The organism is Apibacter sp. B3706, from assembly GCF_011082725.1.
GTDB lineage: Bacteria > Bacteroidota > Bacteroidia > Flavobacteriales > Weeksellaceae > Apibacter.
In genome coordinates, this window is sequence record NZ_CP049715.1 from 1,268,770 (window position 1) to 1,499,455 (window position 230,686).

Consider the following 230,686-nt stretch of genomic DNA (forward strand, 5'->3'; position numbering starts at 1 on the left):
TGGCGATGAAATGGTTAATAAAATATTCAAGAGATAGAAATGAAAAGTCCATGTCTCAAAAGTTAGCTGCTGAAATTATTGCCGCTGCTAAAGAGGAAGGTGCTGCAGTTAAAAAGAAAACCGATACGCATCGTATGGCTGAAGCTAATAAAGCATTCTCACATTTCAAATTCTAAAGAAAATATGTCTAGAGATTTAAAATATACACGTAATATAGGTATTGCTGCTCACATTGATGCAGGAAAGACAACTACAACGGAAAGAATTTTATTTTATACCGGAGTAAACCATAAAATCGGAGAAGTTCATGACGGAGCTTCAACGATGGACTGGATGGTTCAAGAAGCTGAAAGAGGGATCACAATTACTTCTGCAGCTACTACATGTAATTGGAATTTCCCATTAACTGATGACGGTAAAAAACTACCGGATACACAGTCTTACCACTTTAATATTATCGACACTCCGGGACACGTTGACTTTACTGTTGAGGTGAACCGTTCATTAAGGGTATTAGACGGATTAGTTTTCTTATTTAGTGCGGTTGACGGTGTTGAGCCTCAATCTGAAACTAACTGGAGACTTGCGGATAATTACAAAGTTCCTAGAATGGGATTTGTAAACAAAATGGACAGACAAGGTTCTGACTTCCTTAATGTATGTCGTCAAGTTAAAGAAATGTTAGGATCTAATGCGGTTCCTATCGTATTACCTATCGGATCTGAAGAAGATTTCAAAGGGGTAGTTGACTTAGTTAAAAACCGTGCTATTGTATGGCATAATGATAACTTTGGTTCTACTTTTGATATTGTAGATATCCCTGAAGATATGAAAGAGGAGGTAATGGAATATCGCCAAAACCTTATCGAAGCAGTTGCTGAATATGATGAAACTTTAATGGAAAAATTCTTTGAAGATCCGGATTCTATTTCGGAAGAAGAAATTCATGAAGCGCTTCGTAAAGCAACTATAGATATCAGCATTATACCTATGGTTTGCGGATCATCTTTCAAAAATAAAGGGGTTCAGTTTATGTTAGATGCTGTTTGCCGTTATCTTCCTTCTCCACTGGACAAAGAAGCTATTGAAGGTACAGATCCTAAAACTGATGAACCGATCGCAAGAAAACCGGATGCAAAAGAACCGTTTGCAGCTTTAGCGTTTAAAATTGCTACCGATCCTTATGTTGGTCGTTTGGCTTTCTTTAGAGCTTATTCCGGTCATTTAGATGCCGGATCTTATGTATTAAACACTCGATCCGGTGATAAAGAAAGAATTTCCAGAATCTATCAAATGCATGCCAATAAACAAAATCCTATCGAATATATCGAAGCCGGAGATATTGGTGCAGCAGTTGGATTTAAAGATATTAAAACAGGAGATACACTTTGTGATGAAAAATCTCCGATTATTTTGGAAAGCATGGTATTCCCTGATCCGGTTATCGGTATCGCTGTAGAACCTAAAACTAAAGCGGATGTTGATAAATTGGGTATGGCTTTATCAAAATTAGCGGAAGAAGATCCAACTTTCCAAGTAAAAACAGATGAAGCTTCAGGACAAACTGTAATTTCAGGAATGGGTGAGCTTCACCTTGACATCATTGTAGACCGTTTAAGAAGAGAATTTAAAGTTGAAGTAAACCAAGGACAACCTCAGGTTGAGTATAAAGAAGCTTTAATGGGATCTGCTGATCACAGAGAAGTTTACAAAAAACAAACCGGTGGTCGTGGTAAATTTGCTGATATTGTATTCCAAATCGGACCTGCTGATGAAGGAAAAACCGGATTAGAATTCGTAAACGAAATCAAAGGTGGTAACATTCCTAGAGAATTTATCCCATCTGTTGAAAAAGGTTTCAAAGAAGCTATGAAAAATGGTCCTTTAGCAGGATATGAGATTGACGGTATGAAGATCACATTGAAAGACGGATCTTACCATGCGGTTGACTCTGACCAGTTATCTTTCGAATTGGCAGCTAAACTTGGATTCAAAGAAGCAGCTAAAAAAGCAAAACCGGTTATTATGGAACCTATTATGAAATTGGAAGTTTTAACTCCGGAAGAATATATGGGGGACATTGTAGGAGACTTAAACCGTCGTAGAGCAACAGTAAGCGGAATGGATGACAGAAATAATGCCAAAGTTATTAAAGCATTTGTTCCATTATCTGAAATGTTCGGATACGTAACTTCCTTAAGAACTTTATCTTCAGGACGTGCTACTTCAACTATGGAATTTGACCACTATGAAGCAGCTCCTCAGAATATAGCTGATGAAGTAATTGCTAAAGCTAAGGGTACAAACGTTTAATTTTTAAAACAATGAGTCAAAAAATAAGAATAAAACTTAAATCTTACGATTATAATTTAGTTGATAAATCAGCTGAAAAAATCGTAAAAACCGTGAAAGCAACCGGTGCTGTAGTTAATGGTCCTATTCCATTACCTACTCATAAGAGAATTTTTACCGTATTGCGTTCTCCACACGTTAACAAAAAATCTCGTGAACAATTCCAATTAAACTCTCATAAAAGATTAATGGATATCTACAGTTCTTCTTCTAAAACTGTTGATGCATTAATGAAATTAGAGCTTCCTAGCGGTGTTGAAGTAGAGATTAAAGTATAAGTTTTTAAACGAAACTTTAGATATAAAAAACCTTCTGAATTATAAATTCAGAAGGTTTTTTTCTTTTATATAGTATAACAAAAACGCACATTATCACTTAAATTTAATATTTATTTATACAGTATTCGGAATATATTTTAAGTATTTACTTTATTATTATATAAATTTTGGCACGAAATTAGTGTTTAATAAAAGCATAAATAAATCTATTATGAAAAATAATTTGGCTTATTTTTTTAAAAGTATATTGTTCTCAACTGAAAAAAGTAGTATTAGTCATTCTAACTTATTGCCAATTGTAACTTTCAGCACATTTATAATTCCATTTTCAATAGTAAAATTAACTAGCTTAGTATATCTATCTAACTTTCTAAGATATTTTTTAAAAGAATTCGGATTTATATTTTTTAGAAATCCAAATATATATTTTTCAAGATCACAATCAGTAATCTACTGCGATTGTTGCTATAAAAATTAATTAAAATATTATTGAATATTTTGAATGGTTTAGAATTTTAATTATGAATGAATTATAAGATAAAAAAGAATAGAATTAGAAAATTTAAAGACTAATTATAAGTATATGTATAAATTCACCAATTAAATTTGTAAACTCATTTAATTTAAATTCAATAACATGTTAAATTCTATTTAGTGATGCAGGCTTTTTAAGCCTGCTTATTTTATATTTTTATTTTTATATTCTTCAAATTTTAAATATAATTTTTCTTCTTTAACTCGAGGCATTCTTCGATGAGGCTCTGTCACATCCGTTGGTAAGGAAATAAAATCTTTAATGGTATCGACCATTTCAATAGAATCAACCAAAAGTTGCATTTCTAAATTCCAAAGTTTAAAGCATAGGGTATGAAACGTATCTTCTAAAGCTATATCTAATTTTTCTTGTATAATTAAAAGACCAGCGTCTGCCTCTTTGTCTACAAAATGAACTGTTACTCCAATGGGTAAATTTTCATATACTGCCCATTTCAAAGCATCTAAACCACGAACAAAGGGAAGATATCCCGGATGAGAATTTATAATTTTATGGTTGGAAACTAATTGTTCGGGCAATAAACCCGCTCCCGCTATTAAGATAGAATGATAGGAATTTTCTGTAAAACAGTTATCCAACTCTCCTATTTCTTTTTTTATATAGGTATAGTCTAAATTTTTAGCTAACTGTTCATTTTCCTGGGTAAGAAGTAATTCGGTGGGACGATGTGTAATAAGTGCTTGTATAGGTTTTCTGGGAACAAATGGTATTGCATATACATCAACTTTATGATATCCTTTCCCTTTTAATCGCAACAATACTTCTTGTGTTTTCCTTGTGGGATGGTCATAACAAATAACAGCTATTTTTTTATTCATAATAAATATTTTAAAAATTAACTAGTTCAAGTGAGATTTACTAAAGTGTGTTATTTTAAAGCATTATATAAATAATAATATAATGAACGGGAAAAGGACGTTCTATTGTTTAAAACTTTAAAAATAACACTTAAATTTAAAATTAATATTTGGTTGAATCTTGTAAAAAATCTATGACCACATATTCAGAATTGGTTCCTATTCTGAACCTTCCACCCCAAATTCCGATTCCTGAACTTACATAGATATGAGTATTTCCTTTTTTTAAATAACCGTGAGATTTTTCGAATATAGATTTAGTAATTAAAGAAATCGGCCAAACTTGACCTTGATGGGTATGTCCTGAAAATTGTATGTCTACTTGATTAAGCTCGGATTCTTCCAGATGATAGGGCTGGTGATCTAAAACAATTATAGGTTTAGAGGAATCAAGATCTTTAATTAATTCATTAAGAGGCTTTCTAGAGCTATTGGTACGATCATCTCTTCCCACAATATAAAAACTATTTTCAATTAAAATTGAAGAGTCTCTAAGTAAATGAATACCGGCATTTTTAATAAAATCTATACTTTCAGTAATTCCACTTATATATTCATGATTTCCTAAGCAACTGTAAATACCTAAACGGGATTTTAATTTTTTAAAATGCTTTTCCAATAAAAAATGCTGTAAAGGCTTAACATTAGTGTCAATGATATCTCCTACTATAAGAACTAAGTCAGGTTGTTCCTTATTAATTTTATTAATCCAGCTTTTCAGTTCATTTCCCTGAATGGCATAGCCCAAATGAAGGTCGCTGATCATTACAATTTTTAAAGGTTTAATTAACTTTTTATTAGTTGATAATTTTAAATAAATTCTCCTTTTATTAAAATAATTTCTATATCCATAGAAACCTATACAAACCACTAAGCATAGAATCAAGATAATACCATAATTGTTATTAAAGAAACTTTCAGGTATAAATTCACCAAACTTATTTAATAAAAGCAATCCATCATAAACAAGAAAAAGTAAAAAAAAGTATAAAAGAACAACCGGCCAACTAGTAGAAATTTTATATAAAATCGTTGCAGATGCTAAAGATAATTTTTTTGAGAAAAGTAAAAATAATATAAAAGATGAGGGAAGAAAAAATACCAGTAAGAAAAAAATGCTTTTTAGTATAATTGATTGTTCAGATAATAAGGAATATATATGATAAAAAATATAAAAGTTAGCTAAAAAGTATAAAAATATGGTAAACGAAAATAAAAAAATTTTTTTCATAGAATCTTTTTTTTCTAATTTTTATAAAGATAGCTAACTTCCATTTCAATCAAATTTAATTTTTAAGGATCAAAAATATTTTACTTTACTTAACTAAAGCAGATTAAATGATTTTAATTGATTAAAAAAATTATATAAATCAGAATAAATTAAACGGTTTGTTTAGTATATTTTATTTTAAAATTGATTTATACTATAATTTTTACTCACCTGGATAATCATTATCTTAGTCAGATACCTGCTTTATTTCTTCTATAAACCTATCTGCCAATTGATCGGCTTCTTGTTGTGTAGGAGCTTCAGTATATATACGGATGATAGGTTCTGTATTTGATTTTCTTAAGTGTACCCAATTATCGGAAAAATCGATTTTCAATCCATCATAAGTTTTTATATCTTCATTTTTATATTTTTCGGTTAATTTTTGTATAATAACATCTGTATTAATTTCCGGACTTAAATCAATTTTTTTCTTTCCCATAAAATAGGAAGGATACGTATTTCTAAGTTGTTTTATTGTAATCTTTCTTTCAGCAAGATAGGATAGAAAAAGGGCTATTCCAACTAATGAATCACGACCATAGTGTAATTCAGGATATATAATACCTCCATTACCTTCGCCTCCGATACGCGCGTTGATATCCTTCATCTTTGTTACTACATTAACTTCTCCAACTGCCGAAGCATGATATTCTTGATTGTATTTTTCTGAAATATCACGTAATGCCCGTGAAGATGATAAATTAGAAACCGTAGCTGAAGGAGTTTTACTTAAAACATAATCTGCAACTACAACTAATGTATATTCTTCTCCAAACATGGTTCCGTCTTCGCATATAAATGCTAAGCGATCTACATCCGGATCCACAACTATTCCTAAATCCGCTTGTTCTTTAGGAACTCTTTTCATTATTTCGCCTAAATTGACTTCCAACGGTTCGGGATTATGTGGAAAATGTCCGTTGGGTGTACAATACATTTCGACTACTTCAACTCCTAATTTTTCTAATAAGGGAAGAACCGATATACCTCCTGTAGAATTTACGGCATCAACCACCACTTTAAAGCCTGCTTTTTTAATTAAGTCAACGTTCACTAAAGGCAGTTCCAATATTTTGTTTATATGATGCTCTATTGCTTTTTCTTCTTTTTTATACGATCCTAAATAATCTACTTCAACAAAATCAAAATCTTCAGCATCAGCTATGTTTAATAATTCTTTACCTTCTTTATCGGATATAAATTCACCTTTAGCATTCAGTAGTTTTAACGCATTCCATTGTTTAGGATTATGACTTGCCGTTAAAATAATTCCTCCGTCTGCTTGTAAATATGGAACCATAATTTCCACCGTTGGAGTTGTCGAAAGTCCTAAATCAACAACATCTATTCCTACTCCCTGTAAAGTGGATGAAACTAACTCGGAGATCATTTGACCGGAAATCCGTGCATCTCTCCCAAGTACTACTTTAATTTTTTCTTTATTTAATTTTCTTTTTAACCAAGTTCCATAAGCCGAAGCAAATTTTACGGTATCAATCGGGGTAAGATTTTCTCCTATTTTACCCCCTATTGTCCCTCGAATTCCTGATATACTTTTAATTAACGGCATAGATATTTTCTTTTATTCTTAAAATTATTTTGAATATTCTTCAATTTTACTTAAAATGAACTCTTTGGAAAGATTTCCTAAAAATCCTTCTTTTTTATTTCCTTTTTGTATAACTGTTACCGGTATACCCCCTTCTAGATCAGGACTAATCGTACCAATATGGTCTCTCATTTCTTGAGAGGATATATTGTATACGTTTTTCATTTTATTTTTTTGCACAAATGTATGTAATGTACTTTGTGTATCATTTTCATCAATGCTTACAAAGATAAATTTTACTTTTTCATGGGCGTATTTCTCTTGAATAGACACAAAATCAGGTATTTCTTTAACACAAGGAGGACACCAAGTTGCCCAGTAATTGGTAATATATATAGTATCACTCTTTGTATTTAATAAACTTTGAATTTTTGAAAAATCGGATTTGATAATTTTAGTTTCTTGATTACTTACTTCAATTTCCGAATGATCTACAGTAGTTTCATGAGTTTGATTTAAACTCTGCTCTTTACTAGTATTTTTTTCTTTACAGGTAACTAGTAAGGCAAGGCTGAATAGTACTACATATATTTTTTTCATTTAACTATTTTATTTACAAAAGTAATCATTTAAAAGTTCAAATTTTTATTTTATAAAATCAATCATATAGTTTATGTAAAAAAAAAACATATTTTTTTAAAGTGTTTTTACACGTATTGTTTATAAATTATATCGCAGAATACTACTCTTTATTTTTATAAATAAAAGAGACCGTAATTGCTATTTTTTTTATATTTGATAAAATTAAATGTTTATGAAAAAAAATTTTTATGTTATAGCAATCCTTACTTGTGGATTGATTTCATGTGATAAATATTCAAGCGGTAATAAAAATATTATTCCTGCCGATATTGAACAAAATGTAAATTCACAATCTCAATCAAATGATACCCTAAAAAAATCTTCTATTGTTATTGATTCTTTAAAAAGTGAATCTACAAAAGATTCCTTAACGAAAAAAAATCTTACCCAAGATTCATTGCATCCTATGAAAACAGTTATAAAAAAGTAACTAATTATTTAAAACTAATTATTTGATTTATTAAATAATTTTTTACTAACAATTAAAACTTTTAAGATGTTACATAATAAATATATTAGTTTAATTTTATCCGTTCAACTTATTTTGTTTTCTTGCGGAGATAATAAGAGTAATAAATCTACCTCGACTTCTGAAGTAAAAAGCGTTGAAACTACAACACAACAAATTAAACCTCAAGGAAAAGAATCCGGTTTCAAAAAAGAATTAGTATGGACGGCTTATAAAACTCCCAAAAAAGTACCTGTAAGTGGTAGTTTTAAAAATATTTCTTTAATCAACACGAAAGAAGATAAACCGTTGGATGAATCATTGGAAGGAGCAAAATTTTATATTGATGGAACAACGGTTTCTACCGGTGACACTTCCAGAGATGGAAACTTAACTTTATTTTTTTTTAAAAGATTATCCTCTCCTGAAATTTATGGATCATTTGGGAAATTTGAAAACAATAAGGTGAAGATCTCCTTAACTTTAAATGGAAAAACAATAACCAAAGAATTTTCATATAAACTTGACAAAAAAATGATGATGATTCAAGGTTCAATCGACATATTAAAAGATTTTAATTCTGAAAAAGCATATACCAGCTTGCATAGAGCTTGTTTTGATCTGCATGAAGGTAAAACTTGGACAGAAGTTGATTTAATGGTTTTTATTTCTAAATAATAATTGTTATCTATAATTCAGTTTGTTTGCGACAAGTTAAACCTAAAATAGTATCAATCACAATTAAAACAATCATTACGTAATTAATTTAGATACATTAGATGATTGGTTCAGTACCTATTAATCGATAAAGAATAAAATTTTAAAAAAATCAGTGTTTATTTCATTTATTATTTTATTGAAATTCATAGATTTAATAGTATTAAATGAGATTAATTACTTTAAAAATCGTTATTTGTAGCAAAAAATATGAATTTTTCAATCAAAAAAGTTTGTGAAATTGAAAAATGAGTTTATCTTTGCACCACTGAAATTATTAAAAATAAGTCTTCAGAAAAGATCCGGTAGTTCAGTTGGTTAGAATACCTGCCTGTCACGCAGGTGGTCGCGGGTTCGAGTCCCGTCCGGATCGCTAAGAAACATAAATTTCTTTATTTTTTTATTGCACACTATGCAATCTACCCTGATCCGGTAGTTCAGTTGGTTAGAATACCTGCCTGTCACGCAGGTGGTCGCGGGTTCGAGTCCCGTCCGGATCGCTAAAATTTATACTTAATTTTCATATTAATTCCTATTAATCTCCTTTTTTATTTATTAGTATTTTATATATGAAGACTCTTAATATAGATCTCTAAAGATCTTATTTTGTTTAGAATTTAATTATTATAAGAGTTGTTTGCATGAATATCTACCCTATTATACTAATTACTATAGCAAAGCATTAATTCAATTTTTTTTTCTTTTAACCACTTTTGAATATGATCCGCAATTTCAATATTATTAAGATCTGACATAATAAAATGCGTATTTCCATTTATTCCAATGTCCGGCAAATGAATAACAGTGACATCTCCACCGTTTTCATTAACTAATTTCGCCCATTCTTTAGCAGAAATCAGTACTTCTCTCCAAAAATTTTGCGAATAAGCAGTAGTTTTTTCTTTGGGAATAAAATCTCCATAAATAATATGAGTATAGGCATACGGGTTAATTTCATAAATTGATTCATGGGTATACTTCCCCCCTATTTCTTTCGAAAAACTAAATGCAACCTTTTTTTAGAATAGCAACAAAATTTTCAATTTGTTAATTTATATAAAAAAAACCGGAATGAGATTTATTTAGCAAATCTAAGAATAAAATTTATTTCAGGATAAATTATTTTAAAAATATTTTATCTCTAATCCGAATATTATAATTATTAATTGAAAAACTTTATAAATAATTTGCCTGAAGATTAAATAGGATTTCTATTTTATAAATTAGTGTATAAAATAAAGTTTACCATAAAATAAAACGACTTTACTTCCAGTCGGTAAGTAGAGTCGTTTTGTATGGTAAGTAATTTAATTTTTAGTTTTCAAGAGGAAGGAATCCATAATTTTTAGAGTAGAACAACATTTCTACTGCAAATGATTCCGGATAAGTAACTTCAATGTCAGTTATTTCTCCTTGTTCATTGGTTTTAGGAACTAAAATAGGATTGATGAAACCTTTATAAGCAGCGGTATTAAATTTAGAGTTTCTTTTTAAAACTTCTGCATGTAATTCTTTATCCACTTTTACTCCATACGTTTCCACTAAATTTTTTGCAGCATTATAATCTCCTTCAGATTTAATTCTTTGAGTTTCTTTCAATAATTCTCCAAATAAATTATGAAGCTTTTCGTAATCATTAATTTTAAAATAGGTTTTACCATCTTTAACCACTTTTTCAATTACATTATCTTTTTTACCTTTTTCATACGCCCACGCACTAACCCATTGGCGATTTCTCATATGTGCTTCTTCTATATCTCTTCCCGGTTCAATTCTAACTAATTGAGTCATTAATCCGTTTCGTATATAATCATTATAGGCTGTCATTCCTACTTTCTTCCAGTCATCTACTAATCCAAGCTTTTGTAATTCCGGATCATATAAATAATACAATCCTACTAAATCTGCTCTTCCCTCTTCCATAGTAGATGCATAGCTTTTTAAAGTTTCCTTAGGGGTTCCGACTCCTTGATTAATTTGTCCAGAAGCATGACCCACAACTTCATGTAAAGCTGTATGCAGTTTATCTGCTAATTCTCCGTATTTTTCTGATAATTCTATTTCTTCTTGATTGTATGCAAATTCTTTTAATTTTTCACTTCCTCCGGCTAAATTATAAGCGTCTATAATATTACCTAAAGAAACCGACTTTGAGCCATATTCCGCACGGATCCAATCCGCATTAGGTAAATTTACTCCAATCGGAGTACTGGGTGAAGAATCCCCCGCTTCTGATGCTACATTAACTGTTTTATACGATATCCCTACAACATTTTTCTTTTTATGTTCCGGCATTAAAGGAGAATGATCTTCAAACCATTGTGCATTTTTGGATATAACTTCCATTTTTGCCGACATGTCAAAATCTTTGATTTGAACGATATTTTCATAAGATCCTTTATGACCAAGGGGATCATTATACACCTCTACAAATCCGTTTATATAATCTATATTTCCTTTAGTTGCTTTAAGCCATGCTATGTTATAATCATCCCAAGTTTTTAAATCTCCTGTTCTGTAATATTCAATTAAAAGTTTCAAGGCATCTCCCTGTTCTTTATTTTCAGCTACGGTAACAGCCTTATCCAACCAATAGATTATTTGATCAATAGCTGAACCGTACATTCCCCCGCTTTTCCAAATCTTTTCTTCTAAAGTACCTTTACTGTCTTTAACTAATTGAGAGTTTAAACCAAAAGATAAGGGACGAGAAGCATCCGGACTTTTTTTAGCTGAATAATATTTCTCCACTTCCTTTTCGGTAATTCCTTCTCCATAAAAATTTACTGCAGATCCTGAAATTAACCCTTTGGATTCATCAAGATTTACTTTTTTAGAATCTTTTTCATTGAATAAAATGGAAACGATCTGAGAATCCAATGAGGTTTGAGTTTCTTTCATTAGCTCCTCAAAATATGCTTGGGTAAATTCAGGCATAATTTTATCGTTCGAATAATGATGATGAATCCCATTTGAAAACCAAACCCTTTTTAAATATACTTCAAAATTGTTCCAATCTTTTGAGGTTTTATCTCCTTTATAATTTTGATAGATGGATTCTAATGCTTTTCTTATTTTCAAATTATATTTATAGTTTTGGTCCCAAAGGATATCTCTACCTGCTAATCCGGCTTGAGAAAGATAATAGACCAATTTTTTTTCATTTAAAGACAACTTATCCCATTCAGGTATTCGATATCTTAAAACTTCAATATCGGCAAAACGATCGACTTTATAATTAAAATCTTCTTCACTAATTTTTTCGGTTTGCTCTGAATGTTTTGATTCACAAGACCCCAAAATTATTGAGGCAGCAAGAATACCCGCAACAATATTAATTTTCATCTTTATAATGTTTATATGTTAATTATGTTAACAAAGATAAAAAACTATATGATAAGGAGAGTATAGTTCTCAAATTTATTATAAAATGAATGAGACAAGTTTATAATTAAAAAAATAATACTCAATACGTTATATATTAACCTTTAAAGAATATTACTTTTTAATAAAACTGATATAAGAACCTTCCATAAAACTATTTACCACTACATTTGGGATTTATATCTAAATTTTCTAAACGGGTAAAAACCGGTATATTCTTCTAAATTTAGGACGAAAGCTATTTTAAAAATGAAAGTTATTATCTCAATCAAGAAAAATATATTACAAACGAGTATTCATAAACTGAATTTAATTTTAAACGTTTAGAACTTATATTATATGGAAGCGAATAAGGATACTATTACTATATTTTTTTAAAAAACGGGTCTAACAATATGAAGACTTTATTTATAAATAATCTTCTATTTTTGCAGTTATTAATGTGGCATGAAAATTACATTATTATCGATTGGCAAAACCAATTCTAAAGAATTAGTAATTCTAATGGAAAATTTAGAAAAACGCTTACCCGCTTTCATTAAATTTGAACGCAAAGAATTGCCGGATGTAAAAAATTCCAAAAATCTTTCAGAAAATGAATTAAAAAATGCGGAAGCAGAGTCCATTCTTTCTTTTTTAGTTTCGGGAGATACACTCATAATTTTAGATGAAAAAGGCAAAGAGTTTACTTCAACTGAATTTTCATCATTTCTGGAAAAGCAAATGAATAATTCTGTTAAACATTTAGTTTTTTGTATTGGAGGAGCTTATGGATTTTCCGATAAAATTTATAATCTAAATCCTCAAAAACTAGCTTTATCCAAAATGACGTTTACGCATCAGATGGTGCGTTTGTTTTTCGTTGAGCAATTATATCGAGGCTTTAGTATTTTACAAGGAAAACCTTATCACAATGAATAATTATCTTAAATTAAAATGGTATGACATAGTTTTAGCTCTTATTTTATTTTTTTTGGGAGCTTTGGTACTAAGTCCTCTATTTTCAATTCTAGCTAAAAAACTACATACCAATCCCTACGTTTTTACCCCGATTCTAACTATTGGAAATTATCTAATTGTTTTTTTAGTCTATTATTTGGTGGGATTGAAACCCAGAAAAGAACGTTTTACAATCAGTTACTCACTTAAGAATAGTAAACTCTTCCCAATTGCCCTTTTGTTATTTTTTGGACAATATCTAGTTTCAGAATTTTTAACCGGATTAATACCTACTCAAGGCGGAATATTCGAAAAAATGTATAAAACCATGTCGTATGCCTTATTGGGTAATGCAGGTAATTATCCTATAATTACCTTTATATCGGTATGTATCGTTGCTCCAATTTTTGAAGAATTATTTTTTAGGGGATTTATTTTAAAGGGAATGCTCAATAATCAAATTAAACCACAAAAAGCTATATTAATATCCGCCTTAATTTTTGGAGGAATCCATATATTTCCTTGGCAAGCAGTTGGTGGAATTTTAGCCGGAATTGTCTTGGGAATAACTTTCTATAAAACAGGATCCCTACTTACCTGCACACTACTTCATTGCATTAATAATACGATAGGTTTTATATTTTTTATACGATATAAATCATTGGAATCACCCGAATTAGGTTTTAGTAATTTTACTCTGTTCATTGTTGGTATTATTATAATAGCTATATTTGGATGCATTTATATGAAATTAACAAAAAATCAATCATGGAAATCCTATTAGCTACACAAAACGAACATAAAAAAGCTGAAATAATTGAAATTTTACCCGAAAATTTTCAACTTAAAACCTTTGCTGATTATAATTTTGAAGGCGAAATCGAAGAAACAGGGACCACTTTCCGTGAAAATGCTTTTATTAAAGCTAAATTCGGATATGATTTAACTCATATACCTTGTTTTGCTGATGACAGCGGATTAGTAGTTGAAGCATTAAATGGAGAACCCGGAATCTATTCTGCGCGTTATGCAGGAACCGGATCTTTTGATGATAATATTTCTAAAGTGCTAAAAAGTATGCAAAATAATACCAATAGAAAAGCTTATTTTATAAGCGTAATCTGTTGGGTAAACAATGAAGAGGTTAAATATTTTGAAGGTAAGATTTTTGGTACTATTACTACTGAAATTAAGGGTGATGGTGGATTCGGATATGATCCTATATTCATTCCTGACGGATATTTGAAAAGTTTTGCAGAATTTTCACCTAAAGAAAAGAATATGATAAGTCACAGAGCTATTGCTTTACGAAGATTTACTAATTTTTTAAAGTTATATTAGTTAACTTCATACTGTAAATGATCCGTTATATTTTTTACTTTAATTTAAGCAATTACTGAATTTCATTTTCTTAGCATACGTTGATATTTCAATTAATGGAAAGATGCACAAGTCTTATGAAAAAATATTTCAATTATAATTTGATTTAAAAAAGTAGGATCATGAAAAAATATTTTCTGAAAATATGTCTTGCGGTATCTATAATTACCTCGGCTCAGAATTTAGAGATCGTTCCATTAGGAGTATACGGAGGAAGTGACGAAAGTAATCTTTCTTCTTATCTAATTGCTGAAGAAAAAACATTCAATTATTTAGCTTTGGATGCCGGAACTATTTATAGTGGTATTAATAAGGCAATTGAAAAAGGAACCTTTACCAATACTACAATTGAAAATGTATTAAAAGATAACATCAAAGGATATTTTATATCTCATGGACATTTAGACCATTTATCAGGAATGTTGATTAACTCTCCCGAAGATTCCTCCAAGCCAATTTATGCAAGTAAAGAAACCATTGAAGTTTTAAAAAATAAATATTTTACCAATGCTGCTTGGATCAATTTTGCCAATGAAGGCGAAAGTCCGATTCTAAATAAATATCAATATGTATACACAGAAATAGGAAATGCATTCCCTATTCTTAATACCCATTTAAAGGGTACGGTTTATGAATTAAGCCATGTAAAACCTCTTAAAAGCTCCGCCATATTAGTAGAAAATAATACTCGGGCAGTTTTATATTTTGGCGATACCGGAGCAGACAGAATTGAAAAATCCGATAAACTCAAAAAAATTTGGAACCTTATAGCTCCTAAAATTAAATCAGGAAAATTAAAAACCTTTCTGATTGAAGTTTCTTTTCCTAATTCTCAACCTGATGAATTATTGTTTGGTCATTTAACGCCCAACTTACTAAATGAAGAAATGAATAAATTAGCTCAATTAGTAGGAAAAAAAAATATGAAAAAGCTAACAATTATTGTTACCCATATCAAACCTAAAGGAAATCATGAACAAATAATTAAGGAACAATTAGTAAACAATAATCCATATTCTATCAATTATATATTTCCTCAACAAGGAGAGCGTATCATTTTGAAATAGTTGATAAAAATAAGAACCTCTTACATCTTTCTGAAAAAAATTTTTACAGTTTATTATTTCAAACATTTCACATTCTTAATCTAAACTTATTTTTGTGTTTTACCATCAAAAAGTTTATAAAATAAATTAAAACCAATAAATAAATTTATTTTAAAAATAAAAATTACAAATTATATTTACATTTAAGCTAATTTACTTTAATTTTACAAAAATTAATAAACAAAAAAAATGTGTGGATTTGTAGGAATTTTCGATTTAAAAGAAGCCGGTGAAACATTAAGGCCTCAGGCTTTAAAAATGGCAAAAAAAATTCGTCATAGAGGTCCGGATTGGTCCGGAATCCATTGCGATAAAAATGCAATCCTTGCTCATGAAAGATTATCCATCGTTGATATTGCTTCCGGTGGTCAACCCTTATATAGCAGCGATAAAAAATTGATATTAGCTGTAAACGGTGAAATTTACAATCATAAAGAAATTAGAAAGAAATTTGAAGGAAAATACGATTTCCAAACTTTATCTGACTGTGAAGTTATTTTAGCTTTATATAAAGAAAAAGGGGTTGATTTATTTGAAGATATTACAGGAATTTATGCCTTCGTTTTATATGATCAAGAAAAAGATGCCTATTTAGTTGGCAGGGATCATATGGGAATCATTCCTTTATATATGGGATATGATGAAAAAGGGCAATTTTATGTAGCCAGTGAACTCAAATCGTTGGAAGGAGTTTGTCCGGATATCAAAGAATTTGAACCGGGAAAATACTTATACAGTCCGGACGGAGAAATAAAAACTTGGTATCATAGAGATTGGATGAATTTTGATTCTGTGAAAGACAACATTTCTGACATTCAAAAATTAAGAAAAGGATTAGAAGATTCTGTACACAGACAGTTGATGTCTGATGTTCCTTACGGTGTTCTTCTATCCGGTGGATTAGACTCATCCATTATTTCAGCTATTGCAAAAAAATATGCAAGTAAACGAGTAGAAGATAACAATAATTCGGATGCTTGGTGGCCTCAACTGCATTCTTTTGCTGTCGGACTGAAAGGTGCTCCGGATTTGTTGGCAGCCAGAAAAGTGGCAGACCATATCGGGACCGTACATCATGAAATTCATTTTACCATTGAAGAAGCTTTAGATGCGATCAGTGATGTCATTTATCATATTGAAACCTACGATGTTACAACAGTTCGGGCTTCTACCCCCATGTACTTATTAGCCAGATATATAAAATCTATGGGAGTAAAAATGGTATTATCGGGAGAAGGATCCGATGAACTTTTCGGCGGATATTTATATTTCCACAAGGCACCTGATGCTCAAGCATTTCATGAAGAAACCGTCAGAAAATTAGATAAACTCCACCTTTACGACTGTCTTCGTGCCAATAAATCCTTAATGGCTTGGGGCGTTGAAGGGCGGGTTCCTTTCTTGGACAGAGAATTTATGGATATAGCCATGACTTTAAATCCTAAAGATAAAATGTGCGGAAACGGAAAAATTGAAAAGCATATTTTAAGAGAGGCATTTGAAGATTATTTACCAGAAGAAGTTGCTTGGAGACAAAAAGAACAATTTTCAGACGGAGTGGGTTATTCCTGGATTGATACATTGAAAGAAACGGCTGATAAAAAAGTTTCTGATAAACAAATGGAAAGAGCATCCGAACGCTTTCCGATTAATCCACCAATGTCAAAAGAAGAATATTGGTTCAGAAGCATATTTGAAGAACATTTCCCTTCTCAGGCAGCAGCACAAACGGTTCCTTCTGTACCTTCTGTAGCCTGTAGTTCTGCCGTGGCTTTAGAATGGGATGAAGCATTTAAAAATAACCCTGATCCATCAGGTAGAGCCGTAAAAACGGTGCATACTGATGCTATTTAGGTCAAAATTTCTCTTTTATGGCTTTTATTATTAATAATAAAAGCCATTCTATTCTACTACTATCCCATTTGGAAATAAGTTTTTCTTTTTTAGATAATTAAATATTTTTGGAAAAAAAATGCGTAAAAAGAGTTTTATCTTTAATTTTCTATTTTCTCTAACGGATTGCACAACATAATCACTTATGGTTTCTTGATTAAATACAGAAGCCGGAATTTTATTTTTTAAAGTTTTAATGGCTTCATTATAATTAGTTACTTTGCTTTGACTTAATGATTTTCCGTCATGGATTCTTCTATATTTGTATAAGGGTTGATTGAAATAATAAAAGCTATAATTTTTTACTGCAGATCTTGACCAGAAATCCCAATCTTCTGCATACGATAAAGTTACATCATAGCCTCCATTATCCTCCCATACCTTTTTTTTATAGATACTTGAATTGGGTAAAAAACATCCGCTATTTATTAACCGTAAACGGTTATATTTTCCTGATTTATTGTACCTGTTCTCACTTCCGAAAATTATATAATCTCCATACAGAATGTCAATAGTTGGATCATGAAGCATCGTGTGTAAGGCTTGATCATAATAATTTCCATTCATTATATCGTCCGAATCGAAAGGTAATATATATTGACCTTTTGCATTTTCAATACCCGTATTTCTTGCCCTGGCCACTCCTCCATTTTCTTGATTTATAATTGTATATTTTTCATTGTAATCTTCCAATATTTTTAAAGTTTCCGAATCTGTTGATCCGTCATTTATTAATATAACTTCATAAGGATATGAAAAATTTACCTCTTCAATACTTTTAATAGTTTCCTTCAAATAAATTCCTGAATTAAAAACCGGAACAACTATAGATAAAATAGGATTTTCTTTCATATTACAAAAGTAATTTTTTTATGGGATTGAATTTTATATTCCAAAAAAATAAAATTAAGATCATTACCATGACGATAAATTATCTGTTTTAGTGACCCTTAATTGTACTAGTTTTAAACACAATATACGTATGAATATTTTTACAATTGATTCATATACTTTATACTATCTTTTAGATTGTGCAATTGGTAAAATAAGGATAATCGGAACCAAGCTTTATTTAAAAAATTAGTTGAATGAACCATTTGACAAGGCTTGGTTTTTAAGAAATTTGATCAACGTTATAAATTTAAATAATTATCAATAAGCTCAATAAACGGGATCTATTGGGAAACTTTTGGCATTTTTTATAATGGATATTTTTTAACTCATGTCATGAATTTATGAGTAGAAAAAGTTTATATCTTATGTTAATATACTGATTTAAATTACGATAAAGTTTTCGAAATGATAGCATCTGAAAATCCTATTTTTTTATATATTTCCAATAATTTTTTGGCTGAATCATAACTACTTACTTTCCCGCTGGTATATATGTATAAATTGTTATCCGTTTTTTGTCTTATTACATTATTTAATCCCCTGAAAATAGCATCTCTTTCTCTGTATTTTTTAGGTGATACAAATAATTCAATGGTATAGTATAGACCGGTTACCACTTCTTTTTCATTAAATTCAACTATAGAAGCATCTGTAAACCCGGCTTCTTTGGCAATTTTTAATGTCGCTTCACTTTCAGATCGTAAATTGGTACTTCCTGCATAATATATATACATACCGTTTGATTTAACTATTTCAACATTTTTCATACCTCTAAGTTGTAAGGAATTCGGACTGTATCTGTTGAATGATGCTAAAAATTGTACTTTTAGTGATAAGTTACTGTCCACCGGTTTTTCAACAACTTGTTGAATTTCTTCCTCCGCTTTTTTCTCTGATTTTTTATCGTATTCTTTTTTATAACTTAAAAAAGCTTCGTATATATCTTTAGCTATAGTATTTTGTCCATCTTCTGAAGCTAAATATTGTCCTTCTTGAGGGTTAGAGATGAAACCGGTTTCAATTAATACTGAAGGCATGGCTGTTTGAACTAAAACCAAAAAGCCGGCTTGTTTTACTCCTCTGGAAAATCGATTTTCTTTTTTAAAATTATTTTCTACATAGCTGGCCATTTTCAAACTGTTTTCTAAATATATGTTTTGCATCAATGTGAGGCCTATTACCGATTCGGGTGATGAGGGGTTGAATCCTTCATAAGTCGTTTGATAATCTTTTTCCATATAAATAACCTCATTTTCCCTTTTTGCAACATCAAAATTATCTCTATTTCGATGAGCTCCCAGAACAAAGGTTTCCGTACCGTACGGGGCACTTTTAGGGCTTGAATTACAGTGTATGGAAATAAATAAGTTGGCTTTTCCTTTATTGGCAATATCTGCGCGGGTCATTAATGGAATAAATTCATCTGTCTTTCGAGTATAAATAACTTCTACATCTTTATTATTATTTTCAATCATGGCTCCAACTTTTAAAACCAATGAAAGATTTACATCTTTTTCATTGGCATAGGCTCCTCTGGCACCATTATCATGCCCGCCATGTCCGGCATCCAAAACTAAGGTAAAATCTTTTTTTTGTGAAGATAAAGAGCCGGTGAAAAAAATTAAAGTTATTAGTAGTATATTTTTTAAGTTAAATATTGTTAAAACTCTCATTAATTCTTTTTTTTGATTAATTTTGACAGCAAAATTTTTTCTGAATTTATATGCTTTGATCAATTCAAGTTTCAAATATAATATACTTTATTTATTTTTTCTAATTTTTAACATTCTCTTAGCACAGGAAAAAAGAGTTAAAACCCTTTCTGACACTGTAAAAATCCCTACTGATTCTATATCAGTTAATAAAGAAAAGCTTGAAAATATTGTGGACACTAAAGGGGATGAAATTCGTAATGTTTTTTCAAAAAAATTAACCTATCTGATCCATAATGCACAAGTCAGCTATCAGGATATGACCATTAAGGCAGATTATATTGTTATGGATTGGAATACCGGAGACATTTTAGCTCGTGGAAAAGTGGACAGTTTAGGAAGAATTATTGATAATATAAAATTTATTCAGGGAGGAAAAGAGTATGAATATACAGAAGCCCAATTTAATATGAATACTAAACAGGGTACGGCTTTTAATATTCGAACGGAAGAAGATGAAATGGCAATTATTGCTAAGAAAGCCAAAAGAATGAAAGATGAAGAATATTATATGAGGGGGGGATTTATGACTACGGATGAATATTTTAAAGCAAAAAAAGATTCTATTCCTGATTATGGTTTATCGACTAATAAAATGAAAGTTATTACCGGTAACAATCAAAAAACCATCATTGCAGGACCTACCACGATGTATATTGAGCAAGTACCGACTCCGTTCATTTTACCCTTTTTATATTTGCCTTCTACCGGCAGCAATCGACAGGCTGGGATTTTAATCGGAACGTTCGGTGAACGGCAAAATAAAGGATTTTATTTGGAAAGATGGGGAATTTATGTTCCCATTGGTGAATATTTGGATTTAGAAAGCCGTTTTGGATTTTATACTAAAGGAAGCTGGATGATCGATAATAGATTAAGATATTTGAATCGTTACAAATATTCCGGTAATTTAAATTTTATTTATGAAAAAAATATAAACAGTACCAAAGGACTGGATGATTATTCAGAAATTGAAAATTATCGTATTACCTGGTCTCATTTACAAGATGCCAAAGCTAATCCAAATTTGTCCTTTAACGCATCGGTAAATTTTATGAGTCAGAATTACTATAACAACAGCATATATAATCAAAATGCTTTACATGGTAATGTAAATAATAATCAAACATCATCATCAATTTCTTTGGTTAAAAGATTTAATAATAATCCCTTAACTATTTCACTTAATACCTCCGCTTCGCAAAATATTTCAACCGGTGATGTAACCATGGTACTTCCTAATGTAACGGTTACTATGCCTCAAATTTATCCTTTTAAACCTAAATCAGGACCTAAGAAAACCATTTGGCACAATATCTATATGGATTATAAAATGAATCTTCAAAATTCATTGAATACGTCTACTGATGATATGTTTACGTCAAAAATGTTTAAAAACTCTAATAACGGAATGAAAAATTCCACCAGTATTGGTACTACTTCCACACTTTTTAATTATTTTCAATTAGGTATCAATGGTAATTATAGAGAAATCTGGACTACAAAGACTATTAGAAGGGACTATAATGCTTCTACGGATAAGGTTGAAACATTTAATAAAGATGGATTTAAAACTTTCCGAACTTTTGACGGGTCCCTTAATTTAACAACGACTTTGTATGGTATCGCCAACTTTAAAAAAGGAAGTATGATTCAGGCAATCCGTCATATGATATCTCCTACGGTCAGTTACGGATATATGCCTGACTTCTCTAAAGATTCTTGGGGATATTACGGTACGTACACAGATAAAGATGGAAAAAAAGTAAAATATTCTTATTTTGAAGGAAATGTCATGGGTAATCCTTCCAATTATGAAAACAGTGCCATAAATATTTCTCTTGCTAACAATCTTGAAATGAAGGTTAGAAATAAAAAAGAATCCAACGGCTTTAAAAAGATAAAAATATTCGAATCTTTAAATATCAATACATCTTATAATTTTGCTGCAGATTCTTTGAAATGGAGTCCTATTAATGCTTCGGGTTCTTCCTCTTTATTTAATTCTAAATTACGTGTTAATTATGCCATGAGGGTAAATCCTTATAAAATAGTATTTGATACTCCCGAATCAACAGTAGGTCATGCTATTGATAAGTTTGGATATTTTACTATTGTCAGTTACACGATGGGATTGAATTTTTCTTTGGATGAATCATTATTTGGTGAAAAGAAAGTAATTAAATATAAGAAGCAAGGAACGGTTAGATATGAAAAATATTACTTTGATGATGAAAATTACGCCCATTTCGATATGCCTTGGAAATTGGACGTAGGATTGAATTATGCTTCTACAAAAGAATATAATAGAAATACTAATGTTTCTGCTACGGTAAATCTTTCGGGAGAAATTTCCCCTTCTCCGTATTGGAAAATTACTGCATCTACTAATTACGATTTGGAAAGTAAAGAATTCGGATACACTCGACTAGGATTTATGAGAGATTTGAGAAGTTTTAATATTAATTTCAATTGGGTTCCCATTTCTTCAAGTTATAACAAGACATGGAGTTTTTATATAGGAGTGAAAGCAGCCATATTAAAAGATGCTGTAAAATACGAGGCTAAAAATTTCAATGACAATGCAAGTTTTTAAAAAATTTGTATATTTAATTCATGATTAAAAAAATAATTAATACTGAAAAAGCTCCTGCAGCTATTGGGCCTTATTCTCAAGCGATTAAGGTTAACAACTTTTTATTTGTTTCGGGACAAATACCGGTAAATCCGCAAACTGGAGAAATTCCTGCTTCCATTGATGATCAAACTCATCAAGTTATGAAAAATATTGAAGCAATTTTAAGTAAAGCTAATTTAAATTGGAATAATTTGGTTAAAACTACCATCTTTCTTCAAAATTTATCTGATTTTGCCACGGTTAATGAAATATATGCTTCTTATTTTTCTGATGCATATCCGGCCCGTGAATGTGTACAAGTCTCAGCCTTACCCAAAAATGTTTTAATTGAAATTTCAGTTATTGCTACAGAATTATAAAACGAAATGATAAGAAATACTCTTGCAGTTATATCCGGGCTTTTAGTAGCCATTACAATAATTACTCTTTCTGTTATGATAAATTCTTATTGGATACCTTATAATTATAAAGGTCTTCCTATAGAATATTGGAGATCCATTGTTCGTACTGCTAAAGGCGAATTCTTTATAGCTTTATTAATTTCTTCCGGGATTGGTTCTCTCTTAGGTGGAATAGTTTGCGCTTTATTAGTAAAAACAGCAAAAACTGCTTATGCTATGTTGATAGGATTTATACTTTTACTAACTGCTATTATTTCTGTTTTTACATTTAAAGGACATCCCACCTGGTATATAATAAGTATGTTTTTTATATTTTTTCCATTCTCTTGGCTGGGGGCTAAAATAGTGGAATGGTTACAAAATAAAAAAATAATTGATTCACAAAAAAACAAGTAATTCTACATTCGTATAGTTTTCATTAACAGCTCCACTACTTCGTAAGCAGCCGGACATATGACCGTATTTTTTAAGGTTAATTTATTAATCTGATAGAATTTTTTACGATCCGTATGGGGATATTCTTTACATGCTTTTGGACGTACTTCATAGATGGAACAATAATTGGAACTGTCTAAAAACGGACAAGGCAATTGTTTAAATATCCAATCATTTTCTTCATCTTTATACAAATATTGATCTATAAAATCAATCGGTTTCATTCGTAAATATTTAGATATTCTTTCAATGTCTTTTTCCAAAAACAAAGGTCCGGTAGTTTTGCAACAATTAGCACATTGTAGGCAATCTATATGTGAGAAAATTTTATCATGAATTTCGATTAATTCTTGATCCAATTTTTTGGGCTTCTTATTTTTGAGTTTTTCTAAATATTTTTTGTGTTCTGAAGCTTTTTTTAATGCTTCGTTTTTATATTTATCTAAATCCATTAAACTTTTATGTATATTATTTAACTTAAAATATTAGCCCTTTTTAATTGAAAAAGGATGATATTTTTCTATCGTATCTCTTAGTTGTTGATTATCTAAATGGGTATATATTTCTGTTGTGGTAATACTTTCATGTCCCAGCATTTGCTGAATTGAACGTAAATCGGCACCATTTTTCAGTAACACCGTTGCAAAAGAATGCCTGAATGTATGGGGGGAAACTTTCTTTTTAATTCCGGCCTTTTCTGCAATATTTTTTATTATTATAAAAATCATTTCACGTGTTAGCTGCCCTCCTCTTCTATTTAGAAAAAGTATATCTTCACATTTAGGTTTCGGGTTTAAATGAATACGAATTGAGTCTTTATAAAGATTTATATATTTAATCGTCCAATCCGATACAGGTACTAATCTTTGTTTATTCCCTTTTCCGATAACTCTAATAAAATTTTCATCTAAATATAAATCGGAAAGTCGTAAATTAATTAATTCTGAAACACGAAGGCCACATCCATATAATGTTTCAATAATGGTACGGTTTCTCTCTCCTTCGGATTGGGATAAGTCTATTGACTGTATTATAGTTACTACTTCTTCATGGCTTAGCACGTCAGGAAGATATAGGCCAATTTTAGGACTTTCGAGCAATTCTGTCGGATTATCTTGCCTTTTTTCTTCTATTTGCAAAAATTTAAAAAAAGATTTTAATGATGATATTACTCGAGCTTGAGACTTGGCTGAGGAAGATTTTTTTGCAAAATCATATATAAAATCTTGAATTAAAAATCTATCTATAGTATATGGGGTAATGGACGTATCATGGTCGGTAAATTTTATTAGTTTTTTAATATCTCTTATATAAGCTAATTGTGTATTTTGAGAAAGGCCTTTTTCTAATAATAAATATTCTTGAAAATTATTTATTGCTAAGTTCCACTCCATGATAACAAAATTAAAATTTTATAAAAAAACTCTAATTTAATTTATTTAAATATTTTTCCTTATAACACAAAAGAAAATAATTAAATAAATTATTTATATCTAAGAATATCAAATCAAAAAAATTAAAAATTCTATAATTTATTATTCAATGCGTAATGATTTACATTTCTAAAATTTATTTAATTTAGCTATTTAAAATATTGAATTATTTAGAGACTTTTAAAGTCTTTACCCTTTGGTTTAGATAAATTTTTTTTAGCTATTATTTATATTGTTTAAATACATAACTATTTTAAAATATAATATTGTAAATATTCATATACTTAATGCTCTTTTAATTAAGGATTTTTTTTATACTAAATACCTAAGTTTTATAAGTTACAAATAAAAAAGATAAAGCTTTAAATAATCAATTATTTTATTAATTATAATTATTCTAAAAGTTTAAAAATGAGCTTAAAAGATATACAATTTCAAGTTGACCAATGGATTCAATCCTATGGTGTAAGGTATTTTAACGAATTAACCAATATGGCTCAACTAACTGAAGAAGTGGGAGAAGTTGCCAGAATTATATCCAGAAGATATGGCGAACAATCTGAAAAAGAGTCTGATAAAAGCAAAGATTTAGGAGAAGAATTAGCTGATGTTATTTTCGTAGTAGCTTGTTTAGCCAATCAAACAGGAATTGATTTAGAAAAAGCTTTTCAAAAAAAATTAAAGGCGACTACTCAACGCGACAGTGAAAGACATCATAATAATAAAAAATTACAATGAGGGAAATTTCAATCAATCTTTCCGGTTCAAAAAGTATTACCAATCGTGTATTGATACTAAATTCATTGTTCAATAATTCTCTACAACTACAAAACCTATCGAAAAGCCAAGATAGCCAAATGATGAAAGATGCTCTTTCTTCTAAAAAGCATTGCATTGATATACATCATGCCGGTACAGCTATGAGGTTTTTAACTGCATTTTTTTCAATTCAAGAAAATAGAGAAACTATCCTTACCGGTTCTCATCGAATGAAAGAACGCCCTATAAAAATTTTAGTGGATGCGTTAAGTCAGTTAGGAGCGAATATTTCATATGTTGAAAATGAAGGATATCCTCCCTTAAAAATTAAAGGGAAAGAAATCAAAAGTAATATCATTAATTTACCATCAAATATCAGTAGTCAATATATAACTGCCTTATGCTTGATAGGAACTAAATTAGAAAAAGGTTTGGTTATAGAGTTGGAAGGTAAAATTACTTCAAGACCTTACATTACTATGACTCTCCAGATTTTGAATAAAATAGGAATTAAAACCTTATTTAACCAAAATAAAATTACAATATATCCTGTAAGTGAAATAAGAAAACAACAATATATAATTGAAAGTGATTGGTCCTCGGCTTCTTATCATTATTCTATATGTGCTTTAAGCGATAATTTAACTATTAAGTTAAAATATTTATTTGAAGATTCATTACAGGCGGATAGAAGAGCAGTGGATATTTATCAAAAATTCTTTGGCATTAATACTACTTTTAATATAAACGAAATAACCTTATGTAAGCAACCCAGTTTTGAATACCCTAATTATATAGAATTGGACATGAATGATTGTCCTGATATTGCGCAAACGGTTGCTTTAACTGCCTTTGGTCTACGTATTCCTATAAAAATTACGGGACTTGAAACATTGAAGATTAAAGAAACCGATCGTTTAGTTGCTTTAAAAAATGAATTAGAAAAATGTGGAGGAAAGGTAGAAATTACTGATAATTCTTTTACACTTCTTAAAGTCAATTCTTTTAATGCTAATCAAAAAATTGAAACTTATAATGATCATCGAATGGCAATGAGTTTTGCTCCTTTAAAATTACTGTTTCCTTTAGAAATTAAAAATCCTGATGTAGTTGTAAAGTCCTATGTTGAATTTTGGAATGATATGAAATTTTATGGAATTAAAGTTTAAGACTCTTTTTTAAAGAATAATTTTTTAAATTTTTAATATTTTACTAATATTAAATTAAAATAGTACCTTTGACGTTTTTATATCATCTATGATTTATAAAGTTTCTGTGATTGTACCTGTATATAATGTTGAACATTATCTTCGTAAATGTCTAGATTCTCTCATAAATCAAACATGTAAAAAAATTGAGATAATTATTGTTAACGATGGGTCTACAGATAATTCACAATTAATTATTGATGAATATGCGTTAAAATATGATAATATAAAAACTATTGTTCAAAGTAATAAAGGGTTAAGCGAAGCTAGAAATACCGGTATTAAAAATGCATCCGGTGAGTTTTTAGCATTTGTTGATAGTGACGATTGGATTGAAAAAGAAATGCTACATGAAATGTATAATCTAGCCAAAAAATATTCAGCAGACATAGTTTTATGTAGCCTTCAAAATACAGATGATCAAGGCAAAATTATAAAAAAATTACCTGAATTACATCAACTTCCTGAAAGAATTGATCTTACACAAGATTTCACAATTTTTGGTGAAATGTCTTGTTTTGCATGTAATAAAATTTTTAAAAGGGAACTATTTAATGACATCTCTTTTCCTAAAAATATGCATTTTGAAGATGTGGCAACTATTCCTAGATTATTTCTAAAAGCTAAAACAATAGCCAAATCCAATAAATATTTTTATCAATATTTAATCAGAAGCGGTTCTATAACAAGAAATTATTCTATTAAAGGAATTAATATGTTTGATGCCATCGAAATAGTTAAACATGATTTTTTTAAAAGCATTTACTTTAAAAATCTTCATGACTGGCATAAATTTACTATCTTTCAAGGATTTTATTGTTTTCTGGCTTATTATGCATATGTAAGTGATTATAGCAGTAGAAAAAAAATGTTCTCTAAACTTAAAGAAACGTTAAAAAGTGAACATATTTCCAAAAAACAAATTTATACCTATAATAGATTTGGAAAAAATTATCTTAGTACTTTAAATTTAAAAAAAATAATATTTTATGTATTACAACTAATCAAACTATAATTTAATGCTTCATCCAGTATATTATATTATTTTATTTGTAATAACCTTTTTTTCTTATATAGAAATATTTAATAACGGTTCTAAAGCTAGGATAAAAGTTCCTTATATCATTATATCTTCGCTTTTAATATTTCTCTGTGGAATACGTATTGCTCAAGGTGCTGATTATTGGCCATATTATAAGCTATACATGGGTGTTAATAAATATGTAAAATGGGAGAATGTTTTTAATGCTGATATTGAGGTAACATATGTATTAATTTCGAAAATATTGGGATATTTTAAAATGCCCTTCTTCGTTTTATTATTTATTTTCGGACTTATTTCTATTTCCCTAAAAACTTATTCCTACTATAAGTATTCGCCATATCCCATGCTATCGCTAATGTATTTTTTTATGCCAAATTACTTTTTTAGTGATTCCGGACATATTAGACAAGCAGTTTCAATAGCGCTTTGTTTATATTCTTATCAATATATTGAACAAAGAAAATTATTTAAATTTTTAATATGCGTTTTTATTGGTTATTATTTTCATAAAACAGCATTGATATTTATTCCGGCATATTGGATTACAAGGTTGAATTTATCGACCTTTACCTGTTTTTTAATAATAATTTTTGCAATAATAATTTCTCCCTTTAAGCCTTATTTATTTTTTGAAAATTTATTTTCAAATATATCTTCTGATCTCATAGCAGAAGCTTCCGGGGGGTTTTATTCTTATAGAAATTTAGAAGGTGTCGGATGGAAAATGAATGATCTTGTAAAATTAATTTTTATAGCAATACTTTTAATAAACGACAAATATATTTGTAACACAACTAACGATCCTAATTATAAAATGATAAGAAATTTGATAGTAACCTATTATTTCTTATACTATTCTTTTCGTGAAAATTCAATATTTTCAATTAGACTTCCTTCTGTATACGGTGATTTTTGGACTATTCTAATAGCCATGATTGTAAAATACTCTAATAAAAGTTATAGAATTTTTATATACTATTTTGTTGTTATATATATTTATTTAATGAGTTGGAGGATTTGGCCTAATTCAGTTGCATTAGGTTTTGATAAAATGTCTAATGTATTCAATACATCTTATGACATTAATTATTTCATACCTTATGAATATATCAATGAAAATTAAATTGTTATCAATATTTTCATATTTACATAATTTATTGTTGAAATAATATCATTTTTTTTCTTATCATATATCATTATATAAAATCATTAATCTAAATTTAGAAATATATAATACATTCTAAATTTCAAAACTATTATTTTTTTTAATTTAAATTGTTTTGTTTTTTAAAAATTCAGATTTTATTTAATAAAAACTAATTTATATAACTAAATTTACAACTAATGGTTTCTAAAAATTTATACCTTTTTATCTTAGTAAATATTTTATGAAAAAATGTCTACTTTTATTAACACGATATCCTTTCCCTATTATTGGTGGAGATAAAGTAAAAAGTTATAACTTAATAAAAATATTATCTAAAAATTTTAAACTTCGGGTAATAATTATTACTGATGAGCCTCATAATCATGATGGTGAAGAATTTTTAAAAAAGAATACAGATTCTTACACAGTATTCAGATATTCTCCCTTAAAGTTTAAATTGAATGCTATTAAAGGTTTGTTTAAAAAAATTCCTCTTCAAGTATCATATTATTATTTTTCAAACATTCATAAAAAAATACTTGAAGATATTGAAAACTCTGATCTTATCATCGCAAATTTAATTCGAACAACAAAATATTTAAACAATTCTAGTCACAAAAAAAAATTTTTAGATATTGTTGATGCTATTGGACCTCATTATATTGAAGCTACTCAAAAAGCAACTTCATTATTTTGGAAAATAATTTATTATATTGAGGGTAAAAGAGTATTAAATTATGAGATTCAATGTATAAGAAATTTTAACAGTACTTTTTTTGTTAATAAACAGGAAGCTGAATCTTATTCTAAATATGGCAAGTCGATTTGGATTCCTAATGGAGTTTCATCAAAATTAGTAAACTGTAAATTACCTTCTAAAATAAGTTCTCGAAAAATTGTTTTTTTTGGTAAAATGAACTATCAACCAAATATAGAGGCTGTCATTTGGTATATTGATCATATACATAATCATTTGCCTAAAGACTATGAATTTATTATTTTAGGAGCATCTCCTTCAAAAAAAATTCTTAATAAAACTAAAAAGTATAAAAATATAAATGTTACAGGATATTTAGACAATCCCTACGAAATTATTACAAATTGTTGTCTTGTAGTCTCTCCGATGCAAATTGGTGGGGGAATACAGAATAAGGTCTTAGAATCTATGGCCTTAGGCCAAATTAATGTTTTAACATCTAAAGTAGCCAATCCTATAACCGGAGCAAAAGTGAATACACATTTTTTAGTAGAAGATCAACCTTTGAAAATGATCCATTTATTAAAAGATATTCTAACTAATAGAGAGAAATATCTTCATATCGGAAAAAATGCTCGAGAATTTATTGCACATAATTATACCTGGGAGAATTATGAAAAAAAACTCTTAAGAATGCTATCAGATTCTTAAAAGTTATATTAAAATTTTTCTTAAATAAAAAAAAACCAATCTAAAAGCAATAGATTGGTTTTTTATTAATTAAAAGTAATATAATTTAATTTATAATTATTTTCTTAGTTAAGGTTGTTTTATTTGATTGTATTTTTATAAAATAAATACCCGCAGGTTGTCCCTGAATATCAACATTAATTTCCTTTTCTTTTATTTCTTTAGTATATACTATATTTCCATTAGAATTCATTATATGTAGTACTCCTTCTATTTGACCATCTAAAGAAATGGTAAATAATCCATGGGTAGGATTGGGATAAATTGACACTGAGTTTTCTGATAACCTTGCTTTTTCTGATTCTATCTTATTAGTATTAGTATCGAGTCTAAATGCACTTTTATCCGAAGGAGAAATATAAACTTTTGAAGCTACGTTTATAGATTGTCTAGCTCTACTACTATTCACATACACCTTTACTTTTATGTGATAAGATCCCGGTTCTAATGCTTTTTCAATTAATGGATTTCTAGAATTAAACCATCCTTTAGCTCCGTCATTCATCCAGGTGGTTTGAGTAATTTGTGATTCTTCTTCATTACCATTGGAATTTTCTTTAACAATGTAAGTCCATTGCCTCATAAAAGCTAATGTCCTAATTTCAAGGTTTGCTTTTGAACCTTTAGGTACCACAAAGGATTTACTTTTATAAATAAAATATCCTTCTCCCGGATCACCAGGTGCACCAGTAATCCATCTTTCATTATAAGTATTATCTTTAAATTGGGGATAATACCAACCCGAGTAAGTATGCCTTGTGCGAGCAATGTGTTCTGAACCATCCGGACGAATACATTTCCAATCCGGGTCTTCAATCTCGATTGGCATAACGGAGCCATCATCGAAACGTCCAGTACTTAGGTCAATTACATTGACTTGGGCTTTTAATATTGAAAATAAAAAAATAAAAAGCCAGTAAATTTTTTTCATAAGTATATATTTTATAAATTGTATAATACAAATATATATTTATTTTTTTAATATTTTATTTTGTATATGTAAATAATATTGAATATTACAAAATTTAAATCAATAATTATATTTAATTTATACCGTATTATAAATTTAAATTATTTTTAAACAATAAATTATATCACGATTAACTTAATATTATCCCATATAAAGCTTTCAACTTAAATTTTTTAGAAGGATTTGACTTAATTCGTTTTATTTGAAAATAGTAAATAAAATTTATTTAATTCCACAAAAAAAACTTTATAAATATTAACTTTTTAAATATATCTTTGTTAGATTCATAATAATTGTACAATAACGCTAGTTATCAAATCGACTTAAAGTAAATATGGAAGAAGTTGATATAAGAAATATTAAGTATTTTTTGGGAATTGATAGTTTTTATCTAAAATGTATATTGGGTTTAATAGGATCATTCTTATTAACCTATTTGACTATTCCTAAAATTATTAGAGTTTCTTATAAAAAAAATTTAATGGCAAGACCTAAGGAAAGAAGTTCTCATCACACGGAAACTCCTAATTTAGGTGGAATTTCAATTTTTTATTCTGTTACAATTATGTCTTCCATATGTGCTTATGAGCTATTTTCTTCCTATATTTTTTTATTTTCCGGAATTATTGTTCTATTCTTCATTGGATTAATGGATGATATATTAGTTGTTGCACCTAATAAAAAATTTTATGCACAAATTGTTACCGCTCTAATGATTTCTGTAGGATCCAACGTTAGAATTGGTCATTTCTTTGGCATTTTCGGTATTAATCTACTCCCCTATTGGTTTAGTATTTTATTTACCGTTTTAATTTTTATTTTTTTAATAAATGCGTTCAATTTAATAGACGGAATCGATGGTTTAGCATCAGGTGTTGCAATCTTAGTTTGTTGTGCATTCATAATTACTTTTTGGAGATTGGGATCAATTAATTATCCTATGATTGTCTTAGCATTAACCATTATTGGAAGTCTTTTAGCTTTTCTCCATTATAATTTTTCCAAAAGGTATAAAATATTTATGGGTGACACCGGATCTATGATTATAGGATTTTTACTTTCATTTATGGGTATTAAATTCCTAAATTTATTTTTATTGCAATACCCATTCGGTACTCCGGTATACTGGATTCAAACAGCTCCAGTAATTGTTATTGCCATTTTAATTATTCCTATCATTGATACGTTAGGTGTTTTTATGATACGTATATATAAAAAACGCTCTCCTTTTAATGCAGATAAAAATCATATGCATCATAGATATTTACGTTTAGGTTTATCTCACAAACAAGTTACGTTAGTTATAGTTGCAGAAAATGCTATAGTTATATTAGTTGCTTACTTTTTAAGACATATTAATGTTCATCTACTACTTATCATAATTTTATTATTGGGAATCATATTTTCTTTTCTCCCCTTATTATTAACTAAAATTATACACAAAAAACGTGAATAAAAACACCAAAATATATTTATCTCCTCCCAACATTGATCATTCAGAAATAGAAAATGTAGTTCAAGCTCTAAAAAGTGGATGGATTTCACCTTTTGGATCTTACACAATTGATTTTACTAATAAATTATCTAAATATTTTAATAAAAATATTTTATTAACAAATAGTGGAACGTCTTCGATTCACCTTGCTCTAAAAGTAACCGAAATTAAAGAAGGTGATTATGTTTTATGTTCTAATTTTACTTTTGCTGCTACTGCTTTTCCTATTTTATATGAAAAAGCTATTCCTGTATTCATAGGTTCTGAAAAAGAAACATGGAATATGTCTCCTGAATTTCTTCACTCCGCAATTGAAGATTTAAATAGAAAAGGTATAAAACCCAAAGTTTTAATCATTGCACATATTTACGGAATGCCTGCACAAATGGATAAAATAATTGATATATGCAAGGATAATAACATCATAATCATTGAAGATGCAGCAGAGGCGTTAGGTTCCTTTTACCATAATAAGCCTTTAGGCTCGATGGGTAACTATGGAATTATTTCATTTAATGGAAATAAAATTATTACTACCTCTCAAGGGGGAGCTCTAATATTACCCAATAAAAAAAGTTATAACTATGCTGAAAAATTAGCTTTTCAAGCAAAAGAAAAAGTCGATTATTATAAACATAATGAATTAGGATATAACTACTCTACAAGTAATATTCTTGCCGCTTTAGGTAGTGCACAATTTGATAAATTGGAAATAAAAGTAAAAAGAAGAAGACTAATTTTCGATTATTATCTTTCAAATCTGGAAAAACGATTCACCATAGACTATCAAAAAGAATTAAATCACAGCTTTTCTAATCGTTGGTTAAGCTCTTTTATATTTCCAACCTCATTAAATAAAAAAATTAAAAGTTTGCTTGATAAAAACAATATTGAATCAAGATTTCTTTGGAATCCACTAAATTATCAGAAAGTTTTTAAAAATTTTTCATTTTATGGTGATTCTTTTTTTGAAAATAGCCTTTTCAAAAACGGACTGTGTCTACCCTCCGGAGATAATTTAAACGATGAAGATTTAAATAAGATTATTACTATTATCGATAAAAATATTTAAAAAATAATGCCAAAAAAAGAAGATGTAATCAAAATTCAAAATCAAAATATTTCCTTTGAAGAATTATTTAATAAAAAAATAGATTATTCAAATAAAGAATATGATTATTTAAATCAAAAAGTAATTTTAGTTACCGGTGGTGGAGGTTCCATAGGAAGCGTACTAATACAAAGATTATTGGAAAGTTCATGTAAAAAAATTATAATCTTAGATCATTCTGAATATGCAATTTTTAAAATCAAATTAAAATTTAAAGATGAAATTAACAATAATCGCATACAGTTATTTTTAGGAGATATTAGAAATAAAGAATTATTAAAAAAATTATTTTCTTTATTTTCTATTCAAATAATTTATCATGCCGCAGCTTATAAACATATTGATATTTTAGAGCATAACGTAGAAGAGTCTCAATCCGTAAATATAGATGCTACTTTAAACTTATTGGAAATTGCATTAACTAATCAAAATGTCGAACAGTTTATCTTTATTTCAACCGATAAAGCAGTTCAACCCATAAATATTATGGGAATATCTAAACGAATTGCGGAACTGAATCTTCTAAAAAAAATTATAAAAAAAGAAATTCCTACGACGTTAGAAATTAAAATTATTCGATTTGGAAACGTTTTCAATAGTAGCGGATCGGTTTTCACTATCTTTAAATATCAAATTGAAAACCAATTGCCTATTACTATTACAAATAAAAACATGAACCGATATTTTATTTCCAAATATCAAGCCTCCAGAGGATTAATTGAAATAGCCTCTCCTACAAACCGTTCCGGTATATATATTTTAGATATGGGAAATTCTTATAATATTAATGATTTGTTAAACAAATTTTTACAAAAATTAAATCTCGACTACAAGCCAAAAATTAGTTGTTTAAATAGAATTTCAAATTTTGAAAAATTTGAAGAACAATTATATTTTCCTTTTGAAGGAATTGAAAATAATATATCTATTTATAAAAAAATAATTTTAAATAATTATGATATAAGTAATATTGAAACAGAAATTACAAATCTTATGCAAATATTAAAAAATTAACTATTTTTGCAGTTTAAGTTATTATATGAAATTTAATCAAGCTATTTTTATTATTTCTTTTGCTTTATTATTATGTTCTTGCATCGGTGTTAAAGATTTAAAATATCTTCAACCTAGCGAAAACCTACATTATAATGAATATGGATTAGTTCCGGTAATCTATGAAAACTACAGGGTAAAAAAAGACGATATTTTAGCAATGACCCTTATCACTTCGGATAAAAACGCTTCTCGATTTTTAAGTGAAGAAAACACAACGGCATTTAAAGGAGGTGCTAACAGTGGAGATGGAAGATTAAGAACTAGTGGATTAATTGTTGATGCCAATGGATATATAACCATATATGGATTAGGTGAATTCTATGTATATGGGTTAACTTTAAATGAAATAACAGATTTAGTTCAGTCTAAACTAAATGAAGTATTATATAATGATGGAAAAGCTGAAGTTCGAATGAATATTGGAGCCATCAAATATTATATGGTAGGTGAAATTGCATCACCCGGAGAAAAAACGGAGTTGTCTAACCGGGTCGATTTATTACAAGCGATAGCTAAATCGGGAGATTTAACAAGATACGCTGACAGGCGCCATATTAGAATCATCAGAGAATACCCGGAAGGTAAAAAAAACATTGTGCTTGATATAACCCGCGATGATATTCTAAACTCTCCCTATTTTTATTTACAATCTGGAGATCAAATTATTATAGACCCATTAAAAGAGAAAATATCTGGTTTAGGAGGTGGAACCACTATTGGAGATGTTACCCAATTCCTATCTGTAGGTATTCAGGCAATTACAACGTATTTATTTTTCAAAACATTATAATAAATTTTAGTATCGAAACATGAATACCACTGACCAGCAAAATACTAACCAAAATAAAACACAAAAAAATAAAAATTCCGATTTTCTCGAAAATAATTTTTTTAGTCTTGAAAGATTTATTCGAAGGCTTATAAAAAATTGGTATTGGTTTTTAATCGCTTTTATATTTGGATGGACCATAGCTTTTCTTGTCAATCGATTTTCTGATCGATTTTACCAATCTTCTACCACAGTCAGTATATCTTCCGGTACATCAAGCGTTCTGGCACCCAATCAATCCATAAACTTTATTTGGGGAGGAAATTCAGGGGCTACGCAAGGTATATATTATAAAAAATTACTGACTTCCAGAACTCACAACGAAAATTTAGTCAAATCGCTTAATCTATACATAAATTATTATTTAAAAGGTAATTTTAAAACAACTGAAATTGACTATGTGGATGTACCTTTCAAAATAGTAGTGGATACAAATTATCCCCAATCTTTGTATACAGATATTAAAGTGGATATACTCCCTGATCATAAATTTAAACTCACTTTTCCTGATAACTTAAATGAAACGTGTTTTCTTTATACAAACGAAAACTATTATATACGTAAAGACAAATATATAAAAGAGCTCATTGTCCCTTTAAATACATGGGTACAAACAAATAATTTAAAATTTAAGTTTGTTAAAAATAAAGAATACGGGGGCAGATTTGGAGATAACATTACAGATCTCAGTTTTTATTTTTACTTATCGACCATAAATTATTCTGTATCCAAAATTAAATCTTTAGTTTCTATAGACTTTGATCAAGACCTTCCATCCATCATGATTATGACAAAGAAAGGATTAAGTTTAAATGGGACTATTAATTTCTTAAATAAATCGGTAGATGAATTAATAAAAAGAAGACTTGAAGATAAAAATAAAGTTAATTTAAATACCATTGATTTTATTAAAAAACAAATTATAATAACAAAAAGAAAATTAGATAGTGCTACAGTAATCTTTCAGAAAGTACAAATGGATAATAAGATTTTTTCAAAATCTGACGTTAGTACCAATGTTATCTTATCTAAAATTCAAGGTTTAGATCTTAGAAGAGAAGAATTAAAATCTAAAATTGAGGCTTTAAATAATTTAAAAAAATCATCTTTCAATAAAAACACTTATTTAAATGGAGATATTTTAGGAATATCGGATAATAATATAGATGGTTTGATGCAAAATGTTCAAACCTTAGAACAAGAAAAAAGAGATTTATTATTAATATATAGAGATCATTCAGAACCTATTAATGAAATAAATTACAAAATTAATAATGCCAAAAATAAGGTTATATCCTTACTAGATAATTCATCTAAAGATCTCGCTACCAATTTAAAAAATGTAAATAATCAAATAAGTAATTTAGAACTCGATATTGAATCTCTTCCGGAAAAAGAACGATTATTTGTCAATGCGCAAAGAGGTTATTTACTAAATGACGGTATATACAATACCCTTTTGGATAAATTATCTGAGGCAGAAATGAGGAAAGCTACTACAATTTCTGATATAACTGTATTAGATAAAGCAAAAAATACGGGACAAGCTCCTATAACTCCAAACATTCAAAAAAATAAATATAAATATATAGGGATATCATTGGTTATTCCTCTTATATTGTTGTTCTTAATCGAACTATTAGATAATAAAATAAAATTAATTTCAGATTTAAAATCAGTTACTAAAATCCCAATTATAGGTACTATCGGACCTAAAAATACCGAAAATAATTTAGCTGTACTGGCACGACCTAAATCGAGTATTTCTGAAAGTTTTCGAGCTATTAGATCCAATTTGAGGTTTTTATATAATGAAAAGGATGTGAAGGGTGGAAAAGTTTTTTTAATAACCTCGTCTATAGGCAGTGAAGGAAAAACCTTTATAGCAATTAACTTAGCTTCTGTTTTAGCGTTAAGCGGTAAAAAAACGGTTTTAGTTGGAATGGACTTGCGAAAACCTAGAATTTTTGATGACTTTAAAATTAGTAATAAAGTAGGATTATCAGGTTATCTTTCCGGATCAAATTCACTTGAAGATATTATTAAAAAAACAGAATATGAAAATTTAGATATTATTCCGGCAGGACCTATACCTCCAAATCCGGGTGAATTATTAATTAGTATGGAAAATGAAGAATTGATTAAAAAATTAAGAACTATGTATGATTATATCATTATAGATTCTCCACCGGTTGGTTTAGTTATTGATGCATACGATTTAATGTCTCTTTCTGATGCCAGAATTTATGTTGCCCGTTGCAATTATACGTATAAACAGCTTTTAAAAGGCATTAACGAGAAATATAATAATGATGAGGTAAATCACATTGGAATTATTTTCAATGATTACGTTAATCCGGGAGGATATGGTTATGGGTATGGCTACGGGTACGGATATGGTTATGGATATGGTTATGGATATTTTGAAGAAGATGAAAACTATGACAATTCATTATTTACACGAATAAAACGTTTATTTAAAAAATAATAATCAAAAAGGTTGGAATATATTCCAACCTTTATTTAAAATATATATATATACCTCAAAATTTTCGTATATAACATAATTAATCGTAAGTGAAAAAGCTTATCATTATAGGAGGCGGAGCTTCCGGATTTTTTTTAGCATCCAACATTAATTCCAATAAATGGGAAACAATTATATTAGAACAAGCTAAAAGTCCCCTTCAAAAATTAAAGATATCGGGCGGAGGAAGATGTAATGTAACTAACGCTTGTTTTATACCTAAAAAACTGGTAAAATTCTATCCTAGGGGATCCAAAGAACTTTTAAGTGTATTCAATCATTTTCAACCATCTGATACTTTTGAATGGTTTGCTCAAAAAGGCGTTAATTTAAAAATTGAAAACGATAATAGAGTATTTCCCGAATCTAATTCTTCTCAAACCATTATAGATACATTTATTGAGCAGGCAAACAATAAAAATATAGAAATTAATTACAATTCAACGGTAATTAACCTAAAAAAAATAGAAAATCAATTTGAAATAATTACTACTCATTCCACTTACTATGCTGATGCCCTTGTAGTTGCAACAGGAAGTTCCTTAAAAATGTGGAAAATCCTAAATCAAATAGGTCATACCATCATTCCTCCTGTCCCTAGCTTATTTACCTTTTTATGTGATGATCCACTGATTCGCAATTTACAAGGAATTACTTTTCCAGAAGCAGAAATACATATTCCTTTATTAAAATACAAAGAATTCGGGCCTTTACTTATCACGCATTGGGGTATAAGTGGACCTGCCGTATTAAAATTATCTGCATGGAGTGCCCGAGAATTATATAATCTTAATTATAAATTTGTTGTACGGGTAAATTGGATTTCTGAAACTTTTGATAAGGTAAAAGAGGCATTAATTCAAGAAAAAGAAAAACATCCCAAAAAATCGATTTATAGTTTAAAACTATACCATTTAACTCATCGATTTTGGAATAATCTTTTAGAACATCTCCAAATTAACGATAAAAATCTATCAGATTTAAGTAAAAAAGATATCAATAAAATAGCCGAATCACTTACCAATACGCAATTATCCATTACTGGTAAAAATACGCATAAAGATGAATTTGTAACTGCCGGAGGTGTAGATTTGAAAGAAGTTGATTTTCGCACTATGCAATCTAAATTAATACCTAATTTATATTTTGCGGGTGAAGTTTTAAATATTGATGCATTAACGGGAGGATTTAATTTTCAAGCATGTTGGAGTGAAGCATATATCATAAGCCAACAGCTTAATTTAAATAATTGAAATTTAAATTTTATTTAGTAAATTGAAAAATAAAATTTATACTAACTATTATAAAAGCAATTTAAAGATTTTAACCATGATTTTATTAGAAACCTATTTAAAACATGTGAAAGATCTTACTATATAAATTATTTATTAATTAAATACTCAACAACAGTTAGTCCGACAAGCTATCATTTTAGATGCTCTTTTACTAATAAAAAATAATTTAACTACTATGAATTTTATGTATCCGTTCATTTTAAATAAAAACATTATATCCTTAAAAAATAACTATGTAACATCTAATTATATTTATATTTCATTTTTATACTAACTAATACACAAATTATATGAAACCTTTCTATTCTATTTTAACCTTATTGGTATTTAATTTGTCATTTTCACAAACGATAAATTTTGAAATCATAAAAGAAAATGTAACGGATAAGAATTCGTCCTATTATTATGATCATTTAATATCTGAATTCTTAAATAATGCGTCTGACTTCCATAATGAAAAGGTGAAATCGTATTACCTTTATTATGGTAAGCTATATACTTCATATTATACTAAATCTTTGGAAGGAAAAAACAATTATTTAAAATTCATGAAACAAATAGCAGCTAAAAAATATACTAAGGCAGTTATTTTAGGAGAAGAATTACTAAAAAATGATCCGGTTAATCTTACGGTAATTTTAAATCTAATTATATGTTATAATGAAAATAATGAAAATGAAGAAAGATTAAAACTATTAAAAAATCAAGCTGAAATTTTAATGAGAGCTATTGCCGACTATGGAGATGGAAAGAATAAGGAAACCGCTTTTAAAGTTATTTCATTAAGTGATGAATTTGCACTTTTAAATTATTTAGGAATTAATCTTGAAATGTATAGTAGAAATTCTGAAAAGCTAAATTCAACTACTATCTTAGATATTTGGACTAAAGAACAAAAATATCAAAAAGATAAAAGAAATAAAATTTATATAGAGGTTTTTACAGAATCTTCTGATAAATAGAATAACTAAATCATCTTTGTAGTCACTACTTAGTTTATAAACTATTAAAGTAAATAACTTATATTTACAAAAATAATATTTATGATAGTCCACGATTTCAGTAAATCTAAATCCATTTTAAATCATTTTGTAGGAGAATTAAGAGATGTCTCTATTCAGAAAGACAGAATGAGATTTAGAAAAAATTTGGAAAGAATAGGTGAAATTTTAGGTTACGAACTAAGTAAGACGCTTGAATACCAAACTGTTAACATTACTACTCCTTTAGGTAGTAAGCCTACAGAATTGATTATCCAGCAACCTGTACTATGTACTATTTTGAGAGCGGGATTACCTTTACATCAAGGAATGATGAATTTTTTTGATCAAGCGGAAACCACATTCGTATCCGCATTTAGACATCATCCGAACAGTAATAAAGAATTTGAAATAGTGGTTGAATATTTGGCAACTCCTTCTTTGCAAGATAAAACATTAATAATTTCAGATCCTATGCTGGCTACCGGTGAATCTTTGGCAAATGTTTATGAAGTTTTATTAAGTCAAGGAAAGCCCAAGAAAGTACATATTGTTGCAGCCATAGGCTCCAAACCGGGAATTGATTACATTAAAACTAAATTACCTGAAAATTCAGAACTATGGATTGCGTCTGTTGATGATGAATTAGATGAAAATAAATATATCGTACCGGGATTAGGAGATGCCGGTGATTTGGCTTTTGGAAAAAAATTATCCAAATAGATAAAGAGGATTGTTTTTTTAGCTAAAATAATAAAATAAAAAAAAGAGTAACGTTTAATTTAACTTACTCTTTTTTTGATTGAATAATTATTAATAACTATTTAAAAATAAATAAAAATATCTTTTTTAAAATTTCAAAATTTATTTTTTGAAATATTCTTCTTCGTAATCACAGATTCGTTGAACTTTTGGAGCAGAACCGCCACCGCTAAATTCTGACTCTAACCAAGTATTCAACAAACTTTTCGCAAGTTCATGCCCAATTACTCGTTCACCAAAACAAATAATTTGTGCATTATTACTTTTTCTTGCTCTTTCAGCAGAAAAAGGATCATGACAAACCGCTGCTCTAACTCCCGGTATTTTATTGGCTGTTATTGCCATTCCTATACCCGTTCCACAAGTTAACACAGCTCTTTCAAATTCTCCTGCTGCTACAGCCTTTGCTACTTTTGCTGCAACATCCGGATATAAAACCACCTCTCCTTTTTCAGCACCAAAGTCTTTGACTTCATATCCTAATTTTTCTAAATGATCTTTTAAGACAATTTTTAAAGCATACGCTGCCTCATCGCAGCCTATTGCTATTTTTTTCTTACTCATAATATTGTTTGTGTGTTTTAGTTAAATCTTTATTAAGATTTCTTTAACAAATATAAATACTATTTAGCAGTTTACCAACAGAAATTTTAATTTTTATTCACAATTGTAAATAATTTCACCTTTAAGTTAGCAAAAAAATATTTTGTAAAAAATTACAATACAATTAAATACATTAAAAAACTCAAGTAAAAATCTGATGAAAATTTTTTATTGATTTCTTAAAATTATCTTAAGAAAAAAAATAAATGTTAATAAAATTAATACTATTGAAAAGTAAAATTTCTTTATTTCACGGAAGCAAATTTTAAAAATCTTGATAGAAATTAAGATAAATAGGTAAATTATGAACAGGGTAGCCGGATCAATTAACACACAATTTGTTTATAAATAATTTAGCAAAAATTATAATTCATCCTTTAAAAATTTTGCAGTATAACTGCTTTTATTTTTAACTACTTCTTCCGGGATACCTTGTGCAATTATTTTACCTCCTTTATCTCCCCCTTCCAATCCGATGTCAATAATATAATCTGCTGCCTTAATAACATCGAGGTTATGCTCGATAATAATAATTGAATTACCTAAATTTACCAAACGATTGATTACTTCCATTAAAATTCTGATATCTTCAAAATGTAAGCCTGTAGTTGGCTCATCCAATATATAAATGGTATTTCCTGTTTGTTTTTTACTTAATTCTTTAGCTAATTTAACTCGTTGAGCTTCCCCTCCCGATAGGGTTGTTGATTGCTGTCCTAAAGTAATATAACCTAAACCTACTTCTTGTAAGGCTTTAATGATGCGATGAATTTTAGGAATTGGCTGGAAAAAATCTACAGCTTCATCTATGGTCATATCCAATACATCTGAAATAGATTTACCTTTGTATCTTACCTCTAAAGTTTCTCTGTTAAATCGTTTTCCATGACAGGCTTCACAATGAACATATATATCCGGTAAAAAATTCATTTCAATCAATTTCAATCCGGAACCTTGACAAACTTCACATCTTCCTCCTTTCACATTAAAAGAAAACCTGCGCAATTGATATCCTCTTATCTTTGATTCAGGCAATTGAGCAAACAAGTTTCGTATATCTGTAAAAACTCCTGTATAGGTTGCAGGATTGGATCTTGGAGTTCGACCAATTGGCGATTGGTCTACATCCACAATCTTGTCTAAAAATTCTATGCCTTCTATCTTCTTATAAGGAAGAGGTTCTTTTTCAGCACGATAGAAATGTTTGTTTAATATAGGATATAATGTATTAGTTATTAACGAAGATTTTCCACTACCGGAAACTCCGGTTATGCAAACCAATGACCCTAAAGGTATATCGAGGGTTACATTTTTTAAGTTATTTCCTGTACATCCTGTTAATTTTAAATGATTTCCATTTCCTTTTCTTCGTTCCTCGGGTATGGGAATTTGTAATTCTCCATTAATATATTTTGCAGTTAATGTATTTGCTTTTGATATATTTTGTGGTTTTCCTTCCCAAACTACCTCACCTCCTCCCTTTCCGGCCAATGGTCCCATATCTATTACATAGTCTGCATTTAGGATCATATCTTTATCATGTTCCACTACTAAAACAGAGTTTCCTAAATCTCTAAGTTTTTTTAAAGAGTCTATTAATTTAATATTATCGCGTTGATGTAGACCAATGCTGGGCTCATCTAAAATGTATAAAACATTGACCAATTGAGAACCAATTTGTGTAGCCAAACGTATTCTTTGAGATTCTCCACCGGATAAGGTCTGCGAGGGCCGATCCAAACTAAGATAATCTAAACCAACGTCAACTAAAAAACTAAGTCTCTTGGAAATTTCTTGAATTAAATCTTTAGCAATTATTTGGTTATTTTCAGATAATTTTGAAGGCAGTTCATGAATCCATTCACTTAATTTTTGTAAAGAAAAACGGGCTATTTCCGAAATGTTTTTGTTATCAATCTTAAAAAATAAACTTTCTTTTTTTAAGCGTGCTCCCTCACAAACCGGACAAATTCTATCTTCAAATACCTGAGTTTTAAATTTTTGAGATTCTTCTTCATCTTTTCCGGTGGACAAACGAGTTATATAATCAATGATTCCTTCAAAATTTACTTTATAGGTTTTCTTAATTTGAGCATAATCTAAATCTAAGGTAACCTTATCATTTATTCCATAGAGGATTTCATCTTTTGCTTGATCAGAAAGTTTTTCCCACGGAGTAGACATTGTAAAACCATTCTTTTTTAGGATAACATCTATTTGAGATAAAATCCATCCGGTATGACTAAGTTCTTCAAAAATTGGAAAAACGTTTTTATCAAAAGATAATTTGGGATTGGGCACCAACTTATTTATATTGATTTCCTTAACTCTTCCTAATCCGTTACAGTGCTCACACGCTCCTTTAGGAGAATTAAAAGAAAATGTATTTGGCTCCGGCATTTGGTAAGAAATCCCGGTACTGGGACACATTAAATTACGACTAAAATATTTTCCCTGCTCCTCTCCTTGCTTCAAAAGCATTATGGTACCCTCTCCATATTGCATGGCTAAACGTATCGACTGTATGATCCGTTGAGTATTCTCTTTTGTATCTATAATCAGCTTATCTATTACAACCTCAATATCGTGAATCTTATAACGGTCTAATTTCATATCCGGAACAATGTCCAATAATTCTCCATCAACTCTAACTTGTAAAAAACCCTTTTTAGCCAGATTTGCAAACAACTCTCTATAATGTCCTTTTCTTGATCTAATTAATGGTGCTAAAACTAACACCTTTTCTCCTGAAAAATCTTTATAAATTAAATCAGTAATTTGATCTTCCGAATAAGTAACCATTTTTTCACCCGTCTTGTATGAATATGCGTCCGAAGCTCGGGCATATAACAATCGAAAAAAGTCATACAATTCTGTTACGGTTCCTACAGTTGAACGTGGGTTTTTCGATGTGGTTTTTTGTTCAATAGCTATAACTGGAGATAAACCATCTATTTTATCTACATCCGGACGATCTAAAGTTCCCAAAAATTGACGTGCATAGGCTGAAAAGGTTTCGATATATCGTCTTTGACCTTCTGCATATATTGTATCAAAAGCCAACGAAGATTTTCCACTTCCGCTTAAACCGGTAATTACTACTAATTGATTTCTGGGAATTTTAAGAGAAATATCTTTGAGGTTATGTTCTCTTGCTCCATAAATATTTATATAATCCTGATTCATTATAGGTTATCTCAAGTTAATTGATTAACTGACTTAAATTAAAGTAGTGCGCAAAGATATGAAAATTTGCTTCTTTTTATTTAAATCTGTAGTTAACATATTATGTATAAATAACACAAATAATCATACCAAATCTTTGACATATATATGTTCTGAAAAATTAGGTAAATTTGAACCTATAATTAATCATCAAGGGTTATTCCAATTTTATAAAATATACATTACAAGCAAGTAGTAATGAGATAATTAAATCCCGTATTTTATAGAGGAAATAATTCTTATATATCCCTCTAATTAAAAGTTTTGGTTTTTGATATTTTATAATTTTAACCAATCAAAATTTAGTTAATTAAATTAGTAACGTTCAAACCGGCTAATGCTAAATTATTGTAATTTTGCAAGTTTTAATTGAATTGATAACCATGAAAGAATACGTTTTTGAATTAGTTCGACAAATCCGCTTCGTTGACATTATTGAATTTATAGGAACATTTGCCTTTGCAATCAGTGGTGTTCGGGGTGCTGCAACAAAAAAATGCGATTGGTTTGGTGCTTTTGTTTTAGGTTTTGTTACTGCCGTTGGAGGGGGAACTTTTCGTGACCTTCTTTTGGGTATAACTCCTTTTTGGATGCTTAATAGTATCTATGTATGGTGTACTCTTTTCTCTTTGTTATTTTATATATTTCTACGTGAACATCTTAATCATTTGAATAGTTTCTTTTTTTGGAGTGATAGTATCGGTCTTGGATTATTTGTTGTAGTAGGCGCTGAAAAGGCTATGTTACTAGGATATGACTCATGGGTCATAGTGATTATGGGAACTATTACAGCTGTTTTAGGTGGAGTAATTCGTGATATTCTTTTAAATAAAGTCCCTCGAATCTTTAAGCGTGAAATTTATGCTTCTCCCTGTATAGTTGGAGGTATTTTTTTTGTAACGCTTCAATTCTTCAACTTTAATTTACCTTTTATTAGTGCTGTAACTATCGGAATTGTAGTTTTATTAAGATATATAGCTGTTAGATGGGATTTGCAAATCCCTAAACTTAAAAGTGAAAAACTTTAAATCATTGTATGTCTTTACTTTATAACCTAAATTTATAAATTAATTAAGAAGTTAGATCATTTCAATTTAAAAATTTAAAATATACACTACTATATAAAAAGAAAAAGGGAGTTTAAACACTCCCTTTTTTAATATCCTATGGTAAATCTTTGTTGATGATGTTTTGGATTTTCAAGTTCGTCGACCATAGCTTTCGCATAATCCTGAACAGATATTTTACTGTTCCCTTGATCATCTGTAATAAGATCATCTAATCCTAAACGATATTTTCCTGTTCTTTCTCCCGGCTCTATAGTTCCGGCAGGTGAAAAGAAAACCCAATCTAGTTCTTTTTCCGGTAAAAATTGATCTTTTAAGACTAATGCTAATGCCTTAACTCCCGGTAAAATTTCGTCCGGAATGGCTCCTGAATCTACAACGGTTTTACCCGGAGCTACCAATAAGCTTCCTGCTCCACCAACCGCTTGTAATCTCTTAATACCCGCTTTTTTAACAGCCTCAATTATTGATTGATATCCTTTTATTGTATCATCGTAAATATTGGGATTAGTCCAGCCCGGATTATATGCACTTATTACTGCATCATTATTTTTTAAAACTTCTGCTAATTTATCTGTGTCAAATACATCTGCACTTACCACTTTTAAATTTTTATCGTCATTCTTAATTTTATCAGCCGAACGAACGATTGCTGTTACTTGGTACCCTCTGCTCAGTAATTCTTTTACTAATTGTGACCCTATAAATCCTGAGGCACCTATTAATGCTACTTTTTTCATAATTTGTATACTAATATTAATAATTAATTCTTTGATAACTTATTTTCATATAATAAATGAGATTTCCATATTTGTTTTCCCTAAAATTTCATGCTGAAATCTAGAAGGGTTACTCCTTCCAGTTTTTTAAATACTACCTCTTCAATAGTTTCATTCAATTCGCAAATGTTTTGATTAATTTTTTTTCCAACACAACATAAAGGATTGGGAGATGGTAAAAGTTTTCCTACTAGCGATTGATTGTAAACACTTAAATAAATTTCAGACAATGAAATTTTTTCAGGAGATTTTAATAATCTACTTCCCCCGTTCTTTCCTTCTTTTGTTTCTATAAAACCATGTTTTTGAAGGTTGGTTAATTCTTTCCTGACTATAACAGGATTAAGATTTAAACTTCCTGCTATATAAGCTGACGGTAGCCATTGATCCAAATTTTTTGCCAAAAGAGTAAGTATATGCATGGAAACTGTAAAATGGCGGTCATTCATTACTGTAATATTTTTAATTACAGTTCAAATATAAGCTTTTTTTATAAAATATTTACATATTTATTAAGTTATTCAATATTTATTAAAATAAATTAGTAAACTATTATTCTAATTATTTTGTATTGTCTCTATTTCAAAATGAATTAGTTTCCGATATTTAACTTTTATTTACTAGTTATACAGAGCTTAAAAAATCAGATATAAAAAAAGGGATTCAAAGAAATGTTACAGTAATAAGATACAACAAAAAAAGAGCTATTAAAATAGCTCTTTCATAAGTATAAATATATTAGTAAATTCTATTTCTTAAGAAAACAGGTCTTTAAAACAATACTTGAACCGTCAATTTTACAATCTACTTCTTCCGGATTATCAGTTAATCGGATGCTTTTTACTTTAGTTCCTCTTTTAATTACCATAGAAGAACCTTTTACTTTAAGATCTTTAATGACTGTAACCGCATCTCCATCTTGAAGTTCAGCTCCGTTGCTATCTTTAACTATTGAATTACCTGCCGATTCTTCTCCCGACCATTCATAAAAACAATCCGGGCATACGTAGGAAGTACCATCAAAATAAACATTTTCCATTGAACATTTTGGGCACTTTAAAACATCTGTCATTATTTTTTCTTTTTAAAGATTACTAAATTTAATTGGGTTGCAAATATAACTTATTTAAACGCAGAGAACAAATATTCAATTTATTATTACATTTATATTATTCTTCTATCTAATTATATACATAGTATTTTTCCATATTTTAAAAACATTTATATATAGGTTTCTTTATAACTATATAAATTATTCTTTAATTTATAAGATTCTTTTAGTCAAAATAAAAAAGTTTACCTTTGTTTTATTTCGACAAATTCATTTACCATGAAAGATAGAATTGTTGTAAAAATTGGAAGTCAGCTGTTAACCCGTAAGGATGAAACTCTTGACATTACCCAAATGTCTGATATCGTCGATCAGATTGCCGAACTACATAAAAATAATACGGAAATCATTCTGGTATCATCCGGAGCGGTAGCGTCCGGTAAAAATGAATTTAAAATCCATTCAAAGCTTGACAGTATTTCTGCTCGCCAGTTATATTCTTCTGTTGGACAGGTAAAACTAATTCATAGATATTACGACCTATTTAATCAACACGGAATTCTATGCGGACAAATCTTAGCAACTAAAGAAGATTTTTCGACACGTAGACATTATCTAAATCAAAGAAATTGCATGAATATTATGCTTGAAAATCATGTGATTCCAATTGTAAATGAAAACGATGCGATTTCCGTTAATGAACTAATGTTTACGGATAACGACGAATTATCAGGCTTGATAGCTGCTATGATGGATTGCAAAAAATTGATCATTTTAAGTAATATCGATGGAATTTACACCGGCGATCCTTCAGACCCTGAATCTAAGCTTATAAAAGAAATAGACAGTTCAAGTGATTCTGTTGAGGATTATATACAATCCAAGCGGTCGACTACCGGAAGGGGAGGAATGAAAACCAAATATAATATAGCTAGAAAAGTAGCAGAAGAAGGCATAGAAGTTATTATCGCCAATGGAAGGATAAAAAACATCATTTCTCGACTTGTAAATGGCGTTGACACACCTTCCACCCGATTTATTCCGGCGTCTAAAGAAATTTCAGGCGTAAAAAAATGGATCGCCCATTCTGAAGGTTTCGCTAAAGGAGAAATACATATTAATGAAGGAGTAAGAAAAGCTTTATTAAATTTTAAAGCCGTCAGCATATTGCCTGTAGGCGTAACTCGGATAGTCGGAAATTTTGAAAGTGATGACATTGTTCGCATTATTGATCATACCGGAAAACAAATTGGAATAGGCCGATCTTCCTATTCCAGCGAAAAAGCGAAAGAAATTTTAGGACAGGCCAACAATAAGCCGATCATACATTACGACTATTTATATATTGAAAAATAAATGATGTCTTCTATACAACAAAATATTTTTACCTCATCCGTTAAAGCGGTAAATAAACTAAATTTAGTTGATATTGATAAAATCAACCAAGTTTTAGAAGTTCTTGCCAAAGAAACTGAAAATTCTATTCCCTATATTCTTTCTGAAAATAAGAAAGATATACAAAGGATGTCTACTTCCGATCCGAAATTTGATCGGTTGCTTTTAACTGAAGAACGCATACAAGATATAGCAAAAGATATTCGCAAAGTTGCCTCTCTTCCCTCACCTGTAGGAAAAATAATTTCAGAAAAAATTCTTTCCAATGGTCTTAAGTTATCTAAAATTACAGTTCCTTTCGGAGTTATAGGAATTATTTATGAAGCCAGACCGAATGTAAGTTTCGATGTATTTTCTTTGTGTTTAAAATCGGGTAATGTTTGTATTTTGAAAGGAGGCTCTGATGCTTTTTTTTCTAATACAGCGATTGTTTCGATTATTAAGAGGGTTTTATTACAAGAGGGTTTGAATCCCGATATTTGTAATTTATTGCCCGCTGATCGTTCTTCGACTTTACAATTATTGAACGCAAGTAATTATATTGATCTTCTTATTCCGAGAGGAAGTAAAGAGCTTATTAATTTTGTTCGTGAAAATTCGAAAATCCCAGTAATCGAAACCGGTGCAGGAGTATGTCATACTTATTTCCACCTGGAAGGTAATTTAGAAATAGGAAAAGAGATCATCTTTAATGCTAAAACCCGAAAAGTTAGCGTTTGCAATTCGTTGGATTGCTTACTTATTGATAAGGAAAGAATACAGGACCTTCCCGATTTGTGTAAAAAATTAATTGAGAAAAAAGTAGTTATTTATGCGGATGAACCTGCATACGCTCAATTAGAAAACTCTTATCCATCCAATTTACTGCATAAAGCAACTTCCGCAAATTACGGAATGGAATTCTTGGATTATAAAATGTCTATAAAAACGGTAAATTCTATTAAGGAAGCAATTGAACATATAGCGAACTACGGATCCAAACATAGCGAAGCAATAATAAGCGAAAATAAATCATGTATAAAAATTTTTGAAAAGCTGGTAGATGCCGCTTGTATTTATGTTAATACTTCTACTGCCTTCACAGATGGCGCACAATTCGGAATGGGTGCAGAAATAGGGATCAGCACGCAGAAAATGCATGCAAGAGGTCCTATGGCTCTGGATGAATTATGTTCTTATAAGTGGATTGTAGAAGGTAACGGTCAAATAAGACCGTGAATAATTTAGATAGTAGCTAGACTGTTTTTATTTCTTAAACTATAATCTTTTCTGTTTTTAAATTCAGTATAAAAATTGGAATTAAAAAAAGATGAATGCTTTATCTTTATATGAAAAAAATTTCATTAAATAAAAATTTTGAAAATAATAAAAGGCAATGGATGAACTAAATTTTAATCAGTTTGTAAAATTTAATTCATCCATTACAAATACAAAATATATATTAATTAAAATCAGTTCCTATTCAAAATATCTAAGTATTAATTAGTTATTATTTTCATCACCGTTTTTCAATCTCATCCTAAAATCTTCGATGCATCCAAAACTATTTTTACTAAAAACAGTAACGAAACAACATAAACTGTTGGAGTAACCTCTTTTCTTCTGCCTCCTAATACTTTCAATAAAGTAAAGCTTAGCATACCAAATACAATACCTTCCGCTATACTAAATGTAAAAGGCATAAAAATTATGGTTAAAAATGCGGGTAAACCTTCCGTGATATCATTAAAATTAATTTTTACAACAGAAGAAATCATAAAGAGACCGACAATAATTAAAGCCGGAGCTGTGGCAGCTGCCGGAACCAGTAAAAATATAGGTGCTAGAAATAAAGATAAAAAGAACATCAAAGCTGTACTAACTGCTGTAAGGCCGGTACGCCCTCCGGAGGCTACTCCGGAAGCACTTTCTACATATGAAGTAATCGTGCTGGTACCCAAGATCGCTCCAACCGTCGTTCCCAATGCATCAGACAATAATGCTTTTTTCATTTGAGGAAAATTTCCTTCTTCATCCGTGAATCCCAATTTAGATACAACTCCTATTAATGTTCCAATCGTATCAAACAAATTAACAAATAGAAAAGTGAAAACTACAATCAACATATCCACTGAAAATATTTTGTCCCATCCTTCAGAAGAAAACATCGGTTCGACAGCTTTACCAAATATAGGTTCAATGGAAGGAGGCATGCTTACCAATGAACCTGGTAATTGTATGTCGCCCAACAAATAGCTGAATAAAGTGGAAACTACAATTCCCGCTAAGATAGATCCATTTATATTGCGCGAATGAAGTACAGCCGTAACCAACAATCCCGCAAAAGCAATCCATACCGAATGTTGTTTAAAATCACCTAAAGCAAGAAAAGTATTGGGATCTGAAACAATGATATTCGCTCCTTTTAGTCCTATTAAAGTAATAAATAATCCAATTCCGACAGGGATTGCCTCTTTCAGTACTCTAGGAATGCTTTTAACTATCATTTCCCTGACATTCAAAAAAGTAAGAATTATAAATATAAGCCCCTCTATAAAAACAGCTGTTAGAGCAAATTGCCAAGAATATCCAAGTCCTAAAACTACAGAAAAAGCAAAAAAGCTGTTCAGTCCCATTCCGGGTCCTTGAGCTATGGGCAATTTTGCCAATATTCCCATTAACAACGTCGCAAAAATAATAGCTAACGTAGTTCCTGTAAAAAGAGCTTCTCTATCCATTCCCGTTTCCGATAAAATACTAGGATTGACTATCAAAGCATAGGACATGGTTAAAAAAGTGATGATCCCGGCTACTAATTCTTTTTTAATAGTTGTACCATTTTCGGATAGCTTAAAATATCCGTCTAGAAAAGTTTTCATGTTATCAGTTTAGTTTAGTTTAGTAAAAAGCAAAAGTACTAACAAATAAGTAATATTGGTTAGTGTTTTTGTGTGTAAAGGCTGCCTTTCCACTCATTTAATCAATTGCAATTTTTATTTAATTAATTATCAGTTTATTAAAATCTAAAGTTAAAAGCTCTTCGGGTAAAATCGTATTGAAAAAGACTTGACCGGCTTCTTCTTTTAGTATGGATATATCGGTGTAACGATTGGAAAAATGCCCTAATATTAATACTTTAACGTTTGCCATTTTTGCTATTTCTGCGGCTTGATGTGCTGTGGTATGTCCTGTTTTAGAAGCTAATTCTCTTAATTCATCTAAAAAAGTAGCTTCATGGTATAAAACATCTACCCCTTTAATTAACGGGACTATATTGGGACTGAATTTAGTATCTGAACAAAAGGCATAGCTGTAAGAATGTTTAGGAGGAAGGGTAAGATACTCATTTTTTATGATATCTCCGGATTGAGTTATAAAATCTTTACCTAATTTCAAATTATGATAATCGCATACTTCAATTTCGGGATTGTATTTAATTACATCCATATTAAGCCTTCTCGACTTTACTTTTTCTTTAAATAAAAACCCATTGGTGTAAATACGATGGTTTAATGGAATCGTCCAAACACACAATTTATTATCTTCATAAATTAATTCACTTTTTAAAGAAGTCAGTTCAATAAAGTTAATTTCAAAATGATTACTACTCTCAGTTAATAGTAATTGAACTTCAATTAATTTTTTAATTCCTTTGGGCCCATAAATGGTTAAAGGTTCGGTTCTTCCCAATAAATGAAAGGAAGATATAAGCCCGATCAAACCAAAAACATGATCGCCATGCAGATGAGAAATAAATATAGTATTTATATGGGTAAATTTTACTCTTGCTTTTCTAAGTTGTACTTGAGTCCCTTCTCCACAATCTATTAGAAAATATTGGTTATTACATTCTAATAACTGTGATGTAGGATTGGTACGAACAGTCGGAACCGCTGAGTTATATCCTAAAATAGTAAGTTTCATAAATTTTAAGTTGTATTTTTGAGTTTTTACAAACTATTACCTTACTAATATTTTTCATAAAAATACATGATTTTTTTCATTTGATAAATAAAAAATTAATTTTTAAGGCACTTTTTTTTACGCTTTTTTTTCATTTTTAACACATTTTTTAAGAAAAATAAGTGATTTTTTAATGAATTTTTTCTTAATTAAATTAGCGCAAAATACTAAATTTCAAACAATTACATTTTAAAAAAATGTTTTTTAAAGAAAAAAATTACAATTTATAACAATTCAAATATATTATTCATATATTACTGTCCTTAATAAAATAAAAACATTATGAAAATACTTAAAAGTCTTTACGTACAAGTAATAATTGCCATAATTATAGGTATTCTTATTGGATATTTTTTCCCAAGTGAAGATATTATAGTTAATGGAGTTAAACAACACAGTACGGGACTTGGTGAAATGCTAAAACCATTAGGAGACGGATTTATCAAGCTAATTAAAATGATCGTAGGACCTTTGATTTTCTGTACCATTGTGCTGGGTATTGCAGGAATGGAAGATACTAAAAAGGTTGGTAAGGTTGGTTTAACAGCTATTGTTTATTTTGAAATTATGACAACAATAGCTTTAATCATCGGCTTGGTTTTCGTTAATGTGCTAAAACCCGGAAACGGCATGCATGTAGATCCTTATGCATTGGATTCTTCATCTATGTCCCATTATATAGAAAAAAGTAAAGAAGATCACGGAATTATTACGTTTATTTTGGATATGATTCCTGAAAATGTTATTGCTTCAATTGCTTCTAATAATTTACTTCAAGTGTTGGTATTTGCCATTCTTTTTGGTTTTGCCATGACGAAAATTGGACCTAAATCTTCAAAACCGGTTCTATCCGTAATGCAATCTTTCCTGGATGGACTTTTTGCTATTATAAAAATAATTATGTATCTGGCACCTTTAGGAGCCATGGGTGCTATGGGATATACCATTGGAGTTTACGGATTGAAAGCATTGAGTAATTTAGGAATGTTAATCTTATGCTTTTATCTAACGTGTATTGTTTTCATTTTCGGAGTTATCGGAGCAGTTCTTTATTACAATAAAGTCAATATATTCAAATTTATTAAATATATTAAAGAGGAACTTTTAATTGTGCTCGGCACCTCATCTTCCGAATCAGCATTACCGGGAATTATGAGCAAGATGGAGAAGATAGGATGTTCTAAGTCTGTCGTTGGTTTGGTTATACCAACCGGCTATTCTTTTAATCTCGACGGTACTTCCATTTATCTTACCATGGCTGCTGTTTTTATTTCTCAAGCTTTAGACATGCATTTGAATTTACAACAAGAAATTACGCTTCTTTTAGTATTGCTTTTAACCTCAAAAGGTGCAGCCGGGGTAACAGGAAGTGGTTTTATTACTCTTGCCGCTACCCTTCCGGTAGTAGGACATGTACCGGTTGAGGCTGTGGCGTTAATATTCGGTATTGATAAATTCATGAGTGAAGCAAGAGCTTTAACTAATTTAATAGGTAATGCAGCAGCTACAATTGTTGTTGCCAGAAGGGAAAATGAATTTAATTACGATAAAGCTGAAAGCATTTTAATATCCAATAAGTCTTAAGTGTGATTTGTAATTTATTTTTAAAAAATATAATTTGTTAAATAAATATTATCATTTTTTTGGTAAAATTATAAATTAAAAATAGATTTGTATAAAATATACTAGTTTTGAAAGTCCTGGTAGATAATTTACTAGGGCTTTCTTAGTAAATTTTCTATTTTTTACTTCGACTTATTTATAAATATTCTTTTTAACGCAGGCTTACGTAAATTTATGAACATATATTTTTTATTTTTGTAATACTATGGATTAGCATAATATTAAATTTTTTAAAAGAAATTTGAAATTTTAGATTAATAAAATTTATTATTAGAAAATATTGAAAATATAAAAGATTTACTATGTTAATTTTTATTTAATATTTTAAATGTTAATCTTATGAAGTAATTTATTTCGATAAATAAATTATCTTCAAGCATTTAAAATAGAATACGAGCAACTTTTGAATTATAATTAAGCAATTAACCGATGAAAAAAATATATTTAGACAGTGCCGCTTCAACCATTATAGATGAAAGAGTTATTGAAGCAATGATTCAATCTATGAAAGAAGATTTTGGTAACCCTTCTGCTATACACAGCTTTGGGCAAGAAAGTAAGTCAAAAATAGAAATGGTCAGAAAAAATATAGCTCAATGGTTGCATGTAAATCCTAATGAAATCATTTTCACAAGCTGCGGTACTGAATCTAATAATTTAATTTTACGTTCTTGTATAGAAAACTTATCTATTAAACGGATCATATCTTCTCCCTTAGAACATAAATCTGTTTTGGAAACCATCAGAGATCTAAAAGAAAAACATCCTGAAATTGAAGTTGTTTTTCTTCCTTTGAAGAATAAAAAAGGAGATTTGGATATTGCTTTTTTAGAAGATTTACTAGAAGATAAAATTCCAACATTAGTTTCTTTAATGCATTCCAATAATGAAATTGGAAATTTAACGGATATTGATAGTATTGCTCAATTATGTAAAAAATATGGAGCTTTATTTCATTCAGATACTGTTCAAACTATGGCTCATTACCCTTTAGATTTCTCTAAAACACCCATTGATTTTGCTTCTTGCAGTGCCCATAAATTTCATGGTCCTAAAGGAATAGGAATGGCTTTTATAAGAAAATCAAGCGGTTTAAAAGGTATTATTACCGGAGGAACTCAGGAGCGTAATTTACGAGCAGGAACTGAAAATGTTTACGGTATTGTTGGCTTAGGTAAATCTTTTGATTATGCTATGCAAGAATTAAAGGAAAGAAGAAAGATAATTGAAGATTTAAAACAATATACAATAGATCAATTGTCTAAAAATATACAAGGGGTTTTGTTTAATGGGCATGGAACAGATTTTACTAAAAGTAACTATACACTTTTAAGTATTTTGCTTCCTTTTCCCAATACATTGGTTGGTTTTCAACTCGATATGAAGGGTATCGCCGTTTCTCAAGGAAGCGCCTGTGCTTCCGGTGCTTCTAAACCGTCAAAAACCATGTTGCAGCTTTATACTGAAGAAGAATTAAAAAATACAACGACGTTACGCATTTCATACAGCCATTATAATACAAAAGAAGAAATAGATGTTTTGATCAATTTTCTTTCTGAGATACAAAAGAATTTAACTAATACCATCCCCGCCGAAAATGGGTAACCACAGCGCTTAAGTTAAAATTAAAGGTAAATCGAATATGGGATAAATAATTATTTTTTGCCGGTTCAAATCCCAACGTTGATTGAATGGGTAAATACAATTCTAAAAATTCAGGTATTATGTTCAATTTAACTCCTGAATCGTAGATAAAATACGTAGATTTCTTTTTATTCGAATACAATCCCATATCTGCATATAAGTCAAAAGGCTTCCATAAATGTATTTCTCCATTTAATGAAGTAATCCATTTATTGGCTGATTTATCCAACATGGATTTAAAACCTCCTTCAGCCATTATATATTGTTGATAAAACAATCCACCGGTTGCAGATCTTCCTAAATAATCCATGTAATTAAAACTATAATCTGTGATATGATCTACTCCGAAATCGAAGTAAGTAGAATTGGAATGATTGTTTATAAAATATCCTCCAAAATAGCGTAAACTTATTTTTTTATTCGGCGCATATTCATGTCTAAAATATATTTCTGTACTTATTTTATTGAAAATATTAGAATGTTGGAAGTTCGTTTTACTATACCATTCATTAATGATTCTTTTATCTGAATGAGAATACGACAGATCCAGCAGATTATAATGGGAATAATCATTTTTTTCAAGAATTTTAAACGGATCTTTTTCTCTTTCAACACTATTAAATGAAATTCCTATGGTTCTGTTAATATCTGATCTGGGCCTCTTTTTAAATATAAGATTTACATTTCCTGAATATTTTTTATAACTCAAATTCTTATCATAATGATAATAAGTATATCCTGTTCCCATAGACATTCTTCTGAATAAGCCCTCTTCCATATCGTAATTGTAATTTAAGGCACCTGAACCCGTTAAACTTTTGGTTCCTGTGGAATAGGTTGGAGAAAATGAATATTCAAAAGGTCTTGAAAATGGAGAACTATTATAAAAACGTAATCCTAGTATAAATTTATCGTAATTGTTCCAGTTTATATTGGGTTCATAAAAAATTTGTGTATAATTAGGATTATCAACGTCTGCATAGAATTTCATTTGCAATTTCTTTCTGTTCTTATAGATACCCTCTGTATTCAATAAATTATCATTATCGTTAATTTCCGGAAACAGGTAATTTTTATTTATAAGTAAACGATCATATTCTCCATTTTTAAATGAATATAAAGAATCTTTATTGGTTGAAAACACCCATTTCTGATTGATTATCTTCTTGTTTTTTTCTCCCGTGATTAATATTGGAATCGGTAAAGCCGTTTTATTAGTGATACGTACTTTTATAGTATCTTTTTCATACTTATCCTCATAAAATTTTTTAATCTTAAAATTAATACGATCATTGGTAACTATATAATTTTGAAAAAACCATGCTAAATTTTTTTGAGAGTTTATTTCTAAAATCCTTTGAAAGTCTGATGAAGTAATTTCACGATCTTTTCCTTCTTCTATAAGCTTTTTAACTGAATTTTCGAAAAGATCCGCTCCCAAATAGGCGGATAGAAAATTAAAACTTAATCCCGATTTAAATCCACTAATTATATACTGATTGATATTGCTCAATTCTAAAAAATCTTCACTTATCGGCTGATCATAATTTTGAGTGGCTATATATCTGTAACCTAATTTATATCGATCGGTTATAGGAACTTTAGATATGAAAAAATATTGTAACGGTTTAATTTTTATTATGCTAAGTTCTTTAGGAAGATTACCTAATAATTTAGTGTCAGGATAATACTTCTTTAAATAATTTAATTGATAATAGGTAAGCAAACCGTTAGGTATCCAATGATATTTATTTTTATCCACTTGTATTACCTGATTGATAACTGAATAGGCTATTTGCTGAAACATTTTAAGATCAATTTTTACGTCATCAGGAAAAAGTTTCCATTCTTTTAAACCCAATAATTTAATATCATCAACTCCTATAAAATTGCGATCTTTTTTAATTTTAGAGCTAATTAATAATTTTGAGGGTAGTTTGCCTAATTTTTCATTTAAAAATAGTAATTCGCGTTTAATATTTTTATAATAAACTTCTTTAAATTTTTCATTAATGGAATATCCAATTACTACTTCGGTTTGCGATCCGTTTATAGTATAAATAAAAGAAATCGGTTTATTTTTAGTAAGGATCATAGTTACAGCATCACCGGATGTTCCCTGTAATTGATTTTCTCCCGCTTTTGTAAGATCTCCATCCATATATAAACCCATAGGATGGTAAAAGTTAATAGTATAATTGGTTTTTCTATAGGGATTAAACTCAGTATCGGTAAATGGCTCCAACTTGGGTTTTGAATTGATAAAATCTAGAGGCTGTATAAAAAAGTTTTTTAAAACATAAGTACCTTTTGAGGAAAATCCATATCCGGTAATTTTATTGGAAGGTATTTTTATATTATAATTTAAATCCAAAGATATACTATCATTGGGTAATAAAGGAGAAAAAAGATTTACTTCGTAAAATTCAAAATCTCTAAGTAAAAAAACGGGTTGTCGTTTATTTATAAAGATGGTCAAATCATTGATTCGACCTCTATCCATATATTTAGAAAAATATAAAGTTTTATTTCTATCCTCTAATTTTCGTTTTCCTAATACCGTATTAGTATTAGAATAGGAATTAGCGGCTGCGTGTAAATATATTTTATCTAAAGTTATACCCGTATTATTATAAAAAACGATCTTTTGTTTTACGGATATATTTTTAGTTAGACTGTCTAAGGTTGCTGATATGAGTATTTTGTCACTTTGTGAAAAGCACAATACAGGTAAAATTACTAAAATTATATTCGATAAGATTCTTAGAATTTTCATAGTTAACAGCAAGAAGTCACAGGAGATGATTACTATTTAAACCTTATTTCAACGGCTCCAAAACGATATTTAATTATATCTGCTTCAAAATATTCAATATCATCCATACTATTTAATATTTTATAAATTTCTTTTTTTAATACTCCTTTACCTTTGCCATGTATTAGTATCAACTTCTTAACCTTATCTTTCTTGGCTGATTTTATTTCCTCCATAGCTTTATTAATTTGCTTTTCAAGCATTTGATGAGGCATCATGTTTTTAAAAGAATCAACAATATTTCCTATATGCAAATCAATAATTCTTTCTTGTATAGTTTCTTTTTTTACATTATTGGTCTTTTTAGAAGATACATCTTCTTTTTTAGCATTAAAATCGGTAGCTTCAGTATACATGCTTGCATATTTATCATAGGCAATTAAGTTATTTAGTGAATGAGTAACTTCAAATCCATAAGAATCTATTAAAACTGCTTTATTTCCTATAAAATTTTTTATAGTAAAAATTCCTTCTTCATCCAGTAGTTTAACTTTATCCCCGATCTTCATATAGATTGAATTAATAAAGAAGGCTATCTTGAGGATAGCCTTCTTTGTTTTGTTTATACTATTTAATTTATTTTACATTATTTTCTGGGAACTCTATTGCTGGCTCCTCTTTTGGTTCTTTTAGAAGAAGATTCTTTACCTTTGTGATCTTGAGCTACCCTAAATCCAACCCATACGGCAGACTCATTTTCAAGCATATATCTTCTTTGTCCCGGATCTAACCAATAAGCGGTATCATTCCAAGATCCTCCTTTAATAACCCTTAAATCATTACTGATTTGAGAAGTTCTTTGTTTGGAATCCTTATCTAAAACTACTCTTCCGTTTTTATCTACTGTCCAGTTTCTAATAGGTGAATTGTAGTAATTAAAAGTACCGGTTGAATCAACACGACCATCTCCCGATTCTAAAGATGATTGTAAATCTCCGTCTCTAAAGTTTCTTGCATCATCAACAATCTCTGTTTCAAATTTTCCGGATAAATTTCTATATAATTTTCTTCCATCTGCTAAAGTATCATATTGAATAGTACCGTCATCAACTTTTTTAAATCTGCCGGGATTTCCTTCTTCACTAATAAATTGTTGATAAACGTTTCCTCTATAATAGTTGAAATCATTAAAATCAGTATCTATTAACGGTCTATAAACGTCTTGTGTCCATTCAGCAACATTTCCATACATACCATACAATCCAAAAGGGTTGGATGGATATGCTCTAACATCGGAAGTAATTGCATTCCCATCATTAGCCCAACCTCCACTACCGGAATAATCTCCTTGTCCACCGGATTTAAAATTATCCAGGAATTGACCTCTATTTCTTCCTTTTTTAGCACGCATTCTATTGATCATTACATCTTTACCTTCAATGATGTTATACTGTCTGTTATCTGCTTCAGCCAGTGCAGCATATTCCCATTCAGCTTCTGTAGGTAATCTGAATTTTTGTACTAAATTTCCTTGAGCACTTTTATTAACTGCTATAATTCTTTCATTTTTGCTGGTAATACCACTTTGTTTAGCGATTTTATCTTGATTGACAATACCTTCCAATTCAGGATCATTGTATTTATATTTTTCAACATTAAATGAATTTGAACCCACATTATTGGCCGGATTACTATAAAAATCTTTTGGGATAATACCTTTATTCATTAATTCTCTTTCATTGGCTCTATCGGTCAACCAATCACAATATCTTTGAGCTTGTAACCAACTTACTCCAACTACCGGGTAGTTATCAAATTGAGGGGCCCTGAAATAATCTTCTGAATAAACATCGTTTCTGGACAATTTATTTTTCCAAACAAGAGTATCAGGAAGGGCTCCATAATAAATATCTTTATAATTCTCATCCGTTGGTGAATATACATACTTTAACCAAGTTACATATTCACGATATTCATAATTTGTTACTTCAGTTTCACCGATAAAAAAAGATCTTACTTGCATTCGGTTAGGGGTATTGTTCCAATCATGCATTACATCGTCTTTAACTAATCCCATAGTAAAAGCTCCTCCTTCCACGAATACCATTCCAACCCAACCTTTTTCAGTCTTTTTCTTTTTACTATAAAACCAGCCGTTTCTATCATTGGCCTTCCATCCGGTCAAACTTTTTGTATTTTTAGTTCCACCGCCAGGTTTAGTTCTCCCACCACCGCAACTAACTAATGCTAAGGAAATTGAAGAAACAACGGATAATAATAATATGAATTTCCCGATTCTCATTGTATTTATTTTCATAATTAAGATCATGCAAAAATAATATAATATTACTGAAAGAAAAATTTTTTCTACTTTATATTACATAACCTCAAATAACGTTAACTTATTTGTAGATATTGTATATTTAGTAAAATATTATTTCTACTTATTCGTTATTTAGAGGTAAATGAAAAGATTTTTATACATTTTTATAGCGTTTTTCATTCAAGTGTCCACATTTATCCCTGTGGCACAAACTATTACGATTAATTGGGACGGTATAAAGAATTTTTATTATTCCACTGAGCAAGTAAAAAAATATCCTTTCTTTACCAATGATAACTATTCGATTGATGAAGGAATACCTACTTTATATTATGCCGAAAAAACTGATTTTAATGGAGATGTATATCTAACCAATTTACAATGGCAACCTATTGAAAAATCGCAACTTGGCGATACGCCTTTGGACTTCATTCCCGATGATGATATTTTCAGCGCGTCAATTACTAAGTCACGAGATCAAAAATTTATATCTGTAACCATTAAAACATTAAAGAAAACAGGCAATACCATTTTTAAACTGATACGTTTTACCATTGAGAAAAAAAATTCGTATAGTAAAAATTTTTCATCTACAGATTCCTTTTTGAATGTTGAAAGTGTTCTAAAAAACGGATCATGGTATAAAATTAAATTAGCTAAAACAGGAATTTATAAAATTGATCGGAATTTCTTACAATCATTAGGAATAAATTGTAATTCTTTAGATCCAAAAACCATACGAATATTTGGCAATGGAGGAAAAATGCTTCCGGAACCAACCTCATCTTTCAGATACGATAACCTAAAAGAAAATGCCATTTTTGTCCGAGGAGAAAATGATGGAATTTTTGATTCAGATGATTATATATTATTTTATGGGCAAGGACCGGACTATTGGATAAGAAATTCAAAGGTTAGGCATAAAAAAAATATATATGAAGATTATGCATATTATTTTATTAACGTCAATCAAACTTCGGGAAAAAGAATTCAATCCAATCCATACAAGACACCGAATGCTAAAGTATATGTAGAATACGATGATCATCAATTCTTTGAAGAAGATAGACTAAATTTAAATCAATTAGGTAAAATTTGGGTGGACGAAAATTTGGGATTGAAAAATTATAAAGAAATCCTATTTCCGGTTCATGACATGGTTCCGGGTTCAAGCATAACTTGGAAATATGCTTGGGTATCAAGAAACGGTATTAATGGAAAAATAAATGTGTCGTATAATGATAATCCGGTATATTCATCGATTTTAAGGCCATCTCCTAATGAAATTGATTTTGCAATTGGAAGCCAAACACAAACTATCACTCCAACTAATAATCAATTAAAATTTACTTTAGGATTTGATAACTCTACTAATCCCTCGGCTGAATTTTATCCCGATTATTTTGAAGTTTTATATAAGCAAAAGCTTAAATTTAATGGTAGTCAAATGAATTTCAGAACATTTGATCCCATTGAAGATGGAAAAATATATGGATTTACTTTTGTTCCTTCTGAAGATTGCGAAGTTTGGGATGTTTCAGATGTTGTCAACGCAAAAAAACTGGAACGATCAGCAAATGCTTTTACGTATTCCTATCAATTGTTATCAACTAATTTTAAAAACGAAATGATCGCCTTTAAGCACTCAGCTGCCTACATTCCGGAAGTTGTTGGTAAAATTTCAAATCAGGCTTTACATTCCATATCCGATGTAGATTATATTGTCATAACTGTTCCTGAATTTGTTTCTCAGGCAAATCGCATTAAAAATTTACATCAATCTAAAAATCGATTAAAAGTAGAAGTAGTTACAGTAAATCAAATTTATAATGAATTTAGCTCCGGGGGACAAGATTTAACCGCAATAAGGGATTTTTTACGTTATCTATATAAGAAAGACAATGGAAAATTAAAATATGTGCTTCTACTGGGCTCTGCCTCGTATGATTATAAAAATAAAACCGGAACCGGACATAACTTAATTCCTACCTATCAAAGTTATAATAGCACCGGTCTTAATTACTCTTATGCAACAGATGATTTTATAACGATATTGGATGATGATGAAGCTAATTTAATAGGAGAAGATGCCAATCTTTCAGCTACTCAATTAGATATAGCAGTGGGAAGAATGATTGCAAAAAATCTATCCGAAGCAACAGCGTGTGTAGATAAAAGTGTAAAATACGATAATGGAAAAGCTCCTCAAGGTACTCCTTTTGGAAATTGGAGATTAAACGCCTCTGTTATTGTAGACATTGACAGTGATAACAATTTCCATAAAAAAATTGAAGAAACTATTGCTCAAAATATTTTTGATAAATCTTTAAAAGAATATACACTTAAAAAATTATATATAGATTCTTATAATGCAGATTACACTACAGGTGGAGCCAGATTTCCACAGGTAAATGAAGCTATAAAAGCCGCTTTTAACAATGGTAATTTAGTAATAAATTATTTTGGACATGGCGGCACATTATCTCTTTCTCAATATAGGCTATTTTCAAAAGAAGATGTAAACAGCTTGTCTAATTTCAACAGAGATTTTTCTCGACTTCCTTTATTTATTACTATCTCATGCGATGTTTCCGTATGGGACAATCCTTCTTTAAATTCTTTAGGTGATTTATTATATCTCAAAAAAAATGGTGGAGCAAATTCCATGATTACAACCAATAGGGCGCTATCAATCTATTATGGGTTGAATATGAATCCTATAATCATGAAAAACATATTCACAAAAAAAACTGAAAGTAATCAATATATAGCTCTAGGTGAAGCGCTTCGACTTTCCAAAAAAGAAATTTTAAGTGGAGAAAGTCGAAAAATAAATTTGTTCGGAGATCCCGCGCAATCTTTGGTATACCCAAAACGTAAAATTAAGGTCACTAAAATAAACGGATTGGATGCAGACCATTTCTCGAGTGTTATAAAAGCCCTTGATTTTATTACCATTGAAGGCCAAGTACTAAATGAAAATGGAGATGTTGATCCCTCTTTTTCGGGAAATATCCAAACTGTTTTATATGATAAACCTGTGGATAAAAAAACTCTAAATAATTTTAATTATAATTCACTTAAACCACCTCTTGAATATAAAGAACAGGTTAATTCCATATATAAAGGCGGTTCACAAGTTAAAGATGGAAATTTTAAAATAGAATTTTACGTTCCTAAAGATATTAATTATGATATCGGTGATGGCAAATTACTTTTATATGCCGATAATTCTGAAATTGATGCCTTATATTTTAAAAATGATTTAAAAATTGGAGATATAAATCCCAATGGAATAAATGATTCGGAAGGCCCAAAAATAGGTTTATACATGAATAATCTAAATTTTGCTAATGGAGGAATAACTGATCGCTCACCGTATCTTTTAGCCTGTGTAACGGATAGTACCGGTATTAATTCAACCGGTTTAGGAATTGGACATGATATCACTGGCGTTTTAAATAATAATGTAAACGGTACCATTATTCTGAATGATTTTTATACCGGAGGAGAATCTTCTCCTTGTCTAAATCCGAATTTAAAAGATTATCAAAAAGGAAAAGTTTGGTATCGATTAGAAAATCTTGAAACAGGAAATCATTCAATTAAATTCAAAGTTTGGGATATTAATAATAATTCATCTTCTGCTACCTTAGATTTTTTAGTTGTTGATAACGGTGATCAGGGATTAATAATAAAAAAATTATTAAACTGGCCTAATCCATTTACAACTAAAACATTTTTTCATTTTGAACATAATTGTCCCGATATTCTTGATGTTCAAGTCCAAATTTTTACCGTGTCAGGAAAATTAGTAAAAACTATTAATAAAACCGTTACTTCTCAGCCTTTTAACGAAGGATACAGAACTGACAAATTTGGAATTGAATGGGACGGATTGGATGATTTTGGAGATAAAATCGGAAAAGGTGTGTATATTTATCGTGTAAAAATAAAAGGAACATCTGAATTTTGTAAGGGTTCAGTTTCTCAAGTGGAAAAATTGGTAATATTAAAATAAAATTTATTTTTGCATTATAAAAACGCTATAATAAAAAAAATTTATATCATTTTAACTCAAATAGTTCATGAAAAAAAGAATTTTAATTCTGACGTTGTTATTATTTAGCGCCTTTAAGGCTCAGAATAGAAATTACGCCATAGTCACCGGAGCACCCTTTTTAAGAATATCACCGGATGCTCGTTCTGGCGGTTTAGGTGATCAAGGGGTGGCAACGTCACCCGATGGGTTTTCCCAATTTTGGAACCCTTCAAAATATGTTTTTGGAACTAGTTATTCCGGAGTAGGTCTTTCATATACTCCCTATATGAATAAACTAACTAGCGATGTATTTTTATTAAACGGAACTTTTTATACATTCCTCGGTGAAGAAGAAAGAAGCACATTAGCCGCAAGTATTTATTATTTCAACATGGGTGAAATCCAACTTAACGAATTATTGGGAAATAACATTGTTGAAAAAGGTATTTCTAAACCTAATGAATTTGCATTAGATGTGTCTTATGGACTTAAATTAGCGGATGTATATTCCATGGCGGTTACCGCAAGGTATGTTCGTTCCGATTTATTTAACAATGTTGATAATTCATCTGCCCAAACAAAGGCTGCCAATACATTTGCAGTTGATGTAACAGGATATTTCCAATCTGAAAAAAGCAGTTCTTTCGGCAATTATGAAGGAAGATGGAGAGCTGGTTGGGGATTATTTAATATGGGACCTAAATTAGATTACTCTGACAGCAAAGAAAATTCCAGCTATTTGCCTACTAATTTAAGATTAGGTGTGGGTTATGACCTATATTTCGATGACGATAATAAATTGGGATTGACTTTTGAAGCTACAAAATTACTTGTTCCTGCACCCGAAGAAGTTAAAAATCCCGACGGTAGCATAACATATCAAGTTCCCGATAAAAGTTTTATTTCCGGAATGTTTAAATCATTTAGTAATAAAGATGTGGGCAAAGAAATTACGTACAGTATTGCTGGTGAATATACTTTCAATAACGCATTTGCTTTTCGTACCGGTTATTTCTACGAAAATCCTGACAAAGGAGGAAGACAATATGTAACACTGGGAGCAGGTCTTAAATATCAATCGTTCGGTATTGATTTTTCTTATCTGATTACAACTTCAAGTGTTAATAATGCTTTAGACAATACATTACGATTTGGATTGACGTGGGATTTTGGTGGTGATGCAACCAATGCTTACGACAATTATTAAAATTTCAACTAAAATATCTAATCTATAGTAAGAATCACTCTGTATAAAAGAGTGATTTTTTTTACATTTACCAAAATTATACAGTACGATGTTTACACCTGAAAAACTCAATGAATTAAAACAATTAATAAAAACAAAAAAAAATATACTCATTTTGGCTCATCAGAATCCGGATGGTGATGCCATTGGTTCTTCTTTAGGATTATATCATTTTTTACGTTACCTTGGAGTTCAATCCACGATAATTGTACCGAATGAATTTCCTAAATTTTTAAAATGGTTGCCGGAAGCCAAAAATATCATCATTGGTGAATATCGGGTAAAATTCGTTGAAATAGCTTTTAGAAATGCAGATTTAATTTTCTGTCTTGATTTCAATACTTCTTCAAGGATTAATCAATTGGAAACAAAATTAAATGAATCAAGAGCCATTAAAGTCTTGATTGATCATCATCAAAACCCGGATAATTTTGATTATATATATTCAGATACTTCTCAACCGGCTACTTGCCAAATGATTTATAAATTTATTGATGCCTTAGGTGAAGTATCAAAAATCGATGAAAAAATAGCAACTTGTCTATATACCGGAATTTTAACTGATACCGGAAGTTTTCGGTTTAGAAATACCACCGCTGAAACTCATAAAATTATATCCGTATTTTTGGAAAAAGGAGCTAAACCGGATCTTATAGCTTCCAATATTTTTGATTGTAATACACCGGAACGACTAAAACTTTTAGGCTGTGTTTTAGAATCCATTGAACTTATTCCTAATAAAAATACTGCAATATTGTATGTAACCAGAAATCAATTGTTAGAATTGGGTTATCAAAAAGGAGATACGGAAGGATTTGTTAATTACGGACTTTCTATTATAGGAATTAAATTTGTTGCATTTTTTATGGAAGATCTGCAAAATGATTTTGTTAAGATTTCTTTCCGTTCCAAAGGTAATTTTGACGTTAACGCGTTTTCTCGAAGCTATTTTAATGGAGGTGGACATATTAATGCTGCCGGTGGCAGAAGTGATCTTTCTTTAAAAGATTCTATTTCAAGATTTAAAAATATAATTGAAAACGAAATCCATGAAATTTCTTAACATTGCAATTATATACTCATTTTGTATAGGCATTTTATTCTCGTGTCAGAAAAAAGAAATTTTCCTTCCGGTTACTAATTCAAAATCTGCATATGGCAAAAAATTATTAGAAAACTCTAAAGCTAGAGAAGATAAGGAAAGGGATTTCTTGCAAAACTGGATTAGTAAACGAGAGGATTCTTTACATGTAAAATTTGTGCCTACTTCTTCGGGTATTTGGATTCGATTTATTTCACATAAAAAATCTCCACAACCTAAAAATAATAGTTGGATTAAATATTCTGCTGAAATAAAAACACTTTCAGGAGATGTAATTTATTCTTTTGATGAGTTTGGTGAAAAGCAGGGAGTTTTAGGAAAATTTAAAGAGATAAGAGGAATTGAGTCAGCATTGTACATGATGGAGAAAGGGGATATAGCTGAAATAGTCCTCCCCTCCTTCACTGCCTATGGTTTATATGGTGATGAAAATAAAATTGGATCTAATGTACCCCTCTTAGTAACCCTTACTTTAATCGACGTTAAACCTTTATCGAAATGATTATCTTATAAAATTTGGGCGGATACACTTATTTTGAAAAATTAATTATATAAATCTTTAAAATAGTTTTGTGTATTTTTTTTATCCAAAATCAATCTAGCCTTAAGTTCATCTAATGAAGAAAATTTGATCTCATCACGTGCTCTATCATAGAAATAAATTTCAATTTCTTTTCCATATAAATCCCTATCAAATTCAAGTATATGAACTTCAATTTGTTTTTGTAAACCTTGTATGGTAGGACGCATTCCTATGTTCATCATCCCGTAAAAAAATTCATCTTTAATCTTAACTTTCACATAATATACCCCATTTTTTGGACATATCTTGTGTGGATCAATTTCAATATTTGCAGTAGGAAAACCGATGGTTCTTCCTATCTTATCACCGGTAACCACTTTGCCCTGCATGAAAAAATTATATCCTAAATACTCGTTTGCTTTAGCAATTTTACCTTCGCTAATTTTATTTCTAATTTTAGTCGAACTGATTACGGAAGTATATCCACTTACTGAAGGAAGTTTGTAAAGAGTAAATCCAAATTGTTCGGAATATGTTTGCAAGCGTTCGTAATTTCCATCTCGATTATTACCAAATTGATGATCATAACCAATAACTAATGAATGTATATGTAATTGGGATACCAATAGATCTCTAACAAATTCTAAGGCACTTAACCGGCTAAACTCTTTCGTAAATTCTTGTATAAATAAATGCTGCACATTAAATTTTTCCAAAAGTTGTATTTTTTCATTTAAAGTAGTTAAAAGCTTAAGTTCAGTTGTGGGTTGTAAAACGAATCGGGGGTGTGGATTGAATGTCATAACTGCTGTTTCAGCTCCCTCTTTAATTGCAATATCATGCAAATAGTTTAAAACAAACTGATGGCCCAAATGCACACCATCGAACATACCTAAAGTTAGTATAATTTTATTTTCTTTAGCTACTTTAAAATTTTTAGTATGAATATTCACCGGTAATGAAAACAAATTGTCTGCAAAAATATGATATTTTTTTGGTTTTTTTTCAACGCCTATAAGCTTTAAAATAGTATATTTGTAATTCCACAAAGGAAATGTAATTATTTGAATTTTAAATTATATGGTAACGGAAAATAAAGGTAAAATATCTCAGGTAATAGGTCCGGTTATAGACGTTGTTTTTGATGATGTAGAACAACTTCCCAATATATATGATGCTCTAGAAGTTATTAAAGATAACGACGAACCCAATTTAGTACTGGAAGTTGAGCAACATATAGGTCAAGATACAGTTAGATGTATCGCTATGGATGCTACTGATGGCTTATATCGAGGTCAGGAAGTTATAGCAACCAATAAACCTATAACGGTTCCTATCGGTGAAGAAATTAACGGGCGTTTATTCAACGTTATCGGAAAAGCTATTGATGGTATCGGTGATGTACCCAAAACCCATGAATTACCTATACACAGGCCTTCTCCGAATTTTGAAGATATTTCTACTTCTGCAGAAGTATTATATACCGGTATTAAAGTTATCGATCTAATTGAGCCTTATTCCAAAGGAGGTAAAATTGGACTTTTCGGAGGTGCGGGAGTTGGTAAAACCGTATTGATTCAAGAATTGATTAACAATATTGCTAAAGGACACGGTGGGTTATCTGTATTTGCCGGTGTTGGAGAACGAACTCGTGAAGGTAATGACCTATTACGGGAAATGTTGGAATCTAAAATTATCTCGTATGGAGATGAATTTATGAAATCCATGGAAGAAGGCGGATGGGACCTTTCAAAAGTTGATTTTGAAGCTTTAAAATCATCGAAAGTTGCCTTTGTTTTTGGTCAAATGAATGAACCTCCCGGTGCTCGTGCCAGAGTGGCTCTATCCGGTTTAACTTTAGCTGAATATTATCGAGACGGTTTAGGAGCCGGAAAAGGTCGGGATGTATTGTTTTTCATAGATAATATTTTCCGTTTTACTCAAGCCGGATCGGAAGTTTCTGCTTTATTAGGACGTATGCCTTCTGCGGTAGGGTATCAACCTACCTTAGCCAGTGAAATGGGTGCACTTCAAGAAAGAATTACCTCAACTAAAAACGGTTCTATTACATCTGTTCAAGCGGTTTATGTTCCGGCAGACGACTTAACAGACCCTGCCCCTGCAACTACATTTGCCTATTTAGATGCAACTACTGTATTAGACAGGAAAATTGCTTCATTGGGTATCTATCCGGCCGTAGATCCACTACAATCTACTTCGCGAATTCTTTCTCCTGAAATTTTAGGAAATGATCACTATGAATGTGCTCAAAATGTTAAGGAAATCCTTCAAAGATATAAAGCATTACAAGATATTATTGCCATCTTAGGTATGGAAGAATTAAGTGAAGAAGATAAATTAGTGGTTTATCGAGCTAGAAAAGTACAAAGATTCCTTTCACAACCTTTCCATGTTGCAGAACAGTTTACGGGAACTCCCGGTGCATTAGTGGATATTAAAGACACCATTAAAGGGTTTAATATGATTCTTAACGGAGAATTAGATCAATATCCGGAAGCTGCCTTTAACTTGAAAGGAACTATCGAAGAAGTTATTGAACATGGCGAAAGACTATTAGCTGAACTAAAAAAATAATTATTTTGATGAAAATACAAATACTTACTCCGGAAGAGGTTATTTTTGACGGTGAAGTGTCATCTATAACAGTTCCCGGTTCATTGGGTGAATTTCAAATGTTGGAAAACCATGCTTCTATTGTTTCTACTCTTGAACCCGGAATCATTAAGCTTGAAAATGTAAGTTCTTCTTCCAACGCTACTAAATTAACGAATGATGGCAAATACCAAACATTCACTATTAAGAGCGGATTATTAGAATTTAATAATAATAAAGGTATAATACTTTGTGATTAAAATATTTATACAATAATATTATAATAACATAAAAAAGGATTGAATAACAATCCTTTTTTTATTATATATAATTTACATTTAGAGTATCTAGTTAAGATATTTATAATAGGTTAATCATATAGCATGAAATTCCGTTTATAGTTATATTTTAAAATTCAAATAGGTGATAGGTTTACCTTCTTTTAAAAACATATTCTCATAAAAAGTTTTTATTTCTCTTACGTAAGAAGGTAATTCGTATTCCGGCGCTCCATAAATATCATGGTGAGAAGATAACACGGTATATCCCAAACCATGTATTAATCCGTTGGCATACCCATGTAAAAATTCACTATCCGTTTTTAAATGGATACTACCTCCTTCTTTCATAATTCTTTTATACTTTTCAAGAAAAATAGAATTTATTAATCGGTGCTTTGTCCTTTTATATTTAATTTGTGGATCCGGAAATGTTATCCATATTTCATCTACTTCTCCGGGAGAAAATACATGTTCAATTAATTCAATTTGAGTGCGCAAAAAACCAACATTTTTTATTTGTTGTTCTATGGCTGTTTTTGCTCCTCTCCAAAAACGTGCTCCTTTAATATCTATTCCTAAAAAGTTTTTATCAGGAAAATGTTGCGCTAAACCAACGGAATATTCGCCCTTTCCACAACCCAATTCAATGATTATGGGATTATCATTTTTAAAAAATTCTTCTTTCCATTTACCTTTATAATGAAAATTAGAAAGTATTTCATCTCTCGTAGGCTGTATTACATTATTAAAAGTCTTGTTTTCAGCAAATTTACGAAGTTTATCCTTGCCCATAATTTAGTATTGAATGTACAAAAATAACTATATTCGTACACATTTCAAATTTCTTTATTGTTAGCTAGTTTCATAATGTGACAATAAATGAATACCCCTAAATATAATTAAGATCTGCTAACTAAAAACGTTTCCTTTTAAATCTTCTTAAATTTCTTTAAAATTCATTAAAATATTAAAATTAAAGTTTCAATTATTATCGTATTTATTAATTCATTCATAAAAAATTTCATATACTTAAAATTAATTTAATATTTTTATGGATTAAACACTATTATCAATGAAACTTTCTCAACCAAAACTTACTCCTAAAATACTTTGGCTTATGGCTATTAGTTCAGGACTAGTAGTAGCAAATAACTATTATAACCAACCATTATTGGGTTTAATGGCCAAAGATTTTAATGTCAGTGAATCAAAAATAAGCGGAATAACCATGTTTACGCAGATCGGCTACGCTTGTGGACTATTTTTTCTGATTCCTTTAGGTGACATGTTTCGTAGAAAAAAAATTATTCTTATTGATTTTATATTCATTATTGGTAGTTTATTAGCTATGGCTGTCAGTCCTTCCATAGAATTATTATTTCCTATAAGTTTTATAATAGGCTTTACCTCAGTTATTCCACAATTGTTTATACCCATGGCTGCAACTTTGGCAGCTCCGGAAGATAAACCTAAAGCCGTTGGATTTGTGATGAGCGGATTACTCATCGGTATATTGGGATCGAGAGTTTTAAGTGGATATATCGGCGATATTTTAGGATGGAGAGAAATGTTTTATATCGCAGCTATATTAATGGGTGTTGTGTATCTTTTGATATATTTTAATTTACCGGAAATCTACCCGAATTTTAAAGGAAATTATAAAAAGTTAATGCTTTCACTCGTTGAGCTTTTTAAAACAGATTCATCATTACGCTCTGCCGCTTTACGAGGAGGACTTAGTTTTGCTTCTTTAAGTGCTTTTTGGACTCCTTTGGTTTTCCATCTTGAAGAAAATTTTCATTTAAGCGACGGAACAGCAAGTAATATAGCCGGAAAATTTGGCTTAATAGGTGCATTTGGAGCTCTGGCTGCTGCCCTCATGGGAAAAGTTATATCTAAATTCAATAAAAATACAATACTTGTTTTTACTGCATTATTGATTTTACTTTCATGGATTATATTCTACTATGGAGGTTATTCTTATTTGGGTTTAACTATTGGGATCATATTAATTGATATTGGGGTGCAATCTACCCAAATTACTAATCAATCTATTATTTTTTCAAATCACCCGGAAGCAGGTAATCGTGTAAATACTATTTATATGACCAGTTATTTTATCGGTGGATCACTGGGAACCTTTATTTCCGCCTATGCTTTTGAAATTTATAATTGGACCGGTGTCATTAGTGTAGGTAGTTTTTTCGCTATAATAATGTTAATATTCCATTTACTTTCAATAAAACGATAATGTATTGTTAGTTTATTTCTTTTATAATTATTGATAGTATAAAATAAACAAGTATTATTTAATTCATTAAACCGGTGACAACTGACTTTATTTCATAAAAAAAACTCCTATTTTCTAGGAGTTTTAATTTTTTTTTAACAGCAGCTAAATTATTTGGATTGTGGAATATAAATTTGAAATCCTAAACCAAAACCTAAACCACTTTGTTTGTTTCCGTTGTTAATATTTTGAATTGCAGCTGCATAGTTATATCCGATTGTACCTTCTAACGCTACAGAACGGGTAATAAAATGAGCGTAACCCACATTTACACCAAAGGCAAATCCACTGTCTGAGCTTCCGTTAACTGCTGCTCCTTTGAATCCAACATCACCTTCAGCAAAAAATCTTCCGGTTTCTTTAGCACCTTCAGGGAAGTAATACCTTACAAAAGGCATAACCCCATAGTTCCAAATAGGTTTTTCATCATCTTGAAATACTGCCCCGAAATCTATAGCTGCACCAACGGCTATTCCATGAGAAAGAAAATACCCAACTCTAGGAGTTAAATTAAATGAAAATCCTTTGTTTTCGAAATCATAGCCGAGATTTGTAATACCTGCTCCGGTCAACCAGCTTCCTTTTTGAATTGGTGTAGAACCTACGTTAGCCGAAGTTTGTGGTGTAGTTACAATCTGTGCATTTGATATTGCTATACTACCTAAAAAAATAGTAAACAATAAAAGTACTTTTTTCATAATTATTATATTATTTTTATACACCATAGTAAACGACAAAACCTATGCCAAAATTTTAACAAAATATTATATTTTTTTTAATTAGAATAATTTGGTGCTTCTTGAGTAATTATAACATCGTGAGGATGACTTTCTTTTAGTCCTGCTGAAGAAATTTTAACCATTTTACTTTCTTTTTGCAATTTTACTATATCTTCTGTACCGCAATAGCCCATACCTGCACGAATTCCTCCACATAATTGATAAACCACATCGGATAATTTTCCTTTGTAAGGAACTCTTCCTTCAATTCCTTCCGGTACTAATTTTTTTGTTCCTGACTGGAAGTAACGGTCTTTGCTTCCTCTTTTCATGGCAGAAATTGAACCCATACCTTGATAACTTTTGAACTTTCTTCCTTGAAAAATAATTTCATCTCCTGGTGCTTCATCGGTTCCGGCAAATAAAGATCCCAACATGACACAGGATGCACCGCTGGAAATAGCTTTAACTATATCTCCCGAAAGTTTAATTCCTCCATCTGCAATCACCGGTATTTGATGCTGATTTGCATATTCATAGACATTATATATGGCAGATAATTGCGGCACTCCCACTCCCGCTACTACTCTAGTGGTACATATAGATCCGGGACCTACTCCCACTTTTAATGAATTGGCTCCGGCTTCTATTAAATCTTTTGCCGCTTGTGCGGTAACTATATTTCCACCAACAATATCTAAATCAGGAAAAGAAGCTCTGATTTCTCTGATTTTATTTAATACATTGATTGAATGTCCATGAGCAGAATCTACTGCAATTATGTCCACTCCGGCTTTAACTAATGCTTCAACTCTTTCTAAGGTATCATCCCCTACTCCTACCCCTGCTCCCACTCTAAGTCTTCCTTCAGAATCTTTACATGAATTGGGATATTCCAACAAATTATCAATATCTTTAATGGTAATCAACCCTATTAATTTGTTGTGATCATCTATAATAGGGAGCTTTTCAATCCTATTATTTAATAATATTTGCTTGGCTTGTTCCAAAGAAGTATTTTTTGAAGAAGTAATAATATGTTCTTTGGACATGACATCTTCTACTTTCTGATTTAAATCCGATTGATATTTAATATCTCTATTGGTAATTATTCCGACTAAGGTATCATCTTCTTCTATTACAGGCAAACCGGATATTTTATATTCTCTCATTAGCATAAGCGCATCCTGTAAGGTATGGTTTCGACTTAAGGTAATGGGATTGGAGATCATGCCGTTTTCTGACCTCTTTACTTTGTTAACTTCAACAGCCTGTTGATCTATCGGCATATTTTTGTGAATAAATCCAAGACCTCCTTCTCTGGCAAGAGCAATGGCTAAACCTGATTCAGTTACAGTGTCCATAGCTGCTGAAACTATTGGAATGTTTAATTGAATTCTTTTAGTTAACTGGGTTTTTAAATTTACTTGAGAAGGTAGAATCTCTGAATAAGAAGGAATAAGCAAAACATCATCAAATGTGATAGCTTCTTCTACAATTTTAGAACTAAGCGACATATTGTTTTTTGCCAAGCAAATATATAATTTTTTTTCTAAAAAAATAATTTAATTTTTTTAAAAAAGTATATAATCAAAATAATACATGATAAAATAATACGTAATTTTTTATAAAAAGACTAATTATTTATAAAAATAAATTAAATTGATATAGATATTTTGGATTTATTTTTATTAAAATTATAAATATTTTTTTCTACAATTTAAATTAATTCTTACTACAATTTTTTACATTGTGAATTTCTTACGCTTGATTTTTATCCACATTTCTTTTTTGATATTCTGCTTTCAGTTTATAATTAAATCTCGCTTTAAATTTTTGGATTTTAGGTGCAATCGTATAGCTGCAATAAGGTTGATTAGGATTTTGTTCGTAATATCTTTGGTGATAATCTTCAGCCGGATAAAATTCTTTAAAAGGTACTATTTCTGTCACATATTTACCTTTCCATAAGTCAGAAGATTCTGATTTTTTTAAAGATTCTTGAGCAAGAATTTTTTGTTCTTCGTTTCTATAAAAGATAACAGATCTATATTGAGTGCCAATATCATTTCCTTGTCTGTTTAATTGAGTCGGATCATGTAAAAACCAAAAAACATCTAATATTTCTGAAAAAGAAATTTCTTCAGGATCATATTCAATTTCAATTACTTCCGCATGTCCCGTAGTGCCCGTACAAACATCTTTATAATTAGCATTTTCTTTTTTTCCTCCGGAATATCCTGCCGTAACCTTAGTAATACCGTTTAACATTTCAAAACAAGGACTTAAACACCAAAAACATCCTCCTCCTAATGTAATTTTCTCTAATTTTTTTCTCATTATATCCGTTTTCTTTTCTTGTGATTGATTGGTCTGACAACTAAACAAAAGTAAATTAATAGCATTAAAAAAAATAAATAATTGCTTTTTTATATTATTTGTTAGAACTAGTTGCATATTTATAAAACAGTTATAAAAATTTAAGTATTTAATATTATTCTTTATTAAACAAAAACTGTACTAAAATTTATTTTTTTTTAAATATTTTAGACAAACAAAAGGATTTATTTATATTTTTTTTTGAATAAATAAATTATTCCATAAAAAAAATATTTATTTTGTTTAGGAAATCATTCTAAATTATGTTATAAGAAAGTATGATTACGGTAATTAATTTGCTAACTTTGCATATTACCTATTCTATAACATGAGTACAGATACTGCAAATAAAAATTTTGAAATTGTTAAAGATGTTTTTATAAAATATTTAGAAGATCGAGGTCATAGAAAAACTCCTGAAAGATTTGCTATCGTTGAGGAGATCTATTCAACGGATGAACATTTCAATATCGATTGGCTGTATATGAGAATGAAAGAAAAAAATTATAGAGTGAGTAGAGCCACTATTTATAATACCATTGAAATTCTTTTAGATGCCAAGTTAGTCCGAAAACATCAATTTGGAGAAGGACTTCAAGCTTTATATGAAAAATCATATTTTGCTAAGCAACATGATCATATCTTAATGATCGATTCGGGAGAAGTTATTGAATTTTGTGATCCTAGACTTCAAACAATTAAAGATTCTTTAGAAAAAATATTTAATATTGAAATCGAAAGTCATTCTTTATATTTTTATGCAAAAAAGAAAAGTAAGTAAATGAATTTAAAAATTATATTTTTTATTTTCTTTATATTCACAGGTGTATTTTTATTTTCTCAAGTTACCCCTCCGGCTTCTTCAAAAAAGGATAATCCCAAACCCATAAATCTTATCAATGCCGACATGGAAGAGGTGAATGAGCATGTATTTAACGGAAATATTGTTTATTCAGGACATGTCATAGCAGAACACGAAACTTCTCATTTAGAAGCAGATTCAATCATTTATTTTAGCGATAAAAATTTTATTGAAGCAAGAGGAAATGTTTTTTTTAGGGATAAACAATCTACCTTGAATTGTAAAAAATTGACTTATAATGGAATAACCAGAAATGCCATCGCCTATCATAATGTAAAATTAGTTACCCCTGATCAAACGGTTGAAACCGAGGAAATGATCTATGATGCCAATCGGGATGTTGCCTATTTTGACAATTGGGGAACAGTTTATAAAGGCGAAAATATAACTCATACAAAAGTTGGAAAATATTTTGTTAAAGATAATCGAATTGAATTAGGGGAAAATTCTACGTTAGAATCTCCGGAATATATATTAGAAGGGTCTGATATTAAATACGATGCTAAAAATGAAATTGCAACATTTACTAAATTTACCCGCATAACCAATAAAAAAGATCCCACCGTTTACGTAACGGGAAGTACGGGTTCTTACAATACCAAAACCAAACAATCCGATTTAAAAAATGACGGAAAGGTTTATTACCAAGGGAAAATATTATCCGGCAATGATTTATTTTTTGATGAAATAAAAGGTTTTGGTAGAGGAATTAAAAACGTTAAATTGGAAGAACCTAAAGAAAAAAGATTTTTAATCGGTGAATATGCTGAAGTATATCAATTTAAGGATTCTGCAATGATTACAGGAAGGCCTTATATGGTAAAAGCATTTACTAAAGATTCTTTATATATTCATTCCGATACCTTGATTGCTATTCAAGGAAAAGATAAAAAATCCACCATTCGGGGGTATCATAACGGAAGGCTTTTCAAATCGAATGTTTCCGGAAAAAGCGATTCTCTGGTGTATCAAGAAACCATTGGTAGAATTGATTTTTATAAAAAACCCATATTTTGGTCAACAGGAGGAAGACAATTAACCGCAGATACTCTTTCTGCGTATTTAAATAGTTCCAGTCAAGCCATAGATTCCATTTATGGCAGATCCCATGCTTTTGTAATTAGTAAAGTAGATTCTTTAAGTCCTAAATTGGAATTCAATCAAGCAAAAGGAAGAATGCTTCATGCCTATTTTCAAAACGAAGAACTTCATTTAGTAGATTTAAAAGGTAATGCCGAATCCATCACTTATGTAGAAGAAGAATCTAAAACGAAAGGTAAACAACGGACGGGAATCAGCATATCTGTATGTGGAATTTTACAAGGTGAGTTTGTTGAACGCAAAATGGATATTGTTTCTTGTCAGCTAAGTGCAGAATCAAAATTATACCCTGAAAGTAGGCTTCCCGAGCAAAACAGATATTTACCTGAATTTGAATGGAGAGATGACGAAAGATTAAAAAAATGGCAAGATATATTCCCGGATGTCTTTCCCTATAATAAAAACGAGCCTAGAAAAACCATTGAGCAACTATTGGAAGAAGAGAAAAAACAAAATGCAAAAGTCAGCAATCGATAATTATCAGATACCTATATAAATATCTATATTTGCATCTTACATTAATATAAATTAGTATGGAAAGAGAAATAATTCGATGCGAATGGGTAGGATCTGATGACATATACAAAAAATATCATGATGAGGAATGGGGCAAACCGGTATATGATGACCGATTACTATTTGAATTTCTTTTACTTGAAGGATTTCAAGCCGGTCTTAGTTGGATTACGGTATTAAAAAAAAGAGAGAGTATTCGTGAAGCTTTTGACCATTTTGATTATAAAAAAATTTCACAATATACTCAGGAAAAAATGGATCGTTTACTTCTCAATGAAGGTGTTATTAGAAATAAATTAAAAATTAAAGCTGCCACAACCAATGCACAAAAATTTATGGACGTGCAAAATGAATTCGGAAGTTTTAGCAATTATTTATGGAACTTTGTCAACCACACACCTATTTGCAACCACTGGGAGACCATTAAAGAAGTTCCCGCTTCAACTCAACTTTCCGATAGTATTTCAAAAGATTTAAAAAAGCGTGGATTTAAATTTGTGGGTACAACTATTATTTATGCATTTTTACAGGCAGTTGGAGTGGTTAATGATCATACTCTTACTTGCTCATTTCATCCTGTTAATCATTAGTTGATTGTAAACATGTTTTTTTCAATTTACTTTTATATTTAATGACTAATTATAAAAAATCTCTCTTTAGGACCCATTGTACTATTCAGTAAAAAACACAGAATTAAAAAAATTGTATAATTATTGAAAGATACCTGTTATGTTAAATCACATTATGCAGTAATTACACATACCTTATAAAATTTAATAGTATTACACATTATTAAAAAACAATACATTTGATAAATAAATCGAGTTTAAAGCAGATTAATTTTATATGTTAGAAAAAAAAGAAGCATTATATGAAAAAGCTATTCTAATCGGATTGATTACTCAAAACCAAGATGAAGAAAAGTTAAATGAATACATGGATGAATTGGAGTTTTTGGCAAATACAGCCGGAGCTGTAGTTTATAAAAGATTTACGCAAAAGCTGGATCAGCCACACTCTAGAACGTTTGTAGGAAAAGGAAAGTTGGAAGAAATTAATAGTTATGCTAAAGAACATGAAATCGATACAATTATTTTCGATGATGAACTGACTCCTTCTCAACTTAAAAATATAGAAAAAGAATTAGACAGGAAAATTATTGACCGTACGAATCTTATATTAGATATTTTTGCTCAACGAGCAGAAACATCCTATGCCAGAACACAAGTGGAACTTGCTCAATATGAATATCTTCTTCCTCGCTTAACTCGTATGTGGACTCACCTGGAACGTCAAAAAGGAGGTATTGGATTGAGAGGACCGGGAGAAACTGAAATTGAAACCGACCGACGTATTATCAGAGACAGAATATCCTTGCTTAAAGAAAAATTAAAATCGATTGATAAGCAAATGTCAACTCAACGAAACAATCGAGGAAAATTAGTTAGAGTAGCTTTGGTTGGATATACTAATGTAGGAAAATCTACCTTAATGAATGTGTTGAGTAAATCGGAAGTTTTTGCCGAAAATAAATTATTTGCAACACTAGACACAACTGTAAGAAAAGTTGTAATAGGTAATCTTCCTTTTTTACTAACCGATACAGTCGGCTTTATAAGAAAATTACCTACTCAGCTGGTAGAGTCGTTTAAATCAACGTTAGATGAAGTAAGAGAGGCTGATCTCTTGATCCATGTAGTTGATATTTCTCATCCCAGCTTTGAAGATCATATTAATTCCGTAAATACCATATTGGCTGAAATAGGTTCTGCAGATAAACCAACAATAATGGTATTTAATAAAATTGATAATTTTTCTTATGAAAGAAAAGATGAAGATGATCTAACACCGGTTACCAAAAGAAATTATTCGTTAGACGATTGGAAAAAAACATGGATGGCTAAATCCAAATATCCTAGTGTTTTTATTTCTGCTTTAACTAAAGAAAATTATGAAGAATTGAAGAAAATTATTTATAATCAAGTTAAAGATATCCATACACAACGATTTCCTTATAATGATTTCCTCTTTGAATATTACGATCAAGAAGGAAAAGAAATATAATTTAAAATACAAAAGGGCTTAATAATAAGCCCTTTTTGTTTTATATTTTTTATTAAAAAAAATTATTTTGCTCGGTTACAATAAATTCTCCAATTAACTAATAAGGCGGAAGGAAAATTCCTTTTAATTCTTTTTAAATCAGATTTTGCTGATTCTCTCTTAAAATAATCTCCGGCCAAAAGTCTCCAATCAGGACGTAAATAACTTTTTTCAACCCGTAACTCAGGGAATAACTTTCTAAATTCTGTAGTCAACGTATTAATTTCCTTCTCTGTTTTAGCTTCTCCAACTTTGATCATAAAACCGGGTATATCGTTACGTCTGCCACAAATGTTTTCAGGAGAAACAGGCCTGTTCACCGGTTTTTTATCGGTGGAAGAAATAGGTTTAGATTCTCGCGTGGTGTCTCCAAATTTTTTGCATAATTCATCTTCACTAACCATTTTCAATATTTCTTCATCAGCATTAATAATCAGCTTTCCCCCGGTAGCTGAATCTACTTTAGTAATGATTTGCTGGGCTTTAAAAGAAATACATATAAAAAAAAGTAATAAAAAAATATAGCTTTTCATTTGGATATTATGATAAAATTAACTACACAAAAATAGCATTTTATAATTAAATCTAAAGAAATATGCTATTTAAAAGAGACTAAAAGTTAATTTAAGAAATAAATTTTTATCGAAAGTTGGAAGGTGATAGGCTCCCATTCTATAATAAATTCCCAATCCAAAATAGTAAATTAGCTTATTAAGCTCCATTCCAACTTCTTGATAATAGTTGTCGGGAACTGAAAAAGAAGTTAATTTATGGATTTCTTTATGATTCATATTTCCTAGTAATCCATTATAAACTAAAGAAAATTGCAACCTACTGTTTCCTATAAAATTTATGTCTTTAAAAGAATGAGTTAAGAAAAAAGCCACATATTTATCCGCATAAAACTCTCCGGGTGCTAAGGTTTCCAGTGATCGATAGCCTTTCATTGAAAATCTATTTCCTATTGATTTTCCTACTTTCGCAGTACCAAAACTTCCATAATTATTCCATAAAACCGTTTTTCCGAAAATATATCCGGAATTCATAACTAAGGAACTCTCCCCTATTGGATTAATTACAGATATATGAGCAGCTAAATCAAAACGATCATAGTTGAAATCAGCTCCTAAAGTTTTCCACCCTTTGGTATAATCAAAGTATAAATAAACGGGCTTATCTTCTACCGTCATTTTTCCTTCCGGAGTCATCAGGTATTTAGCAAATGGTGTGTATTTAAGGTGTAAAGAAGTTGAAAATAAAGTAAATTTATGAGAAGGCGAATAAGATTTAAATGAATATTCATAATCCGATTTTTGAACTTCATAATTCGCTTCCACCGAAGCAGTAACTTTCTTTACTATATCTTGTTCATAAGCGAGCTTTCCTCCTCTGTAAGTATAAAAAATTGAATTTTGAATGTAATTTAATTCGTCCTTTATTTGTTCCTCACGATTAGGGAATCTATCAATAGTTTTCGAAAATGGATTTACATCAGAGTATCCTAAAAGCTTTATTTTTCCATTATTTTTTTTGTTGACATTAAAATCCATTCCCAACGCACCTTTACTGTTGGTATTTTTCGTCCCGAAGGCAAGATATCCGAGTATGGATATATTTTTACTAAACTTGTAATTGGTTTTTCCTCCTAACTGAAACCTAAATCCTTCATAATCATTATAATTCATCAAATTCAATACATTTAAATCCACTTTACCTAAAGGTAATTTCCAATTTTTTACCGAATTCAAAAGACGAACATTTTTTTCAATGGGTAACACATTGAAAAAGCTGGAATTTGCATAGGTATTCTTTTCTCGTTGCGTTAAAGGAGTTTTACGAAAGTTTTTAATTTTAGATTCCGTATTCGTATTAAAATCTTTTTCCAATTCATATTCATACCCTCTAAAATCTTTTCTTGTAAAAGACTTATTGGATGTAAAATGAGACGTTGTCATCTGGATAACTATCCAGGGAGAAAACAAAAATTTTTGTTCCTTGTTGGAATTTGTCAAAAATTTGGTAACATCAATGGTACTTACTCTTATTTTATTGGTTTTAGACTTTAAATACCATATCCCTTTGAACGATTTCCATTGATATTCAAAATAACGAGTATAATTTGAGTTATATTCCTCACCTGAATATTTAACCACTGCAAAACTTTTAGCGTCAATATACAATGTTCCCCTGCTCCCATTTACTAACAAGTTTTTTTTGGATCCGAATGAAATAATGTAATTTTTTTTAGTATCGATTACAATACTGTCAATTAATTTAAAATTATAGGAATTGAATTTATTCTTGAAAAGATTAGGAAATTCTTCTTGAAAAAAAGGTTCAGAAAACAACTCATAAAAAGGTTTTTTAAAGCCCGAAACCTGATCGGCTAAAATTATATTTTTTTTCCCGTATCTTGTGTCATATCTGCATTTCAACACCCGCTCTCCTAAAAATATATATTCCTTTTTCTCAAACTTTGCAATCTCAGATGAATCACTATTTATACTATGCATAACATTACTAAAATCATCAATATAGAATTTAGTATATAAAAAATAATTATAAGAATTTAAATGATTAGGATGGTTAATTTTTTCGTTCTTTTTAACCATTTTTAAAATTTTATAAACACGGGAATGAGGATGATCCGGTACATAATATTTCATCTCTAAATTCTGAGAGAACATAAATATTTGAAATAATAAAAAAATATAAACCGGAAAATTCTTCATATAGTCAAATAAAAGTGTATTACAACTAAGTTTAAAATTAAAACTTAATCATACTTTATTTTAGGGGCAAATATAAAGTATTTAACATAAACAAATTTCTATAAAAATAGTACATTTGCTATTTATGATTGAATAAATAATACAACTCAAAAATGGATTATTTTATTGTAGCTGAAAATGTTACCCGAACTTATGAAGACAAAATTGCCTTAGATAACTTCAACATAAAAATTCCTAAAGGCAGTATCTATGGAATTTTAGGTCCGAACGGTGCCGGAAAAACTACGTTTATAAGAATCATTAATCAAATCACTAAGCCGGACAGCGGTACAATTTATTTTAATGGAGAGCCTCTACAACCCAAACATATTTCACATATAGGTTATATGCCGGAAGAAAGAGGACTGTATAAAAATATGAAAATTGGCGAACAGGCAATTTATTTAGCCCAGCTCAAGGGCATGAATAAAACGGAGGCCAAGTCGCGTTTAGAATATTGGTTTGATAAACTAAAAATTGAAAAATGGTGGAATAAAAAATTGAGCGAATTATCTAAAGGAATGGCTCAAAAAATTCAATTTGTAGTTACTGTATTACATAATCCCGAATTATTAATTTTTGACGAGCCTTTCAGCGGATTTGATCCTGTAAATGCCAATCTTATAAGAGATGAAATTCTAGAGCTTAAAGAAAAAGGGACTACCATTTTATTTTCATCTCATCGAATGGAATCTGTTGAGGAACTTTGTGATTATGTTGCTCTTATCCATAATTCAAAAAAAATTTTAGATGGTTCAGTTAAAGATATCAGACATAAATTTAAACAAGGAAAATTTAATATCAGGATTACTGATATACAATCCCATGATATTGAACACCTACTATCTAATCATCCGATCGAAAATTTAATAAAAATGGATAATGAATATTCATTTTCAATTAAACTAACCGACCGGGAAAGCTCAAAATCCCTTTTATCAGAACTTTCATCTATAGGAACAATCCTTTCTTTTTATGAAGAAATCCCCGGTATGAATGAAGTTTTTATTAATGCTGTAAATTCAAAAAATCTATGAGAAATATCTTTTTGGTAATGAGAAGAGAATTTCTTACTCAGGCAAGAAAAAAATCTTTTGTTCTTATTACTTTTTTTGCTCCGATATTAGTAATCCTAGCCGTAGCAATCATTGGTTTTATGATTAAAATTAATGAAAGCAATTCACGTATTGCAATCATTGATTCAACCCATGAATTTTATTCTGATTTTAAGAGTAATGAAAAAAATATCTTTAATTTTTATACAGAAAATGATTTACAAGCTTTAAAAGATTCTTTAGCACAAAGTAATTCATTAGATGCTATCTTGTATATACCCAAAACCAAAGATTTTCTATTAAATAATTTACAAGATCATATCCAACTTTATACAAACAAAAATCTGAACAAAAATCTTCTCTATTCATTAGAAAAAACTATCAATAAAAAAATTGAAGAAAAAAGAAGAAAATTATTAGGAATAAATCAATCTGATATAGATAAAATTAACTCCAAAATATCTTTACAAATTACTAATGTTAAAGAAGGCAAATCAGAGGATAACCACTTAATTAAAGAAATTCTTTCTTTGTCATTAATGTATATAAATCTTATGTTTTTTATTATTTACGGAACACGTGTAATGAGAAGCATTATGGAAGAAAAAAATAACAGGGTGGTTGAAATAATTATTTCATCTGTTAAACCTTTTGAATTAATGATGGGAAAAATATTGGGTACAACGTTAATTGCTTTAACTCAATTTTGTATATGGATTGGAATGACCCTGCTCCTTCTTAGTATGGGTAAATTGATATTAGGACATGAATTAACGCTTTCCATTCAACAAAATGATTTACGAAATATTCTTAATCAAGAAATGCAAATTCAAATTAGCGACACTATTAATGCCCTTTTCAATCTTAACTATCCGTTAATTATTTTCGTTTTTCTTTTCTTCTTTTTTACGGGATATTTATTTTACAGTTCTTTTTTTGCTGCCATTGGAGCAGCAGTGGATAATGATACAGAAACTCAACAATTTATTCCAATAATTGTAATCCCCCTACTTTTAGGCGCTTATGGATGCATAAGTATCATAAACAATCCGGAAGGACCTGTGGCATTTTGGTTAAGCATTATTCCTTTTACCTCTCCCATGGCTATGGTTACCAGATCCTTTTATGGAATACCGGGTTGGCAATTGGCAATATCAATTATTACCATGGTCGGATCGGTATTAGTAATGGTTTTTATTGCAAGTAAAATTTATAGGATTGGTATACTTATGTATGGAAAAAAAGTAACTATAAAAGAAATTTTCAAGTGGATTAAACAATCATAATATATTTCTCTGCTTTATTTCTTACTCCGAAAATTAGTAAATAAGAATTCAATTGATGTTTTTATGTAAAGGGCTTTAATTTATTTTTAAATCAATCGGTACCTCTATAGCACAATCAAAAATTTAAAAAGTAAAAATTTAGAACATGAATTAAAATAAATTTTATATTTATGCTCAAATACCATCTTATTAATTAAAAAAATCCGTTCTGATGGAAAAAAACTCTTTTATTAAATCCCAAGGCTTGGGTAACGAATACATAGTAATCAATGAAGATACTATTACTTTTCCTTTAACTGAAAAAGCCATTCAAAAAATCTGTAACGTAAACTTCGGAATAGGTTCTGATGGAATATTAGTAAAAACAAAGTCAGAAACGGCTGACATAGGTCTGAAAATTTTTAATCCGGATGGTTCCGAAGCAGAAAAAAGCGGAAATGGATTAAGAATTTTTTGTAAGTATGTATACGATTATAAAATTATTCCTCAAAAGGAATTTACAGTAGAAACCAAAGGAGGAAAAGTTCGTGCAACCATACAAGAAACTTTAAATGAGAGGGCTGCTTTAATAACAGTAGATATGGGTCATGCCATTTTTGATTCAAAACAAATACCCACTTCCTTTAATTCGGAAGAAGTACAAGATGAACGTATTACTATCGATGATCAAGAGTTTCTAATCAATTGTGTTTCTGTTGGAAATCCACATTGTGTGATTCTCAAAGAAAATTTAGATAGTGAGGAAATAAAAAAATATGGACCTAAAATTGAAACGTTTTCAAAATTTCCTAACCGTATAAATGTTCAATTTGCAAAAGTACTGAATAGAGATGAAGTTCAAATATTAATTTGGGAAAGAGGGGCCGGTTTCACTTTAGCCTCAGGAAGTTCGTCTTGTGCGGTAGCAAGTGTATTAAGAAAAAAAGGGTTAATAAATAATAAAGTAACCATTAAAATGCCCGGAGGAGAACTTAAAATAGAAATTGATGATCATTGGCAAATAAGAATGACCGGAGAAGTTCGCCAAATTTGTGAAGGTGTTTTGCATGAAGAATTAATAAACAGTTTTTTATAATTATTCTCAATAAAAAAATATTTTCTGAATTTGATAAATGATAACTTAAAATTGTTAAAATATTTTTAAAATCTAATATTTGATGGAAAAAATTATTAATTTTTTTAAAAAAGCATTTATTAACTAGTAAATTTATAGATATTTGTAATCTGATTTTTTTCCACTATTTAAAATGAAAATAAAGTATCACGATTTAATTCAACAAACTTTTGATTTTCCACAGCCCGAATTTAAGGTTGATAACGGAAATTTATTATTTCATGACATCCCTTTAATGGACTTAATTGAAAAATTCGGAACTCCTTTTAAGTTCAATTATTTACCTAAAATATCGCAAAACATACAACAAACCAAAAAATGGTTTAAAAAGGCTTTTAAGGAAAATAATTACAATAATGAATATAGATATTGTTATTGTACGAAATCAAGTCATTTTTCATTCGTGGTTGAAGAAGCTTTAAAAAATAAAATTAGTTTGGAAACTTCTTTTTCAAACGATATGGAAATTATACGAAGATTATACGATAAAGGAATTGTCGATAAAAATATAGAAGTTGTTTGCAACGGATTCAAAACCGATGAATATTTAAAAATTATTTCGGAAATGATTAACGGCGGCTTTTCTAACATATTACCTGTATTGGATAATTTCAGAGAAATCGATCGACTTTCCGACAGCATAGATACTAATTTTAATATAGGTATTCGAATTGCCTCTGAGGAAGAACCTAAATTTGAGTTTTATACTTCTCGTTTGGGAATCGGATATAAAGATATTGTTCCCTTTTATGCTCAAAAAATCCAAAATCATCCTTTTGCTCGTTTAAAGATGTTGCATTTCTTTATCAACACGGGGATTAAAGATACTTCCTATTATTGGAACGAACTTTATAAATGTTTGCGAGTTTATGCTCGATTGAAAAAAATCGCACCCGAAGTGGATTCGCTCAATATAGGAGGAGGTTTTCCTATAAAAAATTCCTTGAATTTTGATTACGACTATTATTATATGGTCAATGAGATTACTTACCAAATAAAAAAATTCTGTGTTGAAGAAGGAGTAGAAGAACCTACTTTATATACCGAATTTGGTTCATTCACTGTTGGAGAAAGTGGAGGGATTGTTTACAAAATTTTAAGTCAAAAAAGACAAAATGATCGGGAAAAATGGGATATGATTGACAGTTCTTTTATGACAACATTACCTGATTCTTGGGCTATTTCTCGTCGTTTTACCATGCTTCCTATCAATCGTTGGGAAGATTCCTATGAACGGGTTTTCTTAGGAGGTCTTACTTGTGATAGCGATGATTATTACAATTCAGAACAACACGTTAATGCCATTTATCTTCCTATTTTCAGTGAAGAAAAACCTCTATATATAGGTTTTTTCAATACAGGAGCTTATCAAGATGCCATTAGCGGGTTCGGAGGGGTGCACCATTGTCTAGTTCCGCAGCCAAAACATATTTTGATCAATAAAAATAAAGACGGCGAATTTACTTATGAGGTATTTCGAGAGGAACAAAATTATAAGCAAATTTTAGATCTTTTAGGTTATTAGTAGCCCCATACAATAAATTGACAGATTCATAGTTTATAATTACAAAAAAGTACCATCAAGCGTACCTGATTTATTTTCTTGTAATTTTTACTATAATGCGTCTATTGCATAAATTTATACTAATTATATTCATTAGTTTATACTCCATTGTCTATTCTCAAAACGGGCAAGAAATATATACTTTTATGAATATGACCGTATCTGCCCGTCAAGCAGCTTTAGGAGGTAATGCTAATTCTTCTTGGGACAATGATCCTAATATGGCTATGTTCAATCCGGCAATGATGAACGATAAAATGCATAACCAAGCGGGAATAAATTATTCCTCTTATCTTGCAGATGTCAAATTGGGAGCTGTTTCCTATGTCTATAATCCCAAAGAAAGTAAGCACTATTTTTCCCTTCATGGAAGATATGTAGATTATGGAGATCTTAAAGCCGCCGATGAAATTGGAAATGTAACCGGAAAATTTACAGCAAAAGACGCAGCAGTAACTTTGGGTTATGCTTATAATATCTCTGATTTCTTTACCGTAGGCGGAAATTTATCTTATGTTACCAGTAAAATTGAAAGTTATACTTCTTCCGCTCTTTTGGCTGATCTTGGGGTGGTATTTCACGACATTGATTATTATACTACCGTTTCTGCTGTGGTTAGAAATTTTGGAGGGCAATTAACTTATTATAATGATAGAAGAGAAAAATTACCCATTCAAGCAAATTTAGGAATCTCGCAACGATTCGAAAAATTACCGATGGAGTTAACTCTTACCTTACATGACTTACAAAAATTTGATATTTCTTCACCAACTAATAAAAAGGGAGAAAAGATCAATGGAGGAAGAAAAATTATAGATCATATTTCGCTAGGCGCCGAACTTTTTCCCGAATCAGGATTCAACCTCAGAGCCGGATATAATTTTAAGAGAGGTAATGAATTGGCCATTGAAGATCAACGGTCATTTGCCGGATTAACTCTTGGTTTTGGTGTGAAAATTTCATATTTTCGCTTTGATTACGCTTGGGGGCGATATAATGCTGCGGGAAACACCAATACTTTTGGACTACGTATAGACTTGGAAAATATGTTTGCTCCTCGTTATGACTGGTAATAACATGAAAAACAACAAGATAAAACCTATAATTGCCATTGATGGTTATTCTTCCACTGGTAAAAGCTCCTATGCAAAAATGTTAGCCAAAGAATTTGGATGGATTCATATAGACACCGGTGCTATGTATAGAGCTGTAACTTTATATGCTATTGAAAATTTTTATAAAAATAATACTATAGATGAGTTAGCTTTACTAGCCCATTTAAATGATATTCATTTGGACTTTAAGCTAAATTCTGATTCCAATACCAATGAAATTTATCTTAATGGGAAAAATGTTGAAAATAGAATTCGTGCTTTTGACATATCTGAACATGTTTCATGGGTGGCAAAAATACCTGAAGTAAGAGAATATTTAGTAAAACAACAGAGAAATATCGGAAAAAACGGTGGGATTGTTATGGATGGTAGAGATATTGGAACGGTCGTATTTCCAAATGCTGATTTAAAATTTTTTATTACTGCCAGTATAGAAGAAAGAGCTAAACGAAGATTCACTGAATATAAAAATAAACACAAAAACATTTCTTTAGAAGAGGTTCAAGAAAATCTTAAGCAAAGAGATTACATCGATGGCAACCGATCGGTGTCACCATTAATTCAGGCCGCAGACGCCATTCTTATCGATAACACTCATTTAAGCAAAGAAGAAACCTATAATAAAATGGTTCAAATTGTTAAAGATAAATTTAAAATCTGATTTATAAAATAATCCTTTTTTATTTATCTTGATGCTGCTGATAATTCAGTTTATTTATAAAAAATTCGAAAATATAACTATTTGTTTATAGTTAACGGATTAATTTTTATAAAACAGTTTCTTATTGAATCTTATTAATAAGTAAATTTATAAGGATATTATTTTTCAATAAGATCTTTTATTGTAGAGAAGAAAATGAAAAACTATTCTTCTATCTCTTCTTGTTTATGATAGGCTTCTAAAATTTTTCTTACTAATTTATGTCTTACCACATCAATTTCTGTCAATTGCACAAAACCTATTCCCTTAACTCTTTTTAAAAGATGAACAGCTTCTTTTAAGCCGGATTTCTGGTGTTTAGGTAAATCTATTTGTCCGGGATCTCCCGTAATAATAAACTTCGCATTAGCCCCCATACGCGTTAAAAACATTTTCATTTGCAGATGGGTCGTATTTTGAGCTTCATCTAAAATTACAAAGGCTTCATCTAATGTTCGACCTCTCATAAATGCCAAAGGAGCAATTTGTACGACTCCTTTTTCAATATAAGAAGCAAGTTTTTCATGACTGATCATATCTCGTAATGCATCATACAAAGGCTGAAGATAGGGATCTAATTTATCTTTTAAATCACCGGGTAAAAATCCCAAACTTTCCCCTGCTTCCACAGCCGGACGAGTAAGCACAATTCTTTTTACTTGTTTATCTTTTAAAGCTTTTACAGCTAAAGCAACGCTAGTATAGGTTTTCCCTGTTCCTGCCGGACCAATGGCAAATACCATATCATTGTTTTCGACTGCTTTCACCAGCTTTTTAAGATTTTCTGTTTTAGCCCTAATAAGTTTTCCTCCTATTCCGTGAACGATAATATCTTCAGATTCGGATCTAAGCTCATTCTGCTTTTCTCCATTAGAGAGTATTCCCTCCAGAGCAATATCATTTAACTTATTATATCTGTTTATATATTCAGTTATTTCTTTAACTTTATTATTAAACAAAGTTAAATCCGCATCATTTCCTGCTGCCGACACTACCCGATCCCTTCCTGTAATTTTTAATTTGGGAAAATGATTAATCAACAGATTAAAGTTTTGATTATATTCACCATAGAAAGTTTTTAAATCCACCCCTTCTAAAGTAATTCGTATTTGATTCAAATTTTAACTCCTTTTTTAATTTTACATAACAAAAATAAGCAATAACTTTGTGTAGGATAATAAAAAATGGGAATAATAACACTTACCACCGATTTTGGTTTAGACGATTACCATGTGGCTGCTCTTAAAGGTGCTATATACAGCCAAATTTCGGATATTATAGTCGTTGATATCTCACATCAAATTATGCCTTTTGATTTAATTCAAACTGCTTATATTATTCAAAATTCATACAAAAATTTTCCTAAAGGAACCATTCATATAATTGGTGTCGACGCGTTGCCTTCTCCTTTTGTAAAATCTTTAGCTGCAGAAATCAACGGTCATTTTTTTATATGCAATGATAACGGCATTCTTTCTTTAATCGCTGAAGAATATATTCCCGATCAGGTATATGAAATCACGATTAATAAATACGATGATCTTCATTTTTTAACTAAAGACCTTTTCATTCCTGTGGCCTGTCATCTTGCCAGAGGCGGAAAAATAGAATTAATAGGTAGAAAAATAAATTCTTATAAAGAATTAACTCAACCCAAACCGGTAGAAAAAAGCGAAGATAATTCGTTAACAGGAATGGTTATTCATGTAGATAATTTCGGTAATGCAATAACCAACATTAGTAAAGAACAATTTCACCAATTTGGAAAAAAAAAGGACTTTATAATTTTTGCCAGAAACGTTCAATTCACTGAAATTAAATCTAAATATACCGATATACTTGGGACAGATTCTGAGGACAAAAAATATCATGGAAAAGCTTTTGCTATTTTTAATTCTTCGGGCTATTTACAAATTTCCATGTATAAGAGTAATTTAAAAACCGTTGGAGGGGCCAGTTCTCTAATGGGCTTATATATAGGAACTAATATTCGCATTGTTTTTTCTTAGTTAGTAAATCATATTTTTTATACTTCCTATTTTATACACATGTTTACCTATACATGTGATCATTCATGTGTAATACTTTTATAAATTCTGATTTATATTTTTTAGAAAAAAAATAAGAACACAAAAATATACTTTGGTACAATATTTTCACATCTACACATCAGAATAAATTTAAAAATTATTTATAACATTCTATTTTATAAAAAAATTAGTTTATTTTGTTCGTTTAAACAATTAAAATATAATATATTATGAAAATTACCATAGATGATTTCCGTGTGTTAGAAGGAAAATCAGTAAACCTTAAAAATTATACTACTCAATCACCTGAAAATTTCAAAAAAAATAAAAAAGAGATAAAGAAAATAATTAAAAGTATAGATTATTATCAAAATATTTTAAATGCTGAAAACAAACAATCTTTATTAATTATTTTACAAGGAATTGATGCTGCCGGAAAAGACAGTTCCATACGAGCAATCATGACGGGAGTAAATCCTCAAGGAGTAAATGTATCATCTTTTAAAACACCTTCTTCTTTAGAGTATGAACATGATTATTTATGGAGACATATTATCAAAATTCCCGAACGTGGGAAAATAGAAATATTTAATCGTTCTCATTATGAAAACGTATTAGTTTGCAAAGTACATCCTGAATTTATTTTAAATGAAAAAATTCCTACTATAAATTCTGTCAAAGATATTAATGATGGGTTTTTCGAAAAAAGATATGAGGAAATTAAAAATTTTGAAAATCGTATGTTTAACAATGGTACTCGAATTATTAAATTTTTTCTCAATATAAGTAAAGACGAGCAGAAAAAAAGATTTATTAAGAGAATTAATGAAAAAGAAAAAAATTGGAAATTTTCAGCTTCTGATTTAAAAGAACGTAAATTTTGGAATGAATATCAAAAAGCATTTGCAATGGCTTTTGAAAAAACATCCACTGAAAATTGTCCCTGGTTTATTGTTCCTTTTGATAATAAATCTTACGGGCAATTGGTAATGGCTTACATTATAAATGAAACATTAAAATCTATGAACCCGAAATATCCGGAAGTTAATAAACAAGAAAAAGAGGCTTTAAAAATTGCTTATCAAGATTTACTCAATGAAAAAGATTAAAATTCACACTTTGTTTATTTTAGTTGGATAGAACTAACAACTTCCCTATCCTTGCTCAACAATTTTTATTTATCTTATAATTGTTTCTTTCACCTTTGAGATAAATAAAAACTGTTTTTTCGAGTTTATAATTAATTTCTTCGCTGAGATTACCTTAAATCTATATTATATTAAAAAAACTTTTTTAATAGAATTATAAATTATACTCAAAATTATAACAAAGGAACTATATAATAAATTATTTTTTTATCTCAGATCTTTTAACATTGGTTATACCTTCAATATTATGCAACTCTTCTATAATTTGTTCTAATTGAAGAGTATTTTTTACAAATAATATTAAATTTCCGTAAAATATTCCATCTTCGGAATTAATATTTATTTTTTTTATACTAATTTTAAATTTATTAGAAATAAGAGTGGTTATATCATTAAAAATACCGTTTCTGTCAATTCCTTGTAATGAAACTTCTATCAGAAAATCCCTGCTTGAACTACTTACCCATTTAGCCGGAATTACTCTGTAATCATAATTAGCTCGCATATCAATAGCATTGGAACAGCTTTCTTTATGAACTTTTATACCACTGTTTATGGTTACAAATCCAAAAATATTATCACCCGGAATTGGATTACAGCATTGCGCTAATTGATAGTTTAGTTTTTCTTCATCGTCTCCAAAAACAATCATATCATAATTTTCCTCTTCTTTGGGTTCCAGAAAATTATTTTCAGTGATTATAGAGGTTTTTTTTCTTAATTTGGATAATAAATTAGTTAAAACACCTTTACTGTCTCTATATTTTTTTAGTGCTTTACTATCGATGACTCCGGTAGCAACCTGATAAAAAACATCGTGACTGGTTTTTGCTCCGAAAAATTTTTGAATGGAATTTAATTCTTCTTCTGAAAAATTTATTTTTAAATGCCGTAACTTACGAATTAATAATTCTTTACCTTCTTCTGTATATGTTCTTTTTTCCGAATTCAATGCCGCTTTGATCCTTGATTTTGCTTTTGAAGTGGCGACAAAATCCAACCAATCTGCTTTAGGTTTTTGAACATTGGACGTCAGTATTTCCACCTGATCTCCACTTGATAACTTATAACTTAACGGCACCAATTTATTATTCACTTTAGCTCCTAAACAATGATCTCCGATACCCGAATGCACGGAATAAGCAAAATCTAAAGCCGTAGCTCCTGCCGAAAGTACTTTTAAATCTCCTTTAGGAGTAAAGACAAAAATGTCCTTTGTGTATAAATTTAATTTAAAATCATCTAATAATTCCTTTGTAGAAGCCGTTCCCAAGTTTTCCAACATTTCTCTGACTTGAGATATCCAATTTTCAATTTGATTATCTTCTCGTCCCTTATATCCTTCTTTATATTTATAGTGAGCGGCAATACCTTTTTCAGCCAATTCATCCATTCTCTCCGATCGGATTTGTACTTCCACCCACTTAGATTCCGGACCAATGACAGTAACATGCAAACTTTCATATCCCGTAGATCTGGGAGTTGTAATCCAATCCCTCATTCTGCTGGGATTAGGCATAAATTTATCCGTAACTATGGAATAAATTTTCCAAGCCAGGAATTTTTCATTTTTATAATCAGATTTATATATAATTCTAATAGCAAATAAATCAAAAACTTCCTCAAAGGAAACATCTTGTTTTTTCATTTTTTTATAAATTGAAAAAACGGATTTATGTCGTCCTTTAATAGTAAAATTCAAACCTTCGGCATTTAAGCTTTCTTGCATAATCCTTGAAAACTCTTCAATATATCGTTGTCTATCTTTTTCTGTTTCCTCAAGTTTTTTTACGATTAAAGAATAAGATTCCGGATCGGTATATTTTAAACTTAAATCTTCAAGCTCGGATTTGATGGTATAAAGACCCATTCTATGGGCTAAAGGAGCATATATATAGGTGGTTTCAGCAGCAATTTTTTTCTGTTTAGAACTTTTCATGCTGTCCAAAGTCCTCATATTATGAAGTCTGTCAGCTATCTTAATTAAAATAACTCTAACATCTTCAGACAAGGTAAGTAACAGCTTTCTATAGTTCTCGGATTGTAATGAAAGATTTTGATGGTCTATGTTGGATATTTTGGTAAGTCCATCTATAATTTTAGCTACTTTAGGATTAAATAAATTGGAAATATCTTCAATGGTATATTGAGTATCTTCCACTACATCATGCAATAAAGCACATGCTATGCTTGTTGCTCCTAAGCCTATTTCATCAGCAACAATTTTAGCTACGGCTAAAGGGTGATATATATAAGGTTCTCCGGTTTTTCTCCTTTGATCCTTATGGGCCTCTTTTGCAACTTCAAAAGCTTTTCTAATCAGAGATTTATCTTCTGTAGTCAAATCTCTGTAGGTGTTACGAAGCATATCTTTGTAACGTTTGACTATTTCTTCTTCTTCTTTTTTTAAGTCTATTTCGTCCATACCACTATTTAGTCTATTTTACTAGTTACAATTTATATGCGAATCATAACATTAATCTTTACTTATGTGTTAAAATCTTAACTTTTATTAGTTACACAAAGCTAATTAATTTTTCTTTTAAATATGCATTCTAACTTTTTTATGTTATTATATTATTTATAAATTTATATTTTTAAAAAACTAATTATAGTATCAATGAAAAAAATTACACTAAAATCTTTTTTATTAACCTGTTTTTTTAATGCTTCATCATTAGTCGCTCAAACGGGTGGGGGTATGTGGATACCTAATCAGCTCAATGAAAAAGAAATGAAGGAATTGGGTATGAAAATATCTTCAAAACAAATATTTAATACCTATAATCCAAGCATAAAAGATGCGGTTGCTCATTTCGGAGGAGGATGTACTTCTGAAGTTATTTCACCTAAGGGATTATTACTTACTAACCATCATTGCGGTTACTATAGCATACAATCGCACTCTACAGTTACCAATGACCTGTTAACCCATGGATTTTGGGCTTATAACTATGAAGAAGAAAAACCGAACGAAGGCTTAAAAGCAACTTTTATTGTTGATATTATAGATGTAACTTCTCAAATATTATTAGGTATAAGCGATAATTTTACTGAACAACAAAGAAATATTATTATTAAAAATAATATTAATAAAATTAGTTCAACCATTAAAAAAGAGGACTATCAAGACATTGCTATATTGCCTTTTTACAACGGTAATCAATATTATGCTTTTATTACAGAAACTTACGAAGATATTCGATTAGTAGGTGCTCCTCCATCTTCTATAGGAAAATACGGATCAGATACCGACAACTGGATGTGGCCTAGGCATACCGGAGATTTTTCCCTATTTAGGATTTATGCAGATAAAAATAATCATCCGGCAAAATATTCTAAAGATAATATACCTTATACACCCAAGTACTATTTGCCTATATCAATTAAAGAAAAAAAGGAAAATGACTTTTCATTTGTATACGGATTTCCCGGAAGAACTCAAGAATATTTACCGGCATCTGCTATTGAACAACTATTAGAAATAACCAATCCATCAAGAATTACCTTGCGTAATGAATCTTTAAAAATTTTAGATCATGCGATGCGTGAAAATAAAGAAATAAAGATAAAATACGCAGCAAAATATGCATCTATCGCTAACGGATGGAAAAAATGGATCGGCGAAAATCAAGGGTTACTTAAATCAAATGCTATCGAAAAAAGAAAAGAGTATGAAAATCAATTGGTAGAGCAAAGTCAAATAAATCTTGATACTAAAAATAAAAATCAGTCTTTAGTAAATGCATTAAATGATTTATATAAAAATAATAGTCGGTATAATAAAGCTTACACTTATTTTAATGAAGTTTTCTATTCGAATTCTGAAACTTTTCGTATGGCATATTTAGTATCCAATCTTCTTAATGCTTCTGATCAAGACTTTGAAACAATTAAATTAAGAGTAATAAAAAATGTGAGTTCAATTTATAAAAATTATGATTCGGAATTAGACAAGAAAGTTTCTTCAAAAATGCTTTCCATGTACAGTATGAATATTGAGCCAAGATTTCAGGTAGCCGGTCATGAAGATTTTGAAAAAGAATCTTCGTGCAATATTTACCTAACCGATTTATGGAAAAATTCATATATAACTCGTAAAAAAGGAGATCTTATATCAATATTATCTTCCGATTCTAAGGAAAATATAAAGTATAAATTAAAAGATGATGCAGTACTAAACTTTATTACTCCTTATATTGAAATGTACAGAAGAAAAATTTTACCATTTCATGATGATTTTGATAAAAAAAATGACAGCCTACAAAGAAACTATATGAATGCTCAATTAAAATCTTTTCCTTCAAAAAAATTCTTTCCTGATGCAAATTCTACTTTAAGAGTTACTTATGGTAAAATAGACGGATATACACCAAAAGATGGAGTTTATTATAAACCTTTTACAACATTATCCGGTGTTATTGAAAAATATATTCCTGATGATTACGAATTTAATTTACCTAAAAAATTAATAACATTGTACAAACAAAAAAATTTCGGGCCTTATTCACAAAATGGAGATATCATAGTAAATTATATTGCAACCAATCATACTACGGGGGGCAATTCGGGAAGTCCCGCCTTTGATGCTCATGGTAATTTGGTAGGACTTAATTTCGACAGGGTTTGGGAAGGCACTATGAGCGATATTAATTATGATCCTTCTATCTGCAGAAATATTATGGTTGATATTCGTTATATATTATTTATAATCGATAAATATGCGGGAGCCCAAAGGCTTATAGATGAAATGAAAATTGTAAAGTAAAATAAAAAAGGTTTTCTAAATTAGAAAACCTTTTTTATATAATTATTTTTTAAAACAATCCTATCGCTTTCCACCAAGCGGTACCCACTAGTAACCAAATGGCCAATATAACTAAACTCATAAAAAATCCGATCTTCCACCATTTTGCCAATGGGATATATCCGCAACCGAACAAAATAGGAGCCGGTCCGCTCGAATAATGTGTAATTGACATATTTAAATTACTGAAAAATGCAAATAATAATATTGCTAACATTGGTGGAGCCCCTGCAGCTATCGATATGGAAACAAATATAACGTACATCGCACTGATATGTGCTATAGCACTTGCCATAAGATAATGTACATAATAATACACCAATAAAAGTATAAATAACATCGGTAACCAAGGTAATCCTTTCACAGAATCAGCTACATAATTTCCAAACCAAGGAATAAATCCTAATGTATTCAATTGAGAAGCTAAGGTCATAAGTATCGCAAACCATATAATTGTATGCCATGCTTCTTTTTCACTAATTACATCATTCCAATCTAGAGCACGAGTTAATAATAAAATACATAATCCTACAAAGGCTGTAAATGTCGCATCTATTTTAAGAAATGAACCTAATACCCAAAAAATTACTAAATAAGAAAATACACCCAGAACAATCCACTCTTTGGTAGTCATTTTACCCATCTCTTTAAGCTTTTCTTTTGCAATCGCTTTCATTTCCGGGGTATGTTTTAATTCAGGTGGATAAAATTTATATAATACGTATGGAATTACAAGTAAAGATAATAAGCCGGGAACAATTGCGGCCTTTGCCCAATCAGTCCATGAGATGGTATATCCCATATTCTCAACAAATTTTGCTATCATAGGGTTGCCTGCCATCGAAGTTAAAAACATGGCACATGTAATTGCATTACATTGAAATATACATTGTACTAAAAATGCCCCGATCTTATTCTGAGTTCCTTTTTCTGGAGTAGAATCATAGGCATTTGATATAGATAAAAATAGAGGGGTTATTATTCCGCCACAACGTGCAGATGTGGATGGCATTGCCGGCGCAAATATTAAATCGGTCATAACCAAACCATAAGATAAACCTAAGGAACTGTTTCCTAATTTACTAATGAAAAGATATCCTACTCTTCTTCCAAAGCCTGTTTTAATAAATCCTCTTGAAATAAAAAAAGCACAAGCTATCATCCAGATTGTTGTATCTCCAAATCCTTTTAAGGCGCTTTTAATCGGAATTAAATCTAGAGCAACTACCGTGGTCATACTAAAGATTGCCATTGCTCCCAAAGGAAACGGAGAAAGAATCAATCCTAAAACCGTTGCGATAAAAATTGATGCCAAATGCCAAGCTTTAACATCAAGACCATCCGGCACAGGTACGAACCAAAGAATAACTCCTACTAAAATAACCAATAAAAACTTTAATATATTTTTATTCATAATTTAACTATATGTATTTAATTTGTGTTTATATATTATATAAATAAATTCTAATTGTTTAACGATATAACTCAACTATCAATAAATATATATGAAGTAAAAAATGTATCATAGTATTTAGAATCATTTATTCCCTTCGAAATTACCATTTTTTAAACTTATAGGTTATATGAAACATTTCATAAAACTTTTTATTCTAAGAGCAATAATTAATCCAAAAAAAAGTGTAGGAGATTCTAGTTTTTAAAATAATAAAAATGTAATGATCTAATAGTCAAAAAAATATATTTAATAGATAAATTTATAAATTAGTTAAATTTTAAGATAAGAAAAAACTAAATTTTGGATATTTTTTTAAAATATTGTTCCCTCCGAAGAATCTAAAGATAAAATATATCGCAAAGGATTTACTAGATAAATAGAATCAATAAAACCTATTTCTTCAAATTATAAGATTTCAAAAACTATTTAGATTTACTATTTCTAAATAAGAAGTTCTTTATCGAGATTGAGATTGTTTTTAATAACATTGAAGAATATGTATAGTAAATATCATCATAGACAGTAAAGGTCTGATATAAAATTATGAGAGTTAGCTTATGAGTTTAGCTAAATTAAAAGTTTATAAGTTTAAAATTTCATAAACCAAAAAAACCACTCCAATCCAAAACAAAAAAAGCCTTGTATATTACCTATACAAAGCTTTCTTTTTTAAAAAACCGGCGGCTACCTACTCTCCCGCGTTTGCAGTACCATCAGCGCAAGTAGGCTTAACTTCTGTGTTCGAAATGGGAACAGGTGAGCCCTACCGCTATAACCACCCTAAATATCTTAATGGGATTTTATATAAATTTGTAAACTCTTACGGCCAATTCTATTAACTTTTATTTTTTTTATTTTTTTGGACGAAATCTCCGGGTAATTAGTACTACTCGGCTATGACATCACTGCCTTTACACCTGTAGCCTATCAACGTGGTATTCTCCCACGACCCTATATCGAATTCTTATCTTGTGGCGAGTTTCGCACTTATATGCTTTCAGTGCTTATCTCTTCCAAACTTAGCTACTCAGCGGTGAACCTGGCGGCACAACTGATACACCAGAGGTTTGTTCAACTCGGTCCTCTCGTACTAGAGTCAACTCCACGCAAAATTCTACGCCCGCAATAGATAGAGACCGAACTGTCTCACGACGTTCTGAACCCAGCTCGCGTGCCACTTTAATGGGCGAACAGCCCAACCCTTGGGACCTTCTCCAGCCCCAGGATGTGACGAGCCGACATCGAGGTGCCGAACCTCCCCGTCGATGTGAGCTCTTGGGGGAGACTAGCCTGTTATCCCCGGAGTACCTTTTATCCTATGAGCGATGGCCCTTCCATGCGGAACCACCGGATCACTATGTCCTGCTTTCGCACCTGCTCGACTTGTCGGTCTTGCAGTCAAGCACCCTTATGCCATTACACTCTGCGCACGGTTGCCAAGCGTGCTGAGGGTACCTTTGAAAGCCTCCGTTACTCTTTTGGAGGCGACCACCCCAGTCAAACTACCCACCACGCAATGTCCTTCTGTTCAGAAGTTAGGCTCCAGATAAATAAAGGGTGGTATTTCAACGTCAACTCCTCGACTCCTGGCGAAGCCGATTCTTAGTTTCCCACCTATCCTACACATCATTTACCCGAAGTCAATACGAAGCTATAGTAAAGGTTCACAGGGTCTTTTCGTCCCATTGCGGGTAATCGGCATCTTCACCGATACTACAATTTCACCGAGCTCATGGTTGAGACAGTGCCCAGATCGTTACACCATTCGTGCAGGTCGGAACTTACCCGACAAGGAATTTCGCTACCTTAGGACCGTTATAGTTACGGCCGCCGTTTACTGGGGCTTCAGTCAAAGGCTTCGCTTACGCTAACCTCCTTCCTTAACCTTCCAGCACCGGGCAGGTGTCAGACCCTATACGTCATCTTGCGATTTTGCAGAGTCCTGTGTTTTTGATAAACAGTCGCCTGGGCCTTTTCACTGCGGCTCCCTTTTTACGGGGAGCGACCTTTCTCCCGAAGTTACAGGTCTATTTTGCCTAGTTCCTTAACCATGATTCACTCGAGCGCCTTAGGATACTCTCCTCATCCACCTGTGTCGGTTTTGGTACGGGCGCTGTAAACTTGCCTTAGAAGTTTTTCTTGAGAGCTCTTACCTACACTATCCATTCCACCGTAGCTTCCTGGTACTTTCACTTTCGGCATCGGCAACGCATTTTACTATTGCTGATTTACCTACATGCTTTAACGTACTATTCCGTCAGTACGCGGTAGTGTCATTACTCTGTCACTCCATCGAATTTACAGCCGGTATCGGAATATTAACCGATTTCCCATCGATTGCTCCTCTCGGATTCACCTTAGGTCCCGACTTACCCTCAGCTGATTAGCATAGCTGAGGAAACCTTGGATTTTCGGCGTGAAGGTTTCTCACCTTCATTATCGTTACTTATGCCTACATTTTCTTTTCTATACGCTCCACAATAAGTCACCTTACTGATTCTGCGCATATAGAATGCTCCCCTACCGAAATTTTCATTTCGCATAGCTTCGGTAGTATACTTATGCCCGAGTATTATCCATGCCAAACCGCTCGACTAGTGAGCTGTTACGCACTCTTTAAATGAATGGCTGCTTCCAAGCCAACATCCTAGCTGTCTGGGCAGTCTGACCTCGTTTGTTCAACTTAGTATACATTTCGGGACCTTAGCTGTTGCTCTGGGTTCTTTCCCTCTCGGACATGGACCTTAGCACCCATGCCCTCACTGCTAAGAAACATATAATAGCATTCGGAGTTTGTCAGGATTTGGTAGGCGGTGAAACCCCCGCATCCAATCAGTAGCTCTACCTCTAGTATACTCTTTCTTAACGCTGCACCTAAATGCATTTCGGGGAGTACGAGCTATCTCCCAGTTTGATTAGCCTTTCACCCCTATCCACAGGTCATCCGAAGACTTTTCAACGTCAACCGGTTCGGTCCTCCACTTTGTGTTACCAAAGCTTCAACCTGCCCATGGATAGATCACAAGGTTTCGCGTCTAATCCCACTAACTCAACGCCCTATTCAGACTCGCTTTCGCTGCGGCTCCGTAGCTGAACTACTTAACCTCGCTAGTGAAATTAACTCGTAGGCTCATTATGCAAAAGGCACGCCGTCACATCTTACGATGCTCCGACCGCTTGTAGGCGTATGGTTTCAGGGTCTCTTTCATCTTTCTTTTCGAAATACTTTTCACCTTTCCCTCACGGTACTTGTTCGCTATCGGTCTTCAAGGAGTATTTAGCCTTGGAGGATGGTCCCCCCATGTTCAGACAGGATTTCACGTGTCCCGCCCTACTCTTTTTCATAAATAACCAGATTTCACTTACAGGACTTTCACCTTCTTCGGTTGTTCTTTCCAAAACATTCTGCTATCTAATTACATACTTTTGGGCTCTTCCGATTTCGCTCGCCACTACTCTCGGAATCTCGGTTGATTTCTTTTCCTCTTCCTACTTAGATGTTTCAGTTCGGAAGGTTTGCCTTCCCTTGCGGGAATACTATACTCTTGTATAGTGGGTTGCCCCATTCAGATATCTGCGGATCTATTCGTGTGTGCCAATCCCCGCAGCTTTTCGCAGCTTACCACGTCTTTCTTCGCCTCTTGAAGCCTAGGCATCCGCCATACGCCCTTAACGATTTCTTTTCCTTAGCCAATTATATTGGCCGCTCGGTTTATTTTTTTATATAAAATCCCAATAATGTCAATGATCCGTATATAACACTGGTTCTTTTTACTACTTCTTTCTTTCGTTTTTCGAACCTTGTGGAGAATAAGGGAGTCGAACCCTTGACCTCCTGCGTGCAAGGCAGGCGCTCTAGCCAGCTGAGCTAATTCCCCTTGTTTCCCTTTGTAGTCTCAGGCAGACTCGAACTGCCGACCTCTACATTATCAGTGTAGCGCTCTAACCGGCTGAGCTATGAGACTGATTGATTTTTATTTTCCTCGTTGCTCCTTTTACTCTTCTTCTATTGTCTTACCTTTTCCTTACAGGGGCTTTTCAGGGGTGTTATATATCTTGTGTTTTTTTAACTTTTTACTTACTCTTTTATTTGTTTAAGTAGGAAACACCTGGAAGTTGTCAGCTTCTTTTGGGGGTTGTTATTCCTTGTTTTGACTTTTTGCTCTAAAAAAGAGATGTTCCAGCCGCACCTTCCGGTACGGCTACCTTGTTACGACTTAGCCCCAGTCACTAGTTTTACCCTAGGCAGCTCCTTTTACGGTCACCGACTTCAGGTACCCCCAGCTTCCATGGCTTGACGGGCGGTGTGTACAAGGCCCGGGAACGTATTCACCGCAGCATGGCTGATCTGCGATTACTAGCGATTCCAGCTTCATAGAGTCGAGTTGCAGACTCCAATCCGAACTGAGACCGGCTTTTGAGATTCGCATCTGGTTGCCCAGTAGCTGCCCTCTGTACCGGCCATTGTAGCACGTGTGTGGCCCAGGGCGTAAGGGCCGTGATGATTTGACGTCATCCCCACCTTCCTCGCGGTTTGCACCGGCAGTCTCATTAGAGTTCCCGACTTTAATCGCTGGCAACTAATGATAAGGGTTGCGCTCGTTATAGGACTTAACCTGACACCTCACGGCACGAGCTGACGACAACCATGCAGCACCTTGAAAATTGTCCGTAGAAATACTTATTTCTAAGTACGTCAATTCCCATTTAAGCCCTGGTAAGGTTCCTCGCGTATCATCGAATTAAACCACATGCTCCACCGCTTGTGCGGGCCCCCGTCAATTCCTTTGAGTTTCAACCTTGCGGTCGTACTCCCCAGGTGGGATACTTATTACTTTCGCTTAGTCACTGAGGGCTAACCCCCAACAACGAGTATCCATCGTTTACGGCGTGGACTACCAGGGTATCTAATCCTGTTCGCTCCCCACGCTTTCGTCCATCAGCGTCAATCGGTATTTAGTAACCTGCCTTCGCAATCGGGGTTCTGTGTAATATCTATGCATTTCACCGCTACACTACACATTCCAGCTACTTCAATACTATTCAAGATTAACAGTATCAACGGCAGTTCTACAGTTAAGCTGCAGGTTTTCACCGCTGACTTATCAACCCGCCTACGGACCCTTTAAACCCAATAAATCCGGATAACGCTCGCATCCTCCGTATTACCGCGGCTGCTGGCACGGAGTTAGCCGATGCTTATTCGTATGGTACCTTCAGAACATTACACGTAATGTGGTTTATTCCCATACAAAAGAAGTTTAAAACCCATAGGGCTGTCGTCCTTCACGCGGGATGGCTGGATCAGGCTCTCACCCATTGTCCAATATTCCTCACTGCTGCCTCCCGTAGGAGTCTGGTCCGTGTCTCAGTTCCAGTGTGGGGGTTCACCCTCTCAGGCCCCCTAAGGATCATCGTCTTGGTAAGCCGTTACCTTACCAACTAACTAATCCTACGCATGCCTATCTATATCCGATAAATCTTTTAATATCTGCCAATGCTGGCTGATATGTTATCCGGTATTAATCCGGGTTTCCCCGGGCTATCCCAGTGATACAGGTAAGTTGCATACGCGTTACGCACCCGTACGCCGGTCTCTCTTGAAGCAAGCTCCAAAATACCCCTCGGCTTGCATGTGTTAGGCCTCCCGCTAGCGTTCATCCTGAGCCAGGATCAAACTCTCCATTGTAATTTCTTTGTTATTATCAATTTCAAGGTTTTTCCCTAACTCAAAAGAATCTCTCTTCTTCCAGGTTGTGTTTTGCTACTTTTTATCTTTCGTAAGCTTTGTTTAAAAAAACTTTTTATTTCAACGATCTTTTGCGCTTCTCAGGTCTCTCTTCTTCTGTTTTTCTCTTTCGTTGTTCCTGACTTGCGGGTGCAAAGATAGCTACTTTTTCTTTCCCTGCAAGTTTTTTTGTAATCTTTTTTTAATCTTTTTTGCCAAATAATCATTAATGTCCTGAATACCACCTATTTAACCTCAAAAAAATTTTTAATTTTTTTTAATTCTTTTTTTCTCTTCACTCCTGCTTTTCTTCATATCATTCGTATTGGAGCTTTTTGGCTTGTTCTTATTCTTTTCTATTTTATAATCTTTATAGGTTGTATACTCTATATTTATATTGTTAGTTTTATATTCGTATCCGCTATTGATTTTATTCAAGTACTTTTTTTATATATAGGTATTGTTAGTACGCTTTACTATTAATACTTTTACTGAATAGCTTTTTGTTTTGTAGTTTATAATAATATATATCGAACAAGTTATTAAATCTTTTACTAAATAAACTAATATATAAAATTAAACCTAAAAAGATATATTAACTATATATAACAAAAAGACTGCTTATTTATCATAGCAGTCTTTTTAATTTTTCAGATATGTTCTAGCAGATTATCTTTTAGCTCTGTATTCGCTAACAGTTAATTGCTTTCTTCCTTTTGCTCTACGTCTTGCTAAGACTTTTCTTCCGTTAGCTGATGCCATTCTTTCACGAAAACCATGCTTGTTTCTTTTCTTTCTTTCTGAAGGTTGAAATGTACGTTTCATCGGTTGTTATCTTATATCTTTATATTCGTTAATCTTTTTCGAGGTTGCAAAGATAGCATTTATTTTTTATATTCCTACTTTTAATTGTTTTTTTGTGAAAAAATTTTAGGTGTAACCGTAAGGTAGTTATAGGTTTATAGTCATAAACAAGGTTATTGTAGGTTATTTCTTAACTTTAAATGACATATATTACTATATAATAAACTTTTTCTTAGTTGATATTTTTATATATTCTGTCAAGAAAGAATAAATTTTGATTGGTTCTTTTATATTAAGGTAATTTATATTTTGTTATCGTGAAATCAATTTTATACTTATCAATAAAAAAAGCTATCATTAATGATAGCTTTTTTCAATTCATTATAAAGTAGTAATATGAATATTACCCGTTAATTTTAGCAATTCTTTGAATCAATTCAACAACTTTGTTAGAATATCCCCACTCATTATCATACCAACTTACTACTTTAACAAATTTAGGGCTTAATTGTATCCCTGCTTTTGCATCAAAGATTGATGTACGTGGATCTGTAATAAAGTCAGAAGAAACAACTTCTTCATCGGTATATCCTAAAATTCCTTTTAATTCACCTTCTGATGCTTCTTTCATTGCTTTACAGATTTCATCATAAGTTGTTTCTTTAGCTAAATTTACTGTTAAGTCAACTACTGAAACGTCTAAGGTTGGTACACGGAATGCCATACCTGTTAATTTTCCGTTCAAAGAAGGAATTACTTTTCCAACTGCTTTAGCAGCTCCAGTTGAAGATGGAATTATATTTCCTGCTGCTGCTCTACCTCCTCTCCAATCTTTTGCTGATGGTCCGTCAACTGTTTTTTGAGTAGCAGTAGTAGCATGTACTGTAGTCATTAATCCTTCTAAAATACCAAATTTTTCATGTAATACTTTAACTACCGGAGATATACAGTTTGTTGTACAAGATGCGTTAGAAATAAATTGAGTACCTTTTACATAGGTATTATCGTTTACTCCGCATACAAACATAGGGGTATCATCTTTAGATGGAGCAGACATTACTACATATTTTGCTCCGGCATCGATGTGACCTTGTGCTTTATCTTTTGTAAGGAATAAACCTGTTGATTCTACTATATATTCTGCTCCGATATCACCCCATCTAAGATCTGCAGGATTTTTTTCAGCAGTTACTCTAATTGCATTTCCATTTACTACTAATTTACCATCTTTAATTTCAATCGTTCCATCGAATTTACCATGAACAGTATCATATTTTAGCATATAAGCCATATATTCAACATCAATAAGGTCATTGATTCCTACAACTTCAATATTTTCATTATGTTGAGCCGCACGAAATACTAATCGTCCTATACGACCAAAACCATTGATACCAATTTTAATTTTTGACATAATACTTTACTTTTTTAAGTTTGTTTCTAAATTAATTTTTTATTTTATCTATGTAGATAAGATATCTGCTACTTTTATAAGATCCTTATCTATTTCATTGTGTTTTTTAATTGCTTCTTCTATAGGAGTAAAAACGATCTTGCTTGATTGCATTCCTGCCATTACATTAGATTTACCCGCCATTAATCCTTCAACTGCAGCAACACCCAATCTTGATGCCAGCACTCTGTCGGCAACGGTAGGAGATCCTCCTCTTTGAATATGACCTAAAACAGTGACTTTAACGTCAAATTCCGGGTATTTCATTTTTGTAAATTTAGCCAAATCATATACTCCTCCTAATTTTTCTCCTTCAGCTACTACTACAATACTGGATGTTTTTCCTTTTTGTTTTGCATTGTCAAAAGAAGAAAATAAATCTTCAATACTATCTTTTTGTTCAGGTATAAGTATATCCAATGCTCCGGTAGCTATGCCGCTGTTTAAAGCAATAAATCCGGCATCCCTTCCCATAACTTCTACAAAGAAAACTCTATTATGCGAAGTTGCTGTATCTCGGATTTTATCGATTGCATCAACGACGGTATTTAATGCGGTATCATAGCCTAAGGTAAAATCTGTACCGAATATATCGTTATCGATAGTTCCGGGAATTCCAATAAAGGGTACTCCTTGTTCTTTTTGGAAAATAGTTCCACCCGTAAATGATCCATCTCCTCCGATTACTACTAATGCATCTATATTATGTTTTTTTACTGTTTCTGCTGCTTTATTTCTTCCTTCAATAGTTCTAAATTCATCGGAACGTGCAGATTTGAGCTCAGTTCCTCCTCTATTTATTAAATTTCTTACTGAACGAGGACCTAAATCAACAACCATATCATTAATCAACCCATCATATCCCATTCGTATTCCACAGCATTCTATTCCATAATAATTAGCTGCTCTTACAACTGATCTTATGGCAGCATTCATCCCGGGAGAATCTCCTCCTGAGGTTAAGACACCTATTTTCTTAATTTTATTTGTGTTTTTAGACATGTTTTTTATATAGATTTTTACATTCTAAGATCATACAAATATACTAATCATTTGTGGATTATGCATTAAGAAAAGGACATGTATAATAAAATATATATCATGTTATTTTATATTGAATTAAAATTAATTTTTTCTTAATTTTGTAGCTATCACCTTTAATTATAAGGTAACTTATTTATTTTATATCCACATTTTAAATTAGATATATTAGGAAGTTTTTAGTATAATAAATTGTATTGATAATTTACAATTTTATATATCAAAAATAATACCATATTCCTTTATAATACAACATTTATACAGCTTCGTAGTCGTAAAATAAAAAATCATTTATGTTGATTTTCATAAATTTTTAATTTATTATTTTAAACTTCCTACCATGTCCTCCGGTCTAACCCATTGATCAAATTGTTCGGCAGTTACTAAACCTAAATTAATCGCTTCTTCTTTTAGTGTTGTTCCGTTTTTATGTGCGTTTTTTGCAATTTTAGCAGCATTTTCATACCCTATATGTGTATTTAAGGCTGTCACTAACATTAGGGAATTATTAACGAGTTCTTTTATTCTTGTGTAATTAGGCTCAATTCCGATGGCACAATGATCGTTGAATGATTTACAAGCATCTCCCAATAGTTGGGCAGATTGTAAAAAATTATAAGCCATAACCGGTTTAAAAACATTGAGTTCATAGTTTCCTTGTGTACCGGAAAAAGAGATAGTTGTATCATTACCCAATACTTGAGCACATACCATCGTCATTGCTTCATTTTGTGTAGGGTTTACTTTGCCCGGCATAATGGAAGATCCGGGTTCATTTTCCGGTATAAACAATTCTCCTATTCCGCTTCTAGGTCCGGATGCTAATAGTCGTATGTCTTGAGCTATTTTAAACAGTGAAACGGCTAATTGTTTTAGTGCTCCGTGTGTTTCAACTATTGCATCATGAGCTGCTAACGCTTCAAATTTGTTGGGTGCAGTAACAAATGGCAATCCGGTAAATTTAGATATGTATTCTGCAACTTTGACATCATAACCTTTAGGAGTGTTTAATCCTGTCCCTACAGCTGTTCCTCCTAAAGCTAATTCTGATAAATGCGTCAGGGTATTTTTTATAGCTTTAATAGCATGATCCAATTGAGCAACGTAACCGGAAAATTCTTGTCCTAAGGTTAAGGGGGTGGCATCCATTAAATGGGTCCTTCCTATTTTTACTACATCTTTAAATTTCTCTGATTTTTTTAACAATGTATTTCTTAATTTTTCAACTGCCGGTAAGGTATGTGTTACAACCTTTTTATAGGCTGCAATATGCATTGCTGTTGGGAAGGTATCGTTTGAAGATTGGGATTTATTTACATCGTCATTAGGATGAATCGGACTCTTTTCACCTAGTTTACCTCCACCTAATACCAATGCTCGATTAGATATTACTTCATTGACATTCATATTGGATTGAGTTCCTGAACCGGTTTGCCATATAACTAGCGGGAATTGGTCATTTAATTCTCCTTTACTGATTTCATCACATACTTTGGCTATTAAATCTCTTTTTTCTGAAGGTAATACTACTAAATCAGTATTAGCATATGCAGCCGCTTTTTTTAGATAGGCAAATGCTTCAATTATCTCTTTGGGCATAGATGCCTCCGGTCCAATCTTAAAATTTTTTCTTGATCTTTCTGTTTGGGCACCCCAATATTTGTCAGCGGGAACTTGTACTTCTCCCATAGTATCTTTCTCTATACGGTAATTCATGGTTATGTTTTTTTTATTTTATATGAATCTTTCAAAAATCATACAAAAATAAAAAATCAGCCAAAAAGGCTGATTTTATTACTTCTATTATAGGGATTGATTTACTTTTTCTTATTTTTATTTTGATTCATTTTTTGTTCTTGAATCTGTTTTTGTTGCTCTTGGGCTTGTTCCAACATGGATTGCATTTTTTGCTGCCATTTACTTTTTTTCTTACCCGGCTTTGTTTTATTCTCTTGCATCTTAGCATGCAACTTTTCTTCATTGATCATAAAGTTTTTAATCAATAAGATTAAAAGTATATTTATAGCATTGGATACTAAATAATACCAAGAGAGACCTGAAGCATATGAATTTAACCAAAATATAAACATAACCGGCATCAAATACATCATAAACCTCATATCCGGCATTCCTTCTTGTGTAGGTGCCTGCATGGTAGAGGTTGACATTTTAGTATAAATTAATAATACTAAACAGTATAATATCGTAAACAGACTTATGTGATTTCCGTAAATACTTGATAAAATCGGAATATGTGTTGTCCATTCATAAATAGAGTCATAAGCGGTCAGATCATCTGCCCAAAGGAAAGACTGTCCTCTTAAGGCTATATTATTCGGGAAAAATCTAAATAATGAATAGAAAATAGGTATTTGTATTAATGCCGGTAAGCATCCTGCTAAAGGATTAACCCCTACTTTTCTATATAATTCCATCGTAGCTTGTTGCTTTTTAATCGGATCTGAATTTTTGTGTTTTTCGTTTAATTCGTCAATTTCCGGTTTTAAAATTCGCATTTTTGCTCCTTGAATGTATTGTTTATACATAATAGGAGAGGTAACTAATTTTACCACGATAGTCATTAAGAAAATTATCCAACCTGCTGCAATACCGAATTTTGATAAAAATTCATAAATCCATAAATAAAATATACAAAGCCATTTCATCCATCCAAATGGAATGTTGTATGAAAACTGTTTACTATCTCCGTTATCTGCTTTGTAAGATTTCAATAGATCATAATCTAAGGGTAGAAAATTCCAAGTATATTTTTGATTAATTTCTCCTTGTTGGATAGGAACTATACTTGTAAACGTAAAATTCTTAAGATAATCAGGGTTATCTCTTTCCGCTTCTTGTGTACCTTTGGATTTGTAAAATCCGTTCTGTGCTTCTAAAATAGTTGCAAAGAATTGTTGTTTAACACTAATCCAATCTATTTTGTCTTTATCTTCTGTAAATCCGTTTGTATCGTAATCAGTTTGTGAATAATCGTTTAAACTGTATCTAAACTCCGTATAGGTGGTTTCTTGTGATTTACCTTTTTCAAGAGCGATCGCATTTTGATTCCAATATAATTCGGCATCTTGCTGAGAGGTAATTTTTGATAATCCTTTCGATACTACTTGAAAATCTAAAGAATATTTTCCTTTCAGTGCATAACGAAATTGAATAAAACTCGTATTATCTAAATTCGCAGTTAAAACGGTTACATTTCCTTCCGTTGATGGTGTAAAAACCAAATCTCTTGTATTAATTATTTTACCAGCCTTATCTTTAAATGAAATATTGAAATCGGTATTTTGATTATTTACAAGATATAAAGGTTTTTTGTGAAGAGTTGTGTCCTTATCATAAGCCGTCCATTTTTTTAAACGTACTTCACGTAATTGAGCTCCTTGTGTGCTGACTTTAACTTCTATTTCATCATTTGAAAAAGGTAATAATTCTACCTTAGCCTGAGCAAGTGAATCTAACTTTATGGGTGCTGACTTATCATTGGTATTCTGAGAGATATTTTCAGATTTGATTTGTTGCTGTTCGGATTTTTGGGCTTCATCTATTGCCTGTTTTTGTTGGTTATTAGAATAAACCAAAAATCCAATTAAAATAATCCCTATAAGAATAAAACCAATCAGCTGGTTTTTATCAAATTTGCTTTCCTGTTGCATTCTTTACTTTGTTTATCTGATAATTTTGAGATGCTTTAACTAATGCTAAAAATAATGGGTGGGGAGAAGCTACCGTACTTTTATATTCCGGATGGTATTGTACACCTATAAAGAATGGATGATCTTTTACTTGTATAACTTCCACCAATCCTGTATCAGGATTAGTTCCAATGGCTTCTAAACCATTGTTTTCAAACTCACTTATATATTCATTGTTAAGCTCGTATCTATGTCTGTGTCGTTCTTCTATATTTTGTGCATTGTAGATTTTTTCTGCTATAGAGCCTTTTTTAAGTTTACATGCCCATGCTCCCAGTCTCATAGTGCCTCCTTTATTGGTGACATTTTTTTGTTCTTCCATTAAACAGATAACCGGAGCTGAGGTATGTAAGTTAAATTCAACACTATCTGCATCTTTATATCCAAGTACATTTCTAGCAAATTCTATGACCGCAATTTGCATACCTAGACAGATTCCTAATACAGGTATTTTATTAACTCTTGCGTATTGACAGGCTATAATTTTTCCTTCAATTGCTCGATCTCCGAATCCGGGAGCTATTATAACTCCATCCACACCTTTTAAATAATCGGAAATATTTTCATAAGTAAGATCTCCGCTGTATATCCAACGAATATTTACTTTAGTTTCTAAAGTAGCGCCTGCATGTATTAAAGCTTCTACAATAGATTTATAGGAATCTTGAAGAGATACATATTTTCCTACTAAGGCTATTTCAACATTACTCTTTGGATTTTTATATTTATCCAGGAAATCATTCCATTGTTTTAAATCCGGTTTTTTATCTGTGGATAAACCTAGTTCTTTTAACACTAATGCATCAAAATTCTGATTTTGCAGATATAAAGGAACTTCATAGATGGTAGGAAGATCTTTACTTTCAATTACATTATCAATATTAAGGTTACAGAATAATGCTAATTTTGAGCGTACTTCTTTAGATATTGAGCATTCTGTCCTACATACCAGAAAATTGGTTTGTACTCCATATTCCATAAGTTGACGTACGGAATGTTGAGAAGGTTTAGTTTTTAATTCTCCACTGGCTGCTAAATATGGAATTAATGTTAGGTGTACAACAATCGAATTTTGATATCCTAATTCCCAGCGTAATTGACGTACGCTTTCAACATAAGGCAAGGATTCAATGTCTCCTACCGTTCCTCCTATTTCGGTTATAATGATGTCAAAATCTCCTTTTTTACCTAATATTTTAATTCTTCTTTTTATCTCATTAGTAATATGAGGGATTACCTGTACAGTTTTTCCTAAAAAGTCTCCTCTTCTTTCTTTATCAATAACTGTTTGGTAAATTTTTCCGGTAGTAACATTGTTGTCTTTGCTGGTAGGACTATTTAAGAATCTTTCATAGTGCCCTAAATCTAAATCAGTTTCAGCTCCATCTTCAGTAACATAGCATTCTCCATGCTCATAGGGATTTAGAGTTCCCGGATCAATATTAATATACGGATCGAGTTTTTGAATAGTTACTTTGTAACCTCTGGCTTTTAAAAGCATTCCTAAAGATGCAGCGACAATTCCCTTTCCAAGTGAAGAAGTAACACCACCTGTAACAAATATATACTTTGGAGAAGATTGGTCAGACATAATTTTAAAGTTTAGAAAAAATTTAGTTTATATAGTTTAGAATAGTTCAGTCAGTACCAATAAAAAAAGGCAAGCTACCTGCATCACACCGCTACAACCGTTTACCTTTGCTGCGTTCCCACCCTGGAGGATTCACAGGAGCTGGTTGTGCAGGACTTGCCGGTGCAAAAGTATAACTTTTTATAAATAATACAAAATTATAAGGCTTTTTTGAATAATATTTTTTTTACAGCACTTTTTGAATCATTATATTAAAAATAAATACTGATTTCAAGTAAAAATAATCCTATTTTACAACATTAGGTGCTATATATTATTTTATCTTTTTGAAATTTGATGAAGATTATTTATTAATTGATAATTATTAATATAAAAATTTCAAGAAAAGGATTTATAAAGTTTACTATTTTAATTTCATCAATTGAATAATTAATTTAAGTCAATTTTCACTAAATTTAATACATATTATTTTAAATTTCTTTTGCATCAAATTATCCTTTTATATAAAAGATAACACTAATGATATATTAATTTAAAAGTTTTTAATTAAAGCTATTTAAAAGAAGTATAATTATACTTTTTGTTCATCAATTATGAATCAAAATATCATAATCTTATTTATCTTAATCAAAAAAAATAATTACTATATTAGCTACTGATCAAAATACTAAACAAAATGAGCATAAAATTGCGGCTAATTATTCTTGTTTTTATTCAATATTATATTTGGGGTTCTTGGTTAATATCCTTAGGAGGATATGCCGGATTACCTATAACTGAGGGTGGTTTAGGATTTACCGGAATCCAAATTGGAAGTTTATTTGCAACTATGGGATTTACTTCTCTTTTTATGCCCGGCTTATTGGGTATAGTTGCCGACCGATGGATAAATGCTGAAAAATTATTAGGTATAAGCCATATTCTAGCTGCCATATTTATTTTCATGGCTTCTCAAGTTAAAGAATACCATATATTTTATCTTTTGCTATTCCTGCATACATGCTTTTATATGCCAACCATATCATTGACTAATTCTGTTTCTTATAATGCTCTTGAAAAAAATGGTTTAAATTCAGTTACCGATTTTCCTCCTATACGAGTTTGGGGAACCATTGGTTTTATTGCAGCTATGTGGACGGTTGATTTCTTAGGTTTTGCCAGAAGTTCTGTTCAACTTTTCATTAGCGCGGGAGCCGGAATTATTATGGCCTTATATTCCTTTACGATGCCGGCTACACCTCCAACTAAAAATGTTGATAAGAAAGGATTAGTACATGCACTAGGCCTGGATGCTTTTGTTTTATTGAAAAATAGGAAAATGGCTATATTTTTCTTTTTTTGCATGCTGTTAGGTTGTTCACTTCAAATAACCAATGCTTTCGGAGGTCCTTTTTTAGATAGTTTTAAATCCACATATCCCGATTCTTTTGGCGTTAAACACCCTAACTTATTATTATCTATATCACAAATTTCTGAAACTTTATGTATTTTGCTAATACCATTCTTTTTACAAAAATTTGGAATCAAAAAGGTGATTATGATAAGTATGTTTGCATGGTTTCTACGTTTCGGACTGTTTGGATTAGGAAATCCGGCTAATAAAATTTATCTTTTAATTTTATCCATGATTGTATATGGAATGGCTTTCGATTTTTTCAATATTTCAGGATCTTTGTTTGTAGATAAAGAAACTGATAAGAGTATGCGTTCCAGCGCTCAAGGACTATTTATGATTATGACGAACGGACTTGGTGCTATTTTAGGAAGCTACGGTAGTGGATGGGTGGTTGAGCATTTTACTGTCAATGGCATTACCAATTGGCCATATGTTTGGTTTACTTTTGCAGCTTATTCTCTAACAATTTTTATCATTTTTCCATTTGTATTTAACCCTAAAAAATCTTCTTAAGAATTAGATATTTTCAAAATGGTCTATTAAAAATATTTTTATTTAAGTATAAATTTTTGCGTTTTAGTAAATAACCATCCTATTAAAACGCCAATAATTGCTCCTGAAAAAACATCCAGAGGAAAATGTACTCCTACATATATTCTGCTATATGATACCAAAATAGCCCAAGAGAATAATAAAATGGATGAATATTTATATTCTTTTTTAAAAAGAAAAGTTAAATAGGTAGCTAAACTAAAAGAATTGGCAGCATGTGCGGAAAAATAGCAATAGGATCCCCTACATTTTTCAATCACTAGCCTAAAAACCCCTTCTAATTCCGGATTTCTACAAGGTCTTGGTCGCTGAATCCAATTTTTAACTAATGAGGATAAAGAATCGGTTAAAGAAATCATTAAAGCAATACTTAAACCTATTAAAAGAACTTTTTTCCATCCATATTTTTCTAAAATAACTAAAAAAATAAAAAAATATGTAGGGATCCAATAGTATTCATTAGTTATAAATAACCAAAAAGCATCAAATTTTGGGCTTCCTAAATTATTTAAATATAAAAATAATTCTTCATCCCATTTTATAATTTTATCCATTAACTTCTTTTTACAGGACCGTCGAACGTATCATCCATAAAATCATTTAAATGATCAGTAGCCTCACTTACCTTTTGATCCATACTTTTTTTGGCCTCATTTATTTCATCTTCTATTTCCTTAACTGATCCGTTGTCATCAACTTGAGACATGATTTCTCTCTTAATATTATCGGTGGCATCTTTCATGGCACGTACCCCCTGACCTAACCCTCTTGCTATTTCGGGAATCTTATCAGGACCAAATAATAAGACCACTACTAAAAGTATAACTATAATTTCTCCAAAACTCACGATATCTACATTTATTTTTTACAAATTTACAACTTTCTCATATGTATTGTCCGATTTTAAGTGAATTTAACGTATTCATACTAATTAAATTCTAATACGTATTTATAATGAGAATTTTAAATAATAAATGAGAATTTTTATGTGTGGAATAACATTTTAAGCCTAACAATCCTGTGAAATTCAAAATTCACTTACCCTATACATATTGTTTATAAAAAAAGGTCTTGAACTTCAAGACCTTTTTTTTATTACAACATAAAATATTTATTTTATAGTGGATACTTTCGTATTTGAATGTTCTTTATCATAATTATATTTAGTTAAATCATAAGATAAAGAAGATGCTATGTATATAGATGAATACATACCAAATGTAAATCCTAAAAATAGTGCAAACATAAACCCTTGTAAAGTTTCACCTCCGAAGAAGAAGATAATAACTGTAACCATGATTGTAGAAACACCCGTATTTATAGTTCTTCCTAAAGTATGGTTAATAGCATCGTTATACAATTCCTCTAAAGTCATTAAGTGGTGCGCATTATTTTTCTTATTTTCTCTAATCCTATCAAATACAATTACGGTATCATTAATTGAATAACCGATAATGGTTAAAATAGCAGCAATAAAGGATTGATCTATTTCCACGGAAAAAGGTATGATTTTTAGCCAACTCAACACGGAAAATGCACCCATTACAACTATCGAGTCATGTAATAAGGCTGCAACCGCGCCGGTCGACATTTGCCAATTTCTAAATCGTACCAAAATATAAATGAAAATACCAGCTAATGCAATAGATACGGCAATAACTCCATTTCTAACGATCCCACTGGCTACTGTAGGACCCACTTCTGAACTTGATTGAATTCCATAAGGAGTTCCTTTTACAAAACTTTCTTTAGAGTAATTAGACGGAAGATAATTTTTTAATCCTGTATATAATTTTTCACGAATTACCACATCAATATTCGGATCATTACTATCCATTCCATATTTAGTAGTTATTCTTACTTGATTACCTTCTCCATATTTTTTAGCATTAATATTCGAAGATTCTCCATCAGTAGTAAATAATTTTTCTAATGATTCGGTTACTTCTTCCGGATAAATATTTTTTTCCAGTTTAATTACATAAGTTCTTCCTCCCGTGTAATCTACCCCTTTATCAAAACCTTTGGTGAACATGGAAACCAAGGCAATAACCATTATAACCAATGAGAAAATATAAGCATATTTTCTTTTTTCCATCCATTTAAAATGAACGTTGGTAAACCAGTTTTTAGTTATGCTTGTAGCTAAAGAAAAGTTTTTACCTTTTTCCATAGATCCATATATAAGCATACTGGTTATAAATATTGCAGTAAATAGGGTACAGAAAATACCTATAACTAAGGTAACCGCAAAACCTTTGATCGGTCCGGTGCTAAATAAAAGCACAATACCCACAATTAATGTAGTTAAGTTACCATCAATAATTGCTGCCAAAGCATGTTTTTGTCCTTCAATAAATGCTTGTTTTAGAGGTCTTCCTCGTCTCAACTCTTCTTTAACTCTTTCAAAAATAATGATATTAGCATCAACAGCCATTGCCATAGAAAGTACTATACCTGCTATTCCGGGAAGAGTTAAAACAGCACCCGTTGAAGCCATAATACCTATTAAATAAAATAAATTTAAAATAAGAGCTATATTCGCGTATAAACCTGCTTTTCCATAGTAAAAAATCATCCATCCTAAAATAAACAAGTAGGAAACAACTATAGATATCAATCCATTGTTTATAGATTGTTGACCCAAAGTTGGACCTACAATTTCTGATTGGATAATTTTTGCTTTTGCCGGTAGATTACCGGATTTTAAAACATCAACCAAATCGTTAGCTTCTCTTTCTGTAAAATTACCGCTAATAACTGATTGACCGTTTGGAATAACTGAATTGACATTAGGAGCAGTATAAACTACATCATCAAGAACAACTGCAATAGGTTTACCAATATTTTTTTCAGTCATATTTTTCCAAACCAAGGCACTTTCCGTTCCCATTTGCATACTTATTTGTATTCTGTTGAATTGGTCGAAAGTTAAACCTGCTTCAGTAACTGCTCCGACTAAAGGAGCTTTGTTATTTTTAGTTCCACGAATGGCATATAATTCTAACTCGTTGTTAGATTGGGAATCTGGTTTAGAAGCCCATAATAATTTTATATATCGTAAACCAATCGGTAATAATTTTTTAGCTTTATCTGAATATATAACTTTATTAATTGCTGCTGTATCAGATAATTTAGCAACTGCTAACGCATTAGATCTATTAGAAGGTTTCAATAAAGGAGTTAATTTGTTATTAGCAACCTTTAGATTAACATCCATTAGATAGGACCAGGCGGTAGGTTGATCATACACTTCCCAAAACTCTAATCTCGCAGAAGTCTGAAGTAATTTTTTTACACGATCAGCATCAGTAACTCCCGGTAATTCAACTAATATTCTTCCGGTACCGGGTACTCGTGCAATATTGGGTTCATCAATATTTAGTTTTTTGATACGAGCCCTTATAACATCTATTGCTTTAGTAACTTTGGATTCAATAACTCCGGAGATATATTTTTCAACTTGCTCGTCTGTTGTGTTATGTTGAATTTGATTGGATAAATCTCTAGTACCAAAAACATCAGGACTAGATAACTTTAAATCCGGCTGATTTATTTCTGATTTAGCTGTTTGAAATGCTTTAAAAAAATTAGCTGTATAGGTATCCCTGGATTTCACTTCCTCCGAAGTAGCTATATCTAAAGCTTTTCTAAATACCGGATTTTCTGAATTATCTGCCAAATCCAACAATAGATCTTTTTCGGAAATTTCTAATAATAGATTTAATCCGCCTTTAAGATCCAATCCTAACTTCATTTCATTCTTCTTGGCATCATAATAATTCATCTTAACTATTCCGAGATTCAAAGTATCTTTAGCTAATTTATCAAGCTCAGCTTTTTTACTCGCCTCCGTTCCGTTAGATAAACTGTTTGCTTTAGATTCTATACGGTTAACATATAATGTTGGAAATAATTCAGCCAAACATATTAACCCAAGAACAATTGCAAAAAATTTAACAAGTCCTTTTCCTTTCATTGGTAAGTTTTAATTATAAATAATGTATTTTTATTTGGTTTGCAAATATAACAGTCTATTTGATGACTGGCAATTATTTATATATTTTTTTGCTCATTAAAATAAATACATTCAATAATATGCATAAAATTTTAAAATAAACTTATAAATAAAAAGTGTAAAAATTATTTTTATAAAACCTTGCCGTTTTATATTTGTATTTTAAACAATTATGGAAAAGGAAGAAATTGAAAAAGCTGTTGAAATTTTAAAAAAAGGAGGAACTATTCTATATCCCACCGATACTATCTGGGGGATTGGATGTGATGCAACCAATGAGGAAGCCATTGAAAAAGTTTTCAAATTAAAAAATAGGGATAAATCTAAAAATTTAATTATTTTGGTAGAATCTGAAAGAAGGCTTCAAGAATATGTTAATGTTTCTTCATTGGCTTGGGATTTGATTGATTTAGCAAACAAGCCATTAACCATAATATATGATAAACCACAAAATTTGCCTGCTCTATTGATTTCTGACGAAAATACTATAGGAATTCGTTTAACGCAGGATCCCTTTTGTAAAAAATTAATTTCAAAACTTAATAAACCCTTGGTGTCGACCTCTGCTAATATCAGTGGTGAGCCTTCACCGGAAAATTTTTCATCAATTTCTCGCAAAATTTTGGAAGGTGTGGATTATATAATAAATTTGCGCCACGAAGAAAATATGCAATTTGCATCTTCTTCCATAATTCAACTATCTGAGGATGGACGAATTAAAGTAATTAGAGAATAAATACTAAATGAATTTAAGCCACGCAATACAAAATCCTATTTTTAAACTGATAACCCATGTTGTTTCGGACAAAAAACAACAAACTTATGTTATCGGAGGCTTTGTTCGTGATCTCCTTTTGGAAAGACCGAAAGTTAAAGATATTGATATTGTAACTGAAGGTAGCGGTATTGAATTAGCTTTATCCGTTGCGGATAAATTACATTCAAAACCCAAAGTATCCGTTTTTAAACGTTTTGGTACCGCTATGATCCATGTTAAGGATTATGACGTAGAATTTGTGGGTGCGAGAAAAGAAAGTTATTCTTTTGATAGCCGAAAACCTTTTGTTGAAACGGGTACTATAGAAGACGATCAGAATAGAAGGGATTTTACTATTAACACATTAGCGATAAGCTTAAATGAAGAAAGTTTTGGAGAATTGGTCGATCCATTTAATGGATTAGAAGATTTAAAAAGAAAAATCATTCGTACGCCTTTAGATCCTGAAATTACCTATTCAGACGATCCCTTACGAATGATTAGAGCCATACGATTTGCAACTCAGCTAAATTTTACCATTGAATCGTCTTCTTTTCTTGCGATTAAAGAAAATGCTGAACGATTTGATATTTTATCAAAGGAAAGAATTACGGATGAGTTTAATAAAATTATGATGTCTCCTCAACCTAGTATTGGTCTGAAATTATTATATGAAGCAAATCTTTTACAACGATTTTTACCGGAACTAACCGATTTGCAGGGTATTGAAGAAGTTGAAGGACAAAAACATAAAGATAACTTTTTTCATACTCTTGAAGTAGTTGACAATATTAGTAAAATTACAAATAATTTATGGTTAAGATGGGCTGCTTTATTACATGATATTGGTAAAGCTCGAACTAAAAAATTTGATAAAAAAATAGGTTGGACATTTCATTCTCATGAATTTGTGGGTAGTAAGATGGTTCTTTCCCTATTTAAAAGATTAAAATTACCTCTGGGCGATCCCTTAAAATATGTTCAAAAACTAGTTCAGAATAGTTCGCGTCCCATATCACTTATTACAGATGATGCATCGGACAGTGCTTTGAGAAGATTATTATTTGATATGGGTGATGATTTGGAAGATTTATTTTTACTTTGCAAAGCTGATATCACAACAAAAAATATAAAGAAACAAACACGTTTCAAGCAAAATTTTGATTACGTTGAAGAAAAAATAAAGGAAGTAGAAGAAAAAGATAAAATAAGAAATTTTCAACCGCCTATTACCGGACATGATATTATGGAAGCTTTCGAAATTATAGAAGGAAAACAAATTGGAACAATTAAGGAAGCAATTAAAGAAGGTATATTAGAAGGCACTATTACAAACGACTATAAAAACTCATACAACTATATGTTACAATTAGGAAAAAAATTAAATTTAAAACGTAAAAACTAGACTATATGATTTATAAGATTAGAGTAATTCTTGAAACAGAAGGGGACGTTTTTCGAGACATTGAGATTAAGGATTTGCAAACATTGTGGAATTTATATGAAGGCATTAAAAGTGCTTTTAGTCTACAAGGTGACGAGTTAGCTTCATTTTATAAGTCTGATGATAATTGGACTCAAGGCACAGAGATTCCTTTAGAAGATATGGATGAAGATGGCGAAGGTGAGACCATGTCAGACGTATATATTAAAGAAGTTTTTACAAAAGTCGGAGATAAAATGTTATTTGTTTATGACTTTATGAAAATGTGGTCTTTTTACGTAGAATTGTTAGAAATTATTGATAGAAAAGCGATAGGTGTTTATCCGTTAACGGTGTATCGTTTTGGTAAAATGCCTTTAAAAGCACCTGATAAAAAGTTTACTTCACCATCAAATATTGACGATTTCAGTGATGTGGGTGATGTTGACATGAATATTAAATTTGACGATGATGACGATTCCTATGACGACGATGATGATGATTCGTATAATGATGACGAACTTCTAGACGAGGATGAATTATAGAAACAAAAAAAAGGAAATTAAATAAAATTTAATTTCCTTTTTTCTTTTAAATTTATAAATTTTCACATATAAATTCCGTATATTAATTTACTAATAATATAGCTTATAAATCGTATTCATATTTTCTATCCAAAACAAAATCTTCCATAAATTTGGTCGTATAATCTCCCTTCAAGAAATTTGGATCATCCATAAGCTGTCTGTGTAAAGGAATAGTAGTTTTAACCCCCTCAATATAGAATTCATCTAATGCTCTCTTCATTTTAATAATAGCTTCACTTCGTGTAGGAGCTGTTACTATTAATTTAGCAATCATAGAATCATAAAAAGGTGGTATTGTATATCCTGAATAAACATGTGTATCAACTCTTACTCCATTACCTCCGGGAATATTCAAGGTAACTATTTTTCCGGGTGATGGACGAAAATCACTGTAAACATCTTCTGCATTAATTCTACATTCAATGGAGTGTCTTTGCGGATAAAAATTATTTTTAGGAACTTTAGCACCTGCTGCTAACTCTATTTGAAGTTTTAATAAGTCTAAGTCTGTAATTTGTTCAGTGATCGGATGTTCAACTTGAATCCTCGTATTCATTTCCATAAAATAGAAATTTCCATATTTATCAACTAAGAATTCAATTGTACCTACTCCTTCATATCCTATATATTCTGCTGCTTTTACCGCTGCTTCACCCATTTTTTTACGTAATTCTTCTGAAACAAATGGAGAAGGCGTTTCTTCTGCTAATTTTTGATGACGTCTTTGAACTGAACAATCTCTTTCAGAAAGATGGATAGCCTTACCATATTTATCTCCGGCTATTTGAATTTCAATATGTCTAGGCTCTTCAATAAGCTTTTCCATATACATACCCCCATTCCCAAAAGCAGCTTCGGCTTCTTGAACTGCAGATTCCCAAGAACTTTTAAGGTTTTCCTCTTTCCAGATAGCTCTCATTCCTTTTCCACCACCTCCGGCTGTTGCTTTAAGCATAACAGGATATCCTATTTCTTTAGCAATTTTAACAGCATCTTCATACGATTTTATTAAACCGTCTGAACCCGGTACAGTGGGAACTCCCGCCTCTTTCATGGTTGCTTTTGCAGAGGCCTTATCTCCCATTCTTTCTATATTTTCAGGAGTACCACCGATGAATTTAATTCCCATCTTTTGACAAGATCTTGAAAAATTAGCATTTTCAGAAAGGAAACCATATCCCGGATGAATAGCGTCTGCGTTAGTAACTTCTGCAGCTGCTAATATATTCAATTGTTTTAGGTAGGAGTCTTTACTTGATGAAGGTCCAATACATACTGCTTCATCGGCAAATCGTAAATGTAAGCTCTTAGCATCTGCCGTAGAGTAAACAGCAACCGTTTTAATACCCATTTCTTTTGCTGTTCTAAGAATTCGCATAGCGATTTCTCCTCTATTAGCAATCAAAATTTTTTTAAACATACACTTTAACTTTTAATTTTGATTATTTAAGATGGATCTACTAAGAATAAAGGTTGGTCAAATTCAACGGGTGAAGCATCATCAACTAAAAATTTAACAATTTTTCCTGAAACTTCTGATTCTATTTCATTGAATAATTTCATTGCTTCTATCACACAAACAATACTGCCTGCACTAATGGTGTCTCCTATATTAACAAATGCTTCTTTATCAGGGGAAGGTTTTCTGTAGAATGTACCAATCATTGGAGATTTTATAGTTACATACTTAGATGTATCTTCATCGTTCTGGGTAGCTACTGATTGGTTAGTTACAGTTGGCAAAGAAGCTACCGGATGATTTGTCACAGCTTGTATTGGTTGGGAAACTTCCGGTGTATATACTACGGAACCACTTTTGGTTTTAATGGAAATCTCAAATTCTTCTGTCTTATATGTTACTTCTGCAACATCTGATTTAGATACAAATTTAATTAAATTTTGAATGTCTTTAATGTCCATGAGCTAGAGCTTTTATTTAAATTTTCCCAAATGTAAAGGAAATAAATTAATTTTATACAGAAAAAAACCATTTAACTAATAAATTAAATGGTATTATATTTTTAGATTCTAACTAACTTAGATTTACTCTTCAACTTCTTCAACAGCCTTTTCCATAACTACTTTTCCTCTGTAGTATAATTTTCCTTCATGCCAGTATGCACGATGGAACAGGTGCAATTCTCCGGTTGTTGAACATTTAGCTAATTGAGGAACTGACGCTTTATAGTGAGTTCTTCTTTTATCTCTTCTTGTAGATGACTGACGTCTTTTAGGATGTGCCATAATTCTTCCTTAAATATTTTTTTATTTTATATTTTATTCGCCTTCTTCATCAGACAGGCCATACTTTTCAAGTAAATGGGTATGTTCGTCCTCATATCCTTCGGAATATTTAGGATGAACATGTTTCATAGGTATGGATAAAAGCACACTTTCATAAATTAATTGAGACACATTTATACTATGAGAACCTAAAGGTAAAATTAAAACTTCTTCATTACTATCATCATAAGATTCTCCAAACTTAACTAATGTTTTGATTTCATTTTTAACGGCTTGTTCATATTCTTCTCCGGAAATATCACATTCTAAAACTACAACACCTTCTGTTTTTACCTTTAATTCTAAAAAAGAAGAATGTTTTATAATTTCAATGTCAACCTCAATTTTAGGACTTTTAAACTCCTGTATGAAATCAAACAATTCAAAAAATGGTTGCTCAATACTCATCTTAAAGCTATGAGTTCCAAGCTTTAATGATGAAAATAAAATATCATAATTGCGTAACCTTTCCATAAATATGGTTTGCAAAGTTAAGTATTAGTTATTAAAACTACAAATTTTTAATTTATTTTTAATTGGATATAAGATATTTAGTAAAACTGCCATATAATGTATATAAAAATAAATTTATCTAATTTATTTATTATTAGTATATATTTATAATTATTCTTTTGAAAATTTATAAATTTGTTAGAGAATAATTATCAATGAAAGATTATGCATTTTATTCAGGGTTAGGTTTTCAACTCATGGTAACCATATTAATTTTTACGGGAATTGGTTATTATCTAGATGAAAAATATCTTTCTATGAAACCTTTATTTATAATAATTTTCAGCTTATTAGGAATAGGAATCGGACTCATCAATATCATCCGCCAAGTATCAAGAAAACAAAAATAATATAAATCATATTTTCTTGAGTAGCAAACATTAAAATATGATAAAAATCATACACATGGAATGTGTTTTAAAAATATTTATATTTGCATATACATGAATCAGAAAAATATGATAAAATTTGCATTTAGCTTTTTAGTCTTAATTTTTACCTTTAATTTCACTTTTGCTGAGGGTACTACTAAAAGTAATGATTCAGAAACATTTAATCCTACTGAAACTGCCATGCACCATGTTAAGGATTCTCATCAATTTGAAATATGGGGCGATGATGTTACTCTCTATTTACCTGTAATCCTCTGGACTGATAACGGATTAGTACTGTTTTCTTCTAAAGAATTTAAAGGAAATGATGATGGTGAAGTAGTAGTAGAGAAAAATGGAATGAGATTTATTAAATTTCATGAAAAAATATATTATGCTAATACCAAAAAAAATGCATCGGGGGAATATATAACAGAATCATCCCAAATTGTTCATTTGGACGATCAACATCATCCTATAAATAAAGCTCCTTGGGATTTTTCAATTACTAAAAATATATTTTCTATGTGGCTTTCCCTTGGGATTTTATTAGTTGTATTTATTTCAGCAGCCAGATATTATAAATCGAAATCTTATACAGGAGTTCCTAAAGGTTTAGCTGCCGTTGTTGAACCTTTGATTGTATTTGTAAGAGATGAAATAGCTATACCAAATATCGGAGAAAAAAAATATAAAAAATATATGCCTTATTTGTTAACTGTATTTTTCTTTATATGGTTAAACAATGTTATGGGATTAATTCCATTTTTTCCATTTGGAGCTAACCTGACAGGAAATATAGCTGTTACTTTTACATTGGCTGTTATCACTTTTATAATTACTAATATTAGTGGAAATAAAAATTACTGGAAACATATATTTTGGACTCCCGGCGTACCTGTACCGATGAAATTATTCTTAGCACCCATTGAAGTTATCGGTATTTTTACCAAACCCTTTTCATTAATGGTTCGATTATTTGCTAATATAACCGCCGGACACATTATTATTATCAGTTTAGTTTCATTAATTTTTATATTTAAATCTTATTTTGTAGCTCCTGTATCTATAATTGCAGTAGTCTTTATAAGTGTAATTGAAATTTTAGTAACTGCCTTACAAGCATATATATTTACAACTCTTTCTGCACTATATTTCGGTATGGCAACAGAAGATAATCACGAAGAACATTAATTTTTAATATATAGTAAACATGGGAATGTCAGTAATTGGAGCAGGTTTAGCTGCTATTGGAGCAGGAATTGGAATCGGTCTTATCGGTGGAAAAGCGATGGAGGCTATTGCAAGACAACCTGAAGCTCAAGGAAAAATTCAGGCTTCTGCATTAATCTTAGCTGCATTAGTTGAAGCAGTTGCTTTATTTGCAATTGTGGTATCTTTGATTAAATAAGAAGAAAAATAACAGAAAACTCGAAATGATAACGGTTGGTTATTCGAGTTTTCTTTTAGTTAAAAAAGCATTTATTTAAACTCATATTATAAAAAGTTAAAAAAGATATAAAATATGGATTTATTAACTCCTTCAATTGGTTTAATATTTTGGATGACTATTTCCTTTATAGTTTTATTAATAATTTTAGGAAAATATGCCTGGAAACCTATTTTAAAAGCCTTAGAAAATAGAGAAAACTCAATACAGAAATCTTTAGATGAAGCTAAAAATGCACGGGAGGCGATGGCTAAATTAACCTCTCAAAATGAGCAAATTTTAAAAGAAGCTCGTATGGAGCGCGAAGCCATTCTTAAAGAAGCCCGTGAAATTAAAGATAAAATTATCAACGATGCCAAAGATGCTGCTACTGCTGAAAGCAATAAAATTATTCAATCAGCTAAAGAAACCATTAATGCGGAAAGAATATCTGCGATCAATCAAATAAAAAGTGAAGTGGCAGATTTATCCGTTGATATAGCAAAAAAAGTTCTTCAAAAGGAACTATCTTCTCCTGAAGAACAAAAAAAGCTTATTGATTCATTAGTAAACCAAGCAAAATTAAACTAAAATGTCAGTAGTTAAACTTGCTAAGCGCTATGCAACGGGTTTATGGGAGTATGCCCTATCTTTACATGAAAATGAAACTATCGTTAAAGAAATGAAATCTTTAATTGATATAATCAATCAAAATAAAGATTTTCAATTCTTTTTAAAATCCCCTATGATTGAAACCCATAAAAAAATTAATATTGTAAACGAAATTTTCAAATCCTTCTCTCCTACTTCTCGTAATTTCATTACTTTAGTAGTAAGACATAAGAGAGAAAATGATTTATTGGAAATAGCACAACAAGTCTTGGAATTATACGATGTATCTAATGGCATACAACGCGTAGAAATTATTTCTGCTGTACCATTAGATCAAGAAACCGTAAGCAAAATTTTAAATTCATTCCCAAAAATTAACCAAGAAAAAGCAATTATTGAAAATAAAATTGATGCATCTCTTATTGGAGGATATATTTTACGTATGGGTGATCAACAAATCGATGCCAGCGTAAAATCCGAACTAACTAATATTCAAAAAAAATTAAGTAATAAAATATTTTAATTTTTTAGCTATAACTTATAAATAAAAAGACCACAATGGCAGATATAAAACCAGCAGAAGTTTCTGCAATTTTAAAACAGCAATTATCAAATTTCGATCAAAATATTTCCTTAGAAGAAGTGGGGACTGTTTTACAGGTTGGAGATGGTATTGCCCGTATATATGGACTAAGTAATGCAGAACAAGGAGAGCTTGTAAAGTTTTCCAATGGATTGGAAGGAATGGTTCAAAATTTAGAAGAAGATAATGTAGGTGTAATTCTTTTGGGTAAATCCAATGGCATAAAAGAAGGAGATATAGTTAAAAGAACTAAAACGATTGCATCTATCGATGTGGGTGAAGGAATGATAGGAAGAGTTGTCGATACTTTAGGTGCTCCAATAGACGGTAAAGGTCCGATTTCCGGAGAATTATACAGAATGCCTTTGGAAAGAAAAGCACCCGGTGTATTATTTCGACAACCCGTAAATGAACCTTTGCAAACCGGTATAATAGCTATAGACTCTATGATTCCTATCGGTAGAGGCCAAAGGGAATTAATTATTGGTGACCGTCAGACCGGAAAATCTACAGTAGCCATTGACACTATTCTAAATCAAAAAGAATTTTATGATCAAGGCAAACCCGTATATTGTATTTACGTAGCTATTGCCCAAAAAGCATCTACAGTTGCGCAAATTGTTAAAACATTAGAAGATAAAGGAGCAATGGCTTATACGGTTGTGGTTGCCGCTAACGCTTCTGACCCTGCTCCTATGCAGGTTTATGCTCCATTTGCCGGAGCTTCCATCGGAGAATTTTTACGCGATACCGGTAGATCTGCATTAATTATTTACGATGATCTATCTAAACAAGCAGTTGCTTATCGTGAGGTTTCCTTATTATTAAGAAGACCTCCGGGACGTGAAGCGTATCCGGGTGACGTATTTTATTTGCACTCCCGTTTGTTAGAAAGAGCCGCTAAAATTATTGATAATGATGAAGTTGCTTCAACGATGAACGATTTACCGGAATCTTTAAAAGGTAAAGTTAAAGGAGGGGGATCATTAACAGCTCTGCCAATCATTGAAACTCAAGCAGGAGACGTTTCTGCGTATATTCCTACTAATGTAATATCTATTACAGACGGACAAATATTTTTAGAATCGGATTTATTTAATTCCGGGGTAAGACCTGCTATCAACGTTGGTATTTCTGTATCACGTGTAGGTGGAGCTGCTCAGATTAAACCTATGAAAAAGGTATCCGGAACACTTAAGATTGACCAAGCGCAATTTCGCGAATTGGAAGCATTTGCAAAATTTGGTTCCGATTTAGATCCGGCTACTGCCGCTGTTATTGCAAAAGGAGAGAGAAACGTTGAAATATTAAAACAGTCCGTTAACTCACCTATGCCTGTTGAAGAACAAATTGCTATTATATATGCAGGAACTCAAAATTTATTACGTGAAGTTCCTGTTAATAAAGTTCAAGATTTTAAAAGAAATTTAACGGAAACATTACGAACTCAACATGCCGATTTATTAAAAAGTTTAAAAGAAGGTAAAATAGATGATTCCATTACTTCTTCTTTAGATACGATAATAGCCGGAGTTGTAAAAAATTATTCATAAATTAAAAAGAATATTCTAGAAAATGGCAACATTAAAAGAAATACGAAACCGAATTGCCTCTGTAAATTCGACTATGCAAATTACAAGTGCAATGATGATGGTTTCTTCATCTAAACTGAAAAGAGCGCAAGATGCTATTGTAAGATTACGCCCCTATTCAGAAAAAATGCAAGAATTATTATCAAATGTTAGTCCTTTTCTTGACTCTGATTCCGGTGGTGCAGAATATGCTAAAAAGAGAGAACTTAAAAAGGTTTTATTAGTTGTCATTACTTCCAATAAAGGACTTGCCGGGGCCTTTAACTCTACTATAGTTAAAGCTGTTAAAAATCTATTGGAAAATGACTATAAAAATATTCAAGTTGACCTTTTAACAATAGGAAAAAATGGATATGAAAATCTAAAAAAATCAGTATCTATATATAAAAATTACAGTTCTCTATGGGATGCGCCAACCTATGAAAATTCTTCTAAAATATCTGAAGAACTTATGCAGTTGTTTTTAAATGGTGAATATGATCAAATTGAATTGGTATATAATCGATTTAAAAATGCGGTAGTTCAGCTTTTACAAGTCGAGCAATTTCTACCAATTGAACTTTCTAAAAATACCAATAACTCTTCCTTAGTTAGCGATTATATTTATGAACCCTCTAAGGAAAGTATTTTAACACATCTTATTCCTACTTCATTAAAAACTCAGCTTTTTAAAGCGATATTGGACTCAAATGCTGCAGAACATGGAGCAAGAATGTCTGCTATGCAGGCTGCCACAGATAATGCTAAAGCATTAAAAAATCAACTATCCATATCGTATAATAAAGCTCGTCAAGCATCCATAACCAATGAATTAATTGAAATTGTTAGTGGAGCTCAAGCCTTAGAAAATTAAGATTTTAAAATTATATTCTATATAAAAAGGTTACTATAAACGTAACCTTTTTTATTTTTATCCGGTTTTGGTTCAAATTTTGAGGGATAAAAAGCATAATTAAACCTATTAAAAAATCAAATAATGAATAATTTTGCCTTTGTAAATCCTGTAAAAATTTTATTCGGAAAAGGTATGATTTCCGAAATTACTAAAGAAATACCTTTACAAACTAACATATTAGTCATCTATGGTGGAGGGAGCATCAAAAAAAATGGAGTATATGAACAAGTAACTAATGCATTAAAAGGGTACCAATGGTATGAATTTTCAGGCATTGAACCGAATCCTCACTATGAAACTTGTATGCGTGCCGTTGAATTTATTAAACAGAAAAATATTGAATATGTATTAGCCGTGGGAGGCGGTTCGGTTATTGATGCAACCAAATTTATTGTTGCAGCAGCTTGTTTCGATGAGGGAGATCCTTGGCGAATTCTTGCAGATCCTACTGTGGTTATAAAAAAAGCACTTCCTTTTGGTACTATTTTGACTATTTCTGCCACTGGATCAGAAATGAATACCTATTCTGTCATTACAAAAAATGAAACCCAAGAAAAATTATCTTTCAGCTCACCAATAGTCTATCCAAAATTTTCTGTATTAGATCCAAGTGTAACCTATAGTTTACCCCCGGTTCAAACCAGTAATGGGGTTATCGATGCCTTTGTGCATGTTATTGAACAATATCTAACGTATCCTGTAAACGGTTTATTACAAGATTTCATGTCTGAATCTATTCTAAAGACCTTAATCATTGAAGGACCTAAAGCTCTAAAAGATCCTAAAAATTATGATGTTCGAGCTAATCTGATGTGGGCTTCAACTTGGGCTTTAAATGGTTGGATTGCTTGCGGTGTACCTCAGGATTGGTCTACACATATGATAGGACATGAATTAACCGCTTTCTACGAAATAGATCATGCGCAAACACTGGCAATTGTATTGCCCGGAGTAATGGAAGTATTAAAAGAAGAGAAAAAAGATAAAATTCTTCGATTGGGAAGAGAGGTTTTTTCTTTACAAGCCGATTCTATTGGCGAACTGATCAAAGATACTATTAGTGCAGTTGAATCCTTTTTCCATAGCATGAATTGTAAAACCAGACTTTCTGATTATAATTTAGGAGAGGAAGCTATAAACCGAATTTCTGAACGAATAGAAAAAAGAGGTTGGCAATTGGGTGAACATCAAAATATTAAATCCAAAGAGGTTAAGAAAATATTAGAATTAAGAAAATAGAAAATTAATTTAGAATTCCGTCTTTTAAATCAGGATAGTTTCCTATCCTGATTTTTTATTGCTTAAAAATTATATTTATTGTAAACTTGATAGCGTATGATTATTACCTAATCTTTTCCGTAACAAAATCTACAATTTCCTGAGTACTCTGATAATCGAACCAGTTAACTGACTCATCTCTCCTATACCAAGTTAATTGTCTTTTAGCATATCTGCGTGAATTCTTTTTAATTTCATCTATGGCAAATTCTAAGGAAGAATTTCCATCGAGATAGTCAAAAAGTTCTTTATATCCAACGGTCTGTAATGCGTTTTTATGTCTATAAGATTGCAAAGAAATAACTTCTTCTAATAATCCTTTTTTCATCATTAAGTCCACTCGTTTATTTATCCTATCGTAAATAAGATCACGAGAAGCTGTTAAACCGATTTTAACGGATGTAAAATTTCTTTTTTCTACCAGATTTTTTCTAAATGAACTGTAAGGTTTTCCGGTTCCTCTAAAAATTTCCAACGCCCTCATTACTCTCACCGGATTATTATAATCCACTTGAGAATAATATTCGGGATCGTTCTTCTTTAGTTCTTCTTGTAAATAGGATAGTCCCTTTTCCTGTATTTCAACCATTAAATCCTCTCTGACTTTAGAATCTATATCGGGAAAATTATCTAACCCTTCATTAACCGCTTTTTCATATAGACCGGACCCTCCCACCATAATGAGTTGATCATATTTATTAAAAAGCTCGTTTATCTTTCTTAATGCGTCTTTTTCAAAATCGCCAACTGAATAATCTTGAGCAATACTTAAATTTCCTATAAAATGGTGAGGAACTAAAGATAATTCTTCGAATGAAGGAGCAGCAGTTCCAATCTTTAATTCTTTATAGAATTGTCTGCTGTCACAGGATATTATCTCTGTTTTTAAATTTTTAGCCAGTTCAATAGATAAAGCCGTCTTTCCTATTCCTGTAGGCCCTACTATAGACCATAAAATTTTCGAATTTTTATTCAATGACAATAGTATTATGTTTTTGCTTTTCCCATGCTACATACTTATCAACTTCTTTGAATAATTTGGAAAATGCAAAAAAGGCAATAGTTAAATCATCAAGAAAACCTATGCCTACTAAAAAGTCAGGGATGAGGTCAATGGGAGATAATACATAAATAATTAAAAAGGTGAAAATAAAAAGATTTTTAATTCCCGGTTTATATTGCCCCTTTAGAGAAGCCCTTAACATTCTAAATAAAACAGGAATTTTGGAAATAAATGATTTATCTTTAGATACTGCACCTACCAAATGTTTTACTTTCATTTTTTTAACTACTTGATTGATTAGCTAATTTCAATTTCTATTCCAAATATTACTCTCTGCCACATTTGCAATTGACACCTCCTCCGCATTTTTTCTTTTTGGAAAAAAAAGTTTCCCTAAATAATTTAATCAAATACCAGACAGCTACTAGTAAAGTTAAGGCTATAAACGCATATTGAAGATAAATATTCACAACTAGTTAACTATTTAGATTAATTCTATGCGAAGATACAATTTTATTTTAAAATATTCTTTTATAAATGATTATTTGCTTTTCAATATTGTAATGGTTTTCAACTAAAAAAAACTTATTTTTGTAGAAATTTAGATGTTTTTTATTATGTTTAATAAAGAAGACGAAGAACTAGACCATTTCACACATACAGAATATACTCCTATTCGATCGGATGCCTTTGTTTTATCTCCTGAAGAAAAACAAAAAGCGATTCAAGAGCATTTTACTAAAATTATGCATATTCTTGGATTAGATTTGAATGACGATAGTTTAAAAGATACCCCTAAAAGGGTTGCTAAAATGTATGTAAATGAGATTTTTGGAGGACTTCTTCCCGAAAATAAACCGGAAGTGTCTACATTCAAAAATAGTTACAAGTATCGTCAAATGCTGATTGAAAAAGATATTACGGTTTATTCAACTTGTGAACATCACTTCCTGCCTATAATCGGAAGAGCACACGTTGCTTACTTTTCAAATGGAAAAGTTATCGGACTGTCTAAAATTAACCGAATCGTAAATTATTATTCCAGAAGGCCTCAGGTTCAAGAACGGCTCACCAGACAAATTGTTGAAGCTATAAAAGAAGTATTAAATACTAATGATGTGGCTTGTGTGATTGACGCTAAACATTTATGTGTTAATTCGAGAGGCATACAAGATACAGAAAGCAGCACGGTTACGGCTGAATTAAGTGGTTTGTTTTTAAACAATCCTACAACAAGAAAAGAATTTTTACATTATATTGGTATTGACTCCCATTTCAAAATTTAAATATGCGCAGCTATCTGAACAATCAAATAAAATTATATAATTCTTTACACGGTAAAAAAGAAGTATTTACCCCTTTGCATGAAGGTTTTGTAGGAATGTATGTGTGCGGTCCAACAGTATATAACAAAGTGCATTTGGGTAATTGCCGAACTTTTTTATCTTTTGATGTTATCAACAGATACTTGCGTCATTTAGGATATAAAGTAAGATACGTTCGTAATATTACCGATGCCGGACATCTTACCGATGATAATTCTGAAGATAAAATTTCAACGCGGGCTCGCCTGGAAAGAATAGAGCCCATGGAAGTAGTACAAAAATATTCCCTTAATTTTCATAAGGTTTTAGATCTATTTAATATGCTCCCTCCCGATATCGAGCCTACAGCTACCGGCCATATTGTAGAGCAAATAGAGCTAATTAAGAAATTATTGCATAAAGGTCTGGCTTATGAAGTCAACGGGTCTGTTTATTTCGATGTAAATAAATTTGATTTAGAAGGGGGCAACTACGGTGAATTAAGCGGCAGAAAAATAGAAGATATGATTGCCAATACTCGTGATTTAGACGGACAAGGTGAAAAAAGGAATCCTCAAGATTTTGCATTGTGGAAAAATGCGTCTCCTGAACATATCATGAGATGGCCTTCTCCTTGGGGAAACGGATTTCCGGGCTGGCATTTGGAATGTACCGCAATGAGTACCAAATATTTAGGTAAAAAGTTTGATATTCATGGAGGGGGTATGGATCTTAAATTTCCGCATCATGAATGTGAAATTGCTCAAGCTAAAGGATCTTTTGGTGAAGAACCTGTAAATTATTGGGTTCATACGAATATGCTTACCTTAAACGGACAAAAAATGAGTAAATCTACGGGCAATACCATTTTACCTGAAGAATTATTTAGCGGTGAAAATAGTTTTATTGAAAAACCTTTTCATCCGATCATTGTTCGTTTTTTCTTTTTACAAGCTCATTATAGAAGTGTCTTAGATTTATCCAACGATGCTATTATTGCTGCCGAAAAAGGTTATTTCCGCTTAACTTCCGCGATTGAAAAACTCCCACATATTGCTGCTTCTGAAACTTCAAGTTATAACATTCAGGAATGGATTGATACTTGTTATGAAGCATTAAACGATGATTTTAATACTCCGGTATTAATTTCACATTTATTTGATATAGTTAAACTTATAAATAATTTAGATTTAAAAAAAGAAACACTAACTGCTACTGATTTAAAAAAGTTAAATACTGCTATTCATGTTTTCTTCTATGATATTCTAGGATTGGAACTTTTATCTGATACTATGAAAGATACCGGTAAACTGGATCAAGCCATGAAAGTTCTTATTGATTTAAGAAATAAAGCAAGACTTGAGAAGGATTGGGCTCTTTCTGACGAGATCCGTAATCGTTTGTCGGAAGCCGGTATTAATCTTAAAGATGGAAAAGAAGGAACAACTTTTGAAATTGAATAATTAAATGATCACAAAAAATGAAAAAAATCAGTTATTTTACTATTATTTTAGTTCTGTTAGCTTGTTACAGCTGTTCAAAATTAAACAAAAAAGAATCGGCAACTATTATTGCACCTGAAAATGTAATGAATGTTGCTGCTTCAAAAAAAGCTAAGGCAGAAATTACCGGAGAACAAAGCGGTGTATCCATTGCTAACGAAAAAATTAATGTTTGGAATATCGTTTACAGAGATGACAAAGGTAATTTACATTCAACCATTATAAAGAAAATGCCTGAAGATAAAAGTAAGGTGGGTGATTCTTTGTCTATTTATTATGATGAAACTAATCCCATGTCTCTTCCTATTCATGAATCTCAATATGATGAAATGAATAAGTAAGTAACATACTAAATGCAGATATAATTAAATTTGTAAAAGATATGTTACGTCTTTTATAATAAATTTATGATAAAAAAAATATATATCTGCTTGTTTTTACTAGTAATTACGATTATTGGTAAAGCTCAGCCTAAGACCTCGACAGATGTAATCAAGGATATTAAAGTAATCACTTTTTCTGATTTTAAAAATATTATTGAGAAAGAGAATGATAAATTTTTAGTCGTTAACTTTTGGGCTACATGGTGTATGCCTTGCGTTGTTGAAATCCCTTCCTTTATGAAAGTAAATGAAAGGTTTAAGGATAACGTCGGTTATAAAATGATCTTAATAAATTTAAATCCTGTTAAAAATATTGAATTTGTTAAAAAGTTTATACGTAAATATTCCATTTCAACCGAAGTTTATCTTCTAAATGATCTCGAAAATATGGATCAATGGATTCCTGCTATTGATCCACTATGGGAAGGAAGTATACCTGCAACCGTTTTTTATAAAAATGGAAGTAAGGTTTTATTTAAAGAGCAATTACTTATTGAAAAAGATTTAGAATCTATAATTATTGCCAACTTATAAAGTTGGATAAAGCTTAATTCGTTCTCATTATCATAGTAATTGCTTTTTTTGTGGTATTTACTAGTTAGCTTTATACTTTATTTTATACTGATACTATTTTATCTAAAAAATAAATATTTATAGATTGATATGTTTCAAATAATTTTAAATACATTGGAAACCTTCAAGGCTATGATTTTACCATTAATAAATTCAATGACAGTATCATTTGATAGTTTTTAGGAAACTTTTAAAACACAACCATAACCCTTCCTTGAATTAAGTTAATGTTTTCTTTATTGGTTCCATAATTGTTATAAGGTCCTAAATTAATGTAGGAATAATTAACTTTAAAACCTATGTATTTATTTAGATAGTAATTTACTGCTAATGATAAATCACTCATTCTCCCCCCTTTTAAAATTTCCCCATTATAAATCCCATCATTAAGATCTGTATAATCATATCTAATAGCCATTTCCAAAGTATGATCTCCCGGTTTTTTCAATCGTCTGTCCCCTAAATTATATTTATAGGTTTTGTCTCCAAGTATTAAAAAACCCGATTGCACGTAAAAGCCATCGGCGTTATACGAATGATTATTTGCTTTTCTATTGATATGAATCGAATAATATTCGCCTTGCAAAAAAGCAGGTCCGGCAGTCGCTAATAATTCCGTCACCCATCTGTACTGATCTTTAACGTTAGTGATGGTTATGTCTAAGGGTTTCTTTTTTTCAACATTTGTATTTAAATTTCCGGAGTAACTCATAATCCTTTTGGTTTTTTTATTATCATCCAAACCATCACGATTACCGTTTCTATACTCTCCCGATATTCCTATATGAACTAATTTATCATTAGTACTGACAGGATCAACTGAAAATTTACCTACAAAAGCATATCCCTGATTTCCTTCTTTGCTGTTAGTTATTGCATCGCTATCTGTATAAAAGCCACCGCTATAATATATTCTTTTATTCCATTTAACATAGGTAAAACCAAGCTGTCGCCCCGAACCAAAAACTTGTGAACTAGCTGCTGCCGTCATAAATTTTAGCCATGCAGAACTTTCCCAGTTTTCCAACCCGAGTTGCTCTCCGGCATATCCCAACTTAACCCAGGAATTTTCATTAATATTATAAATTAAATGGATGTCTTTGGTATTTACTTTTTTATCGGAAAAACCAAAATCTATTTTTGCATCCCATTTTTTATATCGCATTTTGGAGGTTAATCGCACATCAGATATAGTCATTCCGTTACCCAATGGTGTTTTATCATCAAAATAAACAGCTCCGTCAAAAGCTATTCGACCTCCCATGGTTATTTTTATATTGTCCTCAGTATTCGTTCCTGTTTTTATTTCGAGTGTTTGAGCTTTAACAGAACTAACTAAAACGATAAGAAATAACAGACCAATTAAATTTTTTCTATTCATAATTGCAAGAACTTCAAAATATTTCCTCTGAACATTTTTAGATTGTTTAATTAATTCAGAGGAAATAAACTTAATTAATATTACTTCATTATGTAATCAACGGGTTTACCTATGGCACCGTTAGGCATTTGTATTTTTAATAATGCAGATATGGTAGGAGCAATATCTGTCATATAAACTTCTTCTGTAGTGCTTCCGTGAGGAATTTTCCAGCCCATTAAAATAAAAGGTATGTGCGCATCATCCGGTCCCCAAGTCCCATGCGTACCTCCTTTGGTTGGATCAAAGTATTCAAAATCATAAGATCCTCCATCTAAAATAATCTGTATTTCTCCGGAATATTCTCTGTTATACCCATTAATGATTTTTTCTTTAATATATTGAGGAACTGTTGCTATGGATGCTTTTTTCATATCAACGGCATATAAGACCCCTTCCAGGGTTTGAAGATAATCAATACAGGTTTGTTTAAGATCTTCTAAATTTATTGAGGCTTGTTTGATTGCAGTATAGTTGAAATTTACTTGATAGTTATTAAAACTTCTAACTAAATCGTCTCTTCCGTATTTTGATTTCAAATATTCATTGATTTTCTTTTCGTACGGAGATAATCTTCGAAGTGCACCGGCCATTTTATTGTCATTCATAAAATTTGCATTAGGTATTCCTGCATGATCGGCACTTAAAAAAACCAGGTAATTTCCTTTTCCAACTTTACTGTCTAAATGATTAAATAAATCTGCTAATTCTTGATCCAGTTTTATGTAAGAATCCTCCGTTAATATAGAATTGATTGAATAATGGTGAGCCATTTTATCGGGAGATGAATAACTTATTGCTAAAAAATCGGTATCTCCTGTTTTGTTATTTCCCAAATTCTCATGATCAATCGCCAACTTGGCTATATCTGTCGTGGTTGTGTTTCCATAGGGTGTGTATTGAATCAAGCTTACACCTAATGTTTTCATCATTTGGGAAGTTTTCATTGGAAAGGAAGGAGTTTCATATCCTTTAAATCCTACTTCATATTTACCCAGCATTTTGATATCCGGACTTTGTATGTAAGTTGAAATGGGATACGTTGGATTCCAATCTTTACTTAAATATTTTTCCGGCATATTTTTAGAATTATATTCTTTTAACCATTTCGGTAATTCTTTCATATAGTAGGTACTGGTTATCCATCTTCCGCTTTTTGCATCAAACCAATAGGCTGCATCCGCTGCATGTCCTGCTGGTAATATACTTCCTCTGTCTTTTAAAGAAATACCTATTACTTTTGATCTTGAATTTGTAGCATATTTAAGCTGGTCGGTAACTGTTGATACTTTTAAATTATACGGAGACATTTTCCCTACTTTGTTTTCCGGATCATCCAATCCTACCCCTTTTACTTTGGAGTCTTCTGTGCAATAAATGCTCCTGCCGGTGTTTTGCTCTATATAATCATTTCCTGCAATTCCATGTATGGAAGGAACCGATCCGGTATAAACCGTACTGTGTCCTATGGCTGTAAATGATGGAACATAATTTACCATGCAATTCTCAAATGAAAATCCTTCATTTAAGAGTCTTTTAAAACCTGCATTTCCATATCTGTCATATAATCGATATAGGTAATCCCATCGCATTTGGTCTACAATGATACCAACTACTAACTTGGGCCTTTCTACCTGTGTTCTATTTTGTGCTTCTAATGATCCATATAGGGTCATCAAAGTCAGCAATGTGAGAGTAATTTTTTTTATTTTCATCTGGTGTATATAGTTCAAAAAATTGGTTACAAAATAAAGATAATTTTATATGTATTATGTATTTATTTTATAGAAATTGTAGCTTTAAATTCAATATTTTATCAAGTTTGTTATTATTTAAATTAAATAAACATAGATTATCATGAATTTAATATAATTAAATCTACAAATTGAATCAATTTTTAGAAATTATCGTAATAAACCCTAATCATATTTATTATTTATATCTTGTTTTCAAATATAAAAAAATTTACCAATTAAATTAATAATAAATTTAATTTCAATAAAATTTCTTTTATATGAATTTCAATTCAATTAAAATGATTTAAGCTATAAATTTAATAAAGGTTTTTAAATTATATAATTTATCGGAAAAGATGTTAAAAATAAAGGTTTATCTATGTTGTATCTTTTAAGCAATATGTTTTTTTTAGTTATATAATTATCAATAGATTAAATTGATTAAAGAAAAATGAAGAAAATTTTTCAATAGGCCAATATGCTTTCAATTTAATAAAATGCTTTTTTTTAAAAAAAATTTAGCTTCAATACTCTAAACATTATTGAAGCTAAATTTAAATGCTAATAAATTATTTTATCTGTATTCTTTTTTAACCTCTTCATATGTATTAACAATATCCACTTGAGTATTGTCTTTTAAACGTCGTATGGTGTATGAAATAGGTGCAGATGAAGAAATTGCATTTTCTTCTCCAAATAGCTCCATATAATCCATGAATTGATCATAATTGGTGACAATTTTTGAAGGACCACCCAACACAGAAACCTTTATTTTATTGGAGTTAAACAACTTTTTAAATTCTTCATTCTTTTGATAATTCCCGCCAACAGAAATTCTACCAATTTTAAAGTCTACAGCTCCTTTAACCATATTGCTGGTTTCTTGTGAAGACTTTTTAGTTTCAATCAGCAAATAGGCTACTCGACCATAATCTATACTGCTGATATAAACCGGTTCGTAAGGACCGCTATCTAAAAGACTAATATCTCCTTGTACCCAATTTGACCAGTGCACCGGATCTATACCTGCAGAATATACGGTTTGTCTTAACTTAACCAAGATATAACTTGATGATTTCACATTTGATTTATTATAATCATAGTCAAAAGAAGAATTTGCTATACCGGCAAAACTTGCTTTTATATGCAGATTTATTGTCTTTTTAAAACTTTCCTCCGTTGTAACTTTTTCACTTTCATATGTATAATTTGCCGGAATATATTTAGATGAGAAAAAGGCTGAATTTCCTAATGTTAAGTCCGTCAATGCTTGAAAAACTTCACTACCTTTAGGAACGACATTTTTTTTAATTTCTCTGTTAGATCCATTAATTGTTAGAAACAAGGTAACCGGATTAAATGAATTATGAAGAACTACCGGATCATACTTTCCGTTTAAAAAAGATTCTCCTCTAAGTATGCTTCCCGGATATAAAATTGTTTTTTCAATATTTGCTTCACTCATGAGATCTGCAACCGAAAATTCGTTGTAACGACGCGTAACGATTTCATATTCTTTACGGGGAACACCATCAGCATCTATACTTGTATTCCCTGTAAATTTTGTAGATATTTCCATATCCGGTTCGGAATGAAATTTCACTTCACGCAATCCCCTACTACCGGAAACCGCATCATCGTCGCTACTACAAGAGTTAAACACACTACCAAGGATAAATCCTAAAATCAGAACGGATACTAAATTTTTTTTTAAAGTCATTTCTGTATAGTTTTAGATTATTATTATTAAAGATTATTATTTCCTTCTGTTCCCCAATCATCTTTCCTTCCATAGGATACTACAGGAATATTTTTGTATTCGATATTGGTTATTATCCCATTTACATCTTTTTTGAAAATAATTTTATCAATAGTATTTATTATGTATGCTCTTTTTCCTCCTTCAACTTTTTGAACATCATAAAAATCTCTGTTCTCTTTATTGCGAAAATTAGATTGTTCGAAACTTCGCGAATTATAATATACGTTATAGCTTAGATTCTCAAGATATTTATCATACACTTCATTTCCTGTATCTATATAAAGTTTATGAAATACACCATTTAAAGAATGATGCCAAGTAGACGATTTCCTAAGCCTGATTTCATAATTATATGCAACAATTCTCACAGAGTTAAAAAATAGTTCACTCTTCGAAATCAATTTTTTAGGAATTTCATTATTTTTAGCATTTACAATAAAAGCACAATAGGTATGACTAAAATTACCTGCTTTTTTAATATATAGAGTAAATTTACCTTCGTTTTCAACTGTATAAATATTATCGACCTTTTTATTTTTAAAATATAGATCATAATCTTCTCCTAACAGTTGATGAGAAATAGGACCTCCTGGTTGAGGCATGATAGTAAATGCTTCATCCGGTTTAATAGTGGCACCAGTAATTTTATAAGTTAATACAAGAGAATCTCCTACCTGAAGATTATTCATGGTTGATCCATTGGAAGCTTTGACAAATTTTATTGAAAATGTTGGATTTTCAATTAGGTTTTGATCTGTAGTTAGATTTAAATCATTAGTATCAGAATCGCTGCATGAATATATAATAACCATTAGCAAAAACAAAAGCATTAATTTTTTCATAGCTAGTTTTTATTTTTAATTAATACTGTATTAACGTAGATTTTAATAAATTATTTTACAATTAACTAAAATTTATTTTGTTTTGTTCTATTAACGCAACAAATACTAGATAAATCAATATATATTAAATATTTTGTTATATAATAATTTATATAAAAAAGAGAATTTTAATTTCGCATTAAACATGTGGAAACACTTCCAAACCATAAAATATCAAGGCAAAAATCATAGTTGGATGATAATACGAATATTTACCTTATAACAAAACAAATACTCCTTATTAAAACATTTAGCCTCAATACCACGAAAAGTATTGAAGCTAAAATTTAAACTTGGTGCATAATTGTTGGAGTTCTTTTCTGACTTCTTCGTAATTATTCACGATTTCGACCTTTGTATTGTCTTTCAAACGACGAAAAATATATGAAATTGGTGCAGAAGAGGAAATGATGACATCTTTTCCATATAAATTCATATAATTAATAAATTCGTCATAGGAAATGACTCAATTGGAAGGCCCACCTAACACGGAGACATTCATATTTTTGTATTAAACAGTTTTTTCAATTCTTCATTCTTTAAATAATTCTCTCCTGATGTTAATTTTCCTATCTTGTAATCAACTGCACCTTTTACCATTATACCGGTATTCTTCGCTGACTTATTTGTTTCAATTAATAAATAAGCTACCCTACCATAATCTATATTGCTGATATATACTGGTTCATACAAACCAATTTCCTATGCTTTTATATTACCTTCTACCTAATTCGTCCAATTAACAAGATCTATACCCGCTGAATAAACTGTTTGTCTTAGTTTTTACCAAAAAATAGCTGGATGCTTTTAAAACGGAATTATTATAATAGTAATCAAAAGTGGAATTTACAAGGGATGAAAAATTAGATTTTACATGTAAATTGATAATTTTCTTAAAACTATCAACCGTAGTAACTCTCTCACTATTTTACGTATAATTAGCCGGAATATAATTCTCAGAAAAATAACCGGAATTACAAGTTTTTACTTAGGTTAGAGCTTGTGAAACTTCACTTTCCTTAGGTAAAGCATCTTTTTTAATACTTACTTTGACCCCATTGATCGTAAGATATAATAATAACCGCATTAAAAGAATTCGTTAGGATTAATGGTTCATAGTTTCCGTTAACAAATGACTCTCCTCTTAATAAAGATCCGGGATATAAAATCGCTTTTTCAATTATTGTTCCTTTCATTAAATCCGCTTTTGAAAACTTATCTCCTAAAATTAATTTCATTTTCCTTACGTGGAACATCGTTTTTCATCGATATCTGTTTCACCTGTTAGGCTTTACAGATATCCCCTTATCTAACTTGTTTAGAAATCGTACGGAACAAAAAAATTAATATTATAATCAGCAATATCGTCGCTGCTACATGATTAAAAAATTCTACTAAGAATAAATCCGGAAAGAATACCGGATAATACACACTTTTTAAGATTCATTTTTTATAATTTTAGATTATTTGTTAAAATTACTTTTTTTAATTAATACCTGGTGTCTTGATTAAAAATATCCACATTAAAATCATAACTAAAATTTATATAAACAATAATAAGCACCTAATGTATGTCTTATCATATTAAGATAATCAATATAATTAAAATAACGTAAAAAAGAATATAATTATTTTATATAATATATATTTTAATTTATTTTGTTCTATTATCACACATAAACCCTAATATTTAACTAGTTTACATAAATTATTCTGATTTTTTTATATAGAAAAAAGGAGAATTAAAATATTAATTCTCCTTTCTTGAATTCATAGAGTTAGTATGATTACAACATAGGTACTAATTACCTAATTAACCCAAAATTTCTTTTACCTGTTTATATACATTTTCAGGGGTAAATCCTAATTTTTGATCTAAAACAGCAGCCGGAGCAGAATATCCAAAAGAATTCATTCCCCAGATTTTTCCATTTTCTCCAACCAATCCTTCAAGAGTAACGGGAAGCCCTGCAGTTAATCCGAATTTCTTTTTATTTTTAGGTAAAACCAACTCTTGATAGTCTTTAGGTTGTGATCTGAATAATCCCTCTGATGGTACGGATACAACTCTTGTTTTTATACCGTCTTTTTTTAGTAATTCAGCTCCTTCCACCAGAGTGGAAACTTCTGAACCGGAAGCCAGTAAAATTATTTCATATTCCTCATCTTCCTGTACTATGTAAGCTCCTTTAGAAGTTTGTAAGGATTCATTAAATCGATCTTGTTTAGTCGGTAAATCCTTAATGTTTTGTCTAGACAAAATCAAAGCTGTTGGAGTATGTGTATTCTCCATTGCTAATTTCCAAGAAACAGTTGTTTCCTGAACGTCTGCCGGTCTTAAGACTAGCATGGAATTTTTACCTTTATGGTTTTGCAGTTTTTCCATCAAACGTATTTGTGCTTCTTGCTCCACAGGTTCATGAGTGGGCCCATCCTCTCCCACTCTGAAAGCATCGTGAGTCCAAATGAATTTAACCGGCTGTTCCATTAATGCGGCAACCCTAACTACAGGTTTCATATAATCAGAAAAAACGAAAAAGGTGGCACACGCAGGAATTACACCTCCATGAAGACTCATTCCCACACATAAACAAGCCATAGTAAATTCAGCTACCCCTGCTTGTAAAAATGCACCTGAAAAATCGTTTTTGGTAAATGGACGGGTATGCTTTAAGAAGCCATCCGTTTTATCAGAATTTGACAAGTCGGCAGAAGATACAATCATGTTGTCAACTTGTTTAGCTAAAGTTTCCAACACAGTTGAAGATGCTGCTCTTGTAGCGGCATTAGGTTTTTGTATAATTTCAGACCAATTGATATTTGGTGCAGCACCTGAAAACCATTTTTCCATTTTTGCGGCTAATTCAGGATTTTCTTTTACCCATTGTTCTTTTATTTCTTTTTTATTTTTTACTATTTCTTCTAATTCTTTGGTTCTATTTGCATATAATGCCTGAACTTCAGGAAAAATAATAAATGGATTATTCGGATCACCTCCTAAATTTTCGATGGTTTTTGCTAAGTTACCTCCGGCTTCTCCTAATGGTTGACCGTGTGTGGATACTTTATTTTCAAAGGATTGCCCATTGGCATCCACGGCTCCTTTTCCCATGATAGTATTTCCTATAATAAGAGTAGGTCTGTCATTAACTGCTTTTGCTTCATGTAAGGCTTTACGTATTTCTGAAGGATCATTTCCTTTTATAGTAATTACTTTCCAACCCCAGGCTTCATATTTTGCTGCTACATTTTCTTGATTAACTTCTTTTACTTGAGTAGAGAGTTGTATTCCGTTGGAATCATAAAACATAATCAGATTATCCAACCCTAAATGTCCGGCTATCCTTCCTGCTCCTTGAGATACTTCTTCTTGAATCCCTCCGTCTGAAATAAAGGCATAGATGGTTTGATTCATTAAATTTCCTAATCGAGCTTTCAAAAACTTTGCAGCTATTGCCGCTCCCACAGCATAAGCATGACCTTGTCCTAAAGGTCCGGATGTATTTTCAACTCCTCTTTCAACATCTAACTCAGGATGCCCCGGAGTAACACTTCCCCATTGACGAAAATTTTTAAGGTCATCCATAGAGTATTTTCCGGCCAATGCCAAAACTGAATATAACATGGGCGACATATGTCCCGGGTCCATAAAAAATCGGTCTCTTCCTTCCCATCTGGGATTTTTGGGATCATATTCCAAAAACTCCGAATATAATATATTAATGAAATCAGCACCCCCCATGGCTCCTCCAGGATGGCCTGATTTTGCTTTTTCTACCATTGATGCAGCTAATATTCTAATATTGTCTGCTGCTCTATTTAATGTTTTAATATCAGTCATTGTACTTTATAAAATTTTGGATTTCAAATTTACGCTTTAATTGCACTTACTTCAATTATTCAGAGCAATATTGTGAAAAATTTGATTATTGAATTATTATTATTCTTTTATATAATTTTTTAAGGGTGAGTTCTGTCTCTATATGCTCATAGAGACAGATCCTCCAATACCCTTGAAAACTAATTTATATGATCTCTTTGATATTTTCTAAACTCAAATATTTATTAAATTCCTGATTATAATGTTTATTATATTCTTGGTTAGGATAATAGATATTTGAAATTTCCATTCCCATTTTACTCTGTGCTTCGGGTAAATTTTTATATACTCCCGCAACTACAGCAGCACACATGGCAACTCCCAAAGCGCACGCCTCACGGGTTGCAATAACTTTAATAGGCATTCCAATAACATCCGACATGACTTGCATTACGTATGGTGATTTTTGAGATATTCCCCCAACGGCAATAATTTCTTTAAGTTTTATTCCGTTGTCAATAAAACGGTCAATAATATTTTTAGCCCCGTAAGCAGTTGCTTCCACTAAAGATTTATAAACTAAAGGAGCTACACTGGATAAAGCTATTCCTGTTATCGTTCCTTTTAATTCATAATCTACATTAGGAGATCTTCTGCCATTAATCCAATCGGTAGATACAATCTGACTGTCTTTGGGAGGAATGATTTTCGCTTGTCTGGCCAAATTAGGAATCATTTCAGCATATACTTCATCTCTTAAACTTTGCCGTGTCTCCGGATCTCCAATATTCGATTTTAGCATTATGTTATCTAAAGGCCACATTAACAATCTCTTAAACCAGGCATATAAATCTCCAAAAGCCGATTGACCTGCTTCAAATCCTACCATACCGGGAAGAATAATGTCATCTGCTTGTTGAGGAATTCCCGGAACTAATTTATTTCCTAAACTCTTAGGCCCTACGGTAATGGCACAGGTAGAAGTTCCCACAATTTCCACCATAGCTTTATCTTTTACTCCCGCACCAACTGCACCTGCATGACAATCTAAATTACCAACGGCAATAAGTACATGTTCCGGAAGACCTAATTTATTAGCCCACTCTTTGGTGATCGTTCCCGCGACTTGATCGCAAGTATATGCTTCTTTGTTAAATGTATCTACTAAGCCATCTAAAGACGAATCCAATGATTTAAAGAATTCATTAGGAGGATATCCTCCCCATTCTTTATTCCACATCACCCGAGATCCGGCTATGCCCATTCCTCTTTTGATCTCTTCGGGCTTAGTTAACCCACAAAGTATGGCAGGCAACCAATCACTGGACTCGACGAAAGAATAGGCGGCTTGTCTTATTTCGCGGATCTTAAATATATGTAATGCTTTGGTCCAAAAGTGTTCTGTGGAATAATCTCCACAACCGGCAGACTTAGTATAGTCTATATGCCATTTTTTCGCAAAGTCATTCAGATATTCATTTTCTTTTTGTCCTGTATGATCTTTCCATAAAATAAACATGGCATCAGGATTTTCGGCAAATTCAGGCAACAAAGACAACGGGGTACCTTCTTTATTTACCGCTACCGGGGTTGAACCGGTCATATCCGTACTGATGGCTTTCACGCGAGCGGCTGCTCCCGGCACTTTATATAAAACATCTTTAACGATATATTCGAGAACTTCAAGATAATCTAAAGGGTGTTGTCTAAATTGGGTCTTTACGGGATTACAATATAATCCTTTTTTCCATCTTGGATATTCTTTGATTGATAAGGCTAATTCTTTTCCGGTTTCTGCATCCATTAAAATTGCTCTTCCGGAATCAGTACCATAATCTAATCCTATTACTAAATTATTGGATAATTGCATTTTTTTGGGTTTAGTTTTAAGTTTTGTTTGATTGGAGACGGCGATCATTATTTTTTTACTATCCTCCATCTCCGAAATATTATGGTTTTCCGGTTAGCTCTTTTACTTTTTCTAACCGTTTGTATTTTTCATATTCAACATTGTAATGTTGGTGATTTTGTTCGTTAGGATAGTAAATTGTTGAAATTCCCATTCCCATTTTTTCTTGAGCATGTTCCAATTTAGAATAAATTCCGGCGGTTACAGCTGCACACATCGCCACTCCTAAGGCACATGCTTCTCTGGTTGCGATAACTTTTATAGGCTTGCCTAAAACATCTGATAAAATTTGCATTACATAAGGAGACTTTTGAGAAATTCCTCCTACTGCGATAATTTCCTCTATTTCAATTCCATTGTTTATAAATTGTTCTACAATGGCCCTTGACCCGTATGCGGTTGCTTCTACTATGGATTTATACAGTAAAGGAGTACTGCTGGATAATGCCAACCCTGTGATAGTACCTTTCAATTCATAATCAACATTGGGCGTCCTTCTTCCATTTATCCAGTCAGTGGCTATAATATGGCTGTCTTTTGCCGGTATGAGCTTTGCTTGTCTGGCCAATTCAGGAATCATTTTATCATAAACTTCCTGAATTACCTTATCTTTGGTTTCTTTATCTATATATTCGATTTTTGCAAATATTTCCCTCAACGGCCACATTAAAACCCTTTTAAACCAAGCATAATAATCCCCGTAAACGGATTGTCCTGCTTCGTAACCTACCATTCCGGGAATTATGGAATCATCTGCCTGACCGGATATCCCCGGAATTAACGGATTATTTTCACTTTTAGGTCCTACAATAATATCGCATGTGGATGTCCCGATAATTTGAACAATAGCTTTATTTTTTACTCCTGCTCCAATTCCTCCTGCATGAGCATCAATATTTCCGGCAGCTACTTTAACTGCTGTGGTTAATCCTAATCGGTTAGCCCATTCTTCTGATAAATTTCCTATCGTTTCTACACAGGTATACACTTTTTTTGAAAAGGTGTCTACAATTCCATCTAAAACGGGATCTAATTCTTTAAAGAATTCATTAGGTGGATATCCTCCCCATTCTTTATTCCACAACACTTTAAATCCGGCTGTACATATGTTTCTTTTCAAGTCTTCCGGTTTTTTTAGCCCTATAATTAAATTGGAGAGCCAATCACAGGCATCTACAAAAGAATGCCCGATTTCTTTTATTTTGGGATCTTTTCTGAATATGTGAAGAGCTTTAGCCCAAAAATGTTCTGCAGAGTAATTTCCACCTCCTCCTGAATATCGGGTATAATCGGTATGCCATTTTTTGGAAAATTCGTTGATATGTTCGCAATCTTTTATTCCTGTATGATCTTTCCATAAGATAAACATCCCGTTGGGATCATCTAAAAAGTCTTCTCGTAATGCTAAGGGTGTACCTTCTTTATCTACTACTACCGGAGTAGAGCAGGTAACATCTATTGCTAATGCTTTAACTCTTTCTTTTGCTACCGGAACTGTACTGACTACTTCATTAATTATATATTCTAATACTTCAACATAGTCTAAGGGATGGTGCCTGAATTGGTAATTTACCGGATCGCAGTACATACCTTTTTTCCATCTCGGATATTCTTTTACTGAGAGTGCTAATTCTTCGCCGGTTTCAGCATCCATTAATATGGCTCTTGCTGAATCAGTTCCGTAATCAACACCGATTACTAAATTGTTTGAAATGCTCATCATTTTTTTGTTTATTCAGTTGGTTTATAGTAATTATTTGTTTTTTTCTTGTCCATAATAAGCATTCGCTCCATGTTTTCTTTCGTAATGTTTATGGATCAATGCTTCTTTCAATCTTGGGGCTTGGGGATTTATTTGCCTTGTTAAATAAGCCATTTTAGCTACATTTTCTAACACCGCACTGTTGTAAACTGCTTTTTCAGCTGTTTTACCCCAGGTGAAGGGCGCATGGCTTCCTACCAATACCATTTCCATTTCTTTATGACTTAATTTTTTTTCTTTAAGAATATTGAGAATCTGGAAACCTGTTTGGTATTCATAGTCTCCTTGGATCATCTCATCACTCATAGGCGGAGCACAAGGTATATCAGAAATGGTATGATCTGCATGGGTTGTACCGAATATGGGGATATCCAATAAAGATTGCGCCCAAGCGGTAGCATAGGTGCTGTGCGTGTGTACAATTGAGTTAACGTCTTTCCAATGCTTGTATAAAACGGCATGAGTGGGTGTGTCTGATGATGGTCTAAGTTTACCTTCGACCACTTTACCGTCAAAATCAACCAGCACCATGTCATCGACCTTTAACTTTTCATAGGGCACTCCGCTAGGTTTAATAGCAAAAACTCCTTGATTGTGATCTGCGACACTTACGTTACCCCAAGTAAATAAAACTAAATTCAATTGGGGTAATAATTTATTTCCTTCGAATGCTTCTTCTTTTATTTGAGCATATTTTTTCATAGCTTTATTTTATATGTGAATATTCTATCAGGTTGCCTAATACCTCTATACTCGGCAAGACAATATCCAATTCAGGATCAGCTTTTTCTGCATCTTCCAAGGTAGCTTCTCCGGTTAGTACCAATACTCCGAAAGCTCCTGCATTATGAGCCATCATCATATCTGTGTAAATGCGATCTCCTACCATAGCCACTTCATCCGGCTTTAAATTTTTCGCTGACAATATGCCGTCTAACATTTCTTTTTGTGGTTTACCCAACACTATATCCGGTTTTCTTCCCGTAGCGGTTTCTATAGATGAACATATGGAAGCACAATCAACTAAAACAACCGGTTTGTCGGTCGGACAAACTTTATCGGGATTGGTTGCTATATAAATTTTTCCTTGTTTCGCCCACCAAGCTGCTCTGCATAATCTTTCATAATTTAAAGTCATATCAAAAGCAACAATTAATGCATCGGGCTCATCTTGTGCTGAGTCTTCAGTAGATATATATCCTGCTTTATTGAATTGTTTAATCATACTGGGGGTTCCCAATATGAATAATTTTTTTATTTGGGGATGTTTGGCTTTTAAATAATCTATGGTTGCTACTGCGGATGAGTACATTTCTTCTTCTGAAGCATCAATTCCTAATCCTTCTAATTTTTGCAGGTAGTCTGAAATACTTTTAGACGGATTATTGGTAAGAAATGAATAGCTTATGCCTAATCTTTTAAGCTGATTTAAAAAGCTTACTGTATAGGGGAATAGGGTTGAGCCATTGTAAATAGTTCCATCCATATCAAGAGCTACATGCTTCAGCTTTTTTACTTTTTCTAAAAGAACATTTGAAGTCTTTTTTATATCTGTGATATAATTATTCATACAATTTATATTTAAAAGATATAAAGGATAAACATGTAATTTTTCTATTACATGAATATCCTTTTAATTTATTTTCCTTTTAATGCTCCTTTTTCGCTGAATAATTCTTCAATCCATTGATCAAAATATCCTGCTCTGTAAGCAAAGTCTAAAATTGTATATCTGCTTCGGATTTTATGTGCTCTGTAAAAACTATCTTTGAGTCTTTTTCTGGTAATACCGATTTCTTCCGGTTCAACAGGTGCTCCTACGGCTGCCAATCGTTTTTTTGTTTCCTCAAAAGGTATAACTTGATTTCTTAGTTTTTCTTTTAATTGCGGCCAATTCTTTTTAATTTTATTTAACTGCTCCCTTAATTCCTCTTTGGTAACGTATTTATCTGTAGTTTGGGCAACAGCAAAGGGATGTATTTCTGTCCCTGCAAACATTTCGTCTATCTCTTTTAATTGAGCTTCCAGGGTCGGCCATTTTTCAACTGCCGCTTCAACATCAAGCCGATCTATAGATTCTTTTAACATTACTTCATACAAAGCGGTAATTGCCAATGTGCCAATGCCTACTTTAAATCCATGAGAAGGGGCTTGTTCATCTTGATTAGGATATAAACCGAATTTTTTAGCCATTTCTCCTTTGAAGGTGTGATGCTCCATATCCCAAAGATGGCTGAATTGATGTTCTGAACCGGATGCCGGACGGCTTACCCCTGCCCCCCATGATTCCATGGATTGCATGGCGAAACCGCCTAGCATTAATCCTTCTGTTAATAATTCAATAGCTTTTGGATTTCCATTTTTTGCTCCTGTCGGATCTTGCAATGCCTCAGCCAGTCCATCTTGTACTATATTCCATGCACTAGTCATGGGCTCAATACCTTTTTTAGGATGATTGGGATCGGCTAATTCTGCAGCTAAAATCCAATCTGCTCCGGATACTACTTTAGCATATAAATCGGCATATCCGGAAGCGGTCATCAAAGGGGGAGCATCAGCAATAATATCAATATCAGCTACTAAAGCTTTAGGTGCTTCACAGGCATGAGTGATTTTTGCTCCTTTGTTGGTTATGGATGCTCCTGCCGAAGAATATCCATCCATGGATGCGGCAGTAGCAACACACATATACGGTCGTTTTAGTTCGGAACTTGCTCGTTTCGTAAGATCGTTTATAACTCCTGAACCAACCGCAATAGGTGTTACGGCTTTATCTTTTAAATAATCTCTTATTTTCTCTACAAATATATAATCTGCATATAAATTAGGATCATCTAAAATATACGGTTCTTCTCCTTCCAATCCGGCTTTTTGTAATGCTTCATGAACTTTTTTTCCTGCTACTCTATAGGTATTAGGATCTGCTATAATAATTGCTTTTTTTCCGGGAAATTGTTCCTTAAATATTTGCGGTACATCCTTTAAGATATTGGATTCTATTTCTAGAAACTTTGTTTCAGTAGCTTGTTTTAAAGCTGATTTAATGCTTTCTTTAGACATTTTATTTTTTATTTTTTGTGGTTTGTGATTGATATGGTCTCTTATTAAGTTTTAAAGTTTTTTAGAGTCTTCTAAAAACTTGGCTAATCCAATATCTGTTAATGGGTGTTTTAGTAAATCAAGTATGGGAGCTAAAGGAGAAGTAATCACATCTGCTCCTATTTTCGCACAATTGATAATGTGCATGGAAGATCGTATGGATGCGGCTAGTATTTGGGTAGAATAACCGTAGTTATCGTATATTTCTCTTATTTCAGCTATCAGGTTTAAACTGTCTGTTGATATATCATCTAATCTTCCTATAAAGGGAGATACATAGGTAGCTCCTGCTTTTGCCGCAAGAAGTGCCTGACCGGGTGAGAAAACTAAGGTACAATTAGTTTTAATTCCTTTACTTGAAAAATATTTAATGGCTCTTATCCCATCATGGATCATAGGAACTTTAACAGTTATTTGCTTATCAATTTCTGCTAATTCTTTTCCTTCTTTAATGATTCCTTCGTAATCGGTTGAAAGTACTTCTGCACTTACATCTCCATTTACGATTTCACATATTGCTTTATAATGAGCATATATGCTGTCCTTTCCGGTTATTCCAACTTTTGCCATAATGGAGGGATTTGTGGTAACTCCATCAAGAACTCCTAGATCCTGAGCTTTTTTAATTTGCTCTAAATCTGCTGTATCAATGAAAAATTTCATTTTTTTATTTTTTATGGTTTTATAATTGATTTGATTGTTTTAAAACATATTGTCAGGTTTTTATTTTAATTAAAATAATCTTTAACTAATAAGTACAGTCCTGCAGCAAGTAATCCCCCTACTATTGGAGCAATGGAAGCGTACACAACTCCATATCCCCAATCACTATCTCCTTTGCCTTTTAAAGGGAGGATTTGATGAACTAATCTAGGCATTAGATCTCTGGCAGGGTTTAAAGACCATCCGGTAACCCCTCCGTAAGCCATACCGATTGCAAATATCATAAATCCGGCAGGTAATGCTCCTAAAGATCCAAATCCTACCATCGAATGAGTAAATTGAGGAATACCTGTTGAATTTTCAATAATTACTCCTCCGTGATTAGCACTCATGGATAGTCCTATAAATACTAAGAAAAAAGTACCTATTGCTTCAGCCGAGAAATTCTGAATTGAGTTATTTTTTCTAATAGATGCATTGGTTGCAAAAACGCTTAAAAGTTTACTTGAATCTGAGGAAGTAGCAGTTAAATGACCTCTATATACAAAAGAAACAAGTAGAGCCCCTAAAAAACAACCGATAAATTGTGCTATTATATACGGAAGAACAAATTTAGGATCTAAAACTCCTGCAGCCCATTGTGCTATGGTAACTGCCGGATTGAAATGCCCACCCGTATCAAATGGTGAAGAAATAATTACCGACATAGCTACAGCAAAACCCCAGCCAAGTGGCCCGCTTAATGCTGCCTTATTACCTTCTCCGTATGATTTGTCTAAGGTAAGATTCATGCTAATCCCACATCCTAAGGCAATTAATGAAAAAGAACCTAGTAATTCTCCTATAAATTTTGTTGCAATGACTGAATCCATAATCTTTAATTTAGTTTTGATTTGTAATTTTATTTTTTTGAGCTTCGTGTTTTATATAATTAAAACGTAACAAATGTATTTACTAAATCGAAACTAAACAATAATAAAACAAAATTTTTTTTTATAAATATTAAAATAATTTTAGTATAAAAATAGGTTAAATAGAATTAACTTATTATCTTTGTTATTGATTGACAATTATTTATATATTAATTTAATTATTTTCAATATCGAAACTAATTATGTTACATTCTTCTGACAATTCAAATATTTTCGTAAATTTGAATCATAAAGTATTACATTTAATTTCATCCATGTCATTATATATCTACCTATGAAGAACAATAACATAAATAATATAAGACAACAGGAAATTTTAGAAGAATTAAATTTCAATCATTATGTTTCTGTAACTGAATTATGTAAAAAATTAAATGTGTCTGCCGTTACCATTAGAAAAGATTTGACTCATCTGGAGAAGATCGGTAAATTATACAGAACCCACGGCGGAGCAACTCGAGAATCTTTTATTGTTAAGGAAAGACATGTTAATAAAAAGGAAACGCTACAGGTTGAAGAGAAATCAAAAATAGCCAAAGCGGCTCTTAATTTTATTGAAGATAATGATTTTATTACGATTTCATCAGGAACTACCACACAGATGGTTGCTCAGGTAATTGAAAATAATTATACTAAGTTAACCATTCTTACCTCTTCTTTAAAATCGGCTATGCTATTATACGGTAATCCAAATTTTGATGTAATACAACTGGGAGGAGACGTTCGAACTAAGTCCGGGTCTGTTATGGGGCCTTATGCGGAATTAATGATCAGTAATTATTCTTGCAGTAAACTTTTTATTGGCGGCGATGGGGTCGATTTTGATTTTGGACTTTCTACTTCAAGTACTATGGAGGCTAAAATGAATCAATTGATGATTCAAAATTCCGAAAAGGTTATTGTTTTAGCAGATTCTACTAAAATTAGTAAAAGGGGATTTGGTAAAATAACTGATTTGGATAAAATACATGTCTTAATTACCGATGAAGGCATTAAAAAAAGAGATGTTGAAAGATTCGAAGATTTAGGTATTGAAGTTGTTATTGCACGATAAAATAAATCGACTTTACTATCAAAAAGTTAAGTTAAGTTATTATGGAATTATCTGAATCTTTGACATCATAATCTCCAATTTTCTCTCTTCGCAATTTAGTCAAATACCCTCCAACTCCTAAGCTTTGTCCAAAATCGTGAGCTAATGAACGGATATAGGTCCCTTTACTGCAATGGACTAAAAATTCCACATAAGGCAGATTAATGTTAGTGATTTTAAAATCGTAAATGGAAATTTCACGAGAGGGAACTTCAATAGCTATTCCTTTCCTTGCAAATTCATACAATCTTTTCCCATCTTTTTTTAAAGCAGAAAATACCGGAGGTTTTTGACTAATGGATTCCCCTATGAAATCCTGTACTGCCTCTTCAATATCTTTAATTTTTAAATGATTGTATTCTTTGGGATTAAACTCTTCTGTTTCTAGGTCATAGGAAGGAGTTTCTACTCCTAATTTAATTTCTCCGGAATAGATCTTGGATGCATCTTGAATTTGTTGTATTTGTTTGGTTGCTTTACCAACGCATACAATTAATAAACCGGTTGCTTTGGGATCTAATGTTCCCGCATGACCTACTTTGATTTTCTTTAAATTAAATTGCTTTTTTATTTTCCATTTAATTTTATTTACTATATCAAATGAAGTCCAATCTAACGGCTTATCTATTAAAAATATTTTACCTTCCAGTAATTCGTCTAAATCCATTCATTCCTAAATTTAAAAGCAAATATAAACAACTAATATTTTAAGTCCATTTTTGAATATTGAAAAATATCGTAATTTTGTAAAAAGCAAATCAACCTTGTTGCTTCTATTTTTTATAGAAGAGGAAAGTCCGGACACCAAAGGATATCACAGCGGGTAATGCCCGTCCATCGTAAGATGAGGACCAGTGCAACAGAAAGGAAGTACAGTTCGGCTGTAGTGAAATCAGGTAAACTCTGTGAGGTGCAATGCTATGTATACCGGATTGATAAGGGCTATCCGTCCGATGCCGGGGGGTAAGCAGATTGAAATAAGGAGTAATTCTTATTCTAGATAAATAACAAGGCTTTTCAGTAATGAAAATGACAAAATCCGGCTTATTGATTTGCTTTTTTTTATTTGTATATGTATAAAATAAGCATGGATTTTATCCTATCCATTCATTGACATGTTCCCCTAATCCCATACTTATAGCCTTTGCTGATATGGTAAATGTTTCTGTAATCGAGGATCTACCTAATCCTAAGGAATCAAATTTTTCTTTATATTTTACTACATAACCGTCTGTAAAATTTAATTCTTTTAAGGGGGTGTTAGAATCCTTTTTTGTAAAGACTACTTTGCCATTTTTCTTTTCATAGCTATTAGTCATCCATTCAAAAAAACGAGTTTCATTAGTTGATCTTAGAGTTATCTCAATTCTTCCTCCTCTAATTTGTGCTGATGGTCGCCCGGTTGGATCTGTTTCTTGCGCTAATGAATAATTTACATTTATAATATTATATTTTCTTCCGGCTACCTCTAATCGTGCTCTAAATGACATAATAATAATGATTTTTAGTGAATTTTTCAAATTTTACAAATTTACGTATTTGAAAGTAGATAGTATTTTTACATTAGTTAAATGCTTGTTAAAAATAAATAGTCCTATTTTGACAAACTTTATCTCTATTTAATAAAAATAAACGGAAATTAATTCTCATACTGTTCTATATTTTAGCAACTATTTATAACAATAAAAAAAGAGATATTATAAATATCTCTTTTTTTATAATTTAAATTTTTCCTAATTATTTCTCAATTAAAACATTTCCTGTCATTTCTGATGGAATAGGTAAGCCCATTAATGTTAAAATGGTAGGAGCTATATCTCCTAGTTTACCTTGTTTTAAATTGTATTTTTGATTATCAACTACAATTAAAGGGACTAAATTAGTAGTATGTTGAGTATTAGGTGAGCCGTCTTCGTTCTTCATTTTATCAGAATTTCCGTGATCTGCAATAATCAGAGTTGTATATCCATTTTCTAACGCTGCTTTACAAATATCTCCGGCACATTCATCTACTACTTCTGCTGCTTTAACTGCTGCTTCAAATACTCCGGTATGACCTACCATATCCGCATTGGCAAAATTGAGGCATACAAAATCCACTTCTTTTTTTTCTAATTCGGGAATAATAGCATCTCTTATATCATATGCAGCCATTTGTGGTTTTAAATCATATGTTGGCACATCTTTAGGAGATGGGGCTAAAATTCTTTTTTCATTTTCAAATACTTTTTCTTCTCCTCCTGAAAAAAAGAATGTCACATGTGGATACTTTTCGGTTTCGGCAATTCTGATTTGTTTTAGAGCAGCATTTGCTATCACTTCACCGATTGTATTTTTAATCGTATCTTCTTTGAATATGACATGAATGTTTTTGAATGTTTCATCATATTCCGTCATAGTAACGAAATATAAATCCAATTTTTTAATTCCAACTTCCGGATGGTCATGTTGAGATAAAACATCCACTATTTCTCTCGGTCTGTCGGTACGGAAATTAAAACAGATCACCACATCTCCTTCTTGTATTTTGGCTACCGGATTATTATTTTCAGTTACAACGATAGGCATAAGAAATTCATCGGTAATTCCGTCTTCATACGATTGCTGTATAGCTTGTAAAGGATCTTCTGTTTTATTTCCTTCAGCATTTACCATTACATCATATGCTATTTTAACTCTTTCCCAACGTTTGTCTCTATCCATAGCATAGTATCTGCCTACAATAGAAGCTAATTTTGCATTGTTATCTTTGCAAAATTCGATCGTATCTTTTATAAAACCTTTACCACTTTGCGGATCGCAATCTCTCCCATCGGTAAAAGCGTGTACAAAAACATTAGGCACATTCGAAGAGTTTGCCGCTTCTACTAGTGCTTTTAAATGGCTTATATGTGAGTGAACACCTCCGTTGGATACTAACCCGATGAAGTGTACCGGTTTATTATTTTGTTTAGCATACTCAAATGCTTTTTTTAATTCTTCTTCATTTCCTAAGGTTCCGTTTTCTACGGCTAAATTTATCTTCGTCAAATTTTGATAAACCACTCTTCCTGCACCTAAATTCATATGCCCAACTTCTGAATTTCCCATTTGACCTTTAGGTAATCCAACATCCAATCCATAAGTTACTAAGGTGGTATTGGAATATTTTTGAAAACAGCTGTCCATAAAAGGTGTATGAGCATGGTCAATAGCAGATACACTTTTATCTGTGGCTATTCCCCATCCATCCAGAATCATTAAGATTACTTTTTTATTCATAATTTATTATTTTTTGTAAAATTAATCTATTTTTATGCGTATTTTTAATTTTAAAGTTACTGAATTTTTATGATTTTTGTTGAATATATATCGATAATCCATTCTTTTTTCTAATAAAAAAAGACTTGGTAATCAAGTCTTTTATATATTTAATAATTCATGATCTAGTGTTTATTCAACGGTAACAGATTTTGCTAAATTTCTAGGCTGATCTACATTAACCCCTCGCAATACAGCTATGTAATATGCTAACAATTGTAAAGGTATAACGGATAATAGCGGTGTAAAGCATTCTGAAACATCAGGAATTTCAATGGATTCGGTTACCATATCTTTAACTACGGTATCGCCTTGGGTAACAATTGCAATTACTTTTCCTTTTCTTGAATTAATTTCCTGTATATTACTTACAATCTTTTCATAATATCCTTTTTTAGGTGCAATGACAACAACCGGCATATTTTCATCAATTAAAGCTATAGGTCCGTGTTTCATTTCTGCTGCCGGATATCCTTCTGCATGGATATAGGATATTTCTTTTAATTTTAAAGCACCTTCTAAGGCGATAGGATAATTATAACCTCTACCTAAATATAAGAAGTTTCCTGCTCCAACGTATTGCTCTGCAATCTTTTTAATTTGATTTTCTGTATTTTTAATCACTTCTGCTACCCTTTCCGGTATAGTCTCCAACTCTATGATTAGACTATTGAATCGCTCTTTACTTATAGTACCTTTATGTTTAGCTAATTTAAGTGCTATCATTGCCAAAAGGGCAAGTTGAGCAGTAAATGCTTTGGTGGAAGCAACACCAATTTCCGGTCCTGCATGAGTATAGGAACCGGCATCAGTTAAACGTGCTATTGAAGAGTCGATAACATTACAAATACCATAAATAAATGCCCCTTTTTCTTTTGCTAATTTTAATGCAGCAATTGAATCTGCTGTTTCTCCTGATTGAGATATTGCAATAACAATATCTTTATCTGTTATTATCGGATTTCTGTATCTAAATTCAGAGGCATATTCTACTTCTACTGGTATTCTGGCTAAATCTTCAATAAGATATTCTCCAACCAAACCAGCATGCCAAGAAGTTCCACATGAAATAATTATTATCCTTTCTGCATTTAAAAATTTTTCTTGATAATCCCATATTCCCGCCATTTGAATTATGTCTTCATCTACTAATAGCCTTCCACGCATGGTATCCATAATAGATCTGGGTTGTTCATGGATTTCTTTTAGCATGAAATGTTCATAACCTCCTTTTTCAATCTTCTCTAAACTCGTTTTTAGTTCATGAATTTGTGGATTTACTTTAGAATTATCTTTTATTTTATATACATCTACTCCTTTTAGAGTTATGGTCGCCATTTCTCCGTCTTCAAGATAAACGACTTCATTGGTAAATTCAATGAAAGGAGAGGCATCTGATGCTACGAAGTATTCATTTTCACCTATACCTATTGCTAAAGGACTACTTAATCTTGCTACTACGATTTCTTGCGGTTGATCTACTTCCATAACTGCTATGGAATAAGCACCTACAACTTCATTTAAAGCATATCTGACAGCTGTTGATAAATCTACGTTTTGTGTCTCTTGCATATACTGTATCAAGTTCACTAATACTTCTGTATCGGTTTCACTTTTAAATGTATATCCTTTAGAGGTAAGCATTATTTTTAAAGTTCCATAATTCTCAATAATACCGTTGTGAATAATTGCTAATTTTCCGTTATTTGATATATGAGGGTGTGCATTTATATCACTGGGAACTCCATGGGTAGCCCATCTTGTATGGCCTATTCCTACGGTTGCTTCTGAGTTTAAATCTTTACATTTAGCTATTAAATCGGATACTGAACCTTTTGTTTTTCTTAATTCAAAGGCTCCGTTTTCATTTAAAACTATGCCCGCACTATCATAACCTCTATATTCTAACCTTTTTAGACCGTTTAATATTATGGGTAAGGCTTTTTTATTTCCAATATATCCAGTTATTCCACACATAATTTAATGTTTTTATATTTTTTTATATTAAATATATATTTAATTTTTGGTATACAATATTTCTAATCTTAATTTTTTATCTCCTGAATTTTTATTACCATAAAAAGTTAATCGGAAAGGTTCATAAGCTCTTGTCGTCTTTGAATATCCTAAATATTCGTTACTGTTGGTAGAACGAGTTATAAAATTACCCATTTCTACAAGTATTTCATCATTAGGTTTATTTTTTTCTACAATATCTTTGATTTGTTTGGTTACATTCAGTGTATAATATTGGGGATTAGTTTCAAAATCGTACTTTGGATTAAAGAAATAACCCGCTAGACCGGAATAAAAAGTTAAATCAGGCAAAAACTTCTTTTGTGTATAATTATATCCATATATATAATCAGGTTTTGACTGCACATTTTCGGTAAGATAAAATTTCAATTTTGCTCCGGTAATAGCCCAATTGTGATTTTGTACCGAATCTTTTATTGCTTCTAATTGTGAATCATCTAATTTAAGATGAATGGAAGGCCCTCCCATACCTTGTAAAAATAAAATAGATTCACCTAACTGCTTATTCGGATTCTGCATTTGCTGCTTAAATTGTGAACTGGCAGTATTACGATTATAAAAGTTATATTCTCCTACCATTGAATTATAGGCCGAATTCATGGTAAATGAATAAGTTGCAGGTGTAAAATTATCTGATGATTGATCTTTATATCTATAATAAGCAATTAAGGTCATTTTGCTTACCGGGAAATTGAACATGAATTTAGAATTTTCATCGACCGGTTGTATTTTAATTCCTTTAAAATACTGAATAAATCGTGAATTATCACTAATATCTGCGCTTCCTTTTTTACTGAAAAAATATTGGTAGAAATAATCGGGATCTAATTTTATTCTATATCCGGCAGCAGTAGGTTCTGAAATAACTTTTCCATCACTTGTTTTTACCGATATACTGGTCAGTGAATCACCTAACAGTGCATTTCCTAATTTATCGCCAACATCAACTGTTTTATTGGAATAAAACTTAGAAGAGGTTGATTCCAAAAATGTATTAATCCTATTTACATTAACTTCCATGGAATTACCTGCTTTACCTAAATAGGAAGCTAATGTATATTTTTTAACGTATTTTATAGTATCGACACCACTGGTACTTCCGGGATTAAGAATGATTTTCTTTTCTTTGTAAGAAGAGGAATTGAATGCCGGATTGAGGCTTAACACAACAGAATCGACTTGCTGGATAGTCCCTTTGATTTCATCGGCTGTACTTAGTCTTACTTGAATATTAAAAGAGGCTTTTGATTTCCCAAAAGTATTATCTTCATAAATACCGATCAAACCACTTCCTAGAGTGTTATAATCTGCTCGAATAGTATCGTTGTTAGAAATATTATACGCAACCAGATCAACAAATGTTTTATTTCCTTCTAATTTATCAGGTATTAGATTAGCTCCAATATCTGTTGTATCGTTTTCACAACTTAATAAAAAAAAGGTTGGAAGTAAAGTTAGAGCTAATAACTTTACTTGAGACTTAAATATTTTCATAGTTGTTTTACTCTTGGATCTTTATTTCGCTGGTGACGTGATAAATTTCTTTGACATCTTCATTTTGAATAAAATCAAATTTAGGATTGCTTGATTGTTTAAACATGTCTTCCAATTCGTCAATTAAAACTTCTTCGCCTTTTACAATAGTGTCGGATCCTTTCATGGCTTCTTTGATAATACTTACGTATTTGTTATCAGTTAAGTAATTTAATTTACTTGTATCTATATTATCAAATTCCAAAATATCTTTAAGATTATTGCTGAAAATCCCGTTACTTCCTTGGTTATAAACCGATGTGATCACTTTTATATCACTGAAGAATGCATCATTAGCATAATTAGTTTTCAAATAGATTGGTAAAAAGCTGGCCATCCATCCATGTAAATGAATGATATCGGGTATCCAATTTAATTTTTTTATTGTTTCTAAAACCCCTTTGGTAAAGAAAACAGCCCTTTCATCATTATCTTCAAACCATTCATTTGCTTCATCTTTATAGGGAGATTTTCTTTTGAAATATTCATGATTTTCAATGAAATAAACTTGCATCCTTTCTCCCGGAAGTGAAGCTACTTTAATAACCAATGGCTGATCTAGGTCATTTATAATCAAATTCATACCTGATAGCCTGATTACTTCGTGAAGCTGAAATCTTCTTTCATTTATTTGCCCGAATCTAGGCATAAAGATTCTAACATCATTTCCTTGTGCAAACATTTGTTTGGCTAAATTGTAAACTCCTGATGAAATCGGATTTTCGTCAAAGTATGGTACTAATTCTGAAGTAACGTGAAGTATTCTTTTTGAACTCATTATAAATTGAAGGCTGATTATAATTTAACAAAGTTACAAAAAATTAATCAAACTGTAGTAAGTTTGCATTTTAAACCATGACATTCGTCACTTAAATCTAAAGTATGTTATTATTAAAAACCAGAAATGAATTATTTGATTTCATTCAATATATCCACGCTAAAAAATTAACTTTAGGATTTGTTCCTACTATGGGTGCACTTCACGAAGGCCACCTTTCTCTTTTTAAAAAAGCTATTGAAGATAATCAATATACTATAGGCAGCATTTTTGTAAATCCTACGCAATTTAATAATCAAGCGGATTTGATTAAATACCCTCGAACGGAAGAAGCAGACATTGCAAAATTGGAAAGTGTCGGTTGCGATGCATTATACTTACCAAGCGTTGAAGATTTATACCCAAATGGATTGGAATGTGAATCAATAGATATGAACGGATTGGATGTTGTTATGGAAGGAGCTTTTCGCCCGGGTCATTTCCAAGGTATGGCAACGGTTGTAAAGCGTTTGTTATTACAAGTTCAGCCTACCAGAGCCTATTTTGGTGAAAAGGATTTTCAACAGTTACAAATTATTCGCCAAATGGTCAAAACCTTACAATTGCCTGTCGAAATTTTAGGAATGCCAATCATTCGTGAATCCAACGGATTAGCTATGAGTTCACGTAATATGAGGCTTACTGAGGAATTTAAGAAAAAATCATTATTTATATATCAATCATTACTTAAAGCTAAAGAATTATCTTCGCATTATGCTCCTGAAAATGTGATTTGCAAAATTGAAAAATTGTATCTCAATTCAGATTTAAAATTGGAATATTTTACTATAACTGAAGAAGAATCACTACAAACGGCTCAGTCTTTTGACCCCTCTAAACACTATAGGGCTTTTATAGCAGTCCATGCCGGAGACATCCGTTTGATTGATAACATTCAAATAAGATAAAGAGTAAAATTAATTATATCATTACAAACCATTAAAAAACTACTACATTATTTATTTATAAATTATAAATACTTTATCTTTATTTAAATAATATTGTATCTTATAATCTTAACTAATTATTTAAATTATAATATATTAATTATAAATTCATTAAATTTATGTTTAATTATTACAATTTTTTAACTATTTATATTTTATATATTTTTAAATTTTTTGATTTTGGAGATTATACGATTAATTATAATTTTGGTCTGAATAATACATTGAATTCATGAATAAAAAATTAAAAAATACCCTTACGGTTTGTATATCTGTTATAATTGCCGGTGGACTAATGTATTTAGTTTCTAAAAGCTTAGGTGGTGATTTTGTAGAAAAAACCATATCAACCGTAAAAAAAGCAAACTATTTTTGGATAAGCATGGCTGCTATCTTCGGTTTAGGGGCTTATTGGATCAGAGCTGTCCGATGGAATTTACTTTTAGAACCCATGGGCTATAAAATTAAAAATTCAAATGCTTTATGGGCTCTTTCATTTGGGTATTTTTTAAACTTAGGAATTCCAAGAATGGGAGAAATAGGAAGAGCAACTGCTTTACAAACCGTAGAAAAAGTACCTTTTACCAATTCATTTGGGACTATCGTTACTGAAAGAATTATCGACTTATTTTTTATGTTATTTTTTATTCTTTTAGCTTTAGTTTTTAATTATTCAACATTACTGTCTTTTTTTGAATTACTAAGTAAGAATAAAACGAATAATCCTGATGAAAAAAATTACACACTTTATATTTCTATACTAGTCGTAATTTTATTATGCTGTATTCTAATGTATGTATTCAGAAAAAAATTGCTTCAATTATCAATTATTAAAAAAATAGTATTTTTCATAAAAGGAATTATTGACGGATTAGTTTCAGTTTTTAAATTAAAACAAAGAGTGAAGTTTATTTTATTGTCCTTCGGAATATGGATATGTTATTTTTTTGCTTCTTATCTTGTAGTTTTTGCCTTGCCAGAAACTTCTTCTTTACCTGTTCAAACAGGCTTTTATATTTTAGCCGTAGGAACTTTAGGCATGTTAGTACCTGCCTCGGGAGGCATAGGTGCTTTTCACCTTGCAATGATGATCGGGTTTTCGGCTTTATATTTACAATCCGGAAAATCTCTAGATGAAGGCAAAGATATTGGCTATTCTTATGCAATACTTGCTCACAGTTTACAAATGGTGTTAATGATTATAATGGGAATCATTTCAATAATTATGCTCACTAGGAATAAAGAAAAAACAATAATTTAAAATTAAAAAAGTGATAAACTTTTTAATTATAATAAATTAGTTATATTTTATAAAAAATAAAAAAGCTGTTCGTTTTGAACAGCTTTTATTTTGATTTATATAGAATACTATAGATTCTAAATTAATTTCGAAAACTTTATGAGTATTAGTTTTCTGATTCGTCATCTGCAGAAGCAGCCTTAACATTTCTAGATGTTTTCACAGCTGCAATTACAGTATTAGCCGGATGCAATATTTGGTAATCTTTTAATTCAACTTTAGATACTTCAAATTTATTACCAACATCTAAAGAAGTTACATCTATAACAATTTCATCCGGTAAATTTGCTGGAAGGGCTTTAACTCTAAGTTTTCTTAAGTTAATACGTAATACACCTCCTCTAACAACTCCTTTTGCTCTACCGGTTATTACCACAGGTACTTCCATAGTAACATATTTTTCCGGATTTATTTGATAAAAATCAGCATGGATTATCTTATCTGTTACCGGATGAAATTGTAGATCTTGCAAAATAGCATCTATTTTTTCTCCATCTATTTCCAAAGTAACTGTGTGTGCTTCAGGAGTATAAACTAAATCAGTAAAGCTTCTTTCTTTAGTAGAAAAATGGATTACATTTTTTTCTCCATAAACAACACAAGGAACTTTTTCAGCATTACGTAAGGCTTTTGAAGAATTTTTACCTACGCTTTCTCTTTTTTCTCCTTGAATTGTAATTGATTTCATATAATATTTACATTATAAATTTTTTACTTATTGATTCTCTGTTATGTACCAAGTTCATCACTTCTCCAAACAAAGGGGCGCAAGATAACACTTTTATTTTACTTACCAAAGTATTTTTTAAAGGAATTGAATCAGTTACAATCACTTCCTCCAATTTAGAATCGTTGATTCTATCATAAGCAGCACCTGAAAAAATAGCATGTGTTGCCATGGCTCGTACACTGGTTGCTCCTGCATCCATTAATATATCAGCCGCTTTAGTTAAAGTCCCTGCAGTATCAATCATATCATCTACTAAAATCACATTCCTTCCTCTAACATCACCGATTAAAGTCATAAAATCGACATTATTGGCTTTTTTTCTTTCCTTATAACAAATAACCACATCAGCATCTAAATATCCCGCATAGGTTCTTGCTCTTTTTGCTCCTCCCATATCCGGAGATGCAATGGTTAAGTTGTCTAGATTTAGTGATTTTACATAATTAATAAATATTGCAGACGCAAATAGATGATCAACCGGAATTTCGAAAAATCCTTGAATTTGATCAGCATGTAAATCCATAGTCATAACACGCGTTGCACCGGCAGCAGTCAATAAATTGGCTACCAATTTTGCTCCTATCGGAACACGAGGTTTATCTTTTCTGTCTTGACGCGCTAAACCAAAATAGGGAATTACAGCTGTTATCTTATCTGCAGATGCTCTTTTTGCTGCATCTATCATTAACAACATTTCCATCAAATTATCTGCCGGTGGAAATGTTGACCCTATAATAAAGACTCTGGAACCTCTTACCGATTCTTCTAAACAGGGTTGGTATTCACCATCACTAAAATCAAAGAAACTCATTTTCCCTAGGGGCATTCCATAACTTTGTGATATTTTTTCTGCTAAAGAAACACTTTCTCTAGTCGAGAAAATATGGACTGGTTGAATCATTTATATGTGTTAAAAATATTTTCTGAAAACGAGTACTGCAAATTTATGATTTTTTTAATCATACCATAATAAAACTGAACAAAATTTGTTCAGTTTTATTAAATATTTACTTTATCTTTAAGGAAACTTAACTGCTTGATATAGATTAGGATTAACGGAAGGAAGATTCGATTTAAATTTAAAGTTTATACTTTTAATAAATTCATTAGCTATAATGGCATACCCTCTTCCGGTTGGATGTATACCATCTAATGAAAAAAATCCTCCTGTTATAAATTCATTGGTATAACTTACTCCGTTGTAAAGAATACCTTCTTTTGTTTTTAAATTTTTAATTAGTGAATTTGTATCTGTGATTGCCAGATTATACTGTTTTGCTACAGTTTCAATGCTCTCATTAAATGCTTGAGTTGCTTCTTTGATGGTTAGAATCTCCTTATCGGTCAAAACATATTGATCCTCTATAGGTTTTGAAGTTCCTCCACCCGTTTTTAAAATGGAAGATACTGACAATAGAAATAAATCTTTTGAGGTAGACATCCTTATAGAAGGAAGTCCCATCGCATCTAAATTTGTTAAATTCTTATCTATAATTACTCCTCCATTAGCTTTATCTTCCGTAAAAACAATTTTTCTACTTGCGGCTTCTTCTTCTGTAATTATATTTTTTGCTTTTGCTTGATCCAAACCGGAATTATACTTTTGATAGGAAGCATTTAAATTTTTTATTTGCTGCGGTGTAAATTGATTGGCTTTAAAAGGTAAGGACGAAACTTTATTGAAAAAAGGAAAATCGGTAACGTCCGGAATTGTAGCTACCACTCCTTTTGCCGAATTTGAGTTAAGTGTTTGTACCAATGTACTATAAGCATTCTGAAAAGTTGAAATATCTGTAATCACAGCCGATCCATCTCCTCCGGAAGTGGCATAGCTTAAAATATCATTAATTCCAATCCATAAAGAAAAAAAGGTAGGATTTTGTTCCATTACATCTTCTACCACCGTTGCATTGGGCTTAGAAGCAAATCGTACAAAATAAGGATTGGATTTTTTGGAAGCTAAATGAGTCGGATTTCCATATCCCGCCGCAAGCAAATGAAATGATTTAGCTCCCGGTATACCCATATTTTGATATCCATCTTTTGAATAAATATTTGCAAGAGTAGTTGTTCCTACGCCCGCACTGGTAACCGGAGCAAGAGAACCCTCTGCTACTACCAATATTTTTTTATTTTCCACTTTTGCACTCGGAATTCCTCCTAATTCATCTGCCATAAAAGGAATATTAAATGCCTTACAGCCTGAACGCTTCATTTGCTCGGCAATCATTGACGGAAAGGATTCTTTTTGTCCTGATATATACAGTGCATTATCTCTAAAACCTGCAGTAAATGAATCTCCTAAGGCTATATATTTAGAAAAATTTGCATCTCCCGAACTAAATACGGTATTTATATCTTCATTAAAGTCATTATTGCATGAAAGGAAAAAAATAAACATTCCTAACCAAAGCATTAGTATATTCTTACTCATTTCTAATATTTTAAAAAGGATTCCAAGCTAATCCCAGCCCGAACATAAAGCTATGCATCTTGACATCTCCTTTGAAATTATAAAATTTATTTACTACTTTTCTTGAATTACCAACATAATACATCCCTGTCATATCAAGCATTAATTTATCTTTTAAGAATTTATAACCAATACCTCCTGTTATGGCATTATTATCTGTACTTGGCATTTCCGGACTCCAATAGTCCTTACTGATCGGTGAAGGATCGTAGTAGTATCCTAAACGAACATCCAACTTATCAGATACGGAATATTCTGAACCCACTCTAAATGTATGAGTGTTATGTAAATTTTTAGGCGATGTGGATATCGTTGGATCGTTGGGATCATTGCCTACCTTATTTTGATTGAAATCAATTGTCAAAGCTTTGTATTTATTCCATCCTGAAATATTCAAATCGGTGGAAATCGTCCACTGGGGCAAAAGCCTATAGGTTAATCCCAGTGTGATTTCAGAGGTTAGGGGTAACTTTGCATTAAATCGGTCATTTTCCGTAGGAAATGATTCACTTCCAACTAATGATTTTGGAAGGTAGAATCGGGCTTTTCCATTGACCGCATGAATATCGATATTGGAACGATAGGCTATACTGACATCCAAATCTTTAATCGGTCTGATATACATACCTACATTATACCCATTACCGGTTGCATTTTTATCAACCAGTTTCATTCTTCCGTCTATTGAAGATATAGCTTTTTGCAGATTAACGCTTCCTAATGCATATATATATCCGGCACCCACGCTAAACCAATCATTTAGACGATAGGCTACAGTCGGTTGAAAGAAATACGACCGAATAGTAATTTTAGTAATTAAATCTTTACCTTCCCAATTTTGTCCCCAATCGACGCTGCTTCCGAAAGGAGTAGTAAAGCTAAAAGCAACGGATAGTTTATCAGTGGCTTTGTAGGCAATATTAAACAGAGAAGGCGTACTTACCGGATTATCTGTTTTTGTTTTATATAAAGTAGGCTTATTTTGAAAATCAGCTTTTCCCATTATTATGAAAGTTCCCGCTGCAATGCTAAATTTTGAGGGTATAAATGATATACCTGCCGGATTGAAGAAAGCAACGCTTGCATCTCTGGTGTGAGCACTGGTGTGTGCCATAGCTGCTTGTCTAGCTCCTTGAAGTGATACCCTAAACCCTCCTGCTTGCATTATAATAGATGTCATAATAAAGAACATAAATACTGCTTTTCTCATCATTATAAATGTCATAGTGTAGCAAAACTATAGGATTTTTAAGAAATTAATAAATTTCTATTTCTTTAATTTTTAATTTGATAATATACCTTAAGTTTTAGTGGTAGTTTTATATTAGGAAACTTTTGGTATCTTGTCTATTAAATAATTTTTGATTTTATTTAGATTAAATACAAATAATTCATATATTTGCTTGAGAATATTAAAAAGGTGTTTAGTTATAAAATCATGCTTACCCATAAATCCCTTTCATTTTTAAAACCAGCACAACAAGCAAAAGTTATAGGATTTTCTGAAGAAGATATACCCACTAAGATTTTAGAAATGGGAATAGTTCCCGGCGTTTTTGTTAAATTAAAACGTCAGGCTCCTTGGAACGGTCCTCTTTTTATTGAATACGGTAAAGAGAAAAGCACGGTTATGTTACGTAAGGAAGAAGCAGATTGTATATTGATAGAAATGCAATAGAAAAAAACAATGAGTATTAAAACTATTGCTCTCATAGGAAATCCAAATGCCGGAAAAACAACACTTTTTAATCAACTAAGCGGATTACATCAAAAAACCGGAAATTATCCGGGTATTACCGTTGAAAAAAAAGAAGGTAAGCTTACTTATAAAGATACTGACTATAGGCTAATTGACCTTCCCGGGGTATACAGTCTATGTCCTTCTTCTGCTGATGAAGAGGTGGTATTAACAATTCTTGCCAATCCTGATAATCCTTACTATCCTGATATTATTATAGTAGTGGCCGATGTTCATAATATGAAAAGAAGTTTATTTCTGTATGAACAAATCAAAGATTTAAAAATTCCTACTATTTTAGTTATTAATCAAATTGACAATATTGAAAAAGAAGGAATTCTAATTCGAGATAAAAATTTAGCCGATTATTTTCCAACTCCTGTAGTACTAGTCAGTTCCAGAAAAGGTAAAGGTATTGATGAATTAAAAGAAATTATATATAATGGTTTTGTCAATGAATCGTTCGAAACTTTTCAATATCCTAAAGAATTTGAAAAACCGGTAAGAGAATTATCCAATAAATTTGAAATTGATGACTACCTCGCTTGGCTTTTCTTGGCTCAAACAAAAACGAACAACATCCCGAGTGCGTATCGTGAAAATGTATCGGAAATTATAAATAAGTATAAGTTGATTCCTAAAAGGCTTCAACTTAAAGAAACTATTTTAAGGCATCGCCAAATTGACGATCTTGTAGAAAAAGTGGTCTATAAAGATCCAAACTATCAGACTTTCACGAACAAATTCGATAAAATTGCAACGCATCATTTTTGGGGATATTTTTTATTTTTTTCAATCTTATTTTTAATTTTTCAAGCCTTATTTTTTTTGTCAGGCTATCCTCAAGATTGGATTGAAGCTCTATTTGCCAATACTAGTGAACTTCTCGAAGCTTATTTACCGAACGGACCACTATCGGAGCTCATTACGCAAGGTATAATTCCCGGAATTAGTGGAGTTGCTGTATTTGTCCCTCAAATTGCAATTTTATTTTTCTTTCTGTTGATTATGGAAGAAAGCGGTTACATGGCTAGAGTTGTATTTTTGATGGATCGTTGGTTCAGACCTGTTGGACTGAACGGAAAAAGTGTTGTTCCTTTATTATCCGGTGCCGCTTGTGCTATTCCTGCAATAATGTCGGCACGAAATATTGAAAATTCAAAGGAACGATTAATTACAATTTTGGTTACACCATTTATAACCTGCTCGGCTCGCCTTCCGGTATACTCCATTATCATCGCTTTAGTCATTCCTATAGGAAATGGAATCTTTAATTTACAGGGTATTGTTATGATGATTATGTACTTATTGGGAGTCATAATGGTTTTTATAAGTGCATCCATTGCCAACAAATTAATAAAATCTAACTATAAAAGCTATCTTATTTTGGATATGCCGAATTATAAAGTTCCTTTTTGGAGAAATGTATTTTACGGTTTATTTGAAAAATCATTGAGCTTTATAGCTAATGCCGGTAAAATCATCGTTGCTGTCAGTGTCATACTTTGGGCATTAGGAAAATTTGGAAAAATAAACGAAAATGGTAAAACAAATTATCTGGCAGATGTTCCTTTAGAAAATTCTTATTTAGGAAATTTCGGAAAAGTAATTGAACCGGTTTTTAAACCTTTAGGGTATGACTGGAAGATTGATATTGGTATTCTTTCTTCATTTGCTGCCAGAGAGGTTTTTGTCGGAACCATTGCTTCCATATACAGTTTGGAAGATGATGGCAGTGAAAATCTTAAATTAAAAGAATTAATGAGAAAGGATATTAACCACAATACGATGAAGCCTACATTTAACTTAGCGACAGGCATTTCCATTTTATTGTTCTATGCTTTTGCCATGCAATGCGTCAGTACCTTGGCTGTTGTTAGAAAAGAAACAAATTCGTGGAGATGGCCGGCCGTTCAATTATTTTTTATGACGGGCATAGCCTATTTAGTTGCTTTACTTGCTTATCAGCTCTTAAAATAAATATTAAATATTTTTTACGAACTTTCTACAACTTAATCATTACATAAATTAATTAAATCCAAAATTTAGGATATTTTCTATTTTTGCTCAGATTGTTGAATAATAATGCAATAATCACCAACACGATTGCTCCCGATAAAACCGGATTAATTAAAAAGTTCCACTTTACTCCTCCGGTAATAATTATAAGCGGATCTGCTCCTGCCGGCGGATGGGTAGTCTTCGTTATTTGCATGACAAATATAGCTAATCCTACTCCCAATGATAGGGAATACCATTCATTTTTTAATACCATCGATACAATTAAACCCATAATTGAAGATAAAATATGGCCACCAATAATATTCCTAGGTTGAGACAGTGGACTTTCAGGTACACCAAATGCCAATACACAGGTTGCGCCGAAAGGTGCCATAATAAAAGGAATTGAGGTTGATTTTGTTAATAAGGCTATACACATAATTGCTATACATCCTCCAATTCCCGATAAAATTGAAAAATTAAAATTAACTTTAAGAGGACTTCGTTCTCTACTTATAAATTTTGATAGATATTTTTTACTATTCATTTCATTAAATTTTTGATATTATTTTTTGTTTTCTCTATAAGATTCTGTGTTCTATATACTTGACTATCGATCATACATGCTTCAAAAAACATATAAATAATGAAGGCGTCGTTTTCCTCACCTATTATATCTATAAAAAAATTCTGCAGTTCAGTTTTATGTTTTTGTATTACACTTAAAATGCGAACATTATCCGGTTGTATTTCGGATAGCATGTTCAGAAAGCAACAACCTCGAAAATTTTCTTTTTCATTCATTTGTTCTAAATAATCAAAAGCTGATAATACTTTTTCTTTCGGGATTGTTTTTTCTTCAGTAAAATGTTTTAATCCTTCAAACCAGGTTTTATGACGTACTTCTAAATATTCAAGAGCTAAATTTTCTTTTGATTTAAAATGTTGATAAAAACTGGCTTTTGCAACCTTGGCTTTTTCAATGATTTCATTGATTCCTGTAGCATTGTATCCTTGCTGATGAAATAATTGTGATGCTACGTATACTATTCTTTCTCTGGGGGGCTTATTTTTTAATTCCATTCAACAAAGATAAAATAAATTTTTCAGATATAGACATACTTGTCTGTATATTTTTATTAAATACATTAATACCAACAAAGTTTACTCACTTTTATAAAATATATAAACCAGTATAATGATAACGCATGTAGTTACTCAGCTTTATTACTCCTATACAAAACAGATATGTAATCCAATAAATTAATTATAATTATTAATTCATCAAGCAATATCTATATACAAGCTCAAATATTTATATTAATTAGAAATTGTGCTATAATTCTACTACTAAAACAGCATTCATATGATTTATAATAAAAACCATTAGCATAAAATATTATATTTTGTAAATTAGCGCATATTTAATAATTTAAGATGATATTTAAAAAAATTAACTCTGTAAAAAATGCTCACAAGTCTCCTCTGCTCATTAAAGGATTATATGATTATTGTACTACTTTAAATCCTGATAATGAAATTATTTACAAAGATATTTCCAGATATAATTATCGAGAATTCAAAAAACGAGTTCAACGATATGCCAATATGTTAAGAAATCTTGGGATAGACGGAGGCGAAACCATTGCCGTAATGGATTATGACAGTCATCGATATCTCGAATCTTATTTTGCTATTCCTATGACCGGAAATGTTCTTCATATGATTAATTGGAGATTGTCTCCTGAGCAAATTCATTATACTATTAATCATGCTGAAGATTTAGTTATCATTGCTCACGCAGATTTTCTTCCTATTTTGGAAAAATTTGCAGGAGATATGCCCTCTTTAAAATATTTAATCATTTGTAAAGATGATGATACTATAATAACTTCTGAAAATTTAAGTATTACCGGAGAATACGAACAATTGATGGCTGAAGCTTCTGTTTCATATGAATTCGAAGAGTTTGATGAAGATGCAGTTGCCACAACATTTTATACTACAGGTACAACGGGCAATCCTAAAGGCGTATATTTTACCCATAGACAATTGGTGCTTCATACCTACAATACGGCAGCCAGTTTTGGATTTTCCGGTTCAATTGCATGTCGTTTAAATTCCAATGATGTGTATTTACCGTTAACACCGATGTTTCATGTTCATGCATGGGGATTTCCTTATCTTGCAACCACCTTTTCATTAAAGCAAATATATCCCGGAAAATTTAATTTAACCGGATTTATTGATATTTTCACAAAAGAAAAACCAACTTTCTCTCATTGTGTACCTACTATTTTGCAAATGATTTTAGAGAGTAATGAAACTAAAGATATTGATTTCAACGGATGGAAAGTTATTATTGGTGGAGCTTCTTTAACCAAAAAGTTAGCAAAAAATGCTCTTGAAAAAAATATTGATATTATGTCAGGATACGGAATGTCCGAAACTTGTCCAATTATAACGTTAACTCACATAGATCCTAAATATAAAAATTTAGATATAGATGAACAATCTGAAATGAGAATCAGAACCGGAACTCCTGTTCTATTTACAACCATAAAAATTATTAACGAACAAGGAGACCATGTACAAAATAATGATGTAGAACAAGGGGAAATCATTATTCGAGCGCCCTGGCTAACTCAAGGTTATTTTAAAGACGAAGAAAGAGGAAACGAATTATGGAGTGAACAATATTTACATACTGGAGACGTAGCTACCATAAATTCCAATAATTCTATAAATATTACAGATAGAATAAAAGATATTATCAAAAGTGGAGGTGAGTGGATTTCTTCTGTTCAATTAGAAAATATTATTACCGGACATGAATCTGTGGCTGAAACCGCTGTAATTGGAATTCCGGACGAAAAATGGAGTGAAAAGCCTTGTGCATTTATCGTTTTAAAACCGAATATGACGTTAACTCATGATGAATTAAAAGATTATTTAAAACAATATACGGAATCCGGAATATTGAGTAAATGGGCTATACCTCAAAATATAAAATTTGTTTCAGAAATCCCCAAAACCAGTGTGGGAAAATTAAATAAAAAACTAATCAGACAACAATTTGTAGAAAATTTATAAGAGTTTAAAAATCTATTTTTTTAGTAAAATAAAAAGGTTAATAAATGGTAATTATTAACCTTTTTTATTTTTAGTCTTTACTGTTTAAAGATCCTTACCAAACTCTTCGATTAAACATAAGTGTGCCATAAAGATCTTTATTCATTATATTAAACTAAAATTAGGTCAAATATTTGTTTTACTGAGGTAAGTATTGTTATATTTGATACAAATCAATAGTTATCATGCAAAAAATAAAAGTACTTAATCCGGTTGTTGAAATGGACGGAGATGAAATGACAAGAATTATATGGAAGTTCATTAAGGACAAACTCATTCTCCCCTATTTAGATATAGATCTGAAATACTTTGATTTAGGTATTGAAAACAGAGATAAAACTAACGATCAAGTTACTATAGACTCTGCGGAAGCAACTAAAAAATATAATGTTGCCGTAAAATGTGCTACTATTACTCCTGATGAAGCTCGTGTTAAAGAATTTAACTTAAAAAAAATGTGGAAATCGCCTAATGGCACCATTCGTAATATTGTTGGAGGAACAGTTTTTAGAGAACCTATTATTATGAATAACGTTCCGAGATATGTACAAGGATGGACGCAACCCATTGTAATTGGCCGTCATGCTTTTGGAGACCAATATAAAGCAACAGATGTGGTAACTAAAGGTCCCGGTAAATTAACCATGATCTTCACACCTGAAAACGGCGAGCCTCAAACTTGGGAAGTCTTTGATTTTAAAGATGACGGAGTTGCAATGTCCATGTATAACACCGATGAATCTATTGAAGGGTTTGCGCATTCTTCATTTCAAATGGCATTAACCAAAAAATGGCCTTTATATCTGTCCACTAAAAACACCATTTTAAAAGCTTATGACGGAAGATTTAAAGATATCTTTCAGAAAATATATGAAGATCATTATCAATCCAAATTTGAAGAACTGGGAATTACTTATGAACATCGTCTAATTGATGACATGGTAGCTTGTGCCATGAAATGGAACGGAGGCTTTGTATGGGCGTGTAAAAATTATGATGGTGACGTACAGTCAGACACTGTTGCTCAAGGTTTTGGTTCTTTAGGCTTAATGACTTCTGTTTTGGTTACTCCGGATGGCAAAACCGTTGAAGCAGAGGCTGCTCATGGTACTGTTACCCGACATTATAGATTATATCAAGAACGTAAAGAAACTTCTACCAATCCCATAGCATCTATCTTTGCATGGACCAGAGGCTTAATGCATCGCGGTAAATTAGATCATACTCCGGATGTTGTCAATTTTGCAGAAACGCTGGAAAAGGTTTGTATTGAAACTGTTGAAGGAGGTAAAATGACCAAAGACCTTGCTTTATTAGTAAAAGGTAAACAAATGACCAGAGAAGATTATCTTAATACTGAAGATTTTCTAGATGCTATTGACAAAGGGTTAAAAAATAAATTAGTGAAATAATCAAGTATTTTTAATCTGTTACACAAATATATTTATCTTATTAATCAACTACTTGTGTGACTAAATATTAACACATTTTTCTAATATGAAGAATCTCATATTTTTTTCCTATGTATTCTTGATTATTTAGAAATAAAATTGTAATTTTGCAACTCAAATTTTTAGAGAAATGAAAAAAGACATTCATCCGGATAACTATAGATTAGTTGTTTTTAAAGATATGAGCAACGACGAGGTATTTTTATGTAAATCTACTGCAGAAACAAAAGATACAATTGAATATGAAGGAGTAGAATATCCTTTAGTTAAGATGGAGATTTCAAGTTCTTCTCACCCTTTTTATACAGGAAAAGTTAAATTGGTTGATACTGCAGGTAGAGTTGATAAATTCTTTAACAAATACAAAAATTATAAAAAGTAATATAGTAATACTATTATAAAAAATTAAATATACCCATAGTAGTAATACCATGGGTATATTTTTTTATCTTTTTGGCATAAATATTGATGGAAAGAATAGTAAATTAGGTTTCTGCCTTAATAAAACAACATATTATGAATGCTAAAATTTTAATTTTATTAGTAATAATGACCTTTTCTTCTATATTCGGTTATTCTCAAGAAAAATATAAATATAGAGAAGAAATACAATCTACCAATGAAAAAGTACAGAAAGTGGAAGCTCTGATTCAACAAGAATTTGGCTCTGCTTCTTCACCCGGAATTTGGACTTCAAATAATCCTGATTATGGTCTTATGATTAGAACTAAAGGGAATACATTTACCATAAGTGCCTGGCAAATTTCTGATAATACTGATATAAAGGCAAGAGTTGAAAAACTTATGTCCAAAGTAAAATCTGAACTGTAAAAAAAATTTTATATACTAAACTCTAAAACTTCAGTAATGACTTACTGGAGTTTTTTTAACTTAAAATTTGACCAATGAAATTAGATATATTAGCCATAGGTGCCCATCCTGATGATGTTGAACTAGGGTGTGGAGGAACTCTGGCCAAAATGATTTCTGAAAATAAAAAAGTGGGAATATTAGACCTGACGGAAGGTGAATTAGGGACAAGGGGAACAGCTCTTACTAGAAAATCTGAATCCGAAGAAGCCAGTAAAATACTTTCAATTGCTTATCGTGAAAACTTAAAATTCAGAGATGGTTTTTTTAAAAATGATGATATTCATCAAATTGAATTAATTAAAATAATAAGAAAATATAAACCGGATATTGTTTTAGCTAATGCGGTAAACGATAGACATCCTGATCACGGGAAAGCTGCTAAGCTGGTTTATGATGCCTGTTTTCTCTCCGGTTTATTAAAAATACAAACAAGTTATAACGGGGTAACACAAGATAAATGGAGACCTAAACATATATTCAATTACATTCAATGGAATGAAGAAAAACCGGATTTTATAATCGATATATCTCATTTTTTAGATAAAAAAATAGAAGCTTGTATGGCCTATAAAACACAGTTTTATGATCCGAATTCATTAGAACCTAATACTCCTATTACCTCCATTAATTTCAAAAAAAGTATTATATACAGAGCTGAAAATTTGGGTAGGTTAATAGGCTGTGATGCAGGTGAAGGCTTTACTTCTCAAAAATGGATTGGTCTGAAAGATTTTGAAAATTTTGTTTGATAATATGAAATCTATTCATATATTTGCATTCCCAAAACGGTGGCCATAGCTCAGTTGGTTAGAGCGTCGGATTGTGGTTCCGAAGGTCGTGGGTTCGAGACCCATTGGCCACCCAAAGCTCCAAAGCACTCCTACAACAGCTTTGGAGTTTTTTAATAAACTACTTCAAGTGTATAATTACATAAAACGGCAATGTAATTATGGCAAAAAACACTAAATTTGGATGCACTTATACAGATATTTGGGTGTGTCCCTCAAATTGGAAATCGAAATCAAAGAAATTAAACAAAATTTAATTTCCATATAATTTTTCAATCTTATAAATTCCATTGCCCCCCTTTAGTTGGGTAATTGTTTCAAAAAATACTTTATTGATTAATAAAAAATATAAATATTGTTTTTTATCTCTTATTTTAGTTACTTTTAAATTCTTCTATTAATTTTAATATTTTTATATTATAATTATGAATTAGTTCTGATATAACAGGGCTTTTTCTATTTTACCAATATAATATTTGTTCTATAGATTATATAAATAAATACAAAAACTTATTTTTTTTAATCATAGTAGTCTACAATCTTCAAAACATTATGGAAGATTTTTTTATTAAAAAACTTAAATATTCCAAAAATATTTTTTTATTATATATTATATCACTTTTTAATTATTGTAAATACTTTATTACTTAATTGTAAATTATTGTTGATATAATAGTTTTACTATTTAATTTATTTAGCCAAATGGTTTACAACAAAAAACAATTATACACAATCACATTAAATCTTAGTTCTATTAACATTCTCAAAATTAATTATCATATATAAGTAACATAAATATTTAGATAATTCTAATATTTATATCATTAATTCACATTTTCATATTGTTTAATTTTTACCTAAAAACAATTAAATAGATATATAAGATATATTATCTCCACAATCATTATACTTTATTTTTTTTATTATTATCCTTTATAATCATAAAACATAATTTTATAATTTATTATAATTAATATATCATGAAAAATATTATTAATATTTAAATAAAATATATAAATTATATATCAGATCTCAACTATATAATTACTATTAATAAAAATTATAACAGTAGTAATCAACATAAATTAATAATATGTTTATAGTATTTTGTCATAATATAAATTATTTTTATATATTTGAATTATGTTAACCAAAATATATATGAATGAAATGACATAACTAATATTTAATAAATTATTTAAGCATTTATACCTTTTTATTATATATTGAGGTATTTTGATCCCTAATATTTTCATTATTTTATCTTGGATGAAATAGTAAGAATACTTATATACAATATAAACTCAACATTATTTTATTTACTAATTTAACCTAAACTTTGATTATGATAAATTTTAAACCGTTGCTCTTTATCACAGCTTTCATTATATTTAGTGTATATCAAGCACAAGATATTTCAGAAAGAACTGCACAGAGAGTGGCTAACAATTTTTTAAAATTGAAAGCTAAAGATCCTTTAAAAAGATTATCGAAACAATTCAAATTATCAAACATTACTTCAACCATTGATAAAAAATACGATGGCTTTTATGTATTTAAAGTGGAGAATGGAAATGGATTCTGTATTGTATCCGCTGAAAGCGCAAATCATCCAATTTTAGCTTACTCTTTAAACTCATCTATACTAACCAATAAAAAGAGCTCTCCAGAATTTTTAAATATTTTAAATAATTATCAGTATACTAATTTAAATCTTAGAAGAAACTATTTAAAAAAATCTTATAGTAAAGAAAGCGAACAAATAAAAAAAGAATGGGATGCTTTACTTTCCGATAATGTATTTCCAAATTCAACACAATTATTAAGAAATCTATCGGTTAGTGCTAAAATTCCGGATTCGATTGCTCCACTAATAAAAACCAATTGGGATCAAGCTCCTTTATATAACAAGCACACTCCCATTACTTATGAAGGACAACCCACATTTACGGGTTCTGCTGCTACAGCTTTAGGACAAATTATGAAATATTGGGATTATCCTGCTACAGGAAATGATTCTGTAACTTATCGAATTCCTTCCAATTATTTTTATTATTTCTATAATTGGAAATGGAAAAAGTTAAGTGCTAATTTTCAAAAAACAAACTATCAATGGAGTAAGATGCCTACCTCGCTTTCAGGAAGTTCTACAGACGAGGAGATCGATGCGGTAGCTACACTCTTGTCTCATACCGGAATTTCCGTTAATATGATGTATGGACCTATTGGATCAGGTGCTCATAGTGAAAAAGTTCCTAATGCTTTAAAAAAATATTTTAAATACAGCTCAAATATTGAATTAAAAAACAGATCTGATTTTAATTCAGATGAGGAATGGTTAGACATTATTAAAGGCCAAATTTCACAAGGTTACCCTGTATATTTTTCATCTATAAGCCCGGATGCCGAACATGCGTATATAGCTGACGGATATGATTCAAATAATTATGTACATCTTAATTTAGGATGGGCCGGAGAAGCTAACGGATATTATTATATTAATGATCTTCGCGGCTATTCATCCAGCCAAATGATAGTAATAAATATATATCCTTCAGAAACTTATTGTGTTCCGCCTTCAAGTCTTACAACATCAAACATATCATCCAACAGTGCCACTCTTAATTGGAGTAATGATATTAGATTTAAAAGTTATAAGATTGAATATAAATCAAGTGGAGATTCCAATTGGACCGTTGCTAATGATAAAGCCACAGGATCATCTCTTGAGTTAGTAAATTTAAAGGCAAATACAACATATACTGCAAGAGTAGCAGCCAATTGCGATGCTAATTATTCCAATACAAATAACTTTGCAGAAACAACCTTTCAAACCAGTATCCCTGAATATCCTACTTCATCTGCTTGCGTTAATAATTTTGAACCTAATAATTCTTTTGATGATGCTTATTTAATAAAATCTGATTCTACATACTATGCAGGTATAGGATATCCTGATGACGTTGATTTCTACAAAATTGTTTTTACTACTAATTCAAATTTAGTGGTATTAATGAATAAATTCAATAAGGATTATGATATAATATTATATAATCGTTATTTTAAAGAAATCGGGAAAAGTATTGCAGGTAGCGAGTCAAGAGAAAGAATTAAAATTGAAAATCTTTTACCCGGCACCTATTATTTAAAAGTATTTGGTTATGATGGAGCATATGATGAGTCAGAATGTTATGAATTATCGTTCACTTCTGGACCTGCTGCTCCTACATGTAGTACAAATTATGAACCCAATGAATCTTTTGAAGAAGCTTATCCAATTGATGTTCTTACCACTTACTATGCGGCTATTGGATCTTCTAAAGATATGGACTACTATAAATTTACATTAAAAGAAACTTCTGATGTTAATATAAGTCTTCAAAATATTTATTTTGGTTATGAATTCAATTTATATGATTCATCTAAAAAATTTGTAGCTAAAGGAGTATTTGATGAACCCAATAACAAAGTAATTCATATTGAAGATCTGCCTTCAGGTACCTATTACATTGAAATAACAGGTAAATTAAACCCATTTGAATGTTACAGACTTTTAATTGATACTGATATATCCAGACATTCTTGTATTAATAATTATGAACCCAATGATTCATTTGAACATGCCATTCATATTAAAACTGATAATAAATATTCAGCAGGAATAAGAATTCCTAGTGATCTTGATTATTATAAATTTATTTTAGATAATAAATCTAACATCTCGGTTACTCTTCAAAATATAGCTGATAAATATGAATTGAAAGTTTATGATTCTTCTAAAAGAGAAATAGGAAAAAGTTATAATGAAGATCTAAGCGATGAAACTATTAATCTAGACAATTTAGATCCGGGAACTTATTATATATTGGTTGAAGGAATTGATAGCGCATTTAATGCTACTCAATGTTATGAATTATTAGTAGAAACGATCGCAACAGATTCTCCATGTGTTAATAATTTTGAATCTAATGATTCGTTAGAAAAAGCAACTCCAATAAATCTAAATACTGTATACGAAGCCGGTATTAGTTCTCCAACAGATAAAGATTACTATAAATTTACAATCAATGAAACATCAGACATAACGGTTTTACTTCAAAATTTACCTAAAAACTATGATTTAAAACTTCTTGATGAAGTAGGTGATGAAATTGACAGCAGTTCAAATAAGGGTACAATAAATGAAAAAATTGTAGCTGAAAATTTACCTGCCGGTAATTATTATGTATACGTATATGGATATGAAGGTGCCTATGATACTACTTTTTGTTATAATTTAGAAGTTCAAACAGAAAGCAGTATTTCATTATGTAAGGGTAATTATGAGCCTAATAACAACTTTGATTCTGCTTATACCATAAGAAATATATTGACCTATTCTTCTGATATAAGTTCTTCAACTGATGATGATTATTATAAAATATATATAGGTGAAAAATCTGATCTTTTGGTTATTTTAGAAAATTTACCAAATGATTATGACCTTAAACTTTATGATAATTTAAAAAGAGAAATAGGAAGTAGTACTAACAACGGAACTACCAAAGAAATTATTGATATTAAAAATTTAAATAAAGGCATTTATTATGTATATGTATATGGTAAAAATGGCGCATATGAGCCGGGCAAATGTTATAATCTAAGTGTTAACTATGTTCCTGCTAAGAATTCACCTGAATTTGGAAATCCTGAGAATTCCGTTTTCGTATATCCTAATCCTGTTCATGATGCTATAAATATAAAAGGATTAAATATACTGGAAAAAGGAAAACTTATTACATTAACTATAGTTGACAGAAATGCGCACGTTGTGAAAATTTTGCAATCTAAAGTTGACGACAATATACTTGTAAATGTTTCAGACCTCCCTCCGAATATTTATTTTTTACAAATTCAGGGGCAAAATTACAAATTCATTAAAAAATGAGTTTTTAATTTATAATTAAAAAAGAACCGAAAGATCAATCTTTCGGTTTTTTTATGCAAATCATTTTAATATAAAAGTTATCAATTAAAAATTTCATATATCCAATAAACATGATATACTAAAAAAATAATTAATAGTAAACTTTATATTATCATTTTTACACATTATTTAATATAATTTAGTAAATTTGATATATAGTAACCTAAAAAACTTAAAAAGCTTATGTTTTATCTTAATAAATATATTTTTTCATAGTATGTAATTATTTTAATTTAAAAAAATTACATCAAAATCTTTTCACTCCATTCAACTATATATTCTATACCAAACAGTATACGTTTATTAGAATAATTAAATTTATAGTAATTACAATTTTACTTCATAATTAAAACACTAAAAACAATTCCGATGAGATTAAAATATTCTATTTTAATTATAGCTATATTTATATCTTACACATTTTATAGTCAAGATATTTCTGAAAAAACTGCCCGTATTGTAGCCAATAATTTTTTAAATCAAAGAATTCATTCAAAAAATTCAAACCACAATAAATTAATTAATATTACAGATTGTTTTGATAAAAAATACGATGGTTTCTACATTTTCAAAAGCTTAAATGGTTTTATAATAATTTCTTCACAAAGTGAAAACCACCCAATTCTAGCTTATTCATTTGATACAACTCTTAACGCGGAAGGAAATCAATCGCCCGAATTTTTATACTTTCTTAGAGAATACCAATCAGCAAACGAATATTTAAGAAAAAGTAAAGTTAAAAAAATAGGCGAGGATAAAGAAAGATATTTAATAAAAGAAGAATGGGACGCTTTACTTTATAGAAAAGAAATGCCTTTATCTAAAATTAATCTTAAATACAAAGAAATTCCTTTAACAATAGATCCTTTGATTACAACAAAGTGGAGTCAAAATACATTTTATAATAAGTTGGTACCTAAAACCTATGAAAACCAATCTTGTCCAACGGGTTGTGTGGCTACCACTATGGCCCAAATTATGAAATATTGGAATTACCCTGTCAAAGGTAAAAGCTCTAATACGTATAAGATTCAAAATACTTATTATGATTGGAAAGGTAAAACATTAACAGCTGATTTTGCTAACACTACCTATTTATGGAATAATATGCCTACTTCCCTTTCCCTCACTTCCACCACACAACAAATCGATGCAGTTGCCACATTAATGCTTCACACCGGTATTTCGGTTAATATGATTTACGGACCTAACAGTTCGGGGGCATTTAATAACTCTGTTTTAAAAGCATTGAAAAATTACTTTCAATATAGTTCGGATATAAAAATGGTTAATAAAGGAAATTATAGTAATTTCGAGTGGATAAAACTAATTAAGGATCAGCTGATAAAAAATTATCCTGTGTTTTATAAAGGAAGCAACAGGCAAGGAGCACATACCTTTATTGCTGATGGAATTGATAGTAACAACCTCATTCATTTTAATTTTGGTTGGGGCGGTTATGCAGATGGATACTTTCAATTATCTGAACCGGCAGGATATAAATCCAATCAAAGTGCAATAATAAATATACACCCTATTAATTATACTTGTTCTATACCTTCGGGTCTCACCACATCGAATATATCTTCAACTAGTGCTGTTTTAAAATGGAATAACATACCGGACATTCTAAGTTATACTATGGAATATAAAACAAATAAAGAAGAAAATTGGAATACCATAAACCTTAAATCAACCGACACCTTATATACCCTCACAGGATTAAAACCAAATACTTCATATAGTTGGAGAGTAAAAGCAAATTGCTATACTTCTAATAGTTCCAATTTTGAAGAAAACTCATTCCGAACTTCTACTAATTGTGCAGCTAATTACGAACCTAATGACTCGTTTGAAAATGCATATCCTATAAAAATCAATACTTTATATTCAGCTGCACTTGGCTCCAGTTATGATTTAGATTATTATAAATTTTCAATTTATAAAAAATCTACTATTGAAATTATTCTTAAAAACTTTTCTGAACATTATACTTTAGCTTTATATGATTCTTCAAAGAATTATATTACCCGTAGCACGAATACAGAGAATAATAAAGATCAATTTCAAATAAATTTAATTCCCGGAACATATTATATAATGGTTAAAGGATATAAAGATGCTTTTCTTGAAAATAAATGCTATGATTTAATCGTAAATCAAATGTTCAATGATAAAATTACTGATAACAATAACATAATCATATATCCTAATCCCGCTCATGAAACACTTAATATAAAAGGTGTTCCTTCAAATATTCAGAAATTTATAACATTAACTATATTTGATAATAGTGGAAAACTAGTTAAAAACATACGTGTATTAATTGAAGACAAAATTTCTATAAATGTCTCAGATCTACAGCCCAATCTTTATATTATAAAAATTTTAGGAAAGAATTACAAATTCATAAAAAAATAAACCTTAGAATTATGTTAAAAACCGAAAGACAAATCTTTCGGTTTTTTTTATATTCATTAAATTGATATTATCAATCAACTCTTTTTTTATCAAAAAAATAAAGGGTCATACCAACTCCTATGATTCCTAATCCAATAATACTTTCCCGAGGATGGTTGACAAAAGTAAAATACAAAATATAAAAGCTGAAAAGTAAAAAGATACCGGGCATTAGTAAAAAAATATTTCCTTTGAAAAGTACCCGATCTTTTTTCTTAATAAATAAAGAAGTACTCACGGCAGCCGTTGAAAGAAGTTGAAGTACAAATGCTGTGTAAATAAAAATTTCTTCAAATTTACCACTCAATATTATTAGTATACTGATAAGAGTATGAGCAACTACAGCCCAAATAGGTATTCGGTTTTTATTTTCTTTACCTAAATAACTCCAAAGATGATTTTCTTTTGCTGTTGCCTGGGTTACTCTCGATCCAACCCACAAATAGCCACTAATTGTTGAAACTAATTGCAATGCAATCAAATAACTTATCCATTTTACTCCCCGAACGCCTAAAATATTGGTAAATGCGATATTGGCAATGTCTTCTTTTCCTTCCATTTGTTCGATTGAAGCATGTTTTAAAAAAACAAAATTTACCAACACATAACTTACTGTTACAAAAACAGTTCCTATTATCAACGCTTTGGGAAGATTAACTTTTGGCTTTTCAATTTCTTCAACAATATATGAGGCAGAATTCCAACCGGTATAGGCGTAGGTTACAAATACCAAAGAACTGGCAAAAGCCGGAACGATGATTTCATGAGTCCAAGAATTATCCCATAATAATGCATTGGTAGGAGACGGACTTATCGAAATTCCAATTAAAATCAGTACTACAATGAATGCTACCTTAAGAACGGCAAATATATTTTGAAAACGACTGCTTACCTTTAGGCTGAAACATTGAAATACAGCAATAATAATGATAATGAGAATAGCTGTATTTCTTTCATTTTCAAAACCCAAATATTTAGCCATAGCCAATGCTGCTAAAGCAATTGGCCCGGAGAAGCCAACTATAAGCGATACCCAACTGGTGATGTATCCCATGATGGGATGATAAGTTCTAGAAAGATAAATATAATCTCCTCCCGATTGCTTAAAATGAGCTCCCAATTCCGCGTAGATAAAAGCACCTATTAAAGCCAGTATTCCTCCGATTGTCCATAAAAGAATAATGGTAAACGTATTGTGTAATTCCGGAACTTGATATCCTAAACTTGTAAACACTCCCGTTCCTACCATATTGGATATGACTATGGCAGTTGCTGTCTTCCAGCCTATTTTTTTCATATTTATATTAAATATATAAGTCTAATTTTAGAAATTCATAGAAAGCTTAGTAAACCAATTAGCTCCGGTTGTACCCATCTGTACCGGTGCATACTTGAAAACATTATAATAAGAATTTTCATAGATTTGCTTATCCGGAAAGACATCAAAAATATTATTTCCGCCCATCGTTAATATTAAATCTTTTCGTATGGAATAACTGATACTAAAATCGGTTACTAATTTTGGATCATGATGTTGTACCGAACCGTATGGGTAACCATCTCTCGTAACTTTACCGAAATAGGTATTTCTTACTAATAAATTCCATTTCGAAACTGAATAATTGAAGCCTAAAGTTGCCTTTGCTTTCGGACTTAAAGATTCAATTATATTGGTTTGATCGGGACCGAAATATTCATTTCTGTCTCCTTCAAAAACTTTGGGAAAATGATAATCAACAATTTCTGTTTCTGTATAGTTTCCTGATAAACTTATATCCAGATTTCCCCTTCCTAAACCAACTTTATATGTGGCCACTATATCAATACCTTTCGTTTCCGTATCCACAGCATTAGTAAAAAATCGTGCTCCTTCCACTCCATAAGATTCTACTTTTGCATTAACAAATTCACTCGTGAGTACAATACGATCTTTAACTTTGATATAGTAAGCATCAGCGGTTACATATATTTTTTTAGAAGGTTTAAATGTTAAACCGGCACTTGCATTAATTGATTTTTCTTCTTTAAGTTTATCAATACCTAATGCTTTTGCCAAAGGACTGTCATTTCTAAATATACCTTTAGAAACAACTCCTGATCCCGACGATGAGATACTGGAAAAAGAATTATTAAAATATTGCTGTTGAAGAGACGGGGCTCTGAATCCATTACTGAAAGCTCCCCTTACAGCAAATCCGTTTACATATTCATAACGCACCGCCAACTTTCCTATCCAAGAATTACCAAAATCGGAATAATGCTCATATCTTCCTGCCAAATCACCGGTAAGTTTTCCTTTTTTAAATGCTACATCCGCATAACCGGATGCATTATTTCTGTCTTCTTTTAACGCATTTTCAGGAGAAAATCCTATAAAACCTTGAGCCCCCCCCTCTCCCAGTATATCGGTGGGAAGAGTAGATTCAGTTGCCGGATTACCAAATTTATCGTAACGCATCCATGAGCCTTCTTCTCCGGCCTTTATTCTATACTGTTCGTATTTAAATTCTCCTCCGAAGGCAATAGAAAGAAGTGTATTTATTTTTTTAGAAATATCCAGATTGATAGTATTTTGCATAAACTCATGTCCCCCGGCTTTAAATTCCGTTGGAGAAAGTATACCCAACGAAGCATTGTTTGTATGCGTAGCCTTATAATTAAAGAGGTTTTCTCCAAAGGTATTACTTATATCTACCATCCAATTATTATGCATATATCTTATTCCCGTAGAGTTAGAAATATCATAAATAGTGGATTTTAATAAAGGTTGAAATCCTATCGGATAAAGTTCTTTAACTACATTAGTTTTTTCACTGGGAAGTCTTCGGAATTCAGCTCCTTCTCCTTGTCTTAAACTTGCTCCGCCGAATGAGTAGAACTCATACTTTTCGGATAATGGATAAATGGAATTTATAAAAAACTGTTGATTTTTAATTTGAGCATCTCCTGCCCTGAAACGGAAGTCTTTTTGGGTTAAACCCATTTCTGCCATAATTTTTTCATCGTTTATTCTGGCCTGATCGGGATCCGGTGCAAAATCATAGGCAAAGTTATCGCCAAACTTGTCCAGATTATTATCATATGAACGATTGGTTTTATTTCTTTGGCTGACTACAAAAGAAAGATTGATACTTCCTCCTTTATCTCCTAATTTAGCCCCGTAATTTCCGCTAAAATTGTAAGTTTCCCCGTCATTTCTATTGGTTAATCCATAGGTGATGGATGCCGAGCCGCCCTCATTCTTTTTTAAAATAATATTAATTACACCGGCAATGGCATCCGAACCGTATTGAGCTGCCGCTCCATCTCTTAGAACCTCTATTTTTTCTATTGCTGAAACGGGTATGGCACTTAAATCTGTACCCACAGATCCATTACCTACCGTATTTTGATAGTTGACTAATGAGGTAGTATGCCGTCTTTTTCCATTCACTAATACCAGAACCTGATCGGGACCCATACCTCTCAAGGTAGCCGGATCAATATGTTCCGTTCCATCGGAAGAAGATTGGCGAACTGAATTGAATGAAGGTACTAAATAATTTAATAAGTCGTTAACGGTTAATTGAGGAGATGCCTTATCTATTTTCCTGACATCTATTACATCTATGGCAACGGGAGAATTTACTTTGGTTCGTTCTGAACTTCTGCCACCGACTACAACAATCTCTTCAAGATCAAGGGAATCTACGGCTCGTTTTTCTTGAGCATCCACATAATTGGTAAATTCTAAAATTAAACTTACCATTAACAAAGAAACTTTTTTCATTATTTTTCTTACAGTTAGTAAATTATATTTATTAAAACTGTATCAAGAAAAACCGGAAAGGAAAAAAGAAATTATTCACAACTCAACACACTCACAATTCGCGAATCACTCATCTTTCCCCTCAGGGCTGGAATTAGCACCAAGCCTAAGCAGGCCGGTTGCCAAGGTTTCACAGGGCCAGTCCCTCCACCTTTCTTGATAAGTGATGTAAATATACCATAATTTTCATAATAAAATAATTTTATATTATATTATTTTACCTCTAAGATAAAGAAATAAATTTACTTTATCTTAAAAAATCTTACCAAGAAAATTATTCCTATTCCAAACAAGGAAATGAAAGTAAAAGATATTTGTAATGAAAATTTTTCAGCTAAAAAACCAATGCAAGGGGGACCTAGAAAAAAACCGATAAAACCAATGCTGGTTATAACTGTAAGCGCTTGTTCTGGCGAAGCAGTTTTTGAATTTCCCGCTAAGGTATATACTAAGGGTACCACTGCAGATATACCCAATCCAACTATAATGAACGAAAGAAGTGTGGTTAGTAATGTTGGAAATAGAACAGCACAGATCATACCTGTAAAAATTAAAGATCCGCTGATGATCAACGTAACTTTTGAACCGAATTTCCGAACTATAAAATCAGAAATAAATCGTCCGCAAGCCATGGCTGCCATATAGGCAGTCAACCCATATCCGATATATTTTTTATCGGCTTTCACTATATTCCTCATATATTCATTGGACCAATCGGTCATCGTTCCTTCAGAAACCATAGCAAAAAAAGCTAGAAATCCTAAGACAATAAGATTTTTATCTACTCTGAAAAATTTTGATTTTTTCGGTAATTCCATCGGTTCTTCTTGGGCTTCATCCGGCAACAAGTATCTGAATAACCAAAGGGAAACCAGAATTCCTATGGAAGAATATAAAATAAAATGCTCTGAGGGTGGAATATTTTTAGCAATCATTACTGCTCCTAACCAAGAAGCAAAAAAACCTCCAATGCTCCAAGTACCGTGCATGGAGCCTATTATTTGGCCTTTATAGGATTTTGACACATTAACAGCTTGTGTATTTATAGCTATATTGGTTAAATTACCTATGGCCCCGTAGGCTATTAAATTGAGTTTCAATTGCCATAATTCACCGCAAAATCCAATTCCGATTAAAAATATAAAGTAAAGAATGATAAATATAAGAGTCGATTTTTTGCTTCCCAGCTTTTTTATAAGATTACCCGCAAAAGGTAACGTAATAAGTGTTCCGATGGATAAAAATAGTAAAACCAATCCCCAATTGGAATCGGAAACATTCATCGATAATTTAATCGTTGGAATTCGTGAAGCCCAAGTCGCGGAACTGCCTCCAAAGAAAAAAAATAAAAGGGTTACGGCCATTCTGGGCAAATGTTTTTTGTATATCATTGTTAATTCTCTCGGATTTTTTATGGATTGTATCTATTTATTAACTACTCCGGTATTTATAAAATAAAAAAAACCTGCTTGATTCAATCAAACAGGCTCTTCATTAATTATCTTTTTAATCTTTTGTCGGGGATTCTTTTTCCACCTCCCGTATTTTAATTTCCGTACTGTCTTTTTCTTTATTTAATCCAATATAGAGATGGTCTCCATCATGTATCGATGAATTGATAATTTCTTCAGCGATCACATCTTCCACATATTTCTGGATCGCTCGTTTAAGCTGACGTGCACCGAAATTTTTGTCCCATCCTTTTTCAATGATGAATTCTTTAGCTTCCGGAGATAATTCTACTTCATATCCAATTTTAGCAATTCTATCGTACACATTTTTCAATTCTAAATCTATAATTTTGGATATATCTTCCTTTTCCAAATTATTAAAGATGATAACATCATCGATCCTATTTAGGAATTCAGGAGCAAATGTTCTCTTTAAAGCGTTTTCTAAAGTAGATTTTGCTCTTATATCGGAAGATGATTTTTTGGCAGAAGTTCCAAATCCAACACCGTCACCGAATTCTTTGAGTTCACGAGTTCCGATATTGGAAGTTAAAATGATTATTGTATTTCTAAAATCTATTTTTCTTCCCAAACTATCCGTAACATGTCCGTCATCTAAAATTTGCAAAAGGATATTAAATACATCCGGATGTGCTTTTTCAATTTCATCTAAGAGGATTACAGCATAAGGTTTTCTTCTTACGGATTCTGTCAATTGCCCTCCTTCTTCATATCCTACATATCCCGGAGGAGCTCCAACTAATCTAGATACGGCAAATTTTTCCATATATTCACTCATATCTATTCTAATGAGAGCATCATCTGAATTAAATAATTCTCTGGCAATAACTTTTGCTAATTGAGTTTTTCCAACTCCGGTTGCTCCTAAAAATATAAATGTACCTATAGGCCTGTTAGGATCTTTTAATCCGGCACGATTTCTCTGAATGGCTTTTACAACTTTGTTAACCGCTTCGTCCTGACCGATAATTTTTCCTTTCATCAGATCTTTCATTTGAGCAAGTTTTTTAAGCTCTCCTTCTGCTACTCTTTGTACAGGTACACCGCTCATCATTGAAACTACTTCTGCAACATTATCTTCAGTAACAATCTCCCGATGTTCTCTTGAAGATTTTTCCCATTCTCTTTGTGCATTCGCTAATTTAGTTTCAATCTCTTTTTCGGTATCTCTTAATTTTGCAGCTTCTTCATACTTTTGGCTTTTAATTACCTTAGTCTTTTCAGCTCTAATTTTTTCTAATTCTTTCTCATAATTAACTATTTCCTTTGGAACTTTGATATTTTTAATATGGACTCTTGATCCCGCTTCATCGAGCGCATCAATCGCTTTGTCCGGTAAATATCGGTCGGTAATATATCTTGTAGTAAGATTTACACAAGCTTTAATTGCCTCCTCGGTATAAGTTACATTATGATGTTCTTCGTATTTATCTTTAATTTGATTTAATATGATAATGGTTTCTTCCGGAGAAGTTTGCTCTACCATTACTTTTTGAAATCTTCTTTCTAAAGCGCCGTCTTTTTCAATATATTGTCTATATTCATCCAAAGTAGTCGCTCCGATGCATTGTATCTCTCCTCTTGCTAATGCCGGTTTGAACATATTGGAAGCATCTAAAGAGCCTGTGGCTCCTCCGGCTCCTACTATGGTATGGATTTCATCAATAAAGAGAATAATATCCGAGTTTTTTTCAAGCTCATTCATGATGGCTTTCATTCTTTCTTCAAATTGTCCTCTATATTTAGTACCTGCAACCAGTCCGGCTACATCTAAGGTAACTACACGTTTATTGTACAAAACACGAGAAACCTTTTTTTGAACAATTCGTAAAGCGAGACCTTCTGCAATGGCTGATTTACCAACTCCGGGCTCTCCTATTAACAAAGGATTATTCTTTTTTCTCCTGCTTAATATCTGAGATACTCTTTCAATTTCTTTTTCCCTTCCTACCACCGGATCTAAACGGCCTTCGAGTGCAGCAGTGGTTAAATCTCTACCGAAATTATCTAATACCGGTGTTCTGCTTTTCGAAGGATTAGATCTGCTTCCTTTGGGTGATTCGTATTGATTGCCTTCACTAATGCCTTCTTCTTCCGAAAATTCATTGGTGGGTTGTTCTGTAAAATCTTCTTGAAACTGAAATCTATATTCTTCTTTAAGGATATTAGCATCGATATTATACTTTTTGAAAAGCTGGGTTACCGGATCGCTTTCTATCCTCAAAATGCATATCAATAAATGTATGGTTTCTATTTCCGGGCTTCTAAAAAGCTTAGCTTCTAAAAAACTTGTTTTTAAAGCTCTTTCGGCAGCTTTAGTAAACGGGATGCGATTCCTGTCTACTTTTATACTTATTTCAGGTTTATTAAGATTTTCTATTTTTCTCCTTAAGTCACCTAAATCAACATTTAAACTTTGAAGTATGGTAATAGCTTTGCTGTTACCTTCACGTAAGATACCCAGTACAAGATGTTCCGTCCCTATATGGTCGTTACCTAATCGTAATACTTCTTCATTACTGAAGCTTATTACATCTTTGACTTGTTGTGAAAAATTTTCGTCCATGTATGACTTACTGTTCTATATATTAATATTTTACGATTTAAATCTTGCATTTATCATGCCACTTTACTTATCTGTTATTTTGTCATATTCCTTGATAAAGTAAAATATTTTTTTCTGATAAATGTACTCTATTATTTTAAAATATCATATAATTCGGAACTATTTCTCGGGTACGTATATTATTTCTCCATTTTCCAGTTCATAAGCTATCCCCACTTTTTTCCCTTTTTTACCTGTGGATTTCTCTTGGGATGGGGTATACTTATTTATTTTATTTCCTTCTTTGGTTATTATTTCCATGTCTTCTTTTCCCGGATTTTTAACAACGGTAAAATCTTCATTGGAAAATACTTCACCCATATTTAAATTCATAACCATGGCAACCATAAGGGCTACGGCAAAAACCATGGCTACATCAAATAGGTTTACGATAACACTAAGCGGATCGGTATCTTCTTCTTTTAGAAATCTGTTAATTCTTCTTCGTCTTTTCATCCTTAATTTACATTACCCGTTACTACTCTTGCTACATAATCTAAATTGTTAACTTCTTTTGCATACCATCGTTGTTTAACTTGTAAAGTTACTAACCCGATTGCGCTTACTACCAATCCCACTACGGTTGTAGCAAAAACTACTTGCATGTTATACGCCATACCGGAAATATCCCCGGAAGACAGTCCAACCAGTGCAGGACTCATGGCTATCAGGGTACCGATTAAGCCTAAGACAGGCCCGAGTTTTGCAAGCATTTTTGATAAGGAAAGGTCTTTATCTACTTCATTTTCAAAATTGGAAATGGTATAATCGGCATAGGCTTCATGGGTGGTATTTTCCAATAATGTCCTTAAATATTTTATATATAAGGAATTGTTTTTTGAAGGCAAGGTTGCTCGTAAATCTTTTAATTTTTCTTGAGTAAGGTTTTCAATAACCGGATTTATCTTTTTATCGTTATTCCTTTTAACGATAAATTGATTGTAAAAGCTTCCTAAAAGAAGCAATGAACGAGCGAATAATATTAGTAAGATGATGATATCGGGAATTAATAAACTATTCGCTACCCAGAATAATACTTTTGATATAATTTCCATATTTATTAGTTATTTTAATTTTTTCTTTTAGTGTTTAACAATTTTTCCATTTAGTTAACCTCCATTTAATTTTATTTCCTAAAAATCCTATTAGAAAAAAGAAAATGAATAGTCCCATCGATAAAAGTATATAGTTAACATTTATGGTTTCCTCTGATGTTTTATATACTATTTTTCCATCAACAGTTGTTATGAGTCCTAGTATACAAATGATTAAGCTCACCATAAAATGTATTTCAAGTCTTAAATCAAATTCTGGAATCAGTTTTTTAAGCGCTATGACTGCTAAAACCATACATAAGATAACGATTGATGCGTAAAGGATTGCCATGGTTAAAAAGTGGAAACCGGTAAAGGTAAATGCGGCTTGAGTCAATCCATAAAATAAAACTAAAAAAGGCAATATTCCCGGATAATATTTTAATATTAATCGAACTATCTTATGTTTTTTACTTCCAAACTGTCCCATTAATGCTGCAAAACAAAAAGCAAAACATACCGCCGATTCTACCGTAACCAGTACGGACATGTTTTGCATCATCACATGATCAGCTAAAAAATCTTCAATCTGTGTTTTAGATTGCTTAATGGCTAAGGGATAAATTAAAAGTATATAGACTGTGTATACTAGCATCATTAAGGCTATTTGCCCTATTTTCCAAAAACTTAGCTTTATAATACTATTTACTAGGATAAGAGCCATTAATAAATGTATGATGAGTTCCATAAAGTACTATTCTTTATCTTAGCTGTTTTTTCTTCTTTTCCGTATATACAGTAGTAGTGAAAGGGCAACAATGCTGATAACTGTAACTATAATTACTCCGTTAACTGCTGTTTTTTCTGATTTATTACCCCCTTTGGAAACTTCTTCTTTTTTCAAAACCATCCCCTCTTTAGCATCTGATGAGGATTCTCCTATTTTCATTTTAGTTACTTGTTGCTTATATTCTGTAGATTGCTGAGGTGTAACTTGGTTTGAAATATAATCTTGGAGTTTTTTATTATTTCCGGAAAATCCTGCTCCTGAATGTCCAAATTCTTTCACAACTTGTGTATGTACGAGAGCCGTTTGTTTTATTTGCTCTTCAGTAGCTTTCCACATCCCTTTTCTTGAGGTTTCGAGCATGATCGCTGTAATTTCTTCCAATGCTGCCGGACTAACTTTTTTGAAAAATTCTTTGGTTCCTAAATTAGTTTTATCAGTTACATAGGTATCATAAATCTGATCCCACATTTCATTATCGATCACATCGGGCTTCATTACATTCCAACCGTAGGTATTGGTTATAACCTCTGTTATATCGGCGGCGCTGGATGCTCCCCCTTTCATCTTCTCTTTAATATAGGCCGGATTGAAGATGGTGGTACGAGCTTCTACTCCTATAGCTTCTTTCAATTCCTGTATTTTGAAATTAGTATGATTTCTGTAGTCTGCAAAATAGGCATCGGGATCTTTGCCTGTAACATTGCGAATGGCTAAATTCATTCCTCCCATAAACTCGTATACATGATCTAGACTTAAAGCTCCCCAGGTATTGCTTTGTCTTGGATGAACAACCATATCCGTATTTTTTAGTACAGCTTTTAGCAATCCCTTGTGAAAATCACCCCAATTTTTATCACTGCCATATATTGCCCCCATATTATTTATATAGGTTTCTGCTATTTCTTTTTCATCTTCCCATTTATCTCCGCTGGTTACCATTTCTTGAATTCCTGTTCCATACATTCCGTTAACTCCTCCGAATATTCGTTGCGTTGAAATCTGACGAGCTTCTTGAGGAGGTACTCCTTCATCGACTAAACTTTTTTCTATGTCCAGAGTGCTTTGAGCTACTAGATTTTCATAGTTGGAATCTTTTGTAGATGCTGCCATTTCCACAGCTCGGGATAGTAATGCCAAACGGGAGGCTGCCAGATCTCTAAATTGTCCTGAAGTTTGCACCACTACATCAATTCTCGGTCTTCCTAAATCTTTGGATTCAATTAGTTGTAAATCGGATACTCTTCCGAAGGCATCGCGAACCGGTTCAACTCCCAGCATATATAAAACTTGCGCTATGGTTGTTCCTTCGCTTTCAATAAATTCACTGCTCCAAAAGGTATAATTCACTTTTTTAGGATACGTTCCATGCTTTGCTTTGTATTGTGCCAAAGTTGCATTAACAAGTTCCTTTCCTCTGTCCCATGCTATTTCGGTAGGGGTGGACTCTGCATTAATGGAATACAAATTTCTACCTGTCGGAACTCCGTTCGGATTCGCCACAGCATCTCCTCCTGAAGAAGGTTCAACATAGCCTCCGGATAGTGCATTGACTAATGCTTTAAATTCCAACTCCGGACTTTCTTCTAAACTTTTTTCGTATTTTTTTATGTTGGTGATAGTTCTTTCTATTTCAACAATGGCTCTCGCTCTTGATTTTTGCTCTTTGGTATAAGTTATCTTTTTACCTGCCATTCCATGCATAGGCTTTTTCTCTGATTCCTTTGGAGCTGTATGTGCAACTTGTTGCGAAGAGGTATTTTTGGAATGACCTGGAGAATTATCCATTTTAGAAGGTTTGCCTGCAGTACTTTTAGAACTTTTTTTAAACGTTCTTTTTGGAGGAGAAATAATCATTTTAGATTGTTCCAATTCTTTTTCATCAATTCCGGCAACGCTGCAAATAAATGTAGGACTTGCTTCTTTACCTGATAAAATTTGATTAACTATATTTTTGGCTGAGTCTAAATATCTTTGTTTAAAGTATACTTTATTTTTGAGTTGTTTTTCGGTTACTTTTCCTCTTTGTTTATCCAAGGCGGCCAGACTATAAGCAATCGGATCTGTACTCATTGCCTGAACGGTTGAAATGATTTTATCTTTAGTATAAGGTATACCGGAAGTATAAAGATGTCCGGACATTTTCTCATTGGAAATTTCTTCGGCAAAATTTTCTATTCTTTCTATCTCCTCTAAATTATAAGGTTTTGTTGCTATACTATCTAAACGTAAATCTCTGTGCAATCCCATTTTTACCGCTATTTTCTTTACTTCAAGGGATACTAACGGCTGATTGGATTCTTCAGATTTATAGTAATATTGTATCTTATCTTGCAATTCTTTAAACTGAGAACGGGTTTGGCTCTCCATAAATGCAGGAGTTAAATAAGATAGTAAGGTGGCGTAGGAACGTCTTTTAGCCATCATACTTTCTCCGATATTTCCTATGGTATAATAATAAAAATGTGGCAAGGTTCCTACTAGTCTGTCCGGCCAATCTTCATTACTCAGAGCAATTTGTTTTTGAGGGGTAAACTCAAGACTTCCATGAGTTCCAAAATGAATCAACGCATCGGCTTGGAATCCGTGCTGTACCCAAAGATACGACCCAATATAAGTATGAGGTGGAGCTGTTTTTGCTCCATGGATTATGGCAAAGGTATCATCTCCCAATCCTGCCATAGGTTGAGGTAGTAGTACAATATTTCCGAATTGAACACGTGAAACCGCTAAATACGATTTTTCACCTATATTTTTACTCATGTAATTACCCGGAGCTTCTCCGTAAACCGCTGTAACTTCGGCATATTTTTCGGGGGTAAGTGTTTTTTTTGCCCAGTTTTCATACGTTGTTTTATCAATCAATTCGGGATTGCCATTTTTCAAGTATTCATCAAAAGCTCCTTGGGCGTAAGTACTCATTACAGAACCTTGGGTCATCAAGATTTTTTCAAAATCTTGTATATTTTCGGGTAAATTATCTACTTTATATCCTTCCTTTTTTAATCGTTTTAAAAAATTATAAAGTGAAGGAACGGTTTCCAGTCCTTGTGCGGTTAAAGATTCTTTACCCGGTCCTTTATAATAGTAGACAGCTATTTTTTTATCTTCATTTTTTTTATGTTTTAACTCTACAAAATTGTGAATAATTTGTACAAAATTTTGGAGTCTTTCGGGCACTGTTTTAAATAAATAAAGATTGTTATCTGTTAATTCTTGGGTATTTAAAACGTATGGATATATAGATCCGTCCAATTCAGGCATTACTACACTTTGTGAGAGGAAACCTCCCATCATTCCCATGGGATCTTTAAGCCATTCTTCTTTAGTTTTTAATATGGTAAGTGGCGTAAATACGGGAATATTTCTTTGTTTTAACCAGTTAACTGCTTCTTCTGCTTTTCCCAGCGCTAATCTTCCGTGTGCGAAATGTATAACTGCATCCGGTTGAATTTCCTTTAAAAATTCCAATCTCTCAAATGTGGAGGATATGGGATATACATTAAATCCTTTCTTTTGTAAAGAAACGAGTAAGCTGTCTAAGTTATCTCTATTTCCACTATAGGGATCATTTAAACCACCCAAAATGACCACTTTAGGCGCGCCCTCTATATAAAAATTATTTTTCTTTAAGTAATTTTCGTATTCATTTACATTTTTAAAAGCCAAGTCTTCATCTAAATGATACAATACATCTTCTGCAGTCTCAACTATAGGGCTTGGTTCCGTAACAAAAAAAATCTTTTTATCTATATTTTTACGTATATATCTGGCAAGGCTTTGATAATTTTTTTTGTTTCCACTATCCATAAATGCTTCTACCGCTTTCATCCGGGTGCTGTCTAAATTGCACAGATTATTTTCGGGATTGGTTGCGCGGTATATATAAAAGGGTTTACCGTCTTGCATAATTTTTTTTAGCTGCTCCCTTTCTTCCGCAGATGCTTTCATTCCCATACCGAATCCTAAAATAAAGTCGTACTTTTTTAATTTAGATAAATCTTCTAAAGAGACTTCTTCGTATTGAATGAAGGGGTCTTTATTGGATTGAATGAGACTGGTGGTTTGAAATTTTTGAAAGTTTACTAAAGCTACTTTTGTTGGTGAGGCAGTTTTATTCCAAATGATCCAACTTGCCATTAGTAATACTAATAGACACACTACTATACTCAATAAGAGCTTCTTTTTTTTCATTTTCATAATATTTATGTAAGCCTGATTTTTTCTTTGATAAACGTTTATTTGATAATGATTTTTTTAGTCGCTTTATGATCACCTACTTTGAATACGAGAATGTAAATTCCGGGTGTTAAGGCAGATAAATTCAATTCTTTTGAATAAAAACCGGCTTGTCCTAAGATTTTATCTTCGTACATTTTCTTACCACTTAAGCTATATAAGGATAATTCTGCTTTATTTGCATTGGAATTTTTAATATCATATAGTAAGGTAGCCGTTTTATTTACTATTGGATTAGGATAAACCGTAAAGGAGGAATGATCTGTCAATTCTTCTATTCCTAAGTTATTTATTTTTTTATACGTGAAATTGATAATTCCTGTAGCTGCTCCTCCAAAATCAGTAAACCATAATTCATATAAGCTCGTTGTTTGATCTTTTTCTGTTTTAACGTAATATTTATTTTTTGGAATTATGTATGAATAACCGGATAATTCCTTCCATCGGTCTCCTATGGTATTAATCTCTTTTTTAAAATTTTCATTTTGGAGTTCAGTTTGGTCGCCTTCTAATTTCTTAGCAACGGCAACGTGAGTATTTTGTAATGCTCCTGTTACAGAAACATAATCTATGTTTTTATAGAACGAAGTATATTTTGTAAAAAGCAAATCCCAATCTGAATCTAAAGGAATTGTATCTACCAATTTATTAATTTTCAATGAATAATAGTTAAACATTTTTCCTTCACCTGTAGAATTTAAGACAGTAAAGGATTGATCTGAAGTCCATGACGTTCCCTCCCAAATGGCATATTTACAAGTATATCCTTTAAAATAATCTTCAATCATAAATTTCATAAGAGTTCCATCGTCATATTCTAATACAAATATGATAGAACCTACTACATGATGGGTGGGCATAAAATATTCTCCCCATCCGTAGGTTGCCGAACCGTTATCGAACGCTCCTTTTTCCCATTTAACCTCGCTATTATATAATTTTTTCCATTGTTGTTTCTTAGATACATCAATAGTATTCCAATCTGAAGCTGCATTTGCTGCTTCATAAACTTTAATGCGTGCATCATTCACGCGTGTAGCAAAACTTCTGGCATCTTTTCTTAGAAAAGCTAAGTCCCAATCAGTTGTGGGCAGGGTGATTTGATTATTAGAACCCAATTGAAAATATACTTGTTGGGTATAAGAAGAGCCTAAGGAAAGAGCGATATTTTTTTCTTGAGCATGTACGGTAACTTGCACCATAAACCATACTATAAGCAGTATAGTCCTTTTCATAATCAATAGATTTAAGTTTTTATTCTATTTTTATTTAGGGCAAATATAATTATTATTTAGATTTATTCTCAATAATATTTAGATTTATTCTAAATTATTTTTACTTTTGCTAAAAAAACTATGAAAAAGAATAGCTCCAATAAGTTCTTTTTATTATATATATCTCTGATTTTAAGTAATTTATCTTATTCTCAAGAGAATAATGACAAAAAAAATAAAGTAAAGGATATTGATGAAATTGTGGTAACAGGTCAATATCATCAACAAAGTGTTGATAAATCCATATATCAAGTTGAGGTCATATCCCAAGAAGATATTAAAAACAGAGCAGCATCCAATATATCGGACATTTTAAGTTATTATCTTAATTTTAATACTCTACCCAACAGTAAAAACGGGGATTCTGAAGCTTCTCTTTTCGGTTTGGATGGTCAATATTTTAAAGTATTGATAGATAACATTCCTATGGTGAGTGATTATGGAATGGGCTCCAATGTTGATTTAACCAAAATTAATTTAGATAATGTGGAACGGATCGAGATTGTGAGAGGGAGTATGGGTACGGATTACGGTTCTAATTCTCTGACGGGAATTGTCAATATCATAACCCGTAAAAAAATCAATTCCCAATGGAAAGTTTCCGGTTATGTACAAGAGGAAACGGTAGGTAAAGAGTATGATTGGAAAGAACAGGGCAGACATATTCAATCGTTAGATATTTCTCATTCTTTATCAGATAAATGGTTCTTATCTTTAGGAGCAAATCGTAATGATTTTAAAGGTTTTTTCGGAAACAAAAAGGGTAAGAGATATTATGAAAATGATGGTAATAGAGGATATGAATGGCTTCCTAAGGAACAATGGAACTCTAATGCTCTTATTCATTATAAAACTACTGATTTTAATGCTTTTTATAATTTACAATTCTTAAATGAGTTGACTAATTATTATAATCCTATCGTTGATTACAGGGCATTGTCTGAAGGTGGTCTTTTTACTTATGCTTCTAAGGATCGAAATTTTAAAACAGATCGTTGGCTACATCATCTTTTTTTAAGTACCAAACTTTTCAATTATCTAACTTATAACGGGGATTTTTCTTATCAAAAACAAAGTAGAAAAAGCAGGGATTATACGTACGATATTGGTATGAGAGAGGTTTTTGGAAAGAAAGATGCCTATAAAAAATATGCCGGAACTGATGCCTGGTACACTCGCGGAACTTTTAGTTCTCCTTCCCTTAGTAAAATATTATCTTATCAAATTGGCTATGAATTTAATTTTATTGAAGGATTAAGGTCTGCGAATTCCAGTTCGATTGGAGGAATGAACACTTCCGGCTTTCAAGAAGATTTGAAAAAACATTTAGACAATTATGATGTATTTGGATCTGCTGAAATCAAAGCGAACCCGGACCTATATTTAAAACCCGGATTCCGAGCCAGTTTTAATACAAAATTTGATAATCAGTATTCTTATTCACTGGCTATGAAATATCAACTATCTCCTAATTCTAATTTTCGTACGGAAGTTACTTCTACCAATCGAACTCCAAATTTTGACGAATTGTATACGTATTTTGTAGATACTAATCATAATGTACAGGGAAATGAAAATTTAGTTCCCGAAAAAGGATATTCCAGTTCCATTTATTGGAATCAGAAATTTAAATCTAAAGATAATTTTAAAGGTGATATCACGCTAAGTACGTTGTATATTAATCTAAAAGACAAAATTGAACTTGCAACGGTTAATATGCAACCGTTAGAATATAAATATTTGAATGTGGATAAGTTCAAAACATGGGGATTACAATTCAATTCAAATATGAGAATTCAAAATTTTCATTTTAACCTGAATGCTTCTTATTTTGGAGTTTCTCGAACGTTAGAAGACAATATCAACGGCATTACTATTACAACTCCTGATAATGATTATCTGTATACCTTTCAATTAAACTCCAATGTTAACTATACTATTAAGAAATGGGATACTACTTTTTCTCTTTTTTATAAATATAACGGAAAAGAATCTTCTTATGTATTAGATTCTAAAACTGATTCTTATTACTTGGGAAAACAAGATGATTTTAATTTATTAGATTTTTCGGTTAGGAAATCATTGTTTAACAAATTTATTGAACTTACGGCAGGGGTAAGAAATATTTTTGATGTTAAGAAAGTAAATACTACTGCTGCACAAGCAGGAGCTCACGACGGACCTGTAAAAAGTATCAATTTATTTTATGGTAGATCATACTTCGCTAAACTTGGTTTTAATTTTAATATATAAATGATGAAAAAATATTTTTTACCTATACTTATTTCTTTTGTTGTTCTTTTAAATTGTAAAGAAGATGATAGTCCTATCGTGGTTCCTCAACCGGGAGCTACTTTAGATGTTCCCGTTGGCGGCCCTACCGAACCTAATCAAGTTTGGGTTGATCTGGATCAAAACCGTATGAATGTAAATCAAAGGGATTCTTGGGATTTTGGATTTTATGGTGGGGATAAATTCCGTGTTATTTTAAATAATTCTACGTTAATGGCTGCTGGTAAATTGAATACTACTTCGATAGATGAAGTGAAAGAATCTGATATCGCTTCTATGAAATCGGTAGTAACGGTAGGTAATTTTCAAGCGGATAATGTGCAGTATGTTGATGATATTATGGGAAATTATTTGGAGCGCACCGCCATTGATGAAATAAGCGAAAAAGATGAAGAAAATCATGTGTATCTTGTCAATATGGGGTATTCAGTATTTACAGGGAACACGAATGATTTAAAGGTTGTAGGAGAACACAGAGGATGGAAAAAAATTAGGGTTCTTCGTAATGATTCTAATAGTTATAAAATTCAATTTGCAGATATAAATGATACAACGCATAAAGAAATGATAGTTAAAAAGGATAAAGAGTATCATTTTTCTTATTTAAGTTTATCCGTTGGCATCGTCAAAGTTCAGCCTGCCAAAAACTTGTGGGATCTATGCTTTACAGTTTTCATAAATGAAAATAAAGGACATGGTACGTATACTTTTTCTGATTTTGTGACCATAAATACGATGAATAACACCGGAGCCTATCAAGCAAATATATCTGATGTGGGAAGTTACGAAGATTTTACTAAGGAAAAAGTAGATTATACTAAATTCGTTTATAATGATCACAGAGTTATCGGGTCCAGTTGGAGAACAACGTATGGAGGGGCTAAGGTATTTACGGATCGGTTTTATGTTCTTAAGGATTCTAAAGGCAATTTATTTAAACTCAAATTTTTAAATATGACGGATAAGGATGGACGAAGAGGATATCCGAAATTCGAATACAAATTACTCACTAATTAATTGCTCTTTATTTACAGGTTGTTGGTTTTTCAACAACCTGTTTTTTTTTATTCATTTTTATTATTTATTTCTTTGCTGTAAGCATACAGGGTATTTTTCAAAAGCATGGCTCTGGTCATAGGCCCTACACCTCCGGGAACCGGAGTTATCCAAGATGCTTTTTTTGATACTTCTTCAAAATCAACATCTCCGGCTAAATAGTACCCTTTTTCGTGTGTGGTATCCTCAACTTTAGTAATTCCAACATCAACAATTACCGCTCCTTGTTTAATCATGTCTGCTTTTAAAAAGTGGGGAACTCCTAAAGCAGTTATAATAATATCTGCATTTCTTGTATGCTTAGGTATATCAATGGTTTTAGAATGTACTAAAGTAACCGTCGCATCCCCGGGATTTCCTTTTCGGCTTAGAAGAATACTCATCGGACGCCCTACAATTCTGCTTCGGCCAATGACAACCACTTCTTTGCCCTCGGTTGGAATGTTATATCTGGACAGCATTTCCATAATTCCGTAAGGAGTTGCGGGTAAAAAACTTTCAATTTCTAAGGCCATTTTTCCAAAATTTACGGGATGAAAACCATCAACGTCTTTATCTGGATCTATAGCCGTTATAATTTTTTCTTGATTTATATGTTTGGGAAGAGGTAATTGAACTATAAATCCATCCAATCCTTCCGTTTCATTAAGTTTTTTTACATCCTCAAGTAATTCATCTTCTGTTACAGTACTCTTAAGTTTCAACAAGGAAGATTTAAATCCTACTGCTTGACAATCTTTAATTTTATTGTTTACATAGGTTACACTTGCAGCATTTTCGCCCACAAGAACAGCTAATAAGTGGGGTTGACGATGGCCTTGGTTTACATATTGGATTACTTCTTCTTTAATTTCTTGTTTTATTTGCTTAGATAATTTAATACCGTCCAATATATTAGCCATATTTTTAATTTTAAAAGTGATACAAATGTAAAAATTAACTTCTAAATGATCGGTATTATATCAATTGTTTTTATCTGATTTCTTAATCAAATATTTTTTCTTATTTACATACATGTAATAGAAATTTGGATAAAAATTCGCCTATGAAATTAAGTAAGAAAATTAGTAAGTAGTACTACTCTGTTAATCTGGCTATTACCCGTTCTCCTCCATCAGGTATAATATCTCCTACTTTAACTAAAATTTCAGTTCCTAAAGGAAGAAACACATCCATTCTAGAGCCGAATTTTATAAAGCCGAAATCTTTACCTGCTTGAGCTGTATCTCCTATTTGAGAATAAATTACTATTCTTCGAGCCATTGCTCCTGCAATTTGTCTAAAAAGAATTTTTTGTTTTTGTTCCGTTTCTACAGCAACTGTAGTTCGTTCGTTTAATTCTGAAGATTTTTCATGCCAAGCAACTAAAAATTTACCCGGATGGTATTTCTTAAATATAACTTTTCCGCTTACCGGATATCTGCAAACGTGTACATTTAAAGGAGACATAAAAATAGATACTTGGATGCAATTGGTTTTAAGAAATTCTTTTTCATAAACTTCTTTCACAATTACCACCTTTCCATCTACAGGTGCAATAATTTCATTTGCCTTTGCTTCATAGCTTCTTATCGGATTTCTGAAAAACCAAACAATAAAAAATGATAATACCAGAACCGGTACCGCTATTATAAGTCCCCAATAGTTAAGAAAATAAATGGAAAGGATACTTATTAGTATGCTTACTATTAAACTAATACCTATAATGGTTTTACCTTCTTTGTGTAACCTCATACAATAGTATTTATTAAATAATAGGCAAATATAGCAGGGATGCAAAAGATAAAACTATCTAATCGATCCAATACTCCGCCATGTCCGGGAATTAAATTTCCGGAATCTTTAACTTTAAATTTTCTTTTCAGCTTAGATTCGGCCAGATCACCTATTGGTGCAAATATAGCTATAATTATACTTATTACAATCCAATTACCACGTAAACCCGGCTCCAGATATTCGATAACTAATCCTGCTATTATGGTAGACACTATTCCTCCGATTAACCCTTCAACAGATTTATTAGGTGAAATCTTGGGAGCTAGTTTCCGTTTACCGAATTTACTGCCTATTAAATAAGCAAAGCTGTCACTTATCCAAAGTAATAAAAAGACATAAAATATTTCGGGAGTTAAGGGATTGGTACTCCGTGGTATAGCCAGACTCAACCCAAAAGGTATACTTAAATATGCTGTTGTGAATATGAGTTTTGCACTGTCCGTATAGAGCTCATCAGAAAAATAAAATAGAGTTATAATGGATAGGAAAAATAAAACTAAAATAAGAATATATCTCCAATAGAGTAACCGTAAACTGAAACTGCTGTTAAAAAAATTTTGAGTGAAAGTATAATATACAATTCCTATTAAGACAAAGGTTAGAAGTTTATATATGAAATTTGAATATTTTAAAAGCTTTATTGTTTCAAAACTGCACCCTAATAAAAATAAAGTAAGCAAAGCATATAATAAATAGGAGGTATTTATTTTTAAGTCAAAGTAAATATAAAGTATGTCGGATAGAAAATGAGTGGTGCATAAAAAAATAAGCAGCACATAGACAAGACCTGATAAGGCACGGACAAATATTGTTTTCACCAGTTTTAAAAATTATTCTTCAACTAAAAGTAAATATAGTTTTTTAGCTGTAGATATACTACTAAATCCTTGTACTTGATTGCCATGTATTGAAGTAATATTGGAAGGAATATTATTCTTTTTAGCATATCTTATCTTAGCTAATCCTACACTTGAGGAAGAGATGATTTGACCTGGAGTAGCCCAAACAATAATTTTTTTGGGTAAATCCGTTTTTTTTAAATGATAGGTTTGATCGGAAGAAATCATTATGGAACCATCCAAAGCTACTAAGTACTCACAATTAATGAGGGCAATATCTTGATCGCCTGTACTTTGTGTTGAATAATTGCAATCTAATTGATTAATCATAGATATTAGTTTAGGTTCCACACACAGGACTTCACTAATATCTTCATTCTTAAGTATTTCTTGTAAATAATGTAAAGATTCTTCCTGATTTTCACAGTAAAAGAACATCCCTCCTCCTGCTTTAAATTTCCTAGCAAATGCTACATCTTCTTCTTCTCCTTCATTGTAAAAATCCAGATTAGTAGTTTCTTCTTTGTTTTTTTTTCCAAATATTTTGTTAAGAAATCCCATTCACTTTTTAGCACTTAAAAATCAAAATTATTATCAAATCAAATATATAAAAATCTTTTTATTTTATATGTTGTTTAGAATTTATCAAAATACTTGCCATTATTCGGATTTTGATTCACTATTTTGATCATTTTCTTTAAGGCTTTCCTCATTTATTTCTTCTGAAAAAGTTTCTTCATCAAATTTTCTTTTACCGAAAATTTCTTCTAAATCTTCTTTAAATATTACTTCTTTTTCTAATAATTTATTAGCTAATCTAGTTAATTTATCTTTATTATCTGATAAGATCTGAACAGCTCTTTTATATTGCGATTCAATGATCTTTGATATTTCTTTGTCAATAGTTTCAGCAGTAACTTCTGAGTAAGGCTTTGTAAAACCATATTCGTTGCCTGAGCTATCATAATAAGAAATATTCCCTATTTGATCGCTCAATCCGTAAATGGTTACCATCGCATTGGCTTGCTTTGTTACGCGCTCTAAATCGGACAAAGCTCCGGTTGATATATTATTAAATATCACCTCTTCTGCAGCTCTTCCCCCTAAAGTAGCACATATTTCATCTAACATTTGTTCTGTGGTTGTTAACTGTCTTTCTTCAGGAAGATACCAAGCTGCTCCTAATGAGCGTCCTCTTGGAACAATAGTTACTTTTAATAAAGGAGCTGCATGTTCAACCATCCAGCTTATGGTAGCATGGCCTGCTTCGTGAAAAGCAACTCTCTTTTTCTCATGAGGCTTAATTACTTTATTCTTTTTCTCCAAACCTCCGATAATTCTATCCACAGAATCTAAGAAATCTTGCTTTCCTACACTTTCTTTTCCTTTACGTGCTGCTATTAACGCCGCTTCGTTACAAACATTGGCAATATCTGCTCCACTAAATCCGGGAGTTTGTTTAGCCAAGAAATCGACATCTAGATCTTCATCTAATTTTAAAGGTTTCAAATGAACTTGAAAAATCTCTTTTCTTTCATTTAAATCCGGTAAATCAACATAAATGGATCTGTCAAAACGGCCCGGACGCATTAATGCCTTGTCTAATATATCTGCTCGGTTAGTTGCTGCCAAAACGATAACGCTGGTATTTGTTCCAAAACCATCCATTTCTGTTAGCAACTGATTTAACGTGTTTTCTCTTTCATCGTTAGATCCGGTAATATTGTTTTTACCTCTGGCTCTACCGATAGCATCAATTTCATCTATAAATATAATTGATGGTGATTTTTCCTTAGCTTGTCTGAACAAATCTCTTACCCTGGAAGCCCCTACCCCCACAAACATTTCTACAAAGTCTGAACCTGATAAAGAGAAAAAGGGAACTTTAGCTTCTCCGGCTACCGCTTTGGCTAATAAGGTTTTACCGGTTCCCGGAGGGCCTACTAATAAAGCACCTTTAGGTATTTTACCTCCTAATTTGGTATATTTTTGAGGATTTTTTAAAAAATCAACTATTTCTTCTACTTCTTCTTTTGCTCCTTCCAATCCTGCTACATCTTTAAATGTAACTCGAACATTATCGTTTTCATCAAAAAGTTTAGCTTTGGAGCGACCGATATTAAAGATTTGTCCTCCTCCTCCGGCACTTCCTCCGGCCATCTTACGAAATAAGAAAAACCATATTAGTGCAAAGAAAAGAATTGGTAACAATAATTGAATAAAAACATCTCCCCATTGACTAGGGTTTTCAAATTCTAAATTGGTATTTAAATTATAATTTGCTTTGTCTTCGTTGAATCTTTTTTCAAAAAGTTGTTTATCTCCTGCTATGAATGAGAATTGTGGAGAATCTGAAAGTTGTTTAAATGGACTGAATCCTTGATTGTCCATGTTATAAACTTCAGGATTCTTCATTGCTTCCTGTGTCAAATATACTTTTACCTCAGAAGAGCCGTTAACAAATACTACATTTTTAACGTAACCTTTTTCTAAGTAGCTGAAAAATTTAGCAGAATCTATTTTTACGTCTTTTCCGGAATTTAAAAATTCTTGTGATACTAGTAGTATAGCAAATATGATAAGTATACCGTAAAACCAATTAAACGAAAATGGTTTGTTATCTTTTTTCTTTTTATTATTTTTATTATTTGTTTCCAAAATTAAGTCTGATTTTTTATAATTATCGGATTATGTATATTTATAAGATCTTATTTGTCCGGATTAGGAATTCTGGTTATTTCCACATCACCCCATAAATTTTCTAAATCATAATATTCTCTGTATTCGGGTTGAAAAATATGAACAACTATAGATACGTAATCCATCAAAACCCATTGTTGATTATCAACTCCTTCAATATGCCAAGGCTTGTCTTTAGTATTATTTCTTACGAATCTTTCCACAGAATTGGAAATTGCGGAAACTTGAGTATTAGTTCCCCCCGTGCATATGACAAAATAATCTGTAATTGTATTTTCTAATTTGGTAAAGTTCAAAATAGTTATATCGTATCCTTTAACTTCTTCTATCCCTTTTATAATATTTTCTAATAATTCTTTTTTTTCGATCTGTGTATCAGTCATCTATTCTATTTCTAGTATAATGTGTCTTTTATAAAATGTAATGAATTTATGCAAAAATAATCAATTTATCACTTATATTAATTATAATTTAATAATTTTATCATTTAATTGTATTTGTCAAATCTTATGCCATTAGAATATTTTGATAAAATTGGTTCTACTAACGATTTTGTCAGAGAAAATATAAAGCAATATTCAACTAATTTCCACGGTGTATTTTCTTTTAATCAAACGAAAGGAAGAGGCGTTAATGGCCATCAATGGATGTTCGAACCCGGTAAAAATATTGCTCTGACATTTTGTCTTACCACCCCTTCCATTCCTAATAATTTTCTTAGTTTTTGGGTAGCTATTCGGGTATGTTTATTCATAAAAAAAATAACAAAAACTGATGCCTTAATTAAATGGCCTAATGATATTTTAATTAATAAAAAAAAAGTCTGTGGTATTTTAATTGAAAAATCAGGAAACACGTTTATTGTAGGAATTGGCATCAATGTTCTTCAAAAAGAATTCACGGGAATTCCTCATGCTTCATCCTTACTTTCTTTTTCTTCTCAAAATTATAATCTAACGGATCTAGTACATGGTTTAATGAAAGATTTTGAAAATAATTTCCATTTACTTGATGATCCCTTGTATCTTCTTTCCAATTATAATGAATATCTGTTTGGTAAAGGAAAAGTACTGGCTTTTAAAATAGGCGGATCCATTAAAAACGGAATTATTCAAAAAGTTGAAGAAGACGGACTTTTAGAGGTTAGAATTGAAAATAAGGGGATTATGAAATTTAGAATCAAAGAAATCGAATTTTTATATTAAATTATTTAAATTTTGTTTAATACTTGTGAATAATAAATTATTTCAAATAGTTATAATACTTTTTTTTTAATTATATTTACATAAATTTAAAAATAAAGTAAAAACTAAGTGGAAGATTTTTTTGACAATGAGCTGGTAAATATGTTCGAAGAAATGTTGGAAGAAAATAAATCCGTTTATTTTGAAGCGGATGAGTTTTGCGAAATTATTTCTTTCTACTTGGAGATTTATGATTTTGAATATGCTATTAAAGCTCTTGATATTGCATTTTCTCTATACCCAAACAATATTGATATTAAAATTAAACAGCTCGAATATTTTGTTAAAATCGAAGATTTACATAATGCTTTCGATTTAATCGAAGAATTAAAGGAATTATGTTTTGCTGATACTGATTACTTAATTGCTACTGCAAAATATTGGTCTTTGCGTAATTTTCCTTATAAATCTATTGATTTCTATAAGGCGGCATTAAAAAATGAAGAAGATGAAGATTATATTTATAATTGTTTAGGCCATGAATATCTTGAAATTAAGGAGCCCACGTTTGCTTTAAATTCATTTAAAAAAGCATTAGAATATAACAAAAACGATGAGTATTCCTTATTTTCTTGCATACATTGTTACGATATTTTACATCAGCATAGAGAATGTATAACTTTTTTAAATCAATACATTGATGTAAATCCTTATTCCGATGAAGCTTGGTTTCAATTGGGATTACAATATTTAAATCAGAATTGGTATGATAAAGCTTTATTTGCTTTTGATTATACAGTTATAATTAACCCTAAGAGCATTGCCGGATATACTCAAAAAGCCTTTTGTTATGAAAAATTAAACCAATGGGAAAAAGCGATAAGTGTTTATAACGAGTCTTTAGATTTTGACGATACGGCTGCTTTTACACTTTTTAAGATTGGACAGGCTTATAATAAGCTTCGTAAACCTATACAAGCGCTTACCTCTTTTCAAAAAGCAGTAAAAGAAGATCCTCAATTTGATAAAGCTTGGTATGAAATCTCTGACATCTATGATTCTTTAGGTAATAATGAAGAAGCTCTTCACTACATAAAAAAAGCTCTGGATATAGAATCTAAAGAGGTTAATTATTGGAAAAAATATGCTTACCTCAACATTCAGCTTGGAAAATATGAAGAAGCTTCTGATTCGTTTGAAATAATTATTGAGCTTGAACCCAATCATTTTTATAATTGGTTGGCTTTTTCCGAATTACTCATCAGTTTGGGGGATTATAGTAAGGCCGCATTACTATTGCATAAAAGTTTTAAGAATTTTCATAGAGCAGAACTCTATTATCAACTAAGCAACTGCTATTTCTTATTGAAGAATTATGAAAAGAGTGAAAAATTTTTAAAAATGGCACTAAAATTGAATCCTTCCATTAAACAAGAAATGCAGGAAAAATACTCAATTTTACTTAGGGATAACACAATTAAATATAAAAATCCCGGCATTATTTAAAACCTATTTATTAATAAAAACCATAAAGAATAATTGATAATATTCAATGAACATTGTAGCCCATCAATTGCTATCGTATCAAATTCCTGATATACAATTAGGTAATGTGTTGGGTGAAGTTGTTCGGGGTAAAGATTATCAAAATTATCCTCAGTCTATCGCTACCGGCATTCTTTTACATCGGCATATCGATTCATTTACGGATTCTCATCCTATTGTTAAAGAAACAACTAGTATTTTCCATAAATCGTATGGAAAATTTGCCCCTATAATCACCGATGTTATCTATGATTATTTCTTAATAAAAAATTGGCATTTATTTTATGAAGAGGATTTTGAGCATTTCAAAAATTCATGTTATGATTTGGTTCAAAGTACAGAACTATTGTTTCCAAAAAAATTAGATACCATTGTAAAATCTTTAATTGAAGATGATTGGTTTGAAAAATACAGTACTTATGAAGGTATTGAATGGACGCTGCATCATCTAACCAAAAAATCCAAATTTAATCAAAGCATTGCTGATATGGGTAATTCAATTAAGGAGATATATTTACAAGAAAAAAAAATTGAACGGCATTTTCTTGATTTTTTTCCTCAACTTCAATCTTATTGTAAAAAATTTATTATAAAGTTAATGCCGGAATACGAAGTTTTAATTTTGCAAAACCATACTCATCGTTTATGAAAACATACATTGTTTTATTTGACGGCGTTTGTAATCTTTGCAATTCTACGGTTCAATTTATTATTAAGAGAGATACTCATAATCAATTTAAATTTTCCTCTTTACAATCCGAATATGGACAAAATTTTTTAAAGGAAAGAAATCTTGATTCTTCCGATTTTAAATCAATAATTTTATATGAACCCGAGGTAGCGTACTATACTAAAAGTACAGCTGCTTTAAAAATAGCACAGAATCTTGGTTTTCCCTATAGTCTCTTATCTGTTTTTCTGTTAATCCCTTCTTTTATAAGAGATTGGATTTATTCTTTAGTATCCAAATATCGATATCATTTATTCGGAAAAAAAGATAGCTGCATGGTTCCTACTCCTGAAAATAAAAGAAAATTTATTTAAAATTTCGGATAGATATTTTTAAGATGTCTTACATTAATTTTTATTAAAATTTATATTATACTTTTTCAATTTCATAAACTGAAATTTTAGTTGTAAACAGTCCATAATTTAAAAACGCTGTTTCTCCTTCAATTTTATCTATGGTAGCAACACTGGAGCTGCCTTTAATTCGAACTCTTTTTCCTTCTTTCATCCATTTTTTTGCTCTATCTGCAGTTGTTCGTACTTCTTCAGCCTTTGTTTCTTCTAATTGCTTTTTTATTTCTTCTTTTTTTAACTCGGTCTTAACTTTGTTTCGTTGCTTCTTAGTTTGAATTTTTTCAACTTCAGTAACTTGTGTTTTTTTATATTTTTCTTGTTCCAGTATTTTAGTAAAGTCTTTTATAATATCTCTTTTTTTCTTACCACTTGAATATGCGTCTATATATTTTTCAAATTTTTGACCCAGTTGATTTAACTTAGTTTCTTCATCATACAACTTCTGAAAATTAATCAGTTTTTGTTTATAATTATTGATCGTATCGGTCAATTGTTTTTTCTTCTCTTCTGAATGATCAATTTTCTTATTTAAATCGCCTTTTAATTTTTCAACTTGATATTTTTCCTGCTGTAAACGTACTATAGTTTTATCTAAATTAACCTTATCTTTTTCAATTTTTTGCTTGGCAACTTGAATAATTTCTTTAGGTATTTTATTTTTTTCTGCCACTTCAAACGTAAATGAACTTCCCACCTGTCCTACTTCCAACTTATATATAGGTTGCAAAGTTTTCTCGTTAAATAACATAGACGCATTTTTGGTATGACTTAATTCTTCTATCTTCAATTTGATATTGGTATAATGAGTCGTGATAATACCGAAAGATTTTTTATGATAGAAATATTCCAAAAATGCTTCTGCCAATGCTCCCCCTAATTCAGGATCAGATCCGGTTCCAAATTCATCAATCAATAATAAGGTATGTGCATCGGCTTGTTTAATGATTTGTTGCATTTTCCTTAATCGAGAACTATAAGTACTTAACTGATTTTCAATCGATTGATTATCTCCTATATCGGTAAGTATTTTATTAAAAAATCCTACCTTAGATTTAGGATGCACCGGAATTAAAATACCACTTTGTATCATGAGCTGCAACAATCCAACTGTTTTCAGTGTAATACTTTTACCTCCGGCATTCGGACCTGAAATACATATAATCCGAATGTTTTTGTCCAGGGTAAGTGTCTGTGGAATCGTTGTTTTTTTCTCTTTTTTATTTGTAAGAAAAAGAATTGGATGATAAGCATTGATCAGATGAACTTCCGCTTGATCAGTAATTTCAGGCAATACTGCATCTAATGCTTCCGCATATCTTGCTTTTGCCTGTATTACATCTAATTTATATATATAGTGTTGATATTTTTCTAATAACGGGTAAAATTCAACCATTTGCTGAGTCAGGTTAAAAAGAATTTTTTCTATTTCCTTTTTTTCCTGATTGATTAATTCCATTAATCGTACATTGGGTTGAATCACAGATTCCGGTAGGATAAAACAGATCGAACCGGTTTTAGAAAAACCTAATACTCTGCCTTTGACTGATTTTTTAAAAGACGATTTTACAGCCAACACTCGTTGGTCATCAATAACACTTTCCCTGATTTCATCTAAAACTCCTGTTTGAGAAAAATGGGTTACTGTTTTATCAAAATTTTCCTGTATAGTTTTCCTGATTATCTGGATATGCTCTCTTATATTTTGCAGAGTAACGGTTGCATCATTCTTAACTTCACCAAAACGATTGAATATTTTATTTACCATTAAAATAATCTCTTTGGTATATTCAATATGTGAGAGATTTTTATGTAGAGTAGGAAAATAATCTTTAAATTTTTCAAAATGAACAATTAGTGAATTCACTAATTGAGATAAATTTCTAATTTTATGAAAGGATCTTGCTTCTAACGTAAAATTTTCTATAAGAAGCATTTTTAATTCAGTTTCAATATCATCATATTCCCTGAACGGAATATAATTTTCATTAGAAAAGCTTCCTAAATATTCATTGACACAGTGAAGACTTTCTTTAATTTTTTCTTTTTTTAGAGGTTTGAGCTGAGCAACTAAATCCTTTGACTTTTCTGAATAACAAAAGGGTATTATTTCATCAATAATCTTCTGAAATTCTAATTCTTTTAACGTATCTTCTGATATCTGCATAGTATCCTTTGTACTGTATATAATACGTATACAAAAATAAGGCTTTTTCTTCTTCTATATTTACTCTTCGATGAACTTCACTTTGAATTAAACCTAAATTTTGATTAAATATCCAGTTACAAAGTCATGCCTATATCAATTCCCTTAATTTTTCTGTATAAATCTGTAGCGTAATTATCGGTCATTCCCGATACAAAATCAATAATACCCAAAACTTTTTCATAATCTCCTTTGTCTTCATATAGAAACTGTTTAGGAATGAGTTGAACCGCTCTTTTTTCATATCCTAAACGTTCTTTTTCTGATTTTAAAATTGACGGTATAAAATGATCCAGTAATTCATACATCACATTATATCCTGCATTTTCAATTTCAACTACCGATCGATGATTATATATATGGGTTTTGGAAAATTCTTTGATAGTTTGAATTGCTTTGCATTCCTGCTGAATTAGGTCATATATGGAAGTTTGCAAAGTACCTTTTATAATTTCTTCAAAGTATTTTTTATACAATTCCACTGATCTGGAAATTAATGCACCGATTGATACAGCACGCAGAAAAGAAATACGATCGTTTTTATCTTCAATACTATCCAATTTTTTCTTCACTCTGCTCCATTTATTATTACCGTGTATTTCTTCAATAATTTGTTGCAAAAGTTCTTCACATATTTGAGCATTTATAAATCCTAATCGTTGGGCATCTTCCAAATCAATAATGTTATAGCAAATATCATCGGCAGCCTCTACAATCCAAACAAAGGGATGTCTATGATAACACAAGGGATTTTCTTGTACCAAAATCATAGTCGTTTCGTGAGCTATGTCTTTAAACGTATTTTTTTCGGATTGAAAAAAACCAAATTTTTTTCTTTCTATTACATTTTTATCTTTTGCTATGGATTCACAGGGATATTTAGCAATCGACGCTAAAGTTGAATACGTAAGCATAGCTCCTCCTTCGGACTTACCGTTTTGTTTTTGTGTCAAGATGCGTATGGCATTGGCATTACCCTCAAAATTTAAAAAATCGCTCCATTCTAATGCTGAAAATTTATCTTTTAATTGAGAAGCATTTCGTTGGAAATAACTGGCAATTGCATCTTCTCCGGAATGTCCAAATGCAGGATTACCAATATCATGACATAAACAAGCTGTTGAAATTACATTGTAAAGACTATGTCTATATAATTCTTTATTTTGTTCTGTTAGCTCCGAAGCATAAGTTGTTGCTATAAAGTTTCCAATATCGCTTCCTAGAGATCTGCCCACTGAAGCCACTTCTAATGAATGCGTCAACCGATTATGTACAAAGACGCTTCCCGGCAATGGAAAAACTTGTGTTTTGTTTTGCAATCTTCTGAAAGAGGTTGAAAATATAACCCGATCAAAATCTCTTTGATACTCACTTCTTGCGTCTGTATGTTTATCCGTAGATTTATATTGTATACCTGTTCTTTTTTCTGAGAACAGTTGGTTTATATTCATCATTCGTTTAATGATAATTAAAAATAAAAATTATTTTATATGTCAAAATATTTGAAGTATGCACTCTATGACACACCTCTTTGTTCCGTTTTATTTTTATTTAATTTTTTGGATGATTGTATTTTTAACTTAATCCTTCTACTAAGCCATTAACCAAATTTATATGCATGGCAGCAGGATTTTTTGGCAAACCGGGCATACGCATGATATCTCCTGCAATTACAACTATAAATTCCGCTCCTCGGTTTATTACCAAATCCCTAATTTCTAAATCAAAGTCTTTAGTTACTCCGTAAGCGGTAGGATTTGCAGAAAATGAAAATTGAGTTTTTGCGATGCAAACGGGAAATTTACTCATATCGCTATCTTCCAGTTTTTTTATTTTTTGAGAAGCTTGTTTACTAAAACTTACCGATGAAGCTCCGTATATTTTTTTTGCTACTTTTTCAATTTTTACTTTAATAGAATCCTCATCTTTATATATAAATTTCAATTTTTCGGAAGGACTATTTTCTATCGTTTCTACTACTAATTCTGCCAGGTCTACTGCTCCTTTTCCTCCCTCTGTAAATGCATTATTAATTGCAAAGCCAACCCCTCTTTTTTGACAAAATTCTTTTACTAAAGATATTTCTTTCTCTGTATCATTTGTATATTTATTAAAAGCAACTAATACGGTTTGCCCGTATGATTTAATATTATCGATATGCTTTTCCAAATTTTGAAGCCCTTGAGCGATTCCGTCAACATTTTCTTCCTTTATATGAGATATAGGAACTCCTCCGTGCATTTTCAATCCTTGAGCCGTTGCCACAAGAACTGTGAGTTTAGGTTCTAACCCTGATTTTCTGCACTTTATATCATAAAATTTTTCAGCACCCAAATCAGCACCAAAACCCGCTTCTGTAATTACATATTCTCCATGACTCATAGCCAGTTTTGTTGCCAGTACGGAATTGCACCCATGAGCTATATTGGCAAAAGGACCTCCATGTACAAATGCGGCTGTATTTTCAGAGGTTTGTACTAAGTTAGGGAGTAAGGCATCCTTTAATAAAACCGTAATAGCTCCTGCAACACCCAAATCTTTTACAGTAAAAATGCTACCATCTGTTTTGTAACCCAGTAAAATATTTTCAATCCTTCTTCGTAAATCATCTATATCCGTTGCCAAGCATAGTATAGCCATAATTTCTGAAGCAGGGGTTATATCAAATCCCGATTCTTGAATCACGCCGTTAGCATTTCCTCCCAATCCGGAAATTATATTGCGTAGATTTCGATCATTAACATCTAATACTCTCTTCCAAACCACTTCTTTTAATACCTCCGTAGTGCCTCTGTTTTGATAATTATAATTATCCAATAATGCCGTGATCATATTATGAGCTGAGGTAATAGCATGAAAATCTCCTGTAAAATGAAGATTGATATTTTCCATGGGCAGCACTTGTGCATATCCTCCTCCTGCAGCTCCTCCTTTCATACCAAAACAAGGTCCTAAAGAAGGTTCTCTTAAAGCAACTATTGCTTTTTTACCAATTTTATTGAGCCCTAAAGCCAAACCTATGGATACTGTTGTTTTTCCTATTCCTGCTTTAGTTGGCGTTATGGAAGTTACTAAAATTAAATTAGATTTGTTTATTTTCTCTTTGGATTCCAGCTCAAGGGGAACTTTTGCTATATATTTTCCAAAGGGTATTATTTCCTTTTCAGGAATATTTATGTTTTCCGCTATTTCGGATATAGGTTTCAGTTTTATGGAACGAGCTATTTCTATATCTGAATTTATTTTTTTATATGTATGTTTACTTTCCATCTGATTAAAATTTAAATACTTAATTTCAAATATATATATTTTATATCAATAATCGTATAATAATAAGTTAACATTATAACTTGTTTAACTTAGTATCTAAAATAGCAACAGATCATAGGTTTCCTGATTAGGAGATTCTAGGCTATAATTTTACATTTAATTTTACATTAAAAAACCTTCCCGTTAGTTTATTAGGTACTGCATAATAAGAAGTTGAATTGACATCTCTGATCCAATCATTACTGACCGTATTTCTGACATCAAAAACATTAAATATTTCTAACCCCAACGATAACTCCTTAAACTTATCCCAAGAGGTACCGATATGAGCTTTATTCTTTTTTTGATCCACAAAAACATAAGTCAAGCCAACATCGGCTCGTTTATAATCCGATAAGGTGGTTTGATAGTTATACGGATCTGAATATAAAGGGGCTCCGTTGGGAAGACCGGATGCATAGACTAAATTTACATTGGCTTTAAATTGAGGATATTTCTTCATATAATCCTGAAAAAATAATCCAATTTTAAATCTCGGATCTGTCGGACGCGGTATATAACCTCTTCCGTCAATATTCTCTTCGGTTTTACCGTAAGAAACCGATAACCACGATTCGGCACCCTCTACAAATTCACCATTCAATCGGGCATCTATTCCATAGGCATACCCTTTGGAATTATTATCTCCGGTATAAATTATCCTGACATTATCTACAAAATAGGGTATTAAATCATCTAATTTCTTGTAATAAATTTCCGTTGTTAATTTAAATGGATGTTTGTTGAGCATTTTAAACTCAAAGTCATTACCTAAAATAAAATGTATGGAACGTTGCGATTTAATTTTATCATTAAGCGTACCGTCTAATCGTAAAGCTTCTTTATAAAAAGGGGGTTGATAGTAGAAACCCGTAGCAAAACGAAAAAGCATATCTATCTTCCAATCCGGCTTTAAAGCAATTTGTGCTCGAGGACTCACATTGGTTTCTCCATTGAAATCCCAATGGGTTACTCGAACTCCTCCATTAATTAATACACGAGTGGTATTCCACATGAATTTAGTTGAATATTGCAAGTATCCATTAACTCGATTGGATTTTAACTTATTATTAGCTGAAACATGATTTATTAAAATCAAATCGGATTCATCTAAATTTCCCGGCGGTACTAAAGGTCTTGGTATGACATATCCTGCCGAATCAATAAGCTGCCATTCGTTTTTAAGGTTTCTTATATCTTCATGTTGGTATTGAAAACCTGCTTCAAATGCTGAATTTACGTTTAAATTATATTTAGCCTTTAATTGTGTACCTAAAACCAACATATCCAAATTGTTTCTCCCGTGATTTATTTGTCCTCCTGAATTGAAGGAAGGCAAGAAATCGCCTGTATCCTGATCTGCTTCTTGTAACCTATATCCGGCTGAAATATCAAAATATTCCTGCTCTTTAGAATGAAAAGCATATCCATCTAAATTAAAGGCTAGTTTATTTGAAGGTTTAAATTCTAAAGAGACTGTCCCGTTAGCCGTTCTATATTTATCTTTTTCATTCCCATTATAGGCAACATTTAGCTTGATTGGCTGTTGTAAAGTTCCAAATTCTACTTCTCTATTTTTGGGTTCCATTGTATAATCATTGGAAGCATAATTTCCTAAAAATGACAATTTCCATTGAGGAGTCCAGGTATACTGAAGATAACTTTGTACATCAAAATATTGCGGGTTGAAATCCGTATCTCCATCAAAAGTATTTAAAATGAGATCCGTATTTCTATATCTTGCACCTACAATTCCCGAAAATTTATTTTTTTTGTCTGCATACCCAACAGTTGCTCCGCCCCCTAATAAACTTGCTTCCAGACTAGATTCAAATTTTCGAGGTTTCCTGTATTGAATATCCAACACGCTCGACATTTTATCTCCGTATCGAGACTCAAATCCTCCGGCAGAAAAATTAATGGAAGAAACCATATCCGGATTTATGATACTCATTCCTTCTTGTTGTCCGCTTCGCACGGTTAAGGGCTTATATATTTCTACTCCATTTATATAGACTAAATTTTCATCGTAATTTCCACCTCTAACTCTATAAAGTGAACTTAACTCACTGGCCGTACTTACAAAAACCGTATTTAAAATTTCTTCTACTCCTCCGGAAAGAGTAGGTGTATTATCAAGATTGTGTACATCAATCTGCTGCATAGTTATATCAGCCGTTTTTTTTCGAGTTCCTTTAAACACAACTTCAGGAATTTCTTTTTCTTTATCGAGCATAAGATTAAAATCCATCTTGATATCTTGATCAGACGTTATAAAAGTTTTTGTATCTGATAAATACCCCTTATGTTCAACGGTTAAAGTTATAGTAGTGTGGGAAGGTACTTGTAATCCATAATTTCCATTATTATCAGATATGGAAAATGGTTCCGGATTTGCATAAATCTTAGCTTCGGATATTGGCTTACCGTGATTATCTTGTATTTTACCCGAAATAGTTATGGTCTGCCCCCATACACTATAGGAGATCGTCCATAAGACTAGAAATGTTAGAATTTTATAATTTTTCAAAGTCGCTCGTATATATCTTTTTATTATTCACTTTATCGGTAACTATTACCTCAACTTGATGCTTACCTGATCGAATTCCTTCTTTTTCTAAGTTAGAAACAAATAGGCTGTTTTGCTTATATTCATATTCAGCAAGTACCCATTTTCCATCGATAAAAACATCAAAGGTTTTAATTCCCGATCCTGTGTCTTTAATTTTAAATGATAATTTATTTCCTATTTTTTTTGATTTTGTGAGCATCGGACAGCTAATAGTAGGTATTGATTCATCTATAGCCAGATAGAATTTTCCAAAATCTTTAGGAGTTGCTTTATATTTTCCGTTTTCATAAGAGGTATCTAAATATTCTTTTTTTAATGGACCGTAATTTGATTCTCTGATAATAACATATTTATCTGCTTTAGATTTATCCAAATTGCTCCAATCGGGTGTTATGGTGATTTCATATTTTTTGTGAATAGGAACTGATGATTGATGCACTTGGTATTGATTACTTCCGATTTTTTTATAATTAAAAGTGAAATCTTCATAAAAAGATCCTTTTTCAAAATTTACAAACAATCCATCCTGTTTAAATGAATATGGATTTTTAAAATTTACGTTTAAAAGTTCATTTCCTGATTTTATTTTTTCCCCATCATTTGTATTTTTATAAGCAATACCATTCATGGTGAAACTTCGTGCGGTAACATTACCGGCATAGTCTCCCACTTCTATTTTAACTTGATACGTTTTACCTGCTTCTACTTTTAAAATTCCTCGATTAACCTTTTGTTCATACATCTGCAAAGAATTACCCGGTAATAAATAAGTGCGATATATCCAACTGTTGTTAGCCAATAATTCGGGATAATCCACGGAAGCATTAATAGAACGGGTTTCACTAAAAGAATGCTTATCCGCTTGAAATATGGATAGAATTTGACCGTTAACCCAAGTTTTAATAAAATAAACTCCGTTTAAATTTTGAGATCCGCTCTGTTGATCGTATGCTTTTACACCGAAACCAATTTCTCCTGATACGGTATAACTTCCACCTTCAGATGTTATAATTTTAGAACTACTGCCGTTTACCTGTCCTTTTACAGGATAAATCCATGTGCCTCTTAATAAAGGTTTTATTTGATCTTTAACATCGTATCCGAATAAAAACGGATTTAATATTTCTTCTGTTTTGGTATCTCTAACTTCAAAATGTAAATGAGGTCCCCCGGATCCACCGGTGTTTCCTGAAAGTGCGATAATTTCTCCTTTTTTTATTGGAAGTTCTCCCGGTTTCAAATAAAAATCAACAGTAAAACTTTTATTTTTATATTGTTCTTTACGTGCTCTTTCTTCAATGGCTCCTTTCAATTCGCTTAAATGACCATATACCGTTGTGTATCCATTGGGATGATCTATATAAATTGCTTTACCGTATCCATAGGGTGAAATATTAATTCTAGAAATATAACCATCTTGAGAAGCCAACACAGATAATCCTGTTCTCTGTTGGGTTTTCATATCCAAACCGGAATGAAAATGGTTTTTTCGTAGTTCTCCATAATTAGCAGATAAATAAATAGGTATAGTTAAAGGGGATGCAAAATTTTTAGGATAATTTTGTGAATGGGATAAGAGCGTGAATAGTAGGGCTGCTGTTACTGCTATTTTTTTCATGGGAAATTTTAAATAATCATCTTTATGTATTATGATATAGTAATCTTTCTCAAAAATAAGAATTTCATTTTTATTTAGATTCTTTTAACACTTAATTAAGTTAAATTTTATTTATGGTGTTTAAATTGGTAATGAATATGAATAGTTGTTTGCTTACTAGTTTATTCTGTCTTTAGTGACAAAGTCATTTGTCAGATATTGAATTTCATTCATAGAATAATGAATTCTATAGTAAAATATTATTTACATTCATTATAAATTTAGGATAAAAAAAATCAGGCTTATCCATCTAAATGAACCTATTATCCAGAAGTTAACAAAAAATCTCTCCACCGATTGAATTTAAATTTTGAAATTATTTAAACCTAAAAAAATTATCCCGTATATTTGAAAAATTATTACCAATTTACCTCGTATAAATATTTAATACGTATAAATTTTAACAAAACCACTTTTTATGTTAAAAAAAAACATACACACATTTCTATCATTTATTGTCATTATTTTATTTTATAATATTGTTTCTGCTCAAGAAAAACCATCGTTACCTAAAAGTAACATTTATGAACCGTATCAGGTCCAAATAAAAGGAGAATATGAAGGAGGACGAAAGCAATTACTCAAAATTTTATCTTCTAATCTTGAATATCCTGTTAAAGCCATTAACAACCATGTTCAAGGAAAAGTGATTGTGAAATTTGTTATTGAAAAAAACGGCACAATTACTAATTTTGAAATTTTAAAAGATATAGGATACGGATGTGCCGATGAAATTATTCGTGTTTTAAAGAAAACACAAGCCAGATGGAATTCGGCCATATTAAATAAAAAGCATGTTCGGTCTTATTATACTTTACGAGTTAATTTTAAAATACCATCCAATCAATCAAAACCTTATATTCAAGATGCCCATAACTAACAAGCTGATTTCAAAAAGTTATATTGTTTTAATTATTTTTTTCTTTAATTTATCCATAGCGCAAACGCCTAAAGTATATGCGGAACAAGTGATAAAAAAACTAACTTCTTCCGAATTTGCCGGTCGAGGCTATGTTGAAGACGGAATGAAAAAAACATCGGAAGAAATTGCTGCACAATTTGAAAAAAATGGTTTATCTAAAATTCATAATTCGTATTTCCAATCCTTTTCTTATCCAATTAATATCATAGACAAAAGTTTTGTTTCTGTGAATGGCAAAGAACTGAAATTAGGTTCAGATTATTTGGTTGGTGCCGGTTCGCCATCTTTAAAGGGAACTTTTTCTCCAGTTGTATTTAATACGGGGGTAATTGACAGCTTATTTGAGTGGAATGACCGTTCTTATATTGATAAAGAATTGGAAAAAATAAATACCCGTTCAGTGGTTTTTCCGAATAAAATTTTCCCGGATAACCTGATTTTACAGGAGGAATCGGCAAATCAATTATATCGTGAGATTCCGCAACTTATTTGTAATGAAGTTTGGGATATTTCAATTCCATTGGTAATACAACAAACTTCATCAAAATTTATACATTCTTTAAGTCCTAAACAGACTAAAACCGTTAATTTATTTATTAATAATCAATCCGTACCTGATACTATCTCATCTATTACTTTAGATATAAAAACCCATTTTGAACCTAATTTTGAAGCTAATAATGTAGTAGGTTATATAAAAGGCAAACGTTCTGACAGCCTTATTGTATTAACTGCTCATTATGATCATCTGGGTAAAATTAATGACGTTATATTTCCCGGTGCAAATGATAATGCCAGTGGTGTTGCTCTGCTACTTTCAATGGCTAAAGTTTTTGAAAAAAACAAACCCAATTTTGATATAGTATTTATTGCTTTTGCCGGAGAAGAGGCAGGATTAAAAGGTTCTCAATATTTTGTGGATCATCCTTTGTTCGATCTAAAGAAAATTAAATTTTTAATAAATTTTGATATGGTAGGTACGGGAGAAGATGGAATTCAAGTTGTAAACGGCAAAGAGTATTTTAAGCAATTTACTAAGCTTGACAATATAAGTTATATGTATAATTATTTAAAACAGGTTAAAATCAGAGGAAGTGCCTGTAATAGTGATCATTGCCCTTTTTACGAAAAAGGAGTTCCTTCTTTTTATATTTATACTTTAGGGGTAAAAAGCGGATATCATGATATATACGATTCAGAAGTTTCTCTGTATGCCTTCGATAAGTTGGTGGCCCTACTAACTAAATTTATAAATGTATTATAATATATTCATAAAAAAGGCAAGTAAAAATTACTTGCCTTTAACTTTATTTATCATGAATTTTTATTGAAAACCGATAGCTGATTCCAAAGCTAGAACCATCATCGTATCAAAAGAGGATTGTCTCTCCTGTGCTGATATATTTTCTTTTGTAATGAATGAATCAGAGATGGTCAATAAACAAGCTGCATTCTTACCTAAAACTTGGGCATTATGGAATAGAGCAAAACTTTCCATTTCTACGCAACCGCAACCATGATCTTGAATTAATTTTTTATAATCTGTTCCTCCTTCTACATAAAAAACATCACTGGAATGTATACAAGCTTCATGAATTGAAATGTTCAATTCAATTGCTTTCTTTGCAATAAATACATTTAATTCTTCTGACGGATAGGTTTTATCTTTGTCGTATCCTGACTGAACTTTTGCATAAGAGGATTCACTATATGCGCTATTTCCTAATACTACGTCATATATTTTAATGTCTTCAACATACGAACCTGCTGAACCAATTCGTATAATAGTGTCAACTCCGTACTGAGAGAATAGCTCATAAGAATAGATACCTATACTTGGCATTCCCATACCGGATCCCATAATAGATATTTTTTTTCCTTTATAAAGACCGGTATATCCAAGCATGTTCCTGACAGAATTAAATTGTATTGGATTTTCTAAATATTTATCCACTATATATTTAGCCCTTAATGGATCTCCGGGCATCAATACTGTTTTTGCAATTTCTCCGAATTCTGCCTGAATGTGTGCAGTTGCCATATTATTTAATTTTAGTTTTTTTGTGAAGTAAAGATAAGAATACTATCTTTACTTGATTAGTTATTGGTTTAATTAAAACTTGAATTATTATTCGTTTTAAACTTAGTACAATTTAAAATTCTTTAGCTACTTCATCGATAGATTCTAAAATAATATCACATCCTTTAATAATCTCTTCCGGAGTAATGGTTAATGGAGGCGAAATTCGTAAGAATTCATTTCTGTATAATTGCCAAAAAACGATTAATCCTTTATGCATACATCTTTCAGCAACTTTTAAGCTAAATTCAGGTGATCTTAGTTGCACAGCCAACATTAGACCTCTTCCGTTAATGGAGAGAATTTCCTTATGTTTTAATTTTTCTCTGTATAATTTTTCTTTGCTGTGAACTTGATCCATCAAATCGGTTGTCAATAATTCTTCCATAACCGCACAAGCTGCTGCAGCCGGAATAGGATTACCGCCGAAAGTGGTTACATGGCCTAGTTTAGGATGATCTGCTAAAGTATCCATCATTTCAGCAGAAGCCATAAAGGCTCCTATCGGAATTCCTCCGGCCATACCTTTCCCCATGGCCAAGATGTCGGGAACCAGGTCGTACCACTGAAAAGCAAATAACTTACCTGTTCTGCCAAATCCGGGCTGTATCTCGTCTAATATTAGTAATGCTCCGACTTCTTCACATCTGTTTTTTAATTTTTTCAAATAATTGTTTTCAGGGGTTATAAATCCTGCCGCCCCTTGAATGGTTTCAACTACTACTCCCGCTGTTTTTTCAGTTATTTTAGCTAAATCTTCTTCTTTATTAAAGCGTATAAAATTAATTTGAGGCAATAAAGGCTCAAAAGGCTTTTTATTAGTATCCCTACCGGCTAAACTCAAGGAACCTTGCGAGTTTCCGTGATAAGCATCAATAAACGAAATGATTTCTTGCCTGCCTGTATATCGTTTAGCTAACTTCATGGATGCTTCTATGGCTTCCGTTCCGGAATTGACCAAATAGGTTGTATGGAGCGGATCCGGTAAATTTTCCGATAACATTTTACATATCTGCACCGGCTTTTCCATGGCATATTCTCCATATACCATTACGTGTAAGTATTTATCCGCCTGATCTTTAATCGCTTGAATAACTTTCGGGTGGGAATGACCTAAAGTATTTGCCGAAACTCCCGCTACAAAGTCCAGATATGCCTTGCCATCTTTTCCGTATATATAATTTCCTACAGCTTTGTCTACTTCAAAACCTGAGGCATAAAAAGTTGTTTTTGCTTGATATTTAAAAAAATCCTCTTGTAATTTACCCATTTCTCAATGATTTTTACAGGCAAAAATACGGAATATATTGCAGCTTATATATGGTAATTTTTTAATAATTATTTCTTAAAAAATTCTTTTTATTATTGTTATATTGGATTATAATTATATGATAAATATCATAAAGACAATTCAAATTTAGTTTTTTTATACCTTTTTTCATCCAATGTTTTTTTAGATATTTGATTATAGCTTTAAATAAATTATTCTGTATAGGTACTTTATGAAAATATTTAAGATTTATAAATTTAAATTTTTCAACTTAAACAGTATAAACACTAGTTACTTTTCCTTTTGATAAAACTTTATACCAACCTAAAATACATTTGTTTTTACTACTTTTGTGAAGAATTTATTGATATTATGAATTATGATGTAAAAGTGGGTATTGACGCGTTTTCTTTTGATATCCCGAAAATATATTTACCTATAAAAGAATTAGCAATTGCTAGGGACATTGAACCTGCAAAGCTTGAAAAGGGTTTAGGTTTACTTAAAATGTCGCTTCCTGATGTTCATCAAGACGTAATAGTTTTTGCCGCTAACGCTCTAAAAAAGTTATTGGAGCAAGAAGGATTGCGCCCGGAAGAAATTAACCGAATCTATATAGGTACAGAAAGCGGTATTGATTCTTCCAAACCTATCGGATCTTTTCTGGTATCCCTAATGGAAGATCTTTATGGGGAAGGTTCTTTTGAGCATTGCGATGTGGTAGACCTTACTTTTGCCTGTATTGGAGGGGTAGATGCCCTACATAATTCATTAGATTATATTAGAGTAAATCCTGATAAAAAAGCAATAGTCATCGGTACGGATTATGCAAAATATGACCTGAATTCTACCGGAGAATATACACAAGGAGCAGGTGCTGTAGCTTTATTATTGTCTGCAAATCCAAGAATCATTTCTATCAAAAATAAAATTGGAATTAGTACAAAAGGGGTTTTTGACTTTTTTAAGCCTAAAAGAAGCTTATCTAAAAAAGAAGTCACTGAAAAAGATAATAATCCGGTTTGGTTTGGAATAGAAGAAGACGAAATCAATCTTTTTAAGGAACAACCTATTTTTGACGGTCAATATTCAAATACCTGTTATCAGAATAGACTAAAGGGTGCCTATTTTCATCTTAAAAAATTATTAGGCGCTGAAACCACTCTTTATCAACAGTGGAAAAATATAATTGTGCATTCTCCTTATTCTTTTCAAGGGAGAAGAATG

At 31.2% G+C, this 230,686-nt stretch carries 182 protein-coding genes, 5 tRNA genes, 3 rRNA genes, 2 other RNA genes and 1 riboswitch (2 of these 193 running past the window's edge); of the genes, 92 read left to right on the forward strand and 100 right to left on the reverse strand.

What is annotated here, in order from left to right; all coding sequences use genetic code 11:
- The 3 genes in view from rpsG to rpsJ are tightly spaced (at most 11 nt apart) and all read left to right on the forward strand, a layout consistent with a single transcriptional unit that may run on beyond the window.
- Positions 1 to 176, forward strand: the final stretch of a protein-coding gene (gene rpsG / locus G8C41_RS05720; RefSeq protein WP_055425681.1) for a 30S ribosomal protein S7. The gene continues 301 nt to the left of window position 1, outside the view; only the last 176 of its 477 coding nucleotides appear in the window; the start codon falls outside the window, past its left edge; its stop codon occupies positions 174 to 176.
- A 7-nt stretch (positions 177 to 183) separates the two neighbouring features.
- Complete coding sequence (gene fusA / locus G8C41_RS05725) at positions 184 to 2,313, forward strand: elongation factor G (RefSeq protein WP_105297011.1); 2,130 nt, start codon at positions 184 to 186, stop codon at positions 2,311 to 2,313.
- An 11-nt stretch (positions 2,314 to 2,324) separates the two neighbouring features.
- A complete protein-coding gene (gene rpsJ, locus G8C41_RS05730; RefSeq protein WP_055425679.1) occupies positions 2,325 to 2,630 on the forward strand; it encodes a 30S ribosomal protein S10 in 306 nt (101 codons plus the stop codon).
- 678 nt (positions 2,631 to 3,308) lie between these two features.
- On the opposite strand, the gene G8C41_RS05735 is transcribed toward rpsJ, so the two are convergent.
- The 4 genes from G8C41_RS05735 to G8C41_RS05750 all read right to left on the reverse strand — a co-directional run bounded on the left by G8C41_RS05735 (position 3,309) and on the right by G8C41_RS05750 (position 7,465).
- Positions 3,309 to 4,004 carry a formyltransferase family protein gene (locus G8C41_RS05735; protein ID WP_166006632.1) on the reverse strand — a complete coding sequence of 232 codons (696 nt, stop codon included), beginning with the start codon at positions 4,002 to 4,004 and terminating at the stop codon, positions 3,309 to 3,311.
- A gap of 142 nt (positions 4,005 to 4,146) precedes the next feature.
- Positions 4,147 to 5,274: a metallophosphoesterase gene (locus tag G8C41_RS05740; RefSeq protein WP_166006634.1), complete on the reverse strand. Its 1,128-nt coding sequence runs from the start codon at positions 5,272 to 5,274 to the stop codon at positions 4,147 to 4,149.
- Between the two features lie 226 nt (positions 5,275 to 5,500).
- Positions 5,501 to 6,886 carry a phosphoglucosamine mutase gene (glmM, locus tag G8C41_RS05745; RefSeq protein WP_166006636.1) on the reverse strand — a complete coding sequence of 462 codons (1,386 nt, stop codon included), beginning with the start codon at positions 6,884 to 6,886 and terminating at the stop codon, positions 5,501 to 5,503.
- Between the two features lie 24 nt (positions 6,887 to 6,910).
- Positions 6,911 to 7,465 carry a TlpA disulfide reductase family protein gene (locus G8C41_RS05750; protein ID WP_166006638.1) on the reverse strand — a complete coding sequence of 185 codons (555 nt, stop codon included), beginning with the start codon at positions 7,463 to 7,465 and terminating at the stop codon, positions 6,911 to 6,913.
- A gap of 214 nt (positions 7,466 to 7,679) precedes the next feature.
- Here G8C41_RS05750 and G8C41_RS05755 point away from each other — a divergent pair, with 214 nt between their 5' ends.
- The 4 genes from G8C41_RS05755 (at position 7,680) to G8C41_RS05770 (ending at position 9,172) form a co-directional block, all read left to right on the forward strand.
- Positions 7,680 to 7,937: a hypothetical protein gene (locus G8C41_RS05755; RefSeq protein ID WP_166006640.1), complete on the forward strand. Its 258-nt coding sequence runs from the start codon at positions 7,680 to 7,682 to the stop codon at positions 7,935 to 7,937.
- Positions 7,938 to 8,003: 66 nt separating this feature from the next.
- Positions 8,004 to 8,633 carry a YceI family protein gene (locus G8C41_RS05760; protein WP_166006642.1) on the forward strand — a complete coding sequence of 210 codons (630 nt, stop codon included), beginning with the start codon at positions 8,004 to 8,006 and terminating at the stop codon, positions 8,631 to 8,633.
- A gap of 338 nt (positions 8,634 to 8,971) precedes the next feature.
- A tRNA-Asp gene (locus tag G8C41_RS05765) sits at positions 8,972 to 9,045 on the forward strand.
- A gap of 53 nt (positions 9,046 to 9,098) precedes the next feature.
- Positions 9,099 to 9,172, forward strand: a tRNA-Asp gene (locus G8C41_RS05770).
- Between the two features lie 814 nt (positions 9,173 to 9,986).
- On the opposite strand, the gene G8C41_RS05775 is transcribed toward G8C41_RS05770, so the two are convergent.
- Entirely contained in the window at positions 9,987 to 12,017 is a 2,031-nt protein-coding gene (locus G8C41_RS05775; protein ID WP_166006644.1) for a dipeptidyl-peptidase 3 family protein, read from the reverse strand.
- A 486-nt stretch (positions 12,018 to 12,503) separates the two neighbouring features.
- Between G8C41_RS05775 and rlmH the strand changes: the two genes are divergently transcribed.
- From rlmH to asnB, 5 genes are all read left to right on the forward strand, one after another.
- Positions 12,504 to 12,977: a 23S rRNA (pseudouridine(1915)-N(3))-methyltransferase RlmH gene (gene rlmH / locus G8C41_RS05780; RefSeq protein WP_160565515.1), complete on the forward strand. Its 474-nt coding sequence runs from the start codon at positions 12,504 to 12,506 to the stop codon at positions 12,975 to 12,977.
- Entirely contained in the window at positions 12,970 to 13,779 is an 810-nt protein-coding gene (locus G8C41_RS05785; protein WP_166006646.1) for a CPBP family intramembrane glutamic endopeptidase, read from the forward strand. Before rlmH ends, G8C41_RS05785 begins: the two co-directional genes overlap by 8 nt.
- Positions 13,764 to 14,336: an RdgB/HAM1 family non-canonical purine NTP pyrophosphatase gene (rdgB, locus tag G8C41_RS05790; RefSeq protein WP_160556342.1), complete on the forward strand. Its 573-nt coding sequence runs from the start codon at positions 13,764 to 13,766 to the stop codon at positions 14,334 to 14,336. Before G8C41_RS05785 ends, rdgB begins: the two co-directional genes overlap by 16 nt.
- Positions 14,337 to 14,497: 161 nt before the next feature.
- Positions 14,498 to 15,442 (forward strand): MBL fold metallo-hydrolase, encoded by a 945-nt coding sequence (locus tag G8C41_RS05795; protein ID WP_166006648.1) that lies wholly within the window; start codon positions 14,498 to 14,500, stop codon positions 15,440 to 15,442.
- Between the two features lie 228 nt (positions 15,443 to 15,670).
- The gene (gene asnB / locus G8C41_RS05800) at positions 15,671 to 17,335 is read left to right on the forward strand and encodes an asparagine synthase B (RefSeq protein ID WP_166006649.1); all 1,665 of its coding nucleotides are present in this window, start codon (positions 15,671 to 15,673) and stop codon (positions 17,333 to 17,335) included.
- Between the two features lie 48 nt (positions 17,336 to 17,383).
- Here asnB and G8C41_RS05805 read toward each other — a convergent pair whose 3' ends face one another.
- Positions 17,384 to 18,226: a glycosyltransferase gene (locus G8C41_RS05805; RefSeq protein ID WP_166006651.1), complete on the reverse strand. Its 843-nt coding sequence runs from the start codon at positions 18,224 to 18,226 to the stop codon at positions 17,384 to 17,386.
- Between the two features lie 428 nt (positions 18,227 to 18,654).
- Positions 18,655 to 19,941 (reverse strand): N-acetylmuramoyl-L-alanine amidase, encoded by a 1,287-nt coding sequence (locus G8C41_RS05810; RefSeq protein WP_166006653.1) that lies wholly within the window; start codon positions 19,939 to 19,941, stop codon positions 18,655 to 18,657.
- A 55-nt stretch (positions 19,942 to 19,996) separates the two neighbouring features.
- On the opposite strand from G8C41_RS05810, the gene G8C41_RS05815 reads away from it, so the two are divergent.
- The 3 genes from G8C41_RS05815 to G8C41_RS05825 are packed head-to-tail and all read left to right on the forward strand — an operon-like array spanning position 19,997 to position 23,415.
- Complete coding sequence (locus G8C41_RS05815; protein WP_166006655.1) at positions 19,997 to 22,576, forward strand: putative LPS assembly protein LptD; 2,580 nt, start codon at positions 19,997 to 19,999, stop codon at positions 22,574 to 22,576.
- 23 nt (positions 22,577 to 22,599) lie between these two features.
- Positions 22,600 to 22,977, forward strand: a complete 378-nt coding sequence (locus G8C41_RS05820; protein WP_221411740.1) for a RidA family protein — start codon at positions 22,600 to 22,602, stop codon at positions 22,975 to 22,977.
- A gap of 6 nt (positions 22,978 to 22,983) precedes the next feature.
- On the forward strand, positions 22,984 to 23,415 hold the full coding sequence (locus G8C41_RS05825; protein WP_105297028.1) for a hypothetical protein: 432 nt from the start codon (positions 22,984 to 22,986) through the stop codon (positions 23,413 to 23,415).
- A gap of 2 nt (positions 23,416 to 23,417) precedes the next feature.
- On the opposite strand, the gene G8C41_RS05830 is transcribed toward G8C41_RS05825, so the two are convergent.
- Positions 23,418 to 23,906 carry a YkgJ family cysteine cluster protein gene (locus G8C41_RS05830; RefSeq protein ID WP_166006659.1) on the reverse strand — a complete coding sequence of 163 codons (489 nt, stop codon included), beginning with the start codon at positions 23,904 to 23,906 and terminating at the stop codon, positions 23,418 to 23,420.
- 33 nt (positions 23,907 to 23,939) lie between these two features.
- Positions 23,940 to 24,848 (reverse strand): site-specific tyrosine recombinase XerD, encoded by a 909-nt coding sequence (gene xerD, locus G8C41_RS05835; protein ID WP_166006662.1) that lies wholly within the window; start codon positions 24,846 to 24,848, stop codon positions 23,940 to 23,942.
- 450 nt (positions 24,849 to 25,298) lie between these two features.
- Between xerD and G8C41_RS05840 the strand changes: the two genes are divergently transcribed.
- The 5 genes from G8C41_RS05840 (at position 25,299) to G8C41_RS05860 (ending at position 30,454) form a co-directional block, all read left to right on the forward strand.
- Positions 25,299 to 25,625, forward strand: coding sequence for a nucleotide pyrophosphohydrolase (locus G8C41_RS05840; protein ID WP_160567965.1), 327 nt, complete (start codon positions 25,299 to 25,301; stop codon positions 25,623 to 25,625).
- A complete protein-coding gene (locus G8C41_RS05845; RefSeq protein ID WP_166006664.1) occupies positions 25,622 to 26,815 on the forward strand; it encodes a 3-phosphoshikimate 1-carboxyvinyltransferase in 1,194 nt (397 codons plus the stop codon). The genes G8C41_RS05840 and G8C41_RS05845 overlap by 4 nt, the downstream gene beginning before the upstream one ends.
- Positions 26,816 to 26,903: 88 nt before the next feature.
- Positions 26,904 to 27,869: a glycosyltransferase family 2 protein gene (locus tag G8C41_RS05850; RefSeq protein ID WP_166006666.1), complete on the forward strand. Its 966-nt coding sequence runs from the start codon at positions 26,904 to 26,906 to the stop codon at positions 27,867 to 27,869.
- Positions 27,870 to 27,873: 4 nt separating this feature from the next.
- On the forward strand, positions 27,874 to 29,022 hold the full coding sequence (locus tag G8C41_RS05855) for an EpsG family protein (RefSeq protein ID WP_166006668.1): 1,149 nt from the start codon (positions 27,874 to 27,876) through the stop codon (positions 29,020 to 29,022).
- A gap of 265 nt (positions 29,023 to 29,287) precedes the next feature.
- On the forward strand, positions 29,288 to 30,454 hold the full coding sequence (locus G8C41_RS05860) for a glycosyltransferase (protein ID WP_160567973.1): 1,167 nt from the start codon (positions 29,288 to 29,290) through the stop codon (positions 30,452 to 30,454).
- A gap of 85 nt (positions 30,455 to 30,539) precedes the next feature.
- Here G8C41_RS05860 and G8C41_RS05865 read toward each other — a convergent pair whose 3' ends face one another.
- Positions 30,540 to 31,424 (reverse strand): T9SS type A sorting domain-containing protein, encoded by an 885-nt coding sequence (locus G8C41_RS05865; RefSeq protein ID WP_160567975.1) that lies wholly within the window; start codon positions 31,422 to 31,424, stop codon positions 30,540 to 30,542.
- Between the two features lie 373 nt (positions 31,425 to 31,797).
- Here G8C41_RS05865 and G8C41_RS05870 point away from each other — a divergent pair, with 373 nt between their 5' ends.
- The 8 genes from G8C41_RS05870 to upp all read left to right on the forward strand — a co-directional run bounded on the left by G8C41_RS05870 (position 31,798) and on the right by upp (position 41,479).
- Entirely contained in the window at positions 31,798 to 32,919 is a 1,122-nt protein-coding gene (locus tag G8C41_RS05870) for a glycosyltransferase family 4 protein (protein ID WP_105297037.1), read from the forward strand.
- Positions 32,912 to 34,030, forward strand: a complete 1,119-nt coding sequence (locus G8C41_RS05875) for a DegT/DnrJ/EryC1/StrS family aminotransferase (protein WP_166006670.1) — start codon at positions 32,912 to 32,914, stop codon at positions 34,028 to 34,030. Before G8C41_RS05870 ends, G8C41_RS05875 begins: the two co-directional genes overlap by 8 nt.
- 6 nt (positions 34,031 to 34,036) lie before the next feature.
- Positions 34,037 to 35,083, forward strand: a complete 1,047-nt coding sequence (locus G8C41_RS05880) for a polysaccharide biosynthesis protein (RefSeq protein ID WP_166006672.1) — start codon at positions 34,037 to 34,039, stop codon at positions 35,081 to 35,083.
- 25 nt (positions 35,084 to 35,108) lie between these two features.
- A complete protein-coding gene (locus G8C41_RS05885) occupies positions 35,109 to 35,915 on the forward strand; it encodes a polysaccharide biosynthesis/export family protein (protein WP_105297040.1) in 807 nt (268 codons plus the stop codon).
- A gap of 19 nt (positions 35,916 to 35,934) precedes the next feature.
- Positions 35,935 to 38,442 (forward strand): exopolysaccharide transport family protein, encoded by a 2,508-nt coding sequence (locus G8C41_RS05890; RefSeq protein WP_166006674.1) that lies wholly within the window; start codon positions 35,935 to 35,937, stop codon positions 38,440 to 38,442.
- An 89-nt stretch (positions 38,443 to 38,531) separates the two neighbouring features.
- Positions 38,532 to 39,734, forward strand: a complete 1,203-nt coding sequence (locus G8C41_RS05895) for an NAD(P)/FAD-dependent oxidoreductase (RefSeq protein ID WP_166006676.1) — start codon at positions 38,532 to 38,534, stop codon at positions 39,732 to 39,734.
- A 332-nt stretch (positions 39,735 to 40,066) separates the two neighbouring features.
- Complete coding sequence (locus G8C41_RS05900; protein ID WP_166006678.1) at positions 40,067 to 40,738, forward strand: DUF4919 domain-containing protein; 672 nt, start codon at positions 40,067 to 40,069, stop codon at positions 40,736 to 40,738.
- Between the two features lie 81 nt (positions 40,739 to 40,819).
- Complete coding sequence (gene upp, locus G8C41_RS05905; protein ID WP_105297044.1) at positions 40,820 to 41,479, forward strand: uracil phosphoribosyltransferase; 660 nt, start codon at positions 40,820 to 40,822, stop codon at positions 41,477 to 41,479.
- A 141-nt stretch (positions 41,480 to 41,620) separates the two neighbouring features.
- Here upp and rpiB read toward each other — a convergent pair whose 3' ends face one another.
- Both rpiB and uvrA read right to left on the reverse strand, forming a co-directional pair.
- Positions 41,621 to 42,082, reverse strand: a complete 462-nt coding sequence (rpiB, locus tag G8C41_RS05910; protein WP_105297045.1) for a ribose 5-phosphate isomerase B — start codon at positions 42,080 to 42,082, stop codon at positions 41,621 to 41,623.
- 402 nt (positions 42,083 to 42,484) lie between these two features.
- Positions 42,485 to 45,307 carry an excinuclease ABC subunit UvrA gene (gene uvrA / locus G8C41_RS05915; protein WP_166006680.1) on the reverse strand — a complete coding sequence of 941 codons (2,823 nt, stop codon included), beginning with the start codon at positions 45,305 to 45,307 and terminating at the stop codon, positions 42,485 to 42,487.
- A 422-nt stretch (positions 45,308 to 45,729) separates the two neighbouring features.
- Here uvrA and G8C41_RS05920 point away from each other — a divergent pair, with 422 nt between their 5' ends.
- Positions 45,730 to 46,374, forward strand: a complete 645-nt coding sequence (locus G8C41_RS05920) for a trimeric intracellular cation channel family protein (protein ID WP_105297047.1) — start codon at positions 45,730 to 45,732, stop codon at positions 46,372 to 46,374.
- 128 nt (positions 46,375 to 46,502) lie between these two features.
- On the opposite strand, the gene G8C41_RS05925 is transcribed toward G8C41_RS05920, so the two are convergent.
- The 3 genes from G8C41_RS05925 to G8C41_RS05935 all read right to left on the reverse strand — a co-directional run bounded on the left by G8C41_RS05925 (position 46,503) and on the right by G8C41_RS05935 (position 48,264).
- On the reverse strand, positions 46,503 to 47,153 hold the full coding sequence (locus G8C41_RS05925; protein WP_166006682.1) for an NAD(P)-dependent oxidoreductase: 651 nt from the start codon (positions 47,151 to 47,153) through the stop codon (positions 46,503 to 46,505).
- 80 nt (positions 47,154 to 47,233) lie between these two features.
- Positions 47,234 to 47,641, reverse strand: a complete 408-nt coding sequence (locus G8C41_RS05930; protein ID WP_166006684.1) for an Rrf2 family transcriptional regulator — start codon at positions 47,639 to 47,641, stop codon at positions 47,234 to 47,236.
- A gap of 299 nt (positions 47,642 to 47,940) precedes the next feature.
- Positions 47,941 to 48,264 carry a zinc ribbon domain-containing protein YjdM gene (locus tag G8C41_RS05935; protein WP_105297050.1) on the reverse strand — a complete coding sequence of 108 codons (324 nt, stop codon included), beginning with the start codon at positions 48,262 to 48,264 and terminating at the stop codon, positions 47,941 to 47,943.
- 258 nt (positions 48,265 to 48,522) lie between these two features.
- On the opposite strand from G8C41_RS05935, the gene proB reads away from it, so the two are divergent.
- Both proB and G8C41_RS05945 read left to right on the forward strand, forming a co-directional pair.
- A complete protein-coding gene (gene proB, locus G8C41_RS05940) occupies positions 48,523 to 49,599 on the forward strand; it encodes a glutamate 5-kinase (protein WP_166006687.1) in 1,077 nt (358 codons plus the stop codon).
- Positions 49,600 to 50,856 (forward strand): glutamate-5-semialdehyde dehydrogenase, encoded by a 1,257-nt coding sequence (locus G8C41_RS05945; RefSeq protein ID WP_255466915.1) that lies wholly within the window; start codon positions 49,600 to 49,602, stop codon positions 50,854 to 50,856. It abuts the gene before it with no gap.
- A 296-nt stretch (positions 50,857 to 51,152) separates the two neighbouring features.
- On the opposite strand, the gene G8C41_RS05950 is transcribed toward G8C41_RS05945, so the two are convergent.
- The gene (locus G8C41_RS05950) at positions 51,153 to 52,496 is read right to left on the reverse strand and encodes an NCS2 family permease (RefSeq protein WP_166006689.1); all 1,344 of its coding nucleotides are present in this window, start codon (positions 52,494 to 52,496) and stop codon (positions 51,153 to 51,155) included.
- A 118-nt stretch (positions 52,497 to 52,614) separates the two neighbouring features.
- On the reverse strand, positions 52,615 to 53,541 hold the full coding sequence (locus tag G8C41_RS05955; protein WP_166006691.1) for a ribonuclease Z: 927 nt from the start codon (positions 53,539 to 53,541) through the stop codon (positions 52,615 to 52,617).
- 321 nt (positions 53,542 to 53,862) lie between these two features.
- Here G8C41_RS05955 and dctA point away from each other — a divergent pair, with 321 nt between their 5' ends.
- The gene (dctA, locus tag G8C41_RS05960) at positions 53,863 to 55,164 is read left to right on the forward strand and encodes a C4-dicarboxylate transporter DctA (RefSeq protein WP_105297054.1); all 1,302 of its coding nucleotides are present in this window, start codon (positions 53,863 to 53,865) and stop codon (positions 55,162 to 55,164) included.
- A gap of 468 nt (positions 55,165 to 55,632) precedes the next feature.
- Positions 55,633 to 56,808: a cysteine desulfurase family protein gene (locus G8C41_RS05965; protein WP_166006693.1), complete on the forward strand. Its 1,176-nt coding sequence runs from the start codon at positions 55,633 to 55,635 to the stop codon at positions 56,806 to 56,808.
- On the opposite strand, the gene G8C41_RS05970 is transcribed toward G8C41_RS05965, so the two are convergent.
- The 3 genes from G8C41_RS05970 to gldJ form a co-directional block, all read right to left on the reverse strand.
- Positions 56,780 to 59,623 carry a M1 family metallopeptidase gene (locus G8C41_RS05970; protein ID WP_166006695.1) on the reverse strand — a complete coding sequence of 948 codons (2,844 nt, stop codon included), beginning with the start codon at positions 59,621 to 59,623 and terminating at the stop codon, positions 56,780 to 56,782. The two genes, G8C41_RS05965 and G8C41_RS05970, sit on opposite strands and share 29 nt — an antisense overlap.
- 32 nt (positions 59,624 to 59,655) lie before the next feature.
- The gene (locus G8C41_RS05975) at positions 59,656 to 60,171 is read right to left on the reverse strand and encodes a Smr/MutS family protein (RefSeq protein WP_166006697.1); all 516 of its coding nucleotides are present in this window, start codon (positions 60,169 to 60,171) and stop codon (positions 59,656 to 59,658) included.
- A 77-nt stretch (positions 60,172 to 60,248) separates the two neighbouring features.
- Positions 60,249 to 61,919 carry a gliding motility lipoprotein GldJ gene (gene gldJ, locus G8C41_RS05980; protein ID WP_410488970.1) on the reverse strand — a complete coding sequence of 557 codons (1,671 nt, stop codon included), beginning with the start codon at positions 61,917 to 61,919 and terminating at the stop codon, positions 60,249 to 60,251.
- A gap of 148 nt (positions 61,920 to 62,067) precedes the next feature.
- On the opposite strand from gldJ, the gene porU reads away from it, so the two are divergent.
- From porU to G8C41_RS06000, 4 genes are all read left to right on the forward strand, one after another.
- Entirely contained in the window at positions 62,068 to 65,946 is a 3,879-nt protein-coding gene (gene porU, locus G8C41_RS05985; RefSeq protein ID WP_166006699.1) for a type IX secretion system sortase PorU, read from the forward strand.
- A 67-nt stretch (positions 65,947 to 66,013) separates the two neighbouring features.
- Positions 66,014 to 67,174: a type IX secretion system outer membrane channel protein PorV gene (porV, locus tag G8C41_RS05990; protein WP_105297060.1), complete on the forward strand. Its 1,161-nt coding sequence runs from the start codon at positions 66,014 to 66,016 to the stop codon at positions 67,172 to 67,174.
- A gap of 88 nt (positions 67,175 to 67,262) precedes the next feature.
- Positions 67,263 to 68,276 (forward strand): DHH family phosphoesterase, encoded by a 1,014-nt coding sequence (locus G8C41_RS05995; protein WP_166006701.1) that lies wholly within the window; start codon positions 67,263 to 67,265, stop codon positions 68,274 to 68,276.
- Positions 68,263 to 68,817, forward strand: a complete 555-nt coding sequence (locus G8C41_RS06000) for an FKBP-type peptidyl-prolyl cis-trans isomerase (protein ID WP_166003208.1) — start codon at positions 68,263 to 68,265, stop codon at positions 68,815 to 68,817. The genes G8C41_RS05995 and G8C41_RS06000 overlap by 14 nt, the downstream gene beginning before the upstream one ends.
- Before the next feature lie 41 nt (positions 68,818 to 68,858).
- Here the strand turns inward: G8C41_RS06000 and G8C41_RS06005 are convergent, their stop codons facing one another.
- Positions 68,859 to 69,887 carry a bifunctional riboflavin kinase/FAD synthetase gene (locus G8C41_RS06005; RefSeq protein ID WP_255466916.1) on the reverse strand — a complete coding sequence of 343 codons (1,029 nt, stop codon included), beginning with the start codon at positions 69,885 to 69,887 and terminating at the stop codon, positions 68,859 to 68,861.
- Between the two features lie 31 nt (positions 69,888 to 69,918).
- On the opposite strand from G8C41_RS06005, the gene atpD reads away from it, so the two are divergent.
- Positions 69,919 to 71,433 carry a F0F1 ATP synthase subunit beta gene (atpD, locus tag G8C41_RS06010; protein WP_105297063.1) on the forward strand — a complete coding sequence of 505 codons (1,515 nt, stop codon included), beginning with the start codon at positions 69,919 to 69,921 and terminating at the stop codon, positions 71,431 to 71,433.
- Between the two features lie 8 nt (positions 71,434 to 71,441).
- On the forward strand, positions 71,442 to 71,711 hold the full coding sequence (locus tag G8C41_RS06015) for a FoF1 ATP synthase subunit delta/epsilon (RefSeq protein ID WP_105297064.1): 270 nt from the start codon (positions 71,442 to 71,444) through the stop codon (positions 71,709 to 71,711).
- A gap of 141 nt (positions 71,712 to 71,852) precedes the next feature.
- Here G8C41_RS06015 and trmB read toward each other — a convergent pair whose 3' ends face one another.
- Positions 71,853 to 72,524: a tRNA (guanosine(46)-N7)-methyltransferase TrmB gene (gene trmB / locus G8C41_RS06020; protein WP_160565584.1), complete on the reverse strand. Its 672-nt coding sequence runs from the start codon at positions 72,522 to 72,524 to the stop codon at positions 71,853 to 71,855.
- Positions 72,525 to 72,804: 280 nt separating this feature from the next.
- Here trmB and G8C41_RS06025 point away from each other — a divergent pair, with 280 nt between their 5' ends.
- Positions 72,805 to 73,983 carry an MFS transporter gene (locus G8C41_RS06025; RefSeq protein ID WP_166006703.1) on the forward strand — a complete coding sequence of 393 codons (1,179 nt, stop codon included), beginning with the start codon at positions 72,805 to 72,807 and terminating at the stop codon, positions 73,981 to 73,983.
- Positions 73,984 to 74,132: 149 nt separating this feature from the next.
- On the opposite strand, the gene G8C41_RS06030 is transcribed toward G8C41_RS06025, so the two are convergent.
- The 3 genes from G8C41_RS06030 to msrA all read right to left on the reverse strand — a co-directional run bounded on the left by G8C41_RS06030 (position 74,133) and on the right by msrA (position 77,081).
- Positions 74,133 to 74,720: a hypothetical protein gene (locus G8C41_RS06030; RefSeq protein WP_105297090.1), complete on the reverse strand. Its 588-nt coding sequence runs from the start codon at positions 74,718 to 74,720 to the stop codon at positions 74,133 to 74,135.
- 77 nt (positions 74,721 to 74,797) lie between these two features.
- Positions 74,798 to 76,258, reverse strand: coding sequence for an IMP dehydrogenase (guaB, locus tag G8C41_RS06035; RefSeq protein ID WP_166006707.1), 1,461 nt, complete (start codon positions 76,256 to 76,258; stop codon positions 74,798 to 74,800).
- A gap of 244 nt (positions 76,259 to 76,502) precedes the next feature.
- Positions 76,503 to 77,081 (reverse strand): peptide-methionine (S)-S-oxide reductase MsrA, encoded by a 579-nt coding sequence (msrA, locus tag G8C41_RS06040; protein WP_255448174.1) that lies wholly within the window; start codon positions 77,079 to 77,081, stop codon positions 76,503 to 76,505.
- A gap of 367 nt (positions 77,082 to 77,448) precedes the next feature.
- Between msrA and G8C41_RS06045 the strand changes: the two genes are divergently transcribed.
- The 4 genes from G8C41_RS06045 to hflX all read left to right on the forward strand — a co-directional run bounded on the left by G8C41_RS06045 (position 77,449) and on the right by hflX (position 81,663).
- Positions 77,449 to 77,901, forward strand: coding sequence for a Fur family transcriptional regulator (locus G8C41_RS06045; RefSeq protein ID WP_160542379.1), 453 nt, complete (start codon positions 77,449 to 77,451; stop codon positions 77,899 to 77,901).
- Positions 77,902 to 79,560, forward strand: a complete 1,659-nt coding sequence (locus tag G8C41_RS06050) for an OstA-like protein (RefSeq protein WP_166006709.1) — start codon at positions 77,902 to 77,904, stop codon at positions 79,558 to 79,560.
- Between the two features lie 56 nt (positions 79,561 to 79,616).
- The gene (locus G8C41_RS06055; RefSeq protein WP_166006711.1) at positions 79,617 to 80,189 is read left to right on the forward strand and encodes a DNA-3-methyladenine glycosylase I; all 573 of its coding nucleotides are present in this window, start codon (positions 79,617 to 79,619) and stop codon (positions 80,187 to 80,189) included.
- Between the two features lie 256 nt (positions 80,190 to 80,445).
- Positions 80,446 to 81,663, forward strand: a complete 1,218-nt coding sequence (hflX, locus tag G8C41_RS06060) for a GTPase HflX (RefSeq protein WP_160568025.1) — start codon at positions 80,446 to 80,448, stop codon at positions 81,661 to 81,663.
- Between the two features lie 62 nt (positions 81,664 to 81,725).
- Here hflX and G8C41_RS06065 read toward each other — a convergent pair whose 3' ends face one another.
- Positions 81,726 to 82,235 (reverse strand): SPOR domain-containing protein, encoded by a 510-nt coding sequence (locus G8C41_RS06065; RefSeq protein WP_160542383.1) that lies wholly within the window; start codon positions 82,233 to 82,235, stop codon positions 81,726 to 81,728.
- A gap of 69 nt (positions 82,236 to 82,304) precedes the next feature.
- Positions 82,305 to 84,389, reverse strand: a complete 2,085-nt coding sequence (locus G8C41_RS06070; protein ID WP_166006713.1) for a DUF5686 family protein — start codon at positions 84,387 to 84,389, stop codon at positions 82,305 to 82,307.
- 197 nt (positions 84,390 to 84,586) lie between these two features.
- On the opposite strand from G8C41_RS06070, the gene G8C41_RS06075 reads away from it, so the two are divergent.
- From G8C41_RS06075 to cmk, 6 genes are all read left to right on the forward strand, one after another.
- Complete coding sequence (locus tag G8C41_RS06075; RefSeq protein WP_166006714.1) at positions 84,587 to 85,510, forward strand: ABC transporter ATP-binding protein; 924 nt, start codon at positions 84,587 to 84,589, stop codon at positions 85,508 to 85,510.
- A complete protein-coding gene (locus tag G8C41_RS06080; RefSeq protein ID WP_166006716.1) occupies positions 85,507 to 86,814 on the forward strand; it encodes an ABC transporter permease in 1,308 nt (435 codons plus the stop codon). Before G8C41_RS06075 ends, G8C41_RS06080 begins: the two co-directional genes overlap by 4 nt.
- Before the next feature lie 211 nt (positions 86,815 to 87,025).
- The gene (dapF, locus tag G8C41_RS06085; protein ID WP_166003184.1) at positions 87,026 to 87,889 is read left to right on the forward strand and encodes a diaminopimelate epimerase; all 864 of its coding nucleotides are present in this window, start codon (positions 87,026 to 87,028) and stop codon (positions 87,887 to 87,889) included.
- A gap of 172 nt (positions 87,890 to 88,061) precedes the next feature.
- Positions 88,062 to 89,453 (forward strand): arginine decarboxylase, encoded by a 1,392-nt coding sequence (locus tag G8C41_RS06090; protein WP_166006718.1) that lies wholly within the window; start codon positions 88,062 to 88,064, stop codon positions 89,451 to 89,453.
- A gap of 95 nt (positions 89,454 to 89,548) precedes the next feature.
- Positions 89,549 to 90,565 carry a type IX secretion system protein PorQ gene (porQ, locus tag G8C41_RS06095; RefSeq protein ID WP_166006720.1) on the forward strand — a complete coding sequence of 339 codons (1,017 nt, stop codon included), beginning with the start codon at positions 89,549 to 89,551 and terminating at the stop codon, positions 90,563 to 90,565.
- Positions 90,566 to 90,569: 4 nt separating this feature from the next.
- On the forward strand, positions 90,570 to 91,268 hold the full coding sequence (cmk, locus tag G8C41_RS06100) for a (d)CMP kinase (protein WP_185152294.1): 699 nt from the start codon (positions 90,570 to 90,572) through the stop codon (positions 91,266 to 91,268).
- A gap of 203 nt (positions 91,269 to 91,471) precedes the next feature.
- Here cmk and G8C41_RS06105 read toward each other — a convergent pair whose 3' ends face one another.
- On the reverse strand, positions 91,472 to 92,425 hold the full coding sequence (locus G8C41_RS06105) for a PhoH family protein (protein ID WP_160542390.1): 954 nt from the start codon (positions 92,423 to 92,425) through the stop codon (positions 91,472 to 91,474).
- A gap of 66 nt (positions 92,426 to 92,491) precedes the next feature.
- On the opposite strand from G8C41_RS06105, the gene G8C41_RS06110 reads away from it, so the two are divergent.
- Both G8C41_RS06110 and G8C41_RS06115 read left to right on the forward strand, forming a co-directional pair.
- A complete protein-coding gene (locus G8C41_RS06110; protein WP_166006721.1) occupies positions 92,492 to 93,316 on the forward strand; it encodes an S-adenosyl-l-methionine hydroxide adenosyltransferase family protein in 825 nt (274 codons plus the stop codon).
- A gap of 251 nt (positions 93,317 to 93,567) precedes the next feature.
- A complete protein-coding gene (locus G8C41_RS06115; RefSeq protein ID WP_166006723.1) occupies positions 93,568 to 94,446 on the forward strand; it encodes a PPK2 family polyphosphate kinase in 879 nt (292 codons plus the stop codon).
- A 238-nt stretch (positions 94,447 to 94,684) separates the two neighbouring features.
- Here G8C41_RS06115 and G8C41_RS06120 read toward each other — a convergent pair whose 3' ends face one another.
- A complete protein-coding gene (locus G8C41_RS06120) occupies positions 94,685 to 96,910 on the reverse strand; it encodes a RelA/SpoT family protein (protein WP_160556239.1) in 2,226 nt (741 codons plus the stop codon).
- Between the two features lie 195 nt (positions 96,911 to 97,105).
- On the opposite strand from G8C41_RS06120, the gene G8C41_RS06125 reads away from it, so the two are divergent.
- Positions 97,106 to 99,253, forward strand: coding sequence for a S46 family peptidase (locus G8C41_RS06125; protein ID WP_166006725.1), 2,148 nt, complete (start codon positions 97,106 to 97,108; stop codon positions 99,251 to 99,253).
- 49 nt (positions 99,254 to 99,302) lie between these two features.
- On the opposite strand, the gene G8C41_RS06130 is transcribed toward G8C41_RS06125, so the two are convergent.
- The 14 genes from G8C41_RS06130 to ffs form a co-directional block, all read right to left on the reverse strand.
- Positions 99,303 to 100,706, reverse strand: coding sequence for an anion permease (locus G8C41_RS06130; protein ID WP_166006727.1), 1,404 nt, complete (start codon positions 100,704 to 100,706; stop codon positions 99,303 to 99,305).
- 717 nt (positions 100,707 to 101,423) lie between these two features.
- Positions 101,424 to 101,531 (reverse strand): 5S ribosomal RNA (rrf, locus tag G8C41_RS06135).
- Between the two features lie 77 nt (positions 101,532 to 101,608).
- Positions 101,609 to 104,431: ribosomal RNA gene (locus G8C41_RS06140) — 23S ribosomal RNA — on the reverse strand.
- A 121-nt stretch (positions 104,432 to 104,552) separates the two neighbouring features.
- Positions 104,553 to 104,626: transfer RNA gene (locus tag G8C41_RS06145), tRNA-Ala, on the reverse strand.
- A gap of 13 nt (positions 104,627 to 104,639) precedes the next feature.
- A tRNA-Ile gene (locus G8C41_RS06150) sits at positions 104,640 to 104,713 on the reverse strand.
- A gap of 203 nt (positions 104,714 to 104,916) precedes the next feature.
- Positions 104,917 to 106,437: ribosomal RNA gene (locus tag G8C41_RS06155) — 16S ribosomal RNA — on the reverse strand.
- Together the 16S, 23S and 5S rRNA genes with 2 tRNA genes alongside form the textbook arrangement of a ribosomal RNA operon.
- A gap of 306 nt (positions 106,438 to 106,743) precedes the next feature.
- On the reverse strand, positions 106,744 to 106,914 hold the full coding sequence (locus G8C41_RS06160; RefSeq protein WP_166006729.1) for a hypothetical protein: 171 nt from the start codon (positions 106,912 to 106,914) through the stop codon (positions 106,744 to 106,746).
- A 231-nt stretch (positions 106,915 to 107,145) separates the two neighbouring features.
- Complete coding sequence (gene rpmH, locus G8C41_RS06165) at positions 107,146 to 107,301, reverse strand: 50S ribosomal protein L34 (RefSeq protein ID WP_055425699.1); 156 nt, start codon at positions 107,299 to 107,301, stop codon at positions 107,146 to 107,148.
- 382 nt (positions 107,302 to 107,683) lie between these two features.
- On the reverse strand, positions 107,684 to 108,694 hold the full coding sequence (gene gap / locus G8C41_RS06170; RefSeq protein WP_160568185.1) for a type I glyceraldehyde-3-phosphate dehydrogenase: 1,011 nt from the start codon (positions 108,692 to 108,694) through the stop codon (positions 107,684 to 107,686).
- A gap of 48 nt (positions 108,695 to 108,742) precedes the next feature.
- Positions 108,743 to 109,735: a 6-phosphofructokinase gene (gene pfkA, locus G8C41_RS06175; RefSeq protein WP_166006731.1), complete on the reverse strand. Its 993-nt coding sequence runs from the start codon at positions 109,733 to 109,735 to the stop codon at positions 108,743 to 108,745.
- 360 nt (positions 109,736 to 110,095) lie between these two features.
- Positions 110,096 to 111,490: a class II fumarate hydratase gene (fumC, locus tag G8C41_RS06180; RefSeq protein WP_166006733.1), complete on the reverse strand. Its 1,395-nt coding sequence runs from the start codon at positions 111,488 to 111,490 to the stop codon at positions 110,096 to 110,098.
- Positions 111,491 to 111,591: 101 nt separating this feature from the next.
- Positions 111,592 to 113,445, reverse strand: coding sequence for a membrane protein insertase YidC (yidC, locus tag G8C41_RS06185; RefSeq protein ID WP_166006735.1), 1,854 nt, complete (start codon positions 113,443 to 113,445; stop codon positions 111,592 to 111,594).
- Positions 113,423 to 115,075, reverse strand: coding sequence for a CTP synthase (locus G8C41_RS06190; RefSeq protein ID WP_160543081.1), 1,653 nt, complete (start codon positions 115,073 to 115,075; stop codon positions 113,423 to 113,425). The genes yidC and G8C41_RS06190 overlap by 23 nt, the downstream gene beginning before the upstream one ends.
- A 64-nt stretch (positions 115,076 to 115,139) precedes the next feature.
- Positions 115,140 to 115,237: signal recognition particle sRNA small type (ffs, locus tag G8C41_RS06195), an RNA gene on the reverse strand.
- Positions 115,238 to 115,751: 514 nt separating this feature from the next.
- On the opposite strand from ffs, the gene G8C41_RS06200 reads away from it, so the two are divergent.
- Positions 115,752 to 116,984, forward strand: coding sequence for a nucleoside permease (locus G8C41_RS06200; RefSeq protein WP_166006737.1), 1,233 nt, complete (start codon positions 115,752 to 115,754; stop codon positions 116,982 to 116,984).
- Between the two features lie 38 nt (positions 116,985 to 117,022).
- Here G8C41_RS06200 and G8C41_RS06205 read toward each other — a convergent pair whose 3' ends face one another.
- From G8C41_RS06205 to secD, 3 genes are all read right to left on the reverse strand, one after another.
- Positions 117,023 to 117,577 (reverse strand): phosphatase PAP2 family protein, encoded by a 555-nt coding sequence (locus tag G8C41_RS06205; RefSeq protein ID WP_166006739.1) that lies wholly within the window; start codon positions 117,575 to 117,577, stop codon positions 117,023 to 117,025.
- Positions 117,577 to 117,870, reverse strand: coding sequence for a twin-arginine translocase TatA/TatE family subunit (locus tag G8C41_RS06210; RefSeq protein ID WP_255466919.1), 294 nt, complete (start codon positions 117,868 to 117,870; stop codon positions 117,577 to 117,579). Before G8C41_RS06210 ends, G8C41_RS06205 begins: the two co-directional genes overlap by 1 nt.
- A gap of 264 nt (positions 117,871 to 118,134) precedes the next feature.
- A complete protein-coding gene (secD, locus tag G8C41_RS06215; protein ID WP_166006741.1) occupies positions 118,135 to 121,002 on the reverse strand; it encodes a protein translocase subunit SecD in 2,868 nt (955 codons plus the stop codon).
- 226 nt (positions 121,003 to 121,228) lie between these two features.
- Between secD and G8C41_RS06220 the strand changes: the two genes are divergently transcribed.
- The 3 genes from G8C41_RS06220 to G8C41_RS06230 are packed head-to-tail and all read left to right on the forward strand — an operon-like array spanning position 121,229 to position 123,766.
- Positions 121,229 to 121,777, forward strand: a complete 549-nt coding sequence (locus tag G8C41_RS06220; protein WP_166007692.1) for an L-threonylcarbamoyladenylate synthase — start codon at positions 121,229 to 121,231, stop codon at positions 121,775 to 121,777.
- Positions 121,778 to 121,784: 7 nt separating this feature from the next.
- Positions 121,785 to 123,203 (forward strand): CCA tRNA nucleotidyltransferase, encoded by a 1,419-nt coding sequence (locus tag G8C41_RS06225; protein ID WP_166006743.1) that lies wholly within the window; start codon positions 121,785 to 121,787, stop codon positions 123,201 to 123,203.
- Positions 123,204 to 123,208: 5 nt separating this feature from the next.
- Positions 123,209 to 123,766: an IS1096 element passenger TnpR family protein gene (locus G8C41_RS06230; protein WP_105296984.1), complete on the forward strand. Its 558-nt coding sequence runs from the start codon at positions 123,209 to 123,211 to the stop codon at positions 123,764 to 123,766.
- 103 nt (positions 123,767 to 123,869) lie between these two features.
- Here G8C41_RS06230 and accC read toward each other — a convergent pair whose 3' ends face one another.
- The 4 genes from accC to G8C41_RS06250 form a co-directional block, all read right to left on the reverse strand.
- The gene (accC, locus tag G8C41_RS06235) at positions 123,870 to 125,228 is read right to left on the reverse strand and encodes an acetyl-CoA carboxylase biotin carboxylase subunit (protein ID WP_105296983.1); all 1,359 of its coding nucleotides are present in this window, start codon (positions 125,226 to 125,228) and stop codon (positions 123,870 to 123,872) included.
- Positions 125,229 to 125,254: 26 nt separating this feature from the next.
- A complete protein-coding gene (gene accB / locus G8C41_RS06240) occupies positions 125,255 to 125,728 on the reverse strand; it encodes an acetyl-CoA carboxylase biotin carboxyl carrier protein (protein WP_105296982.1) in 474 nt (157 codons plus the stop codon).
- Between the two features lie 123 nt (positions 125,729 to 125,851).
- On the reverse strand, positions 125,852 to 126,052 hold the full coding sequence (rpmF, locus tag G8C41_RS06245; RefSeq protein WP_055425712.1) for a 50S ribosomal protein L32: 201 nt from the start codon (positions 126,050 to 126,052) through the stop codon (positions 125,852 to 125,854).
- A gap of 33 nt (positions 126,053 to 126,085) precedes the next feature.
- The gene (locus G8C41_RS06250) at positions 126,086 to 126,565 is read right to left on the reverse strand and encodes a YceD family protein (protein WP_160543073.1); all 480 of its coding nucleotides are present in this window, start codon (positions 126,563 to 126,565) and stop codon (positions 126,086 to 126,088) included.
- A 194-nt stretch (positions 126,566 to 126,759) separates the two neighbouring features.
- On the opposite strand from G8C41_RS06250, the gene G8C41_RS06255 reads away from it, so the two are divergent.
- From G8C41_RS06255 to G8C41_RS06290, 8 genes are all read left to right on the forward strand, one after another.
- Positions 126,760 to 126,954 (forward strand): AtpZ/AtpI family protein, encoded by a 195-nt coding sequence (locus tag G8C41_RS06255; RefSeq protein ID WP_105296980.1) that lies wholly within the window; start codon positions 126,760 to 126,762, stop codon positions 126,952 to 126,954.
- Positions 126,955 to 127,062: 108 nt separating this feature from the next.
- Positions 127,063 to 128,169: a F0F1 ATP synthase subunit A gene (gene atpB, locus G8C41_RS06260; protein WP_255466920.1), complete on the forward strand. Its 1,107-nt coding sequence runs from the start codon at positions 127,063 to 127,065 to the stop codon at positions 128,167 to 128,169.
- Between the two features lie 19 nt (positions 128,170 to 128,188).
- The gene (atpE, locus tag G8C41_RS06265) at positions 128,189 to 128,386 is read left to right on the forward strand and encodes an ATP synthase F0 subunit C (RefSeq protein ID WP_055425716.1); all 198 of its coding nucleotides are present in this window, start codon (positions 128,189 to 128,191) and stop codon (positions 128,384 to 128,386) included.
- 114 nt (positions 128,387 to 128,500) lie between these two features.
- The gene (locus tag G8C41_RS06270) at positions 128,501 to 128,995 is read left to right on the forward strand and encodes a F0F1 ATP synthase subunit B (RefSeq protein WP_105296978.1); all 495 of its coding nucleotides are present in this window, start codon (positions 128,501 to 128,503) and stop codon (positions 128,993 to 128,995) included.
- A 1-nt stretch (position 128,996) separates the two neighbouring features.
- A complete protein-coding gene (gene atpH, locus G8C41_RS06275; protein WP_166006747.1) occupies positions 128,997 to 129,539 on the forward strand; it encodes an ATP synthase F1 subunit delta in 543 nt (180 codons plus the stop codon).
- 35 nt (positions 129,540 to 129,574) lie between these two features.
- Positions 129,575 to 131,152 carry a F0F1 ATP synthase subunit alpha gene (gene atpA, locus G8C41_RS06280; RefSeq protein ID WP_105296976.1) on the forward strand — a complete coding sequence of 526 codons (1,578 nt, stop codon included), beginning with the start codon at positions 129,575 to 129,577 and terminating at the stop codon, positions 131,150 to 131,152.
- Positions 131,153 to 131,174: 22 nt separating this feature from the next.
- Positions 131,175 to 132,044 carry an ATP synthase F1 subunit gamma gene (atpG, locus tag G8C41_RS06285; protein ID WP_166006749.1) on the forward strand — a complete coding sequence of 290 codons (870 nt, stop codon included), beginning with the start codon at positions 131,175 to 131,177 and terminating at the stop codon, positions 132,042 to 132,044.
- Positions 132,045 to 132,167: 123 nt separating this feature from the next.
- Positions 132,168 to 133,325: an iron-containing alcohol dehydrogenase gene (locus tag G8C41_RS06290; RefSeq protein ID WP_166006751.1), complete on the forward strand. Its 1,158-nt coding sequence runs from the start codon at positions 132,168 to 132,170 to the stop codon at positions 133,323 to 133,325.
- Between the two features lie 103 nt (positions 133,326 to 133,428).
- Here the strand turns inward: G8C41_RS06290 and miaA are convergent, their stop codons facing one another.
- Together miaA and G8C41_RS06300 are read right to left on the reverse strand one after the other, a co-directional pair.
- The gene (miaA, locus tag G8C41_RS06295; RefSeq protein WP_166006753.1) at positions 133,429 to 134,340 is read right to left on the reverse strand and encodes a tRNA (adenosine(37)-N6)-dimethylallyltransferase MiaA; all 912 of its coding nucleotides are present in this window, start codon (positions 134,338 to 134,340) and stop codon (positions 133,429 to 133,431) included.
- Entirely contained in the window at positions 134,333 to 134,644 is a 312-nt protein-coding gene (locus tag G8C41_RS06300) for a YkvA family protein (protein WP_160543066.1), read from the reverse strand. Before G8C41_RS06300 ends, miaA begins: the two co-directional genes overlap by 8 nt.
- Positions 134,645 to 134,984: 340 nt before the next feature.
- Here G8C41_RS06300 and folE point away from each other — a divergent pair, with 340 nt between their 5' ends.
- From folE to G8C41_RS06325, 4 genes are all read left to right on the forward strand, one after another.
- Positions 134,985 to 135,653, forward strand: a complete 669-nt coding sequence (gene folE, locus G8C41_RS06310; RefSeq protein ID WP_160557882.1) for a GTP cyclohydrolase I FolE — start codon at positions 134,985 to 134,987, stop codon at positions 135,651 to 135,653.
- Between the two features lie 2 nt (positions 135,654 to 135,655).
- Positions 135,656 to 137,134: a cysteine--tRNA ligase gene (cysS, locus tag G8C41_RS06315; RefSeq protein WP_160557881.1), complete on the forward strand. Its 1,479-nt coding sequence runs from the start codon at positions 135,656 to 135,658 to the stop codon at positions 137,132 to 137,134.
- Positions 137,135 to 137,151: 17 nt separating this feature from the next.
- Entirely contained in the window at positions 137,152 to 137,514 is a 363-nt protein-coding gene (locus G8C41_RS06320; protein ID WP_160568213.1) for a hypothetical protein, read from the forward strand.
- Between the two features lie 66 nt (positions 137,515 to 137,580).
- Entirely contained in the window at positions 137,581 to 138,090 is a 510-nt protein-coding gene (locus tag G8C41_RS06325; protein WP_166006755.1) for a TlpA disulfide reductase family protein, read from the forward strand.
- Positions 138,091 to 138,319: 229 nt separating this feature from the next.
- Here the strand turns inward: G8C41_RS06325 and G8C41_RS06330 are convergent, their stop codons facing one another.
- From G8C41_RS06330 to G8C41_RS06395, 14 genes are all read right to left on the reverse strand, one after another.
- Positions 138,320 to 139,510: an OprO/OprP family phosphate-selective porin gene (locus G8C41_RS06330; protein WP_160568217.1), complete on the reverse strand. Its 1,191-nt coding sequence runs from the start codon at positions 139,508 to 139,510 to the stop codon at positions 138,320 to 138,322.
- Between the two features lie 80 nt (positions 139,511 to 139,590).
- Positions 139,591 to 141,264, reverse strand: coding sequence for an alkaline phosphatase PafA (gene pafA, locus G8C41_RS06335; RefSeq protein WP_166006757.1), 1,674 nt, complete (start codon positions 141,262 to 141,264; stop codon positions 139,591 to 139,593).
- 595 nt (positions 141,265 to 141,859) lie between these two features.
- The gene (locus G8C41_RS06340; protein WP_166006759.1) at positions 141,860 to 143,005 is read right to left on the reverse strand and encodes a thiol-activated cytolysin family protein; all 1,146 of its coding nucleotides are present in this window, start codon (positions 143,003 to 143,005) and stop codon (positions 141,860 to 141,862) included.
- Between the two features lie 26 nt (positions 143,006 to 143,031).
- Entirely contained in the window at positions 143,032 to 143,889 is an 858-nt protein-coding gene (locus G8C41_RS06345; RefSeq protein WP_166006761.1) for a hypothetical protein, read from the reverse strand.
- A 537-nt stretch (positions 143,890 to 144,426) separates the two neighbouring features.
- Entirely contained in the window at positions 144,427 to 144,621 is a 195-nt protein-coding gene (locus G8C41_RS06350; protein ID WP_160568225.1) for a hypothetical protein, read from the reverse strand.
- Positions 144,622 to 144,965: 344 nt separating this feature from the next.
- On the reverse strand, positions 144,966 to 145,166 hold the full coding sequence (locus tag G8C41_RS06355) for a hypothetical protein (protein WP_166006763.1): 201 nt from the start codon (positions 145,164 to 145,166) through the stop codon (positions 144,966 to 144,968).
- Positions 145,167 to 145,741: 575 nt separating this feature from the next.
- On the reverse strand, positions 145,742 to 147,769 hold the full coding sequence (locus G8C41_RS06360; protein WP_166006765.1) for a transketolase family protein: 2,028 nt from the start codon (positions 147,767 to 147,769) through the stop codon (positions 145,742 to 145,744).
- A 184-nt stretch (positions 147,770 to 147,953) separates the two neighbouring features.
- Positions 147,954 to 149,687 (reverse strand): ribulokinase, encoded by a 1,734-nt coding sequence (locus tag G8C41_RS06365; protein WP_221411719.1) that lies wholly within the window; start codon positions 149,685 to 149,687, stop codon positions 147,954 to 147,956.
- A 10-nt stretch (positions 149,688 to 149,697) separates the two neighbouring features.
- Positions 149,698 to 151,377 (reverse strand): ribulokinase, encoded by a 1,680-nt coding sequence (locus G8C41_RS06370; RefSeq protein WP_160568231.1) that lies wholly within the window; start codon positions 151,375 to 151,377, stop codon positions 149,698 to 149,700.
- 33 nt (positions 151,378 to 151,410) lie between these two features.
- Positions 151,411 to 152,121 carry an L-ribulose-5-phosphate 4-epimerase gene (locus tag G8C41_RS06375; protein WP_105296958.1) on the reverse strand — a complete coding sequence of 237 codons (711 nt, stop codon included), beginning with the start codon at positions 152,119 to 152,121 and terminating at the stop codon, positions 151,411 to 151,413.
- Positions 152,122 to 152,125: 4 nt separating this feature from the next.
- Positions 152,126 to 152,989 (reverse strand): HAD-IIA family hydrolase, encoded by an 864-nt coding sequence (locus G8C41_RS06380; protein ID WP_105296957.1) that lies wholly within the window; start codon positions 152,987 to 152,989, stop codon positions 152,126 to 152,128.
- A gap of 68 nt (positions 152,990 to 153,057) precedes the next feature.
- Positions 153,058 to 154,479, reverse strand: coding sequence for a sn-glycerol-1-phosphate dehydrogenase (locus tag G8C41_RS06385; RefSeq protein WP_166006767.1), 1,422 nt, complete (start codon positions 154,477 to 154,479; stop codon positions 153,058 to 153,060).
- Positions 154,480 to 154,530: 51 nt separating this feature from the next.
- Positions 154,531 to 155,181 carry a fructose-6-phosphate aldolase gene (gene fsa, locus G8C41_RS06390; protein ID WP_166006769.1) on the reverse strand — a complete coding sequence of 217 codons (651 nt, stop codon included), beginning with the start codon at positions 155,179 to 155,181 and terminating at the stop codon, positions 154,531 to 154,533.
- A gap of 65 nt (positions 155,182 to 155,246) precedes the next feature.
- On the reverse strand, positions 155,247 to 156,053 hold the full coding sequence (locus G8C41_RS06395; protein WP_221411720.1) for an MIP/aquaporin family protein: 807 nt from the start codon (positions 156,051 to 156,053) through the stop codon (positions 155,247 to 155,249).
- Positions 156,054 to 156,387: 334 nt separating this feature from the next.
- Here G8C41_RS06395 and G8C41_RS06400 point away from each other — a divergent pair, with 334 nt between their 5' ends.
- Entirely contained in the window at positions 156,388 to 157,167 is a 780-nt protein-coding gene (locus G8C41_RS06400; protein ID WP_105296954.1) for a DeoR/GlpR family DNA-binding transcription regulator, read from the forward strand.
- Positions 157,168 to 157,198: 31 nt separating this feature from the next.
- Here the strand turns inward: G8C41_RS06400 and truB are convergent, their stop codons facing one another.
- Positions 157,199 to 157,873, reverse strand: a complete 675-nt coding sequence (gene truB / locus G8C41_RS06405; protein ID WP_160568236.1) for a tRNA pseudouridine(55) synthase TruB — start codon at positions 157,871 to 157,873, stop codon at positions 157,199 to 157,201.
- A gap of 83 nt (positions 157,874 to 157,956) precedes the next feature.
- Here truB and rnpB point away from each other — a divergent pair.
- Positions 157,957 to 158,269, forward strand: an RNA gene (gene rnpB / locus G8C41_RS06410) — RNase P RNA component class A.
- Between the two features lie 31 nt (positions 158,270 to 158,300).
- Here rnpB and tssD read toward each other — a convergent pair.
- From tssD to G8C41_RS06435, 5 genes are all read right to left on the reverse strand, one after another.
- Complete coding sequence (gene tssD, locus G8C41_RS06415; protein WP_160543050.1) at positions 158,301 to 158,696, reverse strand: type VI secretion system tube protein TssD; 396 nt, start codon at positions 158,694 to 158,696, stop codon at positions 158,301 to 158,303.
- A 247-nt stretch (positions 158,697 to 158,943) separates the two neighbouring features.
- Complete coding sequence (gene gpmI, locus G8C41_RS06420; RefSeq protein WP_160568239.1) at positions 158,944 to 160,467, reverse strand: 2,3-bisphosphoglycerate-independent phosphoglycerate mutase; 1,524 nt, start codon at positions 160,465 to 160,467, stop codon at positions 158,944 to 158,946.
- A 171-nt stretch (positions 160,468 to 160,638) separates the two neighbouring features.
- On the reverse strand, positions 160,639 to 162,483 hold the full coding sequence (gene glmS / locus G8C41_RS06425; RefSeq protein ID WP_166006771.1) for a glutamine--fructose-6-phosphate transaminase (isomerizing): 1,845 nt from the start codon (positions 162,481 to 162,483) through the stop codon (positions 160,639 to 160,641).
- A 39-nt stretch (positions 162,484 to 162,522) separates the two neighbouring features.
- Entirely contained in the window at positions 162,523 to 164,037 is a 1,515-nt protein-coding gene (locus G8C41_RS06430) for a DUF4270 family protein (RefSeq protein ID WP_166006773.1), read from the reverse strand.
- 7 nt (positions 164,038 to 164,044) lie between these two features.
- Complete coding sequence (locus G8C41_RS06435; protein ID WP_160543046.1) at positions 164,045 to 164,854, reverse strand: glycogen/starch synthase; 810 nt, start codon at positions 164,852 to 164,854, stop codon at positions 164,045 to 164,047.
- Between the two features lie 104 nt (positions 164,855 to 164,958).
- On the opposite strand from G8C41_RS06435, the gene panC reads away from it, so the two are divergent.
- Together panC and G8C41_RS06445 are read left to right on the forward strand one after the other, a co-directional pair.
- Positions 164,959 to 165,801 (forward strand): pantoate--beta-alanine ligase, encoded by an 843-nt coding sequence (gene panC, locus G8C41_RS06440; RefSeq protein WP_166006775.1) that lies wholly within the window; start codon positions 164,959 to 164,961, stop codon positions 165,799 to 165,801.
- A gap of 271 nt (positions 165,802 to 166,072) precedes the next feature.
- Positions 166,073 to 167,101 (forward strand): lysylphosphatidylglycerol synthase transmembrane domain-containing protein, encoded by a 1,029-nt coding sequence (locus G8C41_RS06445; protein WP_166006777.1) that lies wholly within the window; start codon positions 166,073 to 166,075, stop codon positions 167,099 to 167,101.
- Positions 167,102 to 167,246: 145 nt separating this feature from the next.
- On the opposite strand, the gene G8C41_RS06450 is transcribed toward G8C41_RS06445, so the two are convergent.
- The 4 genes from G8C41_RS06450 to G8C41_RS06465 all read right to left on the reverse strand — a co-directional run bounded on the left by G8C41_RS06450 (position 167,247) and on the right by G8C41_RS06465 (position 171,523).
- On the reverse strand, positions 167,247 to 167,828 hold the full coding sequence (locus G8C41_RS06450) for a 50S ribosomal protein L25/general stress protein Ctc (protein ID WP_166006779.1): 582 nt from the start codon (positions 167,826 to 167,828) through the stop codon (positions 167,247 to 167,249).
- 7 nt (positions 167,829 to 167,835) lie between these two features.
- A complete protein-coding gene (locus tag G8C41_RS06455) occupies positions 167,836 to 168,771 on the reverse strand; it encodes a ribose-phosphate pyrophosphokinase (RefSeq protein WP_105296944.1) in 936 nt (311 codons plus the stop codon).
- Positions 168,772 to 168,888: 117 nt separating this feature from the next.
- Positions 168,889 to 170,304 (reverse strand): SGNH/GDSL hydrolase family protein, encoded by a 1,416-nt coding sequence (locus tag G8C41_RS06460; protein WP_166006781.1) that lies wholly within the window; start codon positions 170,302 to 170,304, stop codon positions 168,889 to 168,891.
- A 10-nt stretch (positions 170,305 to 170,314) separates the two neighbouring features.
- Complete coding sequence (locus G8C41_RS06465) at positions 170,315 to 171,523, reverse strand: OmpP1/FadL family transporter (RefSeq protein ID WP_255466921.1); 1,209 nt, start codon at positions 171,521 to 171,523, stop codon at positions 170,315 to 170,317.
- Between the two features lie 258 nt (positions 171,524 to 171,781).
- On the opposite strand from G8C41_RS06465, the gene G8C41_RS06470 reads away from it, so the two are divergent.
- Both G8C41_RS06470 and feoB read left to right on the forward strand, forming a co-directional pair.
- The gene (locus G8C41_RS06470) at positions 171,782 to 172,021 is read left to right on the forward strand and encodes a ferrous iron transport protein A (RefSeq protein ID WP_105296941.1); all 240 of its coding nucleotides are present in this window, start codon (positions 171,782 to 171,784) and stop codon (positions 172,019 to 172,021) included.
- Between the two features lie 9 nt (positions 172,022 to 172,030).
- Entirely contained in the window at positions 172,031 to 174,061 is a 2,031-nt protein-coding gene (gene feoB / locus G8C41_RS06475; protein WP_166006785.1) for a ferrous iron transport protein B, read from the forward strand.
- Between the two features lie 52 nt (positions 174,062 to 174,113).
- Here the strand turns inward: feoB and G8C41_RS06480 are convergent, their stop codons facing one another.
- Together G8C41_RS06480 and G8C41_RS06485 are read right to left on the reverse strand one after the other, a co-directional pair.
- Positions 174,114 to 174,629 carry an HPP family protein gene (locus G8C41_RS06480; RefSeq protein WP_166006787.1) on the reverse strand — a complete coding sequence of 172 codons (516 nt, stop codon included), beginning with the start codon at positions 174,627 to 174,629 and terminating at the stop codon, positions 174,114 to 174,116.
- Complete coding sequence (locus G8C41_RS06485) at positions 174,626 to 175,165, reverse strand: TetR/AcrR family transcriptional regulator (RefSeq protein WP_166006789.1); 540 nt, start codon at positions 175,163 to 175,165, stop codon at positions 174,626 to 174,628. Before G8C41_RS06485 ends, G8C41_RS06480 begins: the two co-directional genes overlap by 4 nt.
- A 354-nt stretch (positions 175,166 to 175,519) precedes the next feature.
- On the opposite strand from G8C41_RS06485, the gene G8C41_RS06490 reads away from it, so the two are divergent.
- The 8 genes from G8C41_RS06490 (at position 175,520) to G8C41_RS06525 (ending at position 187,713) form a co-directional block, all read left to right on the forward strand.
- Entirely contained in the window at positions 175,520 to 177,175 is a 1,656-nt protein-coding gene (locus G8C41_RS06490; protein WP_166006791.1) for a fatty acid--CoA ligase, read from the forward strand.
- Between the two features lie 224 nt (positions 177,176 to 177,399).
- Positions 177,400 to 178,626, forward strand: a complete 1,227-nt coding sequence (locus tag G8C41_RS06495; RefSeq protein ID WP_166006793.1) for an isocitrate dehydrogenase (NADP(+)) — start codon at positions 177,400 to 177,402, stop codon at positions 178,624 to 178,626.
- Between the two features lie 169 nt (positions 178,627 to 178,795).
- A complete protein-coding gene (locus tag G8C41_RS06500; RefSeq protein WP_105296935.1) occupies positions 178,796 to 179,047 on the forward strand; it encodes a type B 50S ribosomal protein L31 in 252 nt (83 codons plus the stop codon).
- A 134-nt stretch (positions 179,048 to 179,181) separates the two neighbouring features.
- Entirely contained in the window at positions 179,182 to 179,496 is a 315-nt protein-coding gene (locus G8C41_RS06505) for a hypothetical protein (protein WP_105296934.1), read from the forward strand.
- Positions 179,497 to 179,570: 74 nt separating this feature from the next.
- Positions 179,571 to 180,287 carry a bacillithiol biosynthesis deacetylase BshB1 gene (gene bshB1, locus G8C41_RS06510; protein WP_160568261.1) on the forward strand — a complete coding sequence of 239 codons (717 nt, stop codon included), beginning with the start codon at positions 179,571 to 179,573 and terminating at the stop codon, positions 180,285 to 180,287.
- 39 nt (positions 180,288 to 180,326) lie between these two features.
- Positions 180,327 to 180,400: transfer RNA gene (locus tag G8C41_RS06515), tRNA-His, on the forward strand.
- Between the two features lie 1,271 nt (positions 180,401 to 181,671).
- A complete protein-coding gene (locus tag G8C41_RS06520; RefSeq protein ID WP_166006795.1) occupies positions 181,672 to 185,253 on the forward strand; it encodes a C10 family peptidase in 3,582 nt (1,193 codons plus the stop codon).
- Between the two features lie 408 nt (positions 185,254 to 185,661).
- Positions 185,662 to 187,713 carry a C10 family peptidase gene (locus G8C41_RS06525; protein ID WP_160568265.1) on the forward strand — a complete coding sequence of 684 codons (2,052 nt, stop codon included), beginning with the start codon at positions 185,662 to 185,664 and terminating at the stop codon, positions 187,711 to 187,713.
- Positions 187,714 to 187,783: 70 nt separating this feature from the next.
- Here the strand turns inward: G8C41_RS06525 and G8C41_RS06530 are convergent, their stop codons facing one another.
- From G8C41_RS06530 to G8C41_RS06570, 9 genes are all read right to left on the reverse strand, one after another.
- The gene (locus G8C41_RS06530; protein WP_166006797.1) at positions 187,784 to 189,049 is read right to left on the reverse strand and encodes an APC family permease; all 1,266 of its coding nucleotides are present in this window, start codon (positions 189,047 to 189,049) and stop codon (positions 187,784 to 187,786) included.
- A 27-nt stretch (positions 189,050 to 189,076) separates the two neighbouring features.
- Positions 189,077 to 191,521, reverse strand: coding sequence for a TonB-dependent receptor plug domain-containing protein (locus G8C41_RS06535; RefSeq protein WP_166006798.1), 2,445 nt, complete (start codon positions 191,519 to 191,521; stop codon positions 189,077 to 189,079).
- Between the two features lie 106 nt (positions 191,522 to 191,627).
- Positions 191,628 to 191,726, reverse strand: a riboswitch (SAM riboswitch).
- Between the two features lie 76 nt (positions 191,727 to 191,802).
- Entirely contained in the window at positions 191,803 to 192,951 is a 1,149-nt protein-coding gene (locus G8C41_RS06540) for an MFS transporter (RefSeq protein ID WP_166006800.1), read from the reverse strand.
- A 115-nt stretch (positions 192,952 to 193,066) separates the two neighbouring features.
- Complete coding sequence (locus tag G8C41_RS06545) at positions 193,067 to 195,598, reverse strand: ATP-dependent Clp protease ATP-binding subunit (RefSeq protein ID WP_166006802.1); 2,532 nt, start codon at positions 195,596 to 195,598, stop codon at positions 193,067 to 193,069.
- 159 nt (positions 195,599 to 195,757) lie between these two features.
- On the reverse strand, positions 195,758 to 196,093 hold the full coding sequence (locus G8C41_RS06550) for a DUF2149 domain-containing protein (RefSeq protein WP_105296926.1): 336 nt from the start codon (positions 196,091 to 196,093) through the stop codon (positions 195,758 to 195,760).
- A gap of 2 nt (positions 196,094 to 196,095) precedes the next feature.
- A complete protein-coding gene (locus G8C41_RS06555) occupies positions 196,096 to 196,692 on the reverse strand; it encodes a MotA/TolQ/ExbB proton channel family protein (protein ID WP_166006804.1) in 597 nt (198 codons plus the stop codon).
- Between the two features lie 34 nt (positions 196,693 to 196,726).
- Complete coding sequence (locus tag G8C41_RS06560; protein WP_166006806.1) at positions 196,727 to 197,419, reverse strand: hypothetical protein; 693 nt, start codon at positions 197,417 to 197,419, stop codon at positions 196,727 to 196,729.
- 18 nt (positions 197,420 to 197,437) lie between these two features.
- On the reverse strand, positions 197,438 to 201,652 hold the full coding sequence (locus G8C41_RS06565; RefSeq protein WP_166006808.1) for a cobaltochelatase subunit CobN: 4,215 nt from the start codon (positions 201,650 to 201,652) through the stop codon (positions 197,438 to 197,440).
- Positions 201,653 to 201,696: 44 nt separating this feature from the next.
- Positions 201,697 to 202,932: a T9SS type A sorting domain-containing protein gene (locus G8C41_RS06570; RefSeq protein WP_166006810.1), complete on the reverse strand. Its 1,236-nt coding sequence runs from the start codon at positions 202,930 to 202,932 to the stop codon at positions 201,697 to 201,699.
- 120 nt (positions 202,933 to 203,052) lie between these two features.
- On the opposite strand from G8C41_RS06570, the gene G8C41_RS06575 reads away from it, so the two are divergent.
- Positions 203,053 to 205,224 (forward strand): TonB-dependent receptor plug domain-containing protein, encoded by a 2,172-nt coding sequence (locus G8C41_RS06575; protein ID WP_166006812.1) that lies wholly within the window; start codon positions 203,053 to 203,055, stop codon positions 205,222 to 205,224.
- Complete coding sequence (locus G8C41_RS06580; RefSeq protein ID WP_166006814.1) at positions 205,225 to 206,280, forward strand: HmuY family protein; 1,056 nt, start codon at positions 205,225 to 205,227, stop codon at positions 206,278 to 206,280.
- Between the two features lie 47 nt (positions 206,281 to 206,327).
- On the opposite strand, the gene G8C41_RS06585 is transcribed toward G8C41_RS06580, so the two are convergent.
- From G8C41_RS06585 to rsfS, 6 genes are all read right to left on the reverse strand, one after another.
- Positions 206,328 to 207,221, reverse strand: a complete 894-nt coding sequence (locus G8C41_RS06585) for a bifunctional 5,10-methylenetetrahydrofolate dehydrogenase/5,10-methenyltetrahydrofolate cyclohydrolase (RefSeq protein ID WP_166006816.1) — start codon at positions 207,219 to 207,221, stop codon at positions 206,328 to 206,330.
- A 175-nt stretch (positions 207,222 to 207,396) separates the two neighbouring features.
- Positions 207,397 to 208,053 carry a phosphatidylserine decarboxylase family protein gene (locus G8C41_RS06590; protein ID WP_166006818.1) on the reverse strand — a complete coding sequence of 219 codons (657 nt, stop codon included), beginning with the start codon at positions 208,051 to 208,053 and terminating at the stop codon, positions 207,397 to 207,399.
- Positions 208,050 to 208,913 carry a phosphatidate cytidylyltransferase gene (locus G8C41_RS06595; protein WP_166006820.1) on the reverse strand — a complete coding sequence of 288 codons (864 nt, stop codon included), beginning with the start codon at positions 208,911 to 208,913 and terminating at the stop codon, positions 208,050 to 208,052. Before G8C41_RS06595 ends, G8C41_RS06590 begins: the two co-directional genes overlap by 4 nt.
- Before the next feature lie 12 nt (positions 208,914 to 208,925).
- Complete coding sequence (locus tag G8C41_RS06600; protein WP_160568292.1) at positions 208,926 to 209,495, reverse strand: hypothetical protein; 570 nt, start codon at positions 209,493 to 209,495, stop codon at positions 208,926 to 208,928.
- Between the two features lie 99 nt (positions 209,496 to 209,594).
- On the reverse strand, positions 209,595 to 211,592 hold the full coding sequence (gene ftsH, locus G8C41_RS06605; RefSeq protein WP_185149857.1) for an ATP-dependent zinc metalloprotease FtsH: 1,998 nt from the start codon (positions 211,590 to 211,592) through the stop codon (positions 209,595 to 209,597).
- Between the two features lie 50 nt (positions 211,593 to 211,642).
- On the reverse strand, positions 211,643 to 212,017 hold the full coding sequence (gene rsfS / locus G8C41_RS06610; RefSeq protein WP_166006822.1) for a ribosome silencing factor: 375 nt from the start codon (positions 212,015 to 212,017) through the stop codon (positions 211,643 to 211,645).
- Positions 212,018 to 212,143: 126 nt separating this feature from the next.
- Between rsfS and G8C41_RS06615 the strand changes: the two genes are divergently transcribed.
- The 4 genes from G8C41_RS06615 (at position 212,144) to G8C41_RS06630 (ending at position 215,407) form a co-directional block, all read left to right on the forward strand.
- On the forward strand, positions 212,144 to 212,839 hold the full coding sequence (locus G8C41_RS06615) for a biotin--[acetyl-CoA-carboxylase] ligase (protein WP_160543018.1): 696 nt from the start codon (positions 212,144 to 212,146) through the stop codon (positions 212,837 to 212,839).
- A gap of 108 nt (positions 212,840 to 212,947) precedes the next feature.
- Positions 212,948 to 214,324: a tetratricopeptide repeat protein gene (locus G8C41_RS06620; protein WP_160543017.1), complete on the forward strand. Its 1,377-nt coding sequence runs from the start codon at positions 212,948 to 212,950 to the stop codon at positions 214,322 to 214,324.
- Between the two features lie 46 nt (positions 214,325 to 214,370).
- Positions 214,371 to 215,012: an ACP phosphodiesterase gene (locus tag G8C41_RS06625; RefSeq protein ID WP_166006824.1), complete on the forward strand. Its 642-nt coding sequence runs from the start codon at positions 214,371 to 214,373 to the stop codon at positions 215,010 to 215,012.
- On the forward strand, positions 215,009 to 215,407 hold the full coding sequence (locus tag G8C41_RS06630) for a thiol-disulfide oxidoreductase DCC family protein (RefSeq protein WP_166006826.1): 399 nt from the start codon (positions 215,009 to 215,011) through the stop codon (positions 215,405 to 215,407). The genes G8C41_RS06625 and G8C41_RS06630 overlap by 4 nt, the downstream gene beginning before the upstream one ends.
- Positions 215,408 to 215,462: 55 nt before the next feature.
- On the opposite strand, the gene G8C41_RS06635 is transcribed toward G8C41_RS06630, so the two are convergent.
- From G8C41_RS06635 to G8C41_RS06655, 5 genes are all read right to left on the reverse strand, one after another.
- Positions 215,463 to 217,610, reverse strand: coding sequence for an endonuclease MutS2 (locus tag G8C41_RS06635; protein WP_166006828.1), 2,148 nt, complete (start codon positions 217,608 to 217,610; stop codon positions 215,463 to 215,465).
- A 116-nt stretch (positions 217,611 to 217,726) separates the two neighbouring features.
- The gene (gene dgt / locus G8C41_RS06640; protein ID WP_166007698.1) at positions 217,727 to 219,100 is read right to left on the reverse strand and encodes a dGTP triphosphohydrolase; all 1,374 of its coding nucleotides are present in this window, start codon (positions 219,098 to 219,100) and stop codon (positions 217,727 to 217,729) included.
- Between the two features lie 124 nt (positions 219,101 to 219,224).
- On the reverse strand, positions 219,225 to 220,892 hold the full coding sequence (locus G8C41_RS06645; protein WP_166007700.1) for a formate--tetrahydrofolate ligase: 1,668 nt from the start codon (positions 220,890 to 220,892) through the stop codon (positions 219,225 to 219,227).
- Between the two features lie 169 nt (positions 220,893 to 221,061).
- Positions 221,062 to 223,488, reverse strand: a complete 2,427-nt coding sequence (locus G8C41_RS06650; protein ID WP_255466923.1) for a TonB-dependent receptor — start codon at positions 223,486 to 223,488, stop codon at positions 221,062 to 221,064.
- Complete coding sequence (locus tag G8C41_RS06655; RefSeq protein WP_166006830.1) at positions 223,475 to 225,148, reverse strand: M23 family metallopeptidase; 1,674 nt, start codon at positions 225,146 to 225,148, stop codon at positions 223,475 to 223,477. The genes G8C41_RS06650 and G8C41_RS06655 overlap by 14 nt, the downstream gene beginning before the upstream one ends.
- Before the next feature lie 457 nt (positions 225,149 to 225,605).
- Between G8C41_RS06655 and G8C41_RS06660 the strand changes: the two genes are divergently transcribed.
- Complete coding sequence (locus tag G8C41_RS06660) at positions 225,606 to 226,067, forward strand: energy transducer TonB (protein ID WP_166006832.1); 462 nt, start codon at positions 225,606 to 225,608, stop codon at positions 226,065 to 226,067.
- Positions 226,054 to 227,373 carry a M28 family metallopeptidase gene (locus tag G8C41_RS06665; protein WP_166006834.1) on the forward strand — a complete coding sequence of 440 codons (1,320 nt, stop codon included), beginning with the start codon at positions 226,054 to 226,056 and terminating at the stop codon, positions 227,371 to 227,373. The genes G8C41_RS06660 and G8C41_RS06665 overlap by 14 nt, the downstream gene beginning before the upstream one ends.
- A 60-nt stretch (positions 227,374 to 227,433) precedes the next feature.
- Here G8C41_RS06665 and deoD read toward each other — a convergent pair whose 3' ends face one another.
- Positions 227,434 to 228,150 (reverse strand): purine-nucleoside phosphorylase, encoded by a 717-nt coding sequence (deoD, locus tag G8C41_RS06670; RefSeq protein WP_160543010.1) that lies wholly within the window; start codon positions 228,148 to 228,150, stop codon positions 227,434 to 227,436.
- Between the two features lie 112 nt (positions 228,151 to 228,262).
- Complete coding sequence (locus G8C41_RS06675; protein ID WP_160557828.1) at positions 228,263 to 229,459, reverse strand: aspartate aminotransferase family protein; 1,197 nt, start codon at positions 229,457 to 229,459, stop codon at positions 228,263 to 228,265.
- Positions 229,460 to 229,831: 372 nt separating this feature from the next.
- On the opposite strand from G8C41_RS06675, the gene G8C41_RS06680 reads away from it, so the two are divergent.
- Positions 229,832 to 230,686: the 5' portion of a hydroxymethylglutaryl-CoA synthase family protein gene (locus tag G8C41_RS06680; protein ID WP_166006836.1), read on the forward strand. It continues 516 nt past the right edge of the window; only the first 855 of its 1,371 coding nucleotides appear in the window; the start codon lies at positions 229,832 to 229,834; the stop codon falls past the right edge of the window.

Excerpts from the sequence above, each read along its gene's own strand:
- fusA (WP_105297011.1), top strand. The coding sequence starts at position 184 with ATGTCTAGAGATTTAAAATATACACGTAATATAGGTATTGCTGCTCAC.
- rpsJ (WP_055425679.1), top strand. The coding sequence starts at position 2,325 with ATGAGTCAAAAAATAAGAATAAAACTTAAATCTTACGATTATAATTTA.
- G8C41_RS05735 (WP_166006632.1), bottom strand. The coding sequence starts at position 4,004 with ATGAATAAAAAAATAGCTGTTATTTGTTATGACCATCCCACAAGGAAA.
- G8C41_RS05740 (WP_166006634.1), bottom strand. The coding sequence starts at position 5,274 with ATGAAAAAAATTTTTTTATTTTCGTTTACCATATTTTTATACTTTTTA.
- glmM (WP_166006636.1), bottom strand. The coding sequence starts at position 6,886 with ATGCCGTTAATTAAAAGTATATCAGGAATTCGAGGGACAATAGGGGGT.
- G8C41_RS05750 (WP_166006638.1), bottom strand. The coding sequence starts at position 7,465 with ATGAAAAAAATATATGTAGTACTATTCAGCCTTGCCTTACTAGTTACC.
- G8C41_RS05755 (WP_166006640.1), top strand. The coding sequence starts at position 7,680 with ATGAAAAAAAATTTTTATGTTATAGCAATCCTTACTTGTGGATTGATT.
- G8C41_RS05760 (WP_166006642.1), top strand. The coding sequence starts at position 8,004 with ATGTTACATAATAAATATATTAGTTTAATTTTATCCGTTCAACTTATT.
- G8C41_RS05775 (WP_166006644.1), bottom strand. The coding sequence starts at position 12,017 with ATGAAAATTAATATTGTTGCGGGTATTCTTGCTGCCTCAATAATTTTG.
- rlmH (WP_160565515.1), top strand. The coding sequence starts at position 12,504 with ATGAAAATTACATTATTATCGATTGGCAAAACCAATTCTAAAGAATTA.
- G8C41_RS05785 (WP_166006646.1), top strand. The coding sequence starts at position 12,970 with ATGAATAATTATCTTAAATTAAAATGGTATGACATAGTTTTAGCTCTT.
- rdgB (WP_160556342.1), top strand. The coding sequence starts at position 13,764 with ATGGAAATCCTATTAGCTACACAAAACGAACATAAAAAAGCTGAAATA.
- G8C41_RS05795 (WP_166006648.1), top strand. The coding sequence starts at position 14,498 with ATGAAAAAATATTTTCTGAAAATATGTCTTGCGGTATCTATAATTACC.
- asnB (WP_166006649.1), top strand. The coding sequence starts at position 15,671 with ATGTGTGGATTTGTAGGAATTTTCGATTTAAAAGAAGCCGGTGAAACA.
- G8C41_RS05805 (WP_166006651.1), bottom strand. The coding sequence starts at position 18,226 with ATGAAAGAAAATCCTATTTTATCTATAGTTGTTCCGGTTTTTAATTCA.
- G8C41_RS05810 (WP_166006653.1), bottom strand. The coding sequence starts at position 19,941 with ATGAGAGTTTTAACAATATTTAACTTAAAAAATATACTACTAATAACT.
- G8C41_RS05825 (WP_105297028.1), top strand. The coding sequence starts at position 22,984 with ATGATAAGAAATACTCTTGCAGTTATATCCGGGCTTTTAGTAGCCATT.
- G8C41_RS05830 (WP_166006659.1), bottom strand. The coding sequence starts at position 23,906 with ATGGATTTAGATAAATATAAAAACGAAGCATTAAAAAAAGCTTCAGAA.
- xerD (WP_166006662.1), bottom strand. The coding sequence starts at position 24,848 with ATGGAGTGGAACTTAGCAATAAATAATTTTCAAGAATATTTATTATTA.
- G8C41_RS05840 (WP_160567965.1), top strand. The coding sequence starts at position 25,299 with ATGAGCTTAAAAGATATACAATTTCAAGTTGACCAATGGATTCAATCC.
- G8C41_RS05845 (WP_166006664.1), top strand. The coding sequence starts at position 25,622 with ATGAGGGAAATTTCAATCAATCTTTCCGGTTCAAAAAGTATTACCAAT.
- G8C41_RS05850 (WP_166006666.1), top strand. The coding sequence starts at position 26,904 with ATGATTTATAAAGTTTCTGTGATTGTACCTGTATATAATGTTGAACAT.
- G8C41_RS05855 (WP_166006668.1), top strand. The coding sequence starts at position 27,874 with ATGCTTCATCCAGTATATTATATTATTTTATTTGTAATAACCTTTTTT.
- G8C41_RS05860 (WP_160567973.1), top strand. The coding sequence starts at position 29,288 with ATGAAAAAATGTCTACTTTTATTAACACGATATCCTTTCCCTATTATT.
- G8C41_RS05865 (WP_160567975.1), bottom strand. The coding sequence starts at position 31,424 with ATGAAAAAAATTTACTGGCTTTTTATTTTTTTATTTTCAATATTAAAA.
- G8C41_RS05870 (WP_105297037.1), top strand. The coding sequence starts at position 31,798 with ATGGAAGAAGTTGATATAAGAAATATTAAGTATTTTTTGGGAATTGAT.
- G8C41_RS05880 (WP_166006672.1), top strand. The coding sequence starts at position 34,037 with ATGCCAAAAAAAGAAGATGTAATCAAAATTCAAAATCAAAATATTTCC.
- G8C41_RS05885 (WP_105297040.1), top strand. The coding sequence starts at position 35,109 with ATGAAATTTAATCAAGCTATTTTTATTATTTCTTTTGCTTTATTATTA.
- G8C41_RS05890 (WP_166006674.1), top strand. The coding sequence starts at position 35,935 with ATGAATACCACTGACCAGCAAAATACTAACCAAAATAAAACACAAAAA.
- G8C41_RS05900 (WP_166006678.1), top strand. The coding sequence starts at position 40,067 with ATGAAACCTTTCTATTCTATTTTAACCTTATTGGTATTTAATTTGTCA.
- upp (WP_105297044.1), top strand. The coding sequence starts at position 40,820 with ATGATAGTCCACGATTTCAGTAAATCTAAATCCATTTTAAATCATTTT.
- rpiB (WP_105297045.1), bottom strand. The coding sequence starts at position 42,082 with ATGAGTAAGAAAAAAATAGCAATAGGCTGCGATGAGGCAGCGTATGCT.
- uvrA (WP_166006680.1), bottom strand. The coding sequence starts at position 45,307 with ATGAATCAGGATTATATAAATATTTATGGAGCAAGAGAACATAACCTC.
- G8C41_RS05920 (WP_105297047.1), top strand. The coding sequence starts at position 45,730 with ATGAAAGAATACGTTTTTGAATTAGTTCGACAAATCCGCTTCGTTGAC.
- G8C41_RS05925 (WP_166006682.1), bottom strand. The coding sequence starts at position 47,153 with ATGAAAAAAGTAGCATTAATAGGTGCCTCAGGATTTATAGGGTCACAA.
- G8C41_RS05930 (WP_166006684.1), bottom strand. The coding sequence starts at position 47,641 with ATGAATGACCGCCATTTTACAGTTTCCATGCATATACTTACTCTTTTG.
- G8C41_RS05935 (WP_105297050.1), bottom strand. The coding sequence starts at position 48,264 with ATGACAGATGTTTTAAAGTGCCCAAAATGTTCAATGGAAAATGTTTAT.
- proB (WP_166006687.1), top strand. The coding sequence starts at position 48,523 with ATGAAAGATAGAATTGTTGTAAAAATTGGAAGTCAGCTGTTAACCCGT.
- G8C41_RS05945 (WP_255466915.1), top strand. The coding sequence starts at position 49,600 with ATGATGTCTTCTATACAACAAAATATTTTTACCTCATCCGTTAAAGCG.
- G8C41_RS05950 (WP_166006689.1), bottom strand. The coding sequence starts at position 52,496 with ATGAAAACTTTTCTAGACGGATATTTTAAGCTATCCGAAAATGGTACA.
- G8C41_RS05955 (WP_166006691.1), bottom strand. The coding sequence starts at position 53,541 with ATGAAACTTACTATTTTAGGATATAACTCAGCGGTTCCGACTGTTCGT.
- dctA (WP_105297054.1), top strand. The coding sequence starts at position 53,863 with ATGAAAATACTTAAAAGTCTTTACGTACAAGTAATAATTGCCATAATT.
- G8C41_RS05965 (WP_166006693.1), top strand. The coding sequence starts at position 55,633 with ATGAAAAAAATATATTTAGACAGTGCCGCTTCAACCATTATAGATGAA.
- G8C41_RS05970 (WP_166006695.1), bottom strand. The coding sequence starts at position 59,623 with ATGAAAATTCTAAGAATCTTATCGAATATAATTTTAGTAATTTTACCT.
- G8C41_RS05975 (WP_166006697.1), bottom strand. The coding sequence starts at position 60,171 with ATGAAGATCGGGGATAAAGTTAAACTACTGGATGAAGAAGGAATTTTT.
- gldJ (WP_410488970.1), bottom strand. The coding sequence starts at position 61,919 with ATGAAAATAAATACAATGAGAATCGGGAAATTCATATTATTATTATCC.
- porU (WP_166006699.1), top strand. The coding sequence starts at position 62,068 with ATGAAAAGATTTTTATACATTTTTATAGCGTTTTTCATTCAAGTGTCC.
- porV (WP_105297060.1), top strand. The coding sequence starts at position 66,014 with ATGAAAAAAAGAATTTTAATTCTGACGTTGTTATTATTTAGCGCCTTT.
- G8C41_RS05995 (WP_166006701.1), top strand. The coding sequence starts at position 67,263 with ATGTTTACACCTGAAAAACTCAATGAATTAAAACAATTAATAAAAACA.
- G8C41_RS06000 (WP_166003208.1), top strand. The coding sequence starts at position 68,263 with ATGAAATTTCTTAACATTGCAATTATATACTCATTTTGTATAGGCATT.
- atpD (WP_105297063.1), top strand. The coding sequence starts at position 69,919 with ATGGTAACGGAAAATAAAGGTAAAATATCTCAGGTAATAGGTCCGGTT.
- G8C41_RS06015 (WP_105297064.1), top strand. The coding sequence starts at position 71,442 with ATGAAAATACAAATACTTACTCCGGAAGAGGTTATTTTTGACGGTGAA.
- trmB (WP_160565584.1), bottom strand. The coding sequence starts at position 72,524 with ATGGGCAAGGATAAACTTCGTAAATTTGCTGAAAACAAGACTTTTAAT.
- G8C41_RS06025 (WP_166006703.1), top strand. The coding sequence starts at position 72,805 with ATGAAACTTTCTCAACCAAAACTTACTCCTAAAATACTTTGGCTTATG.
- G8C41_RS06030 (WP_105297090.1), bottom strand. The coding sequence starts at position 74,720 with ATGAAAAAAGTACTTTTATTGTTTACTATTTTTTTAGGTAGTATAGCA.
- guaB (WP_166006707.1), bottom strand. The coding sequence starts at position 76,258 with ATGTCGCTTAGTTCTAAAATTGTAGAAGAAGCTATCACATTTGATGAT.
- msrA (WP_255448174.1), bottom strand. The coding sequence starts at position 77,081 with ATGAGAAAAAAATTAGAGAAAATTACATTAGGAGGAGGATGTTTTTGG.
- G8C41_RS06045 (WP_160542379.1), top strand. The coding sequence starts at position 77,449 with ATGAGTACAGATACTGCAAATAAAAATTTTGAAATTGTTAAAGATGTT.
- G8C41_RS06050 (WP_166006709.1), top strand. The coding sequence starts at position 77,902 with ATGAATTTAAAAATTATATTTTTTATTTTCTTTATATTCACAGGTGTA.
- G8C41_RS06055 (WP_166006711.1), top strand. The coding sequence starts at position 79,617 with ATGGAAAGAGAAATAATTCGATGCGAATGGGTAGGATCTGATGACATA.
- hflX (WP_160568025.1), top strand. The coding sequence starts at position 80,446 with ATGTTAGAAAAAAAAGAAGCATTATATGAAAAAGCTATTCTAATCGGA.
- G8C41_RS06065 (WP_160542383.1), bottom strand. The coding sequence starts at position 82,235 with ATGAAAAGCTATATTTTTTTATTACTTTTTTTTATATGTATTTCTTTT.
- G8C41_RS06070 (WP_166006713.1), bottom strand. The coding sequence starts at position 84,389 with ATGTTCTCTCAGAATTTAGAGATGAAATATTATGTACCGGATCATCCT.
- G8C41_RS06075 (WP_166006714.1), top strand. The coding sequence starts at position 84,587 with ATGGATTATTTTATTGTAGCTGAAAATGTTACCCGAACTTATGAAGAC.
- G8C41_RS06080 (WP_166006716.1), top strand. The coding sequence starts at position 85,507 with ATGAGAAATATCTTTTTGGTAATGAGAAGAGAATTTCTTACTCAGGCA.
- dapF (WP_166003184.1), top strand. The coding sequence starts at position 87,026 with ATGGAAAAAAACTCTTTTATTAAATCCCAAGGCTTGGGTAACGAATAC.
- G8C41_RS06090 (WP_166006718.1), top strand. The coding sequence starts at position 88,062 with ATGAAAATAAAGTATCACGATTTAATTCAACAAACTTTTGATTTTCCA.
- porQ (WP_166006720.1), top strand. The coding sequence starts at position 89,549 with ATGCGTCTATTGCATAAATTTATACTAATTATATTCATTAGTTTATAC.
- cmk (WP_185152294.1), top strand. The coding sequence starts at position 90,570 with ATGAAAAACAACAAGATAAAACCTATAATTGCCATTGATGGTTATTCT.
- G8C41_RS06110 (WP_166006721.1), top strand. The coding sequence starts at position 92,492 with ATGGGAATAATAACACTTACCACCGATTTTGGTTTAGACGATTACCAT.
- G8C41_RS06115 (WP_166006723.1), top strand. The coding sequence starts at position 93,568 with ATGAAAATTACCATAGATGATTTCCGTGTGTTAGAAGGAAAATCAGTA.
- G8C41_RS06120 (WP_160556239.1), bottom strand. The coding sequence starts at position 96,910 with ATGGACGAAATAGACTTAAAAAAAGAAGAAGAAGAAATAGTCAAACGT.
- G8C41_RS06125 (WP_166006725.1), top strand. The coding sequence starts at position 97,106 with ATGAAAAAAATTACACTAAAATCTTTTTTATTAACCTGTTTTTTTAAT.
- G8C41_RS06130 (WP_166006727.1), bottom strand. The coding sequence starts at position 100,706 with ATGAATAAAAATATATTAAAGTTTTTATTGGTTATTTTAGTAGGAGTT.
- rpmH (WP_055425699.1), bottom strand. The coding sequence starts at position 107,301 with ATGAAACGTACATTTCAACCTTCAGAAAGAAAGAAAAGAAACAAGCAT.
- gap (WP_160568185.1), bottom strand. The coding sequence starts at position 108,694 with ATGTCAAAAATTAAAATTGGTATCAATGGTTTTGGTCGTATAGGACGA.
- pfkA (WP_166006731.1), bottom strand. The coding sequence starts at position 109,735 with ATGTCTAAAAACACAAATAAAATTAAGAAAATAGGTGTCTTAACCTCA.
- fumC (WP_166006733.1), bottom strand. The coding sequence starts at position 111,490 with ATGAATTACCGTATAGAGAAAGATACTATGGGAGAAGTACAAGTTCCC.
- yidC (WP_166006735.1), bottom strand. The coding sequence starts at position 113,445 with ATGCAACAGGAAAGCAAATTTGATAAAAACCAGCTGATTGGTTTTATT.
- G8C41_RS06190 (WP_160543081.1), bottom strand. The coding sequence starts at position 115,075 with ATGTCTGACCAATCTTCTCCAAAGTATATATTTGTTACAGGTGGTGTT.
- G8C41_RS06200 (WP_166006737.1), top strand. The coding sequence starts at position 115,752 with ATGAGCATAAAATTGCGGCTAATTATTCTTGTTTTTATTCAATATTAT.
- G8C41_RS06205 (WP_166006739.1), bottom strand. The coding sequence starts at position 117,577 with ATGGATAAAATTATAAAATGGGATGAAGAATTATTTTTATATTTAAAT.
- secD (WP_166006741.1), bottom strand. The coding sequence starts at position 121,002 with ATGAAAGGAAAAGGACTTGTTAAATTTTTTGCAATTGTTCTTGGGTTA.
- G8C41_RS06225 (WP_166006743.1), top strand. The coding sequence starts at position 121,785 with ATGAATTTAAGCCACGCAATACAAAATCCTATTTTTAAACTGATAACC.
- G8C41_RS06230 (WP_105296984.1), top strand. The coding sequence starts at position 123,209 with ATGATTTATAAGATTAGAGTAATTCTTGAAACAGAAGGGGACGTTTTT.
- accC (WP_105296983.1), bottom strand. The coding sequence starts at position 125,228 with ATGTTTAAAAAAATTTTGATTGCTAATAGAGGAGAAATCGCTATGCGA.
- accB (WP_105296982.1), bottom strand. The coding sequence starts at position 125,728 with ATGGACATTAAAGACATTCAAAATTTAATTAAATTTGTATCTAAATCA.
- rpmF (WP_055425712.1), bottom strand. The coding sequence starts at position 126,052 with ATGGCACATCCTAAAAGACGTCAGTCATCTACAAGAAGAGATAAAAGA.
- G8C41_RS06250 (WP_160543073.1), bottom strand. The coding sequence starts at position 126,565 with ATGGAAAGGTTACGCAATTATGATATTTTATTTTCATCATTAAAGCTT.
- G8C41_RS06255 (WP_105296980.1), top strand. The coding sequence starts at position 126,760 with ATGAAAGATTATGCATTTTATTCAGGGTTAGGTTTTCAACTCATGGTA.
- atpB (WP_255466920.1), top strand. The coding sequence starts at position 127,063 with ATGATAAAATTTGCATTTAGCTTTTTAGTCTTAATTTTTACCTTTAAT.
- atpE (WP_055425716.1), top strand. The coding sequence starts at position 128,189 with ATGGGAATGTCAGTAATTGGAGCAGGTTTAGCTGCTATTGGAGCAGGA.
- G8C41_RS06270 (WP_105296978.1), top strand. The coding sequence starts at position 128,501 with ATGGATTTATTAACTCCTTCAATTGGTTTAATATTTTGGATGACTATT.
- atpH (WP_166006747.1), top strand. The coding sequence starts at position 128,997 with ATGTCAGTAGTTAAACTTGCTAAGCGCTATGCAACGGGTTTATGGGAG.
- atpA (WP_105296976.1), top strand. The coding sequence starts at position 129,575 with ATGGCAGATATAAAACCAGCAGAAGTTTCTGCAATTTTAAAACAGCAA.
- atpG (WP_166006749.1), top strand. The coding sequence starts at position 131,175 with ATGGCAACATTAAAAGAAATACGAAACCGAATTGCCTCTGTAAATTCG.
- G8C41_RS06290 (WP_166006751.1), top strand. The coding sequence starts at position 132,168 with ATGAATAATTTTGCCTTTGTAAATCCTGTAAAAATTTTATTCGGAAAA.
- G8C41_RS06300 (WP_160543066.1), bottom strand. The coding sequence starts at position 134,644 with ATGAAAGTAAAACATTTGGTAGGTGCAGTATCTAAAGATAAATCATTT.
- folE (WP_160557882.1), top strand. The coding sequence starts at position 134,985 with ATGTTTAATAAAGAAGACGAAGAACTAGACCATTTCACACATACAGAA.
- cysS (WP_160557881.1), top strand. The coding sequence starts at position 135,656 with ATGCGCAGCTATCTGAACAATCAAATAAAATTATATAATTCTTTACAC.
- G8C41_RS06320 (WP_160568213.1), top strand. The coding sequence starts at position 137,152 with ATGAAAAAAATCAGTTATTTTACTATTATTTTAGTTCTGTTAGCTTGT.
- G8C41_RS06325 (WP_166006755.1), top strand. The coding sequence starts at position 137,581 with ATGATAAAAAAAATATATATCTGCTTGTTTTTACTAGTAATTACGATT.
- G8C41_RS06330 (WP_160568217.1), bottom strand. The coding sequence starts at position 139,510 with ATGAATAGAAAAAATTTAATTGGTCTGTTATTTCTTATCGTTTTAGTT.
- pafA (WP_166006757.1), bottom strand. The coding sequence starts at position 141,264 with ATGAAAATAAAAAAAATTACTCTCACATTGCTGACTTTGATGACCCTA.
- G8C41_RS06340 (WP_166006759.1), bottom strand. The coding sequence starts at position 143,005 with ATGACTTTAAAAAAAAATTTAGTATCCGTTCTGATTTTAGGATTTATC.
- G8C41_RS06345 (WP_166006761.1), bottom strand. The coding sequence starts at position 143,889 with ATGAAAAAATTAATGCTTTTGTTTTTGCTAATGGTTATTATATATTCA.
- G8C41_RS06355 (WP_166006763.1), bottom strand. The coding sequence starts at position 145,166 with ATGAAATTAATTTTAGGAGATAAGTTTTCAAAAGCGGATTTAATGAAA.
- G8C41_RS06360 (WP_166006765.1), bottom strand. The coding sequence starts at position 147,769 with ATGACTGATATTAAAACATTAAATAGAGCAGCAGACAATATTAGAATA.
- G8C41_RS06365 (WP_221411719.1), bottom strand. The coding sequence starts at position 149,687 with ATGGAGGATAGTAAAAAAATAATGATCGCCGTCTCCAATCAAACAAAA.
- G8C41_RS06370 (WP_160568231.1), bottom strand. The coding sequence starts at position 151,377 with ATGAGCATTTCAAACAATTTAGTAATCGGTGTTGATTACGGAACTGAT.
- G8C41_RS06375 (WP_105296958.1), bottom strand. The coding sequence starts at position 152,121 with ATGAAAAAATATGCTCAAATAAAAGAAGAAGCATTCGAAGGAAATAAA.
- G8C41_RS06380 (WP_105296957.1), bottom strand. The coding sequence starts at position 152,989 with ATGAATAATTATATCACAGATATAAAAAAGACTTCAAATGTTCTTTTA.
- G8C41_RS06385 (WP_166006767.1), bottom strand. The coding sequence starts at position 154,479 with ATGTCTAAAGAAAGCATTAAATCAGCTTTAAAACAAGCTACTGAAACA.
- fsa (WP_166006769.1), bottom strand. The coding sequence starts at position 155,181 with ATGAAATTTTTCATTGATACAGCAGATTTAGAGCAAATTAAAAAAGCT.
- G8C41_RS06395 (WP_221411720.1), bottom strand. The coding sequence starts at position 156,053 with ATGGATTCAGTCATTGCAACAAAATTTATAGGAGAATTACTAGGTTCT.
- G8C41_RS06400 (WP_105296954.1), top strand. The coding sequence starts at position 156,388 with ATGAAGAACAATAACATAAATAATATAAGACAACAGGAAATTTTAGAA.
- truB (WP_160568236.1), bottom strand. The coding sequence starts at position 157,873 with ATGGATTTAGACGAATTACTGGAAGGTAAAATATTTTTAATAGATAAG.
- tssD (WP_160543050.1), bottom strand. The coding sequence starts at position 158,696 with ATGTCATTTAGAGCACGATTAGAGGTAGCCGGAAGAAAATATAATATT.
- gpmI (WP_160568239.1), bottom strand. The coding sequence starts at position 160,467 with ATGAATAAAAAAGTAATCTTAATGATTCTGGATGGATGGGGAATAGCC.
- glmS (WP_166006771.1), bottom strand. The coding sequence starts at position 162,483 with ATGTGTGGAATAACTGGATATATTGGAAATAAAAAAGCCTTACCCATA.
- G8C41_RS06430 (WP_166006773.1), bottom strand. The coding sequence starts at position 164,037 with ATGAAAATATTTAAGTCTCAAGTAAAGTTATTAGCTCTAACTTTACTT.
- G8C41_RS06435 (WP_160543046.1), bottom strand. The coding sequence starts at position 164,854 with ATGAGTTCAAAAAGAATACTTCACGTTACTTCAGAATTAGTACCATAC.
- panC (WP_166006775.1), top strand. The coding sequence starts at position 164,959 with ATGTTATTATTAAAAACCAGAAATGAATTATTTGATTTCATTCAATAT.
- G8C41_RS06445 (WP_166006777.1), top strand. The coding sequence starts at position 166,073 with ATGAATAAAAAATTAAAAAATACCCTTACGGTTTGTATATCTGTTATA.
- G8C41_RS06450 (WP_166006779.1), bottom strand. The coding sequence starts at position 167,828 with ATGAAATCAATTACAATTCAAGGAGAAAAAAGAGAAAGCGTAGGTAAA.
- G8C41_RS06455 (WP_105296944.1), bottom strand. The coding sequence starts at position 168,771 with ATGATTCAACCAGTCCATATTTTCTCGACTAGAGAAAGTGTTTCTTTA.
- G8C41_RS06460 (WP_166006781.1), bottom strand. The coding sequence starts at position 170,304 with ATGAGTAAGAATATACTAATGCTTTGGTTAGGAATGTTTATTTTTTTC.
- G8C41_RS06465 (WP_255466921.1), bottom strand. The coding sequence starts at position 171,523 with ATGACATCTATTATAATGCAAGCAGGAGGGTTTAGGGTATCACTTCAA.
- G8C41_RS06470 (WP_105296941.1), top strand. The coding sequence starts at position 171,782 with ATGCTTACCCATAAATCCCTTTCATTTTTAAAACCAGCACAACAAGCA.
- feoB (WP_166006785.1), top strand. The coding sequence starts at position 172,031 with ATGAGTATTAAAACTATTGCTCTCATAGGAAATCCAAATGCCGGAAAA.
- G8C41_RS06480 (WP_166006787.1), bottom strand. The coding sequence starts at position 174,629 with ATGAATAGTAAAAAATATCTATCAAAATTTATAAGTAGAGAACGAAGT.
- G8C41_RS06485 (WP_166006789.1), bottom strand. The coding sequence starts at position 175,165 with ATGGAATTAAAAAATAAGCCCCCCAGAGAAAGAATAGTATACGTAGCA.
- G8C41_RS06490 (WP_166006791.1), top strand. The coding sequence starts at position 175,520 with ATGATATTTAAAAAAATTAACTCTGTAAAAAATGCTCACAAGTCTCCT.
- G8C41_RS06495 (WP_166006793.1), top strand. The coding sequence starts at position 177,400 with ATGCAAAAAATAAAAGTACTTAATCCGGTTGTTGAAATGGACGGAGAT.
- G8C41_RS06500 (WP_105296935.1), top strand. The coding sequence starts at position 178,796 with ATGAAAAAAGACATTCATCCGGATAACTATAGATTAGTTGTTTTTAAA.
- G8C41_RS06505 (WP_105296934.1), top strand. The coding sequence starts at position 179,182 with ATGAATGCTAAAATTTTAATTTTATTAGTAATAATGACCTTTTCTTCT.
- bshB1 (WP_160568261.1), top strand. The coding sequence starts at position 179,571 with ATGAAATTAGATATATTAGCCATAGGTGCCCATCCTGATGATGTTGAA.
- G8C41_RS06520 (WP_166006795.1), top strand. The coding sequence starts at position 181,672 with ATGATAAATTTTAAACCGTTGCTCTTTATCACAGCTTTCATTATATTT.
- G8C41_RS06525 (WP_160568265.1), top strand. The coding sequence starts at position 185,662 with ATGAGATTAAAATATTCTATTTTAATTATAGCTATATTTATATCTTAC.
- G8C41_RS06530 (WP_166006797.1), bottom strand. The coding sequence starts at position 189,049 with ATGAAAAAAATAGGCTGGAAGACAGCAACTGCCATAGTCATATCCAAT.
- G8C41_RS06535 (WP_166006798.1), bottom strand. The coding sequence starts at position 191,521 with ATGAAAAAAGTTTCTTTGTTAATGGTAAGTTTAATTTTAGAATTTACC.
- G8C41_RS06540 (WP_166006800.1), bottom strand. The coding sequence starts at position 192,951 with ATGATATACAAAAAACATTTGCCCAGAATGGCCGTAACCCTTTTATTT.
- G8C41_RS06545 (WP_166006802.1), bottom strand. The coding sequence starts at position 195,598 with ATGGACGAAAATTTTTCACAACAAGTCAAAGATGTAATAAGCTTCAGT.
- G8C41_RS06550 (WP_105296926.1), bottom strand. The coding sequence starts at position 196,093 with ATGAAAAGACGAAGAAGAATTAACAGATTTCTAAAAGAAGAAGATACC.
- G8C41_RS06555 (WP_166006804.1), bottom strand. The coding sequence starts at position 196,692 with ATGGAAATTATATCAAAAGTATTATTCTGGGTAGCGAATAGTTTATTA.
- G8C41_RS06560 (WP_166006806.1), bottom strand. The coding sequence starts at position 197,419 with ATGGAACTCATCATACATTTATTAATGGCTCTTATCCTAGTAAATAGT.
- G8C41_RS06565 (WP_166006808.1), bottom strand. The coding sequence starts at position 201,652 with ATGAAAAAAAAGAAGCTCTTATTGAGTATAGTAGTGTGTCTATTAGTA.
- G8C41_RS06570 (WP_166006810.1), bottom strand. The coding sequence starts at position 202,932 with ATGAAAAGGACTATACTGCTTATAGTATGGTTTATGGTGCAAGTTACC.
- G8C41_RS06575 (WP_166006812.1), top strand. The coding sequence starts at position 203,053 with ATGAAAAAGAATAGCTCCAATAAGTTCTTTTTATTATATATATCTCTG.
- G8C41_RS06580 (WP_166006814.1), top strand. The coding sequence starts at position 205,225 with ATGATGAAAAAATATTTTTTACCTATACTTATTTCTTTTGTTGTTCTT.
- G8C41_RS06585 (WP_166006816.1), bottom strand. The coding sequence starts at position 207,221 with ATGGCTAATATATTGGACGGTATTAAATTATCTAAGCAAATAAAACAA.
- G8C41_RS06590 (WP_166006818.1), bottom strand. The coding sequence starts at position 208,053 with ATGAGGTTACACAAAGAAGGTAAAACCATTATAGGTATTAGTTTAATA.
- G8C41_RS06600 (WP_160568292.1), bottom strand. The coding sequence starts at position 209,495 with ATGGGATTTCTTAACAAAATATTTGGAAAAAAAAACAAAGAAGAAACT.
- rsfS (WP_166006822.1), bottom strand. The coding sequence starts at position 212,017 with ATGACTGATACACAGATCGAAAAAAAAGAATTATTAGAAAATATTATA.
- G8C41_RS06615 (WP_160543018.1), top strand. The coding sequence starts at position 212,144 with ATGCCATTAGAATATTTTGATAAAATTGGTTCTACTAACGATTTTGTC.
- G8C41_RS06625 (WP_166006824.1), top strand. The coding sequence starts at position 214,371 with ATGAACATTGTAGCCCATCAATTGCTATCGTATCAAATTCCTGATATA.
- G8C41_RS06630 (WP_166006826.1), top strand. The coding sequence starts at position 215,009 with ATGAAAACATACATTGTTTTATTTGACGGCGTTTGTAATCTTTGCAAT.
- G8C41_RS06635 (WP_166006828.1), bottom strand. The coding sequence starts at position 217,610 with ATGCAGATATCAGAAGATACGTTAAAAGAATTAGAATTTCAGAAGATT.
- dgt (WP_166007698.1), bottom strand. The coding sequence starts at position 219,100 with ATGAATATAAACCAACTGTTCTCAGAAAAAAGAACAGGTATACAATAT.
- G8C41_RS06655 (WP_166006830.1), bottom strand. The coding sequence starts at position 225,148 with ATGAAAAAAATAGCAGTAACAGCAGCCCTACTATTCACGCTCTTATCC.
- G8C41_RS06660 (WP_166006832.1), top strand. The coding sequence starts at position 225,606 with ATGTTAAAAAAAAACATACACACATTTCTATCATTTATTGTCATTATT.
- G8C41_RS06665 (WP_166006834.1), top strand. The coding sequence starts at position 226,054 with ATGCCCATAACTAACAAGCTGATTTCAAAAAGTTATATTGTTTTAATT.
- deoD (WP_160543010.1), bottom strand. The coding sequence starts at position 228,150 with ATGGCAACTGCACACATTCAGGCAGAATTCGGAGAAATTGCAAAAACA.
- G8C41_RS06675 (WP_160557828.1), bottom strand. The coding sequence starts at position 229,459 with ATGGGTAAATTACAAGAGGATTTTTTTAAATATCAAGCAAAAACAACT.